Consider the following 224,956-nt stretch of genomic DNA (forward strand, 5'->3'; position numbering starts at 1 on the left):
GGTCGAGAGAACACGTGACATGGATCACACCTTTCTACCCCTGCGGACGGGACCGTCCCTCCCGCTCCCCACTCCACCGTCGTTTCATGAGGATGTCTCGTCATGGTAGAAGGCAAGACAGCACAGACGGCTCGCGTGGCGTCGACGGCTCGACACTGGCGCGGGAGGTCGACTCACTCGCGAGTGGTGATCGCGAAGGGACTGCTCGAGAGGTCCGAGAACGCGCCCACTCGGGCGCGCAGCTCGCAGGACGGAGTCACCGTGAGGGCGGTCACCGTCAGCCCGTCGGACGACACGGCGACCGCGCCGCTGCAGCCGTCGCTGAAGCGAACGCCCTCCACTCCGCCCGCGATCGCCTCGAGCATGCTGCTCGCCGGCGCGGACGACGGCGTCGCGAGCAGGGGGTTCACGGGGTCGGCCCCGCTCGGCCAGACCGGCACCAGCGTCACCGGCAGCGAGGTCCGGCCGACCGTCCGCGCGGGAGTCTCGATCCGCACATCCCGCAGCCGCTGTACGGGATACGCCGTCCCGGTGACCGCAGGGTCAGCCACGGCCTGTGCCGTCGCAGACGCTGCCGCCGCCAGCCACCCGTCCAGGGCGCTCTGCTCGGCCACCGCGATCGGCACGGTCGCCGTGACGTCGACGATCCCCTGCGCCGGGACGTGCAGGTCCGTCAGGCTCCAACCGCAGCCGACCCCGACTCCGGTGACGCTCGGCCGGTTGCGCACCGCCGTCACTCCGGACCAGCTGGCCGCGGGGCACGCCGCCGCGGCGTCCGGGCCCGGCAGCACCTCGAGGAAGGACCCCGAGAGGGGCGCGCTCTGGGCGGAGTAGGAGATCTCGACGACCACGGCCCGTCGCTCCGCGTCCCAGGTGGCCGATCGAGTCACTCCGAGGCCCGTCGGCAGCGGCCGGTCCTGCTGCCGGGCCGACAGGTCGGCATCCGGTGCCGAGGCCCGTGCTCCGCCGCCGCGCGGCTGGACGGCGAGGAGCACCGCCCCGATGAGCAGGACGCCGGCGCCGACGGCGGCGAGGATCATTCGCAGACGTCCGCCGCGCCCCCGCCGAGCAGGAGCCTCGAACGGCCGTTCCGCCAGGCGCAGCTCGCGGCGCGGCACCGGGCGGAGCACGGTCGCCTGCGACGACGGGCCGAGCTCGGGAGCGGGCCCCTCCTCCACCGGCTCCGACGACATCTCCACCGCCATCCCGCGGAGGACCGTGCCCGGGCGCTCGGCCTCCTCGAACTCCGCCGCGCCCGCCGCGAGCGGCAGCGCCGGCAGCCCGGCCAGCGCCGGGGAGAGGCGTCGCAGGATCCCCGCCGCCTCCGCAGCCGTCGGCCGCGACGCCGGATCCTTCGCGAGCATCCGGTCCAGGAGCGACGCGAGCCGCGGCGGCAGATCCAGCGGCGGCGGGAGCATCGCGACGTGCCGGTAGGCGACCGCGACGTCGGCGCCGGGACCGGCGAAGGGGGTCCGGCCGCACAGCAGCTCGTAGAGCAGGATCCCCGTCGAGTAGACGTCGCTCGGCGGGCCGGCCGCTCCGGTGGCGAGCATCTCGGGCGAGAGGTACTCCGGCGTCCCGATGACACCCGTCGTCGCGCGCGGCCCCTCGGCGACCACATGAGCGATGCCGAAGTCGGAGACGCGGACGGCGGAGCCCGCATCGTCCGCACCCTCCGCGAGCAGGACGTTGTCGGGCTTCACGTCCCGGTGGACCGTGCCGATCGCATGCGCGGCGGCGAGAGCGTCGAGGATCGAGGCCGCCACGGGCAGCGCATCGACCGCCGGGAGGGTGCCCTCGTCCCGCAGCAGCTCCCGCAGCGATCCGCCGCCGACGAGCTCCATCACGATCCCGAGCGTCTCCCCCTCTACGACGAGGTCGAGCACCTCCACGACGTGCGGGTGCCGCAGACGGGTGAGCACCGACCTCTCACGGACGAACCGCTCGACCAGGCCCGCGTCGTGCACGTGCTCACCGCGGAGGAGCTTCGCCGCGCGGTCCGGCCCCTGCGCGTCGGCGACGCGCCACACCTCGCCCGCGGCACCCGAGCCGATCCGCTCGAGCAGGCGGTAGCGCGCCCCCAGCGGATCCCCGGCACTCCTCGCCACGCCGCCTCCCGATCCGAGCTTCCGTCATCTTCGAGAGGAAGAATAGCGGAGACCGCTCGGGCGGATCAGCGGTGGCGCATCGCCCGGATCAGAACCCCTCGTTGGCGCGCGGTGCGTAGTCGGCGCCCAGCGCCTCCAGCTCGTCGGCGGTCAGCTCCACGTCCAGCGACGCGACCGCGTCGTCGAGGTGGTGGAGCTTCGTGGCTCCGACGATCGGAGCGGTGACCGCCTCCTGCTGCCGGACCCAGGCGAGCGCCACCTGCGCACGGGGCACGCCGCGCTGCTCGGCGATGCGTGCGACGGTCGCGACGGTCCGCCGGTCGGCCTCCTCCTGCTGGCGGTAGAGGGTGCCGCCGAAGACGTCGGTCTCGGTGCGCGCCGTGGTCTCGTCCCAGTCGCGGGTGAGCCGGCCCCGGGCGAGCGGCGACCACGGGATCACGCCGACTCCCTGGTCGACGCAGAAGGGGTGCAGCTCGCGCTCGTCCTCGCGCTGGATCAGGTTGTACTGGTCCTGCATCGAGACGAACCGCGTCCAGCCGCCCAGATCCGCGGTGTACTGCGCCTTCGCGAACTGCCACGCCCACATGCTCGAGGCGCCGATGTAGCGCGCCCTGCCCGAGCGGACGACGTCGTGGAGCGTCTCCATCGTCTCCTCGATCGGCGTCTCGGGGTCCCAGCGGTGGATCTGGTAGAGGTCGACGTAGTCCGTGCCGAGACGCCGGAGGCTGTCGTCAATCGCGCTGAGGATGTGCCGCCGCGAGAGGCCGCCGCCGTTGGGGCCGGAGCGCATCCGCCCGTGGACCTTCGTGGCGATCACGACCTCCTCGCGGACCGCGAAGTCCGCGAGCGCCCGGCCGACGAACTCCTCGCTCGTGCCGTCGGAGTAGACGTCCGCCGTGTCGAACGTGGTGATCCCCAGGTCCAGCGCCCGCCGGAGGAAGGTCCGCGACTCCTCCTCGCCCATGCTCCAGCCGTGGGCCCCGCGGTCGGGAGCGCCGAAGCTCATGCAGCCGAGGACGATCGAGGAGATCTGCAGGCCGCTGGAGCCGAGTCGGGTGGAGTCCATGCGCGTCGCTTCCGTGTCGAGGAGGGGGTCCCTCCAGCGTCGCACCCGCGAGCGGCGGCGCGCCAGCCGTCCGGCTACACGGCCGGATCGCGACGAGTCGCGGCGACCACGCTCGGGAGGAACAGCGCGACGACGGCCACCACGGCCGGCGCCAGCAGCGCCCAGCCGATGTCGGGCACGGCGTACTGGCCCTGGAAGGCGCCGAGCGCCACGGCCATCATCACCAGCTGGATCGTCAGCGCCGACGCGCGCATCCAGCCGCGCCGTCGCACGGCGCCGAGCGTCGTCGCGGCGGCCCAGCACACGGCGATCAGCGCGAGGACGACGATGGCGATGCCTCCGCCGACCGTGTCGGCCCGGGTCGTCAGCAGCTCGAGCACGAGCCACGCCGCGACCCCGGCGACGGCGAGCGTCTCGAGGGCCAGGACCGCGATCAGCACCACCAGACCGAGCGGCCGGGAGGCGGTCGGGCGGGGTCCGCGGGACCCGTTCGCGTCAGCGGTCACAGGCACATCCCATCCAGGACTCTTGATTCGGGCTCATCCCCGTGACAGGCTAGTCCAGTTCGTTTCACCGCTCACAGGGTCGTGGGTTTCCGCCGATGTGAACATCCGATCCCGCCGCGCCGTCAGGCACGGGGGCGAGCCGGATGACCAGCACTGGAGCCGGGTGGCCGACGCAGTGCTCGCGCATCGCGTCGAGTGCACCGGCAAGAACCGAGCGTTCTCCCGTCCACCACCCCGATCCACCCCGCGCTCCAGCACGGGGCCTCGTGGCGTGCGCCGGTGAGGGCGCGGAGGTCGAGTACTGGTCGGGATCGTCGGCGTGGATCGATCATCCCACCCGAACACTGCGTGGTTCCTCCACGCACGCCTTCACACAAGGAGCACCCGCATGGACTGGCGCGACAAGGCCGCTTGCCTCACCGCAGACCCCGAGCTTTTCTTCCCGGTCGGCAACACCGGCCCGGCCGTGGACCAGATCGAGAAGGCGAAGTCGGTGTGCGCACGCTGCACCGTCACCGAGGTCTGCCTCCAGTACGCCCTCGAGACCGGCCAGGACTCGGGCGTGTGGGGCGGCCTCAGCGAGGACGAGCGTCGCGCCCTGAAGCGCCGCGCCGCCCGCGCACGCCGCGCCTCCTAGGCGCACGAGCCGCTCGGCGGCACGAACGACCCCGACCCCCGTCGCCTCTCGGCAGCGGGGGTCGCGTCGTCTCCGGGCTCAGGAGCGGGCGCGCTCCAGCCACCGCAGCGGCACCTCGATGGTGACCTCGGTGCCGCGCCCGACCAGCGTGTGCCAGTCGATGGTGCCGCCGAGCTCGCCCTGGATGAGCGTGCGCACGATCTGCGTGCCCAGGCCCGATCCGACCTTGCCCTCCGGCAGCCCGACGCCCGTGTCGCGCACCTTCACCGTGAGCTCGTCATCGCTGCGCGAGGCGACGATCTCCACGTCGCCCTCCCGTCCGGCCAGGCCGTGCTCGACGGCGTTGGTGACCAGCTCGGTCAGGGCGAGGGCGAGCGGAGTCGCGTACTCGCTGGGCAGGTTGCCGAAGCTCCCCGTCAGCTTCGGGTGCACCGTGGTGTTGTGGGTCGAGGCGACCTCGGCGATCAGCAGCAGCACCCGGTCGAAGACCGCGTCGAAGTCGACGTTCTGGTTCAGCCCCTCCGAGAGTGTGTCGTGCACGACCGCGATGGCGGCGACGCGCCGCATCGCCTGCGTGAGGGCCTCCCGGGCGAGGTCGGAGTGGGTGCGCCTGGCCTGGATCCGCAGCAGCGAGGCCACGGTCTGCAGGTTGTTCTTGACGCGGTGGTGGATCTCGCGGATCGTCGCGTCCTTGGTGATGAGCTCCCGCTCCTGGTGGCGCAGCTCCGTCACGTCGCGGCACAGGACGACGGCGCCGACCCGCTCGCCGCGGTCGCGGATCGGGATCGCACGCAGCGACACCGTCACTCCGCGGGCCTCGATGTCGGTGCGCCACGGCGCCCGGCCGGTCACGACCAGCGGGAGCGACTCGTCGATGACGACCTTCCCCGCGATCAGCTTCGTGGTGACCTCGGCGAGCGACTCCCCCTCGAGCTCGTCGGCGAAGCCGATGCGGTTGAACGCCGAGAGGGCGTTGGGGCTCGCGAAGGTGGTGACGCCGTCGACGTCCAGGCGGATCAGGCCGTCGGACGCGCGCGGCGCCCCCCGGCGAGGACCGGTCGGCGCGCCCAGATCGGGGAAGTCGCCCGAGGCGATCATCGAGAAGAGGTCGTTCGCGCAGTCGTTGAACGTCAGCTCCTGGCGGCTCGGAGTGCGCGTCTCGCTGAGGTTGGTGTGGCGCGTGACGACCGCGATGGGGCGGTCCGTCGTCCCGCCGTCGGAGGCGCCCAGGCGGCGCAGCACGGGCACCGCGCGCACGCGGGTGGGCGTCTCCTCGAACCAGTCCGGGGCGGAGGTGTCGACGATCCGCGCGGTCTCGAACGCCTCGACGACCTGGGCGCGCCACTCCGACTTGATCCTCTGCCCGACGAAGTCGCGGTAGAAGAGCGTCGCCGCGCTGCTGGGGCGCGCGTGGGCGACGGCGACGAAGCTGTCGTCGGCCGTGGGCACCCAGAGCACGATGTCGGCGAAGGCCAGGTCGGCGAGCAGCTGCAGGTCGCCGACGAGCAGGTGCAGCCATTCGACGTCCGCTTCGTCGGATCGGCCGTGGGAGAGGACGAGGTCACTGAGGGTCGACACCCGACAAGCCTAGGGCGCGGCCGGGCGGCGCACGCCGGGCTCGCTGTCCACAGCTCGGGACGGCCGACGATTATCCACAGTCTGCGCCTCTGCCTTCCATGAGCATCCCTCGACTGCTTCGATGAGGTCGTCCTCGCGTGCCGACCCAGCGCGCCCCGCCCGTCGAGCAGAGAGGTGACCCGGACCCGTGAACAGCTCGTCCTGCCCCAGGAGATCGCCGCATGAGCCTTCCCCTCCACGCCTTCGACTACCGCACCCTCCCCCTCGACCCCGAGGCGGCCGTGGAGCGGCTCACCCTCGCGGAGTTCTTCGCCCCGCAGCCTGCGACCCGCGCGGAGCTGCCCGACCCGGAGCCCCTGCTCGCCCGGCTCACGCACCTCGTGATCGAGATCATCGAGGGCTCGCGCGAGATCGACCAGATCGCGCGGTGGCTGAGCGACGAGGTCTACCACCACCTGCAGAAGCGGGTCGTGCTCGCGGCCCGCGCCCGCAGCCTGCGGAAGCGGACGGCGCAGCGCGTCCCGTTCACGGTCGGACGGGTGATCGTCACGGAGCCGCGGGACGGCGTCGTCGAGGGAGTCGTCCTGGTGCATCACCGCGCACGGAGCCGGGCCGTCGCGATCCGGCTCGAAGGCACGGATGCGCGCTGGCGTGCCACCGCGATCAACGTGCTGTGAGGAGCGGGTCAGCGCTCCCGGGCGGCCGCACCGGCCGGGAGCACGATCTCCACTCCCCTGTCGCGCAGGGCCTCCTCGAGCTCCGGGGGCGGCGGGGCGTCGGTGACGAGATAATCCGCGCGACCGAGCTCCGCGACCTGGGCGAAGAGCTTCCGGCCGAACTTGGTCTGATCGGCGAGGATCGCGACGCGCTCGCAGCGGGCGATCATCTCGCTCATCATCACCCCCTCCGCGAAGTTGCTGGTCGAGTAGCCGGTCTCGGCGGAGACGGCGCCGACGGAGATGAGGCCGATGTCGCAGTGCAGATCGACCGCGGAGCCGGACTCCGAGAAGGCGAAGGCCACGGGCCCCACGGTCGACTGACCGCCCAGCCGCACGGCACCGCCGAAGACGAAGAGGTCGCGGCAGACCTTCGAGCCGATCTCGGCGGGGATGCGCAGATTGTTGGTCGCGATCGTCAGCTCGCGGTGGTCGTTCAGGTGGCGGGCGACAGCCAACGAGGTCGTGCCGGCGTTGAGCATCACGACGGCGCCGTTCTCGATCAGTCCCGCACCGAGCGCGCCGATCCGCTCCTTCGCGCCGCGTTGCAGTCCGAGCCGCACGTCGAGGCGCTTCTCGGTGGCCGGCATCACGGAGAGGGAGACCGCGCCGCCGTGGGTGCGGACGAGGTAGCCGTCGGCGTCGAGCTGGTCGAGATCGCGCCGGACCGTGTCCGCCGAGACGGCGAAGCGGCGGGCGAGAGCGGCCACCGTCACCTCCCCCGCCTCGGCCACGTAAGCCGCCAGATCGGCCTTGCGCCCTGCGGGGAGGCGCAGCGGAGCGTCGTTCGCGGACGGGGTGCGCTCGGTGACGGACATGGGGGCTTTCTAACACCGAGCCGCACGAACCTGCAACTCGACCGCCGGAAACCGCAGCGGTTCCGCATCGCTAGCCGCCGAATGTCGCACATTGCAGCAGTTTCGTGCCGGATCTTGCAGTCGAGTGCACGTGGAGCTACATTCACAGAACACAAGCGCACAAAGGCGCATACAACAGCAGAACACTGCAGAGTCGCAGAGGAGTCTCATGAGCAAGGGTGCTCGGATCAGAAGAGCCGTCGTCATCACCGTGAGCGCGGCGTTCGCCGCGACGATGGTCACCGGCTGCAGCCAGGGCGGGGGATCCTCCGACGCCGGAGGAGACGTCACTCTCGAATTCGCGCAGTGGTGGGAGCCGGAGCTCCCGGACGGCGCGCTCCGCGGACTGATGGACGACTTCGAGAAGGCCAATCCCGGCATCACCGTCGACCTCCTGAGCGGGCCGTACGCGTCCACCAAGGAGCAGCTCTTCGCCGGAGCGGCCGCCGGGACGATGTCCGACGTGGTCGGGCTCGACGGCGCGTGGATCAGCGACTTCGCGAAGCAGGGCGCGCTGGCCGACCTGGGCCCGCTCCTCTCCGACGCGGGCTTCGACGAGAGCCAGCTGTCATCGAAGGTCGTCGTCGACGACAAGACCGCGATGGTGCCGGTCGTCAACTTCGTCTACCCGCTCTTCACCAACGACGCGCTCCTCGCGGAGGCCGGCGTCACCGCTCCGCCCTCGACCCGCAGCGAGTTCGAGTCCGCGGCGAAGGCGATCACCGCTCTCGGCGACAACACGAGCGGCTGGGTCCTCCCCCTCTCCAGCGACGCTCCGAACGGCATCCAGAACGACGTCATGTCATGGGTGTGGGCGTCCGGCGGCAGCATGCTGAAGGACGGCGCTCCCGACCTGACCAACGACGACGTCACCAGCGCGATCGACTACATCGCCCAGCTGAACGAGGACGGCGTCATCGCGCCCGGGGCAGCGACGATGAAGGAGCAGGACAAGGTCGAGGAGTTCACGAACGGCCGTGTCGGCATGATGATCGACTCGCTCTCGCACATCGAGTCGATCCGCGAGTCCAACCCCGACCTGACGTTCAGCATCTCGGCCATCCCGGCCGAGGACGGCTTCAGCGGCGAGCGCGGCATCCCCTACGCCTCCTGGGGTCTGGGCGTCTCGGCCGCGAGCGAGCACCCGGCCGAGGCCGCGAAGCTCGTCTCGTTCCTGATGAGCTCCGAGACCAACTCGACCCTCTCCACCCTCGCGAACGCGTTCCCCGGCAACACGACGTCGACGCCGGACTTCTCGCAGAGCGACGACCTCTACAAGCAGGCCTTCGACATCTACTCGGCGGGCTACCCGGCGAACGAGTTCGTCGGGCTCCCGGTCGCCGAGCAGCTGATGCGCGAGTTCGACGAGCAGCTGCAGGGCGCCCTCACCGGCGACCAGTCGGTCGACGACGCCCTGGAGAAGGCACAGGAAGCCTGGCTCGGGGAGTTCTGACCTCTGTGACCCCCTCCCTCCCCACCGCGCCGCGGGGCGTCTTCCCCGCGGCGCGGTCCCTCCCCCACCCCTCACCGACGGAAGGACGAGCGCCGTGGTCTCCCTCCTGAGCACGCTCCCCGCCCCGGACACCGAGGCGCCGCCGCCCAGCGCCGGCCGACCCCGCCGCCACCGCCGCGACCTGGCCCCGTACCTCTACCTCTCCCCCACGGCGATCGTGATGATCGTCCTGATGCTCGTCCCGGTCCTCATGGTGATCGGGTACTCCTTCTTCGACAACGTGATCACGAACCCGAAGCCCGTCTTCGTGGGACTCGCGAACTACGCGGAGGTCCTGGGAGACCCGGGATTCGTGAAGGCCACCGGCAACACGATCGTCTTCGTCGGCGCGAGCGTCGCCGCGCACCTGGTCCTCGGGCTCGGGTTCGCGATGCTGCTGAACTCTCCGCTGGTCCCGACCGTGGCGAAGTCGCTGTTCCGGGTCGTCTACGTCCTGCCGTGGCTGTTCACCGTCGCGATCATCGCGGTGCTGTGGCGGCTCCTGCTCAACCCGAACGGCGTGGTCAACTACGCGCTGATCTCCCTCGGCCTGACGGACAAGGGCGTCGAGTGGCTCGCCTCGCCGGCGACCGCGCTGCTCTCCGTGACCGTGATCAACATCTGGGCGGGCTACTCCTTCTACATGATCACGCTGCTCGCGGGTCTGCAGGGCATTCCGCACGACCTCTACGAGGCGGCGAAGGTGGACGGGGCGAGCGCCTGGCAGCGGTTCTGGAACGTCACGGTCCCGCAGCTCAAGCCGATCATCATCAGCATGTCGGTCCTGGACATCATCTGGACCTCGCAGCAGTTCGCGCTGATCTGGATGACGACCGGCGGCGGGCCGATCGACGCCACCGAGATGCTCAGCACTTACACCTACAAGCTCGCGTTCAGCCGATACGAGTTCTCGGTGGCCTCGGCGAGCGCCGTGCTCATCCTCCTCCTCACGATGGTCCTCGCCGTGTTCTACGTGCGGAACCAGAAAGCCAGGGACTGACGTGACCGCCACCGCCTCCCGCCCCGCCGTCGCCCCCGCCTCCCCCCGGCCCCCGCGCGCACCGCGGCAGCTCGGCGCCAAGCTCGGCGTCTGGGTCCTCCTGCTGATCGGCGCCGCCTTCGCGGGCCTGCCGATCATCTGGATGGCCGCCAGCTCGTTCAAGTCGAACACCGAGATCTTCGAGTACCCGCCGCGGCTGATCACCGACACGTTCTCGTTCGATGCGTACTCGGGCATCCTCGGCGACCCGACCAAGGTGCGCTTCTTCATCAACAGCTACGTCGTGGCGATCGCCGTGGTCGTGCTGACGCTCGTGGTCGCGATCCTCGCCTCCTACGCGTTCAGCCGCTACGAGTTCCGCTTCAAGCGCCCGATCAACGTGATCATCGTCAGCGTCCAGGCGGTCCCGCCGATCACGCTGCTGATCCCGTTCTTCGGCCTGATGGTGGTGCTGCGCCTCTACAACACCTACCAGGGCCTGATCCTCACCTACCTGGTCTTCACCCTGCCGTACGCGATCATCATGCTGACCGGCTACTTCAACACCCTCCCCCGGGACCTCGACGAGGCGGCGCGGATGGACGGGGCCGGCCCGATGACCGTGCTGTGGCGGATCCTGGTGCCCATCGCGATCCCGGGCATCGTCTCGGTCGGCGTCTACACGTTCATGATCGCGTGGAACGAGTACCTGTTCGCGCTGACCCTCACGCGCACCGACGACATGCGCACCGTCCCCATCGGCATCCAGCTGCTGATGGGCCAGAACTCCTACGAGTGGAACGAGATGATGGCGATGAGCATCCTCGGATGCATCCCCGTCCTCCTCCTCTTCCTCTTCTTCCAGCGGTACTTCATCGGCGGCATGACCGCCGGGGCCGTCAAGAGCTGAGGCGCGCGACCGCGCGCCCGGAACCACCACAGAGAAGGACGATCACAGAATGCTTGTATCCGGAAAAGACCTCCTGGACGTCGCGAACGCCAACGGCTTCGCGGTCCCGGCCTTCAACGTCAGCGACTACGCGATGATGAACGGGCTGTTCGAGATCAGCGAGGAGAAGCAGTCCCCGCTCCTGATCGCCATCCACCCCGACGAGCTGAGCCACACCGGCGTCGACATCCTGCACGCGATCATCGCCCGCGCCCACCGCTCGAGCGTCCCCGTCACCATCCACCTCGACCACGGCGCGACCTACGAGCAGGTGCTGCTGGCGATCAAGTCCGGCTTCACCTCCGTGATGATCGACGGCTCGATGCTCCCCTACAACGAGAACGTCGCCGTCACCAAGCGCGTCGTCGACACCGCCCACGCGGTCGGCGTCTCGGTCGAGGGCGAGCTCGGCACGATCGGGAAGACCGACGACGAGGCCGAGGACGGAGCGGCGAGCATCATCTACACGGAGCCCGACGAGGCCGTCGACTTCGTCTCGTCGACCGGCGTGGACAGCCTCGCGATCGCGATCGGCACGAGCCACGGCCTCTACCCCGCCTCGATGAAGCCGGCGCTCAAGCTCGACCTGCTCGCCGAGATCAAGAAGCGCGTAGCCGTCCCCCTCGTCCTCCACGGCGGCTCGAACAACCCCGACGCCGAGATCGCGGAATCGGTGAAGCGCGGAGTGAACAAGATCAACATCTCGAGCGACATCAAGGCGGCGTACCACAACCGCATGCGCGAGGTGCTGGCCGACCCGTCCGTCCGCGAGCCGAACACCATCCAGCCGCCGTCCATCGCGGCGATGAAGGAGACGGCCGCGCAGAAGATCGACCTGTTCGGCTCCGCCGGCAAGGCCTCGCTCTACTAGGCGCGGGAGACGTGGTGAACGCGAGGATCGTGCTCGGACTGGGCGGGACCGTCGACTACGAGATCGACTGGGACGACGCGGTCGTCCAGGCCCTCGTCGACGACTACCGGATCGCCCCGGACGAGCTCACGACGACGGCGCCGGTCGACACCGAGCGCGATCTCGTCGTCGCCCTCCTCGCGTTCCTCGCCGTCGGCGCGGGAGGGGAGAGATTCGCCTCCTCCTCCTGCGTCGTCGAGGAGTTCGCGCAGCGCTTCCCCCGCAGGATCACCCTCGGCGGGACGGGCGTCCGGGCCGGCTACGCACTCGCGGTGCACGGCCTCGTCGCGACCCAGCACCTGGTGAGCATCGACGACCACGTGCGTCGGCTGCTCCCCGTCGGCAACGACTACGTGCTCAGCGCGACGGCCGACAGCACCGACCCGCACCTGATCGTGCAGTTCCCCCGCGGCGCGCGGGTGCGGGTCGGCGATGCGGAGCTCGTCGCTCCGCACCCCAACCGGGTCATCGTCTCGAACGACCCGCCCAACCGCGAGCTGCTGCTGGCGGAGGAGCTCGGCACGGTCCTCGCGGACGCCCGCATCGTCCTCGTGTCCGGCTTCAACTCGATCCAGGACGAGGCGGTCCTCGACGACCGGCTCGCCACACTCCGCCGGCACCTCGACGCGCTGCCCCGCGGCGCGGTCGTGATCTACGAGGACGCGGGCTTCCACCTCCCCGAGCTCCAGGCACGAGCGCGGGCGGCACTGCTCGATCGGGTCGACGTCCTCAGCATGAACGAGGACGAGCTCCAGGCGATGCTCGGCCGGCCGATCGACCTGCTCGACACCGTCGCGGTCGTCACCGCGCTCCGCGACGCCGCCGCGCAGCTCCCGGGACCGGTGCTGATCGTGCACACCCGGCACTGGTCGGCGGCCGTCGGCGGCCGGGCGCATCGGTACCGGGGGGCTCTGCGGGGCGCCGTCACGATGGCCAGTGCCCGCTACCTCCTCGGGGACGGCTTCACCGCCGCCGACTACGACCGCGTCGGCGGACTCCCTCCCCAGCCCGGCTCGCAAGCGGTGTGCGCAGCGGTGGAGTCGACGCTCGAGGCCTGCTGCGTCCCCGGGCTCGTCCTCGAGACGGACCGGCCGACGACGATCGGCCTCGGCGACACCTTCGCCGGCGGCTTCGTCTCGGCTCTCGCGCGCGGCGAGTCCTGACGGCAGGCGAGGCCGGGCTCCGAGCCTCCGCAGGAACGCCGACGGCCCCGGACCCCGCTGCTGCGGGACCGGGGCCGTCGGCGTCGTCCGGGGAGGACTCAGCGGCGCTTGGACTGCGCGCGTCGCTCTTCGCGGTTGGCGGGGGCGTCCGAGCCGCCCGGCTTCTGGCCGAAGGCGCCGGTCGTCGGAGTCTCCTCCGCCTCGCCCTCGGGGAGCGCCTTGCGGGCCTCCTCGGCGCGGGCCTTCGCGGTGGCCGCCTGCTGCACCTGTCCGCGCTGGTTGCGGACCTCGACGCCTCCGGTGTCGCTCGGGGCCGAGTAGCTGAGCTTCTCGGCCGGAGCGACCGGCTGAGCGAGGCCCTTGGCCGCGACTCCGGCGACCTCGCCCTGCTTCTGGGTCACCTCGACCTCGAGGTTGAAGAGGAAGCCGACGGTCTCCTCGCGGATCTGCCCCATCATCTGCTGGAACAGGGCGAAGCCCTCGCGCTGGTACTCGACCAGCGGATCGCGCTGGGCCATCGCGCGCAGGCCGATGCCGTCCTTGAGGTAGTCCATCTCGTAGAGGTGGTCGCGCCAGCGGCGGTCGATCACCGAGAGCACGACGCGGCGCTCGAGCTCGCGCATGGCGGGAGAGCCCAGCTGCTCCTCGCGGTGCTGGTAGGCGAGCTGCGCGTCCGAGAGGATCTCGCGGCGCATGAACTCCTTGTTGATGCGGCCGCGGCTGCCCGCCTCCTGCACCACCTCGTCGATGGTGAGGCTGATCGGGTACAGCGTCTTCAGCTCGGTCCAGAGGGCGTCGAAGTCCCAGTCGTCGCCGTTGCCGTCGCCGGTGTGCACCTCGAGGATCTCGTCGATCACGTCGACGAGGAACTTCTGGGTGCGCTCGTGCAGGTCGTCGCCCTCGAGGATGTGGCGGCGGTCCGAGTAGATCGCCTCGCGCTGGCGGTTGAGGACGTCGTCGTACTTGAGGACGTTCTTGCGGATCTCGGCGTTGCGGGCCTCGACCTGCGACTGGGCGCTGCGGATGGCGCGCGAGACGACCTTCGACTCGATGGCGATGTCGTCCGGGACGTTGCCCCGGCCCATGAGCGCCTCGGCGGCGCCGGAGTTGAACAGGCGCATGAGGTCGTCGGTGAGCGAGAGGTAGAAGCGGCTCTCTCCCGGGTCGCCCTGGCGGCCCGAGCGTCCGCGGAGCTGGTTGTCGATGCGGCGCGACTCGTGGCGCTCGGTGCCGAGCACGTAGAGGCCGCCGGCGGCCTGGACCTTCTCGGCCTCCTCGCCCACCTTCTCCTTGACGGCGGCGAAGACCTCGTCCCACGCGGCCTCGTACTCCTCCGGGGTCTCGGAGGGGTTCAGGCCCTTGGCCGTCATCTCGGAGACCGCGAGGAACTCGGCGTTGCCGCCGAGCATGATGTCGGTGCCTCGACCGGCCATGTTGGTCGCGACGGTGACGGCGCCGAGGCGGCCGGCCTGGGCGACGATGGCCGCCTCCCGCGCGTGGTTCTTGGCGTTCAGGACCTCGTGGCGCACGCCCTTCTTGGCGAGCAGGCGCGAGAGGTACTCGCTCTTCTCGACGCTGGTCGTGCCGACGAGGACCGGCTGCCCGGCCGCGTGGCGCTCCGCGATGTCCTCGACGACCTGGGCGAACTTGACCTGCTCGTTCTTGTAGACGAGGTCGGCGTTGTCGATCCGCTGCATCTTGCGGTTCGTCGGGATCGGGACGACGCCGAGCTTGTAGGTCGACATGAACTCGGCGGCCTCGGTCTCGGCCGTTCCGGTCATGCCGGAGAGCTTCGCGTAGAGGCGGAAGTAGTTCTGGAGCGTGACGGTGGCCAGGGTCTGGTTCTCGGCCTTGACCTGCACGCCCTCCTTCGCCTCGATGGCCTGGTGGATGCCCTCGTTGTAGCGGCGTCCGGCCAGGATGCGGCCGGTGTGCTCGTCGACGATCAGGACCTCGCCGTTCAGCACGACGTAGTCCTTGTCCTTCTTGAACAGCGCGCGCGCCTTGATGGCGTTGTTGAGGAACGAGATCAGCGGGGTGTTCGCCGACTCGTAGAGGTTGTCGATGCCGAGGTAGTCCTCGACCTTCTCGATGCCGGGCTCGAGGACGCCGACGGTGCGCTTCTTCTCGTCGACCTCGAAGTCCTCGCCCTCGTCGAGGCGCTTGGCGAGGTTGGCGAACTCCGCGAACCAGCGGTTCGCCTCGCCCGACGCCGGACCGGAGATGATCAGCGGGGTGCGGGCCTCGTCGATGAGGATCGAGTCGACCTCGTCGACGATGGCGTAGAAGTGGCCGCGCTGGACCATGTCCTGCGCCTGCCACGCCATGTTGTCGCGGAGGTAGTCGAAGCCGAACTCGTTGTTCGTGCCGTAGGTGATGTCGGCCGAGTACTGCTCGCGGCGCTGCTCCGGGGTCTGGCCCGAGAGGATCACTCCGGTCGTCATGCCGAGGGCGCGGAACACGCGCCCCATCAGCTCGGACTGGTACGACGCGAGGAAGTCGTTGACCGTGACGATGTGCACGCCGCGGCTGGCGATCGCGTTGAGGTAGGCCGGGAGGGTCGCGACGAGCGTCTTGCCCTCTCCGGTCTTCATCTCGGCGATGTTGCCCAGGTGCAGGGCGGCGCCGCCCATGAGCTGCACGTCGAAGTGGCGGAGGCCGAGCGTCCGGCGCGAGGCCTCGCGGACGGCGGCGAACGCCTCCGGCAGCAGGTCGTCGAGGGACTCGCCGTTCGAGTAGCGCTCGCGCAGCTCGACGGTCTCGTTCTTCAGCTCCTCGTCGCTGAGGTGCGTGAAGTCCTCTTCGAGGGCGTTGACGGCCTTCGCGTAGTTCTCGAGGCGGCGGATGACCCGCCCCTCCCCGACGCGAAGGACCTTTTCGAGGACAGAGGCCACGGGGTACTCCAAAAAAGTAGAAGACAGGAGTCGCGCGCCGGAGCGCGGACCGCGACCAGCCTAGCCGGGGCGGGCGGCGAGCGGTCGGGGCGACGCGTCCGCCCTGGGCGGACTCCCTGCCTGGGCACGGCGAGGGCCCCGGAGCGGATGCTCCGGGGCCCGGGGTCGGATCTCAGCCGGCGGCCTGCTCGGCGAGCTCGTCGGCCTCGTCGCCGAGGCCGATCACGCCGTAGTCCCAGCCCTTGCGGCGGTAGACCACGCTCGGGCGGTTCGTGTCGGAGTCGATGAAGAGGTAGAAGTCGTGTCCGACCAGCTCCATGTAGTCGACGGCGTCGTCGACGGTCATCGAGACGGAGGCGAAGACCTTCTTGCGGATGACGACGGGGCAGTACGGCTCCTCGACCTCGTCCTCGACCGGCTCCGGCGCCTCCTGCACGGGGATGACGCCCGTGCTCAGCTGCTCCAGCACCGCCGCGTCGGCCGGCTGGATGGCGACGACGCTGAAGTCGTCGGCGGCCGCGTCGCGGAGCGAGGTCGGCCGATGCTGGCCCCGATGGACCTTCTTCCGGTCCTTGGCGCGTCTCACCCGTTCGAGCAGCCGGCCGATGGCGACGTCGAACGCCGCGTACTTGTCGGCTCCGCTCGCCTCGGCCCGGACCACGGGCCCCTTGCCGATCAGCGTCAGCTCCACGCGGTCGCCGCCGGCCGAGCCCTTGCCCTCGGCGTGCCTGCTCGCCTTGATCTCGAGTGCGAGAGCACGATCGGCGAGGTGCGCCACCTTGTCCGACTTCTCCGTCGCGTACGCGCGGAAGCGATCGGTGATGTCGATGTTGCGTCCTGTGATGTCGATGTCCATGACAACCTCCCAGTCGAGTACGGCGTGCCGCCTTTCTCCGGGGCGGACCGTTCACGCCGTGCCCCCACCGTAGACCCCGGCCACCGGATCGTCACCGGGAGTTCGTCCGGATTCTGCTGCTACGTTCCCTCCTCGTTGCGCGGTGCCGGCCAGGGCCGCCGCGGCCCGGACCGTCCCGCCGGCCGCACGCACGGCGCGCCGGAGCTCGAGCAGGGTCGCGCCGGAGGTGACCACGTCGTCGACGAGGACCACCGGCGGCCACGACGAGAGCGGACGGCGGGCGCGGAACGCCCCGTCGAGGTTGCCGCGCCGCTCGACGCGGCCGAGCCCGACCTGGTCGCGGACCATCCGCGACCGCCGCAGAGGACGCGCCGCCCGCCCTCCCGCCGCGGCGACCAGCTGCGCGACGGGATCGGCGCCCCGCCGCACGCGGCCGAGCCAGGAGCCGGGCGGGACGACCAGGATCGCGGGGCTGCCGGCGAGCGCCGCGCCGAGGGCCGGACGCAGCAGCGCGCCGAGCGGGGCGAGGCAGGCCGTGCGGCCCTCCTCCTTCAGCGCGACGACGAGGCGGCGCACCGTGCCCTCGTAGGGGGCACCGGTGACGACGAGGAGCGGATCGTCCGGCGGCCCGACGACGCGGGTCAGCAGGCAGGCCGAGGCGGCCGCGTCGGCCGAGCAGTCCGGACAGGGCGCCCGGCTCGTCGGCTCTCCGCAGGCGGGGCACTCCAGCGGGAGGAGGACGGCGAGGGCGTCGAGCAGGTGATCGGAGAGCATGCCTCCACGTTCGCCGTCCGGGCCGCGGCGCGGGGGGTGGATCCGTCGGATCGGGACGATCCGCCTGCCCGACGCGCCTGGGGAGGAGCATCCGGAGCGCGCCGCCGTCGGAAGGGCTCGTCGCCGCCGACAGGACCGGTCAGGACCCCATGCCGGTCTGCGCCGCGAGCAGCCGGATGTCCGTCGCGGTCGTCTGCCAGGCCGAGCCCCGCTGCTGCCGGAGCTCCCCGCCCTCGGCGAGGATGCGGATCTGGGTCGAGGTGTTGCCCGCGGCGATCTGGACCGTGCCCGTCGTCGTGCCGAGCGCCGTGGCGCCTCCGCCGAGCAGGTTCATCGTGACGGCGTCCTCTCCCGTCGAGCCGCGGACGACCGAGACCACGTCGAGCTCGTCCGTCCAGGCCGCGGCGACCGCGGTCCCCAGGGTCGAGCGGAGGACGACCGGCTCGCCGACCGCCACCGGGTCGCCGTCCCGTGAGCGGGTGATGCCGGCCACCAGCACTGTCGCCTGCTGCCCGTCCTGGGCGAGCGCCAGCATCCGGGTGCCGTCGCGCGACACGGCGATCGAGGCGAGCGACTCGACCTCGCTCCAGGCCGTCGCGACCTGCATCGAGCGCGAGCCGTCCGCGGAGTACGCCACCAGCTGCCCGGGCGAGGCCGACGGCACCGACCAGACGTACCCGAGCGGATCGATGGACGGCGCGACGAGGCCCGACCGCGCGTCGAGGAGGACGTCGGCACCGTCGGGCTCCACGAGGCTCACGCCCGCGGCGGTGAGCACGGCGGCCGATGCGTCCGAGTCGGCCCCGCGCTGCTCGCCGAGGACCGCGGCCCGCGGCTGCAGCGCCTCGATCCGATCCGAGATCCCGAGGCCGGCCAGCCCGGAGGAGCCGAGGAATCCGAAAGCGTCGTCGGTCAGCACGAGCGGCCGGGTGTCGACGCGGGGCGAGGTCGGCAGGCCGGTGACCTCGGAGGGGACGTCGATCGGGTTCTGCTCGACCGAGAGCGCGACTCCGGTGACGTTCGAGACGTTCGCGAGGCTCCGGTTCAGCTGCAGGGCCATCAGCCGCCACTGCGCCGGATCGGCCTCGAGAGCGGCCGGGTTCAGGTCGACCACGGCGCGCTGCGACTCGACCGGGACGGTCTCGGCCGCCAGCGTCGTCCCGGTCGGGAAGGCCGACACGACGGCGGCGGAGTCCCGCAGCCACGGCGTGGGGCCGCGCAGCAGCTCGGTGACGATCGTGGTGCTGGTGGAGCTGTCGGCGCGCGAGGCGAACCAGCGCAGGTCCGGCACGAGGTACTGGTATCCGGGGTCGAAGAAGTAGAGCGCGTGCGTCGAGAAGACCTGCTCGAAGGTGGTGCGGTCGATCACCACGCCGCTCGGCGGCGCGCTGATGCGCCACTCGCCGTTCTCCTGGACGAAGCCGTAGTCGAGGGTCAGGCCGGCCGTGGTGGCGACGTCGGTGTAGACGCCGGTCGCGTCGACCTCGGCGACGGGCGTGATCGTCAGCGAGAGCGTGGATCCCGACTGCGGCGAGGCGGAGCGCTGGCCCTCGTCGACCGTCACGTGCTCGCCCGGCGTCCAGTCGGCTCCGGTGGAGAGGAACTCGCGGGCGATCTTGTAGTTGTTCTGCGGGCTCGACGCGGCGTCGATGAAGCCGGTCAGGATGTCGCGCTGCGACGCACCGACGGCGGGTCCCGACGGGAGGAAGTCGTACTGGAGGTCCTGCGGCGCGGTGTCGGGCCGTCCGACTCCGACGTCGCCGTCCCGCGGGATGCCGGCGCATCCGGCCAGCCCGAGCGCGAGCAGCGCGGCGGCCGCGGCGGCGCGGAGGACGCCGCGCCTCACGGGAGCACCCCCGCGGCCCCGACCGGAGGAGCCTGCAGCGGAGGGAGGACGATCGGGCCGCTGTAGGCCTGCTCGCCCGCGTCGACCGGGGGCAGCGGGAGCGGCGAGGCCTCGATCCGCTCGCCGCGGTGCCGGGGCACGGTCAGGCGGAAGCAGGCGCCGCGATCGGGCACGGACCAGACCTGCAGCCAGCCGTGGTGCAGGGCGGTGTCCTCCTGCGCGATGGAGAGGCCGAGGCCGGTGCCGCCGAGCGTGCGGCGGCGGGACGGGTCGGCGCGCCAGAAGCGGTCGAAGACGCGCACCACCTCCTCGCTGCTCATGCCGTGCCCGTAGTCGCGCACCGCGAGGGCGACCGCGCTGGCGTTGCTGTCGACGGTGACGACGACCTCGCGGCCGTCGCCGTGCTCGATCGCGTTGCCCAGCAGGTTGCGGACGATCCGGCGGATGCGGCGCGGATCGAGGTCGGCGTCGAAGTAGCCGCCCGGGGCGGAGAGAGTGAGCCGGGAGCCGTTCGCCTCCGCGATCCCGCGCATCGCCTCGATCTCGTCGCCGGCCAGCTTCACCAGGTTGACCGGCTCGAGCTCGAGCTCGGCCGATCCCGCGTCGTGGCGGGAGATCTCGAGCAGGTCGGCGAGGAGGCTCTCGAAGCGGTCGATCTGGCTGTGCAGCAGCTCGACCGTGCGCTCGGCGACCGGGGCGAAGTCCTCGCGCTGGTCGTACAGCACGTCCCCGGCCAGCTTCATCGTCGTCAGCGGCGTCCGGAGCTCGTGCGAGACGTCCGAGACGAAGCGCTGCTGGACCTGGCTGAGCGTCGCGAGCTCGCTGATCCGGTCCTGCAGGCTGTCGGCCATGCCGTTGAAGGACCGGGCGAGGGTCGCGATCACGTCCTGGCCCCGCTCGGGGATCCGCACGTCGAAGTCGCCGGCGGCGAGGCGCTGGCTCGTCTCGGCCGCGACCCGGACCGGGGCGACGACGATCCGCACGACGACCCAGCTGACCGCTCCGATCAGCAGGATGAGCAGGATCCCCGCCACGTTGAGCACCTGCTGCACGAACTGGAGCGTGCGCTCCGCGTCCGCGAGGGAGTAGCCGATGTACAGCTCGTAGCGCCCGGCCGAGCTCGGCAGCTCGAGGGTCGAGCCGACGAGGATGCCGGGCTGCTGCTGACCGGAGGCGTCGAGCGTCACCGACTGCCAGTACTGCCCGTCGGAGCCCGCCTGCACCCGCTCGCGCAGCGCGTCGCTGATCACGCCGTTCTGCAGCTCGCGGTTGTAGATGTCCTGAGGCGCCAGCGAGGACGCCTCCTGGTCGGGCGAGCGCACGACGGCGATCAGCGCGGAGGAGGAGGCGTCCCGGACGGCGGTGCGCACCGAGCTCATCACCTCCTCCATGTCCTGGCGGGTGGAGACGGTGGCGGCGTCGAGGTATCCCTGCGCGGCCCGGGTCGCGCGCGACGTGTCGCCCGTGACCTGCGTCAGCCGTGACTGGAACAGGTTGTCGCTGATGCTGTACGAGAGGTAGACGCCGGTCGAGCCGATGGCGATGCCGCTGAGCAGGACCGTGATCGCGACCGCGCGGAACTGCAGCGACGTGCGCCACACCCCGAGCACGCGGCGGGGCCACCGGCGCACGTCGGGAGCGGCGAGGCGGGGCACGGTCAGCCCGGGAGGACGGCGCCGGCGCGGTAGCCGACGCCGCGCACGGTCATCACGATGCGGGGGTCGTCCGGGTCCTTCTCGACCTTGGCGCGCAGGCGCTGGACGTGCACGTTCACGAGGCGGGTGTCGGCCTTGTAGTGGTAGCCCCAGACCTGCTCGAGCAGCATCTCGCGGGTGAAGACCTGCTGGGGCTTGGAGGCGAGGGCGAGGAGGAGGTCGAACTCGAGCGGGGTCAGGCCGATGCGCGTCTCGCCGCGGCGGACCTCGTGGCCGGCGACGTCGAGGCTCAGGTCCCCGACCTGCAGCACCGCGTTCGCGGCGGCGGTGGCGGGACGCAGGCGCGTCCTGATGCGCGCGACGAGCTCCTTGGGGTCGAACGGCTTGACCATGTAGTCGTCGGCGCCGGACTCGAGGCCCTGCACGACGTCGGAGGTGTCGGACTTGGCCGTCAGCATGATGACGGGGACGCCGGACTCGGCGCGGATCGCGCGGCACACTTCGATCCCGTCGATGCCGGGCAGCATCAGGTCGAGCAGGACCAGGTCCGGCCGGGCCCGCCGGAAGGCCTCGAGAGCACCGGAGCCGTCCGCGCAGAAGGAGACGTCGTACCCGTCGGCGCGCAGGACGATGCCGATCATCTCGGCCAGGGCGGCGTCGTCGTCGACCACCAGAATGCGCGCGCTCATCGGTCTGCTCTTCCTCGTCTCGGGTCGCGCCCGCCCACGGCGCGCACGGTGACCCGACCCAGGCTAACCGACGCACCTCTCCGTGGGCGGGGAGCGGGCTCTGCGGGCGAAGGGGGTCCGCTCGGGGGAGGACCCCGCCCGCACGCCTGTGACAGCATGGAGGGGATGACCGACGCAGCTCAGTGGCCCCCGCCCGCAGGGCGTCCGGACGACGCGGCCGTCCCGGCGCAGGACGGCGACCGGCGCAGGCCGCTGCCCGCTCCCGTCGCCCCGGCCTGGTCGCCCGCGCCGCCGAGCGCAGGTCCCGTACCGACCGGTCCCGCCGGGGGCTCCTGGTCGCCCGTCGGCGCCGGCCCCTGGTCTCCCGGACGCCCAGCGCCCGGCTGGACTCCCCCGCCCAAGCCCGGTCTCGTGCCGCTGCGCCCGCTCGGCTTCGGCACCCTGCTCGGCGCCCCGTTCCAGGTCCTCCGCCGCAGCCCCCGCACGACCCTGGGCGTCGCCCTGCTGGTGCAGGGCCTCGGGTCGGTGCTCGCCCTGGCGGTCTACGGTCTGATCGCGGTGCTCGCCGTCGGGCGCATCGCGCAGGCGGAGTCCGCCGACCGCGACGCCGTCGGCGCAGGCTCCCTCGCGGTCGTGGTCCTGGCCGCCCTCATCCCCCTCGCCGTCTCGCTCGCCAGCGGCGCCCTCGTGCAGGGCGTGGTCGTGCTCGAGGTCACCCGCGGCGTCCTCGGCGAGCGGGCGACCTTCCGACAGCTGCTCGCCCGGCTGCGGGGCCGCTTCTGGGCGCTGATCGGCTGGACGGTCCTGCAGGGCGTCGGCTACCTCCTCCTGGTGCTCCTCGCCGTGGCGCTCGCCGTGCCGCTGTTCGTCATCGGAGCGATGGACGGGACGTCGAGCGCGATCGTCGGCGGGATCCTGGTGCTCGTCGGCTCCGGCCTGGTCGCCCTCGCGCTGGGGGTCTGGCTGTCGACGAAGCTCGCCCTGGTTCCGAGCCTGATCGTCGTCGAGCGGCTGCCGCTGCGCCGTGCGGTGGCGCGCTCCTGGCGGCTGGTGGCGGGCGGCTTCTGGCGCACCTTCGGCGCGCTCGCGCTGATGACCGTGATCATCCAGGTCGCCGGCCAGATCGTGGCCACGCCGTTCAGCCTGCTCATCCCGATCGCCGGCGCCCTGATCGCCCCGACCGACCCGGACGCGCAGCTCGTCACCTCGCTCGTGGTGACGATCGCCTCCGTCGCCGTGGGCTTCGTGATCGGCGCCGTCGGCACCGTGCTCCAGTCTGCCGTGACGGGCCTCGTCTACCTCGACCGACGGATGCGCCGCGAGGGCTTCGACCTGGTGCTGATGCGCCACGTCGAGGAGCGCGCGGCGGGCCGCCCCTCCCCCGATCCCTTCCCCGTGCCGGAGCGCCCGTGATCCTCGCCGCGGCCCCTCTCGAGCCCGACGCGGAGCAGGCGCGCCGACTCCTCCTCGAGGAGCTCGCCGACCCGCGCTACCGGGCGGCCGAGCCGACCCTCTTCGACCGGGTGGTGCAGGCGGTGCGCGACTGGTTCGCCTCCCTCACGCTGCAGGGCGACGGCCCGCCGGTGCCGATCGCCGCCGTGATCGGCGTGCTGGTGCTGGTGGCGCTCGTGGTCGCCGCGCTCGTCATCGCGGGACGGCCCCGCGCCGGTCGCCGCAGCACCGTCACGGGAGCGGTGCTCGCCGACGACGACACCCGCTCGGCCGCGATCCTCCGCTCGCTCGCCGAGGCCGCGGCCGCCCGCGGGGACTGGGACGAGGCCCTCGTCGAGCGCTTCCGCGCCCTGGTGCGCTCCCTCGACGAGCGGACCGTCCTGCGGGTCTCGCCCGGCACGACCGCGCTCGGCCTGGCGTCGCGCGCCTCCGCGGCCTTCCCCTCCTCCGCCGCCGCGCTGCGCCGCACGGCCGACGACTTCGACCGCGTGCGCTACCTCGGGCAGCCCTGCGGCCCGGCCGAGTACGAGCGGGTCGCGGCTCTGGACCGCGAGCTCGCCGCGGCCTCGCCGGTCCTGGACGCCCTGGCGGCGCCCCGGTGAGCGCCGACACGGTCTCCAGCCCGACCCTCGGCGCGCTGCTGCGCCGCGGACGGGTGTGGGTGCTCCTGCTCGTGATCGTCGCGGTCGGCACTCTGCTGCTCACCGTCGCGACCGGGACCCGGGTGGCCGCCCCGGACCTCGACGTCGACAGCGCGACCCCGGACGGCGCCCGCGCGCTCGCCCAGGTGCTGCGCGATCAGGGCGTCGAGGTCGTCCGCGCCGACGACCTGGACTCCGCTCTCGCCGCCTCCTCCCCCGACGCGACACTGCTCGTCGACGACCCGGACGTGGCCCTCGACGAGGCCCAGTACCGCCGGCTCGCCCGCGCCTCGGCCTCGCTCGTCCTGGTGACCCCGGGAGGAGCCGCGCTCGACGCCCTGCTGCCGGACGTCCGCTTCGCCGGCTCCCCGGCCGGCGACGGCCCCTTCCGCGCCGAGTGCCCGCTCCCGGCGGCCGAGCGCGCCGGGACGCTCCCCGCCGGAGGGAGCACGTACCGGATCCTCGACGACGGCGACGCGGTCGGCTGCTTCCCCTCGGGCGACGACGGCTTCCTGCTCGTGAGCACCGGGTTCCCGCAGGGCGCCGACGTCACCGCGATCGGCGACGCCGACCTCCTCCGCAACGGCACCATCGGCCAGGACGGCCGCGCCGCTCTCGCACTCGGACTGCTCGGCGGTGAGGACCGGCTGGTCTGGTACCGCGCCGGAGCCGCCGACTCGGCGAGCACCACCCCTGCACCCGCCGACCTCGCCCCCGGCTGGGTGACCCCGGCTCTCCTGCTGCTGGTGGCCGTGTTCGTCGCCTCCGCCGTCTGGCGCGGCCGCCGGCTCGGCCCGCTCGCGGTCGAGCCGCTGCCGGTCGTCGTGCATGCGAGCGAGACGGCCCGCGGCCGCGCGCGGCTCTACGCGCGCGGAGCCCTGCGGCCCCGCGCCCTCGACGCACTGCGCATCGGCACCCTCCGGCGGACGGCCGCGCTCCTGGGACTCGCTCCGGCGACCGGGGTCGACGAGATCGTCGCCGTCGCCGCCGAGCGCCTCGGCCGCGATCAGGCCGCGCTGCGCCGTCTGCTCGTCGACGACCTGCCGGGCGACGACGCCGCCCTCGTCGCCGCCTCCGACGAGCTCCTCCGCTTCGAGAGCGCGCTCCGCGCCGCCCTCTCCCCGACGACCGCCCGACGACCGGAAGGCCCCTCCCGATGAGCGACACCACCCCCTCCGCCCGCGACGGAGCGCCGGTCTCCGACGACGACCTGCGCGCCGAGCTCGACCGGGTCCGCTCCGAGGTCGGCCGCGCGGTCGTCGGCCAGGACGGCGCCGTCTCCGGGCTCCTGATCGCCCTCCTCGCGGGCGGCCACGTCCTGCTCGAGGGCGTCCCCGGAGTCGCGAAGACGCTGCTCGTGCGCGCCCTGTCCGTCTCGCTCGGCCTCGACACCCGCCGGGTGCAGTTCACGCCGGACCTGATGCCCGGCGACATCACCGGCTCCCTCGTCTACGACGCCTCCACCTCCGGCTTCGCCTTCCGCGAGGGCCCGGTCTTCACGAACCTCCTGCTGGCGGACGAGATCAACCGCACGCCGCCGAAGACCCAGGCCGCGCTCCTCGAGGCGATGGAGGAGCGCCAGGTCAGCGTCGACGGGCGCACCCTGCCTCTGCCGGACCCGTTCCTCGTCGCCGCCACCCAGAACCCGGTCGAGTACGAGGGGACCTACGTGCTCCCGGAGGCCCAGCTGGACCGGTTCCTGCTCAAGCTCGTGCTCGACATCCCGCCGCGCGACGTCGAGGTGGAGGTGCTCTCGCGCCACGCCGCGGGCTTCGACCCGCGCGACCTCGACGCCGCGGGCGTGCGACCCGTGCTCGACGCCGCCCGTCTGCGCGCCGCCCAGGCCTCGGCCCGGCGAGTCGGAGCCGGTCCCGACGTCCTCGGCTACATCGTCGACCTCGCCCGCGCCACCCGCGAGAGCCCGAGCGTCAAGCTCGGCACCAGCCCCCGCGGCTCGACCGCCCTGCTCGCGGCGTCCCGCGCCTGGGCCTGGCTCAACGGCTACGGCTCGATCACCCCCGACCACGTGCAGGCGATGGTCCTGCCCGTGCTGCGCCACCGCATCCAGCTGGAGCCGGAGGCGGAGCTCGAGGGCGTCCGCACCGAGGCCGTCCTGGGCGGGATCCTGCAGCAGGTCCGCGTCCCGGTCTGAGCCGTGCACCTCACCGGACGCAGCGTCCTCGTCCTCCTCGTCGGCCTGGTGCCGGTCGTCCTCCTGGGCGGCCGCCCCGAGGTCGCCTTCGCCGTGCTCGGCCTCTGGCTCCTGGCCTGGGCGGTCCTCGTCGGGATCGACGTCGCGGTCGCGGGCTCGCCCCGGGCCGTCGTGCTCGAGCGGCGGGTGCCGGACCGGGTGCGGCTCGGCGAGAGGGCCGAGGCGACCCTCCTGGTCACGAGCACCGGCCGCAGGAGGATCACGGGGGTCCTCCGCGACGCCTGGGAGCCCTCGGCCGGCGCCCTCGAGACCCGGTCGCCCCTGCGTCTGCCGCCGGGCGAGCGCCGCGCGGTGACCACGGTCCTGGAGCCGATCCGCCGCGGCGAGCGCCGGGCACTCCACGTCACCATCCGCTCCCGCGGGCCGCTCGGGATGGCCGGCCGCCAGGCGACGCGGGCCGCGCCGGCCGTCGTCCGGGTGCTGCCCGCCTTCCGCTCCCGCCGCCACCTGCCCTCGCGCCTGGCGCGGCTGCGTGAGCTGGAGGGGCGGACCAGCGTGATGATCCGCGGGCAGGGAACGGAGTTCGACAGCCTGCGCGAGTACGTCCGCGGCGACGACGTCCGCTCGCTCGACTGGCGGGCGACCGCGCGGCGCCGGGAGCCGGTCGTCCGCACCTGGCGCCCGGAGCGCGACCGGCGCGTGATCGTCGTGCTCGACACGGGCCGCACGTCCGCCGCCCGGATCGAGGACGAGCCGCGCCTGGACACGGCGATCGAGGCGTCACTCCTCCTGGCGGCCCTCGCGGCCTCGGCCGGCGACCGGGTCGACGTGCTCGCGTTCGACCGCACCCGGCGAGCCCGCGTGCACGGCGCGACCGGCACGGAGGTGCTGACCCGCGTCGTGGACGCCCTCGCCCCCGTGCAGCCCCAGCTCATCGAGACCGACTGGGCGGCGGTCCCCGCGCAGGTGCGCACCCTGGCCTCCCAGCGCTCGCTGGTGGTCCTCCTCACCGCGCTCGACTCGGTCGGCTCGGCGGAGGGGCTCCTCGCGGTGCTCCCGCAGCTCACCCGCGTGCACACGGTCGTGGTCGCCTGCGCGCTCGACCCCGAGCTGCAGCGGATGGCGGAGGACCGGAGCGACCGGGCCGCGGTCTACTCCGCCGCCGCCGCGGAGCGCTCGCTCGCGGACGTCGACCGGCTCTCGGCCGCCGTCCGCCGTCTCGGCGGGGACGTCGTGCTCGGCAGCCCCTCCGCGCTCCCGCCGGCGCTCGCGGACCGCTACCTCGCGCTCAAGGCGGCCGGACGGCTCTGACCTGCGAGAGGGGCCGTCGTCGGTCCCGGGAGCGCTGATCGACGGCCCCGCTCCGACGGCCGCGCTCGTCCGGCTCGGCTCAGCCGGCCGCGATGCTCCGCGACCCGGCCTCGAACCGGTCGAGGTCGCCCGTCTCCCCCGCCCGCACCGCGCGCCCGCCGACGACGATCATGTAGAAGAGGAACGCGCCGAGGGCGAGCGCCCCGATCCCGATCTTGAGCCACCAGGGCCAGGGTGCCGGAGTGACGAACCCCTCGATCACGCCCGAGACGAGCAGCACGAAGACCAGGCCGATCGCCACCGTGAACAGGCTCCGCGCGTCCTCGGCGAGCGCCTGGCCGCGGGTGCGCGCGCCGGGAGCGATCCAGGCCCAGAAGATCCGCAGGCCCGCGGCCGCGGCGACGAACACGGCGGTCAGCTCGAGCTGTCCGTGCGGCGCGATGTAGAGGAAGAACGTGTCGCCCTCCCCCACATGGAACATCACCGCGATCGACGTGCCGAGGTTCTGCGCGTTCTGCAGCAGGATGTACGGCACGTAGACGCCGACGATCCCGAAGGCCACGCACTGCGCCGCGATCCAGGCGTTGTTGGTCCAGACCTGCCCGGCGAACGAGGCGGCGGGGTTCTCGGAGTAGTAGTCGATGAAGTCGCCTCGGGCGAAGCGCCGCAGCTCCTCGTCGTCGCCCAGCGCGGCGAGCAGGCGCGGGTCGCCGAGGATCCAGAGCGCGTAGAGCGTCGCCACCACCGCGGTCGCGAGGGCGACGGCGAGCGTCAGCCAGCGCAGCCGGTGCAGAGCGGCCGGGAGCGAGAGGACGACGAAGCGGGAGACCGCGGCGAGCGGCTCGTCTCGCGTGCCGGTCAGGCGTCCCCGAGCCCGCGAGAGCGAGACGGCGAGCCGCGTGCCGACGGCCGTCGATCCGGCGGTGGAGGAGATCGTGGCGAGGTCGGCCGAGGCCGCCTGGTAGCGCTCGATCAGCTCGTCCGCCTCGGCTCCGGTCAGGCGGCGCCTGCGCGAGAGCTCGTCGAGGCGGGTCCACTGCGCAGCGCGCGCGGCCGAGAGAGCGTCGATGTCCATCTCCTGACAGGATAGCCAGGCACGCCGCCGAGGCCGAGCATCCGGGAGGAGCACCGTGGAGGAGCAGCGCACCGAGTTCGACGACGCCGACCTGGTCACCGGCGAGGCGATCGCGCTCGAGGTGCCCGTCACCTCCTTCGTGCTCCGTGCGGTCGGCGCGATCATCGACCTGATCGCGGAGCTCCTGCTCGCGCTGGGCCTGTTCCTGCTGGTCTCCTCCCTCTCCGGGGACGGCGGCTTGGACCCCGCTGCCTCGGCCGCCGTGGCGATCGCGGCCCTCGTCATCGCCGTGGTGATCGTGCCGGTCACCGTCGAGACCGCCAGTCGCGGCCGCTCGCTCGGGAAACTCACCGTCGGCGCTCGCGTCGTCCGCGACGACGGCGGCTCCATCGGCTTCCGGCACGCCCTCGTGCGCGGCCTCACCGGCGTCCTCGAGATCCTGATGACCTTCGGCGGGCTCGCCGCGGTCGTCGGCCTCCTCTCCCGCCGATCGCGCCGTCTCGGCGACGTCCTCGCCGGCACGCACAGCCAGCTCGAGCGCGTCCCCCGTGCGGAGCCGCTGGTCGTCGAGATCCCGGAGCCGCTGCGGGGCTGGGCCTTCACGGCGGACACCGCGCGCCTCCCGGACGCACTGGCGCGCCGACTGGCGCAGTTCCTCCGCCAGCGCCACGGCATGACGGAGCCCTCGCGCTCGCAGCTCGCCGCCGCGCTGGCCGACGAGACCGCGGTCCACGTCTCCCCGCTGCCCGCCGCGCCCGCGGAGGACTTCCTCCTCGCCGTGGCCGCACTCCGCCGGGCGCGGGAGGAGCGCGCACTGCTCCTGTCCGACCAGCGCCTCGAGCGGCTGGCCCCCGTGCTCTCGAGCACGCCGCGCGGCTTCCCCGAGCGACCCTGACGCGCGCGGCAGCGGCCTAGGCGGGCCCCGCGCCGTAGCGGACGGTCTCCCAGCCGCGCGGGACGAGGAGCCGCCGGTCGTGCTCGGCGCAGAGGTCGTAGCCGTGCGGATCCGGCGCAGGACTCAGCGGCCCGACCGCCACCAGCGAGTCGCGGTAGTCGTAGGTCAGCGTGACGACGGCCTGCGCGCGGCAGCCCGTCCGCGAGCAGTGCCGTCCGGTCATCGCCGCCCACAGTAGCAATAGGCTGGAGCCATGCCCCGTGCTCGTCGTTCCGCCGCTCGCCCGACGAGCGGGTCGCGCGGAGGCTCCCGCGACCGGCACGGCCGCGGCGCACGAGGGCCGATCACCGGTCCGCACCTCCCCCTGCTGCAGACCCGCTCCGACTTCTTCGAGGCGACGATCGGCTCGGCCTTCGACTACCTCCGCGGCACCTGGCCGGAGGAGCTCGCCGGCATCCGCGTCGACGTCGCGGCGACTCCCGACGTCGACCCCGACCGGCTGCAGGGCACGGGCATCGCGCGGTGGCGCGTCGACCACGCCGCGCGTCGCATCACGCTCTACCGCGTGCCGATCGAGCGCCTGGCGAAGCTGCACCGCCGCGACGAGTGGCACCAGCGCATGCTGATCGAGAGCTACGTGTTCCGCGCCGTCGCGGAGCTGCTCGGCCGAGACCCGTGGGACATCTCCCCGGACCGCTACCGGCACCCCTGAGGCGCCGGCAGCTCTGAGGCGCCGGCACCGCCGAGGCGCCGCCGCCCCGCGTCTCAGTGCGAGTAGACCGTGATCGGCGAGGAGAGCGGTCCCGGCGGGACGATCGTGTACGAGGCGATCCGCCCGTCGCGCGCGATCGAGACCGAGGCCTGCACGGGCTGGGTGCTGCTGACGACCGCGCCGTCGCCGTCCAGCGGGGTCGCGAGAGCCGCGAACGGGCCGAGCTCGAGGGTGCGGGTGCCGCCCGGGGCCTCGATCTCGACCGAGGCGGTCGAGTCGCTGCCGTTGACCAGGTGCAGTCGCGCGTCGCCCTCGCCCGTGCCGGCGACGCCGAAGGGCGTCGTGGTCGCGGTGCCGGAGGCGAACCAGGCGAAGTCCGTGCCGGCCGAGCCGGTCGAGGTCGTCCGCCCCGCCGCGACGATCGGCTGATCGGCCCGCAGGACGATGCGGTAGGAGCCGTCCGCCAGGCCCGTGAGCGGGACCTCGCCGACGAGGCCGGCGGGGACGACGACCTGGGTGGAGGCGCCCGACCCGCTCGGGTCCTCGTTGGTGACCTCGACCGAGACCGTGCTGTCGGCGTCGCCGGGGGTGAGGATGCGCAGCACGGGGCTGCCCGCGCCGCCGCTGCCGTCGTCGCTCGCGGTCTCGGCCGGAGGAGACGTGACGGTGAAGCCGGCGATCACGGCGAGCGTGTCCGGGCCGGCGGAGGGGCCGGTGGTCTCGACGCCCTCCGGGGTGAGGCCGGAGATGGCGCTGCTCTGCATGCTCGCGGCGACCTCGCCGCCCCGGGCGGTCACGTGCACGACGGGCTGGACGACCCCGGGGGCGAGCCCCGCGAGCGGGAGCGCGCGGACCGCTCCGGCCGGAACGACGATGCCCGTGGCGCCGGTGGCCTGGACGGTGCCGGTCTCGGAGAAGAGCGTGAGGTCGACGGTGGAGGCGACCTCGCTCGGGTTCGCCAGGATCAGCACGGAGGTGCGCCCGACGTCGGTCGAGCCGGCCACGAGCCAGCTGTCGGCCGAGGGCTCGGCGCAGGCGCGGGCCGATAGTCCGGAGAGGGTGTCCGTGCCGATGGCCTGGACGGTGGCTCCGCCGGGAGCGGGGTCGGAGCCCGCGGGCACGCTCAGACCGGTGATGCCGGTGCCCGGTGCGGCGACGTCGTCCTCGTCGAGGATCGTGGGGTCCGAGGTGGAGCCCTCGGGCCGGACCGCGGTCGCGGCGCCGTCGAGGGCGCGCAGCTGCTCCGGCTCTCCGGCGTCGATCAGATCGCCGCCGCAGACCAGCGAGCTGTCGGCCGCGACGGGCGTCACGACGACGCCCTCCGCGGCGCTCGAGACCAGGGGGGACGGGAGGAGCTGGGGCACGACCACGGCGGCCGCGGCGATCACGACTCCGGCCGCGCCCACGGCACCGCGCAGGGCCGTCCGGCGCCGACGGGCGGCCGAGGGTGCGCGATCGGGCGTGGAGGCCGCGGAGCGATCGGCGCGGCGCTCCGCGCGGGAGCGGCGGGCGGAGGACTCGGGCATCTGCTTCTCCTGGTCGGCGGGGTCAGACATCGTCGTTCCCGTCGTCGAACTGGCCGGTGGCCTCGCCCGGCTCGTCGTCGATCCCGGCGACCGCGCCGCTGGAGCGGCCCCGCTCGAGCGAGAGCCCGGTGGGCACCGCCAGCAGGAGGGCGACGACGAAGACGAGGAGGAGGGCGATCGTGTAGGCGATCCCGAAGGGTCCGACCACGCCGGACGGAGCGGCCTCGGTGCGGGTCCCCTCCGTGTCGACGGCCGTCCAGAGGAGTCCGTAGCGGGTGTCGCCGACGGCCGAGAACGCCGCGTTGCCGTCGAGGGAGACGGCCGCCCGCGCGCGCACGGCGGCGGCCGCGTCGCCGACCTGGGTGCCGGCCGGCTCGGTCAGCACGACGAAGCGCACGCCGAGGCTCTCGAGCGCGGAGGGGACGTCGTAGCCCGTCCGCGAGACGAGATTGCCCGCCAGCTCGTCGATCGCGTCCGTGCTCTCGGCGCCGGTGTTCGCGAGGGTCGACTGCTGGTCGAGGGTCGCGCCCGCTCCGCGCTCCAGCCGGGCGAGGACGCCGCCGTCCGCCTGCGGGACGAGCACGATCGTGCCCACCCGCGGGTCGTTCCGGGCCTCGGCCGCCACGTAGGCGGGGAGCGAGCGGTCCGACGTGGTCGACACGGACGTGCCGGCGCCGGTCGGGAAGGCCACCGCGAGCGGACCGACCAGTGCTGCCGCCGCGGCCGTGACGACGAGCGCCGGCACCACGCGCACCGAGCGCACGGCGGCGAGCGAGAGCGACGCGCCGATCACCAGGCCGAGCCAGTAGAGGCTGAGACCGGTGCCGCTCCAGACGGAGACCGCCTCGGAGCCGGTGGTCGCGACCTGCACGCCCTGGGCGAGCGAGGCGGTCACGAGACCCGCCGCCGCGACGCCGACGCCGCCGAGGGCCGAGAGGTTGTTCGGGAGGAGGAGGGCGGCCAGCGCCGCGACGATCAGCGGCACGACGAGCACAGCCGTGACCAGCGGGGCGGCGGAGGCGCCGATCCCCAGACCGCCGAGGAACGCGAGCCATCCGTCGGGCAGACCGGCCGGGAAGCCGGCGAGCAGCGCGACGAGGTCCGACTGCGCGGAGGGCACCGGGACGCCCGGATCAGCGAGGACGCCGAGCCAGTCGCCCCGCGGTGCGCGGGCGACCACCAGCGGGAAGAGCAGGACGGCCGCGGGGATCGGCAGGCCGAGGAAGCGGCCGATCCGCCGCCCCGAGGTGGCGACGACGACGAGCCAGATCACCAGGAGCGGCACGGCCAGCACCGGCGCGCACGCGACGACGGCCGCAGCCAGGATCGAGGCGCTCGCGGAGGCGGACCAGGAGCGGTACGCGCCGAACCCGGCGAAGAAGAGCCAGGGAAGCAGCACGTGCACCAGCAGCGGGGCGGGGCGCCCGTCGGCCTGCGCGGCGAAGAAGGCGGGAGCGAGGATGTAGACGAGGGCTCCGGCGGCGCGGGCGGTCGCGCGCGGGGTGAGCCGCGCGATCATCAGCCAGGCGCCGAGGGCGGCAGCGGGGAGCGCGACGAGGTAGAGCAGCACCATCGAGTAGCTGGGCGACCAGAAGGTCAGCGAGCCGAGCACGGCGAGGACGGCGGCGAACGGGTCCGCCGCGCCGATGAACCCTGAGCCGAGGTCGCGCCAGCCGTAGGCCGCGTTGCGCCAGAGCTCGCCGACGGTCGGCGAGAGCGTCAGCAGACCGCCGCCGCTGAGCGCGGGAGCAGCGAGGAGCGGCGTGTAGATCACCAGGCCGGCGAGCGCGGCGACGAGGACGACCCACACTCCCCCGCCCTGGAAGAAGTGCAGCGGATGGCGGTCCCGCCCGGCCTGCACGCGCACGGCGTCGTGGCGCACCGAGCGCAGCTGCCGCACCACGTCCAGCGGGATGCGCAACGGCGCGACGGCCTTCCAGCCCACGTTCTTCGACGAGCGCAGCACCGTGCGGGCCCGCAGCACCTTCGTCCCCCCGAAGGCGACGACGAGGGCCGCGAGCAGCTCTCCTCCGACCAGCCCGGGCTGCTTGCGCAGCAGGCGCACGACCGCGCGGCCGATCGCCAGCGGGACGAGCGAGAGCCAGTGCAGGAGGAGGAGCGCGACGGGCGCGTAGGCGAGCCGGCGGTGCAGCTGCGCGGTGCGGTGCTGGCGCGCGCGGCGCCGCTCCCCGCTGTCGATGCGGCGGCCGTCGGGGCGCTGAAGCCCGATGCGGGCGGTGGTGACGCGGGCGTCCGGCACGCGGCTGACCCGGTGCCCGGCGAGCCGGGTGCGGATCGAGAAGTCGAGCGCGTCGTCGACGACCGGCAGGCCGGGGTCGAAGCCGCCGAGCTCCTCCCAGAGGGAGTGGCGCACGAGCATGCCGCCGGCGGCGACGGCCAGGACGTCGGGCGTGGAGTCGTGCTGGCCCTGGTCGAGCTCGTCCTCGACGAGGTGGACGGTCGTGCCGTGCTTGGTGATCGACTCGCCGTAGCTGCGGATGTAGCCGGAGCGCGTCCAGTCCATGATCTTGGGGCCGGCGACCGCGACGGAGGGGGCGACCTCGACGGCTCCCAGCAGCGCCGCGAGGGCGCCGGGCTCGGGGGCGGAGTCCTGCGCGAGCAGCCACAGCCACTCGTCCTCTCCGGCCGGCGGCTGCATCACGCGGACAGCGCGGGCCACGGCCTGGCCGAAGGGGAGGTGCTCGGCGACCTGCACGAGCTGCGTCGGACCCCAGGACGCGAGGAGCTCGTCGGTCGTGTCCTTCGAGCCTCCGTCGACGAACACCGTCGCGTCGGGCTGACGGGTCTGCGCCCGCAGGGCCGCGAGGGTTCGTTCCAGATAGGCCGCGCCGTTGCGCGCGACGAGGACGGCGGTGACTCGTGGATACATCGCGGACCACCCTAAGCGATGCCGCCGCGCCGCCCGCCTGCGGCTCGCCGCCCCGTCGGTCGGGTCGCGGCGAGGAGGGGACTAGGCCCGGCGGCGCAGCTTCCGGCGCTCGCGCTCGGAGAGGCCGCCCCAGATGCCGAAGCGCTCGTCGTTCTCGAGCGCGTACTCGAGGCACTGCGCCCGGACCTCGCACGAGGTGCAGATCTTCTTGGCGTCGCGGGTCGAGCCGCCCTTCTCGGGGAAGAAGGCCTCGGGGTCGGTCTGCGCGCACAGCGAGTCGACCTGCCAGGAGAGCGCGCCCCCCGGCGCCTCGGTCGCGGTGTCGATACCGGGTCGGACCCCGGGCACGCCCAGACGGACCGGATCGACGAACCAGTCCTCGGGGACTCCGGAGTGCTGTTCCGGAAGCGTCATGCCGTCTCCTACCCCGCCTGCGAACCGATGATCGGCGGCCGCTCCTCCCGGAGCCGCTGCCTAGGTAATTACAGCGGTGTCATTCGCTCAGGTCAAGTCGCGGACCATAAACCCTCAACCCGCCGTGGAGGGTTCACGACACACCGGCGTGTCGCGAACGTGAGATCCGATCAGGCGGTCGCGGCGCTCCGTGCGCGCCAGGCGCTCTCCACCATCTCGGCGACCGTGTGCCGCATCTCCCAGCCCAGGTCGCGGGCCGCCGTCTCGCCGGAGGCGACGATGCGGGGCGGATCGCCCGGCCGCCGCGGGGCGACCTCGGGCGTGAAGGCGATGCCGGTGCTGTCGGCGATCGCGCGCATGATCTCCCCGACGGAGGCCCCGGATCCGCTGCCCAGGTTGTAGACCGGGTCGATCGGCTCGCCGGCGGCCAGGCGGCGCGCCGCGGCGACGTGCGCGAGCGCCAGGTCGGCGACGTGGATGTAGTCGCGGACGCAGGTGCCGTCCGGCGTCGGGTAGTCGTCGCCGTTGATCCGGGGCGTGCGGCCGTCCAGCAGAGCCTCGAAGACGAGGGGGAAGAGGTTGTGGGGGCTGGTGTCGTAGACGTCCGGGTAGCCGGACCCGACGACGTTGAAGTAGCGCAGGGAGGCGTGCCTGACGCCGTGCGCCCGCCCCGCGTCCGCGAGCAGCCACTCGCCGATCAGCTTCGACTCGCCGTAGGGCGACTCCGGGCTCTTGGGGGTGTCCTCGGTGACGATCTCGACGTCGACCGCGCCGTAGACGGCAGCGCTCGAGGAGAAGACGATCGAGGAGACCCCGGCGCGCTGCATCGCCGCCAGCACGCGCATGGTGCCGGTGACGTTCTGCTCGTAGGTGTGCAGGGGGCGCTGCACCGAGACTCCGGCGTACTTGAACCCGGCGACGTGGACGACGCCCTCGATGTCGTGCTCGGCGAGCACGCGGTCGAGCAGGGCCTCGTCGAGGATCGAGCCCTGGTGGAACGGGACGCCCTCGGGCACGAACGACGAGTGCCCCGAGGAGAGGTCGTCGAGGACGACGGGGTCGATGCCCTGCTCCGAGAACGCGCGCACCACGTGCGCCCCGATGTACCCGGCTCCCCCGGTGACCAGCCATGCCATGTGGATCCTCCTCGGTGCGGGCCCGCGACTCCGCGCGCCGGAAGACACCCTAGCGGCGGGGGTCGACGGGACGGATCGACTGAATGACGACAGTGCACGATATCCTGCCGCCGTGCTCCGCTCCGTCGCCCTCCTCGCCCTGCCCGGCCTCGCGCCGTTCGAGTTCGGGGTCGTCTGCGAGGTGTTCGGGATCGACCGCGGCGTCGACGGAGGTCCCGCCCTCGACTTCCGGATCGCCACTCCCGATCCGGGCCCCGTCCGGACGAGCCTCGGATTCGACCTGCTGATCGCCGATGGTCTCGACGCGGCCCGGGACGCGGACCTGATCGCCGTCCCCGCCCACGGCCGCGGGCCCGCCGACGAGCGGGTGCTCGACCTCCTCCGCGAGGCCTACGAGCGCGGCGCGTGGATCCTCAGCGTCTGCAGCGGGGCCTTCACCCTGGCGCAGGCGGGCCTGCTCGACGGCCGGCGCGCGACCACCCACTGGATGCACGCCGCGGAGCTCGCCCGGCGCTTCCCCTCCGTCACGGTGGACCCCGAGGTCCTCTACGTGCAGGAGGGGCGCATCGTGACGAGCGCGGGCACCGCGGCCGGCATCGACGCGGCGCTGCACGTGGTGCGCGAGGAGCTGGGCGCGACGGCGGCGAGCGTCGTCGCCCGGCGGATGGTCGTGCCCCTGCAGCGCCACGGCGGGCAGGCGCAGTACTTGCGGACCCCCGTTCCCGAGGCGCGCGCGGACTCGCTGGCCGAGGTCACCGAGTGGATGCTGGAGCACCTCGACGAGGACCTCTCGATCGAGGCGCTGGCCCGTCGCGCCGTGATGGCCCCCCGTACCTTCGCGCGCCGCTTCCGGGCCGACCTCGGCACGACTCCGCTCGCCTGGCTCACCCGCCAGCGCCTCCTCCGGGCGCAGGTGCTGCTGGAGGAGACGGAGCTGACCCTCGAGGCGGTCGCCGCGCGGGTCGGCTTCGGCACGGCCGCGGTGATGCGCCATCACTTCACGCGCGTCCTGCGGACCACGCCGGCGGCCTACCGCCGCACGTTCGCCGCCTGAGCGGGCGGCACCGGGATCGCTGGAGGGGTCAGACCGTCGCGACGAAGAGCGTGCCCCGTCCGGTGACGGCGAGAGCGCCCTCCGACGGGGTCACGAACACGCTGCCGCCGCGCTCGACGCGGACCGAGCCCTCGGCGCCCTCGAGCGAGAACGAGCCCTCGGTCGCGACCGCGATGGCGGGCCCGTGCAGGGCGACGCGGGCCGGCTCCTCCGACTCGGGCTCCACGACGGCGAGCACGAAGTCGGGGACGTCCGGACGGTAGACGCGCACGCCCGGCCCGGCCTCCTCGGCCGGGAGGTAGGGCACGGGCAGCGGCGAGAACTCGAGCACGCTCACCAGCTCGGGCACGTCGATGTGCTTGAGCGTGAGGCCCCCGCGCAGCACGTTGTCGGAGGCGGCCATCAGCTCCACGCCCGTGCCCGCGAGGTAGGCGTGGATGTTGCCGGCGGGCAGGTAGAGCACCTCGCCGCGGGCGAGGCGGACGCGGTTGAGCAGGAGCGAGAGCACGATGCCGGGGTCGCCCGGGTAGCTCTCGGCCAGGTCCCGGACCGTGGTCGTCTCGAGGCGGTCGTCGCCCGTGGACGCCGCGACGACCGCGGACACCAGCGCGGCGACCTCGGCGCGGTCGCCGTCGGCGAGCAGCCACGACACGGCACCGCGGAGGACCTCCGAGGGCTCGCCCTCGAGCGTCCGGGCGAACCGCGCGATCGCGGCCGCCTCCTCCGCCGGGGCGCGCCCGGCCAGCTCGGCGAGCAGCGCCCGGGCGTCCGCCGGCTCGCGGAAGCCGCAGAGCGCGTCGAAGCTCTCGCTGAGCGCGTAGATCAGCTCGGGCTTGTGGAACGGGTCCTTGTAGTTGCGATCGGCGGCGTCGCGCGGGATGCCGGCCTCCTCCTCCTCGACGAACCGGCGCCGGGCCCGCTCGGACGAGGGGTGGGCCTGGAGAGACAGCGGCCCGCCCGCCGCGAGGATCTTGAGCAGGAACGGCAGACGGGGAGCGCCCGAGACCGGATCGACCGACCCCTCCACTCCGGCGAGCGCCGCCTCGGGGTGCTCGGCGATCCACTCGGCGAGCGTGCCGGCGCCGACCGAGGCGGGGTCGAGGACGCGCGCGGGCGAGCCCGGGTGCGCGCCGAGCCAGAGCTCGGCCTCGGGGGCGCCGGAGGGCGCGGTGCCGAGGGCCTCCGAGATGCCGGTGAGCGAGCCCCAGGCGTAGTCGCGGGGGGTGTTGCCGATCGGGATGAACACGGGAGCGCTGGCCTTCCGTCCGAGGGGTGGGTCCGAGCCGCTCAGCCGGACGCGCCGGGGCCGCTCCGCTGCGACGCTAGCAGGATCCACAACGCGGGCCCGGGAGGAGGGCCCGCCTGTTGGTGCTCTCCGCCAGAGGACGCGGCACTCGCAGGCGCGCTTCGTACGCTGGGAGTCGCAGCACTGTCGCCGTCGGAGCGGTCGCCGTGCCGCATCCGACGAGCGAGGGAGCACAGAGCATGGACAGCACGACCTTCGAGACCCTGGGGGCCGACTTCTACGGGTTCGAGGCGGCGCTCACGCCCGCCGAGAAGGAGCTGCTGGTCGGCGTCCGCGCGTTCCTCGAGGAGCAGGTGCGGCCGATCGCCGACGAGTACTGGGAGCGCGCGGAGTTCCCGCGGCAGCTGATCCCCGGGATCCACGCCACCGGCGTCATCGGCCTCTCCTGGCCCGAGACCCGCGCGATCGAGAACTCCGCCGTGTTCCGCGGCTGGGTGGCGCTCGAGCTGGGCCGGGTGGACGCGGGCATCGCGACCTACGTCGGCGTGCAGAACGGCCTGGTGATGGGCACGGTCGGCGTCGCCGGCTCCGAGGAGCAGCGCGCCGAGTGGCTGCCGAAGCTCGCCTCGGGCGAGGTCGTCGGCGCCTTCGGCCTCACCGAGCCGCACTCCGGCTCCGACTCCGCCCAGGGCCTGCGCACCACCGCCCGCCGGGACGGCGACGACTGGATCCTCGACGGCGAGAAGCGCTGGATCGGCAACGCGACCTTCAGCGACGTGACCGTGATCTGGGCGAAGGACGCGGAGGACGGCCAGGTGAAGGGCTTCCTCGTCCCCACCTCGACGCCGGGCTACCGCGCCACCGCCATCGCGCGCAAGCAGAGCCTGCGCACGGTGCAGAACGCCGACATCGTGCTCGAGGGCGTCCGCGTCCCGGAGTCGCTGCGCCTGCAGGGCGCGAACTCGTTCCGCGACACCGCGAAGGTGCTCCGGCTCACCCGTGCCGAAGTCGCCTGGCAGGCCATCGGCGTCGCGATCGGCGCCTACGACGCGGCGCTGCGCTACGCGAAGGAGCGCGTGCAGTTCGGCAAGCCGCTCGTCGGGCACCAGCTGGTGCAGGACCTCCTGGTCAAGAGCATCGGCAACATCACGGCCAGCATCGCCCTGGCGACCCGCGTGTCCGAGATGCTCGACGCAGGTGAGCAGCGCGACGAGCACTCCGCCCTCGCGAAGGCCTACGCGACGGCCCGGATGCGCGAGACCGTCGCCTGGTGCCGCGAGGTGATGGGCGGCAACGGCATCGTCCTCGACTACGGCGTCGCCCGCTTCTTCGCCGACGCGGAGGCCCTCTACTCCTACGAGGGCACCCGCGAGATGAACACGCTGATCGTCGGCCGCTCCATCACCGGCACCGCCGCGTTCGTCTGAGCCTCCCGTCCAAGCCGTCTTCCCCGAGGGGACGCCCCGGCCGGGGAGCGAGCCGCGGCGCGGCCGGCACTCCGCCGCGCCGCCCCCGCTCCCTAGACTGGTCGCCATGATCCGACGCGCCGCCCCCGCCGCTCCCCGAGCGCTCGCGGTGGCGGTGCTGGCCGTGCTGCTGGCGGGCCAGTCGCTGCGGAACCTCGCTGGATGGTGGGGCTGGGGCGTCGTCGTCGCGGTGCTCCTGGGCGCCTCGATCGCCGTGCTCGTCCGCGCCCGCCCCCGCCCACGCTGGGCCCGCACGCCGAAGTCGCTGGTCCTCTTCCTCGGGCTCGCGGTGCTCTCGCTGCTGTGGTCCGCCTATCCGGGAGCGAGCGCGATCGGCGTCACGGCGCAGCTCGCGACGACGCTCGGCGGCGTCGTCCTCGCCGTCACGCTGAGCAGCCGGCAGCTGCTCACGGCTCTCGGACGGGCCCTGCGCCTCTCCGTCGGCCTGTCGCTCCTCTTCGAGCTCGTGATCGCGGTCGTCGTGCGGCAGCCCGTCCTGCCGTTCGGCGTCGAGCCTCCCGCCGACGGACCGACGCCCGACGCCTTCTACTGGTCGCAGGCAGCCCTCTTCACCGGCGAGCCCGTCCAGGGGATCGTCGGCAACCGCAACCTCCTCGGCTTCCTGGCCCTGCTCGGCCTGATCGTGATCGCGATCGAGCTGGCGGCCCACTCGATCCGGCGCCGCTGGGGGGCGGTCTGGGTCGCCCTGTTCGTCGCGACCCTCCTGCTCACCCGCTCGGCGACCGTCCTGCTCTGCCTCGTCGCCGTCGTCCTCGCGGCCGCGTTCGCGCTCTGGGCTCGCCGGAGGGGCGAGTCCCGCCGCCGTCCCGTCTACCTGACCGCCGCGGGACTGGCGGTGGCCGCCGTCGCCGGAGGCGCCGCGGGCTGGGGCGCCCTCCTCGGCCTGCTCGGCAAGAGCGAGGACGCCACGGGCCGCCTCGACATCTGGGACTCGGTGATCGCGCTCACGCTGCAGCGCCCGGTCCTCGGCTGGGGCTGGGTCAGCTACTGGGCTCCCTGGGCCGCCCCGTTCGACACCCTCGCCGAGCGCAAGGGCGTGCTCTACCTGCAGGCCCACGACGCCTGGCTCGACGTCGCCCTCCAGCTCGGAGCGGTCGGCCTCGTCCTCTTCGCGGCGCTCGCCGTCTCGACGCTGTGGCGCTCCTGGTTCCGCGCGGTCGACCGCCCGCGGCGCGACGCGACCTCGACCCTCCCCTACACGGCCGTCAGCCTCGCTCCGCTGCTGATCGTGGTCGCCCTCCTGGCGCAGTCGCTCTTCGAGAGCCGGATCCTGATCGAGGGAGGCTGGCTGCTCCTCGTCCTCTTCGCGGTGCAGACCAAGCGGCCGGCGACCGAGACGCCCGAGGTCCTCGCCGCGACCCCGCTCCCCCTCGCCGACGCCTCCCCGAGGCGATGAGGCCCCGCCGTCCCTCGCTCCCCGCCTCCGTCGCCGACGCGACGGCGTCCCCGCAGTTCGCGGCGGCCCTCGCGCAGACCACTCTCGTCACCGTCCTCTGCGCCCCGGCGGTCCGCGGACTCATCGGCTGGCCCGGCTACATCGCCGCCGTCGCCACGCTCACCGCCCTCGCCGCGGTCATGCTCGTCCTGCGGCGCGGGCGGCTCGACTGGGAGGGCCTGCTGCCCACGAGCATCCTGGTGTTCCTCGGCTGGATCGCGCTCAGCGTGCTGTGGAGCGACTACACCTGGGCCACGGTCTCGAGCGTCGTCTACCAGTTCGCCCTGGCGTTCCTGGCGATCGCGATCGGCCTCACGCGCGACATCATCCAGATCATCCGCTCGGTCGGCGACGTGCTGCGGGTCGTGCTGATCGCCTCGCTGGCCGTGGAGGTGCTCTCGGGGGTGCTGATCGACCAGCCGCTGCGCTTCCTCGGCGTGGAGGGCCTGCTCGCGGTCGGCGGGCCGATCCAGGGACTCGTCGGCACGCGCAACCAGCTCGGGCTGGTCTGCCTGCTGGCGATCGTGACGTTCTCGGTGGAGCTGATGACCCGCTCCGTCGCCCGCGGGCCGGCCGTCGCCTCGATCGCCCTCGCCGCGGTCACCCTCCTCTTCACGCGCTCCGCCGTGAGCGCGGGCGTGCTCGCCGTGGCCGTCGTCGTCGCCCTCGCTCTGCGCTGGGTGCGCCACGGCGACGGCACCCACCGCCGTCGGCGGCAGTTCGCGGTGCTCGGCGTCGCCGCCGCGGCCTCCCTCACCGTGTGGCTCCTGCGCTACCGGGTGATCGAGCTGCTGAACGCGGGCAGCGAGTTCGAGTTCCGGCTGCGGCTCTGGCAGCAGGTCTGGCGCTTCACGGACCTCGCTCCGATCGTCGGCTGGGGCTGGGTGGGCTACTGGCGGCCCGACCTCTACCCCTTCACCGCCATCGACTACCTCTCGGGCCGCCCTCACTCGTCGAGCCTCAACGCGCTCTTCGACGTGGCCCTGCAGGTCGGCGCGGTCGGGGTGGTCCTCTTCGTCGTGCTGATCGGCCTCGCGCTCTGGCGCTCCTGGCTGATCGCCTCCGAGCGCAAGGCGGTCGTGCACGTCTGGCCGGTGCTGGTGCTGACCGTGCTGATGGTCACCGCGCTGGCCGAGAGCTCGATCCTGCTCGACGCCGGCTGGCTGCTCGTGGTGCTCTGCGCGATGCGCGCGGCTCAGGGACTGAGCTGGCGCCGGCTCCTGCACCCGCGGGACTGACCGGACTCCTCAGCGCCCGTGCCGCCGCGCCACCTGGCGGAGCACGGCGAGGTGCTCCTCCCGGCAGCGCTCCCAGCTGAAGGACCGGGCACGCTCGACGCCGAGCGGGCCGAGCTCGCCGGTCCGCTCGATCGCCTCGAGGATCCCGTCCGCGATCGAGCGCGGCTCGAGCGGATCGACGTAGACCGCGGCGTCCCCGCAGATCTCCGGGAGCGAGCCCGCGTCGGAGGCGGCGACCGGGCATCCCGACGCCATCGCCTCGATCGGCGGGAGGCCGAAGCCCTCGTAGAGGCTCGGGAACGCCAGCACCGCGGCTCGGCGGTAGAGGTCGGCGAGCTCCTCCGGAGTGACGTGGCCGCGCCACTCGACGAAGTCCGGCAGCGGGCCGAGGCGGTCCAGGTCCCCTCCCGTCAGCACGAGCCGGAGGGAGTGCCCCTCCTCCCGCAGCAGGCGCACCGCCTCGAACAGGCGGGCGTGGTTCTTGTGCGGCCAGGCGCGCGCCGGGTAGAAGACGAAGTCCTCGCGTGTCCCCAGATTCGCGACGAAGCGCCGGGTGTCCACGCCGAGATGCGACACGTGGATCCGCTCCTCCGGGATGCCCAGCAGCTCGACGATCCGCCCCTTGGTGAAGGCGCTGATGGTGATGACCGCGTCGGCGCGGCGAGCGGTCGCCTCGTAGGCGAGCCGGCGGAAGACGCGCTCGACGCGGGGGAAGAGGTGCGGGAGGTCGCGGTGCTGCAGGTCGAACAGCATCTGCACGTGCCCCTGCCGCCGCGACGGCCACGGGAGCGGGACCGTGAACGGGAAGTAGAGCACCGCGTCCCGGCCCAGGCGCCGGCGCAGGCGCGGCGTGCGCAGGAGCGCCTGGATCATCCCCACGGCCCGGCGGCGGTGGCCCGCCCCGCTGACGACCCCCTCGGCCACGACCTCGGGCACGCCCTCGCTGAAGCCGCGCGCGTTCTCGGGGACGAGCACCTGCACGTCGGGCCCCTCCTCCCCCGGCCGCGGCGCCAGGAGGCGCGTGAGCGCGCGCGCGTAGGTCTCGCCGCCGCCCATCCCGCCCGGGTCGACGGTGAGCACGGCGAGCGTGACGGGGCGGAGTTCCGGCATGGCGTCCAATCGGTCCGAAGCCCGGCCAGGATACCGGCGGGCCGCACCGCTCCCGGCGCCCGGCCGTGCCCGTGGGTAGTATGTGTCCCGCTGTCATCGACCCCGACGAATTGGACCACCACGTGCCCCGCGCTTTGATCACCGGAATCACCGGCCAGGACGGCCTCTACCTCGCCGAGCTCCTCCTCTCGAAGGGCTACGAGGTCTTCGGGCTCGTCCGCGGGCAGAACAACCCCAAGTACGAGCTGGTCCGCCGCACCGTGCCCGAGGTGACCCTGCTCACCGGCGACCTCACCGACGTGTCGAGCCTCGTGCGCGTGCTCGCCGCCGCCCAGCCCGACGAGGTCTACAACCTCGGAGCGATCTCGTTCGTCGCCTACTCGTGGGAGAACGCGTCGCTCACCACCGACGTGACCGGCAAGGGCGTGCTCAACATCCTCGAGGCGACCCGCCTCTACGCCGGCTCCGACATGTCGCGCGTGAAGTTCTACCAGGCCTCCTCCTCCGAGATGTTCGGCAAGGTCCAGCAGGTCCCGCAGAGCGAGGAGACGCTGCTCTGGCCGCGCTCGCCCTACGGCGTGGCCAAGGTGTTCGGCCACTACATGACCATCAACTACCGCGAGTCGTACGGCATGCACGCCTCCTCCGGCATCCTCTTCAACCACGAGTCGCCCCGCCGCGGACCGGAGTTCGTCACGCGCAAGATCAGCCTCGCGGTCGCCCGCATCAAGCTCGGCCTCCAGGAGACGCTGGAGCTCGGCAACCTCGACGCGAAGCGCGACTGGGGCTTCGCCGGCGACTACGTCGACGCGATGTGGCGCATGCTGCAGCAGCCCGAGGGCGACGACTACGTGGTCGCGACCGGCGAGACCCACGAGATCCGCGAGTACCTCGACATCGCCTTCAACCACGTCGGCATCGAGGACTGGACCCCGTACGTCACTCAGAACCCCGCGTTCATGCGTCCCGCCGAGGTGGACCTGCTGATCGGCGACCCGGCGAAGGCGCGCGACGTCCTCGGCTGGGAGCCGAAGGTCTCGTTCCCCGAGCTCGTGGCGATGATGGTCGAGAACGACCTCGCCGAGCAGTCCGCGCTGATCAAGTAGTCATGCCTGCCGCTCTCGTCACCGGAGCGAGCGGTCAGGACGGGGGCTACCTCGTCGAGCGCCTGCTCGCCGACGGCTGGGAGGTCTCCGCGCTCGTGCGCGGGACCGACGACGCCGCTCTTCCCGCCGCCGTCCGCCCCTTCGAGGGCGATCTCCGCGACGCCTCCGGCCTCGGCCGCATCGTCGCGGAGGCGCGGCCGGACACGGTCTTCCACCTCGCCGGCCTCTCCTCCGTCGCGCTCTCGTGGAAGGAGCCCGTGCTCACGGCCGAGGTGACCGGCACCGCGGTCGCCGCGCTCCTGGAGGCCTCGCTGGCGCTCCAGGAGTCGGCGGGCCGGGAGGTCCGCTTCGTCCAGGCCTCGTCCTCCGAGATCTTCGGGGCCGCGACCGAGAACCCGCAGACCGAGCGGACCCCGATCCGCCCGGTCTCGCCCTACGGAGCCGCGAAGGCGTTCGCGCACCACCTCGTCGCGGTCTACCGCGGCCGCGGGCTGCACGCCTCGTCCGGCATCCTCTACAACCACGAGTCGCCGCGTCGGCCGCTCGGCTTCGTCACCCGCAAGATCACCGCCGGAGTCGCGGCGATCGCGACGGGCGCCGAGTCGGAGCTCTCGCTCGGCAATCTCGACGCGCGCCGCGACTGGGGCTGGGCCCCCGACTACGTGGACGCCCTCGTGCGCGCCTCGCGCGCCGAGGAGGCGGGCGACTACGTCGTGGCGACCGGAGTCGCGCACTCGGTCCGCGACTTCGTCCGTGCCGCCTTCACCGCGGCCGGCGTCGACGACTGGGAGCAGCGGGTCACGATCGACCCGCGGTTCGCGCGCCCCGTGGACGCACCCGAGATGCGCGGCGACTCCTCCCGGGCCCGCGAGGTGCTCGGCTGGGCGCCCACCGTCGGCTTCGAGGAGATCGTCGCCCGCATGGTCGAGAACGACCTCGAGCTGGCGCGCCGCTCCCGCTGAGCCGCGCGCCGCGTGCAGAAGGCCCCCGCTCCTGGAGCGGGGGCCTTCTGCACGCGGTGGATCGAGGACGCCTAGGCGGTCGCGCCCGACTGCTCGGCCCGGCCCCGCTCGTCGACGCCCTCGCCCTCGACGAGGTACGACCAGACGCGGGAGGCGTACTCGTCCCAGGTGCCGCCGTCGATCGCGAGCGCCTCCGCCGAGAGCCGCGCGTGCAGCTCGTCGTCGGTCAGCAGCCGCTCGAGGGCCGCGGCGATGTCGTGGTCGTCGTGCGGATCGACGAACAGCGCGCCGCCCGAGGCGGAGACCTCGTGCATGCTGCCGAATCCGGAGGTCACGACCGGGGTGCCGACCGAGATCGACTCCACGATCGGGAGACCGTAGCCCTCGTTGATCGAGGGGAACACGGTGCACCGGGCCAGGCGGTAGGCGCTCCAGAGCAGCGCGTCGGTGATCTTGGAGAGCGAGCGGACCGGACGGCCCTGGCCCTCGAGGACCTCGAGTCGGTACTCGAACTCGGCGCTGCTCCAGGCGTTGCCGCCGATGAAGACCAGGCTGAAGCGCACGCCCCGGCGCCAGAGCAGCTCGGCGGCCTGGAGCACCGCCAGGTGGTTCTTCCGCGGCTCGTGGCTGCCGACGCAGACGACGAGCGGGAGGTCACCGGTCACCAGCGAGCGCGCGGCGGTGGCCAGCTCCTCGTCCGAGACGCTCTCCGGCTGCGAGGGCAGCAGGATCGGCCGGATGTCCGGCCCCTGCATCCCGACGCTGCCGAGCATGTGGCGCCAGCCGGAGTACTCGGTCGCGGCCGCCTCGGAGATGGTCGCGATGCGGTCCATGTGCGACACGGCGACGAGCGTGCGCGAGAAGGCGGCACTGATGCCGGTGCTCGCCGTCTCGGCGGTGGTGACAGGCACGCAGTCGAAGCCGATGGTGCCCGTGCGGTTGCCGCTGAACTCGGCCAGAGCGGAGACGCGCGACGTCCGCTCGTCCTCCACGGCGAGCTCGGGCAGGAGGTAGGTGCCCTGCCACGGGACGATCACGCGGGAGCGGTCCTCCGCGGCGTCGGGCACGTCGCCCGAGACGGCGTTCCGGCTCTGCTCCGGGGTGAGCATGACGAGCGACTCGTGGGTCGAGTCCCAGCCGGCGAGCAGGATCTCGTGGTCGCGCGTCCAGCGGACGAGGCTCTGGCGCACCACGCGCTGGATGCCCGTGGCCAGTCCCGTGCGCGCGGTGTGGTGAACGTCGACGACGACCGCGCCGACGACCACCTCGACCTCGGGGTGGTGGAAGCGGGCGAAGACCCGGTTCGAGGCGATGGTGGACGCGGCGTGGGTGAGCAGACCGGCGGTGCCGTCCAGCCGGGCCCGGCGGCGGCCGTCGACGACGTCCTCCCGGCGCGGAAGCGTGCCGCGGAGGACGGCGAGCACCAGCCAGACCTCGCGGTCGGTGGGGGCGGGCAGCAGAACGCTCAGCTGTCCCGTGAGGGCGTCGACGCTGCCCAGCGGCTCCACGGTGGGGGCCAGGGTGCGCACCAGGGTGGCGAGACGGTCGACCAGGTACTGCTTAGAGCGCACGGGGCGCCTCCTCGTGCTCGATGAGGGCCGAGGGGCCGATCAGGGCGGCCCACAGCTCCCGGGCGTAGTCGTCCCAGGTGCGCTCGGGCCGCTCTGCCGCCTCGAGGCGGAGCTCGTCGACGAGCTCCGGCGACGTCAGCAGGCGGCGCATGCCGTCGGTGATCTCCTCGTCGGACTCCGGGTCGATCAGGACGCATCCGCCGTGCTCGGCGATCTGCGCCGTGCTGCCGTAGCGCGAGGTCAGCACGGGGAGCCCGATCGACAGCGCCTCGGCGACCGGCAGGCCGTACCCCTCGTGCAGCGACGGGAACGCCAGGAACAGCGCCTCCCGGTAGCTCGCGATCAGGACGTCGTCGTCGGCTCCGCGGAGCACCTCGACCGGGCGCCCGGCGGCGACCAGCTCGCGCACGCGGGGATCGAAGACCTGGTGCGCCCACGGGTTGGCCCCGCCGATGAAGCGGACGCGGAAGCGCAGGCCCTCGCGCCAGAGGACCTCGGCGGCGTGCAGCACCGCGAGGTGGTTCTTGCGGGGCTCCTGGCTGCCGACGCAGAGCACGAGCGGCAGGCCGGACGCGCTCCGGCCCTCGGAGCGCAGGCCGTCCGGGAGCTCCACGGGCAGCGGGACCGGGACGACGGTCGGGCCGGTGAGGCCCTGAGCGGGGAGCGCGCGCACGAAGCCCTCGAACTCCAGCGCGGCCGCGGCGCTCACCGTGGCGACGCGCTCGGCGTGCTTGACCACGGAGAGGAAGTTGACGAAGCGCACCGTCTCCTCCGGCGGCACCGTGTCGGCGCTGACGACGGGGATCGCGTCGTGGCCGAGGACGACGACCTCGTTGCCGGAGTACTCGGCGAGGGCCGCGAGCGGCCCGCACTGGTTGTAGTCGGGCACCGAGGGGATGACGACGACGCTGCGGTAGGGCACGACGAACTCGATGCGCTCCGGATCGCCGTGCTCCCAGTCGCGCCGCCCGGCGGAGGACCAGTCGACGACGCGCTCGTGCTCGATCGCGCTCAGGCGCCGGAAGGACATCGATCCGTGGACCCAGGCGACCGGGACGATCTCGTGCTCGGCGTCCCAGCGGGACACGGTCTGGCGCACGACCCGCTGGACGCCGGTGTTGTGCCCGTGGCGGGCGGGGAAGTCGACGTCGATCAGGACGGCCCCGGTGACGACCTCGACGCGGGCGTCCAGATCGGCGAACCCGGTCGCGGTGCGGGAGCCGGCCTCGAGGAAGATGCGCAGCGCCGCCTCCTCGGGGGCGAGCTCGAGGGCGCGGCGGAACCAGTCGAACAGCTCGCTCGTCGGGTACGCGGCCGTGAACGACACCAGCGCGACCCAGGTCAGCTCGTCGTCCTGGCGCGAGCGGATCTCTCGGGCCACCTCGTCGAGGTACGGGCCGGGCCCGCGGGTGCGCAGCGAGGCGCGGCGCTCCTCGTCGAAGAGGAGCGCGCCGATCTGCTCCAGGCGCTGCAGCATCGCCTCCGTGCGGTGGGCGCGCGCGGCGGCCGAGCCGGCGGCCGAGACCTGCGACCGGTCGCTCATCGCGCCCGACCGGACAGGCGGCGCTTCACGAAGCGCGCGCTGTGGCCGACGGCGCCCGACAGCCCGAGCTGCTCGACGCGGATCTGGAAGGTGCGCACCAGGCGGAGCGGCTTCGTCACCCGCCAGGAGAGGGTGCGCTCGAAGCCGGAGGCGGTCACTCCGCCCACCTGGATCCGCTCGACCCACTCGTCGAAGGGGTCGTTGAGGAGCGAGTCGACCTGCGCGCGCAGGCGGGCGAGCTCCTCGTCCGGGGACTCGGGCTCGGCGAGACGGGGCTCCACCGGAACCCCGGACGTGCGCGCGGGCTCCGCCGGGACGGCTGCGGGAGCGGCGTCGCCGACGGCCGACTCGAGGCTCGGGTCGGGAGCGGGAGGAGCGTCCTCGCCCGTGCCGCCGAGGACGGGGGCGGGGTCCCCAGCGCTCTGCGGCGCCGGGTCCAGGGGGACGTCGGAAGGCTGCGTGGGCATGGCGAACACCTCGTTCGTGTCGTTCAGTCGGCGAGCGGGAGCAAGACTACCCGCCATGCGCCTCGCACCGGCACGCCAGCCAGGGGGCTCCAGGGTGGGCCGCACGTATAATGATGCGGTCCGTCGCCCGGCGGAGGCCGAGAGCTTGGAGTTCCATGCCCAGCAAAGCTGTGGATCGCGCGCGCGCGATCGCCGACGAGCCGTTCCAGATCGCCGGCACCACGTCGGCCGTCGGCGGCGGCTCGGGCGGCTTCGTCGCCTCCCTCGCCGAGATCCTGCGGCACCGCGAGCTGCTCCGCCTGCTCGTGGGGCGCGAGCTGAAGTCGCGCTACAAGGACAGCAGCCTGGGCTTCGTCTGGAGCCTCGTCCGGCCGCTGATCATGCTCCTCATCTACTACGTGGCGATCGGCCAGATCCTCGGGGCCTCTCGCGGCGTCCCGAACTTCGCGATCTTCGTCTTCTCGGGGCTCACCCTCTGGGGCCTGTTCAGCGAGATCGTGACCGCGGGCACCACGTCGATCCTCGGCAACGGCGGACTGATCAAGAAGGTGTACCTGCCGCGGGAGATCTTCCCGGTGGCGGCCATCGGCTCGGCCCTCTTCAACTTCGGTGTGCAGTTCGTCGTCCTGATCGCGGGAGCCGTCCTCACGGGCTCGCTGATCTTCGGCGTCCAGCTCCTCTACATCGTGCCCGCGCTGGCGATCGTGCTCGTGTACGGCCTCGCGCTGGCCCTGGCCCTCTCGGCCCTCAACGTCTACCTCCGCGACGTCCAGTTCCTCGTCGAGGTCGGGCTGCAGATCTTCTTCTGGCTCTCCCCCATCGTCTACGCGTGGAACTTCGTCGTCGCCGCCTCCACCGGAGCGGGCCACGGCTGGGCCGAGCAGCTCTACCTGATCAACCCGATCTCGAACGCGATCCTCGCCTTCCAGCGCGCGATCTGGGGAGACGGCTCGCGCGTCAGCATCATCGACGGCAACGAGATCGCCCCCCAGGTGTGGCCGCCGGACATGGAGCTGCGCCTTCTCATCGTCCTCGTCGTCGGGCTGGTGTTCGTGTGGATCGGCCACCGGATCTTCCGCCGCCTCGAGGGCAACTTCGCCCAGGAGATCTGATCGTGACCCTCACCAGCAAGCAGGAGTCCGTGCCCGCCTCCTCCGGCACCCCGACCGTCGTCCGGGTGCGCAACGCCTCCAAGCGCTTCGTCATCCGCAAGGACAAGTCGTTCAAGGAGCGGATCGTCAACTTCGGCCGCGGGCGCAAGCACCGCGACGAGTTCTGGGCACTCCGCGACGTCGACCTCGAGATCCCCCTGGGCTCGACCGTCGGCCTCATCGGCGCGAACGGATCGGGCAAGAGCACGCTCCTCAAGCTCATCGGCGGCATCGTGCAGCCGACGACCGGCACCGTGGAGCGCCGCGGACGCCTCGCCGCGCTCCTCGAGCTCGGAGCGGGCTTCCACCCCGACCTCACCGGGCGCGAGAACGTCTACCTCAACGGCGCGATCCTCGGACTCTCGCGCAGCGAGCTGGACAGCAAGTTCGACTCGATCGTCGACTTCTCCGAGATCGCCGAGTTCATCGACACCCAGGTCAAGTTCTACTCGTCGGGCATGTACGTGCGGCTCGCCTTCGCTATCGCGATCCACACCGATCCCGACCTGCTGCTGGTCGACGAGGTGCTCGCCGTCGGCGACGAGCCGTTCCAGCGCAAGTGCATGGACCGCATCCGCGCCTTCCAGCGCGCGGGGAAGACCATCGTGCTGGTCACCCACTCGCTCGAGCAGGTCGGCGAGCTCTGCGACCGCACCATCGTCCTCGAGAAGGGCACCGTCGTCTTCGACGGCGAGACCTCCGAGGGACTCCAGGTCCTCCGCGAGAGCTTCGAGGACCGTCGCGCCGCCCGCCAGGAGCGCGAGGCCGAGGCCGCCGAGGCCGCGGACGAGCCCGCCCCCCAGCTCATCGAGATCCTGGGCTGCCGACTGCGCGGCGGATCGATCGAGCACGGCGGCACGGTCGTCCGCAGCGGCGAGACCCTCGAGTTCGACGTCACGGTGCGCACCAGCCGCCCGGTCGACGACTGGAACATCGGCATGGGCATCGACACCCCCCTCGGCCAGCGCGTCTTCGGGACGAACACCGAGCGCATCGGCACGCCGCTGAGCGCGGTCGACGGAGAGATGACGGTCACGTTCACCCTCCCCGACCTGCACCTCGGCGCCGGCAACTACGCCGTGCACGCCTCCTCGGCCACCTTCTCGCAGGGCGAGACCATGCGGATCCCGGTCGCCGCGACCTTCACGGTCGAGCGGGCCTCCGTGCACGACGGCGTCGTCGACATCGACTCCACCGTCCGCCTCAGCAGGCCGTGACCGCGCGGCGCCGCCGCCTCCTGGTCGACGCGACCGCCCTCGCGGCGCCGCGCCTGACCGGGGTCGGCCGCGTCCTGCTCGGCCTGCTGCACGCGCTGGACACCGACGCGACCGCCGCAGAGGTCGAGGTGCTCCTCGTCGTGCCGGCGAGCGAGGCGGGCTCGCTCGGGCGCTTCGGCTTCCGTACGCTGCGCGTCCGACCGGTGCCGCTGCCCCGGCCGGTGTGGAGCGCACTGACCCGAGTGCCCGCGCCGGGGATCGACCTCCTGCTCGGCCGCGGCGCCTACTTCTTCCCGAACTTCCGGAGCTGGCCGCTCGCCCGCTCCCGCTCGATCACCTTCGTGCACGACGTCTGCTTCGCTGTGATGCCCGAGCTCGTTCCGCGCGAGCGCCGAGAGCTGCTGTCGCGGTCCGTGCCCCGGTGGATCCGGCGCAGCGACCTGGTCCTGACCGGCACCCCGTCCTCCGCGGCCGAGGTCGAGAGCGCTCTGGGCATCGATCCGGCGCGCGTCCGCGTGCTGCCGACCACGATCGACGCCGACCTCTTCCATGCCCGCGGCGAGGAGGAGGTGGCGCGGGTCCGCGCGGAGCACGGGCTCGGGTCCTACCTGCTCTTCGTCGGATCGATCGAGCGCCGCAAGAACCTCGTCACCCTGGTGAACGCGTACCGGCAGGCCGAGCGGCCGGAGAACCACACCCTGCTCCTGGTCGGCGGGGACGGCTGGGACAACGAGGACGTCCACTCCGCCGTCGCCCGCGCGGTCGCCGCAGGAGCCGACGTGCGCTTCGCCTCCTCCTACGTCGCCGACGAGGATCTGCCGGCCCTGCTCACGGGCGCCGACGCCGTCGCCATGCCCTCCTGGCACGAGGGCTTCGGCCTGCCCGCCCTCGAGGCCGTCGCCTGCGGCACTCCGGTGCTCGCGGCAGACATCCCCGGCCTCCGCGACGCGCTCGCCGGGCGGGAGTCCGCCGCCGTCTTCATCGACCCGGCGGACCGCACCGGGTGGTCGGCCGCGATCGGAGAGGCGCTGCGCCGTCCCCGGCGACTCGCACCGGAGCCCATCCCGGGGTGGGACCGCACCGCCCGGCGCCTGCTCGAGCTGGCCTTCGACGACCGCTGATCAGCGCCGGGTCGTGAACAGCAGCCAGCGCCCGGAGGCGGAGGCGACCTCGGGCTCGACGTCCCCCGTCGCCGCCTCGACGTAGGCCCGCCAGCCGTCGGGGTCGTCGGTGTACCCGGCGGTGTCCACGTAGACGGCGCAGGCGCCGCTGCCCGCCACGGCGTCGGCGAACTCCGCGGGGTCGTCGACGTCGCCCCAGACGTCCCAGCCGTAGGTGCCCTCCACCGCCCCGTAGCTCCAGCGGAGGCGTCCCTCCTCGGTCGCGAGGTAGGGCAGTGCCTCGTCGTAGTCGGAGAGCGCTCCGATCCGCCCGCTGTCGGGGAAGCTCTTCAGGGGGAGCTCCACCACTCCGCAGCCGTCGTCCAGCTGCGCGTCGGCCTCCGACACGAACGAGCGCATCTCGGAGTCGTCGGTGGGAGCGATCGGCACCGCGGCCGATACTCCGGCCAGCTGATCGATGACGGCGACGGCGGCGAGCAGCGCCGCCACGAGGATCCGGACACCGCCACGGGCCGTGATCCGATCGAGCAGGAGCGCGAGCACGCCGAGGACGAGGACCGCGATGACGATCGACATCCGCGCCCACGCACGGATCGTCGGCCCCGCCACCAGCGAGACCACGACGCCCAGGCCCGTCACCGTGTAGAAGAGGAGCGCGGCCAGTGTCGCCACGGCGAGGACGCGCACGCGGGCGTCCGAGAAGAACCGGCCGACCGCGGTCGCACGGAGCGCCCGTCCGCCGCCGAGCGCGGTGATCGGGAGCGCCACGAGCGTGATCAGGAGCGCGACGCTGGCGAGGATCGAGAACCCGGGCGGCTCCGTCGTCGGCGCCACGCCGGACTGGCCCGCGTAGGTGTTCAGCAGGCCGTACCCCTGCGGCAGCCCGGTCCCCGACCAGGGCAGGCCCAGCAGCACGAGCTTGCCGGCGTAGGCCTCCGACTCCCCCACGGTCCGCGACGTGAAGTACGGGCTGTAGCGCTCCCCGAAGTCGAGCGAGAGCAGCAGCAGCGAGAGCCCGACGAACACGCCGAGCGCGAGGATCGGCACCGACGAGACCGCGAGCACGCGCAGCCGCTCGCGGGAGAGGAGCCCGGCGGCCGTGCTCACCGCCCAGGTCGCTCCGAGGACCAGGACCGCGAAGACGTAGTAGTAGCCGCCCGTGCTCGCCACCAGGAGCCCGAGCACGACTCCCGGGACGACGGAGCGCAGTACGCGGCTCCTCCGCGTCGCGCCCCGCTCGGACCAGGCTCGGAGAGGATCGGTGCGCGGTCCGGCGACCATCAGCACCATCACGCCCAGGAGCGGGATCGCCCAGTAGTTGGCGAGGAACGCGTGGCCGAATCCGATCCGGAGGAAGTGGTACGGCAGCAGCGACAGCAGGACCGCGGAGAACGCCGCGACCCAGGGCCGCGTGCGGAGGGCGCGGAAGAACACGTAGCCGGTGACGGCGACCGTCGCGAACGTGCCCAGGTAGAAGACGTTCAGGAGCGTCGTCCCGTCGCGCACCACGAGGGCCAGGACCGACACGGCGAGGGCGGAGGCGACGTCGAACTGCGCGCTGAAGAAGGCGTTGAAGCCGTCGGGGAAGCCGAGCGCCGCGTTGCCGTCGAACGGGAACGCCTGCGTGGCGCTGGTGAAGAGCGTGTAGTGCAGGATCTGGTCGTCGCCGCCCACGGTCCAGCGGGCCGTCAGGTCCTGCGGCCCGATCCCGAGCGCGAGCACGGCGGCGACGACCGAGACGAGGGCGGCGACGAGGGCCCATCCGAGCTCGACGAGCGTCCGGCGCCGCCGACTCGCCGTCCGCGAGCCGCGCACGTCAGTAGCCGCGCTCACGGCGCTGCTCCTCCACGCTGGTCTGGACGATCCGGTTCAGCTCGGTCTCGCCGTCGGTACCCGCGTAGTCGTAGATGTCGAACCCCCCGCAGGCGACGATATCGGAGGGAGCGCCGAGCGTCCCGCGCGCGAGCCCCGCCCAGTCGGGCGAGCGGTCGGCCAGCACGAAGCTGTACTGCCGGTCGCGGTAGTCGCTCAGGTTGTTCATCCACAGCTGCACCGTGAAGTCGAAGTTGACCTGCTGGACGTGCAGCGAGGCCGGCCCGTAGAGGTCCAGGGGCCGCGTGGACCAGAACGAGCCGACGCCCGCGAGCTCGCGGCCGTCGATCCAGCGCTCCAGGCAGTCGGCGTCCGGGTCCGATCGCGCCTCGGCCGCCGCGGAGGCGACCGCCGTTGTGGCCGGCACGGCGGCGACGACGAGGCCTGCGGCGGCCAGCGGGGCGACGACGCGGACGACCGGCGCCAGCCGCGCGCCCGCAGCACGCCGGTGCGCCGCCGCGGCGCCGATCAGGGCGATCACGACCACGGTCGCGGTCACCGGGATCGGCATCAGGTAGCGGCTGACCGAGCTGCCGGTGAAGACCTGCACCACCAGGAGCACCGCCGTCTGCGCCGGCAGGAACGCGCACACCGCGAAGCGCGCACGGGCCGCCTCGTCGAGGGCGGCTCCCCGCGCCAGTCGGGCGACACCGGCCACGACCACGGCGAGGGCCGCCAGCAGCAGCAGACCCAGCAGCGCCACCTCGAGCTTGCCGATCAGCGGCGCCTTCAGCACCAGGAACTGCACGATCAGGTCGTCCAGGGCCGTCCCGGCGAGCGGCAGCCGGAGGTACCCGCCGGCGTCGGTCCCGATCAGGAAGCCGAACGGGATCCGCAGCGCGGCCCCGAGCGCGGCGGCCCCGAGGACCGTTCCCGCGACGATCAACACCGCTCGGGGAGCAGCGAGAGCGAGCACCAGCAGCACGACGAGGACCACCAGCAGGGGGCCGACGAACTGCACGAGGAGGAGCGGATCGGAGAGGGTCGTCGCGGCGACGGCCGCTCCGACCAGGAGCAGCGGACGCGCCGCCGGACGGCGCTTGCGCAGCGCGCCCAGGGCGACGGCGAGCCCGGCGAGGCCTGTGAGCACCGCGCCGTAGTAGTAGGTCGTCAGGAGGAAGGTGGTCGCCAGGGCCCCCTCGTTGTTGAGCGCGCGGCCCTCCGTCAGGCAGAGAACCAGCAGCACGGCGATGCCGGCGAGCGCGGCGGCGGGCCGCAGCCGGCGGTGCCGGTCCGCGACGAGCCGTCGCGCGAGCATCCGGAGCACGCCGTAGAGGAGGACGACGTTGAGCACGGCGTTGACCGCGAGCGCCGCCGCGGGATCGCCACCGGTCAGCAACCACGCGACGCCGAAGACGGGGAGCTCGGGGAAGAGGAAGAGCTGGCTCGTCATCACCCACGCCGCGGGGCGGCCCTCGGCGAAGGACTGCAGGATCAGCGGCAGCGCCAGCGAGTCGCCGTCGCGGAAGAGCAGCGGCCGCCACGGCGTGCCGACCATGAACCCGAGCACGAGCAGGGTCCCGCTGACGACGACGGCGAGGGCGGCGAGCTCGAGGAGGGCCCTCCGGGTCCGAGGGGATCCCGTCGGACCCGCCGTCACCGGTGCTTCCCGCCGAACCGGATGGCCAGGACGAGCAGGAGGTTCTTCAGGAGGGTGTCGCTCGGGATCTTGGAGTTGCCGACCGTGCGGTCGAGGAAGACGATCGGGATCTCCTTCACTCCGCGGGCCCGGCGCAGCGCCCGGTACTTGAGCACGATCTGGAAGCCGTAGCCGGCTGCGCGGATCGTCTCGAGGTGGAGGGTGCGCAGGAGGTCGGCGCTGAAGAGGTTGAAGCCGCCGGTCCAGTCCGTGATCTTCGAGCCGAGGAAGAGGCGCGTGTAGAGGTTGCCGCCACCGCTCAGCAGCTTGCGGTCGAGCGTCCAGTCGGGAGTGCCCCCGCCCGCGATGTAGCGGGAGGCGACCACGAAGTCGGCGCCCGCGCGCACCTCGCGGAGGAAGGCGTCGATGTAGTCCGGGTCGTGCGAGAGGTCGGCGTCCATCTGCAGCAGGTAGTCGTAGCGGCGCTCGGCCGCGAGGAGGTGCTGGAAGGCCCAGATGTACGCCGCGCCGAGCCCCTCCTTCTTCTCGCGCGAGAGCACGAGGACCTCGAAGGTGTCGGACTCGAGCTCGGCCGCGAGCTCGCGCGCGCGGTCCGCGGTTCCGTCGGGGGAGCTGTCGTCGATGACGGCGACGGTCACGTGGAAGTCGGGGTTGCGGGACGCCGCGAGCGCGACCCGCGGCAGCGCCGTCGCGATGTTCGCGACTTCGTTGTAGGTGGGGACGACGACGGCGAGGGAGCGCATGAGGCGGGGAGGATCCGTTCTTCCGGTGCACCGGCTGACCGGTGAGAGCCCTGCGAGTATAACGAGGCGGTGCTCGCGAGCCTCCGAGCGCGCCCCGCGGCCCGCCGCCCCGTCCGCGCACTCTCTCAGGAACATGGCACCGGCTGTTCGACCGCCCGGCAGGGGTCCACGGTTACGATGGACGACAGTGCACGGCGGTTCACCCCTTGTTCGCCTGCCCCGATGGACGCCCGTCGGAGCCCGACGGTCGGGCATCGACGCCAGAGGGGGACGGGAAAGAGCACCGCAGATGAAGAGACTCCTCGAATCGCAGAAGGTCCGCTTCCTCATCGCGGGCTGCACCAACACGGCGATCGACTTCCTCATCCTCAACACGCTCGTGCTCCTGCTCGGTCTGCCGACCCTCGTCGCCAACGTCTTCTCCGTCCTGGTCGGCATCACGATCTCGTACGCGCTGAACCACTTCTTCGTCTTCCGCCACCCGGGCAGGGTCTCGGTCGCCACGTTCGCGAAGTTCTTCCTCGTCACCGGGTTCAGCTCGCTGGTCCTGCAGTCGGCGATCATCTACGGCTTCGAGGTCTTCTTCGACACCCGCTTCGGCAACTCGCTGCTCTTCCTCCCCAGCTCCGGCGAGAACGCCTTCCTCGCGATCAACATCGCCAAGGCCGTCGCCGTCCTCGTGGGACTGGTGTGGAACTTCTGCATGTACAAGTTCGTCGTCTTCCGCCGTCCGGCGCACGATGCGCTCCCCGCGATCGAGACGGTCTCCCCCGCCGCCGTGGCCGTCAGCACCGAGCCCGTCGACATCGTCCGCTGAGGGCCGCAGGCTCCCGGGCACCGCTCGAGCCGCGTGCTAGCCTCGTCGAGTTCTTCCGACGGGGCACTCCTCCCGTCGACGCCGCACCACCCGGAGGCTCCCATCGCCCGCTCGACGTTGCCCATCGCGGTCGTCGTCGTCACCCACTTCTCGGGTGAGGTCCTCCGCGCGTGCCTCGAGTCCGTGCCGGAGGCGACAGAGCACGACGTGCGCATCGTGGTGGTCGACAACCTGACCACGGACGACTCCGTCCGCAGCGTCGTCGAGCGCCTGCCGCAGGTCGAGTTCCACGAGACCGGGCAGAACCTCGGCTACGGCCGGGCCGTCAACTACGCGGTCGACCGCCTCGGGCCCGAGGTCGAGTGGATCCTGGTGACCAACCCGGACACGGTCTTCCTCCCCGGCTCGATCGACGCCCTCTACGCCGCCGCGACGGCGGACGACCGGATCGGCTCGATCGGGCCGCGGATCCTCGACTCCGACGGCACGATCTACCCCTCCGCCCGCGCTCTGCCCTCGCTCGGCACGGGCGTCGGGCACGCAGTCTTCGCCCACGTCTGGCCCGGCAACCCGTGGTCGGCGACCTACCGGCGCTCGCGCGCGGTCGAGACCCTCCGCCACGGCCGGATGGAGGCGGGCTGGCTCTCCGGCGCCTGCGTGATGGTGCGCCGCACGGCCTTCGAGGAGATCGGCGGGTTCGACGACCGCTACTTCATGTACTTCGAGGACGTCCAGCTGGGCGACTCGCTCGGACAGCGCGGCTGGACCAACGTCTACCTCGCCGACGCGGTCGTCTCCCACCTCGGCGGGCACTCCACCCGCCTGGCCTCGGCGCGGATGCTCGCGGTCCACCACCGCAGCGCCTACCTCTACCTCGCGCAGAAGTACGGCGCCTGGTACCAGGCGCCGATCCGCGCGGCGGTCCGCGCCGGGCTGGGCGCCCGGGTCGCGCTGATGCGCCTGCGCTCGAAGAGCTGATCCGCTCCGATCGGGCGGGCCGCCTGGCCGGCGCCGGGCGGCCCGCCCACCGGATCGGCGGTCAGGACGCGGAGTCGAGCTCCGTGTAGAAGGCCCGCGCCTCGTCCCAGGTCGGCAGCAGGCCCTGCGCCTCGGCCTCGGCCAGCGTCGGTGCGTCGGTGTCCTTCGGTGAGAGGAGCAGCTCGCCGGCCTCCTCCGGGAAGCGCAGGCCGATCTGCTCGTCGAGCGGGTCGATCCCCTTCTCCCGCACCGGGTCGAAGGTGGCGTTCACGAGGTACGAGACCACGGCGCCCTCGGTCAGCGCCACGAAGGCGTGCGCGACGCCCTCGGCGATGTAGACGGAGCGGCGGTCGACGTCGTCGAGCAGGATCGACTCCCAGCGCCCGAAGGTCGGCGACCCGACGCGCACGTCGATCACGTAGTCGAGGACCGCGCCGGAGAAGCACGAGACGTACTTGGCCTGCGACGGCGGGATCTGCGCGAAGTGGATGCCGCGGACGGTGCCGCGCCGCGAGACGGAGGTGTTGCCCTGCCGGAGCGAGAGCGGGTGCCCGACCTTCTCGGCCAGGCGGTCGAAGCGGTAGAACTCGTAGAAGACCCCGCGATCGTCGGGGAACTGGCGCGGAGTCACTTCGTAGACGTCGGGGATGTCGAGCTCTCGGATCTGCACGGTCGCCAGTGTAACGACGGCGTGTCACGGGCCCGCGACGCCTCTCTGCGCCACCCGGCGGCGTGCCGGAGCGCCGACCGTCGGCCGACGGACCGCTCGGGCATGATGAGGAGGTGACCTTCCTCATCACGGGCGCCTCCGGCATGCTCGGCACCGACCTGCGCGCGACCCTCGGCTCCCGCCCCAGCACCGCCCTCGGCCGCTCCGACCTCGACGTGACCGACCTCGACGCCGTGCGCGCCGCCGTCGCGGGACACGACGCCGTGGTGAACTGCGCCGCGTACACCCGCGTCGACGACGCCGAGACCGACGAGGAGGAGGCGCACCGCGTCAACGCCGTCGGAGCGCGCAACCTCGCCCTCGCCACCGCAGAGACGGGAGCCGCGCTCGTGCAGGTCTCCACCGACTACGTCTTCGACGGCTCCGCGACGACCCCGTACCCGGAGGACCACCCCCGGAATCCGATCTCGGCCTACGGCCGCACGAAGGCCGAGGGCGAGCGCCTGGTGCTCGAGGCCAACCCGGAGCGCGGCTACGTCGTCCGCACGGCCTGGCTCTACGGCGAGCACGGCGGCAACTTCGCGAAGACGATGGTGCGACTGGCGGGCGCGCACGAGACGCTGACCGTGGTCGACGACCAGCACGGCCAGCCCACCTGGACCGCCGACCTCGCCGCGCGCCTGATCGAGCTGGTCGACGCGGAGGCCCCGGCCGGCGTCTACCACGGCACCAGCTCCGGCGAGACGACCTGGCTCGGCTTCGCCCGTGCCGTCTTCGCCAAGGCGGGCCTGGATCCCGAGCGCCTGCGCCCGACCGACAGCGGCTCGTTCGTCCGCCCCGCTCCGCGTCCGGCCTACTCGGTCCTCGGCCACGACGGCTGGAGCCGGGCGGGCCTGCCGCCGCTGCGCTCCTGGCAGGACGCGCTCGCAGCCGCACCCCTCGAGGCGGTGACCCCGTGACCACCACTCTCCGCGTCGTCGTCGACCAGATGCTCGCCCGCGTGCCCGGCGGCATCGGCCGCTACACCGAGGAGCTCACCCGCGAGCTGATCGCGACGGCTCCCCGCGACTGCGAGGTGGAGGCCGTCGTCTCCGCCCACCCGCCCGAGAAGGAGGAGGAGCTGCGCCTGCGCCTGCCCGGCCTCGCGCGCATCCACCGGCTGCCGCTCGGGCGCCGCGAGCTCTCGCGCGCCTGGCAGTACGGGATCGCCATCCCGGCCGGCGGCGGCATGATCCACGCCCCGAGCCTCTTCGCACCGCTGCGCAGCCACGACGGGAGCGAGGGCGAGCAGATCGCCGTCACGATCCACGACACGGTGCCGTGGACGCATCCCGAGACCCTCACCCCGCACGGCGCGAAGTGGCACCGGGCGATGGCCAAGCGCGCCCGCAAGCACGCGGACGCCGTCGTCGTCCCCACCCACGCCGTCGCCCACCAGCTCTCCCAGCTGATGGACTTCGGCGATCGACTGCGCGTGATCGGCGGAGCCGTCGGCTCCGGCCTGGTCGTCCCGGAGGACGCCGACGAGCGCGCCACGGCGCTGGGCCTCCCCCCGGAGTACGTGCTGAGCGTCGGCACGCTGGAGCCGCGCAAGGGCCTGGTCTCGCTGATCGCGGCCTTCGGAGGAGCGTCCGCGCCGGCGATCCCGCTGCTCCTGGTCGGCCCGACCGGCTGGGGCGACCTCGACGTGGCCTCCGTCGCCGACGAGCAGGGCCTCGACGAGACGCGCGTGCGCGCCCTGGGAGTCCTCAGCGACGCCGACCTCGCCGTCGTCCTCTCCCGGGCCACCCTCTTCGTCTACCCGAGCATCGCCGAGGGCTTCGGCCTGCCCGTGCTCGAGGCGATGCACTTCGGAGTGCCGGTGGTGCACTCCGACGACCCCGCGCTGATGGAGGTCGCCGCGGACGCCGGCGTCGCCGTCGAGCGCGGCGACGCGAAGGACTACCCGGACCGCCTCGCCCTCGCCATGAGCAGCGTGCTCGCCGACACCGGGCTGCGCGAGCGGATGTCGGTGGCCGGCCGCGACCGCTCCCGCGCCTTCAGCTGGCGCGACTCCGCCGAGCGCGTCTGGGCGCTGCACGCCGACCTCTGAGGCGTGCGGCACCCGGCCGTCTACGGCGCGGAGTCGCCCGACAGTCCGGCACTCACCAGCGAGTGCACGACGTCGTAGTCCGGGTCCTCCGGGTCGACGGCCGGCGGGACCAGCTCGATCGGATCCACCGGCTGCGACTTCGTCTTGAGCCCCAGCTGGACGAAGTAGCCGAGCATCCCCTGCGGGACGTCCGTCTTGATGACCTGGGACCCGGCGGACGCGACGTCCTGGAACTTGGCGAGGACGTTGCCCGGCTCGAACTGGGCGAGCAGCGCCTCCTGCACCTGCCGCTGGCGCGCCATCCGGTCGTAGTCGCTCGTGGTGTAGCGAGACCGGGCGTAGGCGAGGGCCTGCTCGCCGTTGAAGTGCCAGTGCCCGGGATCGATCCACTGGTTGACGCCCTGCATCACGCCGTCGGAGTCGGGCAGCCCGCCCAGGGGCAGCGGCTCGTCGGCCACGTAGTCGATGTCGATGCCGCCGAGCGCGTCGATCAGCTGGGCGAAGCCCTCCATGTCGATCAGCGCGTAGTACTGGATCCTCAGGTCGAGGATGCCCTCGACCGCGTCGCGCATCGCCTCGATGCCGGGCTCGCTGCCGTGGTCGACGGCGTCGGGGTAGAGCTCCGGGTGCTTCAGCTCGACCTCGGTGTAGACCGAGTTGAGCTTGCAGACGTCGACGGCGCAGTTCTCGGTGTCGTAGCCGTCGGGGTAGAGCTCGTGCATCGGGCTGGTCTCGGGGAACGGGAAGTCGACGAACTCGCGCGAGACGCCGATGATCGAGGCCTTGCCGCTCGACGCGTCGATGCTGACCACCGAGATGCTGTCGGGGCGCAGACCGTCGCGGTCCTCTCCCGCGTCGCCGCCGAGGAGCATCACGTTGTAGCGGCCGTCGATCGGCTGCTCGATCGCTCCGCCGCCGAAGATCGACGACAGCGTCCCCCGTGTCACGCCGAGCAGGTAGGTGCCGTAGGCGGTGGTGCCGACCGAGACCGCCATCAGCGCGATCGTTGCGAACGCGAGCACGCCGCGCATCCGCGGGCGCACCCGGACGACGCGGATCAGGCGGAGGGTGTCGAGCGTCAGCACGGCCCAGACCACCCCGTAGACGACGAGCGCGGCCTGGAGCGCGAGCATCGAGACGTCGAAGGTCGCGAGCGTGTAGAGGCCGGTCGGGAAGACGAAGTAGAGGAGCACCGCGACCAGGAGGGCGACCCAGAGCCCGAGGGTGAAGCCGAGCCCCAGGCGCCCGAGCCGGCGGTTGCCCGCGAGGACCTGAGCGGACCCGGGCACCAGCAGGTTGACGATCAGCAGCCACCACGCCCGCCGCGTCATGAAGGCGCGGGAGGCGACGTCCGGATGCCGCAGCGGCAGGGCGACGGCCGTCACAGGCCCGCCACCAGGGCGTCGTTCTTCGCGGCGACCTGCACCTCGAGGTCGGCGGCGAAGGCGTCGAGCGCTGCGGAGAGGGCGTCGTCCGCGGTCGCGAGGATCTTCACCGCGAGCAGTCCGGCGTTCCGCGCTCCGCCGATGGAGACGGTGGCGACGGGGACGCCCGCGGGCATCTGCACGATCGAGAGGAGGGAGTCGAGCCCGTCGAGGCGGGCGAGCGGGACCGGCACTCCGACGACGGGGAGCGAGGTCACGGCGGCGAGCATGCCGGGGAGGTGGGCGGCTCCGCCCGCCCCGGCGATGACGACCTTCAGGCCGCGGCCGCGGGCCTCGCGGCCGTACGCGATCATCGCCTCCGGGGTGCGGTGGGCGGAGACGACCCGGACCTCGTGCGCCACGCCGAACTCGGCGAGGACGGTGGACGCCGCCTGCATGACGGACCAGTCCGAGTCCGACCCCATCACGACGCCGACGAGCGGCGCGGGCCCGTTCACGAGCGCGTCCGCGCTCACGAGAGGGCTCCGGCAGGGGTCGGGGAGGTCGGCAGGCTCGTCACGGCGACCATCGTACGGGTCAGTCCGTGAGAACGGCCGCCGCCGCGCGAGCCTCGTAGACCACGAGGTCGAGGTCGTCGCCGCCGGCGTTCACGTGCCCGACCTTGCGGCCCGGTCGCGGCTCCTTGCCGTAGTTGTGCACCTTCACACCCGGGTGATCGGCGAGCACCCGCGGGTAGCGGTCGGTCAGCGACTCCCCCACCGGGCCGCCGAGCACGTTGACCATCACGGTCCACGGGTCGCGGCAGCCCGTCGCGCCGAGCGGCAGGTCGAGGACCGCGCGCAGGTGCTGCTCGAACTGCGACGTGGTCGATCCGTCCATCGTCCAGTGGCCGCTGTTGTGCGGGCGCATGGCCAGCTCGTTGACCAGGATCCGGTCGTCCGTCGTCTCGAACAGCTCGACGGCCAGGACGCCGGTGACCCCCAGGCTGTCGGCGATCGTCTGCGCGATCTCGGCCGCGGCGGCTGCGAGCCGGCCGGCGGACGCGGGGGCCGGAGCGATCACCTCGGCGCAGACGCCGTCGCGCTGCACGGACTCCACCACCGGCCAGAGGATGCTCTCGCCGGAGGGGCGCCGAGCGACGAGCTGCGCGAGCTCGCGGCGGAAGCCCACCAGCTCCTCGACCAGGAGCGAGCCGCCCCGGCCGTCCTCGGCGAGGGCGCTGAACCAGTCGTCCGCCTCGTGGGCGCCGCGCACCACGCGAACGCCCTTGCCGTCGTAGCCGCCGCGCGCGGTCTTCACCACGGCGCTGCCGCCGTGCTCGGCCAGGAACTCCCCCAGCTCCTCGGCGGAGGAGACCTCGGCCCACTCGGGCACGGGCACGCCGAGCTCGGTCAGGCGGCGCCGCATCATCAGCTTGTCCTGGGCGAACAGCAGGGCGTCGGGGCCGGGGTGCACGGCGACGCCGCGGGCGACGAGCTCGCGGAGGATCGGCTGGGGAACGTGCTCGTGGTCGAACGTCACCACGTCCACGGTCTCGGCGAAGGCGAGCACGGTCGCCTCGTCGCGGTAGTCGCCGACCCGTGTCGCGGCGAGCCCCGCCGGGGCGCCCTCGCTCTCGGCGAGCACGGCGATCTCGATGCCGAGCTCCACCGCCGCGGGGATCATCATCCGGGCGAGCTGGCCGCCCCCGATCACGCCGACGCGCATGGCGCTCCTCCGTCTCCGCCCGCTGGCGCGGGGCGGCTCCATGCTACCGAGGCCCGGCGCGCTCACGCGGGCGGCGGCCACTCCTGCTCGAGAGCGGGAGCCGCGCCGATCGCCTCCCGCAGCAGGTCGGCCGTGAGCTCCGGATCCGGCAGGTCCCGCAGCACGAACACCTCGGCTCCCGCCTGCAGGATCCGGACGTCGCCGCACCGGGCGAGGCGCTGGCCGAGGGAGCGCTCGACCGCGACCTCCATCCTCCGATCGAAGACCACCTCGGCCCGCCGGATCGACGCCACCCCCCGGCGCGCGCTGAGGCCGGAGGCGGTGACGCGGTAGCGCACGCTCGCCCAGCCCGCGATCCCGGGAGCGCAGAGGAGAAGCACCAGAAGTGCGGTGCCGAGCCCGATGATCCAGCGCTGCAGGGCGAGCTCGAACTGCGCGGCGAAGTAGAAGCCCGTCCAGGTGAGCAGGAGGAGGCCGACGACCGGTGCGACCGCCCGGCGGGCGCGCGGGGTCAGCCGCGCCAGCTCGCGGTCGGCGGGGTCGGTCCTGGCCATCAGGAGCGCAGGTGCGTGACGTCGCCGGCCGGGAACGAGCGCAGCGCACCGCCCTGCTCGAGCAGGAGCGAGCCGTCCGGGGCGAGTGCGGAGGCGGTCCCCTCCTCCTGCGTGCCGTCGGGCAGTTCGAGACGGACGCGCGTGCCGAGGGTGCCGCAGGAGGCGCGGACGGCGGCGGCCGCTCCGGAGGCCTCGGCGTCGCCCTGGGCGAGCAGCGGAGCCAGCAGCCCCTGGAACCCGGTCAGGAACGCGGCGAGCACCTCGTCGGCGCTCGTCGTCCGTGCTCCGGCGAGGGCGAGCGAGGTGGCGGTCGGGACCGGCAGCTCCGCCTCCGTCAGCAGCAGGTTCACGCCGGTGCCGACGACGACCCGCCCGTCCGGCAGGCGCTCGGCGAGGATCCCCGCGACCTTCCGGCCGTCGATCAGGACGTCGTTGGGCCACTTGACGGCGACGTCCCCGTCGACGAGGGGTGCGAGGGCCCGGGCGAGAGCGGCGCCGGCCACGAGCGGCAGCCAGCCGGAGGCCTCGGCGCCGAGGGCGGAGGCGTCGACCAGAGTCGAGGCCGCGAGCGTGCGGCCCGCGGGCGCCTGCCAGACGCGCCCCAGCCGGCCGCGCCCGGCTCGCTGGTCGCCGGTGGCGACGACGGAGAGGTGCGGCCACACGGCGGGGTCGGCGGCCGCCCGCTCGCGGAGCTCGTCGTTCGTCGACCCCGCCGACTCGAGCGCGAGGACGCGGGGGGAGACGGCGGAGGAGAGCGGGAGGAGCATGCCGCCACGGTAGCGGCGGCTCCCGCGAGGCCGCTCCGAGCGCCGCGCGCGACGGCCCGCCCTTGTCCGGATCCTCCCGTCAGGAGCGACCCTCCCTGTGCGAGTGCGACAAGTGGAGGCGTCCGCCCCGCCGGTAGGGTGAGCGGGTGACCGCGAACACCGAACGTCCCGCGCCCGATCTGTACACGACCGCGGGGAAGATCGCGGACCTCAGGAACCGCTACCACGAGGCCGTCACGGCCAGTGGCGAGGCGGCGATCGAGAAGCAGCACGCCAAGGGCAAGATGACCGCACGGGAGCGGATCGACACCCTCCTCGACCCGGGCTCGTTCGTCGAGCTGGACGAGTTCGTGCGCCACCGCACCCACGCCTTCGGCATGGAGAAGAAGCGCCCCTACGGCGACGCCGTCGTCACCGGGACCGGCACCATCCACGGCCGCCAGGTCGCCGTGTACTCGCAGGACTTCACGATCTTCGGCGGCTCGCTCGGCGAGGTGGCCGGCGAGAAGATCATCAAGGTGATGGACCTCGCCCTGAAGACCGGCGTCCCGATCATCGGCATCCTCGACTCCGGCGGAGCACGGATCCAGGAGGGCGTGGTCGCCCTCGGCAAGTACGGCGAGATCTTCCGCCGCAACACCGCGGCGAGCGGCGTGATCCCCCAGATCTCGATCATCTGCGGCCCGGCCGCAGGAGGCGCGGTCTACTCCCCCGCCCTGACCGACTTCGTGATCATGGTCGACAAGACCAGCCAGATGTTCGTCACCGGTCCCGACGTCATCAAGACCGTCACCGGCGAGGACGTCGGCATGGAGGAGCTCGGCGGCGCGCTGACCCACAACAAGATCTCGGGCGTCTCGCACTACCTCGCGAGCGACGAGAACGACGCGCTCGACTACGCGCGGACGCTCCTCTCCTTCCTCCCGGACAACAACCTGTCGCCTGTCCCCGTCTTCGAGACCGAGGTCGACCTCGAGACGACGGACGCGGACCGCTTCCTCGACACGGTCATCCCGGACAGCCCGAACCAGCCGTACGACATGCGCGCCGTCATCGAGCACATCGTCGACGAGGGCGACTTCCTCGAGGTGCAGCCGCTGTTCGCGCCGAACATCGTGATCGGCTTCGGCCGCGTCGAGGGCCGCTCCGTCGGCATCATCGCGAACCAGCCGAGCGCCATGGCGGGCACGCTGAACATCGAGGCGGGCGAGAAGGCGTCCCGCTTCGTCCGCTTCTGCGACGCGTTCTCGCTGCCGATCCTGACCCTGGTCGACGTCCCGGGCTATCTGCCCGGCACCGACCAGGAGTGGACCGGCGTCATCCGCCGCGGCGCGAAGCTGCTCTACGCCTACGCCGAGGCGACCGTGCCGCTGGTCACGGTCATCCTGCGCAAGGCCTACGGCGGCGCGTACATCGTGATGGGGTCCAAGCAGCTGGGAGCCGACATCAACCTCGCGTGGCCGACCGCCGAGATCGCCGTCATGGGAGGCCAGGGCGCGGTGAACATCCTCTACCGCAACGAGATCCGCAAGGCGGAGGAGGCCGGCGAGGACGTCGCAGCCGTCCGGACGCGCCTGGCGAACGAGTACACCTACAACGTCGCGAGCCCGTTCCTCGCGGCCGAGCGCGGCGAGCTCGACGGCGTGATCGAGCCCTCGGCGACGCGTGTCTCCGTCATCAAGGCGCTGCGGGCGCTGCGCACCAAGCGCGCCAACCTGCCCGCGAAGAAGCACGGCAACATCCCGCTCTGACCCGGCTCGCTCGGACGCCGCGGCAGGAGACGGGAGACCGTCCGTGCCGCGGCGTTCCGCTGCGACCGCCTCCTCACGGGGCGGAGGGGCGGAACGATCAGTCGGAGGAGCCGGGCCCGGTCCGTCGGGCAGCGGACTCCGCGGGAGCATCGGGCCGCACGACGGGAGCGTCCGGCTCCGCGGCCGGAGCATCCGGCTTCCCTGTCGCGGAATCGGGCTTCGCTTCCCGGGCATCCGCCTTCGCCGCCGGAGCACCCGCCTTCACCCCAGGACCACCCGCCTTCACCCCAGGACCGTCCGGCTCGGCTGCCGGAGCACCCGCCTTCACCGCCGGAGCGCCTGCCTTCGCGGCCGGAGCATCCGGCTTCGCCGCGGGCGCCTCGGACGGCTTCTCCTCCGGCTTCGCCCCGACCACCCGCGCGAACGCCAGCGCCTGCGCGGCGGAGAGGTCCGGCAGGTAGGCGCGACCCAGCGCGGCTCCGATCCGGGGCAGCTGCAGCGCGTCGGGGTAGGTCATCCAGAGGCCCGCGTAGCGCGGGTGGAACTTGGCCTTGAAGCGGAACAGCGACGTGAAGCCGTAGGCCGGCTCGAGCGTCCGCGAGAGGAACTCGAGCAGGCGCGAGAGGACCGTCGGCTCCGGAGGCACCTCCCCCTCCTCGACCGGTGCGGTGGCGAGCGGTGCGCCCGAGAGCGAGAGGAACTCGGCACCCTCCTCCTTGACGCGCAGCGCCGCGGAGGCGATGAGGAACTCCATGATGCCGGGCATCGAGTCGTCGGAGCGGCGCATGAAGTCGAGGGTCCAGCCGACCACGCGACCCTCCCGGTGCACGGGCAGCCAGCTCGTCACCCCCTGCAGCACGCCGTCCGGTCCGACCGCGAGCAGGAGGGCGACGTCGGGATCGCGGACCTCGTCGATGCCGCCGAGGGTGAAGCCCATCTCGGGCAGCGCCTTCTCGGCGACCCAGCGCTCCGACAGGTCGACGATCTGGTTGGCCATGCCGAGGGAGAGCTCGGGCCAGCTGGTCCACTGCGCCTCGATGCCCAGCTTGATGCCGCGCGTGAGCGGGTAGCGCACCTTCTGCCACCGCTTGCCGGTGAGCTCGAAGGAGGAGAGCTCGATGATCGTCTCCTCGCCGACCGAGAGGCGCGACCAGCCGAGCCGGTCGAAGACGGGGAGCAGCTCGTCGTGGATGCTGTAGAACACGGGCGTCCAGCTGCGCTCGTCGCAGAACCGCACGAACTCGGCCACGACATCCTTCCGCCGCTCGGGAGCGCAGGCGGGGTCGGAGAGGGTGATCGCCACGCCGCCGATCACCCGGTAGGCGACTCCGCCGGTCCCGTCGGCCGAGATCCAGTGCGCGTTGCCCTCCCAGGTCCCCTGGTGGCCGAGGCTGCCGGCGCCGTGCAGGGACAGGAGCGCGCGGTACCGCGCCTCGTCGCCGCGGTTCCGCTGCACGTCGGTGGCCCGGAGCAGAGCGACCACCGCCACGACGACCACGAGCCAGAACACCGGGCCGACCCACTCGAAGACGATCCGCGCAACGGGCTCCCGCGGCACGGCGAGCAGTCCGGCGCCGCCGAGGAAGCTCACCGGGACGAAGCGCAGCAGCCCGTCCAGGAGGAGCCTCCCGAGGCCCAGGAGCGGCTCGAAGCTCGTGCGCACGCCGGCCGAGAGCGCCAGGTAGCCGCCGAGGGACACGACGAAGGCGATGGCGACGACCCGCGTCCAGAGCCTCGCAGCGGCACGGGGCGCGCGGATGCGGAAGTGCCTCCTCCCGATCACGAGCATCGCCACGACGGCCAGCGGCACCAGCACTGTCGTCGCCACCCAGAGCAGGTACTCGGCGTAGTACAGGAACTCGGGGTGACGGGCGGCGCGCTGAAGGGAGAAGACCTCCAGGATCGCGATCGCGATGTTCACCCCGACCGCCAGCAGCAGGCCCAGGCGGCGCCCGGAGCGCAGGCCGTAGGCGGCGACGAGCAGGAGGAGGAGCGGGACGAACGTCAGCAGGATCGGCCCGGGGGCGACCAGGCTCAGCTTCACGTGGTGCGCGCAGTGACGGAGGGCGCGGCTGCACGGGTCCTCGAGGTCCGTCGTCCCCGTGAAGGCGCTCTGCAGCAGTCGGCCGAGGAACGAGAACGGACCGTAGCCCGAGTCCGAGAGGACGGCGACGAGCGGACCGATCGCGGTGACGACGACGACCGCCGCCAGCAGCCCCCGGGACTCGCGGTGCGAGCTCGGCGCCGGACGCTGCGGACGCAGCCCCGACGCTCCCCGCGCGAGCACCGCGCCGACCACGAGCCCCGCGCCGCCCGCGAGGAGCCGGTACGCGTCGGCGGAGTCGCCCGCGTAGAGCACGAACATCAGCACGACGGCGAAGACGGTCACCCGGAGCCGGCGACGCCACAGAGCGCCCATGAAGGCGGTCGAGGCGATGAGGGCGCCGACCGCGCCGATCAGCGGGTCGAAGGTGTGGTCGCCGACGGTGTCGCCCGCCCACCACTCCCCGACGAGAGCGCCGATCGACTGCACGGAGGACCCGACGACGATCCCGACGGCGCCGGTCACGAGGAAGGCGAGGAGGGTGCGGGCCGAGCCGAGGCGGCGCTCCGCGGCGAGGAGCATCGGGAGCACCAGCACGACGTCCAGGAGCAGCTGCAGCGGGTCCGCCGCGATCAGGAGGGCGGTCACCGCTGTCCACGGACGGCCGTCGAGGGTCGTCATCGGGCCCGCCGCCCACCAGGACGTCGTCTCGGCTCCCGCGGGGGCGACGAGCGTCCCCGTGATCGCGCTCGCGGCCAGGAGGACCAGGACGACCGAGACGGCCGCGGGCGACCTCCGGACCAGCAGACGCAGGGGGCGCAGCGCCGCGGCACCGCTCCTCGGGAACCACGTCGGCATGCGGGGACGCTCCTGTTCGCAACGGACGGACGACGCTCCGGCGGCATCCGGCGTCAGCATAGCCATGCCCCGCCGACCGGCGCCGTGAACGGCATGCGATAGCGTCACGGGATGACCGCCTCCGACTCCGCACCCGCCGTCGTCATCTCCACCCCCGGCCTCGACGCCGCCGAGATCGCCGCCGTCACGGCCGTCGTCACCGCACTGACCTCGCGCACCGAGGCCGAGCCGGAGACCCCGCAGGAGCTCAGCGGGGGCTGGAACGACCGCGCCGCGGCGGTCCGCAGGCCGCTCCGGCCCGCACCCGGAGCGTGGCGCTCCTTCTCCGGCTGAGCGGACTCGAAGACGCAGCCCGTCGGGGAACGAGCGATCCGCAACGCGGAACGTGAAATTTGTCCCCCGATTAGTCCCCTAAAGTGCTGACTATGCGCCTCCTGGCGGAGCGAGCACACTAGTGGACGTACGGTGCTCCTCCTTCGGAAGGGGCACCGCCAATCACTCGCCGACCAGGGTAAGCAGGCGGGTGTGTTGGGGGCGAGTGAGGGTAATATTCGGGTTGTTACCCTCACTCGGGGTTTGACGGCGGGCCGGGCCCCCTCTTCGGAGGAGTGGACGGCCCGCCGCACTCCGTTAACGGGCTCTTCTCATCACGTGCTGTGCGCTCGACGGGCACTGCTCACGACGGCTCTGCTCACGCTCGTGCCGCGCCGACGATCGGTCCGCTCCGAGAGTTCGGGCGCGCCGAGACCTGAGCCGTGCTGAGAGCCGGAGCGTCCCGCCCGCGGCACCGATCCGACATCCGCACGCCCTCCGGGCCGGGTCGCCACCGGTCGCTGCGCATGGGGACGGCCGCGCCGTCCCGAGCGCGCTCCGCCGCTCAGACGTCCCGTCCGCCGACGCCGTCGCGCCGGATCTCGACCCAGGCGTCGACCTCGTCACCCGCGTCGTCGGAGCCGAGGGCGCCCGCGCTGCCGTCGCCGGCCGTCCGCAGGCCCACCACTGTGACCGCCGAGGCCGAGTCGGCCGACGCGGTGCGCACCACCACGCGGTCGACCTCCTCGCGGATCCCGCTCAGAGCCTGGGCGAGCTCCCCCAGCACCCGTCGGCTCTCGCCCTCGGAGGTGCGGTCGAGGCCGCCGTCGTCGAGCACCGACACGGTCACGCCCCGCCGCCGCGCGTCGAGCACGAGACGCCGCACCTCGTCGTCCAGCAGCCGCCGGCCGCGGATCTCGTCGCGCACGGCCGCCTCGAGCAGCCGGCACTCGCGCCGCTCCTCGTCGGTGAGGCCCGGTCCCGGCTCGGCGATGCGCAGCAGCATGTCGGCGGCGAGGGCGCGCGTCTGCTCCAGCCGGACCTCGCGCTCCGTGAGGTGCGCCTCCTCCGCGGCCCGCCACGACGCGGCCGCGCGCTCGGCCGCCTCGAGCACGCGCGCCTCGGAGCCCGCGCGCCCGAGCTCGACGATGAGCAGCTGCGCGATCGCGACCCAGGCGATCCCCCCGACGACGCCGAGAGTGGCCAGCGCGGCCGGGCCGGCCCAGAACACGGTGTGCACGATCAGGAAGCCGACGCCGACCCAGGCGCAGGCCGCGCGCCGGCGGGCGCACACGATCGTCATGAGGGTGCCGACCGCGGCGATGTACCAGGTGGAGTAGCCGTTGGAGGCACCCGGATCGAGCGACGGCGCGACCAGCAGCGGCAGAGCGACGGCGACCGCTGTCATCCCGACCGCGACGGGCAGGGCGAGCCGGGTCGTCGCTCCGGGCCAGAGGGCGACGACGGTCGCCGCGACGTACAGCGCGACCGCGACGAGGTCGGCCGGCGTGGCCGGGGAGATGCGGAAGGAGAAGAAGGCGAGCACCACGTGGTAGAGCGAGAAGCCGGCGCCGAGCGCCTGGAGCAGGGGGCGCGGGTAGGCGATCACGGCCCTCCTCCCGCGTCCGCCCGCCAGGAGAGGACGACTCGGGTGCCCTCTCCCGGAGTCGAGTCGACCCGCGCCGATCCCCGCGCGTTGTGCACCCGCTCGAGGATGGAGAGCCGGATGCCCAGCCGCTCGCGCGGGACGTCGGCGAGCCGGAAGCCGCGGCCGTCGTCCTCCACCACGACCTCCACCGCGCCGTCGCCCAGCAGCCCGTGCACGGCGCGGTGGACGCTGCCGCTCGGACCCGCGTGCTGGACGCTGTTGGCGAGCGCCTGCCAGACCGCGCCGAGCAGCGCCTCGGCCACCGGGCGCGGCAGCGTCGTCGCGCGCGGATCCACTCCCTCGGCCGTCGCGACCGCGATCTCGGTCCCGAAGGTGGACGCTGCGTGGGCGAGCTGGCGCTGCAGGAGCTCGAGCGGGACCAGCCCCTCGGGCGGCTCCGGCTCGTGGTCGGGCAGCAGCACGGCGAGGGTGCGCTGCGCCATCGAGGAGACCAGCGCACGCTCGGCCGGCGACTCGGCGGAGGCGGCGGAGAGCAGCGTCGCGAGCACGTTGTCGTGCACCAGGGCGTCGACCTCGACCCGCTCCACCTCGCCGGCGTGCTGGCGCATCGCCGCCTCGTACTGCTCCATGGCCGTCGTCTGCGCGCGATCGATCTGGTCGGCCGACTGCCGGAGCACGGTGATCAGCACCAGCATCACGAAGCCGACGATGCCCACGTAGGCGGCGTCGAGGATCGCGCGGGTCGGCTCCGCCCCGCCGCCGGAGGGGAGGACGCGCAGCAGCCCGAACAGCACGGTCGTCACCGACACGTACGCGATCGCGATCCGGAGGGGAGCCGCGATCGTGCAGAAGGCGGTGCCGATGGTCAGCAGGTACCAGATCCACGGGGTCTCGCGGTCCGCGCCCCCGGTGGAGACGGCGGCCGGCCAGGTCAGGAGGGCGATGAGGACACCGACGGCGACCAGGACCGCCGTGGTCCGCGTGCCCCGCCGCAGCACGGCGGTGACCACGGCGGCGGTGAGCGATCCGAAGACCAGCGCCAGCACCGGCCAGGCCACCTCGGGGCGCAGCAGGGGCAGCTGGGCGAGGATCGGCGGGACGGTCTGCACGCCGAAGCCGAAGCCGAAGAACGACACGACCGTGCTGATGATCCGGTCGATCCGCTCGCGCCCGGCGTTGCGGCGGGCGATCGGCGCCTCAGCGCCCGCCATCGCCGTCGTCCGGGTCGATGCCCGGCAGGATGCCGTCCTCCACCGCACGCCGCAGCAGATCGACCTTCGTCGGGGCGGGACGGCCGATCTCGACGTACTTGTCGCGGATCCGGTCGAGGTACTCCTTCGCCGTCGACACCGAGATCTGCAGCCGCTCGGCCACCAGCTTCAGCGGCAGGCCCGAGGCGTAGAGGTGCAGGACGTCGCGCTCGCGACGACCGAGCACGGCCCGCGCGAAGTCGTCGTCGGCGTCGATGGCCGAGGCCCACTCCAGATTGTTGAGGACCTCGCCGCGGGCGACCGTGCGGATGGCGGCGACGACCGTCGACATGGGCGAGGACTTCGGGATGACGCCGGCCGCTCCCGCGGCGAGCGCCTCCCGCACGGCCACGACGCGGTCCGCGATGCTGTGGACGAGGACGGCGGAGCCGCGCACCTGCCCCCACTTGACGTTGCTGGTGATGCTCGAGCCGTCGTTCAGGGACAGGTCGAGGACGAGCACCTCGATCTCGGCGCCGCCGATCGTGCTCTCGAGGGCCTGGACGGTCTCGGCGGCGGCGACCACCTGCATCCCCGCGCTCTCGACGGCGGCGGCCACGCCCAGGCGCACCGACTCGTGGTCGTCCACGATCGCCACGCGCACGCGCGGGGCCTCGGCTGCGTCGACGTGGGGCTCCATCCCGCCCATGGTACGCAGGCGCGAGCCCGCGGTCAGTCCTCTCGGCGGACCAGTCGCGCAACGGCCTCCACGTGGGAGGTGTGCGGGAAGAGGTCGAAGCCCTCGAGGCGCTCCAGCTCGTAGCCGGCCCCGGTCAGGGCGCCCACGTCGCGGGCGAGCGCGACCGGGTCGCAGGCGACGTAGACGAGCTGCGCCGGCCGCAGCTCCGCCAGAGCGTCGGTGACCGCTCGGCCGGCGCCCGAGCGCGGCGGGTCGAGGACCACGGTCGCCGCGCGCCACCGCGCCCGCTCGCGCGCATCGGCCTGGGCGACGACGTCGCGGAGGTAGCGGTCGACGCGGGCGGTCACCGCGCGGGCGCCGACCTGGTCGGCCAGGTTCTCGAGCGCGTGCTCGGTGGCGCGGGAGTCGCTCTCGACGCTGGTCACGCGCACTCCGGCGCCGAGGCGGTCGGCCAGCGCCGCGGCGAGCAGGCCCACCCCGCCGTAGAGGTCGTGGTTGGCGGCCGACGTGTCCGCCGCATCCGCGTCGACGGCGGCCTGCACGGCCTCGAAGAGCGCGGCGGCGGCTCCGCGGTGCACCTGCCAGAAGCCGGTGCGGTCGACCCGGAAGGTGCGGTCGGCGACGAACTCGCTCACCACCGTGCGGTCGCGGCGGGCGCGCTTGTCGGAGGGGTCGTGCACGAGCACCGCGGCCCCCTCGGACCCGGCCGCGTCGACGAGGTCGACCACCGAACCGGGAGCGAGGCGCTCGCCGAGCGGTGCGGCCAGGAAGGAGTCGGCGGTCGCGAGGGGCAGCGACTCCACGGTGACGACGTGGTGGCTGCGTGCCGCGTAGGGGCCGACCCGTCCGTCGTCGTCGACGTGGAGGCGGTTCCGCGTGCGCCAGCCGAGGCCGCCGGATGCGTCGTCCCCGCCGATCGGCGAGACCTCCACCTCGATCTCGCGACGGGCGAAGCGGGAGAAGGAGTCGACGAGCACGAGGCGCTTCAGCTCGCGCTGGTAGGCCAGGTCGGCGTGGCCGAGCTCGGCGCCGCCGACGCGCTCCTCCGGGCGGCGGTCGAGGGCGGCCTCGGGCCAGACGTGCTCGACCCGGTGCTCGGACGCCTCGAGCACCTCGAGCGCCTCGGCACGCCAGAAGCTGTCGTGCCGGACCTCGCTGATCCGCGCCCGCACGCGCTCGCCGGGGAGGACGTCCGGGACGAAGACGACGCGGCCCTCGTGCCGGGCGACGAACACGCCGCCGTGGGCGACGTTGCTAATGTCGAGCTCGATCTCGGTCCCGAGTGCGTCGTCAGCCCCGTCGGGGCGGGCGGATGCTCGGGACGGGGTCTGTGCCATCCGTCGAGCATCCCACAGCGTGGGCCCGGCCGCAGGGAGCCCTCGTGCGCCTCTACCTCGCCTCCACCTCCCCCGCGCGCCTCGCGCTGCTGCGGGCCTCCGGGATCGAGCCCGTCGTCGTCCCCTCCGAGGTGGACGAGCCCGCGGCCGTCGCCCGGGCCGAGCAGGAGCGGGGCGCGGCACTGGACGCGGACGCCACCGTCTCGCTGCTCGCCCGCGCCAAGGCGCACGCCGTCCTGCGCCCGGACATCGACGGTCTGGTGCTCGGCGGCGACTCCGCGTTCGTCCTCGACGGGGTCGTCCACGGCAAGCCGCACGAGCCGGAGCGGGCCCGGGAGCGCTGGCGCGCCCAGCGCGGTCGCACCGGCCGCCTCCACTCCGGCCACTGGCTCGTCGACCACCGCGGCGGGAGGATCGTCGCCGAGGCCGGAGCGGTCACCTCCGCCGCCGTCACGTTCGCCGATGACATCGACGACGCCGAGATCGACGCCTACGTCGCCACCGGCGAGCCCCTCGAGGTGGCCGGCGCCTTCACCATCGACGGCCGCGGCGCCGGCTTCATCACCGCGATCGAGGGCGACCCCTCGACGGTGATCGGGATGTCGGTGCCGACCCTCCGCACTCTGGTGCGGAGCCTCGGCGTCGACTGGACCGCGCTCTGGAACCGCTGAGGCCCGTCCCGCCCTTGTGAGGAACCGACGAAGGCCCTCCGCTTCTTTGTGGTGAGCCGCGCCGGGCCGGGCGGAGCCGCCCCCTAGGGTTGGGGACCATGCCGAAGATTACGAAGGTGCTCGTCGCCAACCGGGGCGAGATCGCCGTCCGAGTCATCCGCGCCGCCCGCGACAGCGGGATCGCCTCCGTGGCCGTCTACGCCGACCAGGACCGCGACGCCGTGCACAGCCGCCTCGCCGACGAGGCCTACGCCCTCGGCGGGACGACCAGCGCCGAGACCTACCTCGTCATCGACAAGCTGCTCTCGGTGGCCCGCCGCTCCGGTGCCGACGCCGTGCACCCCGGCTACGGCTTCCTCGCCGAGAACGCCGACTTCGCCCGCGCCGTCATCGACGCCGGCCTGATCTGGATCGGCCCCGGCCCCGAGGCCATCGAGCGCCTCGGCGACAAGGTCTCGGCCCGCCACGTCGCCGAGAAGGTCGGCGCGCCGCTCGCCCCGGGAACCCTCAACCCCGTCTCCGGTGCCGCCGAGGTGCTCGAGTTCGTGGACCAGTACGGCCTCCCCGTCGCGATCAAGGCGGCCTTCGGCGGCGGCGGTCGCGGCCTCAAGGTCGCCCGCGAGCGCGACGAGGTCGAGGAGCTGTTCGCCTCCGCCACGCGCGAGGCCGTCGCCGCCTTCGGCCGCGGCGAGTGCTTCGTCGAGAAGTACCTCGACCAGCCGCGCCACGTCGAGACCCAGTGCCTGGCCGACGCGCACGGCAACGTCGTCGTGGTCTCCACCCGCGACTGCTCCCTCCAGCGCCGCCACCAGAAGCTCGTCGAGGAGGCGCCCGCGCCGTTCCTGACGGACGCGCAGAACACAGAGCTCTACCGCGCCTCGAAGGCGATCCTGCAGGAGGTCGGCTACCTCGGCGCCGGAACCTGCGAGTTCCTGATCGGCAAGGACGGCACGGTGTCCTTCCTCGAGGTGAACACCCGCCTCCAGGTCGAGCACCCCGTGTCGGAGGAGATCACCGGCATCGACCTCGTGCGCGAGCAGTTCCGCCTCGCCGAGGGCGGCGTGCTCGACTACGACGACCCGGCGCCCCGCGGCCACTCCTTCGAGTTCCGCATCAACGGCGAGGACGCGGGCCGCGGCTTCCTCCCCGCTCCGGGCCCGGTGCACGTCTTCAAGGCCCCCGGCGGACCCGGCGTCCGCGTCGACTCCGGCGTCGTCGCCGGCGACGTGATCTCCGGCTCCTTCGACTCGCTCCTCGCGAAGCTGATCGTCACCGGCGACAGCCGCGAGCAGGCGCTGGAGCGCTCGCGCCGCGCCCTCGCCGAGTTCGAGGTCACCGGACTGCCGACCGTCCTCCCCTTCCACCGCGCGATCGTCGAGGACCCGGCCTTCGCCCCCGAGGGCGGCGCGCCCTTCACGATCTACACCCGCTGGATCGAGACCGAGTTCGAGAACACGATCCCGGCCTGGAGCGGCGAGCCCGGAGCGACCGACGAGCCGGCGGCCCGCCGGAACGTGGTCGTCGAGGTCGACGGGCGCCGCGTCGAGGTCACGCTCCCCGGCGACCTGGTCGGCTCGGGACCCGCCCGCGGGGCCGCTGCCGCCTCCCCGAAGCGCCGCGGCTCCTCCTCCGTCAGCACCGTCACGGGCGACTCCGTCGCCTCGCCCATGCAGGCCACCATCGTCAAGGTCGCCGTCGCCGAGGGCGACACGGTCGTCACCGGCGACCTGGTCGTCGTCCTCGAGGCGATGAAGATGGAGCAGCCGCTCACCGCCCACAAGGACGGCGTCGTGAAGGGCCTCGACGCGACGGCCGGAGCGACCGTCCCCGCGGGACACGTGCTCCTCCAGATCGTCTGAGCTTGTTCCGGGCCGCTCCCCGCGCGGCCCGGCGCGGTCGGCTCCTCGACGTGAGGGATACCGCAGAGCGGGTTGTGTCGCGCTGCCGTGAATCGCTTCGCACGCGATTCCCGGTCGCGCGCTCTGCCGATGAAAGGCCGCTCCCCGCGCGGTCCGGCGCGGTCGGCTCCTCGACGTGGGGGGGTACCGCAGAGCGGGTCGCGTCGCGCTGCCGTGAATCGCTTCGCACGCGATTCCCGGTCGCGCGCTCTGCCGATGAAAGGCCGCTCCCCGCGCGGTCCGGCGCGGTCGGCTCCTCGACGTGGGGGGGTACCGCAGAGCGGGTCGCGTCGCGCTGCCGTGAATCGCTTCGCACGCGATTCCCGGTCGCGCGCTCTGCCGATGAAGGGCCGCACCTCGCGCGGCCCGGCGGAGGGGCGCGTCAGGTGACGATGTGCATGGCGCGCGCGGCGTCCGAGATCGAGCCGGTGAGGCTCGGGTAGACGGTGAAGGCCCGCGCGACCTGGTCGACGGTCAGGCGGTGCTCCACGGCGAGGGCGAGCGGGAAGATCAGCTCGCTCGCCTTCGGAGCGACGATGACGCCTCCGATGACGGTGCCGGAGCCGGTGCGCGCGAACAGCTTCACGAAGCCGTCGCGGATGCCCATCATCTTCGCCCGCGGGTTCGCGGCGAGCGGGAGCTTGTAGATCTCGCCCTGCGCGATGCCCTCCTCGATCTCGCGCTGGCTCCACCCGACGGTCGCGATCTCGGGCTGCGTGAAGATGTTCGCCGCGACGTTGCGCACCTCGGTCGGGTTCACGGCGTCGCCCATGGCGTGGAACACTCCGGTGCGGCCCTGCATGGCGGCGACGGAGGCGAGCGGGAGGAACGTGGTGCAGTCCCCGGCCGCGTAGATCGAGGGGACGCTGGTGCGGGCGACGCGGTTGACGCGGATGTGCCCCGACTCCGTCAGCTGCACCCCCGCCTCCTCGAGGCCGATGCCCGCCGTGTTCGGCACGGACCCGACGGCCATCAGGCAGTGCGAGCCCTCGACGACGCGTCCGTCCGAGAGCACGGCCTGCACGCCCTTCTCGGTCCGCTCGACGCGGTCGGCGCGCGACTTCGAGAGCACGACCATGCCGTTGCGCTTGAAGACGTTCTCGATCACAGCGGCCGCGTCGGCGTCCTCGCCGGGCAGCACCTGGTCGCGGGAGGAGATGAGGGTCACGCGGGCGCCGAGCGCACGGTAGGCGGAGGCGAACTCCGCGCCGGTCACGCCGGAGCCCACCACGATCAGGTGCTCGGGGACCGACTTGAGGTTGTAGAGCTGGGTCCAGCTGAGGATGCGCTCGCCGTCGGGAGCCGCGGTCGGGAGCACACGCGGGCTGGCGCCCACCGAGACCACGATCGTGTCCGCCTCGATGCGGTCGAAGTCCATGCCCTCGCCACCGGCCGCCGTCGAGACGATCAGGGCGTTCGAGCCGTCCAGGCGCCCGTCCCCCTGGACGATGCGCACGCCGTGGTGCACCAGGTTCGCGCGCATGTCCTCGGACTGCTGGCGCGCGAGGCCGAGCAGGCGCTTGTTCACCGTCGCCAGGTTGACCGCCACGTCCGGGCGCACCGGCTTGTTCAGCTCCGAGCGGGTGAAGAACTGCACGCCCAGGTCGGCGGCCTCGCCGATGGCGTTGGTGGCCTCCGCCGTCGCGATGAGCGACTTCGACGGGACGACGTCGGTGATGACGGCCGAGCCGCCCACTCCGACCCGCTCGACCAGGGTGACCTCGGCGCCGAGCTGCGCTCCCGCGATGGCGGCTTCATAGCCGCCCGGCCCCCCTCCGAGTACAGCGATCCTCTGCGCGCGCTCGAACTCGTAAGCCATGCTTCCCATTGTCCTCTCTCACTGAGTGTTCGCCCAATCGCGGGGTGTCGGATCGGCCGCGGGAGTCGCCCTCCGCCGCCGCGCAGCCCGTCGGTAGGGTGGGAGGATGTCCGACCAGACCCTGCACCCCCTCGACGCCCCCGACGCCGATCCCTTCGAGATCGCGGCCCGCGCGGCCGCTCAGATCGCCGAGGCGACAGGGGTCGAGAAGCACGACATCGCCCTCACCCTCGGCAGCGGCTGGGGCAAGGCCGCCGACGCGATCGGCGAGACGACCGCGACGGTGGAGGCCACCGAGATCCTCGGCTTCTCCAAGCCGGCCGTGCACGGGCACGGCGGCACCCTGCGCTCCGTCCTGCTCCCCACCGGCAGGCGCGCGCTGATCATCGGCGCCCGCACGCACTACTACGAGGGCTACGGCGTGCGCCGCGTCGCGCACAGCGTCCGCACCGCCGCCGCGACGGGCGCAACGGTGATGATCCTCACCAACGGCGCGGGCGGCATCAAGGAGCACTGGACGCCCGGGACCCCCGTGCTGATCAGCGACCACATCAACCTCACCGCCGACTCGCCGCTCGAGGGCGCGACCTTCGTCGACCTCACCGACCTCTACTCCTCGCGCCTGCGCGACCTCGCCCGGGGGACGCGTCCTGAGCTGGACGAGGGCGTGTACGTGCAGTTCCGCGGGCCGCACTACGAGAGCCCGGCCGAGGTGCAGATGGCGAAGATCATCGGCGGCCACATCGTCGGCATGTCGACCGCCCTCGAGGCCATCGCCGCGCGCGAGGCGGGAATGGAGGTGCTGGGCATGTCGCTCATCACGAACCTCGCCGCCGGCATCCAGAAGACCCCCCTCAGCCACGAGGAGGTGCTCGAGGCCGGCCGCGACGCCGAGGACGACCTCGCCCGCCTGCTCGCCGGGATCACGGGCGCCCTGTGAGCGCCGACGTCCGGGAGCTCGCCGAGGCCTGGCTCGCCCAGGACCCCGACCCGGAGACGCGGGAGGAGCTGGTCGGCCTGCTGACCGCCTCCGACTCGGGCGACGCCTCGGCCCGCGCCGAGCTGGAGGACCGTTTCGGCGCCCGCCTGGCGTTCGGCACCGCGGGCCTGCGCGGCGCCATCGCGGCGGGATCCAACCGGATGAACCGCGTGCTGGTCTCGCAGGCCGCCGTCGGCCTGGCCGACTTCCTGCTGGCGCAGGGCGTCCAGCGGCCCGTGGTCGTGATCGGCTACGACGGCCGGAAGAACTCGCGCGTCTTCGCGGAGGACTCCGCCGCGCTGATGGCGGGCGCCGGCGTGGACGCGGTGCTGCTGCCCCGGCTCCTGCCCACCCCCGTGCTGGCCTTCGCCGTGCGCCACCTCGGCGCCGACGCCGGAGTGATGGTCACGGCGAGCCACAACCCGCCGCAGGACAACGGCTACAAGGTGTACCTCGGCGGCGCCGACGAGGGCTCGCAGATCGTGCCGCCGGTCGACTCCGAGATCGCCGAGCGGATCCTCGCGGTCGCGCGGGACCGGCGCGTTCCGGAGCTGCCGCGCGGCGAGTACCGGCTCGCGGACGAGTCCGTGGTCGCCGCCTACATCGAGGCGACGGCCTCCGTCGGCCGCCAGTCCGCTCCGCTGCGCATCGTCTACACGGCGATGCACGGGGTCGGCTGGGAGACGGCGCACCGGGTGCTCTCCGCGGCGGGATTCGACGAGCCGGCAGTCGTGGTCGAGCAGATCGAGCCCGACGCGGCGTTCCCCACGGTCGCGTTCCCGAACCCGGAGGAGGCGGGCGCCCTCGACCTCGCCTTCTCGACCGCGCGCTCCGGTCGCGCGCAGCTGATCGTGGCCAACGACCCGGACGCCGACCGCTTCGCCGCCGCCGTGCCCGACGCCTCCGCCCCGGAGGGCTTCCGGCGCCTCACCGGCAACGAGGTCGGAGCGCTGCTCGGCTGGCGCGCCGCCGAGCAGGCCCGCCGCGAGGGCCGCACCGGAGGAGCGCTCGCCTGCTCGATCGTGTCCTCCCCCGCCCTCGGTGCTGTGGCGGCCGACTACGGCCTCGACTTCGCCGAGACGCTCACGGGCTTCAAGTGGATCTCGCGCGTCCCCGACCTCGTCTTCGGCTACGAGGAGGCGCTCGGCTACCTGGTGAACCCCGGGACGGTCCGCGACAAGGACGGCGTCTCGGCCGCGCTCGCCTTCCTCTCCCTCGCGAGCGGGCTCGCCGCCGAGGAGCGCACGATCGACGACGAGCTGGAGTCGTTCGCCGAGCGGTTCGGGCTCTTCGGATCGGAGCAGATCTCGCTCCGCGTCACCGACCACTCCGAGATCGGCCGGATCATGGCCGGACTGCGCGCGACGCCTCCGACCGCGATCGGCGGTCTCGCCGTCGAGCGGAGCGAGGACCTGCTCGCCGAGGGCGGCGCGCTGCCTCCGACCGACGCGCTCCGCTTCTCCCTGGACGGTGCCCGTCTCATCGCGCGCCCGAGCGGCACGGAGCCGAAGGTCAAGCTCTACCTCGACGCCTGGTCGCACGACTCCGACGCCGACGCCCGCCGGGCGGCCGTCTCGTCCCGCCTCGCCGCCCTGCGCACCGGCGCCGCGGAGCTCCTCGCGTAGGTCCCCCTCCGGTCAGCGGGGCGGGCGGACACCGATCCGCTCGCCCCGCTTCCAGAGCCACTCCACCGGACCGAGCTCGAATCGGCGCAGCCACAGGTGCGCGGCGAGCACGACGACCGCCGCGATGAGCAGGAACGCTCCGACGGTCGCCGGGACGCGCCACTGCGCGGCGGTCACCGCCAGCCCGAGTCCCCAGCCGTAGAAGAGGGCGCCGCCGAGCAGGTTCTGCAGGAGGTAGGCGCTCAGGGCGACCCGGCCGACCTCCCGCGCCCGGCGTGCCGCCCAGCCCTCGGCGCCCCGGCGGAGGCAGGCCTCGGCGAGGGCCGCGAGCAGGCCGAGCCCGACCAGGGGCGCGACGAGGTAGCGCTCGGCGAGCAGACCGGCGGCGCTCCCCCCGATGCCCAGCGCGAGGTCGACGGGGAGGGCGAGGGCGCCGAGGACCATCAGGCGACGGCGGAGTGACGCGCCCTCGGCGGCGAGGACCCCCGCCCGATGGAGGCGCGCGCCGAGGAGGAACATCGCGAGGCTGAGGAGCCCGATGAGCACCGGCTCCGCACGGAAGACGCCCGCGTTCTGCAGCCGGAAGAGGGCGAGGCCGAGGAACGACGCGTCCGCGTAGGGGCTCCGGCCGGTCGGCCCCTGTCCGGCACCGTCCGGACTCGCCGCCACGAGCGCCACGAGCGCCGAGATCAGGACGACGTGCAGAGCGCCGCAGACGAGGATCACGCGGCGCTGCGTCGTCGGCCGGGTGAGCAGCAGCCAGGCGACGACGGCTCCGGTGACGGCGTATCCCATGAGGACGTCGAACTCCGCGATCAGCACGTAGTTGACCGCGCCGTCCAGGAGGAGGAGCGTCGCGCGCCAGAGGTAGCGGCCCGGCCAGCGCGTCCCGCGCCGGACCGCGGACGCGTGCTGGATCGCGAGGCCCACCCCGAAGGCGAGGGAGAGGAGGGCGAGGAACTTGCCCTGCGCCAGCGCCATCAGCAGGAGCTGCGCAGTCCCGGCGGAGGAGGAGGTCTCCGGCGTCACCGGGACGGAGAGCAGTCCGAGCATCCCCCAGGGGTGGGAGAAGATCCAGATGTTCGTGCCGAGGGTCCCGATGATCGCGACACCGCGGACGACGTCCAGGGTCGCGATGCGGCGGCCGGCTCCGGCACGGGGCGGCAATACGGTCGTATTGGTCATGTCCGAGAGCGTAGCCTGCTCGAGCAGTCGAACGAGAGGGACGCCATGCCGGATCGGCGCGAGAGCAGGAGCGACATCCTCTCGGCGGTCGTCGCCGTCCTCTCGACCCGCGGGGCGGAGCACCTCAGCATCCGCACCGTCGCGGCCGAGGCCGGCGTCTCGGTGGGGGCCGTCCAGCACCACTTCCCGACGAAGCAGGCGCTGCTGGCCGGCGCGATGGCCCGGGTCGAGGAGCGCTTCCGCGAGCGGATGCGGAGCCGCCTGGAGGCCGAACCCTCGGCCGAGGTGCGGCTGCGCGTTTTCTGCGACGAGATCGCGTGCGTCGCGGACGAGGACGTCCCCGACGCGATCGTGTGGACCGCCTTCGCCTCCCGCGCCGGCACCGATCCGGAGATCCGCGCGATCCACACCGCCGGCTGGTCGCGAACGGAGGACGTCGTCCTCGAGCTGCTGCGCGCCGCGCATCCCGCGGCGTCGTTCGGCGCCGACGACGCGGCGCTTCTCCTCGCGGTCCTCGACGGCATCGCGGTCTCCCGCGCGGCCGAGCGGCCCGCCCGCCTCTCCCCCGCCCGCGCCCGCCGCCTGATCGGCACCGTCCTCGAGCAGCTCGCCGCCCGCTGACCCCCCGAGGTCCGAGCAGCCGTCCGCGCGGGAACCCGGCTCCCGGCACGCCGCTCCGCGGCCACTCGACCAGCAGGGGCGGACGACGGACGCCCTCCCACCGCACGGTAGACACATCGCGCCCTGGAAATGGGAGTCTTGATACGCCGCTCTGCGGCTACTCGACCAGCAGGAGGAGGGAGCGCCCTCTCACCGCAAGGTGGAGGGCGCGTCCGAGAATCGCGTGGCAGCGATTCGAGGCAGCCCGACGGAATACGCTCTGCGGAACGCGCCCCGTCGGGAGGCCGACCGCGCTGAGCCGCGCAGGGAGCGGCTCAGAAACGGACTCAGCCCAGCGCTCGCTCGATCTTCTCCGTGATCTCGTTCTGGTCGAGGTAGTTGTCGATGACGACGACCTCGGCGAAGGTGCGGCCGATGCGGTCGACGAGCTCGCCGGAGGTGAGGATGACCTGCGCGTCGGCGGCGAGCGCGTCGACGGAGGCCAGGTCGGAGGCGATCACCTCGGCCTCGAGGTCGAGGGTCTCGAGGGCGCGCTCGGCGCCGAGCTTGAGGATGGCGGAGGTGCCGATTCCGGCGCCGCAGAGGGTGACGATCTTCATGCGCTTCTTCCGTGGTGCGGGTGGTGCGGGGTGCTGTCGGTGAGGACGGCGTTGATGCTGCGGAGGGTGCGGGCCGCGGCGAGGGCGCCGACCGCGTCCGGACGGCTGAGCACGTCGGCGAGCCCGGAGACGAAACCGACGTGCCCGTGCGCCTGGGTGGCGGCGATCCCGATGACGACCGAGACCGGATCGTTGGTGCTGTGCCCGAAGGCGACGGGCTCGGCCAGCGTGACGACGGAGAGGCCGTCCGCGAGGACGTCGTTGCCGGGCCGGGCGTGCGCGAGGGCGAGGCCGGGCGCGATGACGATGTACGGCCCGAGCACGTCGACCTGCTCGACCATGCGCCGGGAGTAGGCGGCGTCCACCGCGCCGGTCCGCTCGAGAGCACGGCCCGCCTCGAGGACGGCTTCCCGCCAGGATCCGGCCGAGTGGCGGAGGGCCACCGCCTCCTCGGGGAGCGCGTCGAGCGGCACCGTCAGGCCGCCTCGAAGCCGGCGCTGATCGTCTCGACGAGCTCGCGGCGCTCGTCGAGCGGCAGGAAGGCGGCGTGGGCCGCGTTGAGCTGGAAGGCCTCGAAGTCGTCGAGATCGTACCCGAACGCGTCCGACAGGAGGGCGAGCTCGCGGCTGAGGGTCGTCGCGCTCATCAGGCGGTTGTCGGTGTTCACCGTGACGCGGAAGCCCAGCTGGTAGAGCAGGTCGAAGGGGTGGTCGGCGAGCTCGGCACCCCAGGCCGCGACGGCGCCGGTCTGCAGGTTGGAGGAGGGGCTGAGCTCGAGGGCGATCTCGCGGTCCTTCACCCACTCCGAGAGCTCGCCGAGGGTCACGTAGCTCGCGTCGTCGTCCTGGCGCTCGATGCGGATGTCCTCCGCGATCCGGACGCCGTGACCCAGGCGCAGCGCGCGGCCGTCGAGCAGGGCGGAGCGGATGCTGTCGAGGCCGTCCGCCTCCCCCGCGTGCACCGTGGTCGGGAAGTGCGCCGCCGCGAGCAGCTCGAAGGCGGGACGGTGCCTCGAGGCGGGGAAGCCCGCCTCGGCTCCGGCGATGTCGAAGCCGATCGCACCGCGCTCGCGGTGGCGCAGCGCCAGCTCGGCGACCTCGAGCGAGCGGTCGGCGTGCCGCATCGCGGTGATCAGCTGGCCGACGCGGATGCGGTGTCCCTGCGCCGCCGCCTCCTGCACGCCCTGCTGCAGCCCCTCCTGGACCGCCTCGACAGCCGCGTCGAGCGAGAGCCCGGCGCGCTGGTGCTGCTCCGGCGCCCAGCGCACCTCGCCGTGCACGACTCCGTCGGCGGCGAGGTCGAGCACGAACTCGCGGGCCACGCGCTCGAGCGCCGGCGCGGTCTGCATCACGGCGACCGTCGTCTCGAAGGTGGCGATGTAGTCGGTGAGGGAGCCGGAGTCGGCCGTGGCGCGGAACCACTCGGCGAGCGCGTCCGGCTCCTCGGCCGGGAGCGGCACGCCCGTCTCGCGGGCGATCTCGAGGACCGTCCCGGGCCGCAGGCCTCCGTCGAGGTGGTCGTGCAGCGACACCTTGGGGAGCTCGTCGATGAGGACGCCCTCGCCCGGGAGGAGGTACTCCTCGGTCTGATCGGTCACGGTGCTCCTCGCAGGTCGGCGGTGGTTCGCCGACCACCCTAGAGGGTCGGCGGAAGCGGCTCGCCGGGCGGCGCCTCCTCCGTGCCGGGCGGCGCGGGGCTAGGAGACGCGCTCCGCCACGAGGGGGCCGCCGTCGAGCACCTCGTCGCCCTCGTCGCCGATCCGGAAGGCACCGTCGAGCGCCTCGAGCGCCCGGGCGAAGCGCTCCGGCTCGTCTGCCGAGAGGGTGATCAGGGCCTGGCCCGCGCGGACTCGGTCGCCCGGCTTCGCGTGCAGGTCGATCCCCGCCGCGTGCTGCACCGCGTCGGACTGGCGCGCGCGTCCGGCGCCCAGGCGCCAGGCGGCGATGCCGAACGGCAGCGCCTGCTGCTCCACCAGGACGCCGTCGCGCTCGGCGACCACGACGTGGGTCTCGCGGGCCTCGGGGAGCGCCGCATCCGGATCCCCTCCCTGAGCGCGGATGACCGCGCGCCAGGTGTCCATCGCCGCGCCGCCGTCGAGGGCGCGCTCGACATCCGCGTCCGGCTGCCCGGCGAGGGCCAGCATCTCGCGGGCCAGGGCCAGCGTCAGCTCCCGGACGTCCGAGGGGCCGCCGCCGGCGAGCACCTCGACCGACTCCCGCACCTCGTTCGCGTTGCCGATGGCCAGACCGAGCGGCACGTTCATGTTGGTCAGCAGCGCGGTGGTCCGCACCCCCGCGTCGTTGCCGAGGTCGACCATCGCCCGCGCCAGCTCCCGCGAGCGCTCGATGTCGACCATGAACGCCCCGGAGCCGAACTTCACGTCGAGCACCAGGGCGTCGGTCCCCTCGGCGATCTTCTTCGACATGATCGAGGACGCGATCAGCGGGATCGCCTCGACGGTCCCGGTGATGTCCCGGAGCGCGTAGAGCTTCTTGTCGGCGGGGGCCAGGCCCGAGCCCGCGGCGCAGATCACGCCGCCGACCGTCCGCAGCTGCTCCAGCATCTCCTCGTTGCCGAGGTCGGCCCGCCAGCCCGGGATCGACTCCAGCTTGTCGAGCGTTCCGCCCGTGTGGCCGAGCCCGCGTCCCGAGAGCTGGGGCACCGCCACGCCGAAGGAGGCGACCAGCGGCATCAGCGGCAGCGTGATCTTGTCGCCGACCCCGCCCGTGGAGTGCTTGTCGACCGTGCGCTTGCCGAGCCCGTCGAAGCGCATGCGCTCGCCGCTGGCGATCATGGCCAGGGTGAGGTCGCGGATCTCGTCGCGCTCCATCCCGTTCAGCAGGACCGCCATCGCGAAGGCCGCCATCTGCTCGTCGGCGACGTAGCCGCGGGTGTAGGCGTCGATCAGCCAGTCGATCTGCGCGGTCGAGAGCGTGCCGCGGTCGCGCTTGGTGCGGATGATGTCGACGGCGTCGAAGTCCTCGACGGGGGTGGTGCGGGTCATGCGGAGTCCTCGGTTCGGGAGTGGGAGCGGTGACGGCGGCCCTAGGAGGCGGCGTAGGCCTCGAGCGTGCGCGGGCCGAAGGCGTCGGGGATGACCTCGTCGATCGTCTTCACGCCCGACACGGTCTGGAGGAGCATGCCCTCGGCCGAGTGCTCGAAGAGCAGCTGGCGGCAGCGCCCGCAGGGCATCAGGACGCCGCCCTTCCCGTCGACGCAGGTGAAGGCGACGAGCCGGCCGCCGCCCGTCATGTGCAGAGAGGACACCAGCGCGCACTCGGCGCAGAGCGTGAGCCCGTAGGAGGCGTTCTCGACGTTGCAGCCCGAGATCGTCCGGCCGTCGTCCACGAGCGCGGCGACGCCGACGGGGAACTTCGAGTACGGGACGTAGGCGTGGCTCATGGCCTCGAGGGCGGCCTCGCGCAGCGCCTCCCAGTCGATGTCGGTCACGACGGCTCCTCTCAGGACTTCAGGTACGGCTTGCCGGCGGCGGCCGGTCCGCGGGACTGGCCGACGAGACCGGCCACCGCGAAGATCGTCACGACGTACGGCAGCATCAGCATGAACTCGCTGGGCACGGGCGAGCCGATGACGCCGAGCACGTTCTGCAGGTTGGTCGCGAAGCCGAACAGGAGCGACGCGAGCGTCGCCTTGATCGGGTCCCAGCGGCCGAAGATGACGGCGGCCAGGGCGATGAAGCCCGCGCCCGCGGTCATCTCCTTGCCGAACGCGCCGACCGCGTCGAGCGTGTAGTACGCGCCGCCGACTCCGGCGATCGCCCCGGCGAGGGAGACGTTCCAGAAGCGCGTGCGGGCGACATCGATGCCCACGGTGTCCGCGGCCTGCGGGTGCTCGCCGACGGCGCGCAGGCGGAGGCCCCACTTGGTCTTGAACAGGCCCCACCACACCGCGAAGATCGCGAAGTACATCAGGTAGACGATCACCGTCTGGTTGAACAGGACGGCGCCCACGATCGGCACCTGGCTGAGCACCGGGATCGGGAGGCGGTCGAACTTCACCGGCGAGTTGAACGTCGACGCGTCGGCGGAGAGGACCTGGGAGTAGAGGAAGCTCGTCAGGCCGGTCACCAGCACGTTCAGCACGACTCCGACGATCACCTGGTCGACCAGGTACTTGATCGCGAAGGCGGCCAGCACGAACGACACCAGGACGCTCGCGACCATCGCCGCGAGCAGGCCGAGCACCGGCTGGCGGGTGAGGGAGCCGACCATCGCCGCGGTGAAGGCGCCGGCGAGCAGCTGCCCCTCGATCGCGACGTTGACGACTCCGACCCGCTCCGAGATGACGCCGCCGAGCGAGCCGAAGATCAGCGGAGTGGCCAGCCCGACGGTCCCGAGCAGCAGTCCCGAGACGGGCAGCGCGGCACCGGCCGACGCCCAGACGAGGAACCCGATCAGGAAGACCAGGGCGAAGACCGCCGAGAGCCAGAGCGGGATCCGGCGGCCGGCGCGGGTGAGCGCGGCCGACGCGACGGCCAGGGCGACCAGGAGGATCGCGACGACCACTCCCGTCCCCCGCGTCGGGAACGGGATGTCCGGCAGCGCGAAGAAGTCGGTCCCCGCGGCGAGGCGGAACGAGCTCGTCCCGTCGCGGCCGAGGACCACGAAGAGGACGACGGCGAGCAGCGCGAAGACGCCGAACGCGATCGGCGCCTTCCAGCTGCGGATCACGACGCGGTCGGGGGCGGTGGCGACGGCGGTGCTCATGCGGACACCTCCGAGGTGCGGCGGGTGCGGCGCTTCGGGGCTGCCCCGGGCGTCGGGAGGCGGAAGATCGCGCGCACCAGCGGCGGTGCGGCGATGAAGAGGACGATCAGCGACTGGACGACGAGGACCACGTCGATCGGCACGCCCTCGGCGGCCTGCATCGAGTAGCCGCCCGCCTTGAAGGCGCCGAAGAGGATGCCGGCGAAGAACACGCCCCAGGGTCGGGAGCGGCCCAGCAGCGCGACCGTGATCGCGTCGAAGCCGATGCCCGCGTCGATCCCGGACGTGAAGCCGGTCGTCACCGTCCCCATCACCTGGGCGCTGCCGGCGAGGCCGAGCAGGCCGCCGGAGAGCAGCATCGCGTACACGTAGCTGTTCTTCACATCGATGCCCGCGACCCGTGCCGCGTGCGGGTTCTCCCCCACCGCGCGGAACTTGAAGCCGATCGTCGAGCGGTTCAGGAGCCACCAGACGAACACGGTCGCGAGGACCGCGAAGACGAAGCCGAGCGTGAGCGAGTATCCGGGGCCGAGGAGCGCCGGGAAGACCGCGGTCTCCTTCATCCCGGGCGACTTCGGGTTGTTCGAGCCGGGCGCCTGCAGCGCGCCGGGCGTCCGCAGGAGGTAGGAGATCAGGTAGAACGCGACGTAGTTGAGCATGATCGTGAGGATCACCTCGTGCGCGCCGGTGCGGGCCTTGAGCAGTCCCACGAGTCCGCCCCAGAGCGCGCCGCCCAGGATTCCGGCGGCGAGCGCGACGATCAGGTGCACGCCCCACGGGAGGTCGAAGGAGAAGCCGACCCAGCCCGCGCAGGCGGCGGCGATCAGCATCTGGCCGCGGCCGCCGATGTTGAACAGGCCGACGCGGAAGGCCAGCGCCACTCCGAGCCCGCCGGCGATCAGCGGGGTCGCGAAGGCCAGGGTGTCCGTCAGCGGCTTGATGCCGTTGGCGAAGCCCTCGCGGCGGAAGTTGTAGACCGAGCCCTGGAAGAGCGAGGAGTAGGCACCGGAGACGGACTGCCAGATCGCCTGCAGGGTGTCGAGCGGCCGGGCGAAGAAGTAGCCCGACGCCGCCTGGACGTCCTTGTCGGTCGCGGCGATCAGCACGCCGCCCGCGATGAGGGAGAGCAGCACGGCGAGCACCGACATCAGCGCGGTGCCGGAGAGGATCTCGCGCAGGACGCGGGAGGCGCCGCTCTCGAGCGGGCCGGTGCGCACCTCCTGATCCGGCTTCTGGCCGGGCTCGAGCCCGGACGCCTTCTCGGTCTCCGCATCGGGATCGACCGCGGGCAGTTGCGCGTCGCTCACGCCGCCGCTCCCTTCTCGGCGGGCGTCTGCCCGGCCATCATGAGCCCCAGGACCTCGCGGGGCGTGTCGGCGGGGACGATGCCGATGATCCCGCCCTTGTACATGACCGCGATGCGGTCGGCGAGCGCCGCGACCTCGTCGAGCTCCGTCGACACCACGATCACGGGGACCCCGGTGTCGCGCGTCTCGACGATGCGCTTGTGGACGAACTCGATGGAGCCGACGTCGATGCCGCGGGTGGGCTGCGCCGCGATGAACAGCCGCAGCTCCCGGCTGAGCTCGCGCGCGAGCACCACCTTCTGCTGGTTGCCTCCGGAGAGGCGGCCGACGTGGGTGCCGATCCCCTGGGCGCGCACGTCGAACTCGCGCACCCGCTCCTCGGCGAAGCGCTCGAGCTCCTTCAGCCGCAGGCCCAGTCCCTTCACGAACGGACCGCGGTCGCTGCGGTCGAGCATGAGGTTCTCGGCGATCGTGAACTCGGCGACCAGACCGTCCTCGGTGCGGTCCTCGGGGACGAAGCCGACCCCCGACTCGAGGACGCGGCGCACGGACAGCCCGTCGAGGCGGCGCCCGTCCAGGGTCACCGAGCCCTCGACCCGCTCCTGCAGGCCCATGATCGCCTCGGTGAGCTCGGTCTGGCCGTTGCCCTGCACGCCCGCGATCGCGAGGATCTCGCCGCGGCGGACCTCGAAGGAGACGTCGTCGACGACGGCCTGGCCGTTGGCGTCGCGCACGGTGAGGTTCGAGACGACGAGGGCCTCGTCGCCCGGCACCGCCTGCTCCTTCTGCACCGTCAGCTCGACGGCGCGGCCCACCATCAGCGAGGCGAGCTCGGCGTTGCTCGCCGTCGGCGACGCCTCCCCCACGACTCTGCCGAGGCGTATGACCGTGATGCGGTCCCCGACCTCGCGCACCTCGCGGAGCTTGTGCGTGATGAAGACGATGGCGGTCCCGGCCGCACGCAGCTGGCGCATGATCGCGATCAGCTCGTCGGTCTCCTGCGGGGTCAGCACCGCGGTCGGCTCGTCGAACACGAGCACCCGGGCGTCGCGGGAGAGCGCCTTGATGATCTCGACCCGCTGCTGCACGCCGACGGGGAGGTCCTCGACCAGGGCGTCGGGATCCACGTCGAAGCCGAAGCGGTCCGAGATCTCGCGCACCCGGGCGCGCGCGGCAGCGAGGTCCAGGCGCCCGCCGGCCTTCGTCTCCTCGTGGCCCAGCATGACGTTCTCGGCGACGGTGAACACGGGGACGAGCATGAAGTGCTGGTGGACCATCCCGATGCCCGCCTTCATGGCGTCACCCGGACCGGAGAAGTGCTGGACCGCGTCGTCCAGCAGGATCTCCCCCTCCTCGGCCTGGTACAGGCCGTAGAGCACGTTCATGAGCGTCGACTTGCCCGCGCCGTTCTCGCCGAGGAGGCAGTGGATCTCACCGGGTTCGACGGTGAGATCGATGTGGTCGTTGGCCACGAGCGCGCCGAAGCGCTTCGTGATGCCACGCAGTTCGAGCTTCATGGGACCAATCTAACTTTCGGTTCGCGCCACGATGCGCCGTCGGCCGGGATCGAGGGACGCAGCGGAGCCGATCCGCCCGCCGGACCGACGAAGAGGCCGGCGGGCCCGAGGTGTGCTCGGGCCCGCCGGCCTCTTCGAGGAAGCGGCTAGGACGCCGCGGGAGCGGACGGGGAGGTGACGGTGATGGAGCCGTCGATGATGCCCGCCTTGATGGTGTCGAGCTCGCCCTGCAGGTCGCCCGAGACCTTCGACTCGAAGTCGTGGAACGGCGCGATGCCGACTCCGTCGTTCTCGAGGGTGCCCACGAAGGGAGTGGGGTCGAAGTCGTCGGCTCCGGCGGAGCTGGTGACGTCGGTCGTGCCGGCCTCGATGCCCTTGAGGATCGAGGTCAGGTACAGGTCGGCGCCGTCGGGGTAGGTCTCGTACAGGTCCGCGTCCACGCCGACCATCGCGATGTCCTTGCCGGAGTCGCGGATCGCCTCGATCGCCGACTGGAAGATCGGACCGCCGACGGGGAGGATGACGTCCGCGTTCTGGTCGATCAGCGACTGCGCGGCCGACTTGGCCTCGACGCCCGCCGCGAAGCCGCCGGTGAAGGAGCCGGTCTGCGCGTCGACGTCCCAGCCGACGACCTTGACGTCCTTCCCCTTCTGCTCGTTGTAGTACTTCACGCCGTCGGCGTAGCCGTCCATGAAGATCGTGACGGTCGGGAACTGCTGGCCGCCGTAGGTGCCGACGACGCCGGTCTTGGAGTACGACGCGGCCGTGTAGCCGGCGAGGAACGCCGCCTGCGAGGTGTCGAAGGTGATCGGCTTGACGTTCGGCAGGTCGATCGACGCGTCGTCGATGATCGCGAAGTCGATGTCCGTGTTCGCCTCGGCCGCGGCCGACGTGGCCTCGGCCAGCGCGAAGCCGACGGTGATGATCAGGTTGCAGCCCTGGTCGACGAGGCTGGTCAGGTTCGGGGCGTAGTCCGTCTCGGACTCCGAGGTGACGGTCTTCGGCGTGACGCCGAGGTCCTCCGAGGCCTTCACGAGGCCGTTGTAGCCGAGCTCGTTGAACGACTTGTCGTCGAACCCGCCCGCGTCGGAGACCATGCAGGGCAGGAAGTCGCCACCGGCGGCGGCGCTGGAGCCGCTCTCCTCGGGGGCGGAGGCGCAACCGGCGAGAAGCGCGGTGACGCCGAGGGCGGCGAGACCGCCGAACGCGGCCTTACGCGAGGTGATAGTCAAGATGTCGTCCTCCAGGAATGCGGCCCCGCGCGACGAGCGCAGCAGGGCGTCGATCCCCACACGTTACCCAATGTGACAAGCCGCTCAGCCGCCCGGACGGTGGTGGTCAGGAAGAGTTACACAGTGTTGATCTTCGCGACACGCGGAGCGTGTCGCGGGGTGCGGGCGGCTGTGCTCGATTCCGAGCCGCGGGGCGGCTCGGCGCGGTCGGCTTCGCGACGGGTGCGTTCCGCAGAGCGGGTCGCGTCGGGCTGGCCTGAATCGCTGGCACGCGATTCCTGCTCGCGGCCCTCTCCTCTGCTGCCGGACGTCGAGAGTGCTCGGGGGAGCTCCGCGCTGCGCGCGGTCGGGCACGGACGCGATGCTCCTCCATGGTGGTCGAGTTGCCGCGGAAGCGGCGGATCGAGACCCGGCCACCAGCCCCCAGGGCGACGGCCGAGGTCCTCACCGGTGGTGGTCGAGTGGCCGCGCGAACGGCGTATCGGGACCTCCGCACGCGCATGAGGCGAGGGGCGGAACGGCGAAGCGCGGCGCCTCCGAGGGGAGGGCCGCGCTTCGCCGGGTGTGACGGAGGGCTAGAGGACGTCGGTGCGGCCGGAGAGGCGCAGGGCGTCGACGACGCCCTTGACCTTCTGGGCGTTCTCGGTCGTGGTCACCAGGAGCGCATCGGGGGTGTCCACGACGACGATGTCCTTCACTCCGATGAGGGCGATGGTGCGGTTGCCGCCGCTGACGACGATGCCCGTCGCGGAGTCGGCGAGCACACGCGCGTCCTCGCCGAGGATGGCGAGGTCCGAGCGGAGTCCGCTCGAGTGCAGCTTCGCGATGGACGCGAAGTCGCCCACGTCGTCCCAGGAGAAGTGGCCCGGCACGACGGCCAGCTTGCCCGCGGCCGCGGCCGGCTCTGCGACGGAGTAGTCGATCGCGATCTTCTCCAGGCCCGGCCAGATGCGGTCGACGACCGCGCCGCGCTCCGGGGTGTCCCACGCGGCGGCGAGCTCGAGCAGTCCGGCGAGCAGCTTCGGCTTCGCGCGGCCGAGCTCCTCGAGGAGGCGGTCGGCGCGGGCGATGAACATGCCCGCGTTCCAGAGGTACTGACCGCTGGAGAGGTAGGCGCGCGCGGTGTCGGCGTCGGGCTTCTCGACGAAGGAGTCGACGGCGAGCGTGTGCGTCGCCCCGTCGATCCCGAGGTGCTTCCCCGTGCGGATGTAGCCGAAGCCCACGGCAGGCTCGGTCGGCGTGATGCCGATGGTCGCGATGTAGCCCGCGTCCGCCGCGACGACGGCCTCGGCGACCGCGTCGTGGAACAGCTGCTGACCGCTGATGACGTGGTCGGCGGCGAACGAGCCGATGATCACGCCGGGCTGGCGGCGCTCGAGGATGGCGGCGGCCAGGCCGATCGCGGCGGACGAGTCGCGCGGCTCGCTCTCGAGGACGACGTTGAGGTCCTCGAGGCTCTCGAGCTGCTCCTCGACGGCGGCGCGGTGCGCGCGCCCCGTCACGACCATGATCCGGTCGGCGCCCGAGATGGGCGCGAGGCGGTCCCAGGTGTCGCGGAGGAGGGTCTGTCCCGACCCCGTCAGATCGTGCAGGAACTTCGGGGCGTCGGCCCGGGAGAGCGGCCACAGCCTCGAGCCGATCCCGCCGGCGGGGATCACGCTGTAGAAGCGGTCGAGCGGGGCGCGGCCATCGGTCTCAGGTGATGTCATGTCCGCAGGATACAAGGGAGCCCGAGCGCGACCGTCCGTTCACCCGAGCGCGCGCCGCCGTTCATCCCGCCGCCGTAGCGTCCGGGGCGTGAGAGTCGCGGTCGTCACCGAGAGCTTCCTGCCGTCCTTGAACGGCGTGACCACGAGCGTCCTGCGGGTGCTCGACGAGTTCGCGGAGCGCGGGATCGAGGCGCTCGTCGTCTGTCCGGCCGCGGGGGCGCCGGGCCACTACGCGGGCCACCGCGTCGTGGAGCACCCGGCGATCGCCTACCGCGACTTCCCGGTCGGGATCCCCACGCTGGCCCTCACCCGGGAGCTGGCCGACTTCGAGCCCGACGTGGTGCACATCGCCTCGCCCTTCCTCCTCGGCGCCCGCGCCATCGCCTCGGCCGGCCGGCTCGGCGTGCCGAGTGTCGCGATCTACCAGACGGACGTCGCGCGATTCGCGGCCCGCTACGGCATCCGCGGCGCCCGCGCCCTCGCCTGGCGGGTGATCCGCCAGATCCACGCCGGGGCGGACCTGACCCTCGCCCCCTCCACCAGCGCCCTCGACGACCTCGCCGCCGCCGGCATCGAGCGCACCGCGCTGTGGGGTCGCGGAGTGCAGAGCGACCGCTTCCACCCGCGCCGCCGCTCCTCCCCCTACGCGCAGGCCGTCCGTGCCGGACTCGGCGCCGACGACGCGCTCGTCGGCTACATCGGGCGCCTCTCCCCCGAGAAGAGGGTGGAGCGGATGGCGGCACTCGCCTCCCTCCCGCACGCGGAGCTGGTCGTGGGCGGCTACGGCCCCTCCTCCGCCCGGGTCGCCGCCGCCCTCGGCCCGGCGGCGCGGATGCTCGGCCGGCTCGACGGCGACCGGCTGCCGGCGGTCTTCGCCGCGCTCGACGTCTTCGTGCACACCGGAACGGAGGAGACGTTCGGCCAGACGGTGCAGGAGGCGCAGGCGTCCGGCACCGCGGTGGTCGCGCCGCACGCGGGCGGCCCCACCGACCTCATCGAGCACGGCGTGGACGGCCTGCTCTACGCGCCCGAGAGCGACTCCGACCTGCGCCGGCAGGTGGAGCGCCTGGTCCGCGATCCCGCACTGCGCGCCCGGCTCGGCGAGGCGGGCCGCCGCCGCGTGCTCCACCGCACCTGGAGCGCGCTCACCGACGAGCTCCTCGCGCACTACGCGACCGCGGGGGCGCCCGCCCTCGCCCTGCCCCGCAGCTAAGGCTCGCCTAAGCCGCGCCCGCCTGCGAGCGCGCTTAGAATCGGAGGGCGAGTTTCTCGTCGCTCCCCGCCCCGTCCCCGTCCACGCGACGTGGGAACAGGTCAGGCCGTCGGAGCACAACCAGGGAGGGTTGTTCGTGTCAGTTCAAGCTGCTCAAACCCTCGCACCCCGGAAGCAGGGGAAGATCCGGCGTCCGGCCGGCACCCTGTACCGCGGTCGCGAAGGCATGTGGTCGTGGGTGCTCCACCGGATCACCGGTGTCGCCATCTTCTTCTTCCTCCTCGTCCACGTCCTCGACTCCGCTCTCATCGCCGTGAGCCCCGAGGCGTACAACGCGGTCATCGGCACGTACAAGAACCCGATCATGGGACTCGGCGAGACCGGGCTCGTGGGCGCCATCGCGTTCCACGCGCTGAACGGCCTGCGGATCATCCTGGTCGACTTCTGGAGCTGGGCGACCCGCAATCAGCGCGTCCTCTTCTGGGTCGTCATGGGCCTCTGGGTCGTGCTGATGCTCGGCTTCGCGCCGCGCCACCTGATCAACGTCTTCAGCGAGGGGGGTGCGCATTGAGCACCGTCGCCGCACCGCGGACCCCGCACACCCCGACCCGCTCCTCCGGCACCAACTGGGAGAAGTGGGGCTGGATCTACATGCGCGCCTCCGGCGTCGTGCTGATCGTCCTGATCTTCGGGCACCTCATCTACAACCTGCTGCTGGGCGACGGCATCAAGGCCATCGACTTCGGCTTCGTCGGCGGCAAGCTGGCGAACCCGTTCTGGCAGTGGTGGGACGTCCTCATGCTGTGGCTCGCGCTGATCCACGGCGGCAACGGCATGCGCACGCTGGTCAACGACTACGCGACCTCGCCCCTGCTGGCCAAGGCCTTCAAGGGCGGCATCCTCGTCGCCGTCGTCGCGCTGATCACGCTCGGCACCTGGGTCGTCTTCGCGTTCGACCCGTGCCCCGCCGGCACCGCCGCGGACCTGCTGCCCTCCTTCTGCGCAGCGTGACCGCGGTGCCGCGGATCGGAGAGGGGCCCGCGCCCCTCCCGGTCCGCGGCACCGCGTCCCGGCACCTCCCCCTCCCATCCCCGTACGACGGAGCACCCACCCCGTGAGCACACCAGGCCACTCCCACACCGGCGCCGACCAGAGCGCCTTCGCGCAGACCGTCGGACCCGACGGCGTCCACTACCACCAGTTCGACGTCGTCATCGTCGGCGCCGGCGGTGCCGGGATGCGCGCGGCCATCGAGGCCGGCCCCAAGGCGAAGACGGCCGTGATCTCGAAGCTGTACCCGACCCGCTCCCACACCGGAGCGGCGCAGGGCGGCATGGCCGCCGCCCTCGCGAACGTCGAGGAGGACAGCTGGGAGTGGCACACCTTCGACACCGTCAAGGGCGGCGACTACCTCGTCGACCAGGACGCGGCCGAGATCCTCGCGAAGGAGGCCATCGACGCGGTCATCGACCTCGAGAACATGGGCCTGCCCTTCAACCGCACCGAGGAGGGCAAGATCGACCAGCGCCGCTTCGGCGGCCACACCCGCGACCACGGTAAGGCGCCCGTCCGCCGCGCCTGCTACGCGGCCGACCGCACCGGCCACATGATCCTGCAGACGCTGTTCCAGAACTGCGTCCGACTCGGCATCAACTTCTACAACGAGTTCTACGTCCTCGACCTGGTGATGACCGAGGTCGACGGAGTGGCCAAGCCCTCCGGCGTCGTCGCCTACGAGCTGGCCACGGGCGAGCTGCACGTCTTCCAGGCGAAGGCGATCATCTTCGCGACCGGCGGCTTCGGCAAGATCTACAAGACCACCTCCAACGCGCACACCCTCACCGGCGACGGCGTCGGCATCATCTGGCGCAAGGGCCTCCCCCTGGAGGACATGGAGTTCTTCCAGTTCCACCCGACCGGCCTCGCCGGCCTCGGCATCCTCCTCACCGAGGGAGCGCGAGGAGAGGGTGCGATCCTCCGCAACGCCTCGGGCGAGCGCTTCATGGAGCGCTACGCCCCCACCATCAAGGACCTCGCGCCGCGCGACATCGTCGCCCGCTGCATGGTCCAGGAGGTGGCGGAGGGCCGCGGCGCCGGACCGCACAAGGACTACGTGCTGCTGGACTGCACCCACCTGGGCGCCGAGGTCCTCGAGACCAAGCTCCCCGACATCACCGAGTTCGCCCGCACCTACCTGGGCGTCGACCCCGTCGTCGAGCCGGTCCCCGTCATGCCGACCGCGCATTACGCGATGGGCGGCATCCCGACCAACGTCAAGGCCGAGGTGCTCTCGGACAACACGACCGTCGTCCCCGGCCTCTACGCCGCCGGCGAGTGCGCGTGCGTCTCGGTGCACGGCTCCAACCGCCTCGGCACCAACTCCCTCCTCGACATCAACGTCTTCGGCAAGCGCAGCGGCAACAACGCCGCCGACTACGCCAAGACGGTCGACTTCACCCCCCTGCCCGCCGACCCGGCCGGCGCGATCCGCGACATGCTCGCCTCGCTCCGCTCCGCCACCGGCACCGAGCGGATCGCCTCGATCCGCAAGGAGCTGCAGGACGAGATGGACAAGAACGCCCAGGTGTTCCGCACCGACGAGTCCCTCGAGGCCGTCACCGGGACCATCCAGCGCCTGCGCGACCGGTTCCGCAACATCTCGGTGCAGGACAAGGGCAAGCGCTTCAACACCGACCTCCTCGAGGCCGTCGAGCTGGGCTTCCTGCTCGACCTCGCCGAGGTCGTCGTCTACTCGGCGCGCAACCGCAAGGAGAGCCGCGGCGGCCACATGCGCGACGACTTCCCGAAGCGCGACGACGAGAACTACATGCAGCACACGATGGCGTACCTCTCCGGTGACGCCCACTCCTCCGACGCCGGTGACCACATCCGGCTCGACTGGAAGCCCGTCGTGATCACCCGGTACCAGCCGATGGAGAGGAAGTACTAGCCATGTCGACCGCTACCCTCGAGCAGCCGCCCGCCGCCCCCGCGGCCCCGGAGGCGTTCACCGTCACGTTCATCATCCGCCGCTTCGACCCCGAGGTGGACGCCGAGCCGCGTTGGCAGGACTTCGACGTCGAGATGTACTCGACCGACCGCGTCCTCGACGCCCTGCACCGCATCAAGTGGGATCAGGACGGATCGCTGACCTTCCGCCGCTCGTGCGCGCACGGCATCTGCGGATCCGACGCGATGCGGATCAACGGCCGCAACCGCCTGGCCTGCAAGACGCTGATCAAGGATCTCGACATCTCGCAGCCGATCTACATCGAGGCGATCAAGGGCCTGCCCCTCGAGAAGGACCTCGTCGTCGACATGGAGCCGTTCTTCGCCTCCTACCGCGAGGTGCAGCCGTTCCTGGTCGCCAACACCCCGGCGCCCAAGGGCAAGGAGCGCGTGCAGTCGGTCGCCGACCGCGCCCGCTTCGACGACACCACGAAGTGCATCCTCTGCGCCGCGTGCACCTCGTCCTGCCCCGTGTTCTGGACCGACGGGCAGTACTTCGGCCCCGCGGCGATCGTGAACGCCCACCGCTTCATCTTCGACTCGCGCGACGACGCCGGTGGAGCGCGCCTGGACATCCTCAACGACAAGGAGGGCGTGTGGCGCTGCCGCACGACCTTCAACTGCACGGAGGCGTGCCCGCGCGGCATCCAGATCACGCAGGCGATCGCCGAGGTGAAGCAGGCCGTCATCCGCGGCCGCGCCTGATCCTCCCCCTCGCGAACGCGTCCGGCCCGCCGGGATCCTCGGATCCGGCGGGCCGGACGCGTTCCTGCGTGCAGGCGGGCGCGTGCACGGGAGCGCCGCGAGGCCTCAGTACGCTGGAGGAATGACCGAGGCGGCCGACACTCCCCGCGGGATCCCGGGCCTGTTCGAGCGGGTCATGCGGACGCGGCCGGTGCGGGTGATGCTCCACTACTCCGAGACCGGCGGGCCCCTCTTCGCCTCCGGACTCGCCTTCCAGGCCCTGTTCGCGGTCTTCGCGGCGCTCTTCGTCTTCTTCGCCGTCTTCGGCTTCTGGGTGCGCGACGACTCGGTGCTGCGCGACTCCCTCCTCGACCTGGTGACCCGCTCCGTCCCCGGTCTGATCGGCGGGAAGAACGCCCTCGTGTCGGTCGACGACCTGCTCGACTCGTCGATCCTCGGCTGGACGGGTGCGATCGCGGCCGCCGGCCTGCTCTGGACGGCGCTGAACTTCCTGGGGAGCCTGCGCCAGGCGGTCCGGCTGCTCTTCTCGCTCCCCGGACCCACGACCCTCTTCGTCCTGCTCAAGCTCAAGGACGCGGGGCTCGCCCTGGTCTTCGGGGCGGTGCTGCTGGTCTCGGCCGGTCTCTCCGTGTTCTCGACCTCGCTGGTGGACGTGGCGTTCGGCTTCCTCGGGATCGGCAGCGAGTCGATGCCGGCCCGACTCGCCGGCAGCGCGGTCGGCCTGCTGATCATGCTGGCCCTGGACACGGGCACGCTCGCCGGCTCCTTCCGCATCCTCTCGGGCATCTCGATCCCCTGGAAGAACCTCTGGGCGGGGTCGCTGCTCGGCGGGATCGCTCTCGGCGCGCTCAAGGTCCTCGGGACGCAGCTGCTGGGCGGCGCCTCCCGCAATCCGCTGCTCGCCTCGTTCGCGGTCCTCATCGGTCTGCTGATCTGGTTCAACCTCGTCTGCCAGGTGATCCTGATCGCCGCGTCGTGGATCTCCGTCGGGATGAGCGACGCCGGGATCTCGGCGCGCAAGCTCACGCCGGAGGAGCGCGAGAAGGAGCGGGAGGAGCAGCTGCGCACCGCCCGCCGCACCCTCGCCGAGGCCGAGCGCGAGCGGCTTCGCGCCGCGCTGCCGGAGGCGTCCCTCCTCAAACGACGGCGCCTGGAGCGCCAGCTCGCGCAGCTCGAGGAGGAGCTCGAGCAGCTCGCCGCCTGACCCGGCGGTCCTCCTCCCGTTCAGCCCTCCGTCGCCGGGCCCGATTCGCCTGCCGAGTCTGTCCGTTTCTGTTGACTTCCCTCCCGAACGGGTCTAAAAAGAGGTAAACGCAGATCCGAGGTCGGCAACGACACCGCGGATCCGGCGCACCACCCACGGCGAGACGACGGAGTCCACATGTACGCACCGGAGCGGCACCAGGCGATCCTGGACCGCGCCCGCACCGACGGGCGCGTCGAGGTCCGCGACCTCGCCCTCTCCCTCGCCGTGACGCCGGAGACGATCCGCCGCGATCTCACCAGCCTCGAGAAGCGGGGCCTGCTGCGCCGTGCGCACGGCGGAGCCATCCCCGTCGAGCGGCTGGGCATCGAGCCCGAGGTCGCCGCCCGTGAGGGACACCTCGCCGGCGAGAAGGACCGCATCGCCACCGCGGCCCTCGCCGAGGTGCCCGACGGCGGCTCGATCGCCATCGACGCCGGCACCACCACGGTGCGGCTGGCGGAGCTGCTCCCCCTGGACCGCCGGCTGACGGTCGTCACCCACTCCCTCCCCGTCGCGATGGCGCTCGTCGGCCGGCCCAACATCGACCTCCACCTCATCGGCGGGCACCTGCGCGGAGTCACGCAGGCCGCCGTCGGACCGTGGGCCGCCCAGGCCCTCTCCACGGTCTCGGTGGATGTCGCCTTCATCGGCACGAACGGCCTGAGCCTCGAGCGCGGGCTCACCACCCCCGATCTCGACGAGGCCGTCGTCAAGTCCGCGATCATCGCCTCCGCGCGCCGGGTCGTGGTCCTCGCCGACCACTCGAAGTTCGGCCGGCAGGACTTCGGGCACGTCGCTCCGCTGTCCGCGGTCGACACCGTCATCACCGACGCCGATGTCGACGACGAGCTCGCCGACGACATCGAGTCGGCCGGCCCGGAGGTCGTCCGCGCATGATCGTCACCGTCACCGCCAACCCGAGCATCGACGTCACCCTCTCCACGAGCGGCTTCGCCGTCGGCGAGGTCAACCGCGCGCACGACGTGCGGCGCGACCCGGCCGGCAAGGGCGTCAACGTCGCCCGTGCCCTCGCGCGCAACGGCGTCGAGGCGACCGCGGTCTACCCGGCCGACGCCTCCACCGGCCTCGACCTGTCCACGATGCTCCGGGCCGCCGGAGTCCGCTCGGCCAGTGCGGCGATCGCCCACCCGATCCGCACCAACATCACCGTGGTCGACGACCGGACGGGCCGCACCACCAAGATCAACGAGCCCGGCCCCGCCGTCACGGAGGAGGAGGCCCACGCCCTCTCCGAGCTGATCGGCGAGCACGTCTCGGCCTCGCCCCGCTGGCTCGTCGCCTGCGGCAGCGTCCCCCCGGGACTGGGAGCGGACTTCTACCCCGCCCTCGGCCGCCTCGCCCTGCACTTCGGCGTCCCCCTCGCCGTCGACACCTCGGGAGCCCCCCTGACCGCGATCATCGCGGCCGGCACGGCCACCCTGGTGAAGCCCAACCTCGAGGAGCTCGAGGAGCTCCTCGGCCGCTCCCTGACGACGGTCGGAGACGTCGTCGCCGGAGCCCGTGAACTCCTGCAGCTGCCCGACGCGCGAGCGCTCGTCAGCCTCGGAGAGCACGGCGCCCTCCTCGTCACGGCGCACGCGTCGTGGTGGGCGGGCGCCCCCGCCGTCGTGCCCCTCAGCACCGTCGGCGCCGGCGACAGCACGCTCGCCGGCTACCTCTCGGCCGTCGACGCCACGGAGGCGGAGCGCCTCGCGACAGCAGTCGCGTGGGGTACCGCCGCCGTCCAGCTCCCGGGCAGCGAAGCCCCGGGTCCCGACTCCCTCCGCCTCGACGACGTCTCCGTCGTCGAGAACCCCGACCCCACCCTCCCGATTGGAGAACTGAGCGCATGACTGCTCTCACCGAGGCGTCGACGGTCATCGTCGACCTCACCGCCGCCACGAAGGACGAGGCCACCGCGCAGCTCGCGAAGACGCTCGCCGACGCCGGCCGCGTCACCGACCTCGACGGCTTCCTCGCCGACGTCCGCGACCGCGAGTCGCAGATGGCGACCGGCATGCCCGGCGGCATCGGGATCCCCCACGCCCGCTCCTCCCACGTCGTCTCGCCCAGCGTGGCGGTCGGCATCGCGAAGCAGGGCGTCGACTTCGGGGCCCCCGACGGCCCGGCCGACCTGATCTTCCTGATCGCGGCTCCGGACGGCGCCGACCAGGCGCACCTCAAGATCCTCGCCCAGCTCGCCCGCAAGCTGATCCACGAGTCCTTCACCGGTTCCCTCCGCGCCGCCGCCAGCGGCCAGGAGGTCGCGGACATCATCGCCCGAGAGGTCGTCGTCTCATGAGGATCGTCGCCGTCACCAGCTGCATCGCCGGCATCGCGCACACCTACATGGCGGCCGAGGCCCTCGAGCAGGCCGCGAAGAAGAAGGGGTACGAGATCCAGGTCGAGACCCAGGGCGCCGCGGGCTCCGATCCCATGTCGGACCGGACCATCGCCGACGCCGACGTCGTGATCCTCGCCGCCGACCTCGAGGTCCGCGGCAAGGAGCGCTTCGCCGGGAAGCCCACCCTCGAGGTGGGCACGTCGGAGGCGCTCGCGAAGGCGGCGGACGTCATCGACCGCGCCGTCGCGAAGGTGCAGGACGCGCCCGCCGCGAGCCCCGCCTCCGGCCCGCGCTTCGTCGCCGTGACCAGCTGCATCGCGGGCATCGCCCACACCTACATGGCCGCGGAGGCGCTCGAGCAGGCCGCGAAGAAGCGCGGCTACCCGATCCACGTCGAGACCCAGGGCGCGGCCGGCTCGGACGAGATGACCGCGGCCGACATCGCCGCCGCGGACGTCGTCATCCTCGCCGCCGACCTCGAGGTCCGCGGCAAGGACCGCTTCGCCGGCAAGCCGATCCTCCAGGTGGGCGTCGCCGAGGCCCTGTCCAAGCCGGACGAGGTCCTCGACCGCGCTCTGGCCCTCCGCGGCTCCGGCTCCGCCGCGTCCTCCCCCGCCCGCTCGACTCCGGCCGCGGCCCCCGCCGCGCCGAAGAAGGTCGGCGTCGGCACGCGCATCCGCCAGAACCTGATGACCGGCGTCTCCTACATGATCCCGTTCGTCGCGGCGGGCGGTCTGCTGATCGCGCTGTCGTTCCTGTTCGGCGGCTACCGGATCGTCGACTTCACGGCCCAGCAGATCATCGACGACGGCTTCAACGTCGCGAACATCACGGACTGGGCCGGAGTGATGTTCCTCATCGGAAGCGCGACCTTCGCGTTCCTGGTGCCGGTGCTCTCCGGCTTCATCGCCTTCGGCATCGCCGACCGTCCCGGCATCGCGCCGGGCTTCCTCGGCGGCGCGGTCGCCGTCACCGTCGGCGCGGGCTTCCTGGGCGGCCTCGCCTCCGGCTTCATCGCCGGCTACGCGGCCCTCTACATCTCGCGGATCAAGCTCCCCGCGGCGTTCAAGTCGCTGATGCCCGTCGTGATCATCCCCCTGATCGCCACCTTCATCACCGGCTTCCTGATGTTCGTGGTGCTCGGAGCGCCGCTCCGCGCACTGAGCGAGGGCCTGTCGTCCTGGCTCTCGGGCCTCTCGGGCGGCAACCTGATCATCCTGGGGATCATCCTCGGCCTCATGATGGCGTTCGACATGGGCGGTCCGGTCAACAAAGTGGCCTACGCCTTCGCGACCACCGGCCTCGCCTCCGTCCCCGCTGACGGCGACCCGAACTCCGTGCAGTTCAAGGTGATGGCGATCGTCATGGCCGCCGGCATGACCCCGCCGCTGGGTCTGGCCCTCGCCACGACGCTCCGCAAGCGCCTGTTCACCGACGCCGAGCGCCAGAACGGCAAGGCCGCCTACCTGCTGGGCGCGTCCTTCATCTCGGAGGGGGCCATCCCGTTCGCCGCGGTCGACCCGCTGCGCGTGATCCCGTCCGCCATGGTCGGCTCGGCCGTCACGGGTGCGCTCGTCGCGCTCTTCGGATCCACCCTCCGCGCCCCGCACGGCGGAGTCTGGGTCACCGGGCTCGTCGGGCAGCCGATCCTCTACCTGGTCGCCATCCTGGTGGGCATGGTCGTCACGGCCGTCTGCGTGATCATCGCGAAGAGCATCAAGCGCGCCCCCGTGGTCGCCGAGGTGCCCGAGCCGGCCACCGCGCAGGCCGTCCCCGCCTGATCCCCTCCGACCGACCGTCCTGAGCGGTCCCGCCGGCGGTCGCCTCCGCGCTCCTCCCCCTCTCCGAGGGAGTCGCGCGAGGCGGCCGCCGGCTTCCGCGTTCCGGGGTGCGAGCGCTGCCGGGCGGCCCGCTCCGCGGCTCCGAATAGACTGCTCCGGTGACTCGCAGCACCCTCCGCATCGCCTCCGTCAACGTCAACGGCGTCCGCGCCGCCTACCGCAAGGGGATGGGCGACTGGCTCGCCGCGCGCGACGTCGACGTCCTGGCCCTGCAGGAGGTCCGCGCCTCCACGGACGACCTCACGGGGCTCCTCGGGGACGAGTGGGACGTGCTGCACGACGAGGCGACCGCCAAGGGGCGCGCCGGAGTCGCTCTCGCCTCGCGCAGGCGCGCCACGATCCACCGAGTGACCTTCGGCGCCGACGACTTCGACTCGGCCGGACGCTGGCTCGAGGCCGACTACGAGGTCGGCGGCCGCTCGCTCACCGTCGTCTCCACCTACGTCCACTCCGGCGAGGTCGGCACTCCCAAGCAGGTCGAGAAGTACCGCTTCCTCGACGCGATGGAGTCGCGCCTGCCCGAGATCCGGGCGCACAGCGAGCTCGCCGTGGTGATGGGCGACCTCAACGTCGGCCACCGCACGCTCGACATCAAGAACTGGAAGGGCAACGTCAAGAAGGCCGGCTTCCTCCCGGAGGAGCGGGCCTACGTCGACCGCTTCGTCGGCGCCGAGGGCGACCCGGACTACAACGCCGGTGCCGGACTGGGCTGGGTCGACCTCGGCCGCCGGTTCGCGGGCGAGGTGCCCGGACCGTACACGTGGTGGTCGCAGCGCGGCCAGGCCTTCGACACCGACACCGGCTGGCGCCTCGACTACCAGCTCGCCACGCCCGCGCTCGCCGACCTCGCCCGCAGCTACGAGGTCGACCGCGCCGCCTCCTACGACACCCGCTGGTCCGACCACTCCCCCGTGGTCGTCGACTACGAGCTCTGACCCTCTCCCCCGCGAACCGACCCCTCGAGGCCACCCATGACTCCCAGCACCCCGGGCGCCAAGCCCGTCATCTTCTCCGGCATGCAGCCCTCCTCCGGGTCGCTGCACCTCGGCAACTACATCGGCGCGCTGACCCAGTGGGTCGCGATGCAGGAGGACTTCGACGCCTACTTCTGCGTCGTCGACCTGCACGCGATCACGGTCCCGCAGGATCCGCAGCAGCTCCGCGAGCGCACTCGCGCGACCGCCGCGCAGTACATCGCCGCGGGCATCGACCCCGCGCGCTCGACCCTCTTCATCCAGTCCCACGTGCCCGCTCACGCCGAGCTCGCCTGGGTCCTCAACACCCTGACCGGCTTCGGCGAGGCCAGCCGGATGACGCAGTTCAAGGACAAGTCGGCGAAGCAGGGCGCCGAGGCCGCCTCGGTGGGCCTGTTCACCTACCCGATCCTGATGGCGGCCGACATCCTGCTGTACCAGACGGACGCGGTGCCGGTCGGCGAGGACCAGCGCCAGCACCTGGAGCTCACCCGCGATCTCGCCGCGCGCTTCAACTCGCGCTTCGGCGAGACCTTCGCCGTGCCGGAGCCCCACATCGTGCGCGAGACCGCGAAGATCTTCGACCTGCAGAACCCGGGCGCCAAGATGTCGAAGTCGGCGGAGTCGGACGCGGGCCTGCTCAGCGTGCTCGACGAGCCGAAGGCGACCGCGAAGAAGATCATGCGCGCCGTGACGGACACCGAGTCGGAGGTGCGCTTCGACCGGGCGGCGAAGCCCGGCGTCTCGAACCTGCTGACGATCTACTCGGTCCTCGCCGACCGCTCCGTCGAGTCGCTGGAGCAGGAGTACGCGGGCCGCGGCTACGGGGACCTCAAGAAGGGCCTCGTCGAGGTGGTCGCCGCCACCTTCGACCCGATCCGAGCGCGGACCGCGGAGCTGCTCGCCGACCCGGCCGAGCTCGACCGGGTCCTCTCCCTCGCCGCCGACCGCGCGTCCGAGACCGCGGAGCGCACGCTCGCCGCCGTCTACGACTCCGTCGGCCTCCTCCGCCGCGTCCGCTGAGGCGGCCGTGCTGCGGCTCGCGCTCTTCGACCTCGACGACACCCTCTTCGCCCATGCCCGCGCTGTGCGGGAGGGGATCGTCGCGTACGCCGCCTCGCTCGGCGCCGCCTACGCCGGCGAGCCGGCCGACGTGCAGCGCCGCTGGCACCTGCTCGAGGAGGAGCACTACCACCGCTACCTCGCGGGCGAGCTCGACTACGAGGGCCAGCGCCGGGCGCGCGCCACGGACTTCGCCGCGGAGGCCGGAGTCGGGCTGACTCCCGAGGAGGCGAGCTCCTGGTTCCGCGGGTACCTCGAGCACTACGTCGCCGCCTGGACCCTCCACGACGACGCGCTGCCCGTCCTCGACCGGCTCGACGCCGCCGGAGTCCGCCTCGGCGTCATCACCAACGGCGTGCTCGACTTCCAGCGGGGGAAGATCGAGGGCACGGGCCTCTCCGGTCGCTTCGAGCACGTGATCGCCTCCGGCGACGTCGGCGTCGCCAAGCCGGACGCGCGGATCTTCGCGATCGCCTGCGAGCGGTTCGGGGTCTCTCCGGAGGAGGCCCTCTACGTCGGCGACCGGCTCGGCACCGACGCCGTCGGAGCGGCCGCTGCGGGCCTGCGCGGCGTCTGGCTCGACCGCGTCGGCGGTCCCGAGCACGGCCGCGTGCTGCCGCCCGAGGCGGTCGAGCTGGGCGTGCGCCGGATCGACTCCCTGGATGCGCTGGACGCGCAGCTGGGGCTGTCGGCGGACTGAGGCCTCACCCGGTCCGGGTCTCGATAAGCCGCCTGCAGCGACTACGCGACCAGCATGCAGGTCCGAATTGCCGGGTCTCGATGAGCCGTCTGCGGCGACCACTCGACCAGCACGGGTGTCCCCGAACCACCCCGTTGCGAGACCCCCTGCGCCGTCATCGGAACGACGAAGCGCCCCACCCGACCCGAGGGTCGGACAGGGCGCTTCACCGTGAACGGACGCACATCATCCGCTCGTCGCGCAAGGCGAACGGGGAGGACGCGTGTCAGCGTTGTCCCCTAACCGGACGGAACCCGCTCCCCGAGACGCGACCACCTCGATGAGCCGACCGCGCCGCGGCAGGCAGGGACTGCCGCGGAGGAGGCTACTGCACGTCCTCGTCGATCCAGTCGAAGGTCTTGGTGACGGCCTTCTTCCAGAGGCGGTACTGGCGGGCGGCCTCGTCCTGGTCCATCTGCGGGGTCCAGCGCGAGTCCTCCTGCCAGTTCTGGCGCAGGTCGTCGAGGTTCTCCCAGAACCCGACCGCGAGACCGGCCGCGTAGGCCGCTCCGAGCGCGGTGGTCTCCGCGACGACCGGTCGGACGACCGGGACGCCGAGGATGTCGGCCTGGAACTGCATGAGCAGGTTGTTGGCGATCATGCCGCCATCGACCTTGAGCTCCTGCAGGGGGACGCCGGAGTCGGCGTTGACCGCGTCCAGGACCTCGCGGGTCTGGAAGGCGGTCGCCTCGAGCGCGGCGCGGGCGATGTGGCCCTTGTTGACGTAGCGGGTGAGGCCGACGAGGGCTCCGCGTGCGTCGGAGCGCCAGTAGGGGGCGAACAGACCCGAGAAGGCGGGCACGAAGTACGCGCCTCCGTTGTCCTCGACCGTGGCGGCCAGCGCCTCGACCTCGGGGGCCGAGCCGATGAGGCCCAGGTTGTCGCGCAGCCACTGGATCAGCGAGCCGGAGACCGCGATCGAGCCCTCGAGCGCGTAGTGCACCTCGCCGTCGCCGAGCTTGTAGCCGATGGTGGTGAGCAGACCGTTCTTCGAGTGGACGATCTCGGTGCCCGTGTTGAAGATCAGGAAGTTGCCGGTGCCGTAGGTGTTCTTCGCCTCGCCCGGGTCGAACGCCGCCTGGCCGAAGGTCGCGGCCTGCTGGTCGCCGAGGATGCCGGCGATCGGGACCTCGCGCAGCAGCGACGACGACTCGACGTGGCCGTAGACCTCGGAGGAGGAGCAGACCTCGGGGAGCATCGACTTCGGGACCCCGAAGGCCTCGAGGATGTCGTCGCGCCACTCGAGGGTCTCGAGGTCGAGGAACAGGGTGCGGGAGGCGTTGGTGACGTCGGTCTTGTGGACGCCGCCGTCGACGCCGCCGGTCAGGTTCCAGAGGACCCAGGTGTCCGTCGTGCCGAAGATCAGGTCGCCCGCCTCGGCCTTCTCGCGAGCACCCTCGACGTTCTCGAGGATCCAGACGATCTTGGTGCCGGAGAAGTAGGTCGCGAGCGGGAGGCCCACGATCGACTTGAAGCGGTCAGCGCCCTCGTCGCCCGCGAGGCGGTCGACGATCGACTGGGTCCGGGTGTCCTGCCAGACGATGGCGTTGTAGACGGGCTTGCCGGTCGTCCTGTCCCAGACGACAGCGGTCTCGCGCTGGTTGGTGATGCCAACGGAGGCGATGTCGTGGCGGGTCAGGTCGGCGCGGGAGAGAGCCTGGCCGATCACCTCGCGGACGTTGTTCCAGATCTCGATCGGGTCGTGCTCGACCCAGCCGGCGCGCGGGAAGATCTGCTCGTGCTCCTTCTGGCCGGTGGAGACGATCGATCCCTTCTTGTCGAAGATGATCGCGCGGGACGACGTGGTCCCCTGGTCGATAGCGATGACGTAGTCAGCCATGAATGATTACTCCTTCGTAACGGGGGTGAAAGGAAGCGCGGCGGTCTAGAGGACCGGGAGCAGCACGAGCGAGGCGAGGCCCGCGAGCACTCCACCGACGATCGGGCCGGCGACGGGCACCCAGGCGTAGCTCCAGTCGCTCGAGCCCTTGCCCTTGATCGGCAGCAGCGCGTGCGCGATGCGGGGGCCGAGGTCGCGGGCGGGGTTGATGGCGTAGCCGGTCGGGCCGCCGAGGGAGGCGCCGATCGCGATCACCAGGATGGCGACGGGCAGCGCGCCGAGCGCGGCCAGACCGCCGTCGCCCTGACGTCCGCCGCCGAAGCCGATGACGACGAAGACGAGGACGAAGGTGCCGATGACCTCGGTGGCGAAGTTCCAGCCGTACGAGCGGATCGCCGGGCCGGTCGAGAAGACGCCGAGCTTGTTGGCCGCGTCGGGCTCCTCGTCGAAGTGCTGCTTGTAGGCGAGCCAGCAGAAGACGGCACCGAGGATCGCACCGATCATCTGGGCGAGGATGTAGACGAGGATCGAGACGATGTTGACGGGCACGCCGGAACCGAACTCGGTCGCTCCGCTCGCGACGAGGCCCAGGGTGACGGCGGGGTTGAGGTGCGCCCCCGAGTTGTACGAGACGATCACACCGGCGAAGACCGCGAAGCCCCAGCCGATGTTGACCATGAGGGTTCCGCCGTTGAGACCCTTGCTCTTCACGAGCGCGACGTTGGCGACGACACCGCAGCCGAGGAGCACGAGCATGGCCGTTCCCACGACTTCGGCGAGGAAGACCACTCCGAGATTGTCCACGTTGACCTTTTCCTTTTCGTAAGACGGACGCGCACAGGCATCCGCGGCGGGCTTCGATGCCCGACGGTGTGAAGTTATCGGCGCCCTGTCCTAGCGACAAGGAACGGCGCGTGCACGTTTGTGCGTTGTCACGACGGAAGCCCCGGTCGAGGTGATCCTCGGTCCGGGGCTTCCGTCGATCCGCGCCTGATCGCCGATCAGGAGGCGGGCACGGCCGTCGGGGTCTGCACCGAGGTGCCCCCGACGTCGACGCCGTTGTACTCCTTGAGGTGCGCAATGGTCGCGTCGACCTCCGACGCGCGGGCGGCGTCGTCCCAGCCCAGCACGGCGCCCGTGTGCTCGGCGAGCTCCTCGAGGAGCTCGCGGCTCAGGCCGCCCGTGAAGGCGTGGTTGGTGCGGCGCATCACCAGGTCGATGAGGTGCACCACGCTCTCGCGCTGGGCGAGGTAGCGGATCTCACCGGTGGTGAAGTCCTTGTCGAAGTCGAGCGCCTCGTCGTGTCCGTCGGCCAGGGCCTCGATGACCTCCTGCGCGCGGGTGCCGTAGCGCTCGAGCAGCTGGCCCGTGCGGGCCGAGGAGAGCCCGGAGCGGTGCTGGCTGATCCACTGCGCGCGGGACGCGTCGGTGCGCGGGAAGCCCTTGCCGCCTCCGATGGGGGTCTTCACGGTGGAGACGCGACGGGTCACGCCGATCCGCTTGAAGACCTCGTTCGAGAGGTGCTCCGACAGGGCGCGGAACGTCGTCCACTTGCCGCCGACCAGGCTGAGCACGGGCGAGCCGTTGCCGGGGAGCGTCGAGGGCTCGATGCGGTAGTCGCGGGAGACGAAGCCCGGGGCCTCGTCGTCGTGGCGGGGCAGCGGGCGGATGCCGGAGAACTTGAAGACGATCTGCGAACGGTCCACGCGGATGGCCGGGAAGACGTGGTTGACGAGCTCGAAGAAGTAGTCGATCTCCTCCTCCGTGCACACCGCCGGCTTCGTGGGGTCGGCGTCGATGTCGGTCGTGCCGACCATCACGCGGCCCTTGAGCGGGTAGATGAGGACGATGCGTCCGTCGCTGTGCTCGAAGAACATCTCGCGACCCTCGCAGGCCTCGACCAGCTCGGGGTTGTCGAGCACGATGTGCGAGCCCTTGGTGCCGCCCATGAATTTCGTGGACGTGCCGAGGGCCGTGTTGGTGAAGTCGGTCCACGGTCCGGAGACGTTGACGACGACGTCCGCCGCGAAGGTGAACTCCTCGCCGGACTCGCGGTCACGGAGGACGACGCCCTTCTCGTCGGCGCCGACGGCCTCGACGTAGTTGGCCGCGCGGGCCTTCCTGCCGCCGATCAGCGCGTCGTGGAGCACGTCGAGCGCGAGGCGCTCGGGCTCGTGCACGGAGGCGTCGAAGTAGGTGGCGGTGTACTTGATCTTCGGGTCGAGCTTGGGGAGCTCGCTCAGCGAGCGCTTGCGCCCGTGGAACTGGTGGCGCGGGACCGTGCCGCCGTCGCGGGAGAAGAAGTCGTACATCGTGAGGCCGACCTTGATCAGCAGCGCACCGCGCTCCTGCGGCTTGCCCGACTTGTGGGTCAGGAAGCGCAGCGGAGCCGCGAGGATGCCCGAGAACGTCGAGTAGATCGGGATCGTCGTCTGCAGCGGCTTCACGTAATGGGGAGCGATCTTCAGCAGGCCGTTGCGCTCGTGCACGCCCTCGTTGACGAGTCGGAACTCGCCGTTCTCGAGGTAGCGGATGCCGCCGTGGATCATGTGGCTCGAGGCGCTCGAGGCACCGGAGACGTAGTCGCCGCGCTCGACGAGGGCGACGTCGACGCCGTTGAGCGCGAGCTCGCGGAAGGTCCCGATGCCGTTGATGCCACCGCCGATGACCAGGACCGTGGCGCGGGGGTTGTCGCGGAGAGCAGCGACGCTCTCGCGCAGAGCGGAGTTTCCGGGAGTTCCGTCGGACTGTGCCACTTCGTACTCGCCTTCGTGTCGTAGGGGTGTCGTCGAGGCCTCCGCACCAGCGTGCACCGGGGAGATGACCGATTGATTTCGCGGAGGAATACAGTCATCCTTGACCCGACAACACATCCGGTCAAGACGGGTGGAAATCCGTGCAGGGAGCGCTATGACCCCGGTGAGACCGGTCGTCGAACTCGACGAGACGACCCACGCGACCCATCCCGACAAGACGCGGGACGCGCTGCGTGCGGCCCAGCTGTACTACATGCAGGATCTGACGATGGACGCGATCGCGCACGAGCTGCACACGTCGCGCTCCTCCGTCTCGCGCCTGCTCTCGCACGCCCGCGCGACCGGCCTGGTCGACATCCAGATCCGCTCCCCCCTCGACCGGGCGAGCGCCCTCTCGGCCGAGGTGCGGTCCCACTTCGACATCACGGCGCACATCGTGCCGGTGCCGGACCACACCAGCGAGATCGACCGGCTCGAGCGGGTCGCCCTGTCCGCAGCGAGGATCCTCGGGCAGTTCATCGACTCGAACATGATCGTCGGCATCGCCTGGGGCTCCACGATGAGCGCGATCAGCCGCCACCTGATCGCCAAGGAGACGCACAACACGCAGATCGTGCAGCTGAACGGCGCCGGCAACACCGAGACCACGGGCATCAACTACTCGAGCGAGATCCTCCGCCGCTTCGGTGACGCCTACGCGGCGAAGGTCCAGCAGTTCCCGGTGCCGGCGTTCTTCGACGACCCGACCACCAAGCAGGCGGTGTGGCGCGAGCGCTCCACCCGACGGGTCCTGGAGCTGCAGCAGCGGATGGACGTGGCGCTGTTCGGGCTCGGGTCGCCGTTCGCGGCGGTCCCCTCGAAGGTCTACATCGGCGGCTACCTGGAGCCGAGCGACTTCACCTCGCTCAGCGGCTCCGGGGTCGTCGGCGACGTCGCGACGGTGTTCTACCGGTCCGACGGCAGCTGGGACGACATCCCCATGAACGAACGTGCAAGCGGTCCGGACCTCTCCACCGTGCGCCGCGCGTCGCGCCGGATCTGCGTGGTCTCGGGGGCCTCCAAGCTGCCCGGCCTCCGCGGCGCCCTCGCCGCGGGCCTGATCACCGACCTCATCCTCGATGAGGGCACGGCCCGCGCCCTCATCTCGGACTGACGTCCGCGCTCCCCTCCCCCTCCCCCGCCGCGAGATGCCACTTCGGTACGCGACACGCCGACGCGGGCGTACCGAAGTGGCATCTCGCGGGGCTCAGCCGAGCAGGGCCCGACGCACGCGGGCGACGGTCTCCTCGGGATCGAGGAGCACGCCGGAAGAGCGCACGCGGACGACCCGGTAGCCGAGGGCCTCGATGGCCTCGATGCGCCGGATGTCGCGCTCGTACTGGTCGCGGTCCGTGCGGTGCTGGTCGCCGTCGTACTCGACCACGACCCGGCGGTCCCGGTAGACGATGTCCACCCGCGCGACGAACCGGCCCTCGTCGTCGTACAGCTCGCTGTTCAGCTCCGGTTCTGGAAGTCCGGCCCGCAGGAGCAGGAGGCGCAGCAGCGTCTCCATCGGAGACTCCGCGCCGGCACGCACCCAGGTCACCGCCTCGCGGGCCCGCCGCCCGCCGCGGCCTCGGAACGAGACCGCACGAGAGGTCAGCGCCTCCGGGTCGATGCGCCATCCGCGCCGTCTCCCCTCCTCGTCGCGCCCGACGATCGCGTCACCGAGGACGACCAGGTCATCGAGGGAGAGCAAGTCTGACAGGTGGCAGAACGTGGACGCCGGGTCGGCGACCGGGTAGCCCGCGTCGATCACCGTCACCGCGGGGTCCCAGAGGTGGTGCGAGCGGACACCGATCCGGCGCGCGGCACGCTGAGGCGGCGCGACGGACACGTGGAGCGGCGTCGTCGCGCCGGGACGCGGACCGGGCAGGCCGAGCAGATGCGCGGCCGTGCCGTGCGAGAAGAACTCGCCGGGGCGCATGATCGCGCCGTACGCACGGATCCGCTCGTCGAACGTGAGCGGCTCCACCGCTGCGCGCGCCCCGCGGAACACGACGACCGGGTGCTCGGCCGCCAGCCCGCGCCTGGTCGTGCCGTCCCTCGACGCCGTCACCCCGGCCTGCCCGCTGTCCATGCCCCGAGGATGTCCGACCCGCCCCTGCCCTCGCAGAAGTTCTCCACAGCCCCCTCCGCGAGATGCCACTTCGGTACGCGACACGCCGGTGCGGGCGTACCGAAGTGGCATCTCGCGGAAGGGGAAGGGTGAGGCGAGAGCGGGTCAGGACTCGCGGGCGTGCGCGTCGAGGAACTCGTAGACCTCGGCGTCGTCGATGCCGGGGAAGGTGCCTGACGGCAGCGGTGCGAGCACGTGCGCGTGCAGGCGCGCGCTCGGCCAGGCGTTGCCGTCCCAGCGCGCGGCGAGCTCCGACGGGGCGCGCCGGCAGCAGGACTCGTCGGGGCAGCGGGAGAGCTCGCGGCGGTCGGTGTCGCGGCCTCGGAAGAAGCGGGCCTCGGCGAACGGGACGCCCACGGTGATCGAGAACTCCTCGGTGGCGGTCGTGCCGGTCTGCGACGCCGACCAGAAGGTGCCCGCCGGGGTGTCGACGTACTGGTAGTACTCCGTCGTCCGGTTGGTCCGGGTGAACGCGGAGCGCGCCGACCAGTAGCGGCAGACCACCTGGCCCTCGACGGCCCCGGTGACGTCGGTCGGCAGCGGCAGCCCGTCGTTCTCGTAGGCCTTCTGGATCGAGCCGTCTCCCAGCACCCGCAGGAAGTGCATCCGGATGTCGAGGTGCGAGGTGAGCAGGTTCGTGAAGCGCAGGGCGGCGGCCTCGTGGGTGACGCCGAAGCCGTCGCGGAAGTCCTCCACCGAGATGTCCCGCTCGCGCTTCGCCTCCTGGAGGAACGCGACCGCCGGCTCCAGCGGCATCAGGCACGCGGCGGCGAAGTAGTTGATCTCGAGGCGCTGGCGGAGGAAGTCGGCGTAGGTCACCGGCCGCTCGTGCCCGAGGAGGCGGTGCGCCATCGCCTGCAGCGCCAGCGCCCGCAGGCCGTGCCCCCCGGGAATCGAGGCGGGCGGGAGGTAGATCCTGCCGTTCGCGAGGTCGATCACCGAGCGGGCGGAGTGCGGCAGGTCGCCGACGTGGATGATCTCGAAGCCGAGGTGCCGGGCCATCTTCGAGACGGAGCTGTGGGTCAGAGCTCCTCCGCGGTGCCCGACGGTGCGGAGCATCTCGCCCGCCACCTCCTCGATCTCGGGCAGGTAGGAGCTGCGCTCGCGCAGCTGGAGCCGCTGGGCGGTGTTGGCCCGGCGCGCCTCCTCCGGTGTGGCACTCGCCTCGCTCCGTCGCCGGGCGAGCTCGCGGTAGACGCCGAGGAACGCCTCCAGCACGGGCGTGCTCAGCCCCTTGTTGACCTTGAACTCGGGCAGGCCGAGCGAGCGGTACAGCGACCCCTTCTGCACGCGCGCCAGCTCGATCTCGAGCGCGGCCCGCTCGCTCGGCGGCTCGTCCGAGAGCAGCGCCGCCAGCTCGACGCCGAGCGCGGCCGCGAGGCGCTGCAGGAGGGAGAGGCGCGGCTCGCGGCGGCCCGTCTCGATCAGCGAGAGCTGGCTCCCCGACACGTCGACGCGCTCGGCGAGCTGCCCGAGGGTCAGTCCGCGCCGGGTGCGGAAGTGGCGCAGGCGCTGCCCGAGCAGCACGGCGTCGGAGCCCGGGGCGGGTGTCGAGGGATCGGTCACGGCGAGCTCCAGCGGTCGGTTGTGACGGAAGCGCAAAAAGGCGGTTTCTTGACCGCCTGAGCGCCGGGAATACCTCCTGATCCTCCTCCATCCTGGCTTCAGGCGCCACTGAGCGCCCCTCCCGGCCCGGCCGGCCTCTTCCCGGCTGCGGCCGGCGACTCCCCACCCCCGTCGACGACGACCACCGAAAGCGGAGCCAGCATGAGCATCTACAGCAACACCGTCCGACTCGAGCCGAGCACCATGACCGCGCCGACGTCCGTCCCCGCGCCCGTCGTGCCGCCGGCGCCCCTCGCCCTCCGCCGCTGGGTGCGCGAGACCGCCGCGATCCTCCAGCCCGACGCGATCGAGTGGAGCGACGGCTCCCCCGCGGAGTGGTACCGCCTGACCGAGCGGCTCGTCGCCTCCGGCACGCTCCTCCCGCTCAATCCGGAGTGGCGGCCCGGCTCGTTCCTGGCCCGCACCGACCCGGACGACGTCGCCCGCGTCGAGGACCGCACCTTCATCTGCACGACCGACGAGGCCGACGCGGGACCGACCAACAACTGGCGCGAGCCCGCCGCGATGAGGGCCGAGCTCGCTCCCCTCCTCGACGGAGCGATGCGCGGACGGACGATGTACGTCGTCCCGTTCTCGATGGGGCCCGTCGGCGGTCCGCTCTCGCAGCTGGGCGTCCAGGTCACCGACTCGGCCTACGCGGTGCTGAACCTGCGGATCATGGCGCGCGTGGGCTCCGAGCCGCTCGCCGCCTTCACCGAGGAGACCCCGTTCGTCCGCGGCGTGCACACCGTGGGGCTGCCCCTCCGCGACGCGGACGGCGTCACCCGCGAGGACGTCGCCTGGCCGTGCAGCCCCGTGAAGTACATCACCCAGTTCCCGGAGACGCGCGAGATCGTCTCGTACGGCTCCGGCTACGGCGGCAACGCCCTGCTGGCGAAGAAGTGCTTCGCCCTGCGCATCGCCTCGGCGATGGGGCGCGAGGAGGGCTGGCTCGCCGAGCACATGCTGCTGATCCGCATCGTCTCGCCCGAGGGACGGCGCTACCACGTCGCCGCCGCCTTCCCGAGCGCGTGCGGCAAGACCAACCTCGCGATGATGCAGCCCGCGATCCCCGGCTGGCGGGTCGAGACGCTGGGCGACGACATCACCTGGATGCGCCGCGGGGAGGATGGACGCCTCTGGGCGATGAACCCCGAGACGGGCTTCTTCGGCGTCGCTCCCGGCACCGGGGAGACCTCGAACCCGAACGCCGTGCAGACGCTCTGGGGCAACACGATCTTCACCAACGTCGCGCTCCGCGAGGACGGCGACGTGTGGTGGGAGGGCCTGACCGACGAGGTCCCGGAGCGGCTGACCGACTGGCGCGGGCAGCCGTGGACGCCGGCGTCCGGCACGCCCGCCGCGCACCCCAACTCCCGCTTCACCGCGCCGGCCGCGCAGTGCCCGTCGCTCTCCGCCGACTGGGACGCCCACGAGGGCGTGCCGCTGGACGCGATCGTCTTCGGTGGCCGACGGGCGAGCAACGTCCCGCTGGTCACGCAGGCCACCTCGTGGCAGCACGGCGTCTTCCTGGGTGCGACCGTCGCCTCCGAGAAGACCGCGGCCGCGGAGGGCACGGTCGGGGAGCTGCGCCGCGATCCGTTCGCGATGCTCCCCTTCTGCGGCTACAACATGGCCGACTACTTCGCGCACTGGCTCGCGATCGGCGCCGAGCTCGGCGATGCGGCGCCGGCCGTGTTCCAGGTCAACTGGTTCCGGAAGGACGCGGACGGCGAGTTCCTCTGGCCCGGCTTCGGCGAGAACGCGCGGGTGCTGCAGTGGCTCGTCCGCCGCCTGGAGGGGCTGGCGGAGGCGCGGCGGAGCCCCCTCGGCGACCTGCCGGTCGCGATCAATACGCACGGGCTCCTGCTCTCCGCGGCCCAGAAGGAGGAGCTGTTCTCCGTCCCGGTGGAGGCGTGGCTGGAGGAGTGCGCGCTCACGGAGGAGTTCTTCACGCGGTTCGGCGACCGGCTGCCGCCCGAGCTGTCCGCCGAGCTCCAGGCCCTGCGGCTCCGGCTCCTCGCCGAGAAGCTGCCGCTGGCGGCCTGATCCCCCTGACCGAGCCGGCTCCTGCCGGACACCCCTGTGGCCCGCGGGCGGATCATCCCCCTTTCCTCGCACCCCCGCGGGTCCACTCCCCCCTTCCGCTCCCACGACGACGGGCACCATGACCGACCGCATCACGCTCCGCTTCCTCGCCTCCCCGCAGGACGCCACCGCCGACGGCCGCAGCGCCCAGGCCGGCCGCGTCCTCGAATGGATAGACAAGGCCGGCTACGCCTGCGCCGTGGGCTGGAGCGGCGGCTACTGCGTGACGGCGTACGTCGGCAACGTCCACTTCACCCGGCCCATCTCGGTCGGCAACCTGATCGAGGCGACCGCCCGCGTCATCCACACCGGGCGCACGAGCATGCACGTGCTGGTGCAGGTCGCGCAGGCGGATCCGCGGACCGGCCTCTACGAGGACGCCACGCACTGCCTCCTCGTGTTCGTGGCCGTCGACGACGAGAAGAGGCCGCGGTCGGTCCCGGAGTGGCGGCCCCGCTCGATCGAGGACCTGTCCCTCGCCGAGGGCGCCGCCGCGCGCATCGACGGCCGCCGACGGCTGCACGACGTGATGCGCGCCGAGGAGTACACCGAGGAGGGCACCGGTCCGCGGATCGTGTTCCGCTTCCTCGCGGCGCCGGGCGACGTCAACTGGGGCGGCAACGCCCACGGCGGGATCGTGATGCGCTGGATCGACGAGGCGGCCGACGCGGTCGCGCAGCGCTGGACCGGCCGCGACGCGGTGGCCGTCTACTCCGGCGGGATCCACTTCTACCGTCCGGTGCGCATCGGGCACCTCGTCGAGGTGGAGGCGCGCCTCATCCACACGAGCGCCCGGAGCATGCACCTGGCGGTGCACGTGCGCTCCGGGGACCCGCGGACCGGCGAGCTGGAGCTGACCACGCAGTGCCGGAGCGTCTTCGTGGTGCGGGGCGCCGACGGGGCGGCCGAGCCGGTCCCGCCTCTCGAGCTGCGGACCGAGGAGGACCGGCGTCTGGACGCCCATGCGCGCGAGCTGATCCTCCTGCGCGCGGCGCTGCCGCCGCTCCCGCTCGCGGGGACGGCCGGCGCTAGGGTCGGAGCGTGAAGCTGCCGATCCTCGTCCTCAACGGCCCGAACCTGAACCTGCTCGGCACCCGCGAGCCCGAGCTCTACGGCTCGGACACCCTCGTCGACGCCGAGGCGCTGGCGGCGGAGGCGGCCGAGCGGCACGGCTTCACGGTCGAGACCTTCCAGAGCAGCTCGGAGGGCGCGATCGTCGACCGGCTGCACGCGGCTCGCGGCTCCGTCTCGGGAGTGGTGCTCAACGCCGGGGCGTACACGCACACGTCGATCGCGATCCGCGACGCCGTCCTCGCGACCGAGCTGCCGATGGTCGAGGTGCACGTGAGCAACGTGCACCGGCGTGAGCCGTTCCGGCAGCACTCCTACCTATCGGACGTCGCGATCGCCGTGATCGTCGGCGCGGGCATCGCCGGCTACGGCTACGCGGTGGACGTGCTCGCGCGAGCGGCGGAGAAGCGATGAGCGGCCTCGGACGCTCCTTCGGCAGCGCGGTCGACGCCTACGACCGCGGGCGGCCCGGCTACCCCGACGACGCCGTCGACTGGATCGTGGGGCACGCCCCCGCGCGGGTGGCGGGCGCCTTCGTCCCGGAGCGGGCCCGCGCGGCGGGAGCCGACGCCTCCGATCGGCTGCGCGCCGTGGACCTCGGCGCGGGAACGGGCAAGTTCACCGCGTCGCTCGCGTCCCGCGGCCTCGCCGTGACCGCGGTCGAGCCCGACGCGGAGATGCTCGCGCGGCTCGCCTCGAATCTGCCGGGGGTCCGCCCCGAGGAGGGGACGGCCGAGGCGATCCCCGCCGCGGACGCCTCCGCGGAGCTCGTCACCGCCGCGCAGTCGTGGCACTGGGTCGACGCCGAGCGCGCGGGAGCCGAAGTCGCCCGCGTCCTGGTGCCGGAGGGCGTGCTCGCGCTGGTGTGGAACATCCGCGACGAGTCGGTCCCCTGGGTGCGCCGGCTCGGCGAGGTCGCCGGAGCCTCCACCGCCGAGCGCTTCGAGACGCTCCGGCCGCCGCTCGGCTCCGCTCTCGAGCGGGTGGCGTTCGCGGCCTTCGAGTGGTCCTTCGAGCTGGACCGAGCCGGGGTGCGCGACATGTTCGCGTCCCGCAGCTCCGTCATCGCGATGCCCGACGAGGAGCGCGCCGCGGTCCTCGCGGCGGTCGACGCCGTGGTGGACGAGGAGTCGGGCGGGAGCGGGACCGTCGCGATGCCGTACTCGACGCGCGTGACGATCGCGCGCCGCTCCTCCTCCGCCTGACTCCGCGCCGCGCGCCGCGGACCGCCCCGCCCGCCGACTACCCTCGGAGGGCGCCGCACCGGCGCGAGCACCGAGAGCACGAGGAGAGACGCACGTGAGCATCATCGCCGCCGCAGACGGGTCCGCACTGGGCAACCCCGGCCCCGCCGGCTGGGCCTGGTACGTCGACGACGAGCGCTGGGCCGCGGGCGGCTGGTCGCACGGCACGAACAACATCGGCGAGCTCACCGCGGTGCTCGAGCTGCTGCGCGCGACCGCGCAGGAGGAGGAGCCGCTGCACATCCTCTGCGACAGCCAGTACGCCATCAAGGCCTGCACCGAGTGGCTGCCGGGCTGGAAGCGGAAGGGCTGGCGCAAGGCCGACGGCAAGCCGGTGATGAACGTCGAGATCATCAAGGCGCTCGACGAGGAGCTGCAGGGCCGGGCCGTCACCTTCGAGTGGGTGAAGGGGCACGCCAACCACCGGATGAACGAGGCCGCCGACGTCCGCGCCCGGAGCGCCGCGACCGCCTACCAGCGCCGGCAGCCCGTCGACGCCGGACCCGGATGGCCGACGGCCGCCGCCGCGCCCGCCGCGGCCGCTGCGCCCCCCGTCGAGGACTCCGCCACCCTCTTCTAGCCGCGTTCCCCCTGGGGCAGCCGCAGCAGCCCCGTCGCCACCAGCTCGCGCACCCGCGGCAGCACCGAGTCGGACACCGCCTCCTCCTCGACCTGGAGGAGCGAGGCGACCGCCGCCGCGATCGCCGCCACCGAGAGCTCGCCGTCGCAGGCGCCGACCACGGCGGCGAGCGCCGTGTCGACCTCCTCGACCCGGGCGAACCCGCCGCCCTGGCGCAGCCGCAGCACCGTCGGATCGTCGTTGCCCGGCCAGTAGTGCCGCTCCTCCGTGACGTCCCCGGCGACGACCAGGGCGAGACCCGCCAGAGCGCGGTCGTCGATCGACGCGAGGGCCTCGGCCGCGTCGAGGCAGGCGGCGAGGTGGCCGCCCAGGCCCGCGGTCGCGACCGGCGTGGTGATGCGCTCGAGGCGGCGGATCGGCGGGCGGGGCCGCTCGGGCAGGCGGAGCGTGACGTAGCCGAAGCCGACGCCGGTCACCCCGCGCCGCTCGAAGTCGGTCAGCCAGGCGTCGACCAGCGCGTCGAACGCGGGGCCGCGGGTCGTGCCGCCGTCCCGGATCCAGGTCTCGGCGTAGACCGCCGGATCCTGACGCTCGCGCTCCACGACCCAGACGTCCAGCGGAGAGGCGGTCCCGCCCATCCAGGCGTCGAGCCCCTCGGGCCCCGCCTCGAGCGCCTGCTCCAGCGGGCTGCGGGCGTCGGCGAGCCAGTCCGCGATCCGGTCGAAGGCGTCCGCGCCCTCCCGGTACTCCCAGTTCCCCAGGAGCTGCGCGACACCGCCGGGCACCAGGTGCTCGGCTGCTCCGAGGATCACGCGGCGCACGATCTCGTCGCCCTCCAGCCCGCCGTCGCGGTACTCGTAGGAGGGGACGCCCTCGGCTCGCGGCGTGATGACGAACGGCGGGTTCGTGACGATGTGGTCGAAGCGCTCCCCCGCGACCGGCTCGTAGAGGCTGCCGAGGCGGAACTCGATGTTCTCGATCCCGTTGAGCGCCGCGGTGAAGGAGGCGAGCGCGAGCGCGCGCTCGGAGATGTCGGTGGCGACCACCTGCTCGGCGTGGCGGGAGGCGTGCAGCGCCTGGATCCCGCAGCCGGTCCCCAGGTCGAGCACGCGGCCGACGGGCCGCTGGATCATCAGGCCGGTCAGCGTGAGGCTCGCGCCGCCGACGCCGAGCACGTGGTCCTCGTCGAGGGCGCGGCCGAGGGCGAGCTCCCCGAGGTCGGAGGCGATCCACCAGGAGGCCGCGCCGCGCTGGTCGACCACGTCGTAGGGGCGCAGGTCGAGGGCCGCGGTGACGACGGCTCCGGCCTCGACGCGCACCAGGCCGAGCTCCACCGCCCCCTCCAGCGCGAGAGCGCCGAACGCCTCGTCCGCGTCGTCGGCCGAGACGGGATCGGCCAGGAGGAACAGGCGGGCGAGGGTGGCCAGCGCGTCGTGGTCGCCGCTGCGCTCGAGGGCGCGGCGGGCGGGGACCCGGTCGCCGCGGTGCAGCGCCTCGGCCGCTTCGTCGCCCCAGAGCCCCCGCACGGCGTCCACGCCGTAGCGGGCGCGGATCAGATCGTCGCGCAGGAGGGCGATACGGGCTCGGTCGAACGGGTCTGCGGAGAACACTGCTCCATCCTCCTGCACGCGGGTCGGCCACCGGGGCCGCCGCGGCCGTACGATCGGAGGCATGCCGCTGACCGGAGAGTACGAACCCAGCACGTCCGAGTGGGCCGGCGAGCAGGCGGAGCTCTACGAGCGGACCGGCGGAGCCGAGGGGAACCTCCTCCGCGGCCGCCCCATCATCGTCCTGACCACCGTCGGCTCGAAGAGCGGGAAGCTCCGCAAGACCGCGCTGATGCGCGTCGAGCACGAGGGCGAGTACGTGGTCGTCGCGTCCAAGGGCGGTGCGCCCGAGCACCCCGTCTGGTACGGCAACATGCTCAAGGAGCCGCACGTCGAGCTGCAGGACGGGCCCGTGAAGAAGGACTACGCCGCGAGCGTGCTCGAGGGCGATCTGCGCGCGACCTGGTGGGAGCGCGCGGTCGCCGCGTGGCCGGACTACGCCGAGTACCAGACGAAGACCGAGCGGCAGATCCCGCTCGTGCTGCTCACTCCCTGGTCCTGAGTGCGGTGGGCGGCTCGGCCCGTCGCTGAAGCGGCCGTCCTCCGGTCGAGGTCGCGCCGCACGGCAGGCGCCTCACGCGGGCGGCGAGCCCAGCGGATCCGGTCCGGCCTCAGACCCGGGCCGCGATGAGGTCGAGCACCTTCGGGCTCGAGAGCAGCGCGAAGTGGCCGACCACCGAGACCGCGATGTTCTCGCGCGCCCCGGCGAGGCGGCTCCCTCCGGGGATGTACTGGTCGCGCATCCCGTAGATCGACGTGATGCGCGCGTCGGCCTCGCGCTCGGCCAGCAGGGTGCGGATCAGCGGGCGGTGGGGCGCGAACTCCCGGAGCGCCCGCGCCGGGGCGATCCGTGCGAGCGACGAGCCGTTGAACGGGGTCGAGACGGCGATCATGCGCTCGATCCGCCCGTCCTCGCGGTCGTCGACGACCATCATGTGCTTGCCGATCAGGCCGCCCTTGCTGTGCGCGACGACGACGACTCCGCGCAGATCGTGCTCGCGCAGGTAGTCCTGGCCGAGTCCGGCCGACGCGACGATCGGCCGCGTGTTGTAGCCGAGCGCGGGCAGCACGTGGATCGGATGGCCCGCCGCGTGCAGCCGCTCGGCGACGGGCCGGAGGAACTGCCACGTCTCGTAGATCCCGGGGATGAGCAGCACCGGAGCGCCGTCGCCGGACGCGTACCGCGACACGTCCCAGCCCTCCCGCAGGTGCACGAAGCGCGAGCCGTAGGCGTAGCGGTAGTCGCGGAGGTACGCGCGCCGCAGCGAGGTCGAGCGGCGCGGGCGGGCGGAGTCACGTGCCGGCATGGGCCCGCTCCAGCTCCGCGATGTCGAGGCGGCTCATCGCGAGCATCGCCTGCAGAGCGCGCGCGGACGCCTCGGGGTCGGCGCCTCCGAGCAGACGCGGGAGGACCTCCGGCACGATCTGCCAGGACAGCCCCCAGCGGTCGCGGAGCCAGCCGCACCGGCTCTCCTCGCCGCCGTCCGCGATCAGGGCGTCCCACATCCGGTCGAGCTCGGACTGGCCGCCGACGGTCACGATGATCGAGACGGCCTCGGTGAACGGGAACCGCGGCCCGGCGTTGATCGCCTGGAACCGCTGCCCGTCGAGCTCGAACGTCACCGACAGCACCTCGCCGGGCGACGGGGAGCCCTCCGGCAGCACCTGGCTTCCGGTGATCCGCGAGTTCGGCACCAGCTCCGTGTAGAAGCGCGCCGCCTCCCCCGCGCCGTCGTCGAACCAGAGGAAGGTGCTGACCGCGCCCATCGGAGTCTCCGTCCTGCGCGGGAGGGTCTCCGCGGCTCCCTCAGTGTGCCGCGGAGGCGCCCTCCCCGCGACGGATCACAGCGGGTTGACGCCGAACGCCGTGGCCAGCTTGTCGATCTTCTTGGCGCGGCCCAGCCGGGGCAGGTCGCTGCCGTCGCGGATGACGCGGCCGCGGGCCTCGAAGTCGTCGAGGAAGTCGCGGGCCCAGGCGACGTCGGACGGCGTCGGGCTGATGACCTCGTTGATCACGGCGAGCTGCTCGGTGTCGAGGCAGAGCTTCCCGGTGAGGCCGAGCGAGACCGTGAGCGCGGACTGCTCGCGCAGCACGGGGTGGCTGTTCGAAACGGTCGGGCCGTCGATCGGGCCGGGCAGGTCGCCGATGCGCGAGGCGACGACCAGGCGCGAGCGCGGGTAGGCCATCGCGAGATCGTCGGCGCTGGTGCCGGTGTCGCGGCGGTAGTCGCCACTGCCGAACGCGAGGCGGAAGGTGCCGCGGGCGCGGGCGATCGAGACCGCCTCCTCGATGCCGAGGGCGGACTCGACCAGGGCGAGCACCGGGGTGGAGCCGCCGAGGCGGTCGAAGGTCTCGGTGACGTGCTCAGCGGCCTCGGTCTTGGCGAGCATGACGCCGGCGAGGCCGGGCAGGCCCTTCAGCGCGTCGACGTCGTCGGACCAGAACGGGGTGGAGTGGTCGTTGATGCGGACCCAGGCGCGCTTCTCGCCGGTCAGCCACTCCGCGACGTCGGTCCGCGCGTCGGGCTTCGCCTTGGGGTCGACCGCGTCCTCGATGTCGAGGACGATCTGGTCGGCGCGGGACGCGTGCGCGGCGTCGAACGTCTCGGTGCGGGTGGCGTTCACCAGCAGCCAGGAGCGCGCGATCTCGGGGGCGACGTCGCGCCCCTTCCGCTTCGCGATGGCGGTGGTGGTGGTCTCGGGCAACGTCACGTTCGGGTCCTCTCGGTGGCGCGGTCCTCGCTCCGCGGACGCCACCGCTCTGCGACGGCGCCGGGGACAAGGGTAGCGGCTCCCCGTCGACGGGGCTCCGGGCACTCCGGCGTCTCTCCACTCCGGGGCTGCGACGCCCCGAGCGCTCCGGATCAGCGGCCCTCCGGACGCTCCCACAGCGTCAGCACGGTCGTCGGCACCCGGATCCGCTCGCGCGCGACGAACCCCGCCTCCGCGAGCACCGTGTCCGCCTCGCCCTCCGGCAGCGCCTGCCAGACCCGGTCCTCCCCGGCGAGCGCGGCGTGCAGCGCCTCGCCCTCCAGCAGGACGTCCGAATACGTGCCCGTCGTCCCGTACGGAGCGGCGAGGGCGACGTCGTCCACGCCCGCGAACGCCTCCGGGTAGGCGGCGAGCGCCAGGCGGGGCCGGAGCGAGACCGTCCCGGAGGAGCCGAGGAGGACGGCGTCGCCCGGACGGGCCCGCTCCTCGACGGCGGCCGCCAGACCGCGGAGATCCTGCCCGGCCGGCTTCCCGGTGACCGTGCGCATCTGCACCAGGACCGGCACGGCGGCCACCGCGATCAGGGCGAGGAGGGCGACGCCCGTCCGGGCCCTGAACGAGTCGAGCGCGAGGCCGAGGAGGACCGCGAGGGCCGGCGTGCTCGACGCGAGGTAGCGGGGGGTGAACATCGGCTCGACGAGGAGGGTCCCGAGCACCAGCACCGCCGTCGGCAGCACGATCCAGAGGACGAGGGCCGGCAGGAGCGGCCCGCGCAGGCCGCCCCGCACCGCGGCGACCGCGAGGAGCGCGACGGCGATCCCGGCCAGCCACCACGCGGATCCGAAGAACGGCTCGACCAGGACGGTGAACGCGGTCACGGGCTGCGAGCGGAGCCAGCCGACCTGGCCGCTCTGCCCTGCGGCGAGGAGCAGCACCGGCACGGCGCCCAGTGCCGAGAGGGCGCTCGCCGGGAGAGCCCGCACGGCACCCCGGGGCGCCGCGGCCGCGGCGAGAGCGACGAGAGCCGGCAGCACCAGCACGGAGTAGAGGAACACGGCGTTCGCCAGACCCGCGACGACCGCGAACGCGGTCCAGCGCAGGGCGCCTCCGGAGCGGGCCGCCCGCACGACGAGGACCGCCGCTCCCACCACGAGCGCGGTGGCCAGAGCGGAGGATCGCGCCTCGGTCCCCGAGAACGAGGACCGCGGGAGCAGCACGAGCACCGCGGCGGCGAGGAGTGCCGCCCGGGGCCGATCGAACGATCGCAGCAGGACGACGACGCCCACCGCCGCCGCTCCCGTGGCGAGAGCGGACGGCGCCCGCACCACGAGCTCCGACTCCCCGGCGATCGCGATCCAGCCGTGCATCAGCAGGCCGTAGACCAGGTGCACCGCGTCCTTCTCCTGCACGAAGGCGAGGAGCTCCCCCACCGGGAGCCGCGCCAGGCGGAGGGTCGCGGCCTCGTCGTTCCAGTAGGAGGGGATCCAGGAGCCGACGAGGGTCAGCGCGGTGGCGAGGGCGAGGACCGCGCTCGCGGGCAGGGTCCGGAGCGCGCGCATCCCGCCAGCGTAGAGGCCGGACTCAGCGCGCCGAGCGCTCGGCGAGACCCTTCGCGTACGCGGCCTGGCCGACGTGCTGCGTGTCGTCGTCGATCACCGAGACCAGCCGCACCCCGAGGGTCACCGGCGGATCCCACTGCTCGTCGACGACGCGCGCGAGGTCCTCGTCGCCGAGCGTGTCGAGGAGGGCGAGCGTCTGCCGGTGTACGGCGTCGGCGTACTCCGCGAGCAGCGCGGCCGGCACCGCGGCGAGCGCCGCCACCTCGGCCGGCTCCTGCCCGTAGCCGGTCTCGTCGGGCCCGAAGGGCAGGCCGGACCGGCCGTGGAAGCCGTCGGCCGTCCACACCTGCTCGTGGCCGGCGAGCGGGGCGAGGTGGTCGTCCTGCACCCGGACGAGATGCCAGACGAGCCAGGCGGGCGAGTTCGAGCGGGCGTCCGCGCGGAACGCGAGCTGATCGGGGGTGCTGTCGTCGAGGACGGCGTGCACGTTCTCGTGCACCCGGCCGAAGGCGTCGCGGAGGAGGTCGATGGCTGCGCTCATGCCGCCAGCCTGCCGCTCCCGCGCCCGGTGCGGCACCCCCTCCGCGCGCCTCGGAGGAAGTGCGGAGGCGGGTGCCCGATACTCGGCCCGTGACCTCCGGATCCTCGAACCTGGCGACGAAGCCGTGGCTGACCTCCTACGCGGAGGGCGTGCCCGCCGAGATCGACCCTCCCACCCAGACCCTCGTCGACCTCCTCGAGGACTCGGTCGCGCGGTACCGCCGCGGCACCGCCCTCGAGTTCTTCGGCGCCGAGACCAGCTACGCCGAGCTCGGCGAGCGGGTCGCGCGCGCGGCGGAGGGCCTGCGGCGCCTGGGCGTGCGCGCCGGCGACCGCGTCGCGCTGGTGCTGCCGAACTGCCCGGAGCACGTGGTGGCGTTCTACGCCGCTCTCCGCCTCGGAGCGATCGTGGTCGAGCACAACCCGCTCTACACGCCGCGCGAGCTGCGGCGGCAGTTCGAGGACCACGGCGCCCGATTCGCGGTCGTCTGGGACAAGATCGCCGACGTCGTCGCGACCATGCCCGCCGACCTGGGCATCGAGCGCGTCGTCTCCGTCGACCTCACCCGCTCCTTCCCGCTCGGCAAGCGCCTGGCGCTGCGGCTCCCCCTGCCGTCGGTGCGCCGGTCGCGCGAGAAGCTGACCGCGACCCCCCGCAGCCGCTCCCTGGTGCCCTTCGCGTCGCTGCTGAAGAACCGCCGCATCGCGCGCTCGCACCCCCGCCCGGTCCTCGGCGACACGGCCCTGCTGCAGTACACGAGCGGCACCACCGGGACACCCAAGGGCGCGATCCTCTCGCACGCGAACCTCCGTGCGAACGCCCTGCAGGGCCGCGCCTGGGTGCCGGGCCTGCGCGAGGGCGACGAGACGTTCTACGCGGTGCTCCCCCTGTTCCACGCCTACGGGCTGACGCTGTGCCTGACCTTCGCGATCAGCATCGGCGCGAAGGTCGTGCTGTTCCCGACCTTCGACGTCGGCCTCGTGAAGGCGGCCGCGAAGTCGTCGCCGCCCACCTTCCTCCCCGCGGTGCCGCCCGTGTACGACGCGCTGGCCCGCGCCTCCGAGCGCCACGAGCTCGACCTGCGCGGCATCCGCTTCGCGATCTCGGGAGCGATGAGCCTGCCGGTCGCGACGGTCGACCGCTGGGAGCGCGCGAGCCGGGGACTCCTGGTCGAGGGCTACGGCATGACCGAGAGCTCGCCGGTCGCCCTCGGGAACCCGGTCGGCCCGACCCGCCGGCCCGGCACCGTGGGCGTGCCGTTCCCCAGCACGACGATCCGCCTCGTCGACCCCGCCGATCCGTCGGTCGACCGCGGCCCGGGCGAGTCCGGCGAGCTCCTGCTCCGGGGGCCGCAGGTGTTCCAGGGGTACTGGAAGCGGCCGGAGGAGACGGCCGAGGCCCTCCTCCCCGGCGGCTGGCTGCGCACGGGCGACATCGCGACCGTCTCGGCCGACGGCTTCGTGACGATCGTCGACCGGGCCAAGGAGCTCATCATCACCGGCGGCTTCAACGTCTCCCCCTCCGAGGTCGAGGGAGTGCTGGAGTCGCACCCGGACGTGACGCGCGCGGCCGTCGTCGGGCTCCCCCGCGAGGACGGCGGCGAGAGCGTCGCGGCGGCCGTGGTCCTGCGGGCCGGGACGGCCGTGGATCCGGAGGCGTTGCGCGACTTCTGCCGGCTGCACCTGACGCCCTACAAGGTGCCCAAGCGGATCGTCCCGGTGGACGAGCTGCCGACCTCGCTGATCGGCAAGGTGCTGCGCCGCCAGGTGCGCGAGAGTCTGCTGGACTGAGGCGACCGGAGCGGGCGGTGGCCCGCGAGGAGGAGGACGACATGGCGAGGATCGTGCAGTACGAGCGGATCGGCGGGCCCGAGGTGCTCGAGACCGTCGAGGCGCCGGAGCCCGAGGCGGGGCCCGGAATCGTGGTGGTCGCCGTCCGCGCAGCCGGCGTGAACCCGATCGAGTGGAAGGTGCGCTCCGGCCTGCGCCCGAGCCCGCCGTTCGACGGTCCGCGGAGGCTCGGGTCGGACGGCTCCGGCGTGGTCTCCGCCGTCGGTCCGGGCGTGACCGGTTGGAGCGTCGGAGACCGGGCGATCGTCAGCGGCGCCACCGGCACCTACGCGACCGCCGTCGCGGTCTCCCCCGACTCCCTCGATCCGCTCCCCGACGGACTCGGCTTCGAGGAGGCGGCCGCGCTCGGCATCCCGGTCTCCACCGCCTACCAGGCGGTGGTCTCGCTCGGCGTCGCGGAGGGATCGACGTTCGTGGTCCACGCGGGCGCCGGCGCGGTAGGACGGGCGGCGATCCAGTTCGCCGTCGACCGCGGAGCCCGGGTGATCGCCACGGCGAGCCCGGCGAACCACGAGGCGCTGCGCGCGCTCGGAGCGGTGCCGGTCGCCTACGGGCCCGGGCTGCTCGAGCGGCTGCGCGCCGCAGCGCCCGAGGGCGTCGACCGCGTGCTCGATGCGGCCGGGACGGACGAGGCGCTCGCCGCCTCGCTCGCGCTGGTGGCGGATCCGCAGCACGTCGGAACGGTGGTCGCCGGCCCTCGTGCGGCAGAGCTGGGCATCCGGGCCTGGAGCGGCGGCAGTCCCGTGCCGCTGACCGAGGAGGAGCAGCGCCTCCGCCGCGAGGGCGTGCCGCTGGCCGCCCGGCTGGCGAGCGAGGGGCGCTTCGCGGTCGCGACCGGTCCGCGCCTCCCGCTCGAGCAGGCCGCCGAGGCGCATCGGCTCAGCGAGGACGGCCACGTCCGCGGGAAGATCCTGCTCGTTCCCTGACCCGGGCCGGCATCCGGCATCCGTCTCCCCACCGCTTCCCCCGCTCTCACCGTCGAGAAGGAGTCCCCGTGTCCACTGACGACACCACCCCCGTGATCCTGGGGGGCGCCCGCACCCCGTTCGCCCGCTTCTCCGGAGCCTTCGCGCCGCTCTCGGGCGTCGAGCTCGGCGCCGCTGCCATCCGAGGGGCTCTCGAGCGCTCGGGCGCCTCCGCGGCCGACGTCGACGCGGTCGTGCTCGGCCAGGTGATCCAGGCCGGAGCCGGTCAGGGCCCCGCCCGGCAGGCCGCGGTCCTCGCGGGCCTGGGCTGGGACGTCCCGGCGGTCACGATCAACAAGCTCTGCCTGTCGGGTCTCACCGCGGTGATCGACGCGGCGCGGATGATCCGGCTCGGCGAGGCGCAGGTGGTCGTCGCCGGAGGGCAGGAGTCGATGACCAACGCGCCGCACCTCCTGCTCGGATCCCGCTCGGGCCTGGGTGTCGGTCCGCGTCCGCTCGAGGACGCACTCCTCCACGACGGCCTGCTCGATCCGTTCGACCGCCGCCTGATGGGGAGGGTGACCGACGACGGCAACGCCGCACGGGGCATCCGCCGCGAGCGCCAGGACGCCTTCGCCGCGCTCTCGCACCAGCGGGCCGACGCGGCACGGTCCACCGGCGTGCTCGCCGAGGAGATCGTGCCGGTCGCGGTTCCGCAGCGGCGCGGACCGGACCTCGTCGTGTCCGCCGACGACGGGATCCGGGAGGACAGCACGGTCGAGACGCTCGCCCGGCTGGCCCCCGCGTTCTCGCCCGAGGGCACGATCACGGCGGGCAGCTCGTCCCCGATCACGGACGGCGCCGCCGCGCTGGTCGTCGTGTCCCGCGGCTGGGCACGCGAGCGCGGACTGCCCTGGCTCGCGACCGTCGCCGAGCACGGGCAGGTCGCCGGACCGGACAACTCCCTCCACTCGCAGCCGTCGGCGGCGATCCTCCGGGCGCTCGGCCGCCGCGGTGCAGCGGTGTCCGACCTGGACCTGATCGAGATCAACGAGGCGTTCGCCTCCGTCGTCCTCCAGTCGGCGGACGATCTCGGCGTCGAGCCCGAGGCGGTCAACCCCGACGGCGGGGCGATCGCGCTCGGCCACCCTGTGGGCGCCTCCGGAGCACGGCTGGCCCTGCACCTGGCGCTGGCCCTCCGGCGCCGGGGCGGCGGTCTGGGCGTCGCCGCGCTCTGCGGCGGAGGCGGCCAGGGCGAGGCGCTGATCCTCGAGGGCTGACCGGCGGTCCGCCCCCAGGAGCGCGTCGGCGCCTCCGGCTACGCTCGCGGGATGAGCATCCTGAGCGCCGACGGCCTCGCCTTCGTCACCGAGCGCCACCTGGCCACCCTCTCCACCCCCGGCCGCCAGGGCCGCCTGCACGTGGTCGCCGTGGGCTTCACCTACGAGGACGGCGTCGTCCGCGTCATCACCTCCCGCGAGAGCCAGAAGGTGCTCAACGTCCGGCGGGGCGGCACCGCGACGGTCGGGCAGGTCGACGGCATCCGGTGGCTGAGCCTGGGCGGTCCGGCGACGATCGAGGAGGAGCCGGACGCCGTGCAGCACGCCGTCGAGCTCTACTCCCAGCGCTACCGCAGCCCGCGCCCGAACCCCCTCCGCGTCGCCATCCGCATCGACGTCGACTTCGCCCTCGCCTCCTCCGGCCTGCGCGCGGAGTAGCCGGGTGGCCCGCGGCGACGCGCTGGGCGGGGGCGGTGCCGTCTCCTCCCTCCGCACCTACCGCTACGTCCGCCTCTCCCTGGTGGCGGCCGTGGTGCTCCTCACGGCCGGCCTCGTCCACCAGCTCGTCGTCGGAGGCCCGCTGCGCTCGATCAGCGCCTCGTACTACACCCCGGTCCGCTCCCTCTTCACCGGGGCGCTCTTCGCGGTCGGCGTCGCGCTGGTCGTCCTCGCCGGGAGGAGCGTGCGGCGCTTCCTCCTGCTGCTGGCGGGCATGACGGCGCCGGTCATCGCGATCGTGCCGGTGCCCCTCGCCTCGGAGGAGCTGCAGCGCCTCCAGGGAGCGGTGTGCCCGGCGGGAGGGGCGTCGTGCCTTCCCGCGACGGCCGCGGGCGAGGTCGCCGCCTCCCTGCCCGCCTATCTGGTCACGGCCGCGGCCGTCCTCGTCGCCTCCGTGATCCTGCTCGCCCTCGACCGGGTCCTCGACCGCTGGGCGCTCGTCCGCACCGCGATCGCCGCCGCCCTCCTGATCGTCCTGGCGGCCTGGAGCACGCTCCCGTCGTTCCTGCGGCTCGGCCACTACGCCGCCGCCGGCGTCTTCTTCCTCCTCATCGCCGTCACCGCGGGTCTGCACGCCGTCGCGGTGCGCGAGGAGGGAGCGAGCGGGCCGGGGACGCCGCGCTTCTACTCCCGCTGCTACGCCGTTCTCGCGGTGCTGATCGCCGCGGTCGATGCGGCGCTGGTGCTCCTGCTTCTCACGGGGCGGGGAGCGGAACTTCTCGGCGAGCAGTGGCTCCTGCTCGGCGAGGCCGTCGCGCTCGCCCTCTTCGGGATCTTCTGGGTGCTGCAGACCGTCGAGAACTGGGATCGTCCCGACGTGCTGCTCGTCGCGCGGGGCTGAGGGGGCCGGTGACGGACGGCCCCCTCAGCCGCTCAGCGCTTGAGGGTGATCGAAGAGCTCCGCCCGAGGTTCCCTGCGGCGTCGGAGGCGTGCGCGACGATCGCGTACCGCCCGGCCGGGTAGGAGGAGGCCGAGACGGTCAGGCGCCACGTGCCGTCCGACGCCCTCGTCGCGTCGCCCAGCCGCGTCGCTCCGCTCCAGAAGCTCAGCTTCGTCGTGCCGACGTCGTCCTTGGCGGTGGCGACCAGGGTGACCGAGCCGCGCACCGTCGATCCGCTCGTCGGCGCGGTGATGACGGTCTTCGGAGCCGTGGTGTCGCGCGACGGCGCGGGCGAGCCTGCGGGTGCCGGAGTAGGAGCCGCGGTGGGCGCCGACGTGGGAGTCGGGGTCGGGGTCGGAGCCGGTTCGTCGCCGAGGCCCCAGGCCGTCCACAGCTCCTCCGCGATCATCGCCTGGCCGGCGACGTTCGGGTGGAAGTAGTCGACGTCCGTCGAGAGCTGGTCGAGCGAGATCGGAGCCGCCGTGAGGGCGCCGCCGTCCCAGACGCAGTCGTTCGCGGCGGATACGCAGGCCGATTCGAGTGCCTCGTTGAAGTCGGCCTCCCGGTCCTCCGCCGCCGCGAGCGAGGCGGTGTAGGCCGAGCCGGTGAGCGGGGCTCCGGTCGTGGCGTCGACTCCGCGCTGGGTCCGGCAGACCCCGCCCCAGGCCCAGATCGCGGCGCCCGGCGTCGGCTTCACGGCTTCCCACTCCGACTCGATGTCCGGGACCGAGCCGACGAGCACCGTCGCCTCCGGCCACTCCTCGCCGATCGAGCGCAGGATCCGGGTCGCCGACGCGGCGAAGGAGGCCGCGGGCGTCATCGCGTAGCCGTCGCGGGAGTCGGGCGAGAGGCTCAGCGAGCAGAGGTCGTTGCCGCCGATCAGCAGCGTGACCACGTCCGGCTCCTCCCCGGCCGCGACCGCGGCGTCGATCCGCGACTCGACGCCGCTGATGACCGCGCCCGACTTCGCGTAGTTCACCGCGCGGACCGCCGTCCGCGGATCCGCCGCCGCCATCCGGCTCGCGATCGAGTCGACCGCGGGCGCCGATCCCGTCGCCCAGGAGTTCTCGACGCAGTCGCGGTTCACCCCGCAGGTCGTCGCCGCGCGCGTGATCGAGTCGCCGAGCGCGAGCAGCGTCTGCGTCCCGGACGCCTGCGCCGGCGGTGCCGCCAGGAGCCCCGCCAGGAGCGCGATCGCCCCCGCGCCGACCCCTGCCGCTCTCCGCCGTCCCCTGTGTGCTGTGGTCCCCATGTCGTCCCGTCCCCTGGTCGTCCGTCGCTCGAGTGCCTCGCGTGCTGCGAGAGCACGAGGGGCGAGCGTACGTCGCTGCGGATCCCCCGACGGACCGGAGGAGGGCGGCTCCCGCCCGGCGCGGCCCGGATGGGGGACACGGAGGACGTCTGTCGGCGGTCGGGCGGGAGCGATCCGGGAGGGGAGAGGCGGGCGGCCGCGAGCACGACGGCTGCTCACCGCGGAGGACCGGCCTTCGGCCGCAGGGCGGGAACGGCAGGGCAGACGGCGAGCGCGACCAGCACGTTCTCGCAGAGCGGGCCGCCGGGAGAACGCAGAAGGCCCGCTCTCTCGAGCGGGCCTTCCGTGGTGGTGGATCCGAGGGGATTCGAACCCCTGACCTCTTCATTGCGAACGAAGCGCGCTACCAACTGCGCCACGGACCCGTGCCTTCCGAGCCGTCACCGGCCCGAACAACTCGTCCACATTAGCACGGACGAGCAGGCGCCTCGCACTCGCGTCAGGCGCCGCGGCGGCGCTGCAGCGCCTGGTCGAGGTCGATCGCGTCGACGCCGTCCACGACGCCCATCGCGGCGAAGCGGGAGGAGGGACGCGGAGCCTCGGGAGCGGGAGCGGCGGCACGTTGGACGCGCAGCGGCGCCACCTCGGGAGCGGTCGCGGCGGCGCGCTGGGCGAGCTCCGCCTCCGCCGCGGCGGTGCGCAGGCGCTCCACGGCGTCGATCGACGCCATCGCGGAGGCGGCGACCGTGCCCCGGGACAGGTAGAGCGGCTTGGGGAGCGGCTGCGGCGTCCAGCTCGCACGGTCCTCGGCGAGCTCCTCGGAGGCGTCGTCCGCGGCCTCCTCGGCGAGCTCGGCCTCGAAGACCTCGGCGCGCCGGCGCTCGGTCGCGGCGGCCGTCGTCGCGGTCGCGGCCGGAGCGGCGGCGCGGCGGCGACCCGGCGCCAGCAGGATCAGCGTGCCGAGCCCGGCGACGGCGAGGAGCAGGCCGACGAGCGGCACCGCGCTCGTGCCGCCGAACGGCAGCATCACGAGCCCGACCAGCGCGGCGACCGCGCCGACCAGCACGGCCAGCGCGGCGCCCTGGCGCCAGCGCAGGACCGAGGGCCCTGACCGCGTGCTCCGCCGTGCGCTCGCGGTCGCCCGTCGCAGCGCGTCGCGCGCCGCCTTCTCCGCCTGTGCCAGCTCCATCGCCTGTGCCTTCTCTTCGGCTCGTCGTCGTGTCTCGGTCACCCGGAGCCGGCGCTGCTGCAGCGCCACCTCGCGGGCCGTCGCCTCCGCACGCACGTGCTCGGGCACTTCCGCGGTCTCGGCGAGGATCCGCAGCGTCTGCTGCAGCCTCACCGCGTTGCGCTCGGTCGCGTTGTACGACCGCCTGCGCATCCACGTGGGGATCAGGTAGGCGACCCACAGAACGGCGGCGAGCGCCCAGACGACGCCCCCGCCCAGCCAGTCGCTACTCATGCGGACAACGCTAGGAGCACCGGGCACTCCCGTCCGTCATTACGGGTAGGTGTGTCCGTGCGGATCGCGGATCAGCCGGGGCCCCGTCGGAGGGACACCGGCGCCGTCGGAGGGTCCGGAGAGACCCGAGCGGCGCGAGGCGCGGAGGTCAGCGTCGGTCGGCACGCCGACGTCCGAGGGGACCTGCCCGTCGAGGTAGCGGCGGAGCACGCCGCGGGGCACCTCCTCCGCCACGAGGGCGAAGCAGAAGTGGTCGCGCCAGTCGCCGTTGATGTGGATGAAGCGCCGCCGCAGGCCCTCGTAGCGGAAGCCGAGCTTCTCGACCACGCGCAGGCTCGGCCGGTTCTCCGGGCGGATGCAGATCTCGATCCGGTGCAGGCCCAGGTCGAGGAAGGCGTGGTCGGCAGCTAGTGCCACGGCGATCGGAGTGATCCCCCGCCCGGCGTAGCGCTCGGACACCCAGTAGCCGATCGACCCGGAGGAGAGCGAGCCGTACCCGATGTTCGAGATGTTGAGCTGCCCGGCGAGCTCGCCGTCCCAGTCGATGAGGAACGGCACTCCCCCGCCGGCCCGCGCGTTCTGCTGCAGCGAGCGGATGCTGGCGCGCACGTCGAACGCGGCGCCTCCACGGGGGTCGGACGCCTCCCACTGGCGCAGCCACGACCGGTTCGCGATCAGCTCCCGCTCGAGAGGGCGGGCGTCGCGCACGCGGATGGGGCGGACGGTGACACGACCCTCGGTGAGCGTCGGGATCGGGAGCGGCATGATGCGACCCTACTGCTCCGCCGCACTGCGGGAGGGGGACTGGACTCCGCGGCGTTCCGTGCTCTCGGGGAACGGAGGAACGGACGGGATCCCGTGCCGCAGCAGGGGGTCCCGTCCGTTCCGGAGGAGCGCTCGCCGGGGCTCAGAGGCCGGCGACGAAGTCCTTCAGCCAGGGCTTGAGGTCCTTGCCGAGGTCGTCGCGGTCGGAGGCGAGCTGCACGATGGCCTTGATGTAGTCGAGCTTGTCGCCGGTGTCGTAGCGGCGGCCGCGGAACACGACGCCGTAGACGCCGCCGAACTCGGCCGGGTCCTGCGCCATGCGCTCCAGCGCGTCGGTCAGCTGGATCTCGCCGCCCTTGCCCGGAGCGGTGTGCTCGAGCACGCCGAACACGTCGGGCTTCAGCACGTAGCGGCCGATGATCGCGAGGTTCGAGGGGGCGTCCTCCTTGGAGGGCTTCTCGACCAGGCCGGTGATCCGCACCACGTCGTCCTCGTCGGTCGCCTCGACCGCCGCGCAGCCGTAGAGGTGGATCTGGTCGGGGTCGACCTCGAGGAGCGCGACCACCGTGGTGTCGCGCTGCTCGGCGACGTCGATCATGCGGGAGAGCAGCGGGTCGCGGGCGTCGATCAGGTCGTCGCCGAGGAGCACGGCGAAGGGCTCGTCGCCGACGTGGCGCTGCGCGCGGGAGACCGCGTGGCCGAGGCCCTTCGGCTCGCCCTGACGGACGAAGTGCACGTCGGCGAGGTCGCTGGCGTACTTGACGTGCTCGAGCTTCTTGTCGTCCTTCTTCTGGGACAGGTTCTGCTCGAGCTCGGGCACCGAGTCGAAGTGGTTGGCGAGCGCGTTCTTGTTGCGCCCGATGATCACGAGCACGTCCTGGAGGCCGGCGTCCGCCGCCTCCTCGACCACGTACTGGATCGCCGGCTTGTCGACGACCGGCAGCATCTCCTTGGGGATGGCCTTCGTCGCCGGCAGGAAGCGGGTGCCGAGACCTGCGGCGGGGATGACTGCTTTGCGGATTCGAGTGCCCATGGGGCGCCATCCTAGCGGCGGGGGAAGTCGCGGGAGTTTCGCGCCAGGACCGGCGACGGAAGGCGCCGGACCCCGTTCCGGGGCGGTCCGGGACGAGCGTCCCTCAGGGTCGTCCGCGCGGAGGCCGGCGCGGGGCCCGGTTCTAGACTGAGCGCATGCCAGCCGACATCACGCACGAGAAGCGGGCGCTGCGCGCCGAGCTGCGCGAGCGCCGCCGCACGCAGACCTCGACCGCTCGCGACCAGGCCGCGGAGCAGATCACCGCCCACCTGATCGAGCTCGCCACCCGCGTGGGGGCCCGCTCCCTCGCGTGCTACCTCTCCGCTCCGGACGAGCCGAGCACCCGGCCGTTCCTGGGCTGGGCCGAGAGCCACGGCATCCGCGTCCTCTTCCCCGTCTCGCGCCAGGACGGCCTGCTCGACTGGGCGGTCGGCGACGGCCACACCGAGACCCAGGGCCTGTTCGGCATGCCCGAGCCGGTCGGGCAGCTGCTCGGCCCCATCGCGATCAACGACGTCGACCTCATCGTCGTCCCGGCCGCCACCGTCGACCGGCAGGGGATGCGGATGGGCTGGGGGCGCGGCTACTTCGACAAGACCCTCGGCTCGATGGAGAAGTGCCCTCCGGTCTACGCCGTCGTCTTCGACAGCGAGCTCGTCGACCGGGTGCCCAGCGAGGTCCACGACCAGGCCGTCGACGGAGTCGTCACTCCCTCCGGCATCGTCGACCTGCGCCACTGACCCCGTCCTCCTTCTCCCCCACCCGCCTCCGAGGAGCCCCCTGTGCCCACCTACTCCTACCGCTGCACGCAGTGCGGCAACGCCTTCGACATCCAGCAGAAGTTCACCGACGACACGCTCACCGAGTGCCCGAGCTGCCAGGGGGCGCTGCGCAAGGTGTTCAGCGCGGTCGGCGTGACCTTCAACGGCTCGGGCTTCTACCGCACCGACTCCCGCTCCGGCGGGAAGTCGAGCGAGGGCGGCTCCTCCTCCTCGGGTTCCGGCTCGTCCGGCTCGGGCGCATCCGGCTCCGGCTCATCCGACTCGTCGTCGGGCTCCTCGGGATCGGGCGGCTCCTCCTCCGGATCCTCGGGTTCATCGGGCTCGGGCGGCTCCTCGTCCGGCTCGGGGTCCTCGGGCTCCGGATCGTCCTCCTCCTCGTCGTCCTCGGGCTCCTCCGGGTCCTCCTCCTCGGGCTCCTCCTCCGGGAGCTGACCCGCCACCCACCGCCCACGGCAGAACGGAACGATCATGATCAACGGCTTCAAGGAGTTCATCCTCCGCGGCAACGTCATCGACCTGGCTGTCGCCGTGGTCATCGGCGCCGCCTTCACGACCATCGTCAACGCGATCGTGACGGGGATCTTCAACCCGCTCATCGGCGTGATCTTCGACGCCTCCTCCCTCGAGACCCTGAACTGGGTCATCCGGCCGGGAGAGAACGGCGAGGACCCGACCGTCATCGCCTACGGCTCGGTCGTCTCGGCCCTGATCCAGTTCGTGATCGTCGCCTTCGTCCTCTACTTCGCGTTCGTCCTGCCGATCAACCACCTCAAGAACGCCGCCTTCGCCAAGAAGGCCGCCGACGCCCCCGCCGCGGAGGACAAGGCCCCCACCGAGCTCGAGCTCCTCGCCGACATCCGCGACCTGCTCGCCAACAACGGCACCGCCACCACCGCGAACTCCGGCAAGCACGTCGACTGAGTCGCTCTGTCTCCTTCCGCCGGAGGCAGAGGACCGCGGTCGGCTTCCCGATCGGGGAACGCTTCGCAGAGCGTTGTGCGAACGGTGCGTCCGAAACGTCGGCACGCGTTTCGGACGGCACCTGCACCTTCGGGAGGTCGCCGAACGGGACGTTCGGCGTCTCCGACGGGGGCTGATCGGCCCTGTCTCCACGCGCTCCTCGATACCGGCGGGCACCGGGCGGGAAGCGGTCGGCCACCGTCGACGGGCCCGATGTGAGCGGTCGGCAGGCGTCGGCGTGACGTGGTCGCTCGTCGAGCGGGGGCGCGCCGGGGGGAGGTCCGAAGTCGCCGACGGGACATGTCTCGACTCGCGGATCACCGACCGGTCCGGCTGACGTCAGTAGTGCGGGGGGACGTCCTGGCGCAGGCGCGCGTCGTTCGGGCCGGTGTCGGGGCGCGCGGGCGGCGCGGAGGGGTCGGCGACCGGAGCATCGTGCGGCGACGGATCGGTGCCGGGCTTCGCGGGGAGCGTCGCCCGCCGGCCGCCGCGGGTGCGCCGCAACGGGCGGTCGGCACCCGCGGGGGCGTCGGGATCCGGCGCCACGATCAGTCGTGCGGCAGCGGCTCGACGGGCTGCGTCTCCCCCGACGCCGGAGCGGCGGCGGCAGCGGGAGCGGCGGGAGCAGCAGGAGCCTCGCCGGCGGCGGGAGCAGGGGTCTGCTCCTCCCCCGCGGTCGCACCGATCAGCCCGGCCACCCGCGCGGCCACGGCCTCGGGGTCGGCGAACAGCTCGAAGTTGTGCACCCGCAGGTAGTGCCAGCCCAGCCGGCGCAGCAGCTCCGGACGCAGGCGCAGCGACACGCGCAGGCTCTGCGTGCTCACGTCGCGGTCGGTCTCGACCACCACGGCACGGGTCCCGTGCGCGGCGACGAGGGCCAGCTTGCCCTTGTGCCCGATGTTGACCCGGAGTCCACGGCGCTCGAGGCGCGCGGCGAGATCCACCAGCATCGGCTCCGAGTAGTCGTCGCGGTCGCTCGGCTGGACGCGGTCCTCCGCCTCCTGCAGCACCTGCGCGAGCGCGACCATGCCGTAGCGCATGCGCGACTCGTCGATGTCGCCCGGGCGGAAGCACGAGACGATGTCCATCGAGCGGCGGGCACGGGTCATCCCAACCGCTAGCAGACGCTCTCCGCCCGGCTCCGCGAGCGCGCCGAAGTTCGACAGCAGGCGGCCGTGGGGCGTCCGGCCGTAGCCGATCGAGAAGATGACGCGGTCGCGGCTCTGCGCGACCGACTGCTCCAGAGTCACGACGGCGAAGGGCTCGGGCCGATCGCCGAGGATGAAGTCGCTCAGATCGGTGCGCTTGGCGAAGGCCGTCAGCACCGCCTGCTGCACCCGCACGGCGTGGCGAGGACTCGCGGTGATGACCATCAGCGACTCGCGCGGACGGATCACCGCGTGCTCGAGCACCAGCTCGACCACCTTCGCGACCTCGGCGTCGACGGACTCGACGGCTCCCGAGTCGTTCTCGGGCATGCCGTGCCCGCTCGCGATGTAGTGGAAGCGGAGCGAGTCGTGTCCGAGGAAGGATCCGGCCCAGGGCAGGGAGTCGATGCGGCCGCCGTAGAAGCGGCGGTTGACCAGCTCGGCCAGGTCCTCGCCGCCCGCGCGGTAGCTGCGGGTGAGCGTGACGGTGTTGAGCAGCTCGCCGAGTCGGGCGAGCGCCGACTGGGCGTGCAGCGCCTCCACGTCGGTCCGCGAGGCGGTGGAGCCGAACTCCGGCGTCTCGTCGACGCGCAGGCCGAAGGGAGTGGGGGTCTGCGTGACCGGGTCGCCGAACGCGACGACCTGCTTGGCCCGGCGGATCGCTCCGACGTTCTCGGCCAGCGTGGTCGCCCCGGCGTCGACGAGGAACACCGCGTCGAAGGTCGTCTCGGTGCCGATGCGGTGCACCTCGTACGGCGAGGCGAGCCAGGCCGGAGCGAGCACGCGCGAGAGGTGAGGAGCGGCCTTCTGCAGCTCCTGAGGGGTCGTCGCCGCCTCGGTGCGCAGCAGCGCGCGCAGCGCGTCGCGCTCCTGCGGCCAGTCGACGAGCCCGATCTTCCAGGTCTCGGAGAGCTTCCAGGCCAGCAGCTCGGCGCTCGAGGCGGCGTGCGCCTCGTCGACGAGCTTGAAGTCGGCCTCGAGCCGGTCGAGCACGCTCGTGTTGCCGCCGAGCAGCGCACGCTCGTCGGTCAGCATGATCTCGAGCGCCGAGCGCCACCAGGCCAGGTCCAGCTCGCCCGCGACCAGCTCGGCCGGCACGTGGCGGCGCGAGAGGTCGGTGAGCAGCGGGTCCAGGCCCCAGTCGCGGAGGGTGGCGAGGAGGGTCGTCCGCTCCTGGAGGTTGGCGAGCACCTCGCTGTCCTCGGCGAGGCCGGACACCATCGAGGCCAGCTCCGCGAGAGGGAGCGAGGCGAGCTGCAGGTTCGTCCCGCGGCGGCCGAGCGGCTCGTCGAGACGGCTCAGCTGGTCGGTCACCTGCTGGTAGGCCACCTGCACGTCGGCGACGCCGACCGGGACCTCGGGGATCGTGCCGGCGACCGCGTAGCGCTGCCACAGCGTCCGCTGCTGCTGCACCCGGCGGAGCGCCGCGTTCAGGTCGGTGACGTGCGCGCCGGGACGCAGGTACTCGCGGGCGAGCTTCTTCAGGCGCCGGCGGTTGGTGGACGACATCTCGGCTGCCTCGCGGCGCGGCGAGGTGGCGACGATGAGGTCCTGGATCGAGCGGTCGAAGACGGCCGGCTGGAACTTGTCCAGCGTCTCGCGGACGTCCTGCAGCAGGCGCAGGTAGATGCCGAGCTCGGCGACCGACTCGAACGGGCGCATCCGCGTCTGGCCGATGACGTCCTGGGCGCGGTCGAGCAGGCGCGGCAGGTCGCGCAGGTGCAGGCGCTTGGCCAGCTCGTGGGCGATCTCGGCGTCGGCGGTGGAGTCGAACTGGGCCCCGTACCAGGGCGAGTCGCCCGGGCCGTAGCGGAACTCGCCCAGGCGCGCCGACTCGATCAGCATCCGGGTCGCCTCGGGGCGGCTGTGCGCGAGAGCGGTGACGGAACGGCGGTCGAGGCGGGCGGCGGTCGACGGGGGCGTCCGCAGCTGCGAGAGGCGGGCGAGCTCCTCGAGGGCCTGCAGCGCCGAGACGCCGAAGCTCTCGTCGCGCCGGGAGAGCGCGCCGCGGTAGTCGAGCAGCACCTTCCGCAGCCGGAGCAGGGCGTCGTCGATCTCGCTGACGGAGGGGCGCGCCGCCTTCTCGTTGCGGCCGATCGACTGGATGAGGTCGCGGCGGAGCGTGCGGGGCCCGACCGCGATGCCGCCCAGGCCCGCCGAGAGCAGGCGCTGGTGGATGCTGTCGAGGCTCGACCGGCGGGCGCTGACGACCAGCACGCGCTTGTGCTGGGCGGCCAGGGCGCCGATCGCGTTGACGATGGTCTGGGTGCCGCCCGTGCCGGGGAGGGTCTTCACGACGAGCGAGTTGCCGGCCGCGATGTTCGCGATCACCTGCTCCTGCTCGGCGTCCGCGTCGAGGAGGAGGTTGTCGGTCGCCGGAGGACGCTCGTCCTGCGGGATGATCGACGCCACCTTCTGCGACTGCTGCAGCGCCCGCTTGGCGGCCGGGTTCCCGGCGACGGCGTCGAGGACGGGGTGCTCGAGCATCCGGGCGTCGCGGAGCATGTCGCCCGCCACGTCGGCGAAGCTCGAGACCACGAGGCGCGGGTGCACGGCGAACCACGGCAGGTGCGAGGTCAGGCCGCGCAGCTGGTCGATGACCGGCTGCGGCTTGAAGACGCCGTTCTGCACGGCCAGCTCGACGAACTGCTCGGGGTCGATCGTGATGCCGAACTGCTGCTTGAGGGCGCGCGCGAGCTGCGGGTTGAAGTAGGGCTGGCCCTTGAGCTTGAGCTCGAAGTCGCGGCCGTAGCGGCGGATGGCGAGCGGGCGCAGGAGCACGGGTGCGGTGAACTCCGTGTCGCCGGCGCGCCACTGGGCGAGGCCGATGGCGAGGTGGACGCCCTCGATGCCGCGGACCGAGCGCAGCTCGATCCCCTTGTCGGTGATCGCACCCGCGGCGTTCTTCGCTGTGCGCAGGGCGAGCTCGTCGCGGATGAGCGAGGAGAGGAGCGTCGTCTTGCCCGAGATGAACGGGGGCAGCCCGCCGGGGTGCGTGGTCGAGAGCTCGATGCGCGTCCGGGGCGAGTCCACGAAGTGGAGCAGGGGCGACGGACCGCCGACCTTGGCGAGCTCGTCGCGCCACGACTGCCACACCGGATCGGCCACGTTGCCGCCCTGGTAGCCGGCCTCGCCGCTCGTCACCTGCACGGGAGAGGTCGCCGTCGGGGAGAGCCGATGCGCGGACGCCTCCCCCTGGTCACCGGATTCGGGTGAGGTCGCCACCGGTCCGGCTCCTGGGAAATCGTCGACTCGTTGCACACGGACACCCTAAACCGGGCACCTCCGAAAGGCCGTAGCGACGCGGGTCGGCGGCACGGCACCTCCGTACGGCTCACCGGGCCGGAGCATCGGAGGAACGCGGAGCCCAGGGTCGGATCGGCGAGCGCGCCCGCCCGATCGGGGCGGGCGGGGGGCTCAGGAGGGCCAGACGGCCAGGGGCGGCGCCGTCTCGACCCGGCGCTCGTCGCCGACCACGCGGATCCGGCTGCTCACGCGGTCGTGCCCGGCGGCAGCGGCGACCGCGGTCATGACGAGCTGAGCGTGGTCGCGCGCGAGATGCCCGAAGGCGCTCCGCAGATCGACGGGACGGCCGGTGGCGAGCGACACGGCGATGCGCGCGACCGCCTCCTCCGAGAGGTCGAGGAGGCACGCCTGCTCGGCGAGGACGGCGAAGTCGATCCGCGGCGCGGCCTCCGTGGCGGCACCGGCCGCCCACGGGTGCTCGGGGCGGAGGCATCCGGCGCGGACGAGGAGCTGCTCCGCGGCCTCGAGGCCGGGCCCGGCGAGGACGGGGATCATGCCGCGGTCCGCTCGGCGCGGCGCCCGGAGGCGCGGACCCCGACGGACACGACGGCCGACAGCAGGCAGGCGACGCCGGCGATCAGCGGCGCGAGCCAGCCGAGGACGCTCACCTCGTCGACGTCCGTGCCGAAGTACTGCCAGTGCGCGATGGCGTAGACGAAGAGGGAGAAGAAGCAGAGCGCGACGCCCGTGAGCGCCGACACCAGGTCTGCCGGACGGACGAGGGGCTCGTGCTCCGCCGAGGCGGCCTGCTCGATCGCGGGCTCGGAGAGGGCGGCGGCCGGGACCTGCGGGAGGGTCGCTGTGGCGGGGTGCTGCGTCATGTCTCCGATGGAACCAGTCGCGCGGCGTCACGGTCGTCACTCGCTGGCATGACGTCACGAGCCGAGCGGATGGTGGCGCGGTCGGCCGGTCAGGGAGCGACGGGGACGTCCGCTCGAGCCGGTCGGCGTCCGAGCGACGACTGGAACCGCAGCAGGTACCCGTCCGGATCGGCCACCACCAGCTGACGGACGCCCGCCTCCTCCGCTCCGACCCGGTACCAGCGGGTCTCGAGCGGCGAGAACAGCGGCGTCCCGCCCTCGGCGAGCGCCGCCGCCGTCCGGTCCGCGTCGTCGACGTGCAGCTGCAGGTTCATCCCCCGGCCGAGCGGGCGCTCCAGCGGTGCCGCGATCCAGTTGCGGCCCCGCTCCGCCTCTTCGAGCATCACGTGCGCGGAGCCGAGGACCAGGTACGCGAAGCCCTCCTCAGGCCGGGCGTAGTGGATCCGGAACCCGCAGGGACCGCACCAGAACCCGAGGCTCCGGTCGAGGTCGGCGACGAGCAGCTCGGGGACGAGATCGGGATCGGCCATCCGCGCGTTCTACGCCTCGGCGCCCTCGGGGCGCTTCGTGCGGCCCGGGAGCAGGAGCAGGCCCGAGACGCCCACGACGATCAGCAGGATGGCCGCGACCGTGACGAAGGAGGCCAGCGCCAGCACGGGCATGATGATCGTCAGGACGCCCGCGATGACCGAGGCGATCCCTGCCGCGATCGGCAGCCACGCGGGGCCGGCGACGGTGCGGCCGCTGGTGATGCTCGAGACGCCGTCGAGGATCCAGCCCGCGCCGATCACGAGGCCCAGGACGCTCAGCGACTCGAACGGGTTCGACAGGCACAGGATGCCCGCGACCAGGATCAGGGCGCCGAGCAGGCCCGCGAGCCAGCGCACCCGGGCATCGAGCCGCGAGGCGGTGAAGGCCAGCAGCAGGCGGAAGACGCCCGCGGCGATCAGGTGGATGCCGAAGACGATGGCGACGGTCAGCAGCGTCGGACCGGGGATCAGGACGGCGATGACGCCGAGCACGATCGCGATCAGCGAGACGGCGATGATCCACCAGCGCTCGACGGAGGTGCGGGACATCGTGGGCGCGGCGGTCTCGGACATGGCGTTCCTTCGCGTCGGGGAGTGCGGACCCCTCGAACGTTAGGGCACCGGGGCGGGGTGGCGCGGGGCCTTGCGCCCGCCCGCCCGAGGACGCAGGTCAGTGGCGCGATCCGGTGCGCGCCGCGGCACGGTGCCGCCGCACGCGGCGCACAACGAGCGCGAGCAGCAGCACGCCGAACGCGCTGTAGATGATCGCGTCGAGCACGCCCGCGTACTGGTCGACGAGCTCGTACTGCGTGCCGAGGGCCGCGCCGAGGCCGATCAGCAGGCCGTTCCAGACGCCGGAGCCGAGGATCGTCAGTCCCGAGAACAGCAGCAGGTTCATCCGCTCGGCCCCCGCGGGGAGCGAGATGAGGCTGCGCACGCCCGGGATGAGGCGACCGAAGAGGACCGCCCAGGTGCCGTGCCGGCGGAACCAGCCGACCGCCTTCTCGAAGTCCTCGCGGTCGACCAGCGGGAGCTTGGAGAGCAGGCGGATCGAGCGCTCCGTGCCGATGCGGTGGCCGAGCGCGTAGAGGATCAGGCCGCCGAGGTAGGCGCCGAGGGTCGCCGTGATCACGACCAGCACCAGGTTCATCCGGCCCTGCTGGGCGAGGAAGCCGGCCAGCGGCAGCACGAGCTCGCTCGGGATCGGCGGGAACACCGTCTCGATCAGCGTCAGCAGGCCGACGCCCGCCTCTCCGAGCGCGGCGATCACCCGCGCGGCGACGCCGACGAGTCCGGAGAGCTCGTCGATGCTGTCGGAGGAGGAGGCGGTCGCCACGGAGGCGGGGGCGAGGGCGAGGGTCGCGATCGTCATGACTGAGAAGCTACTCAGTCCGCCGCGCGCGCACCTGGGAATCCGGCGGCCCGCTCAGGGGCGGCCGGTGAGCACGACGGTGTCCGATCCCTGCAGCCGCACCTCGACCGAGGCGATCTCGGACAGCGGGAGCCCGGTGGCGAGGCTGGGCTCCATCGTCGTCCCCGGCGCGCTCGTCCACGATCCGACGGCCTCGGTGCCGCCCGAGGTGTCCGTGACGTAGAGGACGTAGCCGGCCGAGCCCGCGTACTGCTCGGCCGTGTCGGCCCAGCTGCAGTCCATGTCGATCCGCGTGCCCCACTGCTGCGGCACGAACCGCACGGAGGCCTCGACGGGGACGCCCGGAGCCGCGGCGAGCGAGACGGTCGAGCCGACGGTCTCGACGGGGGCGAGGGACGGACCGATCGCGAGCGGCAGGGCGACGGCGGCGGCGGCCGAGACGCCCGCGGCGGCGAGCACCAGGCCCGCGATGCGCAGCCGGGTGCGGCGGCGGACGGAGTCGGTGGCCGCGGCGAGGCGGGTCAGCAGTGCCGCCGGAGCCGGATCGCCGGCCGCCTCCGGCTCCTCGACCAGGCGCATCGCCTCGTCCTGGGGCAGGTGGGCCAGCAGGCCCGGCAGCGGGACGAACTCGGCGAGGGACTCGCGGCAGCCGGGGCAGGCGCGCAGGTGCAGCTCGTACTCGCGGCGGTCGGCAGCGGTCAGGGATCCGAGGAGGTACGCGGCGTCCCAGTCGCGGAAGGGGTCGTCGTGCCGGTCGTCGGAGGAGGGGTCGCGGCTCACAGCTCCGTCACCCCCCGCTCCTGCAGTGCGAGCTTGAGGGCCCGCATCCCGTAGTGCATCCGCGACTTGACGGTGCCCGGGGCGATCCCCAGCAGCGCGGCGATCTCGGTGACCGTGCGGCCGCCGTAGTAGGCGTGCACGATGACGGCGCGGTGGTCGTGGCTCAGTCCGCTGAGCGCGTCCGAGAGCAGCCAGGCGTCGAGCACCTGATCGGTGCGGTCGGCGGTCGGGCGCTCGGGGACCTCGTCCGTGCCCAGCTCCCGGGCGTAGCGGGCGCTGCGGCGGTCGTCGATGACGAGGTTCCGGGCCACGGTGTAGAGCCAGGAGCGGGCGGCGGCCTCGCCCTGGGCGAGGATCTCGGGGTGCTTCCAGGCGCGCAGCAGCGCCTCCTGCACGACGTCCTCCGCCATCTGGCGGTCGCCGGTCAGGCGCAGCACGAACCGCCAGAGCGCGCTGGCGTGCTCGTCGTGCAGCGCACGCAGCATCTGGGCCTGATCCTCGGACATCTCCACCTCTTCCTGCACCAACGTAACGGGGGCCCGAACGGTTCAGCCGGTTCGCGCGAGCGGCCGCACTCTGGTACTCCGGAGTCGATGACCTTCCCCGATGCCGACGACGCCGCCCGCGTGCGCTCCTTCCTCCGCGACAACCGCTCGCGGATGCTCGACGACGTCCGGCACCTCGTGATGATCGAGAGCCCCAGCGACTCCCTCGAGGCGCTCGGCGAGCTGCACGCCTTCCTGGTGCACTGGGTGGGAGAGCGGCTCGGGCACGACGCCGACGTGCAGCACCGGCGTGCGCAGGACGCGCCGACCGCGACCAGCTGGACCGTCCCGGCGAGCGGCGGCGCGAGACCGCACCGGGGCACGCGTCCGTTCGTGGCGCTGCTCGGCCACTACGACACGGTGTGGCCCCTGGGCACGACCCGCTCCTGGCCCTTCGCCGTCGACGGCGACCGCCTGAGCGGCCCGGGCAGCTACGACATGAAGGCCGGGCTGGTGCAGATGGTGTGGCTGGTGGCCGCGCTCCGCCACGCCGGCGTCCCGCATCCGGCCGTCCGCCTGGTGATGAGCGGGGACGAGGAGATCGGCAGCGCCGCCTCCCGCCCGTTCCTGGAGCGGCAGTGCGCGGGCGCCGACGCGGTCCTGGTGTTCGAGGGCGCGATCGGCGACGCGGTCAAGACGGCGCGCAAGGGCATCGGGCGCTTCGTGATCGACGTGGTCGGGGTCGAGGCGCACGCCGGGGTCGAGCCGGAGAAGGGGGCGAGCGCGATCCACGAGCTCGGCTCGCTGATCCCGCGGGTGCTGGCGATCGCGCGGGAGGAGGAGGGCACCTCGGTCAACATCGGAGTGGTCTCCGGCGGCTCCCGGGTCAACGTGACGACGGCCCGCGTGCGCCTGGAGCTGGAGGCGCGGATCCGCGGATCCGCAGAGGCCGCCCGCGTCGAGGCCGAGCTCGACGCGCTCGCCGCCGCCGACCCGCGCATCCGGCTGGAGGTGCGCGGCTCCTGGGAGCGGCCCGTCTTCGAGCGGACCGCCTCCGTCGCCGCGCTCTACCGCAGGGCCGAGCGGGTCGCGAAGCGGATCGACGTCCCCCTCCGCGAGATCGCGGTCGGCGGGGCGAGCGACGGCAACCTCGTCGCCGCGCTGGGCCTGCCGGTCCTCGACGGGCTCGGCGCCCCGGGCGAGGGGGCGCACGCGCGCAGCGAGGCGATCGGCATCGAGGGCATGCTGGAGCGGACGGCGCTCGCCGCGCTGCTGATCGCCAGCTTCGGCGACGAGCACTGACCGGCTGCAGAGGAAGGACGAGCGGATGACCCTGTACGAATCGCGCCCCGTGGGCGTCGTGATCGAGGCTCCGGCCGCGGAGGTGTACGCCTTCGTCTCCGACCCGGCGAACCTCCCGCGGTGGGCCGCGGGTCTCGCCTCCTCCGCGCTCGAGCAGGTCGACGGACGCTGGTTCGCCGACTCGCCGATGGGCCGGGTCGAGGTGCGCTTCGCCCCGCAGAACCCGTTCGGCGTCGCGGACCACGAGGTCACGCTCCCCGACGGGACGGTGGTGGACAATCCGCTCCGGGTGCTCGTGAACGGGGACGGCGCCGAGGTGGCCTTCACCGTGCGGCGGCGCCCCGGGATGAGCCTCGACGACTGGGACGAGGACTGCGCGCGGGTCGCGGACGACCTCGAATCGCTCCGGCTGCTGTTCGAGCGCGGGGCGCTGTAGGTTCGTCACAGCTCCGGCGCAGGGCCGGCACCCGTGAGAACGAGGACGCGATGACCTCCCCCGATCGTCCGAGCACCCGCCCCGCAAGCGGCATCGAGCTCAACGGCCTCGACACGATCCAGGAGTCGGAGCGGCACGGCCGCCCTCGCGACCTGTTCTGGCCGTGGTTCGCCGCGAACGTGTCCGTGCTCGGGCTGAGCTACGGCTCCTTCCTCCTCGGCTTCGGCCTCTCCTTCGGGCAGGCGACGCTCGTCAGCGTGATCGGGATCGTCGTCTCGTTCCTCTTCTGCGGTCTGGTCGCCGTCGCCGGCAAGCGCGGCTCCGCCCCGACGATGGTGCTCAGCCGGGCGGCCTTCGGGGTCGACGGCAACCGCCTCGTCTCGGTGATCTCCTGGCTGCTCACGGTGGGCTGGGAGACGGTGCTGGCCTCCCTCGCGGTGCTCGCGACGGCGACGGTGTTCGAGGAGTTCGGCTGGGACGGGGGCGTGCTCACCAAGGTGGTCGCGCTGATCGTGGTCGCCGCGCTCATCGTGATCGCCGGGATCGCGGGCTTCCGCCTGATCATGCGGCTCCAGCTCGCGATCACCGTCGCGACCGCCGTGCTGACCGTGGTCTACGTCGTGCTCGTCCTCGACCGGATCGACCTCGCCGCCGTCGGCGCCCTGCCCGCGGGCTCGGCCGCCGCGGTCATCGGCGGGCTCGTGTTCATGATGACCGGCTTCGGGCTGGGCTGGGTGAACGCCGCGGCCGACTACTCCCGCTACCTCCCCCGCGGTGCCCGCACGAGCGGAGTGATCGCGTGGACGACGATCGGCGGAGCGGTCGCGCCCGTCGTGCTGGTGGTCGTCGGCCTGCTGCTGGCCGGCTCCTCGCAGGAGCTCTCGGACGCGATCGCCGCGGACCCGATCGGAGCCCTCGCCGGGATCCTGCCGACCTGGTTCCTGCTCCCCTTCATCGTCGTCGCGCTGCTCGGCCTGATCGGCGGGGCCGTGATGGACATCTACTCCTCGGGCCTGGCACTGCTCAGCACGGGGCTCAAGGTCTCGCGGCCGGTGGCCGCAGGGATCGACGGCGTGCTGATGGTCCTCGGAGCGGTCTACGTCGTGTTCGTCGCGGGCGACTTCCTCGGCCCGTTCCAGGGCTTCCTGATCACCCTCGGCGTGCCGATCGCGGCCTGGCTCGGCGTGTTCCTCGCCGATCTCCTCCTCCGTCGGCGCGACTACGACCAGGAGGCCCTGTACGACTCCCGGGGCCGCTACGGCAGCGTGTCGGCGGTCCCCGTGGCCCTCGTGCTGATCGGCGCGGTCGTCGGCTGGGGCCTGGTGGTCAACTACTCCCCCGGGTTCGAGTGGGAGGGCTACCTCCTCGGCCCGCTCGGCGGCCGCGACGGCGACTGGGCCGGCGCCAACCTCGGCGTCCTCGTGGCGCTCGTGATCGGCTTCGCGGGAACGCTCGCCCTCTCGCGCGGGGCCGTCCGCCGCCAGGAGGCCTCGGCGTGAGCCTGCTCGTCGCGATCGACCTGCAGCACGTCTTCGCCGACGCCGAGTCGCCGTGGGGATCCGGCGGATTCGAGCGCGCGGCCGAGGGGACCCGCCGGCTCCTCCCGGCGTTCGGCGAGCGCGTCGTGACCACCCGCTTCGTCGCCCCGGAGCGGCCCGCCGGCGCGTGGATCCCCTACTACCGCGAGTGGCCGTTCGCGCTCGTCCCCGAGAGCGACCGGCTCTACGAGCTCGTGGCCGGGTTCGAGGGCCACCGCACGATCACCGCCACGACCTTCGGCAAGTGGGGGCCCGAGCTCGAGGCCGAGCTCGACGACTCCCGCGAGGTCGTGCTCACCGGCGTCTCGACCGACTGCTGCGTGCTCTCGACGGCGCTGGCGGCCGCGGACGCCGGAGTGCGGGTCAGGGTCGCCGCGGACGCCTGCGCGGGCGCCTCCGAGGCCGACCACCAGCGCGCGCTCGACGCCATGTCCCTGTACGCGCCGCTGATCGAGATCACGAGCGTGGACGCGGTGCTGGCGGACCTGCGCGACCGGGGCTGAGGCCGCGGTCGGGACGCGAGCCGCTCGCGCCGGTCGGCCCCGCGCGTCGCGGGGCGACCCCGTCACCCGGCATGATGTCGGCATGTCCTCCACCGACGAGCGCGTCAGCCCGGCTTCCCGCACCCTGGTCATCGGCGAGGCGCTGATCGACATCGTCGAGCGCGACGGCAGCGCCACGGAGCACGTCGGCGGCTCCCCGGCCAACGTCGCCCTCACGCTCGCCCGACTCGGGCGGCCCGCGACCCTCGTCACCGACATCGCCGACGACGAGCGCGGCCGCCGCATCAGCGCCCACCTCGAGGCCTCCGGCGTGGAGGTCCGGCACGGCGACTCGGAGCGCACCAGCACCGCTCGGGCGGTCCTCGCCGCGGACGGGTCGGCCCGCTACGTCTTCGACCTCTCCTGGAACCCGCCGGCGGCGGACCCGGAGGGCGCCTCCCACGTCCACACCGGTTCCATCGCGATCTTCCTCGAGCCGGGCGGATCCGCCGTGCTCGAGCTCCTCGAGGCACTGCCCGCCGGAGTGACGGCGAGCGTCGACGCGAACATCCGCCCGGCTCTGGTCGGCGCGCACGCCGAGGCGCTCGCGCGCTTCGAGCGGATCGCCGCCGCGTGCGAGGTCGTGAAGCTCAGCGACGAGGACGCGGAGTGGCTCTACCCGACGATCCAGCTCGACGAGGTCCTCAGCCGGCTGCTCTCCCTCGGGTCGCAGCTCGCGGTCGTCACCCGCGGCGCGGAGGGACTGCTGCTGGCCTCGGCCATGACGCGGGTGACCGTGCCCGCCGCCCGGATCGTGGTGGCGGACACGATCGGCGCCGGCGACTCCGCGATGGGCGCGATCCTCGACGAGGCGTTCCGCCAGGGCCTCGGCGCCGCGAACGGGATGCTCCTCGACAGCCCCGCCCTGCACGCGATCGGCCGTCACGCCGCGCACGTCGCCGGCATCACGACCTCCCGCTCCGGCGCGAACCCGCCCACCCGCGACGAGCTCTGAGGGCCGGGGGCGGACCTTCTGCAGGACGCCCCTGGTGCTCGCGTCGGGACGCGGAGATACTGGGCGCACCTCGACGGAAAGGCGTGCCGTGCCCACTTCACTGAGCCCCTACATCGGCTTCGACGGCTCCGCGCAGGAGGCGATGGAGTTCTACCGGGACGTCCTCGGCGGCGAGCTCAGCTCCAGCCGCTTCGGCGACTTCGGGATGAGCGCGGATCCGGCCGACCAGGACCGGATCATGCACGCCCAGCTCGTCACGCCGAGCGGAATGATCCTGATGGGCTCCGACTCCCCCTCCTCGAGCCCGGCCGAGAGCGGCGCCCGCATCACGATCGCGCTCTTCGGCGACGACGACGCCGAGCTGAGCGGCTACTGGGACGGCCTGGCCGAGGGCGGCACGGTCGTCGAGCCGCTGGTCGCCTCGCCCTGGGGCGACCGCTTCGGGATGCTGGTCGACCGCTACGGCGTCGGCTGGATGGTGAACATCGCCGCTCCGCCGGCCTGACGCTCCTCCCCAGCACGGGATCGGGGCACGCCTCCCCCGGGTGCGTCCACCCGTCCCGCCGGGCGCCGCGGCGGGCGCAGAATGGAGGGGCCGCTCCCGCTCCGGGGGCCGTCCCACCTCTCACGAAGGCTGCAGATGACGATCACGCTCGGGTACAAGGCATCGGCGGAGCAGTTCGGCGCCCGGGAGCTCGTCGAGCTCGCGGTCGGCGCCGAGCGGCACGGCTTCGAGACCGCGGTCGTCTCGGACCACTTCCAGCCGTGGCGGCACACGGGCGGGCACGCGCCGTTCTCCCTCGCCTGGCTCGCCGCGGCCGGTGAGCGCACCTCCACCATCACCCTCGGCACCTCCGTGATGACCCCGCACTACCGCTACAACCCCGCCGTCATCGCCCAGGCGTTTGGCACGCTCGGCGTGCTCTACCCCGAGCGGATCATGCTCGGCGTCGGCACCGGCGAGGCGCTGAACGAGGTCGCCACCGGCTACCAGGGCGCGGGCGAGCAGACCTGGCCGGACTTCAAGGAGCGCTTCGCCCGCCTGCGCGAGGCCGTGCGGCTGATGCGCGCGCTCTGGGCGGGCGACCGCGTCACCTTCGACGGCGAGTACTACTCCACGCACGAGGCGTCGATCTACGACAAGCCCGAGAGCGGCGTGCCGGTCTACATCGCGGCGGGCGGCCCCGTCGTCGCGAAGTACGCCGGCCGCGCGGGCGACGGCTTCATCTGCACATCGGGCAAGGGCATGGAGCTCTACACCGAGAAGCTGCTCCCCGCCGTCGAGGAGGGCGCCGCGGCGGCCGATCGCGACTCCTCGACCATCGACCGCATGATCGAGATCAAGCTCTCCTACGATCCCGATCCGGCGCTCGCGCTCGAGAACACGCGCTTCTGGGCGCCGCTCTCGCTGTCGCCGGAGCAGAAGCACTCGCTGACCGATCCGGTCGACATGGAGCGCGCCGCCGACGAGCTGCCGATCGAGCAGGTCGCGAAGCGCTGGATCGTCGGCTCCGACCCCGAGGAGACGGTCGCGCAGATCAAGCCCTACGTCGACGCGGGCTTCACCCACCTGGTCTTCCACGCCCCGGGCGACGACCAGCAGCGCTTCTTCGACGCCTTCGAGCGCGACCTCGCGCCGCGGCTGCGCGCGCTCTGACCTCCGCCTCCGCCACGACTCCCTTCGGAAGGGCCGCTCCCGCATGACCACGGCCACCCTGCTCGCCCGGCTCGACCACGGCGAGGCGCTGACGCGCGAGACCGCAGAAGAGCTCCTCGGCGCGCGCGGCGACGACCTCGACCTGCTGTTGGAGGCCGCCGGCCGCCTGCGCGACGACGGACTCGCCCGCCGCGGACGGCCCGGCGTCGTCACCTACTCTCGGAAGGTCTTCGTCCCGCTGACCAAGCTCTGCCGCGACCGGTGCCACTACTGCGTCTTCGTGGAGACACCGGGCGGGCTCGCGGCCAAGCGCGAGTCGACCTTCATGGAGCCGGAGGAGATCCTCGAGGTCGCCCGCGCCGGTGCCGCGCTCGGCTGCAAGGAGGCCCTGTTCACGCTCGGCGACCGCCCGGAGGACCGGTGGCCGGTCGCCCGCGCCTGGCTCGCCGAGCACGGCTACGCCTCGACGCTCGAGTACGTGCGCGCGATGGCCGTCCTGGTGATGAGCGAGACGGGCATGGTCACGCACCTGAACCCCGGCGTGATGTCGTGGGCCGAGCTGCAGCGGCTCCGCCCGGTCGCGCCCTCGATGGGCATGATGCTCGAGACGACCGCCGAGCGCCTCTGGTCCGAGAAGGGCGGCGTGCACTACGGCTCCCCGGACAAGGACCCGGCGCTGCGCCTGCGCGTGCTCGAGGACGCGGGACGCAGCCGCATCCCCTTCACCACCGGCGTGCTGCTGGGCATCGGCGAGAACGCGGCGGAGCGGGCGGACGCCCTCTTCGCGATCCGCGAGTCCCACGAGCGGTGGGGCCACGTGCAGGAGTGCATCGTCCAGAACTTCCGCGCGAAGCCGCGGACGGCCATGCAGAACGAGGTCGACCTCGAGCTGCAGGAGTACGTGGCCAACGTCGCGGTCGCGCGCCTCGTGCTGGGCGCCGAGGCGACGATCCAGGCGCCGCCGAACCTCACCGACGAGCAGGAGCTCGGGCTGCTGCTGCGCGCCGGGGTCGACGACTGGGGCGGTGTCAGCCCGCTCACGGCGGATCACGTGAATCCGGAGCGCCCCTGGCCGAACATCGACGACCTCGCGCGGCTCACCGCGGCGGCCGGCTACCGGCTGCACGAGCGGCTGACCGCCCACCCGCAGTACCTCCGCGACTCGGCCACCTGGATCGATCCGCGGGTCGCTCCCTACGTCGAGGCGCTCGCCGACCGCGGGACCTGGCTCGCCGACGAGGCGGCAGCGGTCCTCCCCCGGCCCTACCGCGACTCGCTCGACGCCCTGCCCCGACCGGTCGCGCCCGCCCTCGGCGCCGTGCTCGCCCGGGCGGAGACGGACCCCGCCGGTCTCGAGGACGCCGACTACCTCGCCCTGCTCGCAGCCGACGGCGACGACCTCGACGCCCTCTCCGCTCTGGCGGACGACCTGCGGCACGACGCCGCCGGCGACGAGGTCTCGGTCGTCGTCAACCGCAACATCGACACCTCCCTCTGGGGAGGCGGCGGGCTGACCGTCGAGCGGCTGGAGGAGCTCGCCGACGAGGCGGTCGCGCTCGGCGCCACCGAGCTCTGCCTCCAGGGCGCGATCGGACCGGAGCACTCGGGCGACGATCTGCTGCTGATCGTCCGCACGCTGAAGCAGCGGCAGCCCTCGCTCCACCTGCACGCCTACCGGCCCGGCGAGATCCTCGAGGTCGCCCGGCGCACGGGCCGAACCCTGCCCGCGATGCTCGACGCTCTGCGCGAGGCCGGCGTGGACTCCGTCCCGGGGACCGCCGCCCGCATCCTCGACGACGACGTCCGCGCCGTCCTGAGCGAGGGGACGGACCCGACCGTGGCCGAGTGGCGCGAGGCGATCACGGCCGCGCACCGCAGCGGCCTCCGCTCCACCTCGACCATGGTCTACGGACACGTCGAGACCCCCGAGCAGCAGCTCGCGCACCTGCGCACGCTCGCGGCGATCCAGGACGAGACGGGCGGCTTCACCGAGTTCATCGCGATGCCCTTCGTCCCGGCGGAGGCGCCTCCCGCCGTGGTGCGCGCGAGCCGGGGCGGGCCGACCCTCCGCGAGACCCGCGCCGTGCACGCCGTCGCACGGCTCGTCCTCCACGGCCGGATCGCCCACGTGCAGACCGCCTGGACCAAGCTCGGACTGCACGCGGCGCAGGTCCTCCTCCGCGGCGGGGCGGACGACCTCGGCGGTCTGCTGCTCGACGGCGCCCTGCGGCCCGAGGCCGGAGCGGAGGCCTACCGCTCGCTCGACATCGCGACCGTCGCCCGGCTGAGCGGCGAGATCGGCCGCGGCTGGCGCCAGCGCACCACGACGTACGGCGTGGTCGCGCCGGAGAGGGCGCTGCGGGCGGAGCCCGTCGCAGCGGCGGGTCCGCAGCGGATGCGCCTCCCGGTCCGCGGGACCCGCCGGGCGTCATGACCCGCTCCGAGTACCTGCGGCGCCAGGCCGAGCTGGTCCGGGAGGAGCGGATCGAGTCGGACGGCGCCGCCGTGCGGCTGCTGACCGCGGGTGCGCGGAGCCCGCGCGCCGTGCTGCTGCTGACCGGCGTCGGTCGGGGCGCGCGGAGCGACACCGGGCTGCTGCTGCCGATGCTGGCGCGGCGCCACCGCGTCGCCGCGCTCGAGCTCGCCGATCTCGGCGACCCCTGGCGCGACGGACCCGCCGCGGTCCGCGCCTCCCTGGACGCGCTCGGCGCCGAGGAGGCCGTCCTGATCGGCCACTCGCTCGGAGCCGCCGTGGCCCTCGCCACGGGCGATCGGCGGGTGCGCGCCCTCGCCCTCGTGGCCGGATGGCTGCGCCCGACGGAGCGCCTCCTCCGCACGGTGCGCCTCTGGCCGATGCTGCCGCCCGACGCGCAGGAGGAGGCCGCTCGGCTCCTCGCCGTCCGCTCGGCCACCGCCTCCTCCCCGTGGGGCGCCGACGCCGCCAGGATGCTCGCCGCCTCCGCCCGGGCCGACGTCGCTGCGGCCGCCTCGGACTGCCGGGTTCCCGCCCTCGTGGTCGGCTGCTCCGCCGATGCCGTCGCCGGCGTCGAGGGCGCCGAGGCCCTGCTCGGCGCGATCGACGACGCCCGCTACGCCGTCCTCGACTCCGGTCACGCGGTGCTCGCCGAGCGGCCCGCCGAGCTCCTCGCCGTCCTCGAGCACTTCCTCGCCGATCCGCACCGCGACCCGGCGGGCAGCGTCCTCGCGAGGACGACGGTCTGATGGACGTCGACGTCGTCGTGATCGGCGCCGGGTTCGCCGGCCTCGGAGCCGCGGTCCGCCTGGAGCGCCGCGGCGGGACCTCGTTCGTCGTGCTGGAGCGCGCCGAGCGGATCGGCGGGACCTGGCGGGACAACGTCTACCCCGGGGTCTCCTGCGACATCCCCTCGCACCTCTACTCCTACTCCTTCGCCCCCGAGGCCGACTGGTCGGCGTTCTACGCCCCCGGGGCCGAGATCCAGGCCTACCTCGAGCGCGTCGTCGAGAAGGAGGGCCTGACGCCGCGGCTCCGGCTGGGGACCGAGGTGCTCGAGGCGGTCTTCGACGAGGAGGCGCACCGCTGGCGGGTGCGCACCTCCCGGGGCGACTACTCCGCCGCGGTCCTCCTCGTCTGCGCGGGGCGCCTCTCCGAGCCCCGCCTCCCGGCCGTCCCGGGCCTGGGTTCGTTCGCGGGTCCCGCCTTCCACTCCGCGCGCTGGCGGGACGACGTCGATCTCGACGGGAAGCGCGTCGGCATCGTCGGCTCGGGAGCCTCCGCCGTGCAGATCGTGCCGCACCTCGCCGAGCGCGCCGCCGAGGTGGTGCTCTTCCAGCGCTCGGCCCCGTACGTCGTCCCCCGCCGGAACCGCCCGTACCCGCCGGAGGAGCGCCGAGCCCTCTCCCGTGCGCCCGGGGCCCTCGCGAGGCTCCGCGAGGAGCTGTTCTGGCGCGCCGAGCTCGGCTTCGCCGGCCGTGTCGCCGTGCCCGAGGCCATCGATCGGCTGCGGGCGGAGGCGCTCGGCCACCTCGAGTCGCAGATCATCGATCCCGCACTCCGCGCCGTGCTGACTCCGGACTACGAGATCGGCTGCAAGCGCGTGCTCCTCTCGGACGACTACTACCCCGCTCTCGCGCAGCCGCACGTCCGCGTGGTCCCCGGTCCGCTCCGGCGCATCGAGGAGGGGGCCGCGCTCGGCGACGACGGCGTCCCGCACGGGGTCGACGTGCTCGTCTTCGCGACCGGCTTCCACTCCACGCGGCCGCCCTTCGCCCGGCGCATCCGCGGCCGCGGCGGCGTCCTCCTCGCCGACCGCTGGGCCGACGGCATGGTCGCGTACGAGTCGACCGCGGTCCACGGGTTCCCGAGCCTCTTCGTCGTCAACGGCCCCAACGCGAGCCTCGGCCACAACTCCGCGGTGCACATGATCGAGACGCAGATCGCCTACGTGCTCGCCGCGCTCGACCACCTCGCCGTCTCCGGCGCCGACCGGCTCGAGGTCACCGCCGAGGCCGAGGCCGCCTCCGTCGCTCGCCTCGACGCCCTCAGCGCCGACACCGTCTGGACCAACGGGGGCTGCGAGAGCTGGTACCTGGACGACAACCGGCGACTCACCCTGCTCTGGCCCGACTTCGCCTTCGCCTTCCGCGAGGAGCTCGGCCGGTTCGACCCCTCGGCCTACACGACCTGACCGCGGCTCGCTATCGTGACCGCATGACCGACCGCGTGCTCGCTCCCGAACCGCCCGCCGACGGCGCGAAGCCGAAGGGACCGGCCTCGTACTTCCCGAGCATCGAGAAGACCTACGGCCGTCCCGTCCAGGACTGGCTCGATCTCGCCGACGAGCGTCTGCGCTCCGAGCCGCACATGCAGGTCGTCACCTGGCTGAAGACCGAGCACGGCCTGGGCCACGGCCACGCCAACGCGATCGTCGCCTACGTCCGGGCCGCCCGCGCCTGACCGGCCCGCCCGTCGTCCGCACAGGCTAGGCCCGCCGGCCTCCCCGGACCACCCGTCGTCGGCGCCCGCGCCGTCCGGGGATAATCGGGGCATGCGCGAAGACGACGATGTCGATCTGGTGATCGACGCGTGGGCCGGGGCCCTGCCCGACCTCGATCTCGCGCCTCTGGACGTCGTCTCCCGCCTCCGCCGCCTCAGCCCGCGCGTGCAGGAGGTGCGGCGGCAGTCCTTCGCCGTCAGCGATCTCGCCCCGTGGGAGTTCGAGCTCCTCTCGCTGCTGCGGCAGCGCGGGGAGGGCGGGATGACGCCCTCGGCACTGGCCACGCACCTCGCGCTGTCCAGCGGCAACCTCGCCAGCCGCGTCGACCGCCTCGGGGCCCGCGGGCTCGTGGTCCGCGAGCAGAACGCCGCCGACTCCCGCAGCAAGATCGTCTCGCTCACCCCGCGGGGCACGAAGCGGGTCGACGAGGCGATGCGCAATCTCGTCGCTGCCGAGGGCGAGGTGCTCGCCGACCTGGACGCCGCGCAGATGTCGGTCCTCATCGAGTGCCTGCGGCGGATCAGCGACACCCTCGACCGACTGCAGTGACGCGCTACGCCCGACGAGCCTGAGAGGTCAAGCCCGTTCGGAGAGACGGGCACCGGACGTAGCGTGAAGCGTGCACGGTCGAGGCGTCAGCCACCCGTGCGGATGATCGCGAAAGCGGAGAGCACCATGACACAGATTTCTTCTATCCAACCCGCGCGATGGAGCCGGAACGGAGTCAGGATCGTCGTCGTTCCCGGGGCGGAGCTGCCCCGGTTCCGACTCGAGATCGACGCCCGACTGACCACCGCGCCCTCCCTCGTCCCCACCGGACCCTTCTCGACTGTCGAGGAGGCCGAGCGGGCCGCCGAGGTCGCCGCCGGCCTGCTGGGGGCGAAGATCCCGGCCTGAGTGCACACCCGTCGAGACGGCCGGATCAGCCCGCGAGCTCCGCGAGCGATCCGGTCGGGACCGCGATCCACCCCTCGGCCTCCGCCGCCTCCTGCAGTTCGGGAGGCACCGGCAGGGTCGCGCCCAGTGCGTGGGCGCGGGCGTTGAGAGCGGCGACGACGGCGTCGAAGGCGTCGTCGGAGCGGCTCATCAGCGCGAGCGCGGGCGCCGGCACATGGAGCCAGGGCGCGGCTCGTCGCAGCGACTCCACCGCGAGCGCCACGGCCTCCGGTCGCGTCTTGTACCCCGTGGTGTCCACTCCCCAGAGCCGCAGCGCCGCCGCCGGGTACGCCTCGACGAGCCGTCCGCGCCCGGAGCGGTCGACGTCCTCCCCGCTCGCGGCGAAGGCGTCGAGCATCTCCGCGCAGCGCATCGCGGTCATCCCGAGCCGGTCGGTCGAGACGCTGAGCGGCCAGCGGCCGGTGACCTCGCGCGCCACCCGGTCCGTCTCGCGGTACGCGAGGCGGCGGCGCCAGTCGCGTCCCGCGAGCGTCCGCGGCGAGACCTCCCGTCGCGTGTGCGCGGAGACGAACGCCGCGAACTCCACCGGCCAGCCGAACGCGCAGTCGATCCCGATGACCGCCGCGTCCCGTGACGCCTCGACGATCATCGCGTCCTCGGCGCCGAGGGCGAGCGAGCGGACGACGGCCCGACCGCCGGAGAACTCGAGGGCGGCGAGAGCGGTGCGCACCGGCTCCGCAGCGAGGTCGACACCGATCGTGAGCACGGGGACAGGGTAGGCGCTCCGGCGCTACGCTCGAGCGATGACGCCGCCCGCTCCCTCCTCCCGGGCGGAGTCGGCCCGCCTGCCGGTCGCGCTCCTCCGCCTCCTCGTGGCCGCCGCCGTGCTCGTCGCCGTGATCGCAACGGCCGTCGACACCGCCTCTCGGACGCCGCTGAACCCGTTCAACTTCTTCGGCTTCTTCACCATCCAGAGCAACATCGCGCTGGCCGTCGTGCTCGGAGCCACCGCCGTGCTCGCGCTCCGCCGCCGTCCCGCGCCCGGCGGGCTCCTACTGGTGCGGGGTGCCTTCACCGGGTACATCATCGTCGTCGGCCTCGTCTACAACACCCTCCTCACCGATGTGGCGGGCGGAGTGGCGCTGCCGTGGGCCAACACCGTCATGCACGTGCTGTTCCCCGTCTACGGACTGCTCGACTGGCTGCTGCTCGCGGATCGCCCTCCGCTGCCGTGGCGCAGGCTCTGGCTGGTCGTGGTCTACCCGATCGTCTGGCTCGTCGTGGTGCTGATCCGCGGAGCGACGGACGGCTGGGTGCCCTATCCGTTCCTGGATCCCGCGACCGGGTACGGGCAGGTGTCGGTGTTCGTCGTCGGGATCGCGGTCGCGTTCCTCGCGTCGGGGGCGCTGGTCTGGGCGATGAGCCGGCTGCGGATCGTGCCGGTGGCAGGCGGCTGAGAGGACGCTCGCCTTCCAGACGGTTCCGCCCGCCGGACGACCGGATCCGCTGCCGTCGCGCACATCCGGCCCGTTCTGGGGTCACCCGTTCGGGGTCATCCGGGGCGCCGCTCCCCTAGCGTCAGCACCGACGGCTCCCCCACCGTCCTCCCCCTCGAGAACGGTCCCCCATGAGCCTCTCCCCCTCCCGCCCGCCGACCCCGAGCCGCCGCGTCCGCGCCCTCGCCGTCGGAGCCGCGCTCGCCCTCGCCGCCGCGCTGCTCCCGGCGCAGGCCGCCGCCGCCGCCACTCCCGCCACCCTCTCGGTGCTGAGCCTCGGCGACTCCATCACCCAGGCCTACGGCACCTGCGGCTCCTTCGCGGATTGCCCCCGCAACAACTGGTCCACCGGCACCAGCTCCTCCGTGAACTCCTTCGCCTCCCGCTTGCGGACCGCGCTCCCCGGCACCACCGTCACGACTGCGAACTTCGCCACCACCGGCGACGTCGTCGCGCAGGTCCCCTCGCGGATCGACGCCGCGGTCGCCGCCGGCGTGCGGCCGGACGTCGTCACCCTGCTCATCGGCGGCAACGACCTCTGCTCGCCCGACAACCGCGTCGCCTCCGACGGCTACACGATGACCCCGGCGAGCACGTTCCGCACCGGAGCCTCCGCCGCGATCACGAAGATCCGCACCACGTGGCCCTCCGCCCGCATCGTCCTCTCGTCGATGCCGAACGTGGCCTCCGAGTGGTCGGTCGTCAAGACCGGAGTCGGCGCGCTCGTCTGGGCGGGCGGCGACCTCTGCCGGACCACGCGCGGCGTCAGCTCCACCGGCCGCAGGCTCAGCAGCACCGCCGCGGCCGCCTCCGCCGCTGCCGCGAAGACGCGGACGACGCAGTACAACACCGCGCTGCAGACGGCGTGCAGCGCCGCCGGTCAGCTCTGCGACTGGGACGGCGGAGCGCTCACCGCGACCCCCGTCACCAAGGGCCTGATCGGGACCACCGACTACTTCCACCCGAGCGTCGCGGGTCAGGCGAAGATCGCCTCGATCCAGTGGGCGGCGTCGAACTTCTCGAAGTAGCGGCCTCCGGAGCGGCCGCTCACGCGTCGAGCGGCCGCTCCCCCTCGCGGCGGCGACGCTGCTCCTCCGCGAGCCGCGCGTAGTGCGCCTCCTCGCGCTCGAGGTCGGCGAGCTGCTCCTCGGTGCTCTTCGGAGCGGGCCGCACCACCACCGTCGGCGGCGCCTGCTTCCGGCGGCGGGGCACTCGGCGCCCCGGCACGAAGGATCCGCCGTCGCCACGCTTCCAGTCGTGCCCGAGCAGGAACCACAGCGAGACGCCGATGAGCGGGAGGAAGAAGATCAGCAGGATCCACACGATCTTGGGGAGGTTCTTGATGACATTGTCCGGCTGCCGCACGACGTCGACCAGCGCGAGCACGGTCAGGACGATGATCAGCAGCGAGAAGACGAACCCCATGCAGACGAGGGTACGACGCCGCCGCGCGAGCAGAGTGCTACTCGGAGAGTCGCATCACGACTCCGGCGTCGAACACTCCGCGGTCCGCTCCTTTCCTCTCGCGCACCGCTTCGACCTCGCTCCAGGCCACTCCGAGCTCCGACGCGAGCGCATGCAGGACTTCCGCGACGTCCGCCAGCTCTTCGACGGACGGGGCAGCCAGGACCTCGTCGCATTCCTCCTTCAGCTTCGCCAGGAGCCAGGCCCGCCGCTCGCCGGCATCGACGGATCTGAAGCGCGCGTCGACACCGAGACCCCGGAGCAGTGCCGGTACACCGTCTCGGACGAGCTTCTCCCTCGTCATGTCAGCAGCCGGACGAGCTCTGATGCTGACGCGACGGACCCGCCCGCGTCGACGTCGGGGGCCCGGAGAGCGTCGACTGCACCACGGACATCGCTCCACGGAGGACGGTCTCCGGTCACATCAACGGCCGGGCCCCATCGAGTACCCTCCGCTGAAAGTGGACCGAGCACCTTCCCCCACCCCGACAACTCCACCCGATACCCGTTCGAACGCCTCTCCGGATTGTGACCTGGAAGAATGACGGCTGGCACCCCTGATGCCACGCACGTCGTCGCGATTCCATGTCCTCCGTGATGCACGACGGCAGCCAGCTCCGGAAACACTTCTTCGAGATCCCAGAGAGCCGCGACGTGGATGGCGTCCGGGACATGTCGATACGAATCCGCTGACGCCTGGTCTCCGGTCGCCACATAGATTTCTCCTTCCCAGTTCTCGAAAGCGTGCAGGAACTCCGAGTCGATTCCTCCTACCGTCCGATAGAACAGCAACCCGGATCCATGCAGACCCGCTTTGACCGGTCCGAGAACGCCAGTGAAAACCACTTCTCTCATACCGACGCGGCTCTCCATGACGTCAAGACTCGGCGCACTCGGTATTGCGATCAGCCCGCGTTCGAACAGTTCTCGAACATCTCGATCGACCAGGGGAAGCCCTCGCCGCCCAAGAGCCTCGTTGACCGCCATGAGCGGTCCGGTCCAGATCTCGGACACTCCCTCGCCCTGATAGCGGTAGCCGACGAGCTGATTGTCTTGGCATAGCGTGACGATCGGGATGGAGAGCGAAGCGCAAGCTACGATCATCGACAATCGGTTATCGTTGATCACCCGGTCCGGCCTGAACCGCTGGAGCACAGCGACGTCAGCAACGACTGCTTCATCGAACACGCCAGGATCTCCCCATTCTGCCCATGGGTCGATGTCTGCGACACCTTCGCGGTAATAGGCTGTCGTGAAGATTCCCGCCTTCGAGACCAATCGATCGTGCACCGCATTCTGCCGACCGAGCAGAACACAGTCCCAACCCGCGGAGTGAAAAGCCCGACCTATGGCTACCAGGCGCGTGACGTGGCCGTTCCCCCTTCCCCACGAGACATGCAGTACAACGGGGCGCTTCATGTCGCCCTCGCAAACCGAAAATTCTCAACGAGCGCGACGACAGTCGAATGCGATGCAGCGGCGACCAGGCTCACCTCTTCTCCCGCGAGAGCGAGTTCCCAGTCGGCGAGATCTGGAGTTGCGTTCGCTCGCGCGATCACCGTACGCAGGTGATGCGGAGGAAGAGAGCGCGTCAATGGCGCGACGACCTTTTCGTGCGCATTGCCGATGACAACGTAGCCATCGACATCGCTACCAAGGGCTAGGACGTCTCGCCATGATGAGATCTCGATCTCTTGCGCTATTCCTGCATAGCCCCGCAAGTCTAGGGCGCCGGGGATCATGTGGACGTGCATGTGATGACAGAGGCGCTCTCCAGGACGACTTCGAAGACAGTGACCGGTACGCCCGTGCTCGAACAGAACGTAGTCCCCGAACTCCGCACAGATGCGCTTACCGAGGTCGGCCTCCAATGCGTCGAGCCGCTCTGCCGCCTGCGCATCCATGTCTGCGGCCGATGGATAGTGCTCGGTTGTGTAGATGAGGAGGTGACCCTGCCGAAGGGGAGCTGGATCAGAACAGACCGCGAGTCCGTCTTCCTCCCACACTCGACGCGGATTCGACCTGCAGAAGACGCATTCGGGATCCCAGGTGACCGACATTCTTCATCATTTCCTTTCGCTCGAACTCGATGAGATGGACTGGACTGCGGCAAGTGCTAGATCGACCTCATTTGTCGTAGTTCTCGGCCCGAAACTCACCCGGACAGTCCCGCCATCGCCTGTGCCAAGAGTCTCGTGGGCCAGAGGAGAGCAATGCAGTCCGGCGCGAACGAGAATGTCGAAGCGTTCTTCGAGGAGCGAAGCAGCAACACTCGGGGTCACACGGTTCATCCGGAACGACACCACTCCGACAGGTTCTTCGGCGCTGGGCGATTCGATGAGGGTGACCGCGCCACCACCACTGAGACCAGTAACGAATCGTTCTCGCAAATCGGTTGCTCGACGCCGCCTTCTGGCGATCTCGGCCCCGTCCAACAGCCTCAGAGCCGCGCCTAACCCGGCGATTCCGATCCCATTCTGTGTTCCCGCCTCTTGCGACCAGGGCAGCCAGCAGGGATGATCCCGACTTTCAGAACGTCCACCCGTTCCGCCGGTGACGAAAGGCGACAACCGGACACCTTCTCCAACAACAGCGCCACCAACACCCAAAGGCCCCCCCAAACCCTTGTGCCCAGCGAACACCAGCACGTCCGCAAGACCCGCGTCGACATCAAGGTACCCAAGCGCCTGCGCCCCATCCACGGCGATGAAAACACCGGCCTCTCTGCAGACTTCAGAGATTTCACGGATCGGAAGCACTGAACCGGAGACGTTGGAGGCCCAGGTGACAATGACCCCGGCGACTCCGCCGGCATGCAGTTGCTCGTGCAGTCGATCGAGATCGAACGGTCCGCTGGTCGAGGGCGGAATGATCTCATGCCTGACCGAACCCTCCTGCGCCGCTGCATGAAGTGGCCGAACCACTGAATTGTGTTCGAAAGCGGACGTCAGGACGCGGCCCCCGATCGAGCCCAGGTGGTGCACAACCGCATTGAGAGACATCGTTGCATTCAGCGAGAAGGTCACCCGCTCCGGATCGATGCATTTGACCAGATCTGCTAGCGACTCACGAGCTGCCCAGACTTGGCCCTCAGCCCAAGCGGATAGCCGGTGCCCCGACCTGCCTGGGCTTGTTCCACGTTCAGCATAGGATTTCATCGCGTCCACTACATGATGCTCCTTGGGAAAAGACGTGGCCGCAGAATCGAGATAAATCACTCCGCACCTCTTCGTGTGGGTCTTCGTCGGTTCGATGTGATGATGAACATATATCCCACAGCCATCCACGCCGACGACTGGCACGAAATGACACTCGCCGCGCCTGGCTCTGTGAGAGCTGGACAGCGGGCGAGCCTTGGCGCCACGTCTGCGCGTGCGCACGGTGTTCACGACCCGAGGGGTGCCACGCGCGCCACACTCTGGTCGCCGAAGGGCACAGCCTGCTACGGTCTCGCACATCGAATTGCGAAGTCACAAGCGAACTGACGTGAAGCGATCACTCCTTTACCGCGACATAGCGGAGTGCAGTCCGCAACGTACAATGAGGGCCGGCTCTGCGATGCCTCCAGGTACGCGAGAAAGGATGAAGGCATGTCAGGACCGTTGATCTTCCCGCAGAAAGCAGACGGTGTTTCTCCGGAGGTTTCAGTCGTCGTTCCGACCTATGACCGCCCTGACGAGTTGAGAAGAACTCTGACGACATTAGCGCAACAAGAGGCGTCGTTCACCTATGAGGTCATCGTCGCAGACGACGGCTCTTCGAGCGATACCGTTGCGGTCGTCAAGGCCTTCGAACACGCGATTGACATCTCTTACACTCGCCAACGAGACGACGGGTTCCGCCTGAGCGCGGCAAGGAATCTCGGCGCGCGAGCATCTCAGGGCAGAACACTGATCTTCCTCGATTGCGGCACTCTCGCGGGCGAGAACCTGATTCAGTCCCATGCGGCGAACGTCGAAGTCGGTAAACGCAGTACAGCAGGGCCGACCTACGGCTGGGACTTCTCTGGCGAAGATGCCCATGCATTCCGTTCTCTTGTCAGCGGCCCGGACTGGCGCACAAGACGCATGGAGATGGCTACGCGGCCCGGCTACGCTGATTACAGATCGGACAAGTGGTTGGATGTCGATGTCCGGCGGGTTCCGCTGGCGGTCCCCTGGCGTTTCTACTGGGGGCGGAACATTGCAGTTTCGCGATCGGATTTCTTCTCCGCGGGCGGTTTCGACGAGCGCTTCTCAACTTATGGAGTCGAAGATGTGGAGTTCGGCTACAGGCTATGCCGGATGGGCCTTTCTCTTCACTGGATAGAGGACGCGTGGGGCGTAGAACTGCCGAGCATCTCCGAAAATACAGCCGAACAAGCAAGAAGCAATCGAGCTAACCTGGAACAGTGGGCCGATCGATGTGTCGATATGGAAATCGAGTTCTTCATCTGCAACAGGCCCCTGGCGCAATTGGAGCAGCCCGAGTGGGAGCGCGTCGCGAGGTGGGCTCGAGATTCAACGAACAGCCGAGCTGACCTGCAGATCCTTCGTCAGCATCCGAACGACACATCGATGCTTTTCGTCGGACTGATGTCTGAAGTAGCTCATTCACGGTCCGTCGTCGCGCTCGGGCCGGGTTTTCCCATTGCGTCCGAACATCCGAGCGGCTGGTCGACTGCACGGCGACCGGTCAATCTCAACGCGATCGGGATCCGATGCGGTTTCGCCGAACGCGAATTCGACATGGTGTACCTGAGCGATGCGATGGCGCCCCTGGCTGCAGTGTGGGGTGAACATCTTCTGGCCACGGCCCGGAGGTGCGGGAAGGACCTGTTGCTGGGACGCGGTCTCGCCGCGGCATTTCAATCAGCGGGGATAGGGTCGGACGGCTTTTAGGTGAGAGATATTCAGTGGCGCGCATCAGTTTCGGATCGCAACGACCCGGGCGACATCGAGGATCCACCTTCGTCCGCCCGCGCCAACTAGACCGGTCAGCGACTAAGGAGGAAACACTGTCTGGCGCTCGCGTCCCACTATCCGTCGCCCTGACCCTGCTGAGCAACGCGACCATCGGAGGCCTCACGAGCGTAGCCGTTCCCGTCTCCCTCGACTCGGCCGGTCACTCAAAGGGCGAGATCGCCGTGTTCTTTCTCGTCAACGCGGCCGCCGCCATCGTCTACAACACCCTGCTCGTCCCTACAGTTCGCCATCACGGGTACCCGCGCAGCGCATTGGTCCTGACCTGCGCAGCCGTCCCGGTCGCCCTCCTTGCACTGCGCGCGACCGCAGGTACATTCGTGCTCGTCATGCTGAGCGGCGTTCTCCTGCTCCTCGTCAGCACGATCGTCCCGCAGATCTTCGGCCGCGTCGCCGCGCAGCTGAGTAACGACGAACAGGTCGCCGCGGTCACGCATCTTCGGCTGATGACGGTCGGCGGATACATCCTCGGCCTCGTCATCTACTCGGCCGTGTCCGCGCTCGGGCTCGATCCTCTCTTGATCGCCTCCGTGTTCGGCGGCATCACGATGATCGGTGCGACCTGCAGACCATTCGCTGGACGCGCGTTCCCGCGCGAGCACGATGGCGGAGAAGTCGGAACGCCTCGAGCGAGAAGCGGAGCGTTCTTCACTGCGCTTGTCCTCGTGGCGCTTCTCAAGTCGGCCGACACCCTTCGGGGGATCTATCTGCCGCTGTTCGCTGTCTCGTCCGGGCTCCGCCCTGCTGAGGTGCCTCCTTTGTTCCTGATATCGGCTCTACTGGAGTTGGCCGCGCTGCCTCTGCTCGGCCGGCTCAGCGCGACCCGCGGAAGCGCCGTCACTCTCGTCGTGATCGCCCTCTTCGGGGTCGGATCGTTCTCGCTCCTGCTCCTCGCGACCACCTATCCGGTGCTGCTGCTGGCTCAGGTGCTCTACGCCGTGGTGGGCGTCGGCTTCCAGAGCACGGGTCTGGTCCTGCTCGGTCGAACGAGCAGGGGCGGAGTCGGCGCGGGCGCCAGCGCATACATGGCCGTGACGCAGGTCGGGACCGTCCTCGGAGCAGTGCTGCCGCTGATGGTCGAGGGCTACTCGTCCGGGATCTTCGTCATCGCGACCGTCCTAGTGGCGCTGGCCGGGATGCTGGCCGTCGCGCTGCGGGCGGTCGGCGGACGCTGGTGACGGCATCCGGTCACGGCAGCACACCGGCGACTCCTGCGCACCGGATGCTGACTTTCTCGCGAAGCGCTGAATCAGACCGATTCACGCGTCTCAGCCGTAGTTGCGCACCCCCGCCCGGCCCTTCCGCGCGCATGACACCATCGGATGATGACCGAGACGCCGCCCGCCCCCGCCTCGACACCGGTAAAGAAGCGCCTCACGGCCGCCCATCTCGCCCTGATCGCCGGCCTCGTCCTCGCCGTCGCCGGCCTGGCCGCGCTCGCACTCGTGCCTCTGCAGTACGCGAACATCGACCGTCAGGGCTTCGACTACGTCTGCAGCGTCAGCCTCGGCGGCGTCCCGCCCGAGGCCGGTGAGCTCATCCGCGGCTTCTGGTCGTGGTGGCCGCTCGGCGCCGCCTGCGAGTGGACGCTGCTCGACGGCACGACGGTGGTCGACCTGCCCGACTGGTCGATAACGGCCGTCGCGATCGTCGGAGCTGTGCTGCTCCTCGGCGGGCTCGCGACCGCCATCGCCTCGCGGTTCCTCCGCCGCCGCGTGACGGCGGAGGCCGGCGCCTAGCGGTCGAAGAAGTTGCCGAGATCGCCGAGCCCCGGCAACTGGAAGTCGGAGCCGAACTCGGACACCTGCTCGCCGAGGCCGGAGACGTGCTCGCCGGCTCCTGACACGAACTCCCCCGCGCCGCCGGTGATGTCGCCGAAATCGCCGAGATCGCCGAAGCCGCCAGCGAGGTTCTCGAAGTCCACTCCGAGCCCGGAGGCCTGGGCGAGCAGCGGTCCCGCGACGCTGCTGATCACGGCTCCGCCCGCGACTGCCGCGAGCAGTCCGCCGGCCGCGCCGAGCCCGATGCCCGCCGCCGCTCCGACGCCCGCGCCCGCGAGCGCACCGCGCGTCCCCGGCTTCGAGAACATCTTCTTGAGGAACCCGGGGTTGTTCGCCTCGCCGCGCGTCGCCGCCCGTGCCAGGTCGTCGGGGGCGGAGGACCGCGGCTGCTCGTTCGCGGGCAGCTCGTCGCGGAGCCGCGCCTCGACCTGGGCGCGCTGCGCCGGCGTCAGCTTCGCGAACGCGTCGCGGTGCACCTGCTCGAGCTGCTCGGGGTCGGCGGTGCGGAGGAGGTAGTCGTAGCGGGCGATCGCCGCGCGGTCCTCCTGCGTGACCACAGGCTGCTGCCCGGGCCGGGCGTCCTGGGGTCGCGCGGAGGGGCGCTGCGGCGAGCCGAACTGCTGGGGCGGCTGAGCCTGCCCGCTCCGCGAGTCGCCCGTCACCTTGTCGGCGGCGGTCCGCACCAGGTCGCGCCAGTCGGTCGTCCCGCCCGAGGCGGACCCCGAGCCGGTCTTCGAATCGAGCGCCTTCGACGCCATGCCGAGAACGCGCTTGAACATGCTCACAGAGAACCTTCCGTCGAGTACCAGCCTCGATCATGGCGAGGCAGCCTGGGTGAAGACCCGCGAGACGCCCTCAGAAGGCCGTGAGCGGTCACCGACGCCGATGTCGCTCCGGGATCCCCTCCCCGCACTCCGCCTGTTCGAGCAGATCGCGCACGTACCGCGGGTGGAGGACGGCCCGCCACATCCAGCCGAGGAAGGGGATCCCGAGCTCCGGCAGCCACCGCCTGCAGACGGCCGCCGTGTGACCGGCCGACGCGAGCAGCGCACTGGATCCCGCGAGCCAGCTGTTCGCGAACGCGTCCCGCTGGACGGCGAGGCTCAGGACGAGGACGGCGAGGGCCGCAGCAGCGAGCAGGTGCAGACCGCCGCGGAACCTCGGTGTGCGCGCTCGACCGAAGAGCAGACCCACGAGAAGACCTCCGACGACCGCGGCAGTGGTGATCACGTCGACGACCCCGTTCCCTCTCTGCGTCGACGGCCCCTCCGATCCCAGGGGACGTTCTCGCGGCTCCGTTCAGAGCCGTTCCCGATGGACCCGCGGCGCCTCGCTGCCGAGGACCCATGAGGAGGCTCTGCGGCCGTGCGTCCCTGCCGGACAGGAGTTCCCACCCGGGCAGGACTGTCGAGGACTGGAACCGTCGGCGCCTCGACAAGCAAAGCCCGGATCGCTGAGCAGTACCGGACCGTGGCGTGGAACGGAGCAACGGCGGCGGTATCCCGATCGCGCACTGTGGTGCCCCTGGAGGGACTCGAACCCCCAACCTGCTCCTTAGGACGGAGTCGCTCTTCCATTGAGCTACAGAGGCTGGCCGAGCCAGTGTACCCGCCGGGCCCCGCCGCCCGCGAAGCGCGGTTCGGCCTTCACCGCCTGCCCGGGAAGCGCACCGCGGCCTCGTCGCGCCGAGGGAGCGGCTCGCACCTCTTGACACCGGCACCTGCGGGCTCCATGGTTAATTACAACACCAACCAACCACCCAACCCAGCACCGAAGGAGCCCGCGTGGACGACTCCCGCCCTCTCTTCCTGCAGATCGCCGAGCAGATCGAGAACGACATCATCGACGGCGCGCTGCCGGAGGAGTCGCAGGTCCCGTCGACCAACGAGTTCGCCGCGTTCCACCGCATCAACCCGGCCACCGCCGGCAAGGGCGTGAACCTGCTCGTCGACGACGGGGTGCTCTACAAGAAGAGGGGGATCGGCATGTTCGTCGCCGAGGGGGCGCGCGACCGGCTGGTCGAGAAGCGCCGCACGCAGTTCCGCGACCAGTTCGTCGCTCCGCTGCTCGCCGAGGCCGCCAAGCTCGGCCTCAGCACCGAGCAGCTCGCCGACATGATCACAGAAGGGAGATCGCGATGAGCGCGGTCATCGAGGTCCACGACCTCACCAAGCACTACGGACGCATGCGCGCCGTCGACGGCATCGGCTTCGCGCTGGAGGAGAACCGCATCCACGGCCTCCTCGGCCGCAACGGCGCGGGCAAGACGACGCTGATGTCGCTGCTCACCGGCCAGGAGTTCGCCAGCTCGGGCGAGATCCGCGTCTTCGGGCAGTCGCCTGTGGAGAACGCCGCCGTCCTCTCCCGCACCTGCTTCATCAAGGAAAGCCAGAAGTACCCGGACGACTTCAAGGTGAAGCACGTCCTGCGCAGCGCTCCCTGGTTCTTCGACGGCTGGGACGAGGCGTTCGCCCGCGAGCTCGTCGAGGACTTCCGCCTCCCGGTCGACCGCAAGATCAAGAAGCTCTCCCGCGGACAGCTCTCGGCGATCGGAGTGATCGTCGGTCTCGCCTCCCGCGCCCCGCTCACGTTCTTCGACGAGCCGTACCTGGGGCTGGACGCCGTCGCCCGGCAGCTGTTCTACGACCGCCTCCTCCAGGACTTCGCCGAGCACCCGCGCACGGTCGTCCTCTCCACCCACCTCATCGACGAGGTCAGCAGTCTGCTCGAGCACGTCCTCGTCATCGACCAGGGCCGCCTCGTCGTGGACAGCGACGCGGAGGAGCTGCGGGGTGCCGCGGCGACGGTCATCGGACCCCGGCAGGCCGTCGAGTCGTTCACCGCCGGCCGCGAGGTCATCGCCCGCTCCGCTCTCGGCAGCCGCGCCTCGGCCACGCTCCCCCGGCTCGACGACGCGGGCCGCGCCTCCGCCGCCCGCCACGGGCTCGAGCTCGAGTCCGTCCCCCTCCAGCAGCTCGTCGTCCAGCTCACCACCGGGAAGGCCTCGGAATGACCGCCGTCACCGGCGCCCCCGCGCGCCACGACACCGCCGCCGGCCGCCTCGGCAGCATCGTCCGCCTGCACTTCGCGAACCCCGCCACCATCCTCTACACGCCGCTGATCATCACGGCCGTCATCCTGTCGGGCAACCTGGTCGTCTGGTGGCTGATCCTCCGCGGGCTCGACTCCGGCGAGCGCCTCGAGGCGCAGGAGGGGATGACCTACTCCGGTGCGTCCTTCTTCCTCTTCGTCTACATGATGGTCGTGGCCGTCCAGTCGGTGAACGTCACCTTCGGCCTCGCCCTCGGCTACGGCGCCACCCGCCGCGACTTCTCCCTCGGCACGGCCCTCACCTTCGTCGCCCTCTCGGTCTTCTACACCGGCGTCTTCGTGGTCCTCGGGATCGTGGAGCGGGCGACCGACGGCTGGGGCTTCGGCGGCAGCTTCTTCCGCTCGATCTACTTCGGCGGGGACTCCGTGGGCGAGCAGGCTGTCGCGGTGCTCTGCGCCCTGCTCTTCTTCTTCTTCATCGGAGCGGCGACGGCGGCGGTCTACGTGCGCTGGCGCCAGCGCGGGATGCTGCTCTTCTTCGGTATCCTCGGCGCCCTCCTGCTGGCCGTGATCACCCTCCTCACGCTCACCGAGAACTGGCCCGCCGTCGGCTCCTTCTTCGGGAGCGTCGGATACGCGGGCGGCTACGCCCTCTCGCTCATCCCGACCGCGATCGCCGGAGTCGCGGGCTGGGCGATCCTCCGCCGCGCCACCCCGCGCAGCAGCTGACACCACCGCCCCCGATCCGGAAGGACCGACCATGACCGCCGCCGCCCGCCGCTCCGCCTCCCCGCGGAGGATCCTCTCCGTTCTGAGGCTCCACCTCGCCCACCCCGGGACGGTCCTCGGCTGGCCGCTGCTCGTCCTGCTCGCCGTCCTCGCCGGCAACCTCGTGATCTGGTGGCTCGTCCTCCGCGGGATCGGGGCCGAGCGGGGCGGCGGTGACTCCGGCATCCTCCTCGTGGGGCCGGGGATGCTGATCGTCGTCTTCCTCTTCATCGGCTCCATCCAGGCCACGACCGCCACCTTCGGGCTGGCGCTGAGCTACGGAGCGACCCGGCGCGACCACGTCCTCGGCAGCGCCCTCGCCTTCGCGGCGCTGTCCGTGCTCTGGTCGGCGATCGTCGTGGTCCTCGGGGCGATCGAGGAGGCCACCGGGGGCTGGTGGCTGGGCGGCGCTCTCTTCCTCGCCTCCCCCCTCGACGGTCCGTGGCACGAGCGCTTCGTCGTCCTGCTCTGCTCGCTCCTCACCGCCTTCGCCCTCGGCGGAGCAGCGGGCGCGGTCTTCCTCCGCTGGCGGGAGCGCGGAGTGACGGCCTTCCTCCTCGTCCTCGGAGCGGCGGCACTCGCGGTGGTCGTCGTCGTCGCTCTCGCCGGCGGCCGGCCGGTCGTGGTGGACGTCCTCGAGAGCGCGGGCACCGCCGGAGCCGCCGCTCTGCTCCTCGTCCCCGCCGCGCTCCTGACGGCGGTCGGCTCGCTGGTCCTCCGCCGGGCGACGCCGCGCGGCTGACCCCCTCCGGAACCGGGCCTGCAAGGCCCTTCCGCCCCGGGCGTCCGGATGCCAGCGTGAGCACATGGCCGACTCCCCCGCTCCGTCCCTCCTGCCCGTCCCCGAGCACAGCTGGATCGCGCGACCCGGCGACGTCGAGCTGACCCAGGACACTCTCGACACGGTCGACGCCTGGTGGCGCGCCGCGAACTACCTCGCGGTCGGGCAGATCTACCTGCTCGCGAACCCGCTCCTGAAGACCCCGCTGAGCCGGGAGGACATCAAGCCCCGCCTGCTCGGCCACTGGGGCACCACCCCCGGCCTCAACCTGATCTACGCGCACCTGAACCGCGCGATCCGCGAGCGCCGCCAGCCGACCCTCTACATCACCGGCCCCGGCCACGGCGGACCGGGCATGGTCGCCAACGCCTACCTCGACGGCACCTACAGCGAGATCTACTCCCACATCGACGAGTCGGAGGAGGGGCTGCGCCGCCTCTTCCGCCAGTTCAGCTTCCCCGGGGGCATCCCCAGCCACGCCGCCCCCGAGACCCCGGGCAGCATCCACGAGGGCGGAGAGCTCGGCTACGCGCTGAGCCACGCGTACGGAGCGGCTTTCGACAACCCGGACCTCCTGGTCGCGGCGGTCGTCGGCGACGGCGAGGCCGAGACCGGCCCGCTCGCCACCAGCTGGCACTCCAACAAGTTCGTGAACCCGCTCACCGACGGGGTCGTCCTGCCGATCCTGCACCTCAACGGCTGGAAGATCGCGAACCCGACCGTCCTCGCCCGCATCCCGCAGGAGGAGCTCGACAGCCTCCTCCGGGGCTACGGCCACGAGCCGTTCCTCGTCGAGGGCGGCTTCGACGGCGAGGACCCGATGCGCGTGCACGAGCGGTTCGCCGACGTCCTGGACACGGTGCTCGACCGCATCGCGGCGATCAAGGAGCGCGCCGCAGCCGGCGACCTCTCACGCCCGGCCTGGCCGATGATCGTGCTGAAGACCCCGAAGGGCTGGACCTGCCCGACCGAGATCGACGGCGTCCAGGTGGAGGGCACCTACCGCTCGCACCAGGTTCCGCTGCCCAACGCCCGCGACACCGAGGCGCACACCCGGCTCCTCGAGGACTGGCTCCGCTCCTACCGGCCCGAGGAGCTCTTCACCGAGGAGGGCGGCGTGGTCGACCGCGTCCGCTCGCTGGCCCCCGAGGGCGAGCTGCGGATGAGCGCGACCCCGCACGCGAACGGCGGGCTGCTGCGGCAGACCCTCGACCTGCCCGACTTCCGCCGCTACGAGGTCGTCGTGGAGCAGCCGGGTGGCACCGTCGCGGAGGCGACGAAGGTGCTCGGCGAATGGCTCGCCGACGTCATCCGCGCCAACCCGACCAACTTCCGCCTCTTCGGGCCGGACGAGGTCGCGAGCAACCGGCTGCAGTCCGTCTACGCCGCCACCGACAAGCAGTGGGACGCCGAGCTCAGCCCCCTCGACGACCACCTGGCCCGCGCCGGGCGGGTCATGGAGGTGCTCTCGGAGCACCAGTGCCAGGGCTGGCTGGAGGGCTACCTGCTCACCGGCCGCCACGGGCTCTTCACCTGCTACGAGGCGTTCATCCACATCATCGACTCGATGTTCAACCAGCACGCGAAGTGGCTGGACGGCACCCGCGACATCGAGTGGCGCCGCCCGATCGCGAGCCTCAACTACCTGCTGTCGAGCCACGTCTGGCGCCAGGACCACAACGGCTTCAGCCACCAGGACCCGGGCTTCATCGACCACGTCGTCAACAAGAAGCCCGAGGTCGTGCGCGTCTACCTGCCCTTCGACGCGAACACGCTCCTCTCGACCTACGACCACTGCCTCCGGAGCGTGGACTACGTCAACGTGGTCGTCGCCGGCAAGCAGCCCTCGCCCCAGTGGCTCACGATGGCGGAGGCGGTCACCCACTGCACGCGCGGACTCGGCATCCTGGAGTGGGCGAGCAGCGAGCGGCAGGGCGAGTCCCCGGACGTCGTGCTCGCCTGCGCGGGCGACGTGCCGACCCTCGAGACCCTCGCGGCGGTGAGCATCCTCCGCGAGACGCTGCCGGATCTCGCGATCCGCACGGTCAACGTGGTCGATCTGATGCGCCTGATGTCGGAGTCGGAGCACCCGCACGGCCTCTCCGACCGCGAGTTCGACGCCATCTTCACTCCCGACCGCCCGATCGTGTTCGCCTACCACGGCTATCCGTGGCTCATCCACCGCCTGACCTACAAGCGGACCGGCCACGGCAACCTGCACGTGCGCGGGTACAAGGAGAACGGCACCACCACCACTCCGTTCGACATGGTGATGCTCAACGACCTCGACCGCTACTCGCTGGTGATCGACGTCATCGACCGGACCCCCGGCCTCGGCGCCCGCGCCGCCGGTCTCCGCCAGGAGATGCAGGACGCCCGCATCCGCGCCCGCGCCTACACCCGCGAGCACGGCGAGGACATCCCCGAGGTCGCGAACTGGACCTGGGCCGGCGAGCGCTCCGGCAACGCCAGCCAGAGCACCGGCAACGACAACGAATGACGCGGCGCGAGGGACGGCCTCAGCGGCGTTGTCGTCAGGCGCGATACCGCCGGTATCGCTTCCTCCTCCGCCTTGCCGAGCCCGCCCCTCGCACCGCGTCCACTCGAACGGCGGAACGTCGTCATCGGATATCCGCGGGGGCGATGCCGACTCCGCAGCGTCAGGCTGCGGGAGCCAGGTAGTCGTCCCAGTCGGGCTGCGTCCGCTCCGCGCCGCGCACGAGCCAGGAGCCGGCGCGCGGCATCCGGGGGACGGTGCGCAGACGCCATCCCATCTCGTGCGGGGTGCGGTCGCTCTTGACGTTGTTGCAGCGCTGGCAGCAGGCGACGAGGTTCTCCCACGTGTCCCGGCCCCCGCGCGACTTGGGCTGGATGTGGTCGATCGTCGCCGCGTGCTGACCGCAGTAGCCGCAGCGGTGGTTGTCCCGGCGGAGCACGCCCCGGCGCGATACCGGCACACTCCGGCCGCTCGGGATGCGCACGTACCGGGTCAGCACGATCACCGAGGGCCGCACGTGGTCGCCGTGCGCGCTGTGCACCGGATTGCCCTCGTCCGCGGCGATCACGGTCGCCTTCTCCGTCATCAGCAGGACCAGGGCCCGCTTGAACGACACCACCGCGAGCGGCTCGTAGCCGGCGTTGAGAACCAGAGTGCGCATCAGTGACCTCCGTGCTGTCGCACGCCGTCACGCGAAGGCGCCGCGACCACGAGCAAGGGCGCCGTCGTGATGACGGCGCCCTGCGAGGCCGCGGCGGAGTGCCGCGCGATGACGTGGAGTCGTATCCGCGTGTCGGACGAGTGCACCGCCGCGGTGAGGACCCGCGCGCGTATCGAATCGGCCGGCCGCACGCGCGAGCGCAGCCCCACGCTGTGGCGCCCGCTCCGCTCGGCCATCCCGGCACTCCGTCCCTCGACGAATCGATCCGCTCGCCACGCGAGCGGACTGGGGTTCAGGTTAACCCTTCACGCCCGGAACACCAGGGGTCGGTCCGGATTCGTCACGCGGCGTTCACACGGCGGGACGACGAGAGCCCGCCCCCTCCAGGAGGGGACGGGCTCTCGAGCGGATCGACCGGGTCAGCCGTTGATGCGCACGATCCGGTAGTCGGAGGTCCACAGCGGCTGCACGCGGACGCTCGCGCCCTCGTACGGCGCGTGCAGGATGTTGCCGTTGCCCGCGTAGAAGCCGTCGTGGCCGTCCATGATGACGAGGTCGCCGGGCTGCGCGTCGGCGAGCGAGACGGGGGTGCCCATGGCGCCCTGGCCCGCGGCCGAGTGCGGCATCGAGATGCCGTACTGGGCGAAGACGTACATCACGAAGCCGGAGCAGTCGAAGCCGCTCGGGTCGGCTCCACCGAAGACGTAGGGCACGCCCTGGTACTGCATCGCCGTATTGAACACCGCCGAGAGGCTGTAGCTGGTGGTCGGGGCGGCGGCCGCGATCTCGCTGGCCGAGGCGCCGGAGTAGGAGTTGAACTCCTCGGCGGTCTCGGCGCGCGCCTCGGCGACGTCGCTCGTGTCGACGACAGGCTCGGCCACCACGACGGGCTCGGGCTCCGGTGCGGGCGGCGGGGGCGCCGCCTCGGCCGAGAAGCCGTCGCGGGCGATCGCGGCCTGCACCACTCCGCCGTCGACGGCGACGGTCTGCGCGGAGCCCTGGCGGAGGAGGTCGGCTCGCGACGCCGCGAACAGGCCGTCGTCCTGGCTGCCCGGAGTGAAGGCGTAGGCGGGGAGCGCCATGGTCGCGACCAGCGCGCCGGCGAAGCCGACCATCGCGACCTTGCCGACGACACGGCCTCGGCGCTTGCGCGGGGTCCCGGCCGGCGACGGCACGAAGTCGGTGATGTCCGCGCGGCGGGCAGGAGCTGCGGGAACGGCGCGACGGGAGACGGGTGCGTCCCCGTGGATCCGGGCGCGGATGACCGGGGGCCGGTTCTCGAAGGTCGCGTCGCCGGAGCGGTCGGGGTGGTTGGAGCGGAACCGGTCGGGTGAGCCGGCGTCCTCGTTCGGGGTGAGGGGGTTCTGGGGCAAGGGGGAGATCCTCCGACGTCCCCTCAGCCCAGGCAGCTGTCCCGTCTCATGCACGAAGCATCGGTGTGCACAGGATCCGAGACGGGTGTGGGGGCGTCGGATCCCGCGCCCTGGGACCGAGGCTCGGCCGCAGGGCTCCACAGAGCGTAAGCGACCGTTACCGATTTGTCACCTTCTCGGCGGGAAGAGACCGCTCTCCCGTTCGCCTCCGATCACCGGATGCGGTAAGGGCCCGTACGGTCCACTCCCAGGGAGGCGCGGGTCAGACGACGAGGAAGATGTGCGCCGCGACCTCGTTGGGCAGCTCGATGCCCGCCTCGGCTCCGTCGATGCGCGCGAGCACGTAGCCGTTGAGGGCCGAGAACTCGCCCTCGGCACCGGGCACGACCCCGGCCTGCTTGAGCTGGAGGAGGAGCTCCGGATCGACCTGCGCCGGCTCGCCGAGGCGTCGGACGACGCCGCGGCGGGGCTCGCTCGACCCGGCGACGAAGCGCGGCAGGCTGATGACGCCGTCGGCGAAGCGGGAGGCGGGGGTGTCGCCGAGCTCGTCCAGGCCCGGGATCGGGTTGCCGTAGGGCGACTCGGTCGGGTGGTCGAGCATCTCGAGGAGGCGGCGCTCGACCTGCTCGCTCATCACGTGCTCCCAGCGGCAGGCCTCCTCGTGCACGAACTCCCAGTCGAGCTTGATGACGTCGTGGAGGAGCCGCTCGGCGAGGCGGTGCTTGCGCATGACGTGGATCGCCTTGCGGCGGCCGTCGGAGGTGAGCTCGAGGTGGCGGTCGCCCGAGACGACGACGAGGCCGTCGCGCTCCATGCGACCGACGGTCTGCGACACGGTCGGCCCGGAGTGGCTGAGCCGCTCCGAGATGCGCGCGCGCAGCGGGATGATGTTCTCCTCCTCGAGCTCGAGGATGGTGCGCAGGTACATCTCGGTGGTGTCGATCAGATCCGTCATCTCAGCCTTCCCGTCTCGGCGCGCTCCACCCTAGTGGTCGCCACGACGCAGCATCGGCGCTGCGGCGCGACGCAGGCCTCCGTCGCTCGGAGGAGGGGTGCGGGCCGGGAACCCTAGTATTAACGCATGCCGGACCTCACCATTCCTCGCGAGCTGCTCCCCCACGACGGACGGTTCGGCTGCGGCCCGTCCAAGGTGCGGCACGACCAGCTCGCCCACCTCGCGACGCAGGGCGCGCACCTCCTCGGGACCTCGCACCGCCAGGCGCCCGTCAAGGACCTCGTCGGGCGCGTGCGCGAGCATCTCGCCACGCTGTTCCGCATCCCCGACGGCTACGAGGTCCTGCTGGGCAACGGCGGCTCGACCGCCTTCTGGGACGCCGCGGCCTTCTCCCTCATCGAGCGCCGCGCCGAGAACCTCACGTTCGGCGAGTTCGGACAGAAGTTCGCGGCCGCCGCCTCCGCGCCGTTCCTCGAGCCGGCCCACGTCGTCTCCGCCACCGCGGGGTCCCGGAGCGAGGTCGAGATCGTCGAGGGGATCGACGTGTACGCGTGGCCCCACAACGAGACGAGCACCGGAGTGATGGCCCCGGTCCGCCGGGTCCGCGGCGACGAGGGCGCGCTCACCGTCATCGACGCCACCAGCGCGGCGGGCGGCATCGACGTCGACATCGCCGAGGCCGACGTCTACTACTTCGCCCCGCAGAAGAACTTCGCCTCCGACGGCGGACTCTGGTTCGGCCTCTTCTCCCCCGCCGCGATCGAGCGGATCGAGCGCATCGCGGCGAGCGGCCGCTACATCCCCGAGTTCCTCAGCCTCAAGAACGCCGTCGACAACTCGCGCCTGAACCAGACGCTGAACACTCCGGCGCTCTCGACCCTCCTGCTGATGGAGTCGCAGCTCGAGTGGATGAACGCCTCCGGCGGCCTGGCCTGGGCGTCGGCGCGCACGGCCGAGTCCTCCTCCGCGATCTACGACTGGGCCGAGGCCTCGAGCCTCGCCACCCCGTTCGTCGAGATGCCCGAGCACCGCTCCCAGGTCGTCGCGACCGTCGACTTCGACGCCTCCGTCGATGCCGCTCTCGTCGCGAAGATCCTCCGCGCGAACGGGATCGTCGACACGGAGCCGTACCGCAAGCTCGGCCGCAACCAGCTGCGCGTGGCGACGTTCGTCGCGATCGAGCCGGACGACGTCCGCTCGCTGCTCGGCTGCATCGACCACGTCCTCGAGCGCCTGGCGGTCTGAGGCACGCCATGCGGCTGTGGCTGCGCGAGGAGGAGCGGCGGCCCGCGCCGCCGCCCTACGCGAGCGACGACGCGACGGCTCTGCTGGTCGGGTGCGTCGTCTGGGCGGTCGCGCTCGTGGCCGTGCTCGTGGCGACGGCCGTCGGAGCCGTCATCGAGCCGGTCGTCCTGTCGACCGTCGTGATCGGACTGGTCCTCGGCACGATCGGGCTGTTCTACAGCCGCAACCGCCGCTAGACCGCGTCGGTCTCCATCCGGAGTCCGGTGCCGTCGGCCTCGGACTCGAGACGGACGCGCAGGCCGGTGAACTCGCCGAGGCGCTCGACGTGGGTGCCGCCGCACGCGATCGCGGCGTCCCCCGCGGGGAGGGTGCAGCGCCATGTCCGCCGCGTGCTGAGGAGGTCGTCGTCGCGCTCGATGCGCACCTCCGCGTCCGAGGCGATCCACTCGGCGAGGAGGGCGTTCACCCGCTCCTGCACCTCGAGGATCTCCGCCAGCAGGCGGGCGGTGTCCATCCCGCTGCGTCGGAGGGACTTGCCGAGGCGGTAGACGTCGGTGGAGCCGGACTCGCGGATCCGCGAGGTCTGGATCGCCGCCTGGTCGAAGTCCGGGTTGCTCAGGGCGTCGGTGCGCGCCGGCTTCGACCAGAACGAGGCCAGAGCGGCGTTGAGGGCGAGGGAGGCGAGGTGGCAGGCGGTGTGCCCGCGGGAGAGCTCGTGCCGGTGGTCCGCGTCGACCTCGACGTCGACCTCGTCGTCCACGTGGAATGAGGAGGCGTCGTCGACGATGTGGACGACGACGAAGCTCCACTCCGGAGTGCCGAGCCGCGCCGGGAGCCGCTCGCCGACGTGCAGCTCGCCGCCCTGCCACGCCCCGATGCGGCAGTCGATGAGGGGATGCCGCTCCCCCGCCACGACCAGCGCGCCGCGGTCGGGCCCCTGGTCGGGCCAGGTCGGGTCGACGGGGTGAGCGGCGGTCGCATCGAGGACGACCGCCCAGCGGCCGTCCTGCAGCCGGCCCACGTGCTGCACGCGTCCGGAGGAGCGCACGGCGCCGTCGGGATAAGCGATGCGGGTGTCGGAGTCGATGCTCATCGGGCGGCGCCGGACCGGATCAGCGGCGACGTCGATGGCGACGGGTCGTCGGGGCGGGGGCGGGCTCGGGCTCGACGTCGTCGGAGTCCTCGTCGTCGGAGTCGTCGTCCGGGTCGTCGTCGTCGTCCTCGTCCGAGTCGTCGCCGTCGGAATCGTCGTCCGAGTCGTCGTCGTCATCCGAGTCGTCGTCGTCGCCCGCGTCCTCGTCCTCGTCGGAGTCGTCGTCCGACTCGTCGTCGAGGTCGTCTTCCTCGGCGTCCTCGAGCTGGTCGTCGTCCGCGTCCTCGACCTCCTCGCCGAGCGCGTCCTGCGCGGTCTGGTAGTCGGCGAGACGCACGGACCACGGCACCCAGTCCGGAGCGAGGACCGCGCCCTCGCCCGGCAGCAGCTCGACCTCCAGGACGTTCACGTCCTCGGTCTCGTCGATCCGGGACAGCGTCGCCGTCCACAGCCAACCCGGGTACCCGCGCATGAGGTTCGCGAACTGCAGCGACACGACGTGCTCGCCCTGCGCCAGAGTCGTGACCAGCTCGCCGATCGTCCCCTCGGGGGCGATCTCGGCGAGCGCGGCGCGCGCGACATCGAGAGACCCGGCAAGCACGGCGTCCGCCTCGTAGACGGGCTCGAGAGCCTCGTCCGCGGCGGCCTCGTCCGCCTCCCCCGGGGAAGCGTCGTCGTCGGCCTCGGAAGGTTCGGCGATGACGGGACCGGAGTACTCAGCAGAAGTCGCGTCCTCAGCAAGCGCCGCGACCTCAGCAGAAGTCGCGTCCTCAGCACGAGCCGAGCCGTCAGCAGGAACCGTGTCCTGAGCAGGAGCCGAGTCCTCAGGTGCTCCCGCGTCCCCGGCCGGAACCGCGTCGTCAGCAGGAACCGCAGCGTCAGCAGGAGCCGCGTCCTCAGCAGGAGTCGGCACGGCAGCAGAATCCGTGTCCGCGCCGGGAGCCCTCACCTCAGCGGCGACATCGTCGGCCGGAGGAGTCTCCTCCGCAGAGGCGGAGTCCTCGCCAGGAGCCTCGGTCACCGGGAGGGCGGCGTCGCTCTCACCCTCGCCGGAGGGAGCCTCGTCGACAGGAGCCGCCTCGTCAGCGGCGATCTCCTCGTCGGCTCCGCTCTCGTCCTCGGCGGAGGAGTCCTCCTCGGCAGGAGTCGTGTCCGGCTCGCCGGAGTCGCCCTCTTCCGAGGACTGCTCCACGCGAGCGTCCTCCGGGGTCGGAGCGGCGACGGTCTCCTCGACCGGGCCCTGCTCGTCGGTCGTGTCGTCGGCGTCAGGCATCCAGCTCGTCCGCAACCCGGCGCAGGAGCGCCGCGATCGTGCGCCCGTGCGCCTTGTCGGGGTAGCGGCCGCGCTTGAGCCCGGCGCCGATCCCGTCGAGCAGCTTGACCGTGTCCTCCACGATCACGGACATGTCGTCCGCGGACTTCCGGTTGAGCTTCACCAGGCTCGGCGGAGCGTCGAGGACGCGCGCCGAGAGCGCCTGCGCCCCGCGCTTGCCGTCGGCGATGCCGAACTCGAGGCGGGTGCCGGCCTTGACCGCGGTCCCGGAGGGCAGCGCGGAAGCGTGCAGGAAGACCTCCTGGCCGTCATCAGTGCTGATGAAGCCGAAGCCCTTCTCCTCGTCGTAGAACTTGACCTTGCCGGTAGGCATGCAGACCCCTCCTGGAAATGAAGCAGCCATCAGTTTAGTCGACCGGGGCCGCCCTATCCTTGACGGGTGAAGCCACAGGAGCCGGCGGGCGTCGGACGCGCGGAGCGCACGCTCGCCTACATGTTCATCGCGATCATCGTCGTGACGGTCCTCGCGTTCCTCGCGATCCTGGTCGCCCCCGCGCTCGGGATCCGCGAGTACGCCGGCCCGTTCTGGCAGTTCGTCTTCGCCGTGCCGCTGGTGGGCCTGCCCATCGCGTTCCTCATGATGATCGCGATGCTCATCGTGGGGGTCCGGCGCCGCCGCGCGCAGTCCTGATCGGACGCGCTCTCCTCCTGCCGCACCGCCTCCGATCCGGCGTTCCCCGCCGCCGAGCCTGCACCGAGCGCCCGGACAACCGACTCCCAGACTCCGTACAGCCGACGGCCAGATACTGTCCTGCATGGACGGACCCCGCATTCTCATCGTCGACGACGAGCCCAACATCAGAGACCTGCTCACCACGAGCCTCCGCTTCGCCGGCTTCGCCGTGCGTGCGGTCGGCAACGGGGCCCAGGCCATCTCGGCGGTCCTCGAGGAGGAGCCGGACCTGATCATCCTCGACGTGATGCTCCCCGATATGAACGGGTTCGGCGTGACCAAGCGCCTCCGCTCGGCCGGGTACACCTCCCCCATCCTCTTCCTCACGGCGAAGGACGACACCGAGGACAAGATCACGGGCCTCACCGTCGGCGGTGACGACTACGTCACGAAGCCGTTCAGCCTCGACGAGATCGTCGCGCGCATCAAGGCGATCCTCCGCCGCACCATGCACGCCGAGGAGGACGCGGTCATCCGGGCCGGCGAGCTGACGATGGACCAGGACACGCACGAGGTCCTCGTCGGCGACGAGCCGGTGGAGCTCAGCCCCACCGAGTTCAAGCTGCTCCGCTACCTGATGCTCAACCCGAACCGGGTGCTCAGCAAGGCGCAGATCCTCGACCACGTCTGGGAGTACGACTTCAACGGCGATGCGGGCATCGTCGAGTCCTACATCTCGTACCTGCGACGTAAGCTCGACACGCATTCGGAGGAATCGCTCATCCAGACCAAGCGAGGATTCGGATACATGCTGAAGGTCGCGAAGGCCTAGCCTCCGCCACCTCGGCGCCACCTCCCGCCGGAGGCGCGGCGCCCGCCGATCCCGAGGGAGTTCCACCGCCATGCACCAGGGTCTGGCCGAGCGGTGGAACTCCATCTCGTTGCGCACCAAGATCACCGCGGTCACGGTCCTCCTGCTCACGCTGGGACTCCTCGTCTCGGGGATCGGGACGATGACGATGCTGAAGCCGCAGCTCGTCGCCCAGCTCGACGCGCAGCTGGCCGACCAGGTCCAGCGGACGGCGAGCGATCTCTCCGTCAACGACCTCGCCGCGATCGATGAGTCCAAGGCCGACTTCGGCGCCGTCTACGACCAGTACGGCACGCTCGACAACACGAACGCGTCCGGCGCGGCCGATCCTGCCTTCCCGCAGACCTTCACCCTCGAGCAGGCGCTGCAGGGCGGCGACAAGCCGATGGAGATCTGGAGCTCCAACGGCAAGGTCGAGTACCACGTCATGTCGACGGTGTTCACGAGGGGCACCGAGTACCAGACGCTCCTGCTCGCGGTGTCGACCCGCAGCGTCGACGTCATCATGACGACGTACCTCACGATCTTCCTCGGCTTCGGAGTCGCGATCGTCGTGATCGGCGCACTCCTCACCCGCCTGCTGGTCACCACCACCTTCGCCCCGCTGCGCGAGGTCGAGCAGACCGCTGCCGCCATCGCGGACGGCGACTTCAGCCAGCGCCTGGACGGCACGACACCCAACACCGAGGTCGGACGCCTCAACCGCTCCCTGAACGCGATGCTCGGGCGGATCGACTCCGCCTTCCGCGACCGCGCCCGCACGATCGACCAGATGCGCCGCTTCGTCGGCGACGCCAGCCACGAGCTGCGCACCCCGCTGGTCTCGGTCCGCGGCTACGCCGAGCTGTACCGGATGGGCGCTCTGCAGACGCCCGAGGCCGTCGGCCAGGCGATGGAGCGCATCGAGAAGGAGGCGATCCGGATGGGCGGCCTGGTCGAGGACCTCCTCGAGCTCGCCCGCCTCGACGAGACGAAGCCTCTCGCACTCGCGCCCGTCGATCTGATGCCGCTCGCCCGCGACGCCGCGATGGACGCGATGGCCTCCTGGCCCGACCGCGACTTCGGCGTCGAGACCCGCGACGACACCCCCGTGGAGACGCCCGCGCTCGAGCCCGACGAGGCCGGCGCCTCCGCCACTCAGACCATGGAGCTGACGAACCCCGGGCTCACCGGCCCGATCGCCGCGGCAGGAGCGAGGCTCGCCCGATTCCGCCGGCGTCCGCGCCGGGTCAACGCCGAGGAGATCGCCGCCGGCACCGCCACCGCCCCCGAGGAGCCGGGCGTGCCCGCGATGGTGATGGCGGAGGAGAACAAGATCCGCCAGGTCCTGACGAACCTGATCGGCAACGCCGTCCGCTACACGCCCGAGGACACTCCGATCGAGATCGGCGTCGCCGTCGACCGCTCCCGCCGCCTCGCCCTGCTGGAGGTCATCGATCACGGCGAGGGCATCCCGCCGCAGATCCGCGAGAAGATCTTCCAGCGCTTCTGGCGTGCGGACACCTCGCGGACCCGCGAGACCGGCGGCAGCGGCCTCGGGTTGGCGATCGTCTCCTCGATCGTCGCCGCGCACAAGGGCCGCGTGGACGTCGTCGAGACGCCGGGCGGAGGCGCGACGTTCCGCGTCGCGCTGCCGCTGCTCACAGTCGGCCAGAACGGCGAGACCTCCCCCGCCTCGGTCTGATCCGCACCGCGGTCCGTCTTTCCTCGGGGCCCCTTCGGTCCGAGCTCTCCCGTCGACGTCCGCGAGAGGCACGGATCGATCCGGCCGGGGCGACCGTGACCTCGCGCACCCGGAGTGCACGGCCGCGCACGGCTCACTCTCTCCTCTTGGGGACCAACGGGCGGCGAGCCCGCCCGGACCGCTGGAGATGAGACCCGACGCTCGACGGGTGCCGCGTCGCCGGATCCTGCGGAGTCGCGTCCGCATCCGTTCGGCCGACGACATCTCCGCCCCGACCCCGGACGTCGCGACCCGCACCGGCGCACTCCACGCGCTTCTGGTGCCGGTGTCCGCCGAGGAGACCGAGGCGGCGCGGAGGGCGGTGCCACCGCAGGAGGACCGCCGTCGTGGTCGCGGAGCGGATCCAGGACCACCTGCCGGTTCGGTCGCCCGCTGCTCGCTCGGATGCCTCCGGAAACGCCGAAGGCGGCTCCCCCGGAGGGGAACCGCCTTCTGCGTGGTGGGGGGCCGGACTAGAAGTCCATGCCTCCGGTGGGGTCGCCGCCCGCGGCGACCGGGTTCTTCTCGGGCTTGTCGGCGACGACGGCCTCCGTGGTGAGGAAGAGACCGGCGATCGACGCCGCGTTCTGCAGAGCGGAGCGCGTGACCTTGACCGGGTCGATGATGCCCGCGGCGATGAGGTCGACGTACTCGCCGGTCGCGGCGTTGAGGCCGTGTCCGGTGGGCAGCTCGCGGACCTTCGCAGCGACGACGCCGGGCTCCATGCCCGCGTTGAGGGCGATCTGCTTGAGCGGAGCGTCGATGGCGACCTTGACGATGTTCGCGCCGGTCGCCTCGTCTCCGACGAGCTCGAGCTTCTCGAAGGCGAGCTTGCCGGCCTGGATGAGGGCGACGCCACCACCGGCGACGATGCCCTCCTCGACGGCGGCCTTCGCGTTGCGGACGGCGTCCTCGATGCGGTGCTTGCGCTCCTTGAGCTCGACCTCGGTCGCCGCTCCGGCCTTGATGACCGCGACGCCGCCGGCGAGCTTCGCGAGGCGCTCCTGGAGCTTCTCGCGGTCGTAGTCGCTGTCGGTGTTCTCGATCTCGCCGCGGATCTGCGCGACGCGGCCGGCGATGGCCTCGGCGTCGCCGGCACCCTCGACGATCGTGGTCTCGTCCTTGGTGATGACGACCTTGCGGGCCGAGCCGAGCAGGTCGAGGGTGACGTTCTCGAGCTTGAGGCCGACCTCCTCGGAGATGACCTGGCCACCGGTGAGGATCGCGATGTCCTGGAGCTGCGCCTTGCGACGGTCACCGAAGCCCGGGGCCTTGACGGCGACCGACTTGAAGATGCCGCGGATCTTGTTGACGACCAGGGTCGCCAGCGCCTCGCCGTCGACGTCCTCGGCGATGATCAGCAGCTGCTTGCCCGCCTGGATCACCTTGTCGACGACCGGGAGCAGGTCCTTGATGTTCGAGACCTTGGAGTTGACGATGAGGATGTAGGGGTCCTCGAACACCGCCTCCTGGCGGTCGGGGTCGGTCACGAAGTACTGCGACAGGTAGCCCTTGTCGAAGCGCATGCCCTCGGTGAGCTCGAGCTCGGTGCCGAAGGTGTTCGACTCCTCGACGGTGACGACGCCCTCCTTGCCGACCTTGTCGATCGCCTCGGCGATGATCGCGCCGATCTCGGGGTCCGCGGCGGAGATGGAGGCGGTCGCCGCGATCTCCTCCTTGGTCTCGATCGCCTTCGCGCCGGCGATGAGCTCGGCGGTGACGGCCTTGACGGCCTTCTCGATGCCCTTCTTGAGGCTGATCGGGTCGGCGCCGGCCGCGACGTTGCGCAGGCCCTCGCGGACGAGCGCCTGAGCGAGGACGGTCGCGGTGGTGGTTCCGTCGCCGGCGACGTCGTCGGTCTTCTTGGCGACCTCCTTGACGAGCTCGGCGCCGATCTTCTCGTACGGCTCGTCGAGCTCGATCTCCTTGGCGATGGAGACGCCGTCGTTCGTGATGGTGGGAGCGCCCCACTTCTTCTCGAGGACGACGTTGCGGCCGCGCGGGCCGAGGGTCACCTTGACCGCGTCGGCCAGAGTGTTGAGTCCACGCTCGAGGCCGCGGCGGGCTTCTTCGTCAAAAGCAATGATCTTGGCCATGTGTGTTTCTCGTCCCTCCCGGACGTCGTGAAATGTCTGTGCTGGCACTCGACCGGAGCGAGTGCCAAGGTCGATTCTGGCACTCGCGGTGGACGAGTGCAAGCGACCGGCACGCGCTCCGACACGAAGGAGCCGCCGCCCGCACGAGGCGGACGACGGCTCCCGGGAGGCTCGGCGGTCAGGCCGGGCGGACCGATTCGGCCTGGGGGCCCTTCGACCCCGTGCCGACCTCGAACGCGACCTGCTGCCCCTCCTCGAGGACCTTGTACCCCGACATGTCGATCGCGGAGTAGTGGACGAAGACGTCCTGTCCGCCGCCGTCGACCGTGATGAAGCCGTAGCCCTTCTCAGCGTTGAACCACTTGACGGTTCCGTTCGCCATCTCTGTACTCCCCAGTGCTGTGATGCCCGCGGCACGAGCGATGTGCTGGTGCCTGGTCAGGAATACTAATCCGGCTATCGGCCCCGGGAGGGGCTGGAAAGGGCCTCGCGGGGAAGAGTTGCCCGGGATTCAACACGGAGGAAACGTGCCCGTAACAGAGGGCCCCGATCAGCCCTGCTCGGAGGCGTAATCGGCCCCCAGGACCACGACGACGGAGCCCGTCTCGACGAAGTCCTGCGAGAGCAGGACGGTCCCCGTTCCGAGCGAGTCGACGAGACCGAGGGCCGCTCCCTCGAGCGCCGGGTCGGTGTAGTAGACGGTCGTGGCGGCGATGTCCTCGGTGTTCGCGTTCGCGACGGTCGGGATGCTCCATCCGGCCGTCGTCAGGGCGTCGCCGGCGCTGGCGGCGAGTCCGACGGTGGCGGTGCCGTTGAGGACGGCGACGGCGAGCTCGGGATCGAGCGTCGCGGCGGCGGTCGGGGTCGCCTCCGCGGTCGCGGTCGGCGGAGTGAAGACGTCCGTGAACTGCACCCGGTCGTCGATGACCAGCAGCCCGATGAAGCCGAGCAGGACGATGACTCCGGTGGCGAGCGCGGCCCAGGCGAGGGCGACCGCGCGGGCGTGAGGGGCCGGCGGCCGGCGGTGGGCGCCGACGCGCGCCTCCGTCGCCGGGACCTCGTCGAAGCGGTCTCTCGGGTGCGTGTTCGACATCGGGGGTACGGCCGGCCTTCCGTTGGTGGACTCGAGCAGCTCGTCTACTCGAGGCGCCCGAGGCGTCGCGAGGCGCGGGCGCCGGCGCGCTGGTCGCGGATGCGCTGCAGCCGCGTGACGAGCATCGGGTCGTGCGCGAGGGCGGCCGGAGAGGCGAGCACCGCGCTGAGCACCTGATAGTAGCGGGCGGCCGACAGTCCGAACTGGGAGCGGATCGCGTCGTCCTTGTCCCCGGAGCGGGCCGTCCACTCGCGCTCGAAGGCGAGCACCCGCAGCTCGCGCTCGGACAGACCGGTGCCCGGTCTCGGGTCCGTCGTCCTGCTCATCCCTCCAGGGTAGGCAGGCCCACGGCCGCCGCCGGGGAGGCGCTCCGAACACCTCGTGACCGTGTCGCGGCATGGAGGCGGGGAGTCTCCTCCACAGCCCGCGGAGGCGGAATGGAGCCGTCGCCCCGGGGGTTGGACCAGGTGGAGGGGCGCGACCGCCCCCGTACACTGACGAGGATTCCGAGGGAGACCCATGTCGTCGTATTCCGTGAACAAGTCCGACGCCGAGTGGCGCGAGGAGCTCGACCGCGACCAGTACGCGGTCCTGCGCGAAGCGGCCACCGAGCGCCCGTGGACCGGCGAGCTGCTCGACGAGCACCGCTCCGGCCTCTACACCTGTGCCGCCTGCAGCGCCGAGCTCTTCAAGAGCGGCACCAAGTTCGACTCCGGCTGCGGCTGGCCGAGCTTCTACGAGTCCGTGAACCCGGACGCGGTCCAGCTGATCGAGGACAGCACCCTCGGCATGGTCCGCACCGAGGTCCGCTGCGCGAACTGCGGATCCCACCTGGGACACGTCTTCCCCGACGGGTTCGGCACGCCCACCGGCGACCGCTACTGCATGAACTCGATCGCCCTGAACTTCCAGGCCGAGGGCGAGTGACCGTGTCCTCCTCCCCCGTCCTCGAGGCCGTCCTCGCGCGCCGTTCGCGCTCGAAGGTGACGCCGGAGGCTCCGGGGCACGACGAGATCGCGGCGTTCGTCTCGGCGGCGTCGCGCCTCGCCGATCACAGCTCGCTGCGCCCGTGGCGGGTCATCGAGATCCGCGGCGCCGCCCGCGACCGGGTCGGCCGCAGCTTCGCGGTCGCCTCGGGGGCGAAGAAGGACCCGCGGAAGTACATCGAGAAGACGCACCGCGCCTCCCTGCTGCTGGCCGTCGTGGTGAGCGTCAAGAAGTCGAAGGTGCCGGCCTGGGAGCAGGAGGCCGTCGCCTCGGGCGTCGCCCACCTCCTGAGCCTGCTGCTCGACGAGGCGGGCTGGGGTGTCTTCTGGCGCACCGGCTCCTACACGCGCGACAAGGCCGTGCGGAAGGCGCATCGCCTCGAGAAGGGCGAGGAGCTGCTCGGCTGGCTCTACGTCGGCCGTCCCGACGGGAAGATCGGCGGCCCCAAGCGTCCCGCTCCCGCAGAGCGGCACCTCAGCATCCTCGAACCGTGAGACGCGGTGGGCCCCGATCCGGGCGGATCCGGGGCCCGCGATAGGGTGGCCGGGCGCGCGAGCGCACCTGCCGACGTGGCGCAATTGGTAGCGCACCCGACTTGTAATCGGGCGGTTACGGGTTCAAGTCCCGTCGTCGGCTCAGGAGAGAAGAAGGCCCCGACCGCTGTGTGCGGTCGGGGCCTTCTGCATGAGCGGGGCTCCTGCGCGTCCGGGGCTCAGCCCGCGGCGGCCGGAGTCGGCTCGGAGGAGGCCGGAGCCTCGGTGGAGACCGGGGCATCGCCGGGAGCCGGGGTCTCGGTCGACGCGGGGGCCTCGGTTGACGCGGGCGTCTCGGTCGAGGCGGGCGTGTCGCTCGGCGCCGGAGTCTCGGAGGAGGTGGGCGCGGGAGTCGCCGACGAGTAGGAGTCGGCGGCGGCCGAGAGCACGAAGGAGCTGAAGGCGTCCGGGTCGGTCAGCGAGCCCGAGTACGCCTCGCCGTTGACCAGGACGGTCGGGGTGCCCGTGACAGCGGGCACGTCCGTGCCGGGCAGCGGACCCGATGTGGCGCGCTCGGTCGCGGCGCGGACCCAGCTCACGAAGCTCTGGTCGTCGATGCAGGTGTTCACGGCCGCCGTGTCCTCGACGCCCGCCTGCGAGGCGTAGTCCTTCAACTGGTCGTCCGAGAGTCCGTCGGTCCCCTCCGCCGGCTGGTTGGCGAACAGCAGGGAGTTGAAGTCGAAGAAGGAGTCGGGCGAGCGGTCCGCGACGCACGCGGCGGCGTTGGCCGAGCGCTCCGAGTACTTGGTTCCGTTGGAGCGGGTCGTGAGGATGGCGATCGGGTGGATCTCGACCGTCGCGGCACCGCTGGTCACCCACTCCTTGATCTGGTCGCCGTTGGTCTTCTCGAACTGGCCGCAGTAGGGGCAGAGGTAGTCGAGGTAGACCCGGATGTCGACCGTGCCGGCCGAGGTGTCGAGCGCGCTGGGGGTGGGCGTCCCGTCGGCGGCGACGGCACCGCTCGTCTGCGCGACCATGTTCTCGCCGATGACGACACCGTCGCTCGCCATGTTCGCCGGGCCCGGGCCCGCGGGGCGGATGCTCGAGGTGACGGCGAAGACCACGATCACGACGACCGCGATCACGACGGCGGCGAGCCCGCCCTGCAGGGCGAAGCGGCTCACGCGGTCGCGGCGCTTCTGCTGCTCGCGCAGGCGGCGCGCCTTCTCTCGGGCGGCCTCTCGTCGCTGGTTCTTCGAGAGACGGTCGTTGGCTCCGCCGGTGGTCATGACAAGAACGCTCCGAATGAGAGAGGGGGAAGAAGGGGGTCGCCGGGCGCGACTCGCCGGAATCCTACGCGCGAGCCCTGGGAAACCTCCAAACGACGGATACGCGGTATCCGACCGACGACTGTCGGCCCCGTGGCATACTGTGACGGTTGGTCGGAGTCGCCCACGCGATGATGACCATCACTTCCATTCACTCGGATCGTCCGGCACGTACCTGCCGGTGAAGGAGCAAGAACAATGGCGTCCGTAACTTTCGACCACGCGTCCCGCGTCTACCCCGGGGCCACTCGCGCCTCCGTCGACAAGCTCAACCTCGAGGTGGGCGACGGCGAGTTCCTCGTCCTCGTCGGCCCCTCCGGCTGCGGCAAGTCCACCTCCCTGCGCATGCTCGCCGGCCTCGAAGAGGTCAACGAGGGCCGCATCCTCATCGGCGACCGCAACGTCACGGACGTTCCGCCGAAGGACCGCGACATCGCGATGGTCTTCCAGAACTACGCGCTCTACCCGCACATGTCCGTCGCCGAGAACATGGGCTTCGCGCTCAAGATCGCCGGCGTGAACAAGGACGAGCGCGCCGCGCGGGTCCTCGAGGCCGCGAAGATGCTCGACCTCGAGCCCTACCTGAACCGCAAGCCGAAGGCGCTCTCCGGTGGCCAGCGCCAGCGCGTCGCGATGGGCCGCGCCATCGTCCGCAAGCCCCAGGTCTTCCTCATGGACGAGCCGCTGTCGAACCTCGACGCCAAGCTCCGCGTGTCCACCCGCACCCAGATCGGCACGCTGCAGCGCCGCCTGGGCATCACCACGGTCTACGTCACCCACGACCAGACCGAGGCGCTCACCATGGGCGACCGCATCGCGGTCCTCAAGGACGGCCTCCTCCAGCAGGTCGGCTCGCCCCGCGACCTGTACGAGAACCCGAACAACGTCTTCGTGGCCGGCTTCATCGGCTCGCCCGCGATGAACCTGTTCCACGCGGACGTCACCGACGGCGGCGTCAAGTTCGGCGACACCGTCCTCCCGATCGCCCGCGAGGCGCTCGCGAAGACGAGCCAGAAGGTCGTCACGCTCGGCGTGCGCCCCGAGGACGTCACCGTCTCGACCCAGCCCGGCGGACTGCCGATCGAGGTCGACCTCATCGAGGAGCTCGGCTCGGACGGCTACCTCTACGGCCACACCGAGGTCGAGGGCCGCCGCACCGACATCGTCGCGCGCGTCGACGGCCGCGTGCACCCGACCGCGGGCGACCGCGTGTACGTGACCGCGAACCACCGCGTGCACATCTTCGACGCGGAGTCGGGCGAGCGCCTCTCCTGAGCCTCCTCCTGCACCGCACGCTGCCGCCGTCCCCTCCAGGGCGGCGGCAGCGTCGTCTGCGGCTCCCCCACCGTCCGACACGCGACACGAACGGCGCACCATGTCCGGCTCCCTGAACATCACCTCGGCCACCGTCGACCCGGCCCTGCTCGACCTGCCGTGGAACCTGCGGCTCGACGACTGGCCCGACGAGTACATCGCCGCCCTGCCGAAGGGCATCTCGCGGCACACGGTCCGCTTCGCCCACCTCTCCGGACACGTCGTCGCCGTCAAGGAGACGACCGCCGAGATGTCGCGGCGCGAGTACGAGATGCTGAAGACGCTGCAGCGCCTCGACGTGCCGTGCGTGGTTCCGGGCGCGGTGATCACGAACCGCACCGACGACGAGGGCGAGGCCCTGCCCGCCGTGCTCGTCACCCGTCACCTCAAGTTCTCGCTCCCCTACCGGGCGCTCTTCTCGCAGACGCTGCGGCCGGACACGGCGACCCGCCTGGTCGACGCGCTGGCGCTCCTCCTGGTCCGCCTGCACGTGATCGGCTTCTTCTGGGGCGACGTGTCCCTTTCGAACACCCTCTTCCGGCGCGATGCCGGCGCCTTCGCCGCCTACCTGGTGGACGCGGAGACCGGGCAGCTCTACTCGGGCGGCCTCTCGAACGGCCAGCGCGAGAACGATCTGGAGATCGCCCGCGTCAACATCGCCGGCGAGCTGCTCGACCTCGAGGCCGGCGGTCGCGTCGACGACGACCTCGACCCGATCACGGTCTCTGACGGCATCGTCGCGGCGTACCGCAGCCTCTGGAAGGAGCTGACCGGTGCCGAGTCGTTCGCGACCTCGGAGCGCTGGCGGATCAACGACCGCGTGAACCGGCTGAACGAGCTCGGCTTCGACATCGAGGAGCTCGCGATCAAGACCGACGAGGCCGGGTCCACGGTGCGGATCCAGCCGAAGGTGGTCGACGCCGGCCACCACCAGCGGCGGCTGCTCCGTCTCACCGGGCTGGACGCGCAGGAGAACCAGGCGCGGCGCCTGCTCAACGACCTCGACTCGTACACGGCGACCTACGACAAGCAGGGCCTGGACGAGGAGATGGTGGCGCACGAGTGGCTGGCGCAGGTGTTCGAGCCGGTCATCCGCTCGATCCCCCGCGATCTCAAGGGCCGCCTGGAGCCGGCCGAGATGTTCCACCAGCTGCTCGAGCACCGATGGTTCATGTCGCAGCAGCAGGCGCGCGACGTCCCCCTGGCGGAGGCGGTCACCGCCTACGTGAACGACATCCTGCGTCACCGCCGCGACGAGGCGACGGTCATCGCTCCTCCCACCGAGGCGCTGACCCTCCCGAACCTCGTCCTCGACGAGTCCGGCGACGCCGAGCTCACCGACGAGGACGCCGACGTCGACTGGACGAAGAACGTCTGACCCCCCACCACCGCAAGAGGGCCCGCGCTGTCAGCACGGGCCCTCTTCGCATTCCCCCGGCTCGCTCGCCGCAGGCGGCGCACTCGGTCCGCTCGCCGCAGGCGGCGCCTCTGACATCCAGACCCGTAGCGCGGGTGCCGGCGCGGCGAGCTGCAAGGCGGAGGAGGAAGCGATACCGGCGGTATCGCGCCCGACGACAACGCCGCAGATCGCCGTGCCGGTGCCCGCGCGGTGAGCTGCAAGGCGGAGGAGGAAGCGATACCGGCGGTATCGCGCCCGACGACAACGCCGCAGATCGCCGTGCCGGCGCCCGCGCTACTCGGAGGCGGAGCGGAGTTTGGAGATCTCGTAGAGCGCGACCGACGCCGCGATCCCGGCGTTGAGGGATTCGGTGGCGGAGCTGATCGGGATGGAGACGACGGCGTCGCACTGCTCGGTGACGAGGCGGGAGAGGCCCTTGCCCTCGCTGCCGACGACGACGAGGAGCGGCCGGTCGGCGAGTTCGAGGCCGGGGAGCATCACGTCGCCGTCGCCGTCGAGTCCGATGACGAAGACGCCCGCGCGCTTGAAGTCCTTGATCATGGCGGTGAGGTTGGACGCCATCGCGACGGGGATGCGTGCGGCGGCTCCGGCGGAGGTCTTCCAGGCGGCGGAGTTGAGGCCCACGGAGCGGCGCTGCGGGACGATGACGCCCTGTCCGCCGAACGCGGCGACGGAGCGGATGATCGCTCCGAGGTTGCGCGGGTCGGTGATGCCGTCGAGGGCGACGAGGAGGGGGACCGCTCCGCGGGAGACGCTGCGCTCGAGCAGGTCGCTCGGGTGGGCGTACTCGTAGGGCGGCACCTTCAGCACGAGGCCCTGGTGCACGGAGTCGGGGCCGGCGAGGCGGTCGAGCTCCGGGCGCATGACCTCGAGCACGGGAAGGCCGCGGGCGGTGGCGATCTTGAGCGCCTCCTTGACCCGGTCGTCCATCTCGATGCGGGTCGCGAGGTAGAGGGTGGTGGCCGGGATGCTGGCGCGCAGCGCCTCGAGGACCGAGTTCCGGCCCGTCACCATCTCGAAGTCGTCGCCGCTCTTGGGCTTGCGCGACGGAGCGGGGCGCCCCTGTCCGCGGGCGGCCGCGGAGAGGGCTCCGCCGGGGCGGCCCTTGCCGCCTGCGGCGACGAAGCGCTCGCGCGCGAGCTTCGCCTTGCCTGCGGGGTGGTAGGGCCGGTCCTCGGCCTTGGGCGTGGGCTTCTTGCCCTCGAGGGCCTGACGGCCCTGACCGCCGGAACCGACGGCCTTGCCCTTGCTCTTCTTTCGGACCGCTCCGGGGCGGCCGGGCTTATTCGCCATCGAGACTCCAATGCGCACCCGTCTGGGTGTCTTCGATCGTGATTCCCGCCGCGGCGAGATCGGTTCGGATGCGGTCGGCGCTCGCCCAGTCGCGCTGCTCGCGCGCGGTCTGGCGTTCGGCGACCAGGCGGTCGACCAGCACGCTGAGCGCGCGGTACGAGGGTTCGTCGTCGGAGCGCGCCCACTCGGGCGCCTCCGGGTCGATGCCGAGCACGGCCGCCATCGCGAGCACCTGGGTGCGCAGGGCCGAGACGGAGCCGAGGTCCTCGGCGTCGAGGGCGGCGTTGCCGGCGCGCACGGTCTCGTGCAGGACGCCGATGGCCTGCGGGACGGACAGGTCGTCGTCCATCGCCTCGGCGAACTCCTCCGGAACCACCGGCTCGCCGAGCGCGGCGAACCGCGTGCCGTCGAGGCGGCGGCGGGAGCGCTCGAGGAAGCCCTCGATCCGCTCCAGCGCCGCTTCGGCCTCCTCGAGGGCCCCGTCGTGGAACTCGAGGGTGGAGCGGTAGTGGGCCGAGCCGAGGTAGTAGCGGACGACGAGCGGGCGGGCCGCCTCGAGCAGCTCGGAGGCGAACACCGAGTTGCCGAGCGACTTGCTCATCTTCTGGCCGATGACGGACACGAGGCCGTTGTGCAGCCAGTAGCTGGCGAAGGCGTGGCCGGCGGCGCTGGACTGGGCGAGCTCGTTCTCGTGGTGGGGGAAGCGCAGGTCGAGCCCGCCGCCGTGGATGTCGAACTGGGTGCCGAGGTACTTCGTCGACATCGCGGAGCACTCGATGTGCCAGCCGGGGCGCCCGGCGCCCCACGGCGAGGCCCAGGCGGCCGACTCGGGCTCCTCCGGCTTGGCGCCCTTCCAGAGAGCGAAGTCGTGCGGGTCGCGCTTGCCGCGCGGGTCGGCGTCGGTCGCCGCCTCCATGCTCTCGAGGCGCTGGTGGGTGAGCGAGCCGTAGTCCGGCCAGGACCGCGTGTCGAAGTAGACGTCGCCGGAGTCGTCGGGCGCCGGGTAGGCGTGACCGCGCTCGATCAGGGTCTGGATGAGGGTGATCATCTCGGCGATGCTCGCGGTCGCGCGCGGCTCGTAGGTCGGCGGGAGGATGCCGAGGGCCGTGTACGCGGCGGTGAACTCGAGCTCGACGCGGTAGGCGAGCGCCCACCACTGCTCGACCGGCGCACCCTCGGGCACCCGACGCCGCGCGTCCTCGGCGATGGCGAGGATCTTGTCGTCGATGTCGGTGACGTTGCGCACCAGGGTGACCTGGAAGCCGCGGTACGCCAGCCAGCGGCGCAGCTGGTCGTAGGCGAGGGCGGAGCGCAGGTGCCCGATGTGGGGCGAGGACTGAACGGTGGGTCCGCAGACGTACATCCCGACCTCGTTCTCGCGGAGGGGGACGAAATCGACGAGGGCCTGGGCCTTCGAGTCATGCAGTCGCAGAGTCACGCGGGCGAGTTTACCGGGCGGACCGCTCCCGGCCGGGTCGGCGGCTCCGCCCGGGGACTACCGGGTGACAGCGGGGGTGGGGAGGACGAGTGCCGTCGCGGTCGCGGCTACCCCTTCGCCCCGGCCGGTGAAGCCCAGCGCGTCCGAGGTGGTGGCGGCGACGCTGACCGGTGCGCCGAGCAGGTCCGAGAGCAGCCTCTGCGCCTCCTCGCGCCGCGGCGAGAACTTCGGGCGGTTGCCGATGAGCTGCACCGAGACGTTGCCGATGGCGAAGCCGGCGGCCTCCACCAGCTCGCGGGTCGCACGGAGGAAGACCTCGCCGTGGGCGTCCGCGAAGCGCGGGTCGGCCGTGCCGAAGCGGGAGCCGATGTCGCCGAGACCCGCCGCCGCCAGGAGCGCGTCGCAGATCGCGTGGGCGACCGGGTCGCCGTCGCTGTGCCCGGACAGGCCCCGCTCCCCCGGCCAGTGCAGCCCGGCGAGCCAGAGCGGCGACGCGTCGTCGAACGCGTGCACGTCCGTGCCGATGCCGACGCGCGGCACGACGACGACGGGCGGCGGTGCGAGCACCTGCTCGGCGCGGGCCAGGTCCCAGGGGGTGGTGATCTTGAAGGCGAGCGGGTCGCCGGCGACGACGATCGAGCGACCGCCGCGCGAGGCGAGGAGCGCCGCGTCGTCGGTGAAGTCCTCCTCCGCCGAGGCGTAGGCCTCGTCGAGGAGCGCGCGCGGGAAGCCCTGCGGCGTCTGCACCGCGGCGAGCTCGGAGCGGTCGACCGTGCCGAGGATCCCGCCGTCGGCGCGGATGCGCTTGATCGTGTCGGTGACCGGCAGACCCGGGATCACTCCACCGCGCGTCTCCCGGACCGCCGCTATCACCCGCTCGAACTGGTCGACGGGCGTGAGGGCGCGGGCGGCGTCGTGCACGAGCACCGTCTCGACGGCCGGGCCGAGCGCCCGGAGCCCCCGAGCGACCGACTCCTGGCGGCTGGCGCCTCCGGCGACGACGCTGACGGAGCCGTCCGGGGCTCCGGCGGCGTGCGCGAGAGCGGCCGTCTCCTCGAGGAGGGCGGCGGGAGCCACGACGACGATCTGGACCGGCTCCGCGAGCAGCAGCACCGTGCGCAGGCTGCGCTCCAGGATCGTCCTCCCCGCGCAGTCGACGTAGGCCTTGGGGCGCTCGCGGCCGAGCCTCGTGCCGCTGCCGGCGGCGACGACGACGACGGCCGCGGTCGGCGCGCCGGCCGGACCGTTCAGGATGCGAGGACCTCGTCGAGGAGCACGGAGGCGGCGTCCTCGTCGGTCTTCTCGGCCAGGGCGAGCTCGGAGACGAGGATCTGGCGGGCCTTGGCGAGCATGCTCTTCTCCCCCGCCGAGAGGCCGCGGTCGCGGTCGCGGCGGGTGAGGTCGCGGACGACCTCGGAGACCTTGACGACGTCTCCGGACCCGAGCTTCTCGAGGTTTGCCTTGTAGCGGCGCGACCAGTTGGTCGGCTCCTCGACGACCTCGGCGCGCAGGACCTCGAACACGCGCTCGACGCCATCGCGGCCGATGACGTCGCGGACGCCGACCAGGTCGACGTTGTCGGCGGGCACCTCGATGACGAGGTCGCCCTGCGCGACGCGGAGCTTCAGGTACGTCTTCTCCTGGCCCTTGATCGTCCGGGTCTTCACCTCGGCGATCGTGGCGGCTCCGTGATGGGGGTAGACGACCGTCTCTCCGACCTCGAACTGCATGCGACGTCCTTTCAGCGGCGGACAGATTACCATGCGCGCCGAGCGGGACGGGAGTCCGGACGGGCGGAGCCGCGGTGCTCGCTACGCTAGCCTGGTGTCGGCTCGTGCACAGTGAAGTCGCCCTGTCCGGGGCGAGCGGGGCCGACGATCTGGAGGTTCCTGTGAAGGCGCGTATCGCTGCATCCGTCGTTCTCGCGGTCGGCGTCGCCCTCGCTACCGCCGGCTGCAACCTCGTCGCCCCGCAGGCGACGCGCAAGATCTACGACCCGAGCGACGGAGTCGGCGCGACGATCGGCGATCTCGCCATCCGCAACGCGATGATCGTCTCGGACGACGGCGAGGCCGGCACCCTGATCGTGACGCTCGTGAACTCCACCGATGAGGCGCTGAGCGTCGAGGTGCAGTACGAGGGCTCCGCGGGCCGCACCAGCGACACCGTCGACGCCGTCCCCGGCCGTACCGAGGTCCGCCCCGACAGCACCGAGGCCGTCCAGATGGACGACATCGACACGATCCCCGGCGGCCTGCTCCCCGTCTACTTCCAGTACGGCTCCGAGCAGGGCAAGGAGCTCCTCGTCCCCGTCCTGACGAACGCCCTCGAGGCCTACTCGACGCTGACCCCCGCGCCCTCCGCGACGCCGACCGTCACCCCGACGGCCGACCCCGCCCGGACCGCGCTCCCCACTCCGACCGCCGAGCCCGGCGTCGACGCTCCCACCGCGGAGTAGCCCCCTCCGCCCTCGAGGGCCGTCCACCCCGGTGGGCGGCCCTTCGTCGTCCCCGCAGTTCACGATCCGCCGACTCCGTCGGCCACTCGACCACCATTCGCGCGACGTCCGGCTGCGCGCGTCTCGATACGCCCACTCCGCCGACCACTCGACCACCACGCCCTGAGCGACGCCCCCGCCCGGCTCGTCGCGCAGCGACGCCCCCACCCTCAACGGCTCGTCGCGCAGCGACGGCCCCACCCCCTCGGCTCGTCCCACAGCGACGGCCCCACCCCCTCGGCTCGTCCGACAGCGACGGCCCTACCCCATCCGGCTCGTCGCGCAGCGACGGCCCCGCACCTCACCCCTCCAGCACAGGGTTGATCGCGGGTCCTGGCGGGGTGAGCTGCAAGGCGGAGGAGGGCGCGATACCAGCGGTATCGCAACCGACGACAACGCCGCAGATCGCCCCGCCAGGACCCGCGATCAAGCGTCGAAGCGGTAGCCGAGGCCGCGGACAGTAACCAGGAGCACTGGCTCCTTCGGCGTCTTCTCGATCTTGGAGCGGATGCGCTTGACGTGGACGTCGAGGGTCTTCGTGTCGCCGAAGTAGTCGCTCCCCCAGACGCGGTCGATGAGCTGGCCGCGGGTGAGGACACGGCCCGCGTTGCGGAGGAGCATCTCGAGGAGCTCGAACTCCTTGAGGGGCATCGGGGTCTCGACGCCGTCGACTTCGACCGTGTGGCGTTCGATGTCCATGCGGACGGGGCCGGCGACGACGATCCGCTCCTCGCCGGGCTCCTCGGTGCGGCGTCGGAGGACGGCGCGGATGCGGGCGAGCAGTTCGCGGGTGGAGTAGGGCTTGGTGACGTAGTCGTCCGCGCCGAGCTCCAGGCCGACGACGATGTCCACTTCGGAGTCCTTGGCGGTGACCATGATGATCGGGACGGAGGAGCGGGTGCGGATCTCGCGGCAGACCTCGGTGCCGGGCATGCCGGGCAGCATGAGGTCGAGGAGGATCAGGTCGTAGTCGCCCTCGTCGAAGGCGGCGACGGCGCGGTTGCCGTCCTCGGCGACGGTGACGTCGTAGCCCTCGCGTTCGAGCAGGTAGCTGAGGGGCTCGCTGAGGGCGCTCTCGTCCTCGACGAGCAGGATGCTGGTCACGCGTGTTCTCCTATCGGGGCGGTCGCCGCGAAGGGCGTCCGGGCGGGGTCGGCTTCGGGGAGCCGGATGGTGAAGGTGGAGCCGCGGCCGGGCTTTGACCAGACGCGGACGTCGCCGCCGTGGTTCTGCACGGCGTGCTTGACGATGCTGAGGCCGAGGCCGGTGCCGCCGGTGTGGCGGGAGCGGGCCTGGTCGACGCGGTAGAAGCGCTCGAACACCCGGTCGAGGTCCTCCTCCGGGATGCCGATGCCCTGGTCGGTGACGGCGATCTCGACGACTCCGCCGGTGGAGCGGACGCCGATGCCCACGCGGGAGCCTGCGGGCGAGTACTGGATGGCGTTGGCGAGGAGGTTGTGCAGCGCCGAGACGAGCATCTTCTCCTGCCCCACGACGTAGGCCTTCTTCATCCCGCCCTTCACCAGGGTGACGTCGTGCGACTCCGCCATGACGTGGGTGGTCTCGAGCGCCGCCGTCACGACGTCGTCGACGCGGATGATCTCGGCGGAGCCGGCGACGTCGGCGGCCTGGAGGCGGGAGAGCTCGATGATCTCGCGCGTGATCTTCGCGAGGCGGTGCGACTCCTGGGTCAGCCGGTGCGCGAACCGGCGCACCTGCTGGGGGTCGTCGGCGGCGGAGTCGAGGGCCTCGGCGAGCAGGCCGACGGCGCCGATCGGGGTCTTCAGCTCGTGGGAGATGTTGGCGACGAAGTCCCGGCGGACGGCCTCGAGCCGGCGCGCCTCGGTGTGGTCCTCGGCGATGACGAGGACGTAGCGGGAGCCGAGGCGGGTCGCGTGGACGACGAGCGTCACGGCGGCGTCGGAGAGCGGGCTGGTCGCGAGCTCGAGGTCCTGGACGATGTCGTCGCCGAAGCGGCGGACGCGGTCGACGATGGCGGCGAGGTCGGGGTGGAGCAGCGTGTCCTGCGAGACCAGGCCGAGCGCGACGGCGCGGGTGGACGCCTTCAGCACGTTGTGCGACGGGTCGGTCACGAAGGCGGGCGAGCCGACGGCGTCGATGATCGCCTCGATCCCCTCGGGGAGCCCGACCGAGATCACGTCCTGCGCGATGCGGCCCTGGCGGGCGGCGAGCGTGAGCACGGTCGTCAGTAGGATCCCGATCGCGACACCGAGAACGAGCGACAGAACCACGATCAAGCCCGAATCCACGGACCCAGGCTAACCATCCACCGGGCGTCCCCCTACCGGACGCCCGTCGATCCTCCGGGGGTCGAGTACTGTTCAAACGCCCGGCACCGTCCGTTAACCTGCCGTGGTCATCATGACTGCGCCTGCGCCCACGGAGTGCAGTCGCAGCGGCGTGCGAGGTGCTCGCCGCAGATCCGGCGCCGTCGTCCGCGTGCGCCGTAGAGAGGGTCGAACACAGATGCGCGAAGTTTTCCAGCAGGAGCTGGCCGAGGTCCAGGAACGACTCGTCGAGATCTCCGGACTCGTCGAGATCGCCATCGAGAAGGCGACCCAGGCGTTCAACCACTCCGACGTCACCCTCGCGGAGGAGGTCATCGCGAGCGACGCGCGCATCGACGAGCTGGCCATCAGCCTCGACGAGCTCGCGATCGACATCCTCGCCCGGCAGAACCCGGTCGCCCGCGACCTGCGGATCGTCGTCTCGGCGCTGCGCATCAGCGCGTCGCTCGAGCGGATGGGCGACATCGCCGAGCACATCGCCCAGCTCTCGCGCTACCGCTTCCCCGACAAGGTGGTCCCCAAGAGCCTGCGTCCGACGTTCGTCGAGATGGGCCGCCTCGACGTGGTCGTCGCTCACAAGCTGACCGATCTGCTCCGCTCGCAGGACCCGCGCATCGCCGAGGAGATCCGCGACGAGGACGACAAGATCGACGAGCTGCACGTCAGCGTCTTCGACAAGGTGCTCAGCGAGGCGTGGAAGGGCCAGGCCGCCGACACCGTCGACGCGACCCTCGCCAGCCGCTACCACGAGCGCTTCGCCGACCACGCCGTGTCGATCGCCAAGAAGGTCCAGTACCTGATCTCGGGCGACTACTCCTAGTCGACACCTCGGGCTCCGGCCCGTCTCACCGTCCGGCCCGCAGGAACGATCGCCTCCTGCGGGCCGGACGTGTCCGTGCGCTCCGCCTCCGGGGCTACGGGAACGGCCCGCCGGAGTCGAGGACTCGGGCGGGCCGTTCACTCGTGCGGGGCGGTGCTACTTCTTGGCGCCCTGGGCGGCGACGGCGGCGGCACCGGCGGCCGCGGCCTCGGGGTCGAGGTAGCGCGCCTCCCCGATCGGCTCGAAGTCCTCGTTCAGCTCGTAGACGAGCGGGATCCCGGTCGGGATGTTGAGCTCCGCGATGTCCGAGTCCGAGATGCCGTCGAGCGTCTTCACCAGCGCGCGGAGGGAGTTGCCGTGCGCGGTGATCATGACGGTCTTGCCCGAGGCGAGGTCCGGCTTGATGTCGGACTCCCAGTACGGGAGCATCCGCTCGATCACGAGCTTCAGCGACTCGGTGCGGGGCAGGGCGTCGCCGAGGTCGGCGTAGCGCTCGTCGTGCGCCTGCGAGTACTGGTCGTCGTCGTCGAGCGGGGGCGGCGGCACGTCGAAGGAGCGGCGCCAGGTCTGGAACTGCTCGGGGCCGTACTCGGCGAGGGTCTGCGCCTTGTCCTTGCCCTGCAGGGCGCCGTAGTGGCGCTCGTTGAGGCGCCAGGAGCGCTTGACGTCGATCCACAGGCGGTCGGCGACCTCGAGGGCGATGTTGGCGGTCTGGATCGCACGGGTCTGGCGCGACGTGTAGACGATGTCGGGGTGCAGGCCCGCCTCGGTCAGCAGCTCGCCGGCGCGGGTGGCCTCCGCGACTCCCTGCTCGGTCAGGCGCACGTCGACCCAGCCGGTGAAGAGGTTCTTCTGGTTCCACTCGCTGTTGCCGTGGCGCACGAGGATGAGGGTGTAGGTCTCGGACATGCGTCCAGCTTAGAGGCGGCCCCCTCGCCCGCGGATACGCTGGAGAGCATGCCCATCGGAGCCGTCACCCGCGGAACCACGGGCACGAACCGCCTCCGCCGGGTCGACCGCCGGCTCGCCGAGCTGCCCGTCCTGCGCAGCACCGCCTCCCCGCTCGTCGTCGATCTCGGCTTCGGGGCGAGCGCGGTCACCACGCTCGAGCTGCACCGCCGGCTCGTCCGGGCCGCGCCCGACGTCGAGGTGCTCGGCCTCGAGATCGAGCCCGCCCGGGTCGACACCGCTCGACGCCAGCTCGCCCGGGTGAGGGAGGGCGGCACGCCGTTCCCCGCGGACGCGCGCGTGCGCTTCGAGCGCGGCGGCTTCGAGGTGCCCCTGCCCGCGGGGCGGCGGGCGGGCGTCATCCGCGCCTTCAACGTGCTCCGCCAGTACGACGAGGACGCGGTTCAGGGAGCCTGGGCGACGATGACGGACCGTCTGCAGCCCGACGGCGTCCTGGTCGAGGGCACCTGCGACGAGATCGGCCGCATCTGCACCTGGATCGAGGTCGGCCGGGAGGGTCCGCGCTCGCTGACCCTCTCGCTCCGGCTCGCGGCGATCCCCTCGCCGATGACGGCGGCCGAGCGCCTGCCGAAGGCCCTCATCCACCGCAACGTGCCCGGCGAGGGCGTGCACGCCTTCCTCTCCTCCCTCGAGCGGGCGTGGACGCTGAACGCCCCTCTCGCCGTCTACGGTCCGGGTCAGCGCTGGATCGCGGCGGTCCGGGACCTCCGGCCGGAGTGGCCGGTCCTCGGCGGGCCGCGGCGCTGGCGCCTGGGCGAGGTGACGGTCGCGTGGGAGGCGGTCGCCCCCTCCTCCTGAGCGCCGGACCTGAGCACCCGACCTCCTGAGCCCTAGGCGAGCGGGGGCAGGGCGGCCCGAGCCTCGGCGGGAGCGGCGCCGGTCGCCGTGAGCAGGTCGACGACGAGCGGGCGGAGCAGGACGAGCACCGTCTTCTCGGCGAGGCGCGCCTCCGGGATCAGCCGCTGGGGGTCGAGCGTGGTCGCGAGCAGCACGAGGTCCTGACGCGCCAGGGCGAGCACCGAAGGATCGGCGACCGCGCGGCCGAGCAGCGCGATGCCCGGGCCGAGGGCGGCGACCGCTCCGGCGAGCGCCGGCCGCGGGGCGCCGTCCCCGACGAGGAAGTCGGTGCGGCGCGCGACGATGCGCAGGTTCCGGGTCGCGAGATCCAGCGCGGACAGCATCACGGCCTGGCGGGAGAGCTCGCCGCGGTGCCGGCGGACGAACGGCGAGATCCGGGCGACGCCGGTAGCGGAGTCGAGCGCCGCGGTCCAGCCGTCGATGACCGGCTGCGTCCCGCGGATCCGCTCGAGGGCCGCGGTGGACGCCGAGGAGTCGCCCCGGCGGAGCGCCTCGGCCAGCTCCTCCACGGTCCGGCTGAGCGCGGTGAGGAGCCGGTGCGCCTCGGCCCGCGCTGTGCGCAGCGGCGGGCGGGGCACGATCGCCGTGCAGAGCAGCGCCGCGAGCCCGCCGATCAGGCCGTCGACGCTCCGGGTGAAGACGCCTCCGTCCGGTGCGGGGAGGACCATCACCAGCATCGCCTGGGTCCCGGCGGCCACGGCGAACCCCGGCGAGGGCGAGAGGGCCCGGCCGAGCGTGAAGACGATCGCGAGGACGACGGCGAGCTGCCAGACGCCGCTCCCCCACAGCAGGAGCAGGACCTCGCTGGCCGTGATGCCGATGAGCATCCCCGTCGCTGTCTCGGCCACCTGCTTGGGGCGGGTGTCGCGCGCGATGCCGAGGCTCGAGATCGTGGCCGTCAGCGCCAGCACCGGCGCGGGGTGCCCGAGGAGGAAGTGCGCGACGGAGTAGGCGAGGGTCGCCGCGAGCACGATCTGCAGCACTGCGGGGAGCGACGCCCCCGCGCGGGCGAGGGCGCGCGCGGGACTCAGCTCGGGGGTCCGGACGAGACCGCGCAGCCGCTCGGCCGCCCGGCCCCGCTCGGCGGGACGTGCGGCCACCACGGCGTGGCCTACCTGGTCGTCGCCCCGAGGCGGGGCAGGCGGGGCACTCCCGCCTCCGCTCCGGCTCCGGGCGGGACCACGACCTCCTGGGCCGCGGCCACGCGCGAGTCGCCGGCCAGCACGGTCAGCTCGAGGTCCACCGGGACGCTCCGCTTGACGACCGCGAGGGCGACCGGTCCGTCCTCGTAGTGCCAGGCGCTGGAGGTGACCGTGCCGACCTCGACCGGCTCGCCGCCCTTGAGCGCCGTGACGACGTCGCCGTGGGTGGGGAGGACCGAGTCGGAGCCGTCGAGCTGCAGCAGGACCAGGCGCCGCGGCGGGTGGCCGAGATTGTGCACCTTCGCCACCGTCTCCTGGCCCCGGTAGCAGCCCTTGGCGAGGTGCACGCTCGAGCGGAGGAGGTCGAGCTCGTGCGGGATGGACCGCTCGTCGACCTCGGTCGCGTGGCGCGGGCGCCAGGCGGCGATGCGCAGCGCCTCGAGGGCGTCGACCCCGGCGAGGGCCACGCCCCTCCCGACGGCCGTCTCCGCGAGGGCCTCGAGGGCCGCTCGCGGGACCAGGACCTCGCGCAGCTCCCAGGAGGCCCCGGGGTGCTCTGTGGTCAGCGCGTACTGCCAGCCGCCCGGCTGGACCTGCGACCACGGGTCGCTCCAGACGACGGGCTCCTCGGCCAGGGACAGGGCGAGCGTCAGGGCCGACCCGTCGCCGAGTGCGGCGAGGGTCGCGAAGTCGTCGGTGCGGTCGGCGACCTCGACGCGGAGCATGAAGCGCATCCGGTCGAACCAGGCGGCCAGGCCGGCCGTCTCGTCGCGGTCGAGCAGGAGCCAGGCGGTCTCGCCGTCGTCGACGAGGCGGATGACGTGCTCGATCCGGCCGGTCGGGTCGAGCAGGAGCGTCTCGGCGGACGCGCCGGGAGCGAGGCGCGAGACGGCCTGGCTGGTGAGCGAGTCGATCCAGGTGAGGCGGTCCGGCCCCGTGACGGTCACGACGCCGCGGCCGGAGAGGTCGACGAGCGCGGTGCCCGCGGCGAGAGCGCGCTGCTCGCGGAAGGGCTCGCCGTAGTGGGCGGCGACGCCGGGCTCGGCGGCGCTCGTCGTCGCGACGGCGCCCGGGGCGGCCAGGAGCGGGGAGGGCGCGTCAGTCGACACGGGCGAGCCGTCCGGAGGAGTGGGTCCGCAGGCCCTGGCCGAGCGCGGCGATGTCCCACGCCCAGAGCAGGTGGTCGTCGACCAGGCCGTAGAGGCGCGTGGCGGCGGCGTAGTCCTTCGCCGCGGCGGTGCGCATCACCGCGTCGGTCGCGAGGTCGATCCGAGGCCCCTTGACCTGACCGAGGTAGAGCTCGCTGACCCCGTCCGGGTGCACGAGCGAGACCTCGATGTCGAACCCGCCGGCGGCGTTGCGCAGCGTCTCGACGGACTCGGCGTCGGGGAAGGCGGGTGCGCCGCGGCCGGGCAGCATTCCCGGGCCGGCGTCGGAGTCGGTCAGCGCGCGGCTGAGGCGCCAGTAGCCCGTCTCGGTGACCAGGGGCCGGGGCGCCTCCTCGGCGCCCTCCTCGATCAGCCATGTGTAGGAGTTGTAGTTGAGGTACGGGAGGCCGTCGTAGCTGAAGCTGATGCGATGGCCGAACTCGGCCTGGACGGAGTCGTCGCCGATCGTGTAGTCGATGACGCCCGAGCCCTCCCAGACGCCGAGCAGCCAGGACAGGGGGACGAGCTCGGGCGGCAGGCCCGACGGAAGCGAGATCACTCGGGCTCCGGCGGCGGCTAGCGCTGGCCGCGGTAGAGCTTGTAGACGACCACGCCGGAGACCCACGCGATGGCGAGGGAGGCGAGCCCGAGCAGACCGAGGTAGAAGAGTTCCAGGGCGAGAAGCATGCGCTCATCCTACCCGCCGCCTCCGACGCCGGGGCGGGGCGGACGCGGCCGCTCAGGCGGTGCGGATCCGGGTGCTCGGGACAGGGCGGCGCGACCGCTCAGGCGGGGAGGAGGAGGGCGATCCCGCTCGCGACCGCGACCACGGCCATCGCTCCGACGATGCTCGTCATCGCGCGGAGGAGGTACCCCTCGGCGCGGGCCACGGCGAGCTGCACCGCGAAGGTCGCGAGCACGCATCCGCCGAACGTCAGCGCGAGCCAGAGCTGCCGGGACTCCGGAGCGGCGATCGCCAGAGTCAGCACGGAGCCCGCGAGTGCGAGCGCCCAGACGACTCCGATGCCCACCCGATCCCTGCCCATCCGACAATTGTGCCCCAGGCGGACGCCCCTCCCGGCCCGCCGCTAGTATTGCGGGCAGACCAGTTCTGGAGGATCCGTGGCGCAGTTGTTGATACTGACCTCGGCGGGAGGCGCCGAGGTGCTCCCCGCACTGGGGCTCCTCAGCCACCGGACCCGGCAGATCCCCGCGGAGCCCGCCCAGCTCGTGAACGCCCCGAGCTGCGATCTGATCCTGGTCGACGCGCGGCAGGACCTCGCCAGCGCCAAGTCGCTCTGCAAGATCCTCACGACCACGGGCATCAACGTCCCCCTCATCCTGATCCTCACGGAGGGCGGGCTCACGGCAGTCTCGGCCGACTGGGGCGTCAACGACGTCATCCTCGACTCGGCCGGCCCCGCCGAGGTCGACGCCCGCATCCGCCTGGTGATCGGCCGGCTCGCGCAGGAGCAGTCGACCTCGCGCATCCAGGCGTCGGGCGTCGTGATCGACGAGGCCAGCTACTCCGCCAAGGTGCACGGGCGCCCGCTCGACCTCACCTTCAAGGAGTTCGAGCTCCTCCGCTTCTTCGCCACGCACCCCTCGCGCGTCTTCACCCGCGAGCAGCTGCTGAGCGAGGTGTGGGGCTACGACTACTTCGGCGGCACCCGCACGGTCGACGTGCACGTGCGGCGCCTCCGCGCGAAGCTCGGCGACCTGGAGTCGCTGATCGGCACGGTCCGCAACGTCGGATACCGCTTCAACGTGTACGAAGAGGACAATGAGCGAGTCGCTCAACCTGTCCGTTGAGGATCTGGCCGATCCCGCGGTGGCGGCCGGCCTCGAGCACCTGATCGGGCGCGCCGCCTGGTTCGACCACCAGCCCCCCTTCAGCGACCAGACGCTCGTCGACGCCCGGGCCGGCTCGCGCACCCTCCTCGTGGGGCTGCGCGCCGACGTGGTCGTGGCGGCGGCGATCCTCGGGCAGGGCGAGCTGGAGTTCGTCGTCGATCCGGAGTGGCGCGGGGTCGGCTTCGGCACCGCGACCCTGGAGCAGGTCCTCGCGAGCGGCCGGACGGGCCTGCTCGCCTGGGCGCACGGCGACCACCCCGCCGCCCGGGCCCTCGCGGCCTCCCACGGCTTCGCCCCGGTGCGCACCCTCCTGCACCTCGAGCTCGAGCCGCTCGCCGCCCCCGAGGTCCGCGTCCCCGAGGGCGTCGTCCTCTCGGACGCCCGCGACCTCGCTCCGGCCGAGTGGATCGCCCTGAACGCGCGGATCTTCGCCGCGCACCCCGAGCAGGGGCGGATGACGGAGGAGGACCTGGCGGCCCGCCGCGCCGAGCCGTGGTTCGACGAGGGCGACTTCCTCCTGCTCCGCGACGCCGACGGCACGCTCCTCGGATACGACTGGCTCAAGATCGAGCCCGGATCGACGACCGGCGAGATCTACGTCCTCGGGGTCGCCCCTGAGGCGGCCGGACGGGGACTCGGCCGCACCCTGCTGAACGCCGGGCTCGCGCGGATGCTCGAGCGCGGCTGCACCGCGGCCGACCTCTACGTCGAGGCCGAGAACCGGTCGGCGGTGGCGCTCTACCGCTCGCTCGGGTTCACGGACGCCTCCGTCGACGTGCAGTACCTGCAGCGCGCCGCGCCGCTGCGCTGAGCCGGCACTCCTCCACAGGGCCTCCCCCGGCCCCGTTCATCCGGCATTCACGAGCGGCGGCGCGGAGCGGACGGACGCGGTGCCAGGATGGTCGCATGGACGGCGACAACCTGCTTCTCGAAGACGGTCTCAGCGATGACCTCGACGACGACTTCGACGACGAGGAGGAGCACTCGGACCCGCTCCTCCCCGACAACCGCTACCTCGACCGGGAGCTGAGCTGGCTCGCGTTCAACCAGCGCGTGCTCGAGCTCGCGGAGGATCCGCTGGTTCCGGCGCTCGAGCGGGCGAACTTCCTGGCGATCTTCTCGTCCAATCTCGACGAGTTCTTCATGGTCCGGGTCGCCGGCCTCAAGCGCCGCATCCTCACGGGGCTCGCCCTGCCGACGAACATCGGCCGCGTGCCGGTCGACGTGCTGACCGACATCTCGGAGAAGGCGCACCTGCTGCAGCAGCGCCACTCCCGAGCGTTCAAGGAGCTCGTCGAGCCCGCCCTGCGCGACGGCGGCATCGACCTCGTCCGCTGGGACGAGCTGAGCGACGCCGAGCGCACCGTGCTGGACGACTACTTCTCGGCCCAGGTGTTCCCGGTGCTGATGCCGCTCGCGGTCGACCCGGCGCACCCGTTCCCCTACATCTCCGGCCTCTCGCTCAACCTCTCGGTGCGGGTGCGGAACCCGAAGACGCAGAAGGTCGAGTTCGCGCGCCTCAAGGTGCCGCAGATGCTCCCCCGCTTCGTCCGGATCGCCGGCGTCGCGGCGCCGGGCGAGCCGATGCGGTTCATCTCGCTCGAGGACCTGATCGCCAACCAGCTGGACGACCTGTTCCCCGGCATGGAGATCCTCGACCACCACGTGTTCCGGGTGACGCGCAACGAGGACGTCGAGGTCGACGAGGACGAGACCGAGAACCTGATCAAGGCCCTCGAGAAGGAGCTGCTGCGCCGCCGGTTCGGCCCGCCCATCCGCCTCGAGGTCACCGACGACATGGACGACGAGACGCTGGGCCTGCTGGTCCGCGAGCTCGACATCACGACGCAGGAGGTCTACAAGCTCCCGGCCCCGCTCGACCTCAGCGGGCTCTTCAGCCTGCAGAAGATCGACCGCCCGGACCTGAAGTACCCCAACCACGTCCCGACGACGGCAGTGCAGCTCTCGCCCAGCGAGCCCAACCAGCGGCAGGACGTCTTCAAGGCGGTCTCCCGCGGCGACGTGCTCCTGCACCACCCCTACGAGTCCTTCGCGACGAGCGTGCAGTCGTTCCTCGAGCAGGCGGCGGCCGATCCGGACGTGCTCGCGATCAAGCAGACGCTCTACCGCACCTCCGGCGACTCCCCCATCGTCGAGGCGCTCATCGACGCGGCCGAGTCGGGGAAGCAGGTGCTCGCCCTGGTCGAGATCAAGGCGCGCTTCGACGAGCAGGCGAACATCTCGTGGGCGCGCAAGCTCGAGAAGGCGGGCGTGCACGTGGTCTACGGGCTCGTCGGGCTGAAGACCCACTGCAAGCTCGCGCTCGTCATCCGCCAGGAGAAGGGCGGAGTGCTCCGCCACTACTCCCACATCGGCACCGGCAACTACAACCCGAAGACCTCGCGCATCTACGAGGACCTCGGACTCCTGACGGCCGACCCCGAGGTCGGCAAGGACCTCACGCGCCTGTTCAACGAGCTCTCGGGCTACGCGATCGAGAAGAAGTTCAAGCGCCTGCTCGTCGCGCCGCGCCATCTCCGGAAGGGCCTGCTCAAGCGGATCGCCGCCGAGACCGAGAACGCCCGCGCGGGGCGGCCCTCGGGCATCCGGATCAAGGTCAACTCGATCGTCGACGAGTCCGTGATCGACGCGCTCTACCGCGCCAGCCAGGCCGGCGTGCCGGTCGACGTCTGGGTGCGCGGCATCTGCGGGCTGAAGCCCGGCCAGGAGGGGCTCTCCGAGACCATCCGCGTGCGCTCGATCCTCGGCCGCTACCTCGAGCACTCCCGCATCTTCAGCTTCGTCAACGGCGGCGAGCCGGACGTCTTCATCGGCAGCGCCGACATGATGCACCGCAACCTCGACCGCCGCGTCGAGGCTCTGGTGCGGATCGTCGAGCCGGCGCACCTCAGCGAGATCGACGACATGTTCGAGCGGGCGATGGACGAGCGGACCGCCTCCTGGTGGCTCGGCCCGGACGGCGACTGGACGCGGCACCACCTCGATGAGGAGGGCGCTCCGCTCGCCGACCTGCAGAACCAGCTGATGCAGCACATCACCCACCGCAAGCGCGCGGCGACACGGTCCGCCAACCGGGCCTCCAGCCGCTGACGCTCGTGACGGGCACCGTCTACGCAGCAGGAGCGGTGTGCTGGCGGATCATCGAGGGCCGCCCGCACATCCTCGTGATCCACCGGCCGCACCGCCGGGACGTCAGCCTGCCCAAGGGCAAGGTCGACGCGGGCGAGTCCCTCCCGGAGACCGCGGTGCGCGAGATCCGCGAGGAGACCGGGCTCTCGGTGGCGCTCGGGGTGCCGCTGGGGTGCACCGAGTACACGCTGCCGAGCGGGCGCCCGAAGGCCGTCTACTACTGGGCGGCGCAGGTGACCGAGAAGGCCGTCCTGGCGTCCGACTTCCTCCCGAACGACGAGGTCGAGGCGCTCGAGTGGGTGACGCTCAAGCGGGCCCGGAGCTACCTGACCTATCCGCACGACGTGACGATCGTCGACGAGTTCGCCCGGATCGCCGCACGCGGTGCGCTCGAGACCTTCGCGATCGTGGTCCTGCGGCACGCGAAGGCGGTGCCCGCCTCCTCCTGGGACGGCCGCGACTCCACCCGCCGCCTCACCGGGCGCGGCCGGGTCGAGGCCGCGGCCGCCGCTCAGGCCGTGGCCGCCTGGCGCCCGCGCCGCCTCGTCTCGAGCACCGCCAAGCGCTGCCGGTCGACCATCGCCCCGCTGTCCGGTCTGGTCAGGAAGCCGGTCAAGCTGCGCGACGACCTCAGCCAGGAGGCGCACGAGCAGGGCACCGCCGACGTCCGCGCCCTCGTCGGCAAGCGGGTCCGCGCCCGCCGCACCGCCGTCCTCTGCAGTCACCGGCCGGTGATCCCCGAGATCCTGCGCGAGATCGCCCTCGCCACGGCGACTCCTCTCGGCGCCTACCTCGACGAGGCGGCAGCGCTCCCGACCGGGGGCTTCGCCGTGGTGCACCTCTCCACCGGCCATCCCGGCTCCGGCATCGTCGCGATCGAGACGCACACGCCGCTGGCCTGACCCGCCCGGGCCGCGCTGAGCGACCGGCTCGACGGGTCCGTCCGCACCGCGCCTTCCCCGCCGCCCCGCCGCTCCGCAATCCCCGGAGCGGACCCGTTCACCGCGCGTTCACCGAGCGGTCGGTGCCAGGACACGACCCCTCCGTACTCTCGCTCGCGGGCTGCACCAGGCCCTGTTCTGTTTTCCACGCTTTCCTACCCGAAAGGGATACTTGTGAGATTCTCGCGTCTCGGCCAGGCGGCCGTCGTCGCCGCCGTCGCAGCGATCACGCTGACCTCCTGCGCTGCCAACGAGGCACCGGCCGCAGGCGGCAGCTCCGGCTCCGCCACCACCTCCACGCTCTCCGGCACCATCACCGGGATCGGCTCGTCCGCTCAGGGCACCGCGCAGACCACCTGGGCCGCCGCGTTCCAGACCGCGAACCCCGAGGTCACGGTCAACTACGACCCGCAGGGCTCCGGCGCCGGCCGCACCAACTTCATCGACGGCGCCGCCGACTACGCCGGCTCCGACTCCGCGCTCAAGGACGAGGAGCTCGCGGGCACCTTCGCCGCCTGCGCCCCCGACACCAAGGCGATCGACCTCCCGGTCTACATCTCGCCGATCGCGGTCATCTTCAACGTGGAGGGCGTCGACGAGCTCAAGCTCGACGCGGCCACCATCGCGGGCATCTTCAAGGGCACCATCACCTCCTGGGACGCCCCGGAGATCAAGGCCCTGAACCCCGACGCGACCCTCCCGTCGGCGAACATCACCTCCGTGCACCGCTCGGACGACTCGGGCACCACGCAGAACTTCACCGACTACCTCGCGGCCACCGCGAGCGACGTCTGGGACGCTCCTGCCGCGCAGACCTTCCCGTACCAGAGCGGTGACGGCGCCAAGGGCACCTCGGGTGTCGTCGACGCGGTCAAGAACGGCACCAACACGATCGGCTACGCCGACGAGTCCGGCGCCCAGGGCATGGACATGGCGCAGCTGAAGGTCGGCGACGCGTTCTCGAGCATCTCGGCCGACGGAGCCGCGGCGGTCGTCGCCGCCTCGCCCATCGCCGAGGGCCGCGAGGACAACGACCTCGCGATCAAGATCGACCGCACCGGCACCGAGGCGGACGCCTGGCCGATGGTCCTGGTCAGCTACCTCATCGTGTGCCAGGAGTACGCGGACGCCGACAAGGGCGAGGTCGTCAAGTCCTTCGCCTCCTACGTCGCGAGCGAGGAGGGCCAGGAGGCCGCCGCCGCTCAGGCCGGCTCCGCTCCCCTGAGCTCCGAGCTCGCCTCGACCGTCGCCACCGCGATCGAGTCGATCAAGTAGTCCCACCGGCAGGGCCCGTCTCGCAGCACGATCCGCGGGACGGGCCCCGCCTGTGCCGGGCTCGACCCACCGGACGCCCCCTCCGAGCCCTAGCATCTCCCTGTGCGCCCCGCCGAACCCCCTCGTCTGAAGAGAGTCCCCTGGAATGGCAACTGAGACCGTCGTCCGCCCGAAGGCGAAGGTGCGTGTCGGAGATCGGGTCTTCTCGATCTCGACCGTCGCCGCCGGCTCCCTCATCCTCCTCGTCCTCGCCGCCGTCGCGATCTTCCTGATCGCGCAGTCGATCCCCGCGTTCACCGCGCCGGCCGGCAGCCTCCCCGGCGACGCGACGAGCTTCTGGGCCTACGTCGGCCCCCTGGTGTTCGGCACGGTCTGGTCGGCGGTGATCGCCCTGGTGATCGCCCTGCCGCTCTCGATCGCGATCGCCCTCTTCATCTCGCACTACGCGCCGCGCCGCATCGCGATGGCCCTCGGCTACGTGGTCGACCTCCTCGCCGCCGTCCCCTCGGTGGTCTTCGGCCTCTGGGGCGCGACCGTGCTGGCGCCGATGGTGCAGCCCTTCTACCTCTTCCTCAACGTGAACATCGGCTGGTTCCCGCTCTTCGGCGGCCAGGCGTCGGGCACCGGCAAGACGATCCTCACCGCCTCGGTGGTGCTGGCCGTCATGGTCATCCCGATCATCACCGCGGTCTGCCGCGAGATCTTCCTCCAGGCCCCGCGCCTGCACGAGGAGGCGGCGCTCGCGCTCGGCGCGACCCGCTGGGAGATGATCCGCATGGCCGTCCTGCCCTTCGGCGCTCCGGGCATCGTCTCGGCCGCCATGCTCGGCCTCGGCCGGGCCCTCGGCGAGACGCTCGCCGTCGCGATGGTGCTCTCGCCCGCGACGGTCGTCTCCTTCCTCCTGCTCACCTCGCAGAACTCGAACACCATCGCCGCGAACATCGCGCTGCAGTTCCCGGAGGCGAGCGGAGTCGGCGTGAACGTCCTCGTCGCCTCGGGCCTCATCCTCTTCGTCATCACCCTCGTCGTGAACTCGGTCGCGCGGTTCATCGTCAACCGCCGCAAGGCCTTCTCGGGAGCCAACTGATGTCCGCCGCCACCTCGTCGATGCCCTTCTCGCTGCAGGCGGGCAAGCTGCCCAAGGGCACCCCCTGGATGCTGCTCGTCGGCAGCTGGGTCGTGTTCGCCGCCGTCTTCCTGATCCTCCAGGCGGCCGGCATGATGAACGACTTCAGCCTCGTCGGAGCGATCTTCTGGGGCACCGTCCTCTTCGACGTCGCCATCTACGTGGTCTCGCGCCTGGTCGAGGGCGGCCGCAAGGCTGTCGACCGCCTCGTGACCTCGCTGGTCGCGACCGCGTTCATCATCGCGCTGCTCCCGCTGATCTCCCTGCTCTACACGGTCGTCTCCAACGGAGTCGCGCGGTTCGATCCGCTCTTCTTCTCCTCGTCGATGCGCAACGTCATCGACGCGGGCGGCGGCGCCCTCCACGCGATCATCGGCACGCTCGAGATCACGGCCATGGCCGCGCTGATCTCGGTGCCGATCGGCCTGCTCACCTCGATCTACCTCGTCGAGTACGGCCGCGGCCACCTCGCCCGGGCCATCACCTTCTTCGTCGACGTGATGACGGGCATCCCCTCCATCGTCGCGGGCCTGTTCGCCTACGCGCTCTTCGCGCTGCTCCTCGGCCCCGGCGTCCGGATGGGCTTCGCCGGCTCGATCGCCCTCGCCGTGCTGATGATCCCCGTGGTCGTCCGCTCGTCGGAGGAGATGCTGAAGCTGGTCCCGAACGAGCTGCGCGAGGCGTCCTACGCCCTCGGCGTGCCGAAGTGGCTGACCATCGTCAAGATCGTGCTGCCGACCTCCATCGCCGGCATCACGACGGGCATCACCCTCGCGATCGCCCGCGTCATCGGCGAGACCGCCCCGCTGCTCATCGTCGCCGGCTTCACCGCGTCGATGAACTACGACCTCTTCAGCGAGCGGATGATGACCCTCCCGGTCTTCGTCTACACGCAGTACGCGAACCAGGGCCCCGACGCCGAGGCGTTCCTCAACCGGGCCTGGACCGGCGCGCTGGCCCTCATCCTGATCGTCATGGCGCTGAACCTGGTCGCCCGCCTGATCGCGAAGATCTTCGCCCCCAAGCTCGGCCGCTGACACCCACCACTCGGCTCCGGCCGGAATCCCCGAAGGAAGCAATGTCCAAGCGCATCGAGGTCAACGACCTCAACGTCTACTACAGCCAGTTCCTCGCGGTGGAGGGCGTGTCGCTCGCCATCGAGCCCCGCACGGTCACCGCCTTCATCGGCCCGTCCGGCTGCGGCAAGTCGACCTTCCTCCGCACGCTCAACCGCATGCACGAGGTCATCCCCGGCGCGCACGTCGAGGGCGAGGTCCTGATCGACGGCAACAACCTGTACGGCCCGGGCGTCGATCCGGTGCAGGTCCGCCGGCAGGTGGGCATGGTCTTCCAGCGCCCCAACCCGTTCCCGACGATGTCCATCCGGGACAACGTGCTGGCCGGCGTGAAGCTCAACAACCGCCGCATCTCGAAGTCGGACGCGGACGCGCTCGTCGAGCGCTCGCTCCAGGGCGCGAACCTCTGGAACGAGGTGAAGGACCGCCTCGACAAGCCGGGCTCCGGTCTCTCCGGCGGCCAGCAGCAGCGTCTGTGCATCGCCCGCGCGATCGCCGTCTCCCCCGACGTCCTCCTGATGGACGAGCCCTGCTCGGCCCTCGACCCGATCTCGACCCTCGCGATCGAGGACCTCATCGAGGAGCTCAAGAACGACTACACGATCGTCATCGTGACCCACAACATGCAGCAGGCCTCGCGCGTCTCGGACCGCACCGCGTTCTTCAACATCGCGGGCACCGGCAAGCCGGGCAAGCTCATCGAGTACGACGACACCGCGACGATGTTCTCGCGCCCGTCCGTCCAGGCGACCGAGGACTACGTCTCGGGCCGCTTCGGCTGATCCGCCGCAGACGAGAGCGAGCCGCGTCCCTCCGGGGTCGCGGCTCGCTCTCGTTCCACCGCGTTCCCTCCGGGAACGAGAAGAGCCGCACTCCGTCATGGGAGTGCGGCTCTGCTCGTGTTCGGGCCGTCAGGCGATGTCGATCGCCAGTATCGGATCGGTGGTCGGAGTCGGCGAGCCGCCGGCGTCCTCGACCGTCACGGCGACGACTCCGCCCTCGGTCAGGCTCCCCTCGAGCGGGGCCACGGTGCTGCCCTCTCCCCCGTCGAACGTCCCTGCGGCGACCGGACCGGATGAGCCGATGTACCAGAGCTCGTAAGTCTTGTCCTCCGGCAGCGGCGCCAGGTCGTCCACCACGAGGGCGGAGCGGCCGAGCGAGCTCGACCAGACCAGCGTCGCCTGCTCGCCGGTGGCGACCGTGCCGGTCGTCTCCTGCGCGTCGGGGGCGCTGCGGATCTGCTCCAGAGCCGTCTGCTGCTGCGTCTGGCCGGGGCCGGACGAGAGCAGCGGCGGAAGGGTCACTCCGCCGACCACGATCACCGCGGCGGCCGCGGCCGCCGAGAGGTAGACCGCGGGGCGGGCGAACCAGCGGCTCCGGGCGCGGTTCGCGGCGCTGCCGCCACCGTCCCGGCGAGCCGTCGGACCGCTCCGCTCGCCCTCGGAGGCGACGGGGACCAGACGGGGCGCGGCGGGCGCCTCGTGGTCCTCGTCGGGCTCCTCCAGCGGCAGCTGCGGAGTGGTGGCGATGAGCGCCATCAGGTCGGCCTTGAAGCCCGGCGAGGGCTCCACGGCGGGTGCGTCGGCGACCAGCGCCTCCGCCACCTCGGCGAACGCGTCGGCCTCGCCGCGCGCCTCCGGGTGCTCGGAGAGGAAGCGCTCGTAGCGCTCCTGCTCCTCGGGCGTCAGGATGCCCAGTGCGTGACCCGCCGCGAGATCGCGCGGGTCGTCCATCCCGTCGGGGAGTCGCACATCGTTCACAGGGCCACCCCCATCTCTTCTCGAAGTCTGATCATTCCGTCACGCAGGCGTGTCTTGACGGTTCCCACGGGGCACTGCAGGATCCCCGCGATCTCGCTGTGCGAGTATCCGCCGTAGTAAGCGAGCTGCAGCGCCTGCCGCTGCAGTTCCGTCAGGCGGCCCATGGCGGCCGCGACCTTCTCGTGCTCGAGGGACACCTCCGCCTGCTCGGAGACCTGGTCGTAGTCGCGTCCGAGGTCTCGGATTCCGATGCGCATGTCCCGATCACGGCCGGCTTGAGCCGCGCGGACCCTGTCGATGGCCCTGCGGTGTGCCATCGTGAGGATCCAGGTCGTCGCGCTTCCTTTATTCGGAGCGAAACGCCCAGCGGTTTGCCAGATCTCGAGGAAGACCTCCTGGGCCACCTCCTCGGACTGGGAGCGGTCGACGAGGACGCGGATGATCAGGCCGAGGACCCGGCCGGCCATCTGGTCGTAGAGCGCGGCGAACGCGGCCTGCTCTCCCCCGGCGATGCGCTCGAGGAGGACAGCCGCCTCCGCTGTGGTGTCGTCCGTCATCAGCCCCGCCTCGCCCGCGCCCGGGCTGAAAGATTCCGCGTCATCCAGAAGGCTGTCACGGCCAGGCCTGCAACGACGACCGACACCTCGATCGGATGCGTCACGAATCGGACATCCAGCGCCAACGTGCCGATCGGCACGAGCGCGGGGTCGCCCAGCCGGGGGGCCAGCCAGAGCGAGATAACGGCCACCGCCGCAGCGGTGATGCCCGGATAGCTGCGCGGGCGGATGAGGACCCAGAGCCCGGCGAGCACGTCGAGGACCGCGAGGACGCGCATCACCGTGCCCTGCGAGAGCGAGACCCCCGCGGCGAACTGGGCGCCCTCCGCGTCGTCGACGCTCGGGGCGGCGAGGAGGTAGAGGGCGGCGACGACCAGCAGCCCCGCCCCCGCCCAGACGCGCGCGCCGATCCGGAGAGCTCTGCTGTTCTTCATTCCGCTGGCGCCTGTCTGTGGGGACTCGGGCGAGGATCGACTCCTCCTGGGCCCTCGCCTCGCGCACCGTGGCGGCGATGCGAGCAGAGAAGGGGCCGGACCGCAGGAACGCCTCTCGGCGCGAGGCCGCTCGAAGCGGCTATAAGTGGAGCCCGGGGTTACTGCGATCCGGCTTCCGCCAGTCTACCAAAGGCCTCCGCGGTGGCGGCGAGCGGCGTTCGCAGTGGGTGAACGCGGGTTGCGCGTCACTCCAGGGAGTCGCTCCGCCACAGCCGGGCACAGCTCACGAGCTCGGCGGCGGTGGTCGAGAGGCGCAGCGCGCGGGTGGTCAGCTCGCTCGCCCGGGCGGGGTTCACCGGCTCCACGTCGTCGGCGACCGAGACGGCTCCGGAGGCGCTCACGCGGCAGAACGCCGCGGCGCGGTCCAGTGCCACCGCGAAGTCGCCGTCGAAGACGCCGCGGAGGATCCGGTCGGCCAGCTCGGTGATCTCGGCCGGCCCCGTGGGCGTGCTGGCTCCGGCGACCACCGGGTCGATCGTGGCGGAGAGCTCGACTCCGCGCTGGTAGAGGAAGCTCGTGCTCTCCGGGTCCTGCCGGATGACCAGCCGCAGCAGGTAGATCCGCCACAGCGCACCCGGCAGGCTCGCCGCGCTGGAGCGCGCCCAGAGCTCGGCGAGGGCGTCGATGCCGTTGTGGTCGGTGTACTCGACGAGGCGGTCGATGACCACCGGGTCCGGGTCGTTCCGGACACGGCTCAGCAGCGCGATCGCGGTCTCGTGGGCGACGCGGCTGATCTGCGCCGGGTCCTCTCCTCCCTGGAACGCCTCGAAGACGTGGGAGGGGAACTTGGTCGGCTTGTGGAAGCCGTCTGTCATGGGGCCGCCTTCCGCGGTCGTGCGCGCGGACGCTCTCGCGCTCGCGCTCCGTAGGGGGTTCGAGGAGGGTAACGCCCGCGGCTGGGCGGGTATGCCCGCGCCGAGGACGCGGTCCGCTCCGGGATCGTCCGCGGTCCGGGCCGCACCTGCTCCGGGGGCGCCGACGGCCCGCTACCCTGGAGCGCGCGGGCCTCTAGCTCAGTTGGCAGAGCAGCGGACTTTTAATCCGCGGGTCGTCGGTTCGAGCCCGACGGGGCCCACCACGCGACCGCCTGGTCGCGCTTTCCGGACAGTGCCAGGGCGCGGCCAGGTCGCCGCACTACCGTGCAGAGGTGCTGACCGTCCTCCGCGTCCTCCTGCGCCGGCCTCGGCTGTGCGAGGCGTGCCGCGTCCGGCCGGCCCGCCGCCGTGACCCGTTCTGCTCGACGGACTGCGCGAAGACGTACTACCTCTACCTCTGACGCCTCGTCCGGGCCGCGGTGCTCCGCGACGGCGTCACTCGTGGCAGAGCGACCACACCTCGTCCGGGTAGTCACGGACCTTCTCGCCGACGAGCAGGCGCCAGCGGCCGTCCTGGTGCTCGAGCAGGCGGCCGGTGACGACCTCCGAGAGCCAGTCGGAGTCGATCCGGTACCAGCGGACGAGGCGGACGGTCGTCGCGGTGTGCGAGACGCGGGTCGTCATCGCGGGAGTCCCTTCTCGAGGAGGGAGCGGGGTGCTGGAACCAGCGGGGCGTTCGACGCGCGAACGGGGGATGACCCGCGCCGGGACGACTCCGTTGTCGACCGGCCGGGAGACTGCGGCGGGCATCCGGCGGACCGGATGCCAGGAACTCTAGACGACCGCGCGGACGGTGTCTGTCCCGTCGCCGGTCACAGCGGAGCGACTCCGTTCAGCGGGCTCAGGGCTGGACGGTGCAGCCGGCCGGGCGCGTCTGCCGGAACGCGGCCGCCTCGCGGGTGCGGGAGCGGAGCCTCCTCGCGCGGCGGCGGAGGAGCCGCTCGCTCGGGCCGAAGGCTCCGGATTCGAGGAGCTGGCGGAGGGACAGGGTCACCTGCCGGGCCAGACGGGGATCGATTCGGCCGGGGATCCGGATCGCGTCGATGAGGTCGAGGGCGTTGCGCGTGGTGCGGGAGATCGCCATGACGGAACCCTAGGGACGCCGGGGCGCGGTGTGCGCGCCCCGGACGGGGGCGCCGACGGGGACTGATGCTCAGCCCCGGGGCGCCCCGGCGGGATCAATCGTGCCCGTTGCTGCCGTCGCCACGGCCCGTGGAGGACTGCAGGCGGTCGATGTGCTCGGAGGCCTGGGCCTTGGTGAGGTCGGCGGGCAGGGTCTCGCCCGCCTCGCGCGCGAGGGTGTCGAGGTAGCTGCGCTGCGGGCCGGTCATCGGCTCGTCGCCGGTGACCCAGTCGGACGGGTCCTTGCTGGCGCTGGTGTCGCTGCCGTCGTCGGCACGGGCGCCGAGGACGTCGCCCTCGGTCTTGACATCGGGATCGGTGGTGTTGTCATCGCTCATGGTGCGACCGTACGCCCGACCACCGACGTCGACGAGGGCTTGCGGAGCGGGCCCGGGCGCCCCGCTTCACGAGCCGAGCAGCGCGTGCGCGACGGTGAAGATGACCAGCCCGGCCAGGGAGCCCACGACGGTGCCGTTGATCCGGATGAACTGGAGGTCCTTCCCGACCTGCAGCTCGAGCTTCTCGGACGTCTCGCGCGGGTCCCAGCGATGGATGGTGTCGCCGATGATGCTGGCGATGTCGGTGCGGTAGCGGTCGACCAGGTTGGCCGCGACCGATCCGATCCAGGAGTCGACGGTCGCCGCGAGACCGGCGTCGGTCGAGAGCCGGCGGCCCAGATCGACCACGATCGACTCGATGCTGCCGCGGAGGGGGCTCGACGGGTCGTCCATCGCGCCGAGGAGGGAGGCCTTCGTCGCCTCCCAGGCGTCCCCGGCGAGCTCGCGGACGCGCGGGCTGTCGAAGGCGCGGTTCTTGATCTCCTCGACCCGGGCGATCAGATCCGGGTCGGTGCCCAGATCCTGCGCCAGCGTGGCGAGGTAGCCGTCGATCGCGATCCGGAACGGGTGCACCTGGTCCTCGCGCACCGCGGCGACGAAGACGAGCGCCTCGCGGTACAGCCGCTCGTCCACCGCTCGGCTGACCGCGGAGGGCAGCCAGCTCGGCAGGCGGCCGCTGACCATGCGGGTGAAGCTCTGCGGGTTCGCGGTCAGCCATGCCTCCGCCTGCTCCACCAGCGTGTCCACGAGGCGCCGGTGGTGGCCCGCCTCGACCACGCTGCCCACCAGCGAGCCCAGCGGCGGGCCCCACTGCGGGTCGAGGAGGTGGCGCCGTGCCAGCGCCTCGATCACGCGCTGCACGTCGGAGTCGTCCAGCAGGGCGATCGCCGAGCGGACGGCCGCGGCGCTCTCGCCGCCGACCCGGTGCGCGTTCTCCGGCTCGGCGAGCCACAGCCCCGCCCGCCGGGCGATCCCGAAGGAGTCGAGCTTCTCGCGCACGATGGCGCCGCGGAGGAAGTTCTCCTCGACGAACTGCGCGAGGCTCGCGCCGATCTCGTCCTTCTTGGTCGGGATGATCGCGGTGTGCGGGATCGGCAGGCCCAGCGGCCGCCGGAACAGCGCGGTCACGGCGAACCAGTCGGCGAGCGCGCCGACCATCCCGCCCTCGCTCGCGGCCCGGACCCACTGCAGCCACGGGTAGCGCTCCTGCAGGGCGAACGACACGGCGAAGACGACGGCCATCACCACGAGCAGGCCCGTGGCGAGCCGCTTCATCCGGACGAGAGCGACGCGCTTGGCCTCGTCGTCGCGCCCGACCGCCGCGAGGGAGGTCATGACGCGGTGGGGAACCCCTCGTGGCGGATGCCCCACGCGACGGTCCACTCCTCGCCCGGCTCGAGCCAGCGCAGGCCCTGCCCGCTGTTGAACGCCTCGGCGGGAGCGGTCATCGGCTCCACGGCGATCGCGGTCTTCACGTCGTCGCCGTCGGGGAAGATCCGGGTGATGAAGACCTGGATGAAGTTGTGCGAGGCGTCGGCCCAGAGGAGCACGCGGCGGCCGTCCGCGGCGCGGAGGCCGTGCACGCTCTCGCCGTCGACCATCCGGACGTCGGCCCAGGCGTCGTCGAGCTCCAGGTCGCCGATGCGGCGGCCGGAGCGGAGGTCCCACTCGGTGCCCTCGACCGGGTTCTGCACGGTGGGGTTGAGGCGCTCGTCGACCTCGATGTGCACCGCCGCGTCGACGGTGATCTCGAGCTCGTCGGTCGGGA

218 protein-coding genes and 4 tRNA genes (2 of these 222 only partly in view) are annotated in these 224,956 nt (G+C 72.2%); 108 read left to right on the forward strand and 114 right to left on the reverse strand.

Annotation, left to right across the window (positions count from 1 at the left end):
• The 4 genes from GSU40_RS11040 to GSU40_RS11055 all read right to left on the reverse strand — a co-directional run.
• Positions 1-21 carry the 5' portion of a pyrophosphorylase gene (locus tag GSU40_RS11040; RefSeq protein ID WP_104224124.1) on the reverse strand. 261 nt of this gene lie to the left of the window's left edge, so the window shows 21 of its 282 coding nt (coding positions 1-21); the start codon lies at positions 19-21; its stop codon lies beyond the left edge, outside the window.
• Positions 22-173: 152 nt separating this feature from the next.
• Positions 174-2,108, reverse strand: a complete 1,935-nt coding sequence (locus tag GSU40_RS11045; protein ID WP_160034982.1) for a serine/threonine-protein kinase — start codon at positions 2,106-2,108, stop codon at positions 174-176.
• 88 nt (positions 2,109-2,196) lie between these two features.
• Positions 2,197-3,174: an aldo/keto reductase gene (locus GSU40_RS11050; RefSeq protein WP_104283369.1), complete on the reverse strand. Its 978-nt coding sequence runs from the start codon at positions 3,172-3,174 to the stop codon at positions 2,197-2,199.
• Positions 3,175-3,248: 74 nt separating this feature from the next.
• On the reverse strand, positions 3,249-3,680 hold the full coding sequence (locus GSU40_RS11055) for a hypothetical protein (RefSeq protein WP_104255262.1): 432 nt from the start codon (positions 3,678-3,680) through the stop codon (positions 3,249-3,251).
• Between the two features lie 388 nt (positions 3,681-4,068).
• Here GSU40_RS11055 and GSU40_RS11060 point away from each other — a divergent pair, with 388 nt between their 5' ends.
• A complete protein-coding gene (locus GSU40_RS11060; protein WP_055788231.1) occupies positions 4,069-4,317 on the forward strand; it encodes a WhiB family transcriptional regulator in 249 nt (82 codons plus the stop codon).
• Positions 4,318-4,395: 78 nt separating this feature from the next.
• Here the strand turns inward: GSU40_RS11060 and GSU40_RS11065 are convergent, their stop codons facing one another.
• The gene (locus tag GSU40_RS11065; RefSeq protein WP_104224128.1) at positions 4,396-5,895 is read right to left on the reverse strand and encodes a PAS domain-containing sensor histidine kinase; all 1,500 of its coding nucleotides are present in this window, start codon (positions 5,893-5,895) and stop codon (positions 4,396-4,398) included.
• Between the two features lie 221 nt (positions 5,896-6,116).
• Here GSU40_RS11065 and GSU40_RS11070 point away from each other — a divergent pair, with 221 nt between their 5' ends.
• Positions 6,117-6,572: an Rv3235 family protein gene (locus GSU40_RS11070; RefSeq protein WP_244229461.1), complete on the forward strand. Its 456-nt coding sequence runs from the start codon at positions 6,117-6,119 to the stop codon at positions 6,570-6,572.
• A gap of 8 nt (positions 6,573-6,580) precedes the next feature.
• On the opposite strand, the gene GSU40_RS11075 is transcribed toward GSU40_RS11070, so the two are convergent.
• Positions 6,581-7,429, reverse strand: a complete 849-nt coding sequence (locus GSU40_RS11075) for a DeoR/GlpR family DNA-binding transcription regulator (protein ID WP_104239351.1) — start codon at positions 7,427-7,429, stop codon at positions 6,581-6,583.
• Between the two features lie 208 nt (positions 7,430-7,637).
• Between GSU40_RS11075 and GSU40_RS11080 the strand changes: the two genes are divergently transcribed.
• The 5 genes from GSU40_RS11080 to GSU40_RS11100 all read left to right on the forward strand — a co-directional run bounded on the left by GSU40_RS11080 (position 7,638) and on the right by GSU40_RS11100 (position 12,961).
• Positions 7,638-8,921, forward strand: a complete 1,284-nt coding sequence (locus GSU40_RS11080) for a sugar ABC transporter substrate-binding protein (RefSeq protein WP_104239350.1) — start codon at positions 7,638-7,640, stop codon at positions 8,919-8,921.
• A 94-nt stretch (positions 8,922-9,015) separates the two neighbouring features.
• Positions 9,016-9,960, forward strand: coding sequence for a sugar ABC transporter permease (locus tag GSU40_RS11085; RefSeq protein ID WP_244229462.1), 945 nt, complete (start codon positions 9,016-9,018; stop codon positions 9,958-9,960).
• Position 9,961: 1 nt separating this feature from the next.
• Positions 9,962-10,849, forward strand: coding sequence for a carbohydrate ABC transporter permease (locus GSU40_RS11090; protein WP_160034984.1), 888 nt, complete (start codon positions 9,962-9,964; stop codon positions 10,847-10,849).
• Between the two features lie 49 nt (positions 10,850-10,898).
• Positions 10,899-11,759, forward strand: coding sequence for a ketose-bisphosphate aldolase (locus tag GSU40_RS11095; RefSeq protein WP_160034986.1), 861 nt, complete (start codon positions 10,899-10,901; stop codon positions 11,757-11,759).
• Positions 11,760-11,770: 11 nt separating this feature from the next.
• Complete coding sequence (locus GSU40_RS11100; protein ID WP_244229463.1) at positions 11,771-12,961, forward strand: ADP-dependent glucokinase/phosphofructokinase; 1,191 nt, start codon at positions 11,771-11,773, stop codon at positions 12,959-12,961.
• A 98-nt stretch (positions 12,962-13,059) separates the two neighbouring features.
• Here the strand turns inward: GSU40_RS11100 and secA are convergent, their stop codons facing one another.
• The 6 genes from secA to mtrA all read right to left on the reverse strand — a co-directional run bounded on the left by secA (position 13,060) and on the right by mtrA (position 21,675).
• Positions 13,060-15,855: a preprotein translocase subunit SecA gene (gene secA / locus GSU40_RS11105; protein ID WP_104329149.1), complete on the reverse strand. Its 2,796-nt coding sequence runs from the start codon at positions 15,853-15,855 to the stop codon at positions 13,060-13,062.
• A gap of 172 nt (positions 15,856-16,027) precedes the next feature.
• Positions 16,028-16,711, reverse strand: coding sequence for a ribosome-associated translation inhibitor RaiA (gene raiA / locus GSU40_RS11110; protein ID WP_104224131.1), 684 nt, complete (start codon positions 16,709-16,711; stop codon positions 16,028-16,030).
• Between the two features lie 51 nt (positions 16,712-16,762).
• On the reverse strand, positions 16,763-17,485 hold the full coding sequence (locus tag GSU40_RS11115) for a hypothetical protein (protein WP_104339627.1): 723 nt from the start codon (positions 17,483-17,485) through the stop codon (positions 16,763-16,765).
• Between the two features lie 139 nt (positions 17,486-17,624).
• Positions 17,625-19,331, reverse strand: a complete 1,707-nt coding sequence (locus GSU40_RS11120; protein ID WP_104354539.1) for an LpqB family beta-propeller domain-containing protein — start codon at positions 19,329-19,331, stop codon at positions 17,625-17,627.
• Positions 19,328-20,986: an MtrAB system histidine kinase MtrB gene (gene mtrB / locus GSU40_RS11125; protein ID WP_244229464.1), complete on the reverse strand. Its 1,659-nt coding sequence runs from the start codon at positions 20,984-20,986 to the stop codon at positions 19,328-19,330. Before mtrB ends, GSU40_RS11120 begins: the two co-directional genes overlap by 4 nt.
• A 2-nt stretch (positions 20,987-20,988) precedes the next feature.
• Complete coding sequence (gene mtrA / locus GSU40_RS11130) at positions 20,989-21,675, reverse strand: MtrAB system response regulator MtrA (RefSeq protein WP_104224133.1); 687 nt, start codon at positions 21,673-21,675, stop codon at positions 20,989-20,991.
• 165 nt (positions 21,676-21,840) lie between these two features.
• Between mtrA and GSU40_RS11135 the strand changes: the two genes are divergently transcribed.
• Genes GSU40_RS11135 through GSU40_RS11155 form a run of 5 tightly spaced genes read left to right on the forward strand, consistent with a single transcriptional unit; the run spans position 21,841 to position 27,231 of the window.
• Positions 21,841-23,088: a hypothetical protein gene (locus GSU40_RS11135; RefSeq protein ID WP_160034988.1), complete on the forward strand. Its 1,248-nt coding sequence runs from the start codon at positions 21,841-21,843 to the stop codon at positions 23,086-23,088.
• A complete protein-coding gene (locus GSU40_RS11140) occupies positions 23,085-23,729 on the forward strand; it encodes a DUF4129 domain-containing protein (protein WP_104232800.1) in 645 nt (214 codons plus the stop codon). The genes GSU40_RS11135 and GSU40_RS11140 overlap by 4 nt, the downstream gene beginning before the upstream one ends.
• Positions 23,726-24,928, forward strand: a complete 1,203-nt coding sequence (locus GSU40_RS11145) for a DUF4350 domain-containing protein (RefSeq protein WP_104225485.1) — start codon at positions 23,726-23,728, stop codon at positions 24,926-24,928. Before GSU40_RS11140 ends, GSU40_RS11145 begins: the two co-directional genes overlap by 4 nt.
• The gene (locus tag GSU40_RS11150) at positions 24,925-25,920 is read left to right on the forward strand and encodes a MoxR family ATPase (protein ID WP_104224137.1); all 996 of its coding nucleotides are present in this window, start codon (positions 24,925-24,927) and stop codon (positions 25,918-25,920) included. Before GSU40_RS11145 ends, GSU40_RS11150 begins: the two co-directional genes overlap by 4 nt.
• A 3-nt stretch (positions 25,921-25,923) precedes the next feature.
• Positions 25,924-27,231, forward strand: a complete 1,308-nt coding sequence (locus tag GSU40_RS11155; RefSeq protein ID WP_104246665.1) for a DUF58 domain-containing protein — start codon at positions 25,924-25,926, stop codon at positions 27,229-27,231.
• Positions 27,232-27,310: 79 nt separating this feature from the next.
• Here the strand turns inward: GSU40_RS11155 and GSU40_RS11160 are convergent, their stop codons facing one another.
• Positions 27,311-28,306, reverse strand: a complete 996-nt coding sequence (locus tag GSU40_RS11160; protein WP_104232803.1) for a stage II sporulation protein M — start codon at positions 28,304-28,306, stop codon at positions 27,311-27,313.
• Between the two features lie 55 nt (positions 28,307-28,361).
• Between GSU40_RS11160 and GSU40_RS11165 the strand changes: the two genes are divergently transcribed.
• A complete protein-coding gene (locus GSU40_RS11165; RefSeq protein ID WP_160034990.1) occupies positions 28,362-29,201 on the forward strand; it encodes an RDD family protein in 840 nt (279 codons plus the stop codon).
• Between the two features lie 16 nt (positions 29,202-29,217).
• Here GSU40_RS11165 and GSU40_RS11170 read toward each other — a convergent pair whose 3' ends face one another.
• Positions 29,218-29,424 carry a DUF3499 family protein gene (locus GSU40_RS11170; protein WP_104224141.1) on the reverse strand — a complete coding sequence of 69 codons (207 nt, stop codon included), beginning with the start codon at positions 29,422-29,424 and terminating at the stop codon, positions 29,218-29,220.
• Between the two features lie 30 nt (positions 29,425-29,454).
• Between GSU40_RS11170 and GSU40_RS11175 the strand changes: the two genes are divergently transcribed.
• On the forward strand, positions 29,455-29,913 hold the full coding sequence (locus GSU40_RS11175; protein ID WP_104224142.1) for a metallopeptidase family protein: 459 nt from the start codon (positions 29,455-29,457) through the stop codon (positions 29,911-29,913).
• A gap of 53 nt (positions 29,914-29,966) precedes the next feature.
• Here GSU40_RS11175 and GSU40_RS11180 read toward each other — a convergent pair whose 3' ends face one another.
• The 4 genes from GSU40_RS11180 to galE form a co-directional block, all read right to left on the reverse strand.
• Entirely contained in the window at positions 29,967-31,469 is a 1,503-nt protein-coding gene (locus GSU40_RS11180) for a DUF5719 family protein (RefSeq protein WP_160034992.1), read from the reverse strand.
• Complete coding sequence (locus GSU40_RS11185; protein ID WP_160034994.1) at positions 31,462-34,329, reverse strand: glycosyltransferase family 2 protein; 2,868 nt, start codon at positions 34,327-34,329, stop codon at positions 31,462-31,464. The genes GSU40_RS11180 and GSU40_RS11185 overlap by 8 nt, the downstream gene beginning before the upstream one ends.
• A gap of 81 nt (positions 34,330-34,410) precedes the next feature.
• Complete coding sequence (locus GSU40_RS11190) at positions 34,411-34,743, reverse strand: WhiB family transcriptional regulator (RefSeq protein ID WP_104224145.1); 333 nt, start codon at positions 34,741-34,743, stop codon at positions 34,411-34,413.
• Between the two features lie 170 nt (positions 34,744-34,913).
• Positions 34,914-35,879 carry a UDP-glucose 4-epimerase GalE gene (gene galE, locus GSU40_RS11195; protein WP_160034996.1) on the reverse strand — a complete coding sequence of 322 codons (966 nt, stop codon included), beginning with the start codon at positions 35,877-35,879 and terminating at the stop codon, positions 34,914-34,916.
• Positions 35,880-35,991: 112 nt separating this feature from the next.
• On the opposite strand from galE, the gene GSU40_RS11200 reads away from it, so the two are divergent.
• The gene (locus tag GSU40_RS11200) at positions 35,992-36,933 is read left to right on the forward strand and encodes a helix-turn-helix domain-containing protein (RefSeq protein WP_160034998.1); all 942 of its coding nucleotides are present in this window, start codon (positions 35,992-35,994) and stop codon (positions 36,931-36,933) included.
• A 28-nt stretch (positions 36,934-36,961) separates the two neighbouring features.
• On the opposite strand, the gene manA is transcribed toward GSU40_RS11200, so the two are convergent.
• Entirely contained in the window at positions 36,962-38,179 is a 1,218-nt protein-coding gene (gene manA / locus GSU40_RS11205; protein ID WP_160035000.1) for a mannose-6-phosphate isomerase, class I, read from the reverse strand.
• Between the two features lie 239 nt (positions 38,180-38,418).
• Between manA and GSU40_RS11210 the strand changes: the two genes are divergently transcribed.
• From GSU40_RS11210 to GSU40_RS11220, 3 genes are all read left to right on the forward strand, one after another.
• The gene (locus GSU40_RS11210; RefSeq protein WP_104255244.1) at positions 38,419-39,606 is read left to right on the forward strand and encodes an acyl-CoA dehydrogenase family protein; all 1,188 of its coding nucleotides are present in this window, start codon (positions 38,419-38,421) and stop codon (positions 39,604-39,606) included.
• Between the two features lie 106 nt (positions 39,607-39,712).
• Entirely contained in the window at positions 39,713-41,062 is a 1,350-nt protein-coding gene (locus tag GSU40_RS11215) for an O-antigen ligase family protein (protein WP_160035002.1), read from the forward strand.
• Positions 41,059-42,339, forward strand: a complete 1,281-nt coding sequence (locus GSU40_RS11220; RefSeq protein ID WP_104325375.1) for an O-antigen ligase family protein — start codon at positions 41,059-41,061, stop codon at positions 42,337-42,339. The genes GSU40_RS11215 and GSU40_RS11220 overlap by 4 nt, the downstream gene beginning before the upstream one ends.
• A 9-nt stretch (positions 42,340-42,348) precedes the next feature.
• Here the strand turns inward: GSU40_RS11220 and GSU40_RS11225 are convergent, their stop codons facing one another.
• The gene (locus tag GSU40_RS11225; RefSeq protein ID WP_160035004.1) at positions 42,349-43,449 is read right to left on the reverse strand and encodes a glycosyltransferase family 1 protein; all 1,101 of its coding nucleotides are present in this window, start codon (positions 43,447-43,449) and stop codon (positions 42,349-42,351) included.
• 122 nt (positions 43,450-43,571) lie between these two features.
• Here GSU40_RS11225 and GSU40_RS11230 point away from each other — a divergent pair, with 122 nt between their 5' ends.
• Complete coding sequence (locus GSU40_RS11230) at positions 43,572-44,555, forward strand: GDP-mannose 4,6-dehydratase (protein WP_104275317.1); 984 nt, start codon at positions 43,572-43,574, stop codon at positions 44,553-44,555.
• Positions 44,556-44,557: 2 nt separating this feature from the next.
• A complete protein-coding gene (locus GSU40_RS11235) occupies positions 44,558-45,517 on the forward strand; it encodes a GDP-mannose 4,6-dehydratase (RefSeq protein ID WP_160035006.1) in 960 nt (319 codons plus the stop codon).
• A 71-nt stretch (positions 45,518-45,588) separates the two neighbouring features.
• Here the strand turns inward: GSU40_RS11235 and GSU40_RS11240 are convergent, their stop codons facing one another.
• From GSU40_RS11240 to GSU40_RS11250, 3 genes are read right to left on the reverse strand one after another with little or no spacing between them, the layout of a single operon-like run.
• Positions 45,589-47,088: a glycosyltransferase family 1 protein gene (locus GSU40_RS11240; protein WP_160035008.1), complete on the reverse strand. Its 1,500-nt coding sequence runs from the start codon at positions 47,086-47,088 to the stop codon at positions 45,589-45,591.
• A complete protein-coding gene (locus GSU40_RS11245) occupies positions 47,078-48,631 on the reverse strand; it encodes a glycosyltransferase (protein ID WP_104223151.1) in 1,554 nt (517 codons plus the stop codon). Before GSU40_RS11245 ends, GSU40_RS11240 begins: the two co-directional genes overlap by 11 nt.
• The gene (locus tag GSU40_RS11250) at positions 48,628-49,098 is read right to left on the reverse strand and encodes a hypothetical protein (protein ID WP_104283350.1); all 471 of its coding nucleotides are present in this window, start codon (positions 49,096-49,098) and stop codon (positions 48,628-48,630) included. The genes GSU40_RS11245 and GSU40_RS11250 overlap by 4 nt, the downstream gene beginning before the upstream one ends.
• Positions 49,099-49,253: 155 nt before the next feature.
• Here GSU40_RS11250 and GSU40_RS11255 point away from each other — a divergent pair, with 155 nt between their 5' ends.
• From GSU40_RS11255 to GSU40_RS11265, 3 genes are read left to right on the forward strand one after another with little or no spacing between them, the layout of a single operon-like run.
• On the forward strand, positions 49,254-50,210 hold the full coding sequence (locus GSU40_RS11255; protein WP_104223153.1) for an ABC transporter permease: 957 nt from the start codon (positions 49,254-49,256) through the stop codon (positions 50,208-50,210).
• Between the two features lie 2 nt (positions 50,211-50,212).
• Positions 50,213-51,466 (forward strand): ABC transporter ATP-binding protein, encoded by a 1,254-nt coding sequence (locus GSU40_RS11260; RefSeq protein WP_244229465.1) that lies wholly within the window; start codon positions 50,213-50,215, stop codon positions 51,464-51,466.
• On the forward strand, positions 51,463-52,587 hold the full coding sequence (locus tag GSU40_RS11265) for a glycosyltransferase family 1 protein (protein ID WP_160035010.1): 1,125 nt from the start codon (positions 51,463-51,465) through the stop codon (positions 52,585-52,587). Before GSU40_RS11260 ends, GSU40_RS11265 begins: the two co-directional genes overlap by 4 nt.
• Here the strand turns inward: GSU40_RS11265 and GSU40_RS11270 are convergent, their stop codons facing one another.
• Genes GSU40_RS11270 through GSU40_RS11280 form a run of 3 tightly spaced genes read right to left on the reverse strand, consistent with a single transcriptional unit; the run spans position 52,588 to position 56,802 of the window.
• Positions 52,588-54,420 (reverse strand): hypothetical protein, encoded by a 1,833-nt coding sequence (locus GSU40_RS11270; protein WP_160035012.1) that lies wholly within the window; start codon positions 54,418-54,420, stop codon positions 52,588-52,590.
• Positions 54,404-56,059 carry a hypothetical protein gene (locus tag GSU40_RS11275; protein ID WP_160035014.1) on the reverse strand — a complete coding sequence of 552 codons (1,656 nt, stop codon included), beginning with the start codon at positions 56,057-56,059 and terminating at the stop codon, positions 54,404-54,406. Before GSU40_RS11275 ends, GSU40_RS11270 begins: the two co-directional genes overlap by 17 nt.
• On the reverse strand, positions 56,056-56,802 hold the full coding sequence (locus tag GSU40_RS11280) for a polyprenol monophosphomannose synthase (RefSeq protein WP_160035016.1): 747 nt from the start codon (positions 56,800-56,802) through the stop codon (positions 56,056-56,058). The genes GSU40_RS11275 and GSU40_RS11280 overlap by 4 nt, the downstream gene beginning before the upstream one ends.
• A 289-nt stretch (positions 56,803-57,091) precedes the next feature.
• Between GSU40_RS11280 and GSU40_RS11285 the strand changes: the two genes are divergently transcribed.
• Positions 57,092-57,619: a GtrA family protein gene (locus tag GSU40_RS11285; protein WP_104223158.1), complete on the forward strand. Its 528-nt coding sequence runs from the start codon at positions 57,092-57,094 to the stop codon at positions 57,617-57,619.
• Positions 57,620-57,736: 117 nt separating this feature from the next.
• The gene (locus tag GSU40_RS11290) at positions 57,737-58,597 is read left to right on the forward strand and encodes a glycosyltransferase family 2 protein (RefSeq protein WP_244229466.1); all 861 of its coding nucleotides are present in this window, start codon (positions 57,737-57,739) and stop codon (positions 58,595-58,597) included.
• A 61-nt stretch (positions 58,598-58,658) separates the two neighbouring features.
• Here GSU40_RS11290 and GSU40_RS11295 read toward each other — a convergent pair whose 3' ends face one another.
• Positions 58,659-59,267, reverse strand: a complete 609-nt coding sequence (locus GSU40_RS11295; RefSeq protein WP_104232821.1) for a dTDP-4-dehydrorhamnose 3,5-epimerase family protein — start codon at positions 59,265-59,267, stop codon at positions 58,659-58,661.
• Positions 59,268-59,410: 143 nt separating this feature from the next.
• Here GSU40_RS11295 and rfbD point away from each other — a divergent pair, with 143 nt between their 5' ends.
• Together rfbD and GSU40_RS11305 are read left to right on the forward strand one after the other, a co-directional pair.
• Positions 59,411-60,226: a dTDP-4-dehydrorhamnose reductase gene (gene rfbD / locus GSU40_RS11300; protein WP_244229670.1), complete on the forward strand. Its 816-nt coding sequence runs from the start codon at positions 59,411-59,413 to the stop codon at positions 60,224-60,226.
• Positions 60,223-61,359, forward strand: a complete 1,137-nt coding sequence (locus GSU40_RS11305; RefSeq protein WP_244229467.1) for a glycosyltransferase family 1 protein — start codon at positions 60,223-60,225, stop codon at positions 61,357-61,359. The genes rfbD and GSU40_RS11305 overlap by 4 nt, the downstream gene beginning before the upstream one ends.
• Positions 61,360-61,379: 20 nt before the next feature.
• Here GSU40_RS11305 and GSU40_RS11310 read toward each other — a convergent pair whose 3' ends face one another.
• The 5 genes from GSU40_RS11310 to GSU40_RS11330 all read right to left on the reverse strand — a co-directional run bounded on the left by GSU40_RS11310 (position 61,380) and on the right by GSU40_RS11330 (position 65,772).
• Positions 61,380-62,744, reverse strand: a complete 1,365-nt coding sequence (locus GSU40_RS11310) for an LCP family protein (RefSeq protein WP_244229468.1) — start codon at positions 62,742-62,744, stop codon at positions 61,380-61,382.
• The gene (purE, locus tag GSU40_RS11315) at positions 62,741-63,208 is read right to left on the reverse strand and encodes a 5-(carboxyamino)imidazole ribonucleotide mutase (RefSeq protein ID WP_104225651.1); all 468 of its coding nucleotides are present in this window, start codon (positions 63,206-63,208) and stop codon (positions 62,741-62,743) included. Before purE ends, GSU40_RS11310 begins: the two co-directional genes overlap by 4 nt.
• Before the next feature lie 112 nt (positions 63,209-63,320).
• On the reverse strand, positions 63,321-64,451 hold the full coding sequence (locus GSU40_RS11320) for a 5-(carboxyamino)imidazole ribonucleotide synthase (RefSeq protein ID WP_160035020.1): 1,131 nt from the start codon (positions 64,449-64,451) through the stop codon (positions 63,321-63,323).
• A gap of 62 nt (positions 64,452-64,513) precedes the next feature.
• A complete protein-coding gene (locus GSU40_RS11325; RefSeq protein WP_104232824.1) occupies positions 64,514-65,005 on the reverse strand; it encodes a PH domain-containing protein in 492 nt (163 codons plus the stop codon).
• Positions 65,005-65,772: a biotin--[acetyl-CoA-carboxylase] ligase gene (locus GSU40_RS11330; protein ID WP_160035022.1), complete on the reverse strand. Its 768-nt coding sequence runs from the start codon at positions 65,770-65,772 to the stop codon at positions 65,005-65,007. The genes GSU40_RS11325 and GSU40_RS11330 overlap by 1 nt, the downstream gene beginning before the upstream one ends.
• A 146-nt stretch (positions 65,773-65,918) precedes the next feature.
• On the opposite strand from GSU40_RS11330, the gene GSU40_RS11335 reads away from it, so the two are divergent.
• The gene (locus GSU40_RS11335; RefSeq protein WP_104223164.1) at positions 65,919-67,523 is read left to right on the forward strand and encodes an acyl-CoA carboxylase subunit beta; all 1,605 of its coding nucleotides are present in this window, start codon (positions 65,919-65,921) and stop codon (positions 67,521-67,523) included.
• A gap of 97 nt (positions 67,524-67,620) precedes the next feature.
• Here GSU40_RS11335 and GSU40_RS11340 read toward each other — a convergent pair whose 3' ends face one another.
• Complete coding sequence (locus tag GSU40_RS11340; RefSeq protein ID WP_160035024.1) at positions 67,621-70,425, reverse strand: DUF2156 domain-containing protein; 2,805 nt, start codon at positions 70,423-70,425, stop codon at positions 67,621-67,623.
• 111 nt (positions 70,426-70,536) lie between these two features.
• Between GSU40_RS11340 and GSU40_RS11345 the strand changes: the two genes are divergently transcribed.
• On the forward strand, positions 70,537-70,758 hold the full coding sequence (locus tag GSU40_RS11345; RefSeq protein WP_104225462.1) for an acyl-CoA carboxylase subunit epsilon: 222 nt from the start codon (positions 70,537-70,539) through the stop codon (positions 70,756-70,758).
• A 544-nt stretch (positions 70,759-71,302) separates the two neighbouring features.
• On the opposite strand, the gene GSU40_RS11350 is transcribed toward GSU40_RS11345, so the two are convergent.
• From GSU40_RS11350 to GSU40_RS11365, 4 genes are read right to left on the reverse strand one after another with little or no spacing between them, the layout of a single operon-like run.
• On the reverse strand, positions 71,303-72,346 hold the full coding sequence (locus GSU40_RS11350; protein ID WP_104225461.1) for a hypothetical protein: 1,044 nt from the start codon (positions 72,344-72,346) through the stop codon (positions 71,303-71,305).
• Positions 72,343-73,557: an ATP-binding protein gene (locus tag GSU40_RS11355; RefSeq protein ID WP_160035026.1), complete on the reverse strand. Its 1,215-nt coding sequence runs from the start codon at positions 73,555-73,557 to the stop codon at positions 72,343-72,345. The genes GSU40_RS11350 and GSU40_RS11355 overlap by 4 nt, the downstream gene beginning before the upstream one ends.
• Positions 73,544-74,236, reverse strand: a complete 693-nt coding sequence (locus GSU40_RS11360) for a response regulator transcription factor (RefSeq protein WP_244229469.1) — start codon at positions 74,234-74,236, stop codon at positions 73,544-73,546. The genes GSU40_RS11355 and GSU40_RS11360 overlap by 14 nt, the downstream gene beginning before the upstream one ends.
• Before the next feature lie 32 nt (positions 74,237-74,268).
• Positions 74,269-75,573 carry a TRAM domain-containing protein gene (locus GSU40_RS11365; RefSeq protein WP_160035028.1) on the reverse strand — a complete coding sequence of 435 codons (1,305 nt, stop codon included), beginning with the start codon at positions 75,571-75,573 and terminating at the stop codon, positions 74,269-74,271.
• A gap of 44 nt (positions 75,574-75,617) precedes the next feature.
• Between GSU40_RS11365 and GSU40_RS11370 the strand changes: the two genes are divergently transcribed.
• A complete protein-coding gene (locus GSU40_RS11370; protein ID WP_181027094.1) occupies positions 75,618-76,244 on the forward strand; it encodes a nucleoside triphosphate pyrophosphatase in 627 nt (208 codons plus the stop codon).
• Positions 76,245-76,342: 98 nt separating this feature from the next.
• A complete protein-coding gene (locus tag GSU40_RS11375) occupies positions 76,343-78,103 on the forward strand; it encodes a biotin carboxylase N-terminal domain-containing protein (RefSeq protein WP_104223170.1) in 1,761 nt (586 codons plus the stop codon).
• 421 nt (positions 78,104-78,524) lie between these two features.
• On the opposite strand, the gene GSU40_RS11380 is transcribed toward GSU40_RS11375, so the two are convergent.
• The gene (locus tag GSU40_RS11380; protein WP_104283337.1) at positions 78,525-79,961 is read right to left on the reverse strand and encodes an NAD(P)H-quinone dehydrogenase; all 1,437 of its coding nucleotides are present in this window, start codon (positions 79,959-79,961) and stop codon (positions 78,525-78,527) included.
• A 106-nt stretch (positions 79,962-80,067) separates the two neighbouring features.
• Here GSU40_RS11380 and GSU40_RS11385 point away from each other — a divergent pair, with 106 nt between their 5' ends.
• Positions 80,068-80,901 (forward strand): purine-nucleoside phosphorylase, encoded by an 834-nt coding sequence (locus GSU40_RS11385; RefSeq protein ID WP_104238027.1) that lies wholly within the window; start codon positions 80,068-80,070, stop codon positions 80,899-80,901.
• A complete protein-coding gene (locus GSU40_RS11390) occupies positions 80,898-82,565 on the forward strand; it encodes a phospho-sugar mutase (protein ID WP_160035030.1) in 1,668 nt (555 codons plus the stop codon). Before GSU40_RS11385 ends, GSU40_RS11390 begins: the two co-directional genes overlap by 4 nt.
• Before the next feature lie 12 nt (positions 82,566-82,577).
• On the opposite strand, the gene GSU40_RS11395 is transcribed toward GSU40_RS11390, so the two are convergent.
• Complete coding sequence (locus tag GSU40_RS11395; protein ID WP_160035032.1) at positions 82,578-83,750, reverse strand: DUF418 domain-containing protein; 1,173 nt, start codon at positions 83,748-83,750, stop codon at positions 82,578-82,580.
• Between the two features lie 45 nt (positions 83,751-83,795).
• Here GSU40_RS11395 and GSU40_RS11400 point away from each other — a divergent pair, with 45 nt between their 5' ends.
• Complete coding sequence (locus GSU40_RS11400; RefSeq protein WP_104249480.1) at positions 83,796-84,371, forward strand: TetR/AcrR family transcriptional regulator; 576 nt, start codon at positions 83,796-83,798, stop codon at positions 84,369-84,371.
• Positions 84,372-84,697: 326 nt separating this feature from the next.
• Here GSU40_RS11400 and GSU40_RS11405 read toward each other — a convergent pair whose 3' ends face one another.
• The 10 genes from GSU40_RS11405 to GSU40_RS11450 all read right to left on the reverse strand — a co-directional run bounded on the left by GSU40_RS11405 (position 84,698) and on the right by GSU40_RS11450 (position 95,462).
• Entirely contained in the window at positions 84,698-84,970 is a 273-nt protein-coding gene (locus tag GSU40_RS11405; RefSeq protein WP_104226416.1) for a PTS sugar transporter subunit IIB, read from the reverse strand.
• Positions 84,967-85,443 (reverse strand): PTS sugar transporter subunit IIA, encoded by a 477-nt coding sequence (locus GSU40_RS11410; protein ID WP_104223177.1) that lies wholly within the window; start codon positions 85,441-85,443, stop codon positions 84,967-84,969. Before GSU40_RS11410 ends, GSU40_RS11405 begins: the two co-directional genes overlap by 4 nt.
• 2 nt (positions 85,444-85,445) lie before the next feature.
• On the reverse strand, positions 85,446-86,567 hold the full coding sequence (locus tag GSU40_RS11415; RefSeq protein WP_104249478.1) for an adenosine deaminase: 1,122 nt from the start codon (positions 86,565-86,567) through the stop codon (positions 85,446-85,448).
• A 99-nt stretch (positions 86,568-86,666) separates the two neighbouring features.
• Positions 86,667-87,974, reverse strand: a complete 1,308-nt coding sequence (locus GSU40_RS11420; RefSeq protein ID WP_160035034.1) for a thymidine phosphorylase — start codon at positions 87,972-87,974, stop codon at positions 86,667-86,669.
• Between the two features lie 41 nt (positions 87,975-88,015).
• Positions 88,016-88,420, reverse strand: a complete 405-nt coding sequence (locus tag GSU40_RS11425) for a cytidine deaminase (protein ID WP_104223180.1) — start codon at positions 88,418-88,420, stop codon at positions 88,016-88,018.
• 11 nt (positions 88,421-88,431) lie between these two features.
• Complete coding sequence (locus GSU40_RS11430; RefSeq protein WP_160035036.1) at positions 88,432-89,697, reverse strand: ABC transporter permease; 1,266 nt, start codon at positions 89,695-89,697, stop codon at positions 88,432-88,434.
• Complete coding sequence (locus GSU40_RS11435; protein WP_208543314.1) at positions 89,694-91,004, reverse strand: ABC transporter permease; 1,311 nt, start codon at positions 91,002-91,004, stop codon at positions 89,694-89,696. The genes GSU40_RS11430 and GSU40_RS11435 overlap by 4 nt, the downstream gene beginning before the upstream one ends.
• Complete coding sequence (locus GSU40_RS11440; RefSeq protein ID WP_104223182.1) at positions 91,001-92,521, reverse strand: ABC transporter ATP-binding protein; 1,521 nt, start codon at positions 92,519-92,521, stop codon at positions 91,001-91,003. Before GSU40_RS11440 ends, GSU40_RS11435 begins: the two co-directional genes overlap by 4 nt.
• Before the next feature lie 146 nt (positions 92,522-92,667).
• Positions 92,668-93,753 carry a BMP family ABC transporter substrate-binding protein gene (locus tag GSU40_RS11445; protein WP_104232890.1) on the reverse strand — a complete coding sequence of 362 codons (1,086 nt, stop codon included), beginning with the start codon at positions 93,751-93,753 and terminating at the stop codon, positions 92,668-92,670.
• Positions 93,754-94,328: 575 nt separating this feature from the next.
• Positions 94,329-95,462, reverse strand: a complete 1,134-nt coding sequence (locus GSU40_RS11450) for a mannose-1-phosphate guanylyltransferase (RefSeq protein WP_104223184.1) — start codon at positions 95,460-95,462, stop codon at positions 94,329-94,331.
• A gap of 88 nt (positions 95,463-95,550) precedes the next feature.
• Between GSU40_RS11450 and GSU40_RS11455 the strand changes: the two genes are divergently transcribed.
• From GSU40_RS11455 to GSU40_RS11515, 13 genes are all read left to right on the forward strand, one after another.
• The gene (locus GSU40_RS11455) at positions 95,551-96,675 is read left to right on the forward strand and encodes a glycosyltransferase family 1 protein (protein ID WP_208543315.1); all 1,125 of its coding nucleotides are present in this window, start codon (positions 95,551-95,553) and stop codon (positions 96,673-96,675) included.
• 184 nt (positions 96,676-96,859) lie between these two features.
• Positions 96,860-97,246 carry a succinate dehydrogenase, cytochrome b556 subunit gene (sdhC, locus tag GSU40_RS11460; protein ID WP_258059417.1) on the forward strand — a complete coding sequence of 129 codons (387 nt, stop codon included), beginning with the start codon at positions 96,860-96,862 and terminating at the stop codon, positions 97,244-97,246.
• Positions 97,243-97,686, forward strand: coding sequence for a succinate dehydrogenase hydrophobic membrane anchor subunit (locus tag GSU40_RS11465; RefSeq protein WP_160035040.1), 444 nt, complete (start codon positions 97,243-97,245; stop codon positions 97,684-97,686). Before sdhC ends, GSU40_RS11465 begins: the two co-directional genes overlap by 4 nt.
• 103 nt (positions 97,687-97,789) lie before the next feature.
• Entirely contained in the window at positions 97,790-99,625 is a 1,836-nt protein-coding gene (gene sdhA, locus GSU40_RS11470; protein WP_258062583.1) for a succinate dehydrogenase flavoprotein subunit, read from the forward strand.
• Positions 99,626-99,627: 2 nt separating this feature from the next.
• Positions 99,628-100,389: a succinate dehydrogenase iron-sulfur subunit gene (locus GSU40_RS11475; RefSeq protein WP_068254543.1), complete on the forward strand. Its 762-nt coding sequence runs from the start codon at positions 99,628-99,630 to the stop codon at positions 100,387-100,389.
• 121 nt (positions 100,390-100,510) lie between these two features.
• Positions 100,511-101,593 (forward strand): YhjD/YihY/BrkB family envelope integrity protein, encoded by a 1,083-nt coding sequence (locus GSU40_RS11480; protein WP_104223189.1) that lies wholly within the window; start codon positions 100,511-100,513, stop codon positions 101,591-101,593.
• A 177-nt stretch (positions 101,594-101,770) separates the two neighbouring features.
• Positions 101,771-102,532: a DeoR/GlpR family DNA-binding transcription regulator gene (locus GSU40_RS11485; protein ID WP_104226423.1), complete on the forward strand. Its 762-nt coding sequence runs from the start codon at positions 101,771-101,773 to the stop codon at positions 102,530-102,532.
• Positions 102,529-103,488, forward strand: coding sequence for a 1-phosphofructokinase family hexose kinase (locus tag GSU40_RS11490; RefSeq protein ID WP_104223191.1), 960 nt, complete (start codon positions 102,529-102,531; stop codon positions 103,486-103,488). Before GSU40_RS11485 ends, GSU40_RS11490 begins: the two co-directional genes overlap by 4 nt.
• Entirely contained in the window at positions 103,485-103,937 is a 453-nt protein-coding gene (locus GSU40_RS11495; RefSeq protein WP_097166616.1) for a PTS sugar transporter subunit IIA, read from the forward strand. Before GSU40_RS11490 ends, GSU40_RS11495 begins: the two co-directional genes overlap by 4 nt.
• Entirely contained in the window at positions 103,934-105,760 is a 1,827-nt protein-coding gene (locus tag GSU40_RS11500) for a PTS fructose-like transporter subunit IIB (RefSeq protein WP_104309799.1), read from the forward strand. Before GSU40_RS11495 ends, GSU40_RS11500 begins: the two co-directional genes overlap by 4 nt.
• Positions 105,761-105,918: 158 nt before the next feature.
• The gene (locus GSU40_RS11505; RefSeq protein WP_104329322.1) at positions 105,919-106,755 is read left to right on the forward strand and encodes an exodeoxyribonuclease III; all 837 of its coding nucleotides are present in this window, start codon (positions 105,919-105,921) and stop codon (positions 106,753-106,755) included.
• 36 nt (positions 106,756-106,791) lie between these two features.
• Entirely contained in the window at positions 106,792-107,817 is a 1,026-nt protein-coding gene (gene trpS, locus GSU40_RS11510; RefSeq protein ID WP_104232840.1) for a tryptophan--tRNA ligase, read from the forward strand.
• Positions 107,818-107,824: 7 nt separating this feature from the next.
• The gene (locus GSU40_RS11515) at positions 107,825-108,556 is read left to right on the forward strand and encodes an HAD family hydrolase (protein WP_160035042.1); all 732 of its coding nucleotides are present in this window, start codon (positions 107,825-107,827) and stop codon (positions 108,554-108,556) included.
• A gap of 364 nt (positions 108,557-108,920) precedes the next feature.
• Here GSU40_RS11515 and glpK read toward each other — a convergent pair whose 3' ends face one another.
• From glpK to GSU40_RS11530, 3 genes are all read right to left on the reverse strand, one after another.
• Complete coding sequence (gene glpK / locus GSU40_RS11520; protein WP_160035044.1) at positions 108,921-110,435, reverse strand: glycerol kinase GlpK; 1,515 nt, start codon at positions 110,433-110,435, stop codon at positions 108,921-108,923.
• A gap of 45 nt (positions 110,436-110,480) precedes the next feature.
• Positions 110,481-111,239 (reverse strand): MIP/aquaporin family protein, encoded by a 759-nt coding sequence (locus GSU40_RS11525; RefSeq protein ID WP_160035046.1) that lies wholly within the window; start codon positions 111,237-111,239, stop codon positions 110,481-110,483.
• Between the two features lie 197 nt (positions 111,240-111,436).
• Positions 111,437-113,191, reverse strand: coding sequence for a glycerol-3-phosphate dehydrogenase/oxidase (locus GSU40_RS11530; RefSeq protein ID WP_244229470.1), 1,755 nt, complete (start codon positions 113,189-113,191; stop codon positions 111,437-111,439).
• A gap of 154 nt (positions 113,192-113,345) precedes the next feature.
• Between GSU40_RS11530 and GSU40_RS11535 the strand changes: the two genes are divergently transcribed.
• Positions 113,346-114,344: a sugar-binding domain-containing protein gene (locus tag GSU40_RS11535; protein WP_104223198.1), complete on the forward strand. Its 999-nt coding sequence runs from the start codon at positions 113,346-113,348 to the stop codon at positions 114,342-114,344.
• A 93-nt stretch (positions 114,345-114,437) separates the two neighbouring features.
• Here the strand turns inward: GSU40_RS11535 and GSU40_RS11540 are convergent, their stop codons facing one another.
• Positions 114,438-115,310, reverse strand: coding sequence for a DUF559 domain-containing protein (locus tag GSU40_RS11540; RefSeq protein ID WP_160035050.1), 873 nt, complete (start codon positions 115,308-115,310; stop codon positions 114,438-114,440).
• Between the two features lie 144 nt (positions 115,311-115,454).
• Positions 115,455-116,915: an XRE family transcriptional regulator gene (locus GSU40_RS11545; RefSeq protein WP_104223199.1), complete on the reverse strand. Its 1,461-nt coding sequence runs from the start codon at positions 116,913-116,915 to the stop codon at positions 115,455-115,457.
• Positions 116,916-117,158: 243 nt separating this feature from the next.
• Here GSU40_RS11545 and GSU40_RS11550 point away from each other — a divergent pair, with 243 nt between their 5' ends.
• From GSU40_RS11550 to GSU40_RS11570, 5 genes are all read left to right on the forward strand, one after another.
• Entirely contained in the window at positions 117,159-119,003 is a 1,845-nt protein-coding gene (locus GSU40_RS11550; RefSeq protein ID WP_160036223.1) for a phosphoenolpyruvate carboxykinase (GTP), read from the forward strand.
• A 118-nt stretch (positions 119,004-119,121) separates the two neighbouring features.
• Positions 119,122-120,087: a hotdog domain-containing protein gene (locus tag GSU40_RS11555; RefSeq protein WP_160035052.1), complete on the forward strand. Its 966-nt coding sequence runs from the start codon at positions 119,122-119,124 to the stop codon at positions 120,085-120,087.
• Positions 120,084-120,527, forward strand: a complete 444-nt coding sequence (gene aroQ / locus GSU40_RS11560) for a type II 3-dehydroquinate dehydratase (RefSeq protein ID WP_104226430.1) — start codon at positions 120,084-120,086, stop codon at positions 120,525-120,527. Before GSU40_RS11555 ends, aroQ begins: the two co-directional genes overlap by 4 nt.
• A complete protein-coding gene (locus GSU40_RS11565) occupies positions 120,524-121,318 on the forward strand; it encodes a class I SAM-dependent methyltransferase (RefSeq protein WP_104337272.1) in 795 nt (264 codons plus the stop codon). The genes aroQ and GSU40_RS11565 overlap by 4 nt, the downstream gene beginning before the upstream one ends.
• A gap of 94 nt (positions 121,319-121,412) precedes the next feature.
• Positions 121,413-121,937, forward strand: coding sequence for a ribonuclease H (locus GSU40_RS11570; RefSeq protein WP_104223203.1), 525 nt, complete (start codon positions 121,413-121,415; stop codon positions 121,935-121,937).
• Here GSU40_RS11570 and GSU40_RS11575 read toward each other — a convergent pair.
• Positions 121,934-123,547, reverse strand: coding sequence for a methyltransferase (locus tag GSU40_RS11575; RefSeq protein ID WP_244229471.1), 1,614 nt, complete (start codon positions 123,545-123,547; stop codon positions 121,934-121,936). The two genes, GSU40_RS11570 and GSU40_RS11575, sit on opposite strands and share 4 nt — an antisense overlap.
• Before the next feature lie 61 nt (positions 123,548-123,608).
• Between GSU40_RS11575 and GSU40_RS11580 the strand changes: the two genes are divergently transcribed.
• Complete coding sequence (locus GSU40_RS11580; RefSeq protein ID WP_160035056.1) at positions 123,609-124,046, forward strand: nitroreductase family deazaflavin-dependent oxidoreductase; 438 nt, start codon at positions 123,609-123,611, stop codon at positions 124,044-124,046.
• Between the two features lie 109 nt (positions 124,047-124,155).
• Here the strand turns inward: GSU40_RS11580 and GSU40_RS11585 are convergent, their stop codons facing one another.
• The 5 genes from GSU40_RS11585 to GSU40_RS11605 all read right to left on the reverse strand — a co-directional run bounded on the left by GSU40_RS11585 (position 124,156) and on the right by GSU40_RS11605 (position 128,356).
• Positions 124,156-124,851: an alpha/beta hydrolase gene (locus tag GSU40_RS11585; RefSeq protein WP_160035058.1), complete on the reverse strand. Its 696-nt coding sequence runs from the start codon at positions 124,849-124,851 to the stop codon at positions 124,156-124,158.
• Positions 124,838-125,311 carry a VOC family protein gene (locus GSU40_RS11590; RefSeq protein ID WP_160035060.1) on the reverse strand — a complete coding sequence of 158 codons (474 nt, stop codon included), beginning with the start codon at positions 125,309-125,311 and terminating at the stop codon, positions 124,838-124,840. Before GSU40_RS11590 ends, GSU40_RS11585 begins: the two co-directional genes overlap by 14 nt.
• A 75-nt stretch (positions 125,312-125,386) precedes the next feature.
• Positions 125,387-126,250: a CoA ester lyase gene (locus GSU40_RS11595; protein WP_208543400.1), complete on the reverse strand. Its 864-nt coding sequence runs from the start codon at positions 126,248-126,250 to the stop codon at positions 125,387-125,389.
• Positions 126,251-126,408: 158 nt separating this feature from the next.
• Complete coding sequence (locus GSU40_RS11600) at positions 126,409-127,815, reverse strand: glycosyltransferase family 39 protein (protein ID WP_160035062.1); 1,407 nt, start codon at positions 127,813-127,815, stop codon at positions 126,409-126,411.
• A gap of 22 nt (positions 127,816-127,837) precedes the next feature.
• Complete coding sequence (locus GSU40_RS11605; protein WP_104246705.1) at positions 127,838-128,356, reverse strand: DinB family protein; 519 nt, start codon at positions 128,354-128,356, stop codon at positions 127,838-127,840.
• 89 nt (positions 128,357-128,445) lie between these two features.
• On the opposite strand from GSU40_RS11605, the gene GSU40_RS11610 reads away from it, so the two are divergent.
• From GSU40_RS11610 to GSU40_RS11630, 5 genes are all read left to right on the forward strand, one after another.
• Positions 128,446-130,146 carry a long-chain-fatty-acid--CoA ligase gene (locus GSU40_RS11610; protein ID WP_160035065.1) on the forward strand — a complete coding sequence of 567 codons (1,701 nt, stop codon included), beginning with the start codon at positions 128,446-128,448 and terminating at the stop codon, positions 130,144-130,146.
• A gap of 41 nt (positions 130,147-130,187) precedes the next feature.
• The gene (locus GSU40_RS11615) at positions 130,188-131,132 is read left to right on the forward strand and encodes an NADP-dependent oxidoreductase (protein ID WP_160035067.1); all 945 of its coding nucleotides are present in this window, start codon (positions 130,188-130,190) and stop codon (positions 131,130-131,132) included.
• A 68-nt stretch (positions 131,133-131,200) separates the two neighbouring features.
• On the forward strand, positions 131,201-132,391 hold the full coding sequence (locus tag GSU40_RS11620) for an acetyl-CoA C-acyltransferase (protein WP_160035069.1): 1,191 nt from the start codon (positions 131,201-131,203) through the stop codon (positions 132,389-132,391).
• Positions 132,392-132,442: 51 nt separating this feature from the next.
• On the forward strand, positions 132,443-132,829 hold the full coding sequence (locus GSU40_RS11625) for a pyridoxamine 5'-phosphate oxidase family protein (RefSeq protein WP_160035071.1): 387 nt from the start codon (positions 132,443-132,445) through the stop codon (positions 132,827-132,829).
• Positions 132,830-132,833: 4 nt separating this feature from the next.
• Positions 132,834-133,730 carry a hypothetical protein gene (locus GSU40_RS11630; RefSeq protein WP_160035073.1) on the forward strand — a complete coding sequence of 299 codons (897 nt, stop codon included), beginning with the start codon at positions 132,834-132,836 and terminating at the stop codon, positions 133,728-133,730.
• A gap of 32 nt (positions 133,731-133,762) precedes the next feature.
• Here the strand turns inward: GSU40_RS11630 and GSU40_RS11635 are convergent, their stop codons facing one another.
• The 5 genes from GSU40_RS11635 to galU all read right to left on the reverse strand — a co-directional run bounded on the left by GSU40_RS11635 (position 133,763) and on the right by galU (position 138,282).
• A complete protein-coding gene (locus GSU40_RS11635; RefSeq protein ID WP_160035075.1) occupies positions 133,763-135,022 on the reverse strand; it encodes a GDSL-type esterase/lipase family protein in 1,260 nt (419 codons plus the stop codon).
• A 349-nt stretch (positions 135,023-135,371) separates the two neighbouring features.
• Positions 135,372-135,447: transfer RNA gene (locus GSU40_RS11640), tRNA-Ala, on the reverse strand.
• Positions 135,448-135,521: 74 nt separating this feature from the next.
• The gene (locus GSU40_RS11645) at positions 135,522-136,484 is read right to left on the reverse strand and encodes a hypothetical protein (protein ID WP_160035077.1); all 963 of its coding nucleotides are present in this window, start codon (positions 136,482-136,484) and stop codon (positions 135,522-135,524) included.
• A gap of 39 nt (positions 136,485-136,523) precedes the next feature.
• The gene (locus tag GSU40_RS11650; protein WP_104275380.1) at positions 136,524-137,249 is read right to left on the reverse strand and encodes a GNAT family protein; all 726 of its coding nucleotides are present in this window, start codon (positions 137,247-137,249) and stop codon (positions 136,524-136,526) included.
• Between the two features lie 142 nt (positions 137,250-137,391).
• Positions 137,392-138,282 carry a UTP--glucose-1-phosphate uridylyltransferase GalU gene (gene galU / locus GSU40_RS11655; protein ID WP_104223218.1) on the reverse strand — a complete coding sequence of 297 codons (891 nt, stop codon included), beginning with the start codon at positions 138,280-138,282 and terminating at the stop codon, positions 137,392-137,394.
• 155 nt (positions 138,283-138,437) lie between these two features.
• Between galU and GSU40_RS11660 the strand changes: the two genes are divergently transcribed.
• Genes GSU40_RS11660 through mscL form a run of 3 tightly spaced genes read left to right on the forward strand, consistent with a single transcriptional unit; the run spans position 138,438 to position 139,985 of the window.
• Positions 138,438-139,022 carry a 5-formyltetrahydrofolate cyclo-ligase gene (locus GSU40_RS11660; protein WP_104223219.1) on the forward strand — a complete coding sequence of 195 codons (585 nt, stop codon included), beginning with the start codon at positions 138,438-138,440 and terminating at the stop codon, positions 139,020-139,022.
• Between the two features lie 42 nt (positions 139,023-139,064).
• Complete coding sequence (locus tag GSU40_RS11665; protein WP_104249457.1) at positions 139,065-139,496, forward strand: FmdB family zinc ribbon protein; 432 nt, start codon at positions 139,065-139,067, stop codon at positions 139,494-139,496.
• A gap of 36 nt (positions 139,497-139,532) precedes the next feature.
• Positions 139,533-139,985 (forward strand): large conductance mechanosensitive channel protein MscL, encoded by a 453-nt coding sequence (mscL, locus tag GSU40_RS11670; protein ID WP_181067745.1) that lies wholly within the window; start codon positions 139,533-139,535, stop codon positions 139,983-139,985.
• Between the two features lie 378 nt (positions 139,986-140,363).
• Here the strand turns inward: mscL and GSU40_RS11675 are convergent, their stop codons facing one another.
• The 9 genes from GSU40_RS11675 to GSU40_RS11715 form a co-directional block, all read right to left on the reverse strand.
• Complete coding sequence (locus GSU40_RS11675; protein WP_104232858.1) at positions 140,364-140,570, reverse strand: hypothetical protein; 207 nt, start codon at positions 140,568-140,570, stop codon at positions 140,364-140,366.
• Between the two features lie 2 nt (positions 140,571-140,572).
• Entirely contained in the window at positions 140,573-144,322 is a 3,750-nt protein-coding gene (locus GSU40_RS11680) for an AAA family ATPase (RefSeq protein WP_244229674.1), read from the reverse strand.
• Between the two features lie 267 nt (positions 144,323-144,589).
• Positions 144,590-144,973, reverse strand: a complete 384-nt coding sequence (locus GSU40_RS11685) for a hypothetical protein (RefSeq protein WP_104238332.1) — start codon at positions 144,971-144,973, stop codon at positions 144,590-144,592.
• A complete protein-coding gene (locus tag GSU40_RS11690) occupies positions 144,970-145,299 on the reverse strand; it encodes a hypothetical protein (RefSeq protein WP_104226447.1) in 330 nt (109 codons plus the stop codon). The genes GSU40_RS11685 and GSU40_RS11690 overlap by 4 nt, the downstream gene beginning before the upstream one ends.
• Positions 145,300-145,388: 89 nt before the next feature.
• Positions 145,389-145,829, reverse strand: a complete 441-nt coding sequence (locus tag GSU40_RS11695) for a VOC family protein (protein ID WP_160035079.1) — start codon at positions 145,827-145,829, stop codon at positions 145,389-145,391.
• Between the two features lie 9 nt (positions 145,830-145,838).
• A complete protein-coding gene (locus GSU40_RS11700; protein ID WP_104232862.1) occupies positions 145,839-146,402 on the reverse strand; it encodes a DUF308 domain-containing protein in 564 nt (187 codons plus the stop codon).
• Positions 146,403-146,499: 97 nt separating this feature from the next.
• Positions 146,500-147,201 carry a DedA family protein gene (locus tag GSU40_RS11705; protein WP_104225072.1) on the reverse strand — a complete coding sequence of 234 codons (702 nt, stop codon included), beginning with the start codon at positions 147,199-147,201 and terminating at the stop codon, positions 146,500-146,502.
• Between the two features lie 54 nt (positions 147,202-147,255).
• Complete coding sequence (locus GSU40_RS11710) at positions 147,256-147,981, reverse strand: zf-HC2 domain-containing protein (RefSeq protein WP_104225071.1); 726 nt, start codon at positions 147,979-147,981, stop codon at positions 147,256-147,258.
• The gene (locus GSU40_RS11715) at positions 147,978-148,487 is read right to left on the reverse strand and encodes a sigma-70 family RNA polymerase sigma factor (protein WP_104225070.1); all 510 of its coding nucleotides are present in this window, start codon (positions 148,485-148,487) and stop codon (positions 147,978-147,980) included. Before GSU40_RS11715 ends, GSU40_RS11710 begins: the two co-directional genes overlap by 4 nt.
• 87 nt (positions 148,488-148,574) lie before the next feature.
• On the opposite strand from GSU40_RS11715, the gene GSU40_RS11720 reads away from it, so the two are divergent.
• The 13 genes from GSU40_RS11720 to GSU40_RS11780 all read left to right on the forward strand — a co-directional run bounded on the left by GSU40_RS11720 (position 148,575) and on the right by GSU40_RS11780 (position 160,769).
• Entirely contained in the window at positions 148,575-149,768 is a 1,194-nt protein-coding gene (locus GSU40_RS11720) for a M20/M25/M40 family metallo-hydrolase (RefSeq protein WP_160035081.1), read from the forward strand.
• Between the two features lie 25 nt (positions 149,769-149,793).
• Positions 149,794-150,204, forward strand: a complete 411-nt coding sequence (locus GSU40_RS11725; RefSeq protein WP_104249452.1) for an SRPBCC family protein — start codon at positions 149,794-149,796, stop codon at positions 150,202-150,204.
• A gap of 50 nt (positions 150,205-150,254) precedes the next feature.
• Entirely contained in the window at positions 150,255-151,703 is a 1,449-nt protein-coding gene (locus GSU40_RS11730) for a cytosine permease (RefSeq protein WP_104249451.1), read from the forward strand.
• On the forward strand, positions 151,700-152,245 hold the full coding sequence (locus GSU40_RS11735) for a cysteine hydrolase (protein WP_104225066.1): 546 nt from the start codon (positions 151,700-151,702) through the stop codon (positions 152,243-152,245). The genes GSU40_RS11730 and GSU40_RS11735 overlap by 4 nt, the downstream gene beginning before the upstream one ends.
• A gap of 82 nt (positions 152,246-152,327) precedes the next feature.
• The gene (locus GSU40_RS11740; RefSeq protein ID WP_160035083.1) at positions 152,328-153,239 is read left to right on the forward strand and encodes a carbohydrate kinase; all 912 of its coding nucleotides are present in this window, start codon (positions 152,328-152,330) and stop codon (positions 153,237-153,239) included.
• Positions 153,240-153,327: 88 nt separating this feature from the next.
• Positions 153,328-153,744: a VOC family protein gene (locus GSU40_RS11745; RefSeq protein WP_104246718.1), complete on the forward strand. Its 417-nt coding sequence runs from the start codon at positions 153,328-153,330 to the stop codon at positions 153,742-153,744.
• 135 nt (positions 153,745-153,879) lie between these two features.
• Complete coding sequence (fgd, locus tag GSU40_RS11750; protein WP_181067747.1) at positions 153,880-154,896, forward strand: glucose-6-phosphate dehydrogenase (coenzyme-F420); 1,017 nt, start codon at positions 153,880-153,882, stop codon at positions 154,894-154,896.
• 43 nt (positions 154,897-154,939) lie between these two features.
• Positions 154,940-157,330, forward strand: a complete 2,391-nt coding sequence (gene cofG / locus GSU40_RS11755; protein ID WP_160035085.1) for a 7,8-didemethyl-8-hydroxy-5-deazariboflavin synthase CofG — start codon at positions 154,940-154,942, stop codon at positions 157,328-157,330.
• Positions 157,327-158,118: an alpha/beta hydrolase gene (locus tag GSU40_RS11760; protein WP_160035087.1), complete on the forward strand. Its 792-nt coding sequence runs from the start codon at positions 157,327-157,329 to the stop codon at positions 158,116-158,118. The genes cofG and GSU40_RS11760 overlap by 4 nt, the downstream gene beginning before the upstream one ends.
• Positions 158,118-159,563, forward strand: a complete 1,446-nt coding sequence (locus tag GSU40_RS11765; protein ID WP_160035089.1) for an NAD(P)/FAD-dependent oxidoreductase — start codon at positions 158,118-158,120, stop codon at positions 159,561-159,563. The genes GSU40_RS11760 and GSU40_RS11765 overlap by 1 nt, the downstream gene beginning before the upstream one ends.
• Positions 159,564-159,586: 23 nt before the next feature.
• The gene (locus GSU40_RS11770; RefSeq protein WP_104225060.1) at positions 159,587-159,832 is read left to right on the forward strand and encodes a DUF4287 domain-containing protein; all 246 of its coding nucleotides are present in this window, start codon (positions 159,587-159,589) and stop codon (positions 159,830-159,832) included.
• A 91-nt stretch (positions 159,833-159,923) separates the two neighbouring features.
• Entirely contained in the window at positions 159,924-160,421 is a 498-nt protein-coding gene (locus GSU40_RS11775) for a MarR family transcriptional regulator (RefSeq protein ID WP_104261110.1), read from the forward strand.
• A gap of 126 nt (positions 160,422-160,547) precedes the next feature.
• Positions 160,548-160,769, forward strand: coding sequence for a hypothetical protein (locus GSU40_RS11780; RefSeq protein ID WP_146076606.1), 222 nt, complete (start codon positions 160,548-160,550; stop codon positions 160,767-160,769).
• Positions 160,770-160,794: 25 nt separating this feature from the next.
• On the opposite strand, the gene GSU40_RS11785 is transcribed toward GSU40_RS11780, so the two are convergent.
• Positions 160,795-161,535, reverse strand: coding sequence for a DUF429 domain-containing protein (locus GSU40_RS11785; RefSeq protein WP_160035091.1), 741 nt, complete (start codon positions 161,533-161,535; stop codon positions 160,795-160,797).
• 37 nt (positions 161,536-161,572) lie between these two features.
• Between GSU40_RS11785 and GSU40_RS11790 the strand changes: the two genes are divergently transcribed.
• Together GSU40_RS11790 and GSU40_RS11795 are read left to right on the forward strand one after the other, a co-directional pair.
• Positions 161,573-162,226 carry a Pr6Pr family membrane protein gene (locus tag GSU40_RS11790; protein WP_160035093.1) on the forward strand — a complete coding sequence of 218 codons (654 nt, stop codon included), beginning with the start codon at positions 161,573-161,575 and terminating at the stop codon, positions 162,224-162,226.
• 170 nt (positions 162,227-162,396) lie between these two features.
• Positions 162,397-163,293 (forward strand): GDSL-type esterase/lipase family protein, encoded by an 897-nt coding sequence (locus tag GSU40_RS11795; protein WP_104295765.1) that lies wholly within the window; start codon positions 162,397-162,399, stop codon positions 163,291-163,293.
• A 19-nt stretch (positions 163,294-163,312) separates the two neighbouring features.
• On the opposite strand, the gene GSU40_RS11800 is transcribed toward GSU40_RS11795, so the two are convergent.
• From GSU40_RS11800 to GSU40_RS11820, 5 genes are read right to left on the reverse strand one after another with little or no spacing between them, the layout of a single operon-like run.
• On the reverse strand, positions 163,313-163,690 hold the full coding sequence (locus GSU40_RS11800; RefSeq protein ID WP_160035095.1) for a PLD nuclease N-terminal domain-containing protein: 378 nt from the start codon (positions 163,688-163,690) through the stop codon (positions 163,313-163,315).
• Between the two features lie 37 nt (positions 163,691-163,727).
• The gene (locus GSU40_RS11805) at positions 163,728-164,033 is read right to left on the reverse strand and encodes a nucleoside triphosphate pyrophosphohydrolase (RefSeq protein ID WP_104224621.1); all 306 of its coding nucleotides are present in this window, start codon (positions 164,031-164,033) and stop codon (positions 163,728-163,730) included.
• Positions 164,030-165,148: a nucleotide disphospho-sugar-binding domain-containing protein gene (locus GSU40_RS11810; RefSeq protein ID WP_160035097.1), complete on the reverse strand. Its 1,119-nt coding sequence runs from the start codon at positions 165,146-165,148 to the stop codon at positions 164,030-164,032. Before GSU40_RS11810 ends, GSU40_RS11805 begins: the two co-directional genes overlap by 4 nt.
• On the reverse strand, positions 165,145-165,789 hold the full coding sequence (locus tag GSU40_RS11815; RefSeq protein WP_160035099.1) for a hypothetical protein: 645 nt from the start codon (positions 165,787-165,789) through the stop codon (positions 165,145-165,147). Before GSU40_RS11815 ends, GSU40_RS11810 begins: the two co-directional genes overlap by 4 nt.
• A 6-nt stretch (positions 165,790-165,795) precedes the next feature.
• Positions 165,796-166,947 carry an aminotransferase class V-fold PLP-dependent enzyme gene (locus tag GSU40_RS11820; protein WP_160035101.1) on the reverse strand — a complete coding sequence of 384 codons (1,152 nt, stop codon included), beginning with the start codon at positions 166,945-166,947 and terminating at the stop codon, positions 165,796-165,798.
• Positions 166,948-167,319: 372 nt separating this feature from the next.
• Here GSU40_RS11820 and GSU40_RS11825 point away from each other — a divergent pair, with 372 nt between their 5' ends.
• The 3 genes from GSU40_RS11825 to GSU40_RS11835 all read left to right on the forward strand — a co-directional run bounded on the left by GSU40_RS11825 (position 167,320) and on the right by GSU40_RS11835 (position 170,429).
• Positions 167,320-168,609: a glycosyltransferase gene (locus GSU40_RS11825; RefSeq protein ID WP_160035103.1), complete on the forward strand. Its 1,290-nt coding sequence runs from the start codon at positions 167,320-167,322 to the stop codon at positions 168,607-168,609.
• A gap of 245 nt (positions 168,610-168,854) precedes the next feature.
• Positions 168,855-169,868: a hypothetical protein gene (locus tag GSU40_RS11830; RefSeq protein ID WP_160035105.1), complete on the forward strand. Its 1,014-nt coding sequence runs from the start codon at positions 168,855-168,857 to the stop codon at positions 169,866-169,868.
• Between the two features lie 147 nt (positions 169,869-170,015).
• Positions 170,016-170,429, forward strand: a complete 414-nt coding sequence (locus tag GSU40_RS11835; protein WP_160035107.1) for a hypothetical protein — start codon at positions 170,016-170,018, stop codon at positions 170,427-170,429.
• Here the strand turns inward: GSU40_RS11835 and GSU40_RS11840 are convergent.
• The 3 genes from GSU40_RS11840 to GSU40_RS11850 all read right to left on the reverse strand — a co-directional run bounded on the left by GSU40_RS11840 (position 170,426) and on the right by GSU40_RS11850 (position 172,062).
• On the reverse strand, positions 170,426-171,250 hold the full coding sequence (locus GSU40_RS11840) for a hypothetical protein (RefSeq protein WP_244229472.1): 825 nt from the start codon (positions 171,248-171,250) through the stop codon (positions 170,426-170,428). The genes GSU40_RS11835 and GSU40_RS11840 overlap by 4 nt on opposite strands.
• A 94-nt stretch (positions 171,251-171,344) precedes the next feature.
• The gene (locus GSU40_RS11845; protein ID WP_159915175.1) at positions 171,345-171,701 is read right to left on the reverse strand and encodes a hypothetical protein; all 357 of its coding nucleotides are present in this window, start codon (positions 171,699-171,701) and stop codon (positions 171,345-171,347) included.
• Between the two features lie 286 nt (positions 171,702-171,987).
• Positions 171,988-172,062: transfer RNA gene (locus GSU40_RS11850), tRNA-Arg, on the reverse strand.
• Between the two features lie 193 nt (positions 172,063-172,255).
• Here GSU40_RS11850 and GSU40_RS11855 point away from each other — a divergent pair.
• The 5 genes from GSU40_RS11855 to GSU40_RS11875 all read left to right on the forward strand — a co-directional run bounded on the left by GSU40_RS11855 (position 172,256) and on the right by GSU40_RS11875 (position 177,571).
• Entirely contained in the window at positions 172,256-172,612 is a 357-nt protein-coding gene (locus GSU40_RS11855) for a GntR family transcriptional regulator (protein ID WP_160035111.1), read from the forward strand.
• Complete coding sequence (locus tag GSU40_RS11860) at positions 172,609-173,484, forward strand: ABC transporter ATP-binding protein (protein WP_104224612.1); 876 nt, start codon at positions 172,609-172,611, stop codon at positions 173,482-173,484. The genes GSU40_RS11855 and GSU40_RS11860 overlap by 4 nt, the downstream gene beginning before the upstream one ends.
• The gene (locus GSU40_RS11865; protein ID WP_159939117.1) at positions 173,481-174,251 is read left to right on the forward strand and encodes an ABC transporter permease; all 771 of its coding nucleotides are present in this window, start codon (positions 173,481-173,483) and stop codon (positions 174,249-174,251) included. The genes GSU40_RS11860 and GSU40_RS11865 overlap by 4 nt, the downstream gene beginning before the upstream one ends.
• A gap of 31 nt (positions 174,252-174,282) precedes the next feature.
• Complete coding sequence (locus GSU40_RS11870) at positions 174,283-175,032, forward strand: hypothetical protein (RefSeq protein ID WP_160035113.1); 750 nt, start codon at positions 174,283-174,285, stop codon at positions 175,030-175,032.
• Between the two features lie 64 nt (positions 175,033-175,096).
• Complete coding sequence (locus GSU40_RS11875; protein ID WP_160035115.1) at positions 175,097-177,571, forward strand: phosphoketolase family protein; 2,475 nt, start codon at positions 175,097-175,099, stop codon at positions 177,569-177,571.
• Positions 177,572-177,731: 160 nt separating this feature from the next.
• Here GSU40_RS11875 and GSU40_RS11880 read toward each other — a convergent pair whose 3' ends face one another.
• The 3 genes from GSU40_RS11880 to GSU40_RS11890 all read right to left on the reverse strand — a co-directional run bounded on the left by GSU40_RS11880 (position 177,732) and on the right by GSU40_RS11890 (position 180,557).
• The gene (locus GSU40_RS11880) at positions 177,732-178,229 is read right to left on the reverse strand and encodes an HNH endonuclease (RefSeq protein ID WP_104224608.1); all 498 of its coding nucleotides are present in this window, start codon (positions 178,227-178,229) and stop codon (positions 177,732-177,734) included.
• Between the two features lie 419 nt (positions 178,230-178,648).
• Positions 178,649-179,602, reverse strand: coding sequence for a C40 family peptidase (locus GSU40_RS11885; protein WP_244229473.1), 954 nt, complete (start codon positions 179,600-179,602; stop codon positions 178,649-178,651).
• Positions 179,603-179,864: 262 nt separating this feature from the next.
• On the reverse strand, positions 179,865-180,557 hold the full coding sequence (locus GSU40_RS11890) for a metal-dependent transcriptional regulator (protein ID WP_104224606.1): 693 nt from the start codon (positions 180,555-180,557) through the stop codon (positions 179,865-179,867).
• Between the two features lie 126 nt (positions 180,558-180,683).
• Here GSU40_RS11890 and serC point away from each other — a divergent pair, with 126 nt between their 5' ends.
• Together serC and GSU40_RS11900 are read left to right on the forward strand one after the other, a co-directional pair.
• Complete coding sequence (gene serC, locus GSU40_RS11895; protein WP_160035117.1) at positions 180,684-181,802, forward strand: phosphoserine transaminase; 1,119 nt, start codon at positions 180,684-180,686, stop codon at positions 181,800-181,802.
• An 8-nt stretch (positions 181,803-181,810) separates the two neighbouring features.
• Positions 181,811-182,038: a DUF2530 domain-containing protein gene (locus GSU40_RS11900; RefSeq protein WP_104224604.1), complete on the forward strand. Its 228-nt coding sequence runs from the start codon at positions 181,811-181,813 to the stop codon at positions 182,036-182,038.
• Here GSU40_RS11900 and GSU40_RS11905 read toward each other — a convergent pair.
• The 3 genes from GSU40_RS11905 to GSU40_RS11915 are packed head-to-tail and all read right to left on the reverse strand — an operon-like array spanning position 182,035 to position 184,541.
• On the reverse strand, positions 182,035-182,895 hold the full coding sequence (locus tag GSU40_RS11905) for a metal-dependent hydrolase (protein WP_160035119.1): 861 nt from the start codon (positions 182,893-182,895) through the stop codon (positions 182,035-182,037). The genes GSU40_RS11900 and GSU40_RS11905 overlap by 4 nt on opposite strands.
• A 19-nt stretch (positions 182,896-182,914) precedes the next feature.
• Complete coding sequence (locus GSU40_RS11910; protein ID WP_160035121.1) at positions 182,915-184,168, reverse strand: DUF3027 domain-containing protein; 1,254 nt, start codon at positions 184,166-184,168, stop codon at positions 182,915-182,917.
• Positions 184,161-184,541 (reverse strand): cold shock domain-containing protein, encoded by a 381-nt coding sequence (locus GSU40_RS11915; protein ID WP_104224602.1) that lies wholly within the window; start codon positions 184,539-184,541, stop codon positions 184,161-184,163. The genes GSU40_RS11910 and GSU40_RS11915 overlap by 8 nt, the downstream gene beginning before the upstream one ends.
• Positions 184,542-184,607: 66 nt before the next feature.
• Between GSU40_RS11915 and GSU40_RS11920 the strand changes: the two genes are divergently transcribed.
• The 3 genes from GSU40_RS11920 to GSU40_RS11930 all read left to right on the forward strand — a co-directional run bounded on the left by GSU40_RS11920 (position 184,608) and on the right by GSU40_RS11930 (position 187,396).
• Entirely contained in the window at positions 184,608-184,859 is a 252-nt protein-coding gene (locus GSU40_RS11920; protein ID WP_244229474.1) for a hypothetical protein, read from the forward strand.
• Between the two features lie 124 nt (positions 184,860-184,983).
• Positions 184,984-185,673, forward strand: a complete 690-nt coding sequence (locus GSU40_RS11925; RefSeq protein ID WP_055787731.1) for a response regulator transcription factor — start codon at positions 184,984-184,986, stop codon at positions 185,671-185,673.
• A 70-nt stretch (positions 185,674-185,743) separates the two neighbouring features.
• A complete protein-coding gene (locus GSU40_RS11930; RefSeq protein WP_104224601.1) occupies positions 185,744-187,396 on the forward strand; it encodes a HAMP domain-containing sensor histidine kinase in 1,653 nt (550 codons plus the stop codon).
• Between the two features lie 512 nt (positions 187,397-187,908).
• Here GSU40_RS11930 and groL read toward each other — a convergent pair.
• The 4 genes from groL to GSU40_RS11950 all read right to left on the reverse strand — a co-directional run bounded on the left by groL (position 187,909) and on the right by GSU40_RS11950 (position 190,950).
• Positions 187,909-189,531 (reverse strand): chaperonin GroEL, encoded by a 1,623-nt coding sequence (gene groL / locus GSU40_RS11935; protein ID WP_104224600.1) that lies wholly within the window; start codon positions 189,529-189,531, stop codon positions 187,909-187,911.
• A 178-nt stretch (positions 189,532-189,709) separates the two neighbouring features.
• The gene (locus tag GSU40_RS11940; RefSeq protein ID WP_104224599.1) at positions 189,710-189,913 is read right to left on the reverse strand and encodes a cold-shock protein; all 204 of its coding nucleotides are present in this window, start codon (positions 189,911-189,913) and stop codon (positions 189,710-189,712) included.
• Positions 189,914-190,081: 168 nt separating this feature from the next.
• Positions 190,082-190,624, reverse strand: a complete 543-nt coding sequence (locus GSU40_RS11945; protein WP_160035123.1) for a LytR C-terminal domain-containing protein — start codon at positions 190,622-190,624, stop codon at positions 190,082-190,084.
• 44 nt (positions 190,625-190,668) lie between these two features.
• Positions 190,669-190,950, reverse strand: coding sequence for a DUF3263 domain-containing protein (locus tag GSU40_RS11950; protein WP_104224597.1), 282 nt, complete (start codon positions 190,948-190,950; stop codon positions 190,669-190,671).
• Positions 190,951-191,143: 193 nt separating this feature from the next.
• Here GSU40_RS11950 and msrB point away from each other — a divergent pair, with 193 nt between their 5' ends.
• From msrB to GSU40_RS11965, 3 genes are all read left to right on the forward strand, one after another.
• A complete protein-coding gene (gene msrB, locus GSU40_RS11955; RefSeq protein ID WP_104224596.1) occupies positions 191,144-191,551 on the forward strand; it encodes a peptide-methionine (R)-S-oxide reductase MsrB in 408 nt (135 codons plus the stop codon).
• On the forward strand, positions 191,548-192,105 hold the full coding sequence (locus GSU40_RS11960) for a nitroreductase family protein (protein ID WP_104226480.1): 558 nt from the start codon (positions 191,548-191,550) through the stop codon (positions 192,103-192,105). Before msrB ends, GSU40_RS11960 begins: the two co-directional genes overlap by 4 nt.
• A 69-nt stretch (positions 192,106-192,174) precedes the next feature.
• Positions 192,175-192,247 (forward strand) — tRNA-Thr (locus GSU40_RS11965).
• Between the two features lie 76 nt (positions 192,248-192,323).
• On the opposite strand, the gene GSU40_RS11970 is transcribed toward GSU40_RS11965, so the two are convergent.
• Entirely contained in the window at positions 192,324-193,373 is a 1,050-nt protein-coding gene (locus tag GSU40_RS11970) for a thioredoxin domain-containing protein (protein ID WP_159939113.1), read from the reverse strand.
• Between the two features lie 237 nt (positions 193,374-193,610).
• Between GSU40_RS11970 and ugpC the strand changes: the two genes are divergently transcribed.
• Positions 193,611-194,687: a sn-glycerol-3-phosphate ABC transporter ATP-binding protein UgpC gene (gene ugpC, locus GSU40_RS11975; protein WP_104224593.1), complete on the forward strand. Its 1,077-nt coding sequence runs from the start codon at positions 193,611-193,613 to the stop codon at positions 194,685-194,687.
• A gap of 100 nt (positions 194,688-194,787) precedes the next feature.
• Positions 194,788-196,104, forward strand: coding sequence for a DUF4032 domain-containing protein (locus tag GSU40_RS11980; RefSeq protein WP_104226481.1), 1,317 nt, complete (start codon positions 194,788-194,790; stop codon positions 196,102-196,104).
• Between the two features lie 315 nt (positions 196,105-196,419).
• Here the strand turns inward: GSU40_RS11980 and rlmB are convergent, their stop codons facing one another.
• Genes rlmB through GSU40_RS12000 form a run of 4 tightly spaced genes read right to left on the reverse strand, consistent with a single transcriptional unit; the run spans position 196,420 to position 200,607 of the window.
• Complete coding sequence (gene rlmB / locus GSU40_RS11985) at positions 196,420-197,439, reverse strand: 23S rRNA (guanosine(2251)-2'-O)-methyltransferase RlmB (protein WP_104224591.1); 1,020 nt, start codon at positions 197,437-197,439, stop codon at positions 196,420-196,422.
• Positions 197,429-198,877: a cysteine--tRNA ligase gene (gene cysS / locus GSU40_RS11990; RefSeq protein ID WP_104258202.1), complete on the reverse strand. Its 1,449-nt coding sequence runs from the start codon at positions 198,875-198,877 to the stop codon at positions 197,429-197,431. Before cysS ends, rlmB begins: the two co-directional genes overlap by 11 nt.
• A gap of 57 nt (positions 198,878-198,934) precedes the next feature.
• Positions 198,935-200,131, reverse strand: a complete 1,197-nt coding sequence (gene ispD / locus GSU40_RS11995; protein WP_160036225.1) for a 2-C-methyl-D-erythritol 4-phosphate cytidylyltransferase — start codon at positions 200,129-200,131, stop codon at positions 198,935-198,937.
• Positions 200,125-200,607, reverse strand: a complete 483-nt coding sequence (locus tag GSU40_RS12000) for a CarD family transcriptional regulator (RefSeq protein WP_104226484.1) — start codon at positions 200,605-200,607, stop codon at positions 200,125-200,127. Before GSU40_RS12000 ends, ispD begins: the two co-directional genes overlap by 7 nt.
• Before the next feature lie 161 nt (positions 200,608-200,768).
• Here GSU40_RS12000 and GSU40_RS12005 point away from each other — a divergent pair, with 161 nt between their 5' ends.
• Positions 200,769-201,335 carry a hypothetical protein gene (locus GSU40_RS12005; protein WP_104224588.1) on the forward strand — a complete coding sequence of 189 codons (567 nt, stop codon included), beginning with the start codon at positions 200,769-200,771 and terminating at the stop codon, positions 201,333-201,335.
• Between the two features lie 465 nt (positions 201,336-201,800).
• Here the strand turns inward: GSU40_RS12005 and GSU40_RS12010 are convergent, their stop codons facing one another.
• Complete coding sequence (locus tag GSU40_RS12010; protein ID WP_104227263.1) at positions 201,801-202,478, reverse strand: response regulator transcription factor; 678 nt, start codon at positions 202,476-202,478, stop codon at positions 201,801-201,803.
• Positions 202,475-203,644, reverse strand: coding sequence for an ATP-binding protein (locus GSU40_RS12015; RefSeq protein ID WP_104224692.1), 1,170 nt, complete (start codon positions 203,642-203,644; stop codon positions 202,475-202,477). The genes GSU40_RS12010 and GSU40_RS12015 overlap by 4 nt, the downstream gene beginning before the upstream one ends.
• A 217-nt stretch (positions 203,645-203,861) precedes the next feature.
• Here GSU40_RS12015 and phoU point away from each other — a divergent pair, with 217 nt between their 5' ends.
• Complete coding sequence (gene phoU / locus GSU40_RS12020) at positions 203,862-204,503, forward strand: phosphate signaling complex protein PhoU (RefSeq protein WP_104224693.1); 642 nt, start codon at positions 203,862-203,864, stop codon at positions 204,501-204,503.
• 156 nt (positions 204,504-204,659) lie between these two features.
• Here the strand turns inward: phoU and GSU40_RS12025 are convergent, their stop codons facing one another.
• Positions 204,660-205,412 (reverse strand): phosphoglyceromutase, encoded by a 753-nt coding sequence (locus tag GSU40_RS12025; RefSeq protein ID WP_104224694.1) that lies wholly within the window; start codon positions 205,410-205,412, stop codon positions 204,660-204,662.
• A gap of 48 nt (positions 205,413-205,460) precedes the next feature.
• Between GSU40_RS12025 and GSU40_RS12030 the strand changes: the two genes are divergently transcribed.
• The gene (locus tag GSU40_RS12030) at positions 205,461-206,270 is read left to right on the forward strand and encodes a class I SAM-dependent methyltransferase (protein ID WP_160035125.1); all 810 of its coding nucleotides are present in this window, start codon (positions 205,461-205,463) and stop codon (positions 206,268-206,270) included.
• A 32-nt stretch (positions 206,271-206,302) separates the two neighbouring features.
• Here the strand turns inward: GSU40_RS12030 and GSU40_RS12035 are convergent, their stop codons facing one another.
• From GSU40_RS12035 to GSU40_RS12050, 4 genes are all read right to left on the reverse strand, one after another.
• Positions 206,303-207,433 carry an FUSC family protein gene (locus GSU40_RS12035; protein WP_104227265.1) on the reverse strand — a complete coding sequence of 377 codons (1,131 nt, stop codon included), beginning with the start codon at positions 207,431-207,433 and terminating at the stop codon, positions 206,303-206,305.
• Between the two features lie 8 nt (positions 207,434-207,441).
• The gene (locus GSU40_RS12040) at positions 207,442-208,554 is read right to left on the reverse strand and encodes a folate-binding protein (protein WP_244229675.1); all 1,113 of its coding nucleotides are present in this window, start codon (positions 208,552-208,554) and stop codon (positions 207,442-207,444) included.
• A 16-nt stretch (positions 208,555-208,570) separates the two neighbouring features.
• Positions 208,571-209,179, reverse strand: a complete 609-nt coding sequence (locus tag GSU40_RS12045) for an FABP family protein (RefSeq protein ID WP_104224698.1) — start codon at positions 209,177-209,179, stop codon at positions 208,571-208,573.
• 226 nt (positions 209,180-209,405) lie between these two features.
• Positions 209,406-209,666, reverse strand: a complete 261-nt coding sequence (locus GSU40_RS12050; RefSeq protein ID WP_146076503.1) for a hypothetical protein — start codon at positions 209,664-209,666, stop codon at positions 209,406-209,408.
• A 76-nt stretch (positions 209,667-209,742) separates the two neighbouring features.
• Between GSU40_RS12050 and GSU40_RS12055 the strand changes: the two genes are divergently transcribed.
• The 8 genes from GSU40_RS12055 to pstB all read left to right on the forward strand — a co-directional run bounded on the left by GSU40_RS12055 (position 209,743) and on the right by pstB (position 218,824).
• A complete protein-coding gene (locus tag GSU40_RS12055) occupies positions 209,743-210,432 on the forward strand; it encodes a response regulator transcription factor (RefSeq protein WP_104224700.1) in 690 nt (229 codons plus the stop codon).
• Positions 210,404-211,285, forward strand: coding sequence for a mycothiol synthase (gene mshD, locus GSU40_RS12060; RefSeq protein WP_104256419.1), 882 nt, complete (start codon positions 210,404-210,406; stop codon positions 211,283-211,285). The genes GSU40_RS12055 and mshD overlap by 29 nt, the downstream gene beginning before the upstream one ends.
• Positions 211,286-211,380: 95 nt before the next feature.
• Positions 211,381-213,585 carry an RNA degradosome polyphosphate kinase gene (locus GSU40_RS12065; protein ID WP_104224702.1) on the forward strand — a complete coding sequence of 735 codons (2,205 nt, stop codon included), beginning with the start codon at positions 211,381-211,383 and terminating at the stop codon, positions 213,583-213,585.
• A 5-nt stretch (positions 213,586-213,590) separates the two neighbouring features.
• On the forward strand, positions 213,591-214,526 hold the full coding sequence (locus GSU40_RS12070) for an NUDIX domain-containing protein (RefSeq protein ID WP_104224703.1): 936 nt from the start codon (positions 213,591-213,593) through the stop codon (positions 214,524-214,526).
• A 213-nt stretch (positions 214,527-214,739) separates the two neighbouring features.
• Entirely contained in the window at positions 214,740-215,840 is a 1,101-nt protein-coding gene (gene pstS / locus GSU40_RS12075; RefSeq protein WP_160035129.1) for a phosphate ABC transporter substrate-binding protein PstS, read from the forward strand.
• 145 nt (positions 215,841-215,985) lie between these two features.
• Complete coding sequence (pstC, locus tag GSU40_RS12080; protein ID WP_104227270.1) at positions 215,986-216,927, forward strand: phosphate ABC transporter permease subunit PstC; 942 nt, start codon at positions 215,986-215,988, stop codon at positions 216,925-216,927.
• Entirely contained in the window at positions 216,927-218,003 is a 1,077-nt protein-coding gene (pstA, locus tag GSU40_RS12085; protein ID WP_104224706.1) for a phosphate ABC transporter permease PstA, read from the forward strand. Before pstC ends, pstA begins: the two co-directional genes overlap by 1 nt.
• 41 nt (positions 218,004-218,044) lie before the next feature.
• Complete coding sequence (gene pstB / locus GSU40_RS12090; protein WP_104224707.1) at positions 218,045-218,824, forward strand: phosphate ABC transporter ATP-binding protein PstB; 780 nt, start codon at positions 218,045-218,047, stop codon at positions 218,822-218,824.
• Between the two features lie 129 nt (positions 218,825-218,953).
• Here the strand turns inward: pstB and GSU40_RS12095 are convergent, their stop codons facing one another.
• The 4 genes from GSU40_RS12095 to GSU40_RS12110 all read right to left on the reverse strand — a co-directional run bounded on the left by GSU40_RS12095 (position 218,954) and on the right by GSU40_RS12110 (position 221,668).
• Positions 218,954-219,802, reverse strand: a complete 849-nt coding sequence (locus tag GSU40_RS12095; protein ID WP_146076502.1) for an anti-sigma factor — start codon at positions 219,800-219,802, stop codon at positions 218,954-218,956.
• A complete protein-coding gene (gene sigK / locus GSU40_RS12100) occupies positions 219,799-220,359 on the reverse strand; it encodes an ECF RNA polymerase sigma factor SigK (protein ID WP_104224709.1) in 561 nt (186 codons plus the stop codon). The genes GSU40_RS12095 and sigK overlap by 4 nt, the downstream gene beginning before the upstream one ends.
• The gene (locus tag GSU40_RS12105) at positions 220,359-220,793 is read right to left on the reverse strand and encodes a hypothetical protein (RefSeq protein WP_104224710.1); all 435 of its coding nucleotides are present in this window, start codon (positions 220,791-220,793) and stop codon (positions 220,359-220,361) included. Before GSU40_RS12105 ends, sigK begins: the two co-directional genes overlap by 1 nt.
• A gap of 245 nt (positions 220,794-221,038) precedes the next feature.
• Positions 221,039-221,668 (reverse strand): DNA-directed RNA polymerase subunit beta, encoded by a 630-nt coding sequence (locus GSU40_RS12110; RefSeq protein WP_104227273.1) that lies wholly within the window; start codon positions 221,666-221,668, stop codon positions 221,039-221,041.
• A gap of 187 nt (positions 221,669-221,855) precedes the next feature.
• On the opposite strand from GSU40_RS12110, the gene GSU40_RS12115 reads away from it, so the two are divergent.
• Both GSU40_RS12115 and GSU40_RS17160 read left to right on the forward strand, forming a co-directional pair.
• A tRNA-Lys gene (locus GSU40_RS12115) sits at positions 221,856-221,931 on the forward strand.
• A gap of 69 nt (positions 221,932-222,000) precedes the next feature.
• Positions 222,001-222,129 carry a hypothetical protein gene (locus GSU40_RS17160; protein WP_258059535.1) on the forward strand — a complete coding sequence of 43 codons (129 nt, stop codon included), beginning with the start codon at positions 222,001-222,003 and terminating at the stop codon, positions 222,127-222,129.
• 34 nt (positions 222,130-222,163) lie between these two features.
• On the opposite strand, the gene GSU40_RS12120 is transcribed toward GSU40_RS17160, so the two are convergent.
• The 5 genes from GSU40_RS12120 to GSU40_RS12140 all read right to left on the reverse strand — a co-directional run.
• Positions 222,164-222,352 (reverse strand): hypothetical protein, encoded by a 189-nt coding sequence (locus GSU40_RS12120; RefSeq protein WP_104224712.1) that lies wholly within the window; start codon positions 222,350-222,352, stop codon positions 222,164-222,166.
• 217 nt (positions 222,353-222,569) lie between these two features.
• Positions 222,570-222,812 (reverse strand): hypothetical protein, encoded by a 243-nt coding sequence (locus tag GSU40_RS12125; protein ID WP_104256416.1) that lies wholly within the window; start codon positions 222,810-222,812, stop codon positions 222,570-222,572.
• A 94-nt stretch (positions 222,813-222,906) separates the two neighbouring features.
• Entirely contained in the window at positions 222,907-223,188 is a 282-nt protein-coding gene (locus GSU40_RS12130; RefSeq protein WP_104224714.1) for a DUF3072 domain-containing protein, read from the reverse strand.
• Between the two features lie 66 nt (positions 223,189-223,254).
• Positions 223,255-224,523 (reverse strand): DUF445 domain-containing protein, encoded by a 1,269-nt coding sequence (locus GSU40_RS12135; protein ID WP_104324503.1) that lies wholly within the window; start codon positions 224,521-224,523, stop codon positions 223,255-223,257.
• Positions 224,520-224,956: the 3' portion of an aldose 1-epimerase family protein gene (locus tag GSU40_RS12140; RefSeq protein WP_104263066.1), read on the reverse strand. 517 nt of this gene lie beyond the right edge of the window; 437 of the gene's 954 nt are visible here — the last part of the coding sequence; its start codon lies off the right edge, out of view — the gene reads right to left on this strand; the stop codon is at positions 224,520-224,522. The genes GSU40_RS12135 and GSU40_RS12140 overlap by 4 nt, the downstream gene beginning before the upstream one ends.

Source organism: Rathayibacter sp. VKM Ac-2805 (assembly GCF_009834265.1).
Lineage (GTDB): Bacteria > Actinomycetota > Actinomycetes > Actinomycetales > Microbacteriaceae > Rathayibacter.

Bases quoted from the DNA above. Each gene is read 5' to 3' on its own strand.
- GSU40_RS11050 (WP_104283369.1), bottom strand. From the start codon at position 3,174: ATGGACTCCACCCGACTCGGCTCCAGCGGCCTGCAGATCTCCTCGATC.
- GSU40_RS11060 (WP_055788231.1), top strand. From the start codon at position 4,069: ATGGACTGGCGCGACAAGGCCGCTTGCCTCACCGCAGACCCCGAGCTT.
- GSU40_RS11070 (WP_244229461.1), top strand. From the start codon at position 6,117: ATGAGCCTTCCCCTCCACGCCTTCGACTACCGCACCCTCCCCCTCGAC.
- GSU40_RS11075 (WP_104239351.1), bottom strand. From the start codon at position 7,429: ATGTCCGTCACCGAGCGCACCCCGTCCGCGAACGACGCTCCGCTGCGC.
- GSU40_RS11080 (WP_104239350.1), top strand. From the start codon at position 7,638: ATGAGCAAGGGTGCTCGGATCAGAAGAGCCGTCGTCATCACCGTGAGC.
- GSU40_RS11095 (WP_160034986.1), top strand. From the start codon at position 10,899: ATGCTTGTATCCGGAAAAGACCTCCTGGACGTCGCGAACGCCAACGGC.
- raiA (WP_104224131.1), bottom strand. From the start codon at position 16,711: ATGGACATCGACATCACAGGACGCAACATCGACATCACCGATCGCTTC.
- GSU40_RS11115 (WP_104339627.1), bottom strand. From the start codon at position 17,485: ATGCTCTCCGATCACCTGCTCGACGCCCTCGCCGTCCTCCTCCCGCTG.
- mtrA (WP_104224133.1), bottom strand. From the start codon at position 21,675: ATGAGCGCGCGCATTCTGGTGGTCGACGACGACGCCGCCCTGGCCGAG.
- GSU40_RS11135 (WP_160034988.1), top strand. From the start codon at position 21,841: ATGACCGACGCAGCTCAGTGGCCCCCGCCCGCAGGGCGTCCGGACGAC.
- GSU40_RS11150 (WP_104224137.1), top strand. From the start codon at position 24,925: ATGAGCGACACCACCCCCTCCGCCCGCGACGGAGCGCCGGTCTCCGAC.
- GSU40_RS11160 (WP_104232803.1), bottom strand. From the start codon at position 28,306: ATGGACATCGACGCTCTCTCGGCCGCGCGCGCTGCGCAGTGGACCCGC.
- GSU40_RS11170 (WP_104224141.1), bottom strand. From the start codon at position 29,424: ATGACCGGACGGCACTGCTCGCGGACGGGCTGCCGCGCGCAGGCCGTC.
- GSU40_RS11175 (WP_104224142.1), top strand. From the start codon at position 29,455: ATGCCCCGTGCTCGTCGTTCCGCCGCTCGCCCGACGAGCGGGTCGCGC.
- GSU40_RS11180 (WP_160034992.1), bottom strand. From the start codon at position 31,469: ATGTCTGACCCCGCCGACCAGGAGAAGCAGATGCCCGAGTCCTCCGCC.
- GSU40_RS11185 (WP_160034994.1), bottom strand. From the start codon at position 34,329: ATGTATCCACGAGTCACCGCCGTCCTCGTCGCGCGCAACGGCGCGGCC.
- GSU40_RS11190 (WP_104224145.1), bottom strand. From the start codon at position 34,743: ATGACGCTTCCGGAACAGCACTCCGGAGTCCCCGAGGACTGGTTCGTC.
- galE (WP_160034996.1), bottom strand. From the start codon at position 35,879: ATGGCATGGCTGGTCACCGGGGGAGCCGGGTACATCGGGGCGCACGTG.
- GSU40_RS11210 (WP_104255244.1), top strand. From the start codon at position 38,419: ATGGACAGCACGACCTTCGAGACCCTGGGGGCCGACTTCTACGGGTTC.
- GSU40_RS11215 (WP_160035002.1), top strand. From the start codon at position 39,713: ATGATCCGACGCGCCGCCCCCGCCGCTCCCCGAGCGCTCGCGGTGGCG.
- GSU40_RS11220 (WP_104325375.1), top strand. From the start codon at position 41,059: ATGAGGCCCCGCCGTCCCTCGCTCCCCGCCTCCGTCGCCGACGCGACG.
- GSU40_RS11225 (WP_160035004.1), bottom strand. From the start codon at position 43,449: ATGCCGGAACTCCGCCCCGTCACGCTCGCCGTGCTCACCGTCGACCCG.
- GSU40_RS11235 (WP_160035006.1), top strand. From the start codon at position 44,558: ATGCCTGCCGCTCTCGTCACCGGAGCGAGCGGTCAGGACGGGGGCTAC.
- GSU40_RS11245 (WP_104223151.1), bottom strand. From the start codon at position 48,631: ATGAGCGACCGGTCGCAGGTCTCGGCCGCCGGCTCGGCCGCCGCGCGC.
- GSU40_RS11250 (WP_104283350.1), bottom strand. From the start codon at position 49,098: ATGCCCACGCAGCCTTCCGACGTCCCCCTGGACCCGGCGCCGCAGAGC.
- GSU40_RS11255 (WP_104223153.1), top strand. From the start codon at position 49,254: ATGCCCAGCAAAGCTGTGGATCGCGCGCGCGCGATCGCCGACGAGCCG.
- GSU40_RS11280 (WP_160035016.1), bottom strand. From the start codon at position 56,802: ATGCGCTCCCTCGCCGTCGTCGTCCCCACCTACAACGAAGTCGCGAAC.
- GSU40_RS11285 (WP_104223158.1), top strand. From the start codon at position 57,092: ATGAAGAGACTCCTCGAATCGCAGAAGGTCCGCTTCCTCATCGCGGGC.
- rfbD (WP_244229670.1), top strand. From the start codon at position 59,411: ATGCTCGGCACCGACCTGCGCGCGACCCTCGGCTCCCGCCCCAGCACC.
- purE (WP_104225651.1), bottom strand. From the start codon at position 63,208: ATGGGGTCGGACTCGGACTGGTCCGTCATGCAGGCGGCGTCCACCGTC.
- GSU40_RS11320 (WP_160035020.1), bottom strand. From the start codon at position 64,451: ATGCGCGTCGGCGTGATCGGGGGCGGCCAGCTCGCCCGGATGATGATC.
- GSU40_RS11325 (WP_104232824.1), bottom strand. From the start codon at position 65,005: ATGGCCAGGACCGACCCCGCCGACCGCGAGCTGGCGCGGCTGACCCCG.
- GSU40_RS11330 (WP_160035022.1), bottom strand. From the start codon at position 65,772: ATGCTCCTCCCGCTCTCCTCCGCCGTCTCCCCCCGCGTCCTCGCGCTC.
- GSU40_RS11340 (WP_160035024.1), bottom strand. From the start codon at position 70,425: ATGCCGACGTGGTTCCCGAGGAGCGGTGCCGCGGCGCTGCGCCCCCTG.
- GSU40_RS11345 (WP_104225462.1), top strand. From the start codon at position 70,537: ATGACCGCCTCCGACTCCGCACCCGCCGTCGTCATCTCCACCCCCGGC.
- GSU40_RS11355 (WP_160035026.1), bottom strand. From the start codon at position 73,557: ATGGCGGGCGCTGAGGCGCCGATCGCCCGCCGCAACGCCGGGCGCGAG.
- GSU40_RS11360 (WP_244229469.1), bottom strand. From the start codon at position 74,236: ATGGAGCCCCACGTCGACGCAGCCGAGGCCCCGCGCGTGCGCGTGGCG.
- GSU40_RS11365 (WP_160035028.1), bottom strand. From the start codon at position 75,573: ATGGCACAGACCCCGTCCCGAGCATCCGCCCGCCCCGACGGGGCTGAC.
- GSU40_RS11375 (WP_104223170.1), top strand. From the start codon at position 76,343: ATGCCGAAGATTACGAAGGTGCTCGTCGCCAACCGGGGCGAGATCGCC.
- GSU40_RS11380 (WP_104283337.1), bottom strand. From the start codon at position 79,961: ATGGCTTACGAGTTCGAGCGCGCGCAGAGGATCGCTGTACTCGGAGGG.
- GSU40_RS11385 (WP_104238027.1), top strand. From the start codon at position 80,068: ATGTCCGACCAGACCCTGCACCCCCTCGACGCCCCCGACGCCGATCCC.
- GSU40_RS11395 (WP_160035032.1), bottom strand. From the start codon at position 83,750: ATGACCAATACGACCGTATTGCCGCCCCGTGCCGGAGCCGGCCGCCGC.
- GSU40_RS11400 (WP_104249480.1), top strand. From the start codon at position 83,796: ATGCCGGATCGGCGCGAGAGCAGGAGCGACATCCTCTCGGCGGTCGTC.
- GSU40_RS11405 (WP_104226416.1), bottom strand. From the start codon at position 84,970: ATGAAGATCGTCACCCTCTGCGGCGCCGGAATCGGCACCTCCGCCATC.
- GSU40_RS11420 (WP_160035034.1), bottom strand. From the start codon at position 87,974: ATGACCCGCACCACCCCCGTCGAGGACTTCGACGCCGTCGACATCATC.
- GSU40_RS11430 (WP_160035036.1), bottom strand. From the start codon at position 89,697: ATGAGCACCGCCGTCGCCACCGCCCCCGACCGCGTCGTGATCCGCAGC.
- GSU40_RS11440 (WP_104223182.1), bottom strand. From the start codon at position 92,521: ATGAAGCTCGAACTGCGTGGCATCACGAAGCGCTTCGGCGCGCTCGTG.
- GSU40_RS11450 (WP_104223184.1), bottom strand. From the start codon at position 95,462: ATGACATCACCTGAGACCGATGGCCGCGCCCCGCTCGACCGCTTCTAC.
- GSU40_RS11475 (WP_068254543.1), top strand. From the start codon at position 99,628: ATGTCGACCGCTACCCTCGAGCAGCCGCCCGCCGCCCCCGCGGCCCCG.
- GSU40_RS11480 (WP_104223189.1), top strand. From the start codon at position 100,511: ATGACCGAGGCGGCCGACACTCCCCGCGGGATCCCGGGCCTGTTCGAG.
- GSU40_RS11485 (WP_104226423.1), top strand. From the start codon at position 101,771: ATGTACGCACCGGAGCGGCACCAGGCGATCCTGGACCGCGCCCGCACC.
- GSU40_RS11490 (WP_104223191.1), top strand. From the start codon at position 102,529: ATGATCGTCACCGTCACCGCCAACCCGAGCATCGACGTCACCCTCTCC.
- GSU40_RS11495 (WP_097166616.1), top strand. From the start codon at position 103,485: ATGACTGCTCTCACCGAGGCGTCGACGGTCATCGTCGACCTCACCGCC.
- GSU40_RS11500 (WP_104309799.1), top strand. From the start codon at position 103,934: ATGAGGATCGTCGCCGTCACCAGCTGCATCGCCGGCATCGCGCACACC.
- trpS (WP_104232840.1), top strand. From the start codon at position 106,792: ATGACTCCCAGCACCCCGGGCGCCAAGCCCGTCATCTTCTCCGGCATG.
- glpK (WP_160035044.1), bottom strand. From the start codon at position 110,435: ATGGCTGACTACGTCATCGCTATCGACCAGGGGACCACGTCGTCCCGC.
- GSU40_RS11535 (WP_104223198.1), top strand. From the start codon at position 113,346: ATGACCCCGGTGAGACCGGTCGTCGAACTCGACGAGACGACCCACGCG.
- GSU40_RS11540 (WP_160035050.1), bottom strand. From the start codon at position 115,310: ATGGACAGCGGGCAGGCCGGGGTGACGGCGTCGAGGGACGGCACGACC.
- GSU40_RS11550 (WP_160036223.1), top strand. From the start codon at position 117,159: ATGACCGCGCCGACGTCCGTCCCCGCGCCCGTCGTGCCGCCGGCGCCC.
- GSU40_RS11555 (WP_160035052.1), top strand. From the start codon at position 119,122: ATGACCGACCGCATCACGCTCCGCTTCCTCGCCTCCCCGCAGGACGCC.
- GSU40_RS11565 (WP_104337272.1), top strand. From the start codon at position 120,524: ATGAGCGGCCTCGGACGCTCCTTCGGCAGCGCGGTCGACGCCTACGAC.
- GSU40_RS11580 (WP_160035056.1), top strand. From the start codon at position 123,609: ATGCCGCTGACCGGAGAGTACGAACCCAGCACGTCCGAGTGGGCCGGC.
- GSU40_RS11585 (WP_160035058.1), bottom strand. From the start codon at position 124,851: ATGCCGGCACGTGACTCCGCCCGCCCGCGCCGCTCGACCTCGCTGCGG.
- GSU40_RS11590 (WP_160035060.1), bottom strand. From the start codon at position 125,311: ATGGGCGCGGTCAGCACCTTCCTCTGGTTCGACGACGGCGCGGGGGAG.
- GSU40_RS11600 (WP_160035062.1), bottom strand. From the start codon at position 127,815: ATGCGCGCGCTCCGGACCCTGCCCGCGAGCGCGGTCCTCGCCCTCGCC.
- GSU40_RS11605 (WP_104246705.1), bottom strand. From the start codon at position 128,356: ATGAGCGCAGCCATCGACCTCCTCCGCGACGCCTTCGGCCGGGTGCAC.
- GSU40_RS11615 (WP_160035067.1), top strand. From the start codon at position 130,188: ATGGCGAGGATCGTGCAGTACGAGCGGATCGGCGGGCCCGAGGTGCTC.
- GSU40_RS11625 (WP_160035071.1), top strand. From the start codon at position 132,443: ATGAGCATCCTGAGCGCCGACGGCCTCGCCTTCGTCACCGAGCGCCAC.
- GSU40_RS11635 (WP_160035075.1), bottom strand. From the start codon at position 135,022: ATGGGGACCACAGCACACAGGGGACGGCGGAGAGCGGCAGGGGTCGGC.
- GSU40_RS11645 (WP_160035077.1), bottom strand. From the start codon at position 136,484: ATGAGTAGCGACTGGCTGGGCGGGGGCGTCGTCTGGGCGCTCGCCGCC.
- GSU40_RS11650 (WP_104275380.1), bottom strand. From the start codon at position 137,249: ATGCCGCTCCCGATCCCGACGCTCACCGAGGGTCGTGTCACCGTCCGC.
- galU (WP_104223218.1), bottom strand. From the start codon at position 138,282: ATGGGCACTCGAATCCGCAAAGCAGTCATCCCCGCCGCAGGTCTCGGC.
- GSU40_RS11660 (WP_104223219.1), top strand. From the start codon at position 138,438: ATGCCAGCCGACATCACGCACGAGAAGCGGGCGCTGCGCGCCGAGCTG.
- mscL (WP_181067745.1), top strand. From the start codon at position 139,533: ATGATCAACGGCTTCAAGGAGTTCATCCTCCGCGGCAACGTCATCGAC.
- GSU40_RS11685 (WP_104238332.1), bottom strand. From the start codon at position 144,973: ATGATCCCCGTCCTCGCCGGGCCCGGCCTCGAGGCCGCGGAGCAGCTC.
- GSU40_RS11690 (WP_104226447.1), bottom strand. From the start codon at position 145,299: ATGACGCAGCACCCCGCCACAGCGACCCTCCCGCAGGTCCCGGCCGCC.
- GSU40_RS11695 (WP_160035079.1), bottom strand. From the start codon at position 145,829: ATGGCCGATCCCGATCTCGTCCCCGAGCTGCTCGTCGCCGACCTCGAC.
- GSU40_RS11700 (WP_104232862.1), bottom strand. From the start codon at position 146,402: ATGTCCGAGACCGCCGCGCCCACGATGTCCCGCACCTCCGTCGAGCGC.
- GSU40_RS11705 (WP_104225072.1), bottom strand. From the start codon at position 147,201: ATGACGATCGCGACCCTCGCCCTCGCCCCCGCCTCCGTGGCGACCGCC.
- GSU40_RS11715 (WP_104225070.1), bottom strand. From the start codon at position 148,487: ATGTCCGAGGATCAGGCCCAGATGCTGCGTGCGCTGCACGACGAGCAC.
- GSU40_RS11720 (WP_160035081.1), top strand. From the start codon at position 148,575: ATGACCTTCCCCGATGCCGACGACGCCGCCCGCGTGCGCTCCTTCCTC.
- GSU40_RS11725 (WP_104249452.1), top strand. From the start codon at position 149,794: ATGACCCTGTACGAATCGCGCCCCGTGGGCGTCGTGATCGAGGCTCCG.
- GSU40_RS11730 (WP_104249451.1), top strand. From the start codon at position 150,255: ATGACCTCCCCCGATCGTCCGAGCACCCGCCCCGCAAGCGGCATCGAG.
- GSU40_RS11740 (WP_160035083.1), top strand. From the start codon at position 152,328: ATGTCCTCCACCGACGAGCGCGTCAGCCCGGCTTCCCGCACCCTGGTC.
- fgd (WP_181067747.1), top strand. From the start codon at position 153,880: ATGACGATCACGCTCGGGTACAAGGCATCGGCGGAGCAGTTCGGCGCC.
- cofG (WP_160035085.1), top strand. From the start codon at position 154,940: ATGACCACGGCCACCCTGCTCGCCCGGCTCGACCACGGCGAGGCGCTG.
- GSU40_RS11760 (WP_160035087.1), top strand. From the start codon at position 157,327: ATGACCCGCTCCGAGTACCTGCGGCGCCAGGCCGAGCTGGTCCGGGAG.
- GSU40_RS11765 (WP_160035089.1), top strand. From the start codon at position 158,118: ATGGACGTCGACGTCGTCGTGATCGGCGCCGGGTTCGCCGGCCTCGGA.
- GSU40_RS11770 (WP_104225060.1), top strand. From the start codon at position 159,587: ATGACCGACCGCGTGCTCGCTCCCGAACCGCCCGCCGACGGCGCGAAG.
- GSU40_RS11775 (WP_104261110.1), top strand. From the start codon at position 159,924: ATGCGCGAAGACGACGATGTCGATCTGGTGATCGACGCGTGGGCCGGG.
- GSU40_RS11780 (WP_146076606.1), top strand. From the start codon at position 160,548: ATGACACAGATTTCTTCTATCCAACCCGCGCGATGGAGCCGGAACGGA.
- GSU40_RS11790 (WP_160035093.1), top strand. From the start codon at position 161,573: ATGACGCCGCCCGCTCCCTCCTCCCGGGCGGAGTCGGCCCGCCTGCCG.
- GSU40_RS11795 (WP_104295765.1), top strand. From the start codon at position 162,397: ATGAGCCTCTCCCCCTCCCGCCCGCCGACCCCGAGCCGCCGCGTCCGC.
- GSU40_RS11800 (WP_160035095.1), bottom strand. From the start codon at position 163,690: ATGGGGTTCGTCTTCTCGCTGCTGATCATCGTCCTGACCGTGCTCGCG.
- GSU40_RS11805 (WP_104224621.1), bottom strand. From the start codon at position 164,033: ATGACGAGGGAGAAGCTCGTCCGAGACGGTGTACCGGCACTGCTCCGG.
- GSU40_RS11810 (WP_160035097.1), bottom strand. From the start codon at position 165,148: ATGAAGCGCCCCGTTGTACTGCATGTCTCGTGGGGAAGGGGGAACGGC.
- GSU40_RS11815 (WP_160035099.1), bottom strand. From the start codon at position 165,789: ATGTCGGTCACCTGGGATCCCGAATGCGTCTTCTGCAGGTCGAATCCG.
- GSU40_RS11825 (WP_160035103.1), top strand. From the start codon at position 167,320: ATGTCAGGACCGTTGATCTTCCCGCAGAAAGCAGACGGTGTTTCTCCG.
- GSU40_RS11835 (WP_160035107.1), top strand. From the start codon at position 170,016: ATGACCGAGACGCCGCCCGCCCCCGCCTCGACACCGGTAAAGAAGCGC.
- GSU40_RS11840 (WP_244229472.1), bottom strand. From the start codon at position 171,250: ATGTTCAAGCGCGTTCTCGGCATGGCGTCGAAGGCGCTCGATTCGAAG.
- GSU40_RS11860 (WP_104224612.1), top strand. From the start codon at position 172,609: ATGAGCGCGGTCATCGAGGTCCACGACCTCACCAAGCACTACGGACGC.
- GSU40_RS11865 (WP_159939117.1), top strand. From the start codon at position 173,481: ATGACCGCCGTCACCGGCGCCCCCGCGCGCCACGACACCGCCGCCGGC.
- GSU40_RS11870 (WP_160035113.1), top strand. From the start codon at position 174,283: ATGACCGCCGCCGCCCGCCGCTCCGCCTCCCCGCGGAGGATCCTCTCC.
- GSU40_RS11875 (WP_160035115.1), top strand. From the start codon at position 175,097: ATGGCCGACTCCCCCGCTCCGTCCCTCCTGCCCGTCCCCGAGCACAGC.
- GSU40_RS11880 (WP_104224608.1), bottom strand. From the start codon at position 178,229: ATGCGCACTCTGGTTCTCAACGCCGGCTACGAGCCGCTCGCGGTGGTG.
- GSU40_RS11890 (WP_104224606.1), bottom strand. From the start codon at position 180,557: ATGACGGATCTGATCGACACCACCGAGATGTACCTGCGCACCATCCTC.
- serC (WP_160035117.1), top strand. From the start codon at position 180,684: ATGCCGGACCTCACCATTCCTCGCGAGCTGCTCCCCCACGACGGACGG.
- GSU40_RS11900 (WP_104224604.1), top strand. From the start codon at position 181,811: ATGCGGCTGTGGCTGCGCGAGGAGGAGCGGCGGCCCGCGCCGCCGCCC.
- GSU40_RS11905 (WP_160035119.1), bottom strand. From the start codon at position 182,895: ATGAGCATCGACTCCGACACCCGCATCGCTTATCCCGACGGCGCCGTG.
- GSU40_RS11910 (WP_160035121.1), bottom strand. From the start codon at position 184,168: ATGCCTGACGCCGACGACACGACCGACGAGCAGGGCCCGGTCGAGGAG.
- GSU40_RS11915 (WP_104224602.1), bottom strand. From the start codon at position 184,541: ATGCCTACCGGCAAGGTCAAGTTCTACGACGAGGAGAAGGGCTTCGGC.
- GSU40_RS11925 (WP_055787731.1), top strand. From the start codon at position 184,984: ATGGACGGACCCCGCATTCTCATCGTCGACGACGAGCCCAACATCAGA.
- GSU40_RS11930 (WP_104224601.1), top strand. From the start codon at position 185,744: ATGCACCAGGGTCTGGCCGAGCGGTGGAACTCCATCTCGTTGCGCACC.
- groL (WP_104224600.1), bottom strand. From the start codon at position 189,531: ATGGCCAAGATCATTGCTTTTGACGAAGAAGCCCGCCGCGGCCTCGAG.
- GSU40_RS11940 (WP_104224599.1), bottom strand. From the start codon at position 189,913: ATGGCGAACGGAACCGTCAAGTGGTTCAACGCTGAGAAGGGCTACGGC.
- GSU40_RS11945 (WP_160035123.1), bottom strand. From the start codon at position 190,624: ATGTCGAACACGCACCCGAGAGACCGCTTCGACGAGGTCCCGGCGACG.
- GSU40_RS11950 (WP_104224597.1), bottom strand. From the start codon at position 190,950: ATGAGCAGGACGACGGACCCGAGACCGGGCACCGGTCTGTCCGAGCGC.
- msrB (WP_104224596.1), top strand. From the start codon at position 191,144: ATGTCGTCGTATTCCGTGAACAAGTCCGACGCCGAGTGGCGCGAGGAG.
- GSU40_RS11970 (WP_159939113.1), bottom strand. From the start codon at position 193,373: ATGACCACCGGCGGAGCCAACGACCGTCTCTCGAAGAACCAGCGACGA.
- ugpC (WP_104224593.1), top strand. From the start codon at position 193,611: ATGGCGTCCGTAACTTTCGACCACGCGTCCCGCGTCTACCCCGGGGCC.
- GSU40_RS11980 (WP_104226481.1), top strand. From the start codon at position 194,788: ATGTCCGGCTCCCTGAACATCACCTCGGCCACCGTCGACCCGGCCCTG.
- rlmB (WP_104224591.1), bottom strand. From the start codon at position 197,439: ATGGCGAATAAGCCCGGCCGCCCCGGAGCGGTCCGAAAGAAGAGCAAG.
- GSU40_RS12000 (WP_104226484.1), bottom strand. From the start codon at position 200,607: ATGCAGTTCGAGGTCGGAGAGACGGTCGTCTACCCCCATCACGGAGCC.
- phoU (WP_104224693.1), top strand. From the start codon at position 203,862: ATGCGCGAAGTTTTCCAGCAGGAGCTGGCCGAGGTCCAGGAACGACTC.
- GSU40_RS12025 (WP_104224694.1), bottom strand. From the start codon at position 205,412: ATGTCCGAGACCTACACCCTCATCCTCGTGCGCCACGGCAACAGCGAG.
- GSU40_RS12030 (WP_160035125.1), top strand. From the start codon at position 205,461: ATGCCCATCGGAGCCGTCACCCGCGGAACCACGGGCACGAACCGCCTC.
- GSU40_RS12050 (WP_146076503.1), bottom strand. From the start codon at position 209,666: ATGGGCAGGGATCGGGTGGGCATCGGAGTCGTCTGGGCGCTCGCACTC.
- mshD (WP_104256419.1), top strand. From the start codon at position 210,404: ATGAGCGAGTCGCTCAACCTGTCCGTTGAGGATCTGGCCGATCCCGCG.
- GSU40_RS12065 (WP_104224702.1), top strand. From the start codon at position 211,381: ATGGACGGCGACAACCTGCTTCTCGAAGACGGTCTCAGCGATGACCTC.
- pstC (WP_104227270.1), top strand. From the start codon at position 215,986: ATGGCAACTGAGACCGTCGTCCGCCCGAAGGCGAAGGTGCGTGTCGGA.
- pstA (WP_104224706.1), top strand. From the start codon at position 216,927: ATGTCCGCCGCCACCTCGTCGATGCCCTTCTCGCTGCAGGCGGGCAAG.
- pstB (WP_104224707.1), top strand. From the start codon at position 218,045: ATGTCCAAGCGCATCGAGGTCAACGACCTCAACGTCTACTACAGCCAG.
- sigK (WP_104224709.1), bottom strand. From the start codon at position 220,359: ATGACGGACGACACCACAGCGGAGGCGGCTGTCCTCCTCGAGCGCATC.
- GSU40_RS12105 (WP_104224710.1), bottom strand. From the start codon at position 220,793: ATGAAGAACAGCAGAGCTCTCCGGATCGGCGCGCGCGTCTGGGCGGGG.
- GSU40_RS12110 (WP_104227273.1), bottom strand. From the start codon at position 221,668: ATGACAGACGGCTTCCACAAGCCGACCAAGTTCCCCTCCCACGTCTTC.
- GSU40_RS12120 (WP_104224712.1), bottom strand. From the start codon at position 222,352: ATGACGACCCGCGTCTCGCACACCGCGACGACCGTCCGCCTCGTCCGC.
- GSU40_RS12125 (WP_104256416.1), bottom strand. From the start codon at position 222,812: ATGGCGATCTCCCGCACCACGCGCAACGCCCTCGACCTCATCGACGCG.
- GSU40_RS12130 (WP_104224714.1), bottom strand. From the start codon at position 223,188: ATGAGCGATGACAACACCACCGATCCCGATGTCAAGACCGAGGGCGAC.
- GSU40_RS12135 (WP_104324503.1), bottom strand. From the start codon at position 224,523: ATGACCTCCCTCGCGGCGGTCGGGCGCGACGACGAGGCCAAGCGCGTC.